A 230686-nucleotide genomic window follows, 5' to 3' on the forward strand; every position below is an offset into this window, starting at 1 on the left:
AATCAACTGATGACGCACCATCTTCAGATGCTTCATATACAACCCTGATTCGATAAAGTCAGTCATTGCCAGTTGCATCGGTGTCGCAACCCCCAAAGCGCGCTCGATAAAACTGGCCATAAACCGCCCCGGCCTGCACCAGCCCAATCGGTAGCTGGGTGACAGACTTTTAGAAAACGAACCACACCAGATCATATAGCCGGACTGATCATAATACGTTGCCGGAAGAGAAAAATGGTGCTGCTGAGACAATTCAAAATAAACATCATCTTCAATCACCGGGATCTGATACTGAGCCGCCAGTTGAGCCAGACGCTGTTTCTGTTCGACACTCATAGTAATGCCCTGTGGGTTCATATGTGTGGTACAGAACAGACCTGCCTGTACGCTCCCGGCTTCGAGATGCCAGCTCAGCTGTTCCAGATCAATGCCGTCCTCCAGAGACGGAATCTCGATGATTTTCAATGACATTTGCGCTAATAATTTCAGCAGACCGTTATAGCATGGAGAGCTGATAGCTACCGTATCGCCAGGGTGAGTACACACTTCCAGTGCAGTCCGGACTGCGTCGATACAACCATGAGTAATCACTAACTCATCGGCCGTTAAGGAAAAACCATAGTGACGAAAGTGGCCGACCAAAGCCTGACGCAGCCCCATTTCTCCCTGAAATTCAGGATACTTGGTAATTCGCTCTCCCATGCGTTTGCTGGCCCGCCGGAAACTTCGCTCCAATTCGGTCACCGTTGTCTCGTTCAGAGACAGACAGGACATGCCGAGTGGCCCGGTAAACTTACAGAGAAATTCTTCCTGATAGACCGGGGAAGACTCCCGGCTGATGAAACTGCTCCAGCTCGGAGGCTGCACGACATCACGTGATGAGACAAAAAAACCAGCCTGAGGACGGGATGTCAGCCAGCCCAGCGACTCAAGCTCTTCATAGCAACTGACCGCCGTAGAGACACTCATTTCGTGCTGTCTGGCAAACTGGCGTAGTGACAGCATCCGCGACCCCGGTGTCAATTTGCCGGATTGAATCTCACCGATGATTTTCTCCGCTAATCGCTTGTATCGTGCCATATCACCCTCAACTGTACTGGTTTTTATAACAAAAATTGTATCTGTACTGTTTTAAAGCTTCAAGTCACACTTCCTCTCACAATAAAAACAGCCGGAGGTTATATGACAGGAAAAGATTTTGCGCTCACGCTTTTTGTTACATTTATCTGGGGATTCAACTATTCGATGATCAAGCTGGGTGTAACAACCGTTGACCCGCTGTTAGTCGCTGCTGCCCGTTTCATTTGTGCGGTTTTCCCTTTGATTTTCTTTATCCGTAAACCTGATGTTTCCTGGCGTTATCTGATTGGATACGGCGTTGTTTTTGGTACAGGAATCTGGGGCATGGCTTCCTGCGCCATCACACTCGGCCTGTCAGCCAGTATGGCATCGGTATTGATCCAGACGGATGTACTGACCACTGCTCTGGTTGGTGTCTGGTTATACAAAGAGAAAATTACCTCCCGGATGATGTGGGGCATGCTGATTTCACTGGTGGGTCTGGTCATTTCTATCAGTAATAGCAATGGCAATGTTACTCTGGCAGGTGTCATTCTGATTCTGATTTCAGCGATTTGCTGGCCGCTAGCTGGTGTGATCGTCAGAGCATCCAAAACCAAGACGACTTTCGCATTCAACGTATGGGGAATGCTCTTTGCTCCGGTTCCTCTGATCGCACTCAGCTTACTGATCAATGGATTTGCAGGACTGGCAACAACTTACCAGCAGTGGAACAGCAGTGTCTGGCTTTCGGTGCTGTTTCAGGCTTACCCAACCACCCTGTTTGGTTACTGGATCTGGAACCGGATGGTGCTGAAATATGACATGAATATTCTGGCACCGCTGACCCCGTTAATTACCATGTTTGCTCTGATCGGCGGTTATTTTATGTTCGGGGAACAGCTGTCACTGGCTCAGTGGGTTGCATGTAGTGCTTTCTTAGCCGGTATCTGGCTGGTTATAACACCGGGGAAAAAAGAGAAATTAACGGCAAGCCCGGCAGACGCCTGAACCGACACAAACCATCAGTTATTCTGCTTCCGGGAGCATCACTGTCATATGCTCCCGACATCGTCATGGCTTATCCGATTTCAAAAGAAGTGACACCGTATAACCGTTCCAGAGGTAGTTCCGGTTCCGCCCCCGTATACATCCGGGCAGTTTCAAAAGAGGCCGTCATCTGATGACGTTGTGCCAGCGCAACCGCCTGAGGGTTAACTTCAGGGACATCCAGATAAACTGGCTCAGACGGAAAAGCAAAAGATTTTAATGCCGTAAATAGCTGATCAGCATAATCCGGAGTATCAGCATACAAAGGACCAACCTTATAACCATTCCGGCACTTGCGAATCACACCATAACCGACGACTCTATCCCGGTGTTCAGGCTCATTTTTCAGTAGGACAAATGCCTGACTGTCGGGCTGATTCAGCCAGGTTTTCACAAATGTACGCCGCTGTGCCGGGAAGAATTCACGGTCATAGGCGCAAATATCTTCAAACGCATAGGTTCGGGCATCGACTATCGTTACATCATCCTTCACAGAAGGTACGGCCACTTCGGTTGCAGCCGTACCTTCATAACGAATGTTCCGGTAAGCCAGATGAAACCCTGATTTCCGATAATTTTCCTGCTGAGCAACAACACCATCCAGAGCGATGTTGCGTCCCTGCAATGACTGCATCGCAGCATTCCAGATCTGAATCCCGTATCCCTGCCCCCGATATTCGGGTTTGACGATATAAAAACCGAGGAAAGCAAACTGATTGGTGTAACGAATCGCAGAAATCACCGCAATCGGCTCATCCCCCAGCAGGCCGATCAAAAATCCTTCAGGATCCGCAGCATAATAATTATCTGCATCGTGCAATCCGGGATTCCACCCTTCCTGTGCCGCCCATTCAATCGCAAGGTCCACTTCTTTGCGCGTCATGGTCCTGATTTGATACGGTTCCTTCCACATATACTTTCTCCTGCATATGGATACTGTGCCTCAGTATCTATTGACCAGATAGTGAGTACAAGAATCAATGCTTCAAATAATGATCAATGCAGGATAATGGTTTTCAGAATGATGTAAGATATGTTCTTCGACCAGAAGAATGAAAATATGAAAGAAGAGCAACCTATGAAAACCGGATTAAGACTATTAACTGTTGCCCTCCCTATTCCCACTGTGTTGTGGGTCATGAAAGGTGATCATCCGAAATGGGTGAAATTTTTATCGGTGTACTGGGCGATCTGTACCGCGTTGATTTTCTATAACGCTTATCAAACCCCGGACGGTCTGCAGGCTTATCCCTATTTTATCCTGATCTCACTGGTTGCATTCGGCATATTAAACAGCTTGGTCATGCTGATCAAAAAGCACCTGTACGACAATAGGATTCAAAAAAGATTGTCACGTTAAAGCAGATATATTGCAGCTTTTGACGAGATAATATGACCTACGGTGTATCCGGATGGTTCAGGATATGGTCTTCCCAATTGACCACATCAATCTCATACACCACTTTATTGCGCACGCTTTCTCCGGCGGCATGCATGGCGGATTTTGAACCGGAGATCAATGGATGCCATGACGGCAGAGGCTGGTTCTGAGCGAGTAACCGATAGGCGCAGGTTTCCGGTAGCCAGTGGAACTCGTCAATATTATCACGGGTCAGTTTCAGACATTCCTCACCGGACTGAAACCGGTTCGGGTAATCTTTACAGGCGCAGGTCTTACTGTTCAGCCAGCTACAGGCGACATTGGTGTAATAAACTTCTTCGGTATCTTCATCCATCAGCTTATGCAGACAGCACTTTCCACAGCCATCACACAGCGATTCCCACTCGCTTTCGCTCATTTGATCTAATGATTTGGTTTGCCAGAATGGAATGGTCATGGTTTTACTTCTGTGGTTATGGATCCGGCTACGGGTTATACCTGCCCTTCGTGCAGAGTTCAAGCAGAAACGTATTACTCCCAAGGCTAATTTCATCGATCAAGCATATTATTGAACTAAAAAGTTTTCGTATCATCAACAGTAATATACTACGATACTGCTCTATTCTCTGGAAAACATGATTCATGGGATTTAAGATGCTAATTCACTCCTTTGATGTATCAGATTGGTCTCCTTGCGTATCACAGAAGCTAAATAAAGGTTGTGGTGCTTGTTGTATTGCACCATCAATAAGCTCGCCACTTCCAGGAATGCCAGAAGGAAAGCCTGCCGGTGTACGCTGTGTTAATCTAGACAGTAACAATCTATGCAAGCTATTTGGTCAACCCGACCGCCCTGAGGTTTGTCTTAAATTCACACATGACAACTGGATATGTGGTTCAGGTCCAGCTCATGCCCTTATGCTTTTAACAGAACTTGAGCTGAACACATAACTATGCATCCATAATGGCTAGAAACACAACCAGCATGAACCAACACGATTCATGAGTACGGGCAAAGCTCCCTTTCAATGAAGATGCAATTCTTAACTCAGACACCTTGAAAAAAGATACACAACAAACTCAATTCCCCTCATTCAAATAATGAACACCTTCTTATTCTAAGAAGCATCATTATCCGTTCAATGCTTGCTGCCTGTATCCATAAGTTATTGCCCAACATCTTAGGACATGCATCGCTTGAAACTGAGTCAATCTTGGGTCACATTCGATTTGTGATAATTCATTATCAGTAGGTTCAATTCCTATTCCAAAACATTCAGGAGTACTTCCTGTTTTCGTTTCAAAATGAAGGCCGCCATTACAGGCTCCGTACTTTGCCAACAATAGATTAAATGCCTCGATCTCCGCGACCAGATCTTCTGTCCTTCTGACTTTATATCCTTTATTACATATTGACGTATTTCCATGCATAGGATCACACATCCAAATCACTGGGATATTTGTTTGTAACACAGCTTCAAGTATAGGTTGCAAATCTTGCACTCTATTACGTCCAAATCTCGCAATCAGAGTGAGTCTGCCTGGACGGTGTTCTGGATTCAATCTATGACACAGCTCTTTTATAAAATGGGGGGAAATCTCGCTAGATACCTTACAAGCAATAGGATTATACAACTGAGCAAGAAAATCGACATGGGGACTACCGGGAGCTAATGTTCTCACTCCAATCCAAGGCCAGTGTGTACTAGATAAATACCTTCTCTCACTTTTTGAAATCCGGACAGAACTTCGCTCATAATCAAGTAAGAGAGCCTCATGGCTCATCCATACTTTTCCATTATCAAATGCAATATCCTTAATATGATCTATTGTTGTAGCAGACACTTTATAACTTTGATAAAGCCGCTTCGGATCATGAACTCTCGCAATTTTGCATTGATCAAATCCATTAACATTATCCCCTCTCCATACAGGCAATTCTAAATTACCTACCAACTCGAGGATATTTGATCTTGGTTTGGCAAATTGTCCTGCAATTCGGCCCACGGAAATCACTTCTTTCTGAGTCAGGTGAGCTAACTCTAAAGAAAGCTCGGACAAACATTTTAGTTTATCAGACACTGACTGATAATTGCTATCCGTAAAACGTTCAGCACAATCACCTGCTTGTAGGATTATCGCTTCTCTATTCCACACCTTTTCTAACTGACTATACAAAGAATCAACATCTTCAAAGTTAACCAACGGTGGGAGAATTTTAATAACTTCAACTATCTCGCTTAGTTGGGTTTCACTATGCCAGACTGGTTGCTGCCACTGTGTATTTAGCCGTTCATTGTTTAACATATTAAATTTCTTCTTATTAATTTATTCTAGTGTGATTATCACGTAACCACTCAATTCGATGATGTCTACCCATTGTCATTGAAACCAACTTGATTTCATCAAATGAAATTTTCCATATATCTGACACCTTGTTTTTCAAATAAGGGTATTTTTTTAGATAAGAGCCTTTTGCCACTGTATATCTTTCACCTTCGAGCAAATTTATTACCCCTCTATATTGTATCCCCATGGACTTTAATAATGACAACTTCGAACCAATCGTCCCAGCCACAATGTTATTTTCGGTCATCATCGAGGCATGTCTAGTTTTATGGCTGGTAGATATAATTGCACTAACATCTATTTCATTGAAGCTAAAAATACAACTCGCCGCCCACAACTCTTCTCCAGAAGATACACATAATGTCAGGATTTTATTTTTATTTAAAAATTTAATTAAGCTCTTATCAATATTTTTATTCATAACAAATCTTATTATCCCTCAGCCAGTTTAGATGAAAGTCTATTCTCTCAAGAATATCTTCGACTTTTCTTATAGGAATATTCTTATTCATGTCGATTCGACCAAATGCTACCGGGTCACTATCATCCAATGTAATCTCAAATCCAGACCTGGCAGTACTATTATGAAGAAGAGTTAATTTAACTGATCGTTTATTCTCTAAATAAATTAATTGATTGTTTTTCTTGGAATTCCACGCATTGAATATCTGAGCAAATGGTAGAGAGTAATCTGCTGAACGGGGAGATATTCCATTAGGATATAATTGGCTGCTTGTAACTCGTTGTCTTTTGGATGCCTTCATCAACGCATCATTAGCGGATCGAATATCCTCAAGAAAACTATGACTAGTATCGTAAGTTGTTGTCACTGGGATAGTGCTTGAAAATGGACCTACTGCTCTAAACTCATATGCAGACAACCTATTAGAAAACGGTACACCAGTAATCACAGTGGAAAGATTAGTTACCTCACTCAATGCTTTCTGAAATGCAGCGAAAGTCAGCATAAATGGAGTTACACGATATTCTCGAGCGAGTTGTCGAACCTGATCGGTATTAACCGATAGTGAAAAAGGAAAACTTTCCCCTTCACTATTTGAGTTCACAGTCAGGTTCGCTATTGCGTCAACACCATAAGGTCCCTTCGTCGGATAGATTTCTTGTTTCAGTGACGGATCTATCGATATGCTCTGTTTCTGTTCATACCCTCGCCAGGGAAGAGTCAACTCGGTATGTTTTCCTTGTAATCGCTGTATTATTTCTTCGACTAACAGATCAATCGATGTACCGTCACAAGTAAACGTCCAAAAACCGATCCAAATGTAAATGACATCTTCTCGTTTACCCTTAGCAACTCTCAAACCCGGCCAGTTGACACTATTTGGTATTGTGTCAACAAAGGTTTTGTCATCTAACGTTCCCCCCTCAGAACTCAGACTTTGTTCTAACCAATGAAATAATTCCTCTTCTGTCGGCGCACTACCAACAAGATCACCATCACTGATCACAAAACGAGCTGCCAGGATAGGGTGCCGTGACAGCGTCTTAGCAACAGCTATCACAACCTCTTTCTCATCACATGACGAAAAATCAAGGCGTAGCGACCCACAGTAGCCGCTACCTGATTGATCCAACATGGCTCCGGTCCATTTTTCTTTAAGACAGGATGTAATTTCAATGTTTGTCGTATTAATGAAGTCCACTGGAAAATGATGAATGCAATTCATGTCCTCATATCCTTTATTGATTCGCCAATGACGATGTATTAAGTACGACAGACGAGCGCTTAGAAAGCATCATAAAGAAACCTAACAACATCAACCCTGCACACAGCAGGAATGCTAATGAAAATCCAGATGCTTCTATTGAGGCCAGATTCTCATCACCTGAAACGCTTAAAGCTATCGATACAAATAGAGTTACTCCGAGAACCTGAAGTAGTTGTTGCACTGTATTTGCAATCCCAGCGCCAGCGCCCGCATCAACTTCGGATAAATCACTTGTTGCCAGAGACTGGGCAATAGGAGCGACACAGCCAAAACCAATAGAAGTAACCAGCATAGCTGGAAACATTCCTATCCAGTAAGAGGTTTGATATGCCGCAAAAGCAAACAAAGCAAGTCCAATACTTGAGATAATTAATCCCGTCAATGCTGTAGCTTGGGGACTTTTAGTCTGTGTGAGGTGCTGTGATAAGAATATTCCCGGGAAAAACCCTAAACAGAATGGCAACCAGCTAAATCCTGCTTGCATTGGTGACATTCCTAAAGGTCCCTGAAGAATAAGTACGCCAAGGTAGAATAGGGCACCAGACGTACCTGCTTGTATTGCAATGATTCCATAACCATAAAATCGTGGCGAAGGGGTAAGTAGTCGTTTAGGGATAATACCATCAGATGTATGTTTACACCGGAAAAATACCCCGATAACAGCTAACAGTCCCACTACGGCGACACCAGCTCTCAGTAGCAAATTGCTTTCAATTCCCGAACCAATTACGCCAATAGAGATAGCAGTAACAGCACAAGCAAGCACAAATGCATTCATAATATCTAGTCTGACTTTACTTGCATTCATAAATACAGGGATAGTCAAGCTCGTCACTATTGCGAGAAGAACAATTATAGGTACATTAATACCAAATACCCATCTCCAAGAGAGATATTCGGTAAGTAGACCTGAGACCAGAACACCGATGATAGAACCTAACCCAGCAACACTGGCCCAAATAGCAAATGCTTTGGCACGTTCTTCTCCTTTGGGGAAAACCAGAGAAATAATAGCCAACCCATTGGCTGCAGCTAATGCTTCACCAATACCTTGTCCCGCACGTCCCAATATGAGTACAACTGGACTAGGAGCAATAGCAGCGACAAGAGAAAATAAGGCAAAAAACCATAAACCAACTTTGAATATTTTTAGTACGCCATATGCGTCCCCTAATTTTCCTCCGAGCAAAAGTAATGCACCGGCTGTAATTAAATAAGCATTTACAACCCAAGTTAGTGATGCATCATTTAAATTAAGTTCAGTTTTTATTGCAGGCAGTGCCACATTAACAACTGTAGCATCTAACATCAATATCAATTGTATTGTAGATATGACAATCAATATATGCCATCTGTTAGCGTAAACTGATTCACTTTCCATTTTTATTTCCATTTTGTCATTAAGAATTCATTCACTCAGTATGAACTGAGTAATTTAGGGTTTTTAAACATTGATACTAACTTAAGGGAATTTTGGATAATCTTAAGCCCATCCTCTGTTCCAATACTTTCTGGATGAAACTGTACACCTTCAATAGGCCTATCGCGGTGTCTCAGTGCCATGACGTTATTTTCGGTAGTATCATAGGCACTCATGTAAATTTCATTACTACGATCACTACATTGTAATACAAGTGAATGATACCTAACGACTCTCATAGGATTAGGCAATCCAGAAAATACGCCCTTCCCATCATGACTAATATTTGAAAACTTTCCATGCTGTACTGTTGGAGCATGCGTTAGCTGCCATCCAAAATACTCACCAATGGCCTGATGGCCAAGACAAACTCCAAATACAGGTTGGGAACTATCTATATTCTTAAGTAAATTAAAATATCCATGCTCTTGTGGTGTTCCAGGACCTGGGCCTAATACTAGTAGATCAGGTTGCCATTCTCGATACCGGGTCAAAGGATCTTCATTCACTCTAACGACCTGAGTTTCTACACCCAGAGCACTGTAATAATGTTCAATTACATATACAAAACTATCAAAAGCATCAACTAGTAGAACTTTCATATTCAACATCCAAAGCTCTTGCAAAAGAGCGAATTTTGTCACCCGTCTCATTCCATTCTGATAATGCATCAGAGTCTGATACTATTCCTGCTGCAGATTGAAGGACATACCTGCCAGGAGCACCAACGATTGTTCTTATCGTTAGTGCTAACACACCACTCTGTTCCCCGGTAATGTAGCCTACACAACCGGAGAACAATCCTCTGGCGTCACCTTCTAATTCAGCAATGATTTCCATTGCTCGTAATTTAGGAGCTCCCGTCATGGTCCCTGCAGGAAAGTTTGAAGTAATGAGATCCCACATGTTACAAGATTCTTTAAAAGGCGTTTCGATAGTGGACACTAAATGAAGTAGATGCCCAAAGTCTTCAACCTCCATGAATGATTTTACGGAAACCCCACCCTGTTCCGCATGACGAGCCAAATCATTTCTTGCCAGATCCACCAGCATGATATGTTCAGATTGTTCTTTCGGGTCGGAAAGCAATTGATGGGCAGAGTTTTGTTGCTTACGAATAGTACCAGCAATCGGTCTTACCTGACACACTCCCCCACTAACCCTGATCATGAGCTCCGGACTTGCAGAGATAATAGATACATTACCCAGATCTATGTAACTCATATAAGGAGAAGGGTTGATACGACACAGACGCTCATACAGTCTTCGTGGTGACAGTTCAGAAGTAGATATGGCCTTCCTACAGAGCTGAACCTGATAGATATCACCATCAACTATATATTGCTTCGCCTTGTCAACAGCATCGCAAAACATTTCTTTACAAGTTGTATCTTTGAGGTTTCCCACATTACCATCAAAGTCCATGACTGCGTTATTAGATGTAGCCTCCTGAGTCAATATCTTCACTATTGATTCAACACCATCCTGAGCAGATTGATATGGATTGTTCAGGGATTCAATTTTCACCTCTTCGCTGTTTGCTTCATAGGTGATGGCGTACCGATAAACTCTAAACACAATTTCTGGTTCATTCTCGGCAATTTTAATGTTTGGTATATGTTCCAAAAATCGAGTTGCACTATAGGCTAGTACCACCGCAGTGGGAAACCCCTCAGGGATTCCCAAAAATTTACGTAATTGCTTGAGTCTCTCAATAAGAGATTCTGTCGAATTTTCAATAAAATCTCTTATAGCTACGGTATGCTTCTCATATTGTCCACTAGCATCAATACACCATTGCCCATTTATCAAACTAATCTCTAATAGAGAATCGATCATAAACTTTGTACTTTCACCATCCACCTTCTCAAAACAGCTGCCCGTTTCGAACAGAGCGGGTTTCGGAAAAAATTCCAGCAAGGATTCCCTCACATGCTCTTTTGGGAGAGGGTTAGGCACAACAATGTCGCTTGTCTTCCAGGCAACAATAGGGAAATCACTATCCATTGACTTTCCCCCTCAGGTCTCGGATACGCGCATGTTTCCATGACACATAAGCACCAGTTTCAGTCTGAGGGTCTAACTCATCAACAATCGATAAGTTGATATCAATCCCCAAGTCATTCTGTATTTGATTTTTTATGCTGTCGTAATCGTAATGATTTCCCGACATAACAAGAGAGATATTAGCCCAGTCTTTACCAGCATCTGATGCTCTAAGTTCGATGTGATAATTTAAAATGCCCTCCATTGATCCAAGTATCGTCGACTCGATAGCTATTGGCGGTAATATCCTCTGCCCCAATTCAATAATGTCAGCAACCCGACCAAGCACCTTCAAAACCCGGGATGGGTGCCCACAACCGCAGGAAGCTGCTGGCAAAATAGTGGCTAGATCCCCGGTTCGGTAGCGGATAAGCGGTTTAGCTCCGGGAACTAGCATCGTCAAGCAGAGTTCACCACATTCTTTAGGTAATCCATCCACCGGTATAATTTCAGCAACATAGTTCGTTTCAGATAAATGTAGATGACCATTTGGACATCCGGTTCCTATGGCATGGGCTTCCTGCGAACCGTACAGACCATGCGTACAGTTTGCGTTCCAGATGAAAGATATACTACGCAGCATTTCTTCAGAGCATAGTTCACCCAACACCAGTATTTGTTGCACCATACTTTCTCTTGGGCTGAACCCCATACTCAGATAAAGACGAGCAAGGGCAAGAGCGACTGCTGGAGAGCAAATAAGGACTTTTACCTGTAACGTACGTATTAGCTCTGAAGCTTTATCAAGTCCTACTCTTGGGCTTTCCGGCCATAAACGAACATAAGGTATACTTAATTTGCGACAAACTTCTCCATAGGTATCCCCAAAAGCGTATAGCTCTGAAGGTCCCATAATTGCAGTCATCGCATTTGTTGTCCCAAAGGTATCTTGATAGATTTTTTCCATCGCATGTTGAACATAAGCACCACTGGTTTCAATATCAATTGCAGCTCTGGGACAAGGAGTTGGTGCCCCAGTCGTCCCCGTCGTTTCATAATAAACCGCCACTTTATCAAAGGACATACTGCATACTTCTACACCAACTTTACGCAAATCTTCTTTTGTTGTGTATGGGACATTGTTTAAGGATTGGCAATCGCTTGCCCCTCCCATAGATTCAACCAAATGACTCTGATAAAAAATCGATTCTCTTTGTACATATCCCTTGATATTTTCAATAAGTTCATTTGCCTCAGCTCCGAGTTCATCCAAACTTGCTGAACCAACAAGGAATTTATTGATACGCTCATTCCATTGGCTATTTAATAGTTCTGTCGAATTATTCATGAGTTCACATTCTCCAAAACCTTCGCGATATCTGAAATAGATTCAGACATCAAAATTTTGTCTAGATCAATTTCAGTAGCAAAATCATTTTCTAACTGGATTTTGATCTTCATAGCACTGATTGAATCACCACCAATATCTAAGAAATTATCATCAGGCAATACAACTGGTGTACCAATATGTTCAGATACTGAACCGATAACTGCACGCATATAATTTTTCTTATTCGTAGACATACTTATCTCCCTGTCTTGTTTCATTAATTGGCGCAAGGCATGGATATCAACCTTGCTATTTTTGGAAAGAGGCAGCTCATCAACATGTTGTACAAAGCTAGGCACCATATAAGTTGGTAGATATTTTTGGATCTCTCCTCGGATAGATTCATCCTGTTCAGCTTCCCCTAAATATGCTAAAGCAATATTTTTAGGGCGCTGAGCCTTATCTAACAGCGCGAAAGCACATGCTCTTTCTACACCGGGACATCTCAGGGCTACATTTTCAATTTCACCTAATTCAACCCTTAATCCATTAATTTTTATTTGATTGTCGATACGACCAAGAATTTCTATTTCGCCGTCGGGTAAATAACGTCCTAGATCCCCAGTCCTATACATTCGCTTCTCAGTTCTAGGATGGATAACAAACGCTTTACTTGTGAGTTCAGTCTGACCAATATATCCCTTGGCAAGAGAAACATCGCTTTCAACCAGCATCTCTCCAGGGACCCAGTCAGGACAGTCCTGCCATCCACTAGATACAATATGGTATTTTGAGTTTCTCATAGGAGTCCCGTAGAGAACGGAACTAACAACGGTTCCTTCATGTTCGGTTATTTCATGAAGAATCGACCAGTTCGTAGTTTCAGTAGGCCCGCCACATGAATAGAGGGTTGACTGGGGATATAAGGCCCTTGCACGAGGTAACAAAGACAACGGAATCCAATCGCCAGCCATTACAATATTTCTCAACGAAGATATTGCAGCCTCACTACCTGACATTTCGTGGACGGTTACCAAAAGATCCATGATCGCCGGAACACACGCCCAAAAATTAACCTCAAACCGTCGTTGTAATGACAACCACTGATCAGGATCTGGGCCTGCAGCTGCATTCGGTACAACGACAGAACCACCATGAACTAATGGACCAAAGACATCAAAAACCGACATATCAAAATGCAGTGCCGCCGTTGCTAGATGTCGAGTACTATTATTCAGTTCAAACCGATCCACAACGTCTAGAATGTGGTTGACAACCGCATATTCAGGAATTTCAACACCTTTAGGCTCGCCAGTGGAACCTGATGTGAAGATAATATACGGAGAATAATCCTCTAGATTTCGTCGGCACTCCAGCACATTAGTCGATGCTGACCAAATGCGAGCATCGTTGACATCAATAGAGATACATTTGACATTATCCGGAACATCCATTCCTTTCAACGTAACAATGGTTTTTACATCAGCTTTACCAAAAATGTTTTTCATCCGTTCAATTGGCAAATCGGGATCTATAGGTACATAGCCGAGCCCCAGCAAGAGACAACTGTATACAGCCACATATTGATAAATACCTTTGGGCAGTATAATACCGACCATTTTCTCGCTATCTTCTACTACAGCATTAATATCAGCCCCTACATTTCTTGCAGCAATTCCTGCCTCCTCCCATGTATAGCTTTTATCTGGAGAAATTAGAGCGACTTGCTTTCCTCTCTGTTCAATCTGCTGTTCAAGCAATTCCTTCAAATGTACTGAAGGGACTAAACATTCTGTTGCATTTACAGCATCCCGAACCTGACATTGTTTGACTGGCCGTAAGTCAATATGAGATTCACTCCATATTGAAGTCGATGTGGCCATCCTTTCAAGCAATGAACAAAATGCGTCAAACATGTCCTGAATGACATCTTCCCTTATCACTCCTTTCAGATAGTCCCATTTAAAGTAGAGGACACCTTCCGATTCTCTTAACTGAACATCCAATGTAACCTGAGGGGTTTGAGAAACACCATAAACTTCCGGACCTAACTTGGCAGCATCATGTCGACCGGGATGTCCCAGTAAACTGGTTAAGACAATCGGCATTAAAGGGGTGCTACCACTTCTTTTTAATCGGGCTAATTCACGAAGAACTTCGACCCCAGTAAACAAGCGATGATCGAGTGCATCCCAAATAGCACTTTGAAGTTTTTCACCACGTTCAGCCAAAGTATCATTTGTATCAGTCTCATACGGTACGAGTAGTGTATTTGTAAAATCACCGACAACATGATCAATATCCTCACTCACCGGCATCCGATCAGATACTGGGAAGTTCAGGGTGAAATGCTGTTCTTCGTTCCATTGACGAATCACTTCACATAGTGCCAAGCCAACAGCACCAGAAGGCGATATATTTATACTACGCGCATAAGACTGGAGAGAGTCCCATTGTTCCATACTGAGGCAACCATGGTGCCGGTCAAAATGGTAATTTGAAGAATTAGTTCCCTCCAGTGTCGGAAGCTTGGGTGCAGGAGGAAGGCTCTTAATTTTATCCTCCCAGTATTTTTTATCTTCTTGATAACGCTCACTTTTTATCACTTCGCGACGATAAGCTATATAGTCACAGAAAGTGGTCTGTAATTGAGGAAGATCATTCGACTTGTCTGAGTAAAAATCAATGAGATCCGGTATAACCACCTGGAATATAGACCAAGCATCAGCGATGAGCATATCAATATTAAAGTGAACACGATAATTTACATCATCAATTTTACTCACCAAGAAATTGAACAGAGGCCATGTACCCGTTCCAATTTCCTCATTTGAAAACTTCTCGCGAATAATATCGATCTCATTATGCCTTGAGTCTGTGGACAACATTGTGAGATCAACAAACTTCACAGCCAAACTTGGATCAATATCCTCTATGCGTCCAATTCTCTGCTGACCTTTAGCATCAATAGTCATACGCAACATAGGATGCCTGACAATAATTGACTCTACTGCCGCAGCAAACTCAGGATAACGAAGATCTTTCACCTCCCACTCAAAGTATCCCTGACAGCCAACCCCGCCATAAGAAAAATCGCCTCCTCGACCAACCCAAAGCGCTTGCTGGCTTTCATTTAAGTCAAATGGCTCATATTGTCCATTCTCCGGCAAATGCTGAAGCTTCGGTAATCTGGAGCGACTTGAATCAAAAGTCAGATCGATCAGATTACGAAGTGTTGGCGCCCCAAGGAAATGCTTCATCTCAATATGAAAGTCATGATCACATGAAAGTTCACCTATCATTCTCATGGCTTTTAGGGAATCACCCCCAACATCAAAGAAGCTACTAGTTTCGCTACTATTTTCTGAACGGGTCCACTTACTCCAATAACTAAAAACTGTCCTTTCAATATTATTTTGTGGTGTAAAGTACTTTCCATCATGTTCGGCTGGTAGTTGCTGCTCAACAACAATATCCGATAGACTTTTATAATCAACTTTCCCATTTGCACCCAAAGGTAACGTACAACTTACGAAGTTATTAGGCATCGCAGCGGGAGATAATGTATCTTTGATATGTTGTTTAACGACCTGAATTAAATCATTATTATTATTTTTAAGCTCGAGATAGAGAGTTAACGAAGAACCCAACTCATCCTGAGTGTATACAGCGGCAGCTTTAATCACACCTGAAATTTCAAGGGCAACAATCTCAATTTCAGTAAGATCTATTCGATAACCACGCACTTTTACTGTTCTGTCATTGCGTCCAAAAATTTCGATGGTTCCACACATAAGCATGCGTGCGCGATCTCCTGTTGAGTACTGGATTTCGGAGCTTCCATCAAGTAAGTTGGGTGTAAATACTTTGCTTGTTTGCTCTTGGTCTATGTAACCTTCCGAGAGCGTTTGTCCTGTTATAACCAGCTCCCCTACACAACCAGCGGGTAACTCAATACCGTTTCGATCAAGAACATACGCATTTGCCCCACAGACAGTGCGACCCACAGACGGTAGGTTTGTCACTTTAACATCCGTCAGTTGTTCTATTGCGACAACAGCAGCTTCTGCTGAACCATAAACATTAAGGACCTGATAGTTTATATGTTCTGGGGGCCAACGTTTACAACGTTCCCCGGCAATTATCATGGAATTCAGACTCACTGCATCATTGTTCTCCCACAACGCTTCTGCCATCGAAGTCATCAACAATGTATGATGGATCTGCTGTGATAAAAACCAACTTGCCAGTTGTTTAGGGTCAGATAATGTTTCATTTGAAGGAATAAAAACCGTTCCTCCCACTGTAAGAACGGGTAAAGGATCTACTTCTACCATGCCATAACCAGGTGAAGATAACCACGAACCATGCACCCCTGTATCAATGCCTGTGGCATCAATAATAGCGTCAATTGTTGTCATCATTCCTTTGTAAGACAATCGGACCGATTTGGGACGTCCCGTGCTGCCCGATGTTCCTGCAATAAAACAATCTTTATTGGTCGTATCACTCCATGTAAAAATCTTATAATCCGTACTTAATGCTGCTTCTAACGCAGCTTCTTCGAAGTCAATAGTGATGAATTTTTCTAATATATCTATTCGAGAGCCCGTACTCCCTGCAAAAATCACAGCATCAGGTTGACTGTCATCAAGCAAACTCTTAACTCTTGAGTCTGGATTACTAGGGTCAATAAGAACGCATGTACCACCTAATCTTTGAATTGCGACAATAGAAGTTAGATGCTGCCAGCCCCGTTCCATGAATAGTGCAATCCGAGGATGAGCATATTGTGTAATCATGCTGCCAAACAGATACTGGGCTACACTTGACGAAATATCCCACAGTTCTTGATAAGTGAGTGCTCTATAAGAATTATCATCTTGTATAGCCAATAACTTAGAATTAGCTTTTACCTGTTCGTTCAATCTTTCTACAAATGAAACTCTTTTATCATCTTCGATAGGGAAATGAACCGGTAATAACTCAGCAGGCACAGTTGCAAGTGGGTTGCTAACTCGTTCAATGGCAAATTGAGTAAGAGCTACCATGTTCGGATAAGATGCTTCAGAATAGCGTCCTTTTGATAATGAAATGTGGTACCCTGTGGATCTTTTCATTATCCATAATGCACTATCACTGCAATATGTAATAATACTGTCTGTAATTTCAATATCAGATTTAGTGATTCTGTCTTCTGGCTGATTATCTATATCTACCCAAACAGATCTGGCCAGATCGATTGACGTATATGAATTATCTATAGATAAACTATCGATATGGAGCACTCGTCTCTGTCCCATAACCGTCACACCAATAATAACCACTCCATCGTGGCTAACAAGTGCACCCAATTCTATGGCTACTGCTAGTAGTGTCTCGTCACCTAATGGCATTGTTTCAGGAAAAACAAGGGGGTGTTCTACTCGCTCCGGCGATAAGCTAATTTCCTTATCCTCAAAAGCTTCCCATAATCCCCCAGTGTTTTTGATGCTACTATCTAATTCCATCTTCATCGTAGATTCCATTTAGTAGGAGTACTTCAAAATTAATTTAGCTAACAGGGGCATCTGAAAGATATATAACATCTATCCTTTTCGCCCACTCTTTAGCTGCTTGTTCTATAATATCCAGCTCATTTGTAATACTGTCGCCAGATTTGTCTATCCACATATAACGCTTTGATTTAACGACTTTGATCTGCCAACATGCAACGGCTCTCGAACCAAGAAAAATAACTGGACGACCATTACCAGAAGAGTCATAAGCTCCAATTTGCTGTAAATTAAGGCAAGTACGAACTAACGAATCGGGTGCATAACCCATTAACAAGGGATCCCACGCAGGTAAAAACCTTACTTCACGACTCTCTGTCCCGTTTTCTTTTTCTAAACAGCAAAATTGCTCAATCTTACTTTTGGTCATCCAAATACCCGAATCAACCTCAATAGCATTGATAGAAGGTAATAAAGAAGCGATTTCTTGTTTTTTAAATCCTGTCCACCAAGCAATATCATTGGTTGTGACAGGACCGTAGTGATCAATGTAACGGCTGATTATGGATATTTTCACCGTATCCATATCAGAATTATCGTGACCAAAGCTTGTTGGTGCAGGCGCATATTTCCATTGATTCGACCATGGGCTTGTTGACGGAATACGCACCATATCCCCCATATAAGTAGCTACATTGATCAATGCTCTGGCTTCTGCAGGTTGTATGCTTAAACTTATTGCAACATCCTTTGGTTTAACAGCCTTCTCTTTAGCTAACAATAAAATCTTCGGGAATAACCGCTGATAATCTCCCATAGTTAAACCAACATCAGTTAATCGCCACTCATGACTTTCCGGGGATGATTTAGTCGCATAAAATAATTGATTTGCCAGTTTTAACGGCGCAATAAATTTAGAACGCCTCATAGCCGGGACCCTTGCTAATCCACACTCCTCTTCAGAAGCAATAGCCGTATTCATGTCCAGATTACTATTTCGAGATAATATTGCCAACCAACTAGTAGGGCGGTTTGCATATACGCCTAAATAAGCTTCCGACATTTCAGAGATAGAAGAATTATCAAATATTTCAAAATGATTTTTCTCAAGCCATCTACACAGATTTTTCGAAAACATATTAATTAATTGCGCCATTAAATTTCACCATTAAAAATAAATTAACTTACATTTTTATACATATCTTGTTTTTCAGGGACAGAATACCCTCCATCTTCATTCTTACGATGTCTTTCTCCGGGTTCTGCTACCTCTAATGGTTTCTTACCAGTTAACTCTTCATATTCTCGGAGTAGATTAGCCATATCAACCATCCGATCTAGCATCCGACGCAGCATTTCCATACCTTCAGAGTCCCCAAGAACTTCCCCCTTTTTATCACCAACTAACATTGTGGGAAATCCATATCCAGTGACAATCATCCGGTTCAACAAAGCACACTGAAGCATATGGTTATATACTTCCACATGACCCATTCTACGTCCGGTAACCATGACACCTGCGACTTTGTTTGTCAGTGTCCGGTTATGGCGTAAAAATCCTGTCCCGACTCGTTCCAGAAATGCTGACATTAAAGGAGTTGATGAAAATCCATGAACCGGACTGGCATAAATCACACCATCGCTTTGTTCCATTAAAGCAACGGCTTTTGGTGCATCATCGCCATTATCACAAGGTTCATTTTTAAAATTACACTGTCCACACTTACACGTTTCAATTCTATGTTCAGCTAAGGAAAAAATATCCAAATCAACACCTTTGTCATAAAGATATTCTTTTGCCCACTCTAAAGCCTGAGCATTATTACCATCAATCCTTGGTGAACCATTTATAGCTAAAAACTTAAATCTTTTTTTCATCGTATTATCTCTTATTTAAATAAAATAAATTTATGCACAGCAAATACAGATATATTATCTGTGAGCACTAAATATGATTTAATTTGATATCAGAACTTTAATTAATACTGGTATTCAGCAATAGGATATTCTTCACATAAACGATAAGATTCAGCAGTAAATTTATCGACTAATTGTTTATCTAGTTTGTAGGCTTTTTCACCATCCGGCTCAACAGAATCTAAAATATTACAGATCAATCCAACAACAGCTTCACATCCTTTTGCGTCAAAATGCCTCTGTGATAGAGAGCCAGTGCCTATTCTTAATCCACTCGTAACAAAAGATGATCGTGTTTCACCAGGTACTCGGTTCTTGTTGACTAAAATTGAACATTCTTCAAGTGCTGATTCAGCAATAGCTCCCGTCATATTACCAGAAAGGCGAATCAGTACTGTGTGGTTTTCTGAAATTTGTCCAACAACTTCATAACCCCGGCTATCAAAAGCCTTAGCAATAATATCTGCATTACTTCTAATACGGTGAATATGCTCTTTAAACGCAGGAGTCATTGCATATCCAAACGCAACTGCTTTAGCTGCAATAATATTGACCGCTGGCGCACCTTGCATTTTCGGAAAAACAGCTGCATCTAAAGTTTGCGCAAATGTTTTTTCTGTTCCGGGAACGATTCTCTCAGCATCACGTCCAGATAAGATCAATCCGCCACGTGGACCCGACAATTGCTTATGAGTACAAGTCGTGGTTATATGGGCATAGTTAATCGGCGATGGATGCAAACCAACAGCAACCAGACCTGCAATATGAGATATGTCAGCCATAAGAATTGCATCAACAGAATCAGCAATTTCTCTAAACTTTGCAAAATCAACAGTTCTTGAGTAAGCAGTCGCACCACAAACAATCATTTTAGGTCTGTACTCAAGAGCAAGAGATCTCACTTCCTCATAATCAATAAGTCCATCGGTTGTAGTGCCGTACCCAATTGCCTTGTAGTTTAAGCCGGAAAACGTGACGGGACTGCCATGAGTCAAGTGTCCACCATTATCTAGAGCCATACCAAGTAATGTATCTCCGGGCTTTAGAAAAGCGGAATAAACTTGGTAATTCGCACTTGATGCCGAATGAGATTGAACACTAGCATACTCAGCATCGAAAAGGTTTCGAGCCCTTTCTATTGCAAGAGCTTCAACTAAATCAACATTTTCACATCCCGCATGATAACGTTTACCAGGAAAACCTTCAGCAGTTACATTTACCAATGAAGACGCTGCTGCCACAAGTGATTCCGTATTGACAGCACAACAGGAAGCAACCAAAGACAAAGTTTGACTTTGTCGCCGAACTTCAGCATCCAGAATTTTTGCAATTTCTGGATCTCGTAGCTTGAGGTTGCTAATACCTTTCGTCAGTAGATCTTCAAAATTATCAATTTTACTTAGAGGTTTCATGATATAATCCTTTTATTAATACTTTATTTTTTTAATGAAAAAATCTCAAAACCATTGAGGTCAGCTCATCACTATGTGTACGCAAGAAGTAATGCCCGCCATCATCAATAATCTGACAGTCTTTCACATCTAATAATGTCTTCCATACATCGAAACATGCTGCCATATCGCTTGTAGCAGGATCCTTCCCACCGAGAATAACCATCGCAGGGAGATCACTCGTATCAAGTTGACGTAGTAGTCGATATGATTCACAGGACAAAATATGATCTCTCCGTCCTCTAGCCAGCATCGCTTCAGATTCTTTTTCGCTTAATCCCTCAAAACCTCCCAAGAAACGCAGATAGCTTCCCCACTCACTTTCACTAGTTCGCTCAGCTTCACTCAACTTCTCATCCGGATCTAAAACGGGATTAGCCGCAGCAGCAATGAGTATCACATTCTTCCGCATAGTATTTAGTTGGGCAGCCAAGCAACTAGCAAGCGCCGCACCAGCACAATGACCATAAATAATAATCTTCTCGGCTTGGAGCTCATTTATTTTATCGGCTAATTCTCTTACTAATTCTTCACAGTCATTCACATTCTCAACATGTGAATCCCCAAAATCTAAGCCATAAACAGATACTGAATTATTATCTAAGAATAAGTGTTTATAATTAGTTGGATCACCACCTCCATATGGAACTCCTACAAAAGCAATTTTCTCTGTTCGGCTGTTATCAGATAAACAAACGATCCTTGCTTGAAGAGTGCTATCATTGCCAAGAATAAACTGGGCAAATGTTCTCACAGTAGGATTCTCAAATAAGGTGACAATTGGCAGTTGCTTTCCATTGAGTTTTGAAATAACACGAATTGCATCAAAGGAATCACCTCCCAAATCAAAGAAATTGGTGTCAATATCAATGTCCTGTTGATCTAAAACCTCTTCAAAAACACTCTTTATTCGTGATATTTCAATATTCAAATTTTCATTACTCTGTTCAACGCCTTTACACATAATTACCTCTATCTGATAAGTAACTGCCTAATTTATTTAATGAGTTCTTAGCTTTCAATGTATCGCGAAAACATCCTTCTAATAGCACTTCAACTACACCTTTAGAGATGCTTTTAATCTCAATACCCACTGGAAACAGCCAGCTCCCTTTCTTAGATGGCTCAAGAGATCTACTTGTAGCACCATTAATAAACAATTCCGAACCGCGACATGAATTTAGAAGCTTCTTATATACTTCATTCACTTTCTCGAGTTTCTCTAAACTTGTATCTTCATGAAAGCTATCGCCACGAAGGAAAATAGGTACGAGCCCTGTTTGCATCCCTATAGTTTTTTCCCCATCACATCTCCAATTGTGTGACGAACAAATTACATTACCTTCCTCAATAATATCTTCTCCGTGTAACCAATTGATTATCGCCTCATACACTTGATGTTTTGAGGCCAAAATCTTAGGACTACTAATACAGCTTCTATTACAGGTATTATCCCATGAGAGAGGGCCTGTTTTACTAATTACAATAGGAGCAGAATCTGTAATATCACTTGCTAATAGTGATGTGTTTTTTGCATTTTTCTGCTGGTAGATATAGTTCCTGTAGGCTAATCTTTGATCTGATAATCGCTGAAAAACCTTGCTTTTAGATAAGTATGTCAGATCAATAATTGCACTTGAAATCTCATTTAGAGAATCTTCATCGGCAAGCGCATGGTTCACTGCAATATAGAATTGATATTTATCATTCTCACTATGAAACCGAATTGATATGAGGGTCTTCCCTTGTATCACATCATTTTGAACAATAGATAGATATTCTGTATTGGTCGTATCACCAATGCACTCTATCAAACTATTTTTTACTACAATTTCATTCCAAGAATTAAGGATTACCTCCTTAAGATCAGATTCTGTTATTTTCACATCACTAATAAAGAAAAAGTCTTTTGATACTTCAGTAAATAATCCTGATAGTAAATCTTTTGCCACAATGGAACGTGCTTCTACACTTAATTCCATATTTAGCAATTCCATACATAACTCGTTATCCGACAAATTCATTCCATGATACCCTATTTTTATTTGTATTATTTTGCACAGATTTATTTCGAATTGGGCAGTACTTATGGTCGCCAGATTGTAATCAAAACTTTAGCAATTAAAAGGCATTTTTATATTTATTAATAGATACGAGATCAATTACTAAGATTTGCCACCCTGTAAGATATAAATTTGATTATAGTTAATATTGTTATTTCAATTGACTGTCATATATGGATATGTATAGAATTTGATAATGTAATTAACTTATTAGTTAATAGTTAGTCTTATCAAAGACATGTTTTTTATATTTAACCTTTAATAAAATGTAACTATATTGAGACTAGCTATTTATAAATAACTGAATACCACATACATATATCAAATTTAAGTAATAAATATAGACACACAATATCAAATGCACTGTTCTCTATTTCAATAACCACCACACCATAATTAGTGAACTACATATATTTTCTATAGTATGATTTTTGTTTCATATTTTATTGTGACTTTATAGAACTCTCAAAAAAATAGCAGCTTCATTTAAACCCTTAAATTTTGTGTTAAAGATCAATATTTTTGTATTAATGATTCAAGATTTCCACAAAATAAACAGACATAAGTCACATATGGTTTATTTTATTTAGTACAACGAAAAGATGTCACAGATTAAATAAGATTTAGTATCAATAGAAATAGCATGCCCCAACACAAACCCAGCTGTCTTTAGTTAGGGTGAAGGAAAATGTTTCTCTTCTGTTCTAAATAAAGATATATGAACTCGGTTCTGCGGAAAAATACGACATTAACAGCCCAAGCCAGACTAGGGCTCGTCGAATTTCCTGTACACCTAGATATAACCCCAAACATTTGGATGAAAAAAGGATTTCAGCTAATCTCGGGCTATTAGCTGAAATCCAGGAACAATCCTTGAAATCACAACGGATCATCAAAAACATCTTTTTCATTAACCGTCCGTCGTCGACACCGATATAGCTTCTCCATGCACAGAATGCTGTTGTTCTTCAATTGACGGTTTTGGCCGGTGATCACCGGCAAGCAGACAGTAAATTGTCGGCAGCACAAACAGAGTGAAAAATGTTCCGACCAGCATTCCCATCACCACTACAATCCCAATGGAGAAACGGCTGGCAGCACCGGCTCCGGCGGCAAACAGCAATGGAACCAGCCCGGCGACCATTGCCGCAGTTGTCATCAGAACCGGACGCATCCGCACCACCGCGGCATGGCGAATCGCTTCCATTTTGCCGATATTTTCATCGTGCTGCATTTCATTGGCGAAAGAAACCATCAGGATGCCGTGCTTGGAAATTAAACCAATCAGTGTTACCAACCCGATCTGGGTATAGATATTGAGGGTGGTAAAGCCAAGATAAATCGGCACTAAAGCACCACAGACCGCCAGAGGCACCGTCACCAGAATCACCAGCGGATCGCGGAAGCTCTCAAACTGAGCAGACAGTACTAAGAAAATAACAATAAGTGCGAAAGCAAACGAGACGGTCAGCCGGTTCCCTTCATGCACAAACTGACGACTGTTCGACAGCCAGTCAACGGTAGTTCCCTGTGGCAGTGGCTGTTTTTGCAGAAATTCAACCGCCTGTCCCATGGTAACTCCAGGCATCAGCACTCCGGACAGCGTCGCTGAGTTCATCTGGTTAAACTGCGGTAATTTATTGGGCTGTGGCCGGATTTCAACCTTCACAACCGTCGACAGCGGAACCAGTTTTCCTGTGGTCGTTTTGACATAAAACTGTCCCAGATTGTCCGGTGTCAACCGCTGATTCTGAGGAACCTGAGTAATCACATCGTAGGAGCGATCAAACCAGTTAAACCGGTTCACGTAATTTTCCCCGACCAGAACGGCCAGCGTGTCCGCGATCTCTGCCATCGTCACACCCATTTCTCCGGCTTTGGCCCGGTCAATGCTGATATGTGCTTCGGCACTATCAAATGCCAGATCACTGTCGACAAATGCAAACAGACCACTGCCCCACGCTGCGCCTTTCAATGCCATCAGAGTCTGATAGATTGAAGAGAATTCATCCGTGGAACGAATCACCATCTGGACCGGCAAACCACCGGTTGCTGCCGGTAACGGACTATCCTGAAACAAAGATGTGTAAACACCGGTCACACCTGCGGTACGTCCGGCCAGATCAGCCTGAATCTGATCTGCCGACCGTTCACGCTCCGACCACTCTTTCAGCAGAATCCCACCGAACCCAATATTGGCATTGTCACCACCAACGGCAAAAAAGCTGCCTTCGAACTCCGGCATCTGCGCAAAAAGATGATCAACCTGAGCACTGAATCTGGTGGTGTAATCCACATTGGCATACTGAGGTGCCTTGGTCTGAGCAAAGATATATCCCATGTCTTCTGCCGGAGCCAGTTCCCGCTGAGTTCCGGTGAACAACACCACGATAGCACCCAGAATGAATATTCCGGCGAAAAGCACCGCTGCACGCGCCGCCAGCGTTTTATCAAGCAACCGACCATATATACCGGTCAGCCCTTCCATATAGTGTTCTACTAACTTGGCGAGCTTTGCTTCCGCCAGTTTAGATTTGAGTAATTTCCCACTCATCATCGGCGACAGCGTTAATGCAATGACACCTGACACAATGACCGAACCGGCCAGTGTGAAGGCAAATTCTCTGAACAACGCCCCGGTCAGTCCGCCCATCAGGCCTATCGGTGCGTAAACTGCTGCCAGTGTAATCGTCATGGCAATCACCGGTCCGATAATTTCCCGGGCACCTTGCAGGGCAGCATGCATTGGCGTCGAACCTTCCTCGATATGCCGGTGAATATTTTCGACCACAACAATCGCATCGTCGACAACCAGACCAATCGCCAGCACCATCGCCAGCAGAGTCAGCAAATTCAGAGAAAAACCAAACGCAAGCATCAGTGCTGCCGTACCCAGCAGCGATAATGGTATTGTTACCACCGGAATGATCACCGCCCGGAATGTACCGAGGAACAGGAAAATCACCACAATGACAATCGCAATCGCCTCAACCAGCGTATGTTCCACTTCATCAATCGAAGCATTGACGAAATGAGCCACATCAAAGCGGTTGATAATCTTGAGCCCCGGAGGAGCAACACGCTGAATGTCCGGCAGCAGATCATTGACGTTCTTAACAATATCCAGCGGATTACCGTCAGGTGTCGGAGAAATCGAAATAAATACTGCTTTCTGGCCTGAGGATATTGCTGCCGAATCGTAGTTTTGCCCACCCAGTTCAACGGTCGCCACATCTTCCAGCCGCACAACTCCGTTCTCTCCTCTTTTCAGAACCATCTGCCGGAATGCATCCACATCCCGCAGGTCTGTCGCCGCTGTAATATTGATTGCGGTGTCGGTTCCTTTAAGCTGGCCGGGAGAAGACTGAATGTTGTTGGCCCGTAAAGCTCCGGCAATATCACTGGCAGTCATACCACGCGCCGCAAGTTTGACCGGATCAACCCAAATTCGCATCGCAAAAGATGCACCCCCATTAATCTGTGCCGATGCAACACCAGGAACAGAGGTAATCAAAGGTTGAGCAACCCGGCTGGCAAAATCGACTATCTGTGGAACCTGAAGTGAGTCACTAATAAAGGCAACATACTGGATTGCTGATGCACCATCGGTAATTTTAGCAATCACCGGATCCGTTACGCCTTCAGGCAGACGATATTTTACCGCCTGTACTTTCGACAGAATTTCTGTCATCGACCGGTCAGCATTGGCATTCAGTACCAGCTTCGCTGCAATATGGCTTTTCCCCTGACTGGATGTTGAAGTAATGTATTCGATGCCATTGGCTGTTGAAATTTCCTTCGCAATCGGCGTGGTGACAAATCCCTGCATCATATCCTGTGTTGCACCCGGCAAAGCCGTATCTATGGTGATGGTCGCACTTTCCATTTTCGGATACTGCCGGATAGGCAGGTTATAAGTCGCACTGAGTCCGACCAGCAGAATCAGTAAACTCACCACAATCGACAAAATAGGACGACGAATAAACAAATCAGTAAAATGCATATTACATCTCCTCTGCGCCAGCGAGATGAGCCACTTGCAGTTCGGCTCCCGGCATCACCCGGTTCTGACCTTCCGTGACAACGATATCGCCTTGTTTCAGACCATCGGTAACAACCAGTTGATTGCCGACTCGCCGTCCCAGCCGGACACTGACAATCTCAGCTTTCCCCTGACTGGCAGCATCGTCTCCCCGAATAACCACTGCACTGTATCCCTGAGCAGAAGTCTGCACAGCAGTAGACGGAACCAGAATCGCATCCGGCTGCGGTGCCAGAGACAGTGATGCCGTGACATACATTCCCGGCCGCAAATCCCGGTCAGGGTTCGGTAAGGTCGCCTGAATAATAATGTTCCGTGTGTCCTGATCAATCTGTGGCTCAATAGCATTCACCTGAGCAGAAAAAATCCGGTCTGGATAAGCGTCGCTGTGCACCTGGACTTTTGCACCAATTTTCAAATCGCTCAAAACCTGCTGCGGCAATGTAAACTCCACATAAAGCGGATCGAGTGACGTCAAGGTTACGACCGCTTCTCCGGGATTAAGATACTGTCCCAGATTAATCTGACGAATCCCCAGTTCTCCGGAGAAAGGAGCCCGAATCTGTTTCTGTCTCAGACGCGCTTCAAGCTGTTTGATATTGGCTTCAGCCTGTTCGTGAGTCGATTCCCGCTGTTGGAGTAAATCTAGTGATTCGGCACCGGCCGGAACCAGATCTTTAGAGCGCAAATACTGATGTTTTGCAAATTTGGCTTTGGCAATGGCAGCCATCCGGTCTGCCTGCTCCGGGCCATCAAACAACTGAACTAACAGACTGCCGGTTTCGACCTGAGCTCCGGATTTAAAATTAATGGCAGAAACTCTCCCGGCAACTTCAGCCGACAAAGTCACTTCCTGCACAGCTGTCAGACTACCGACCGCATCCATCGTCACCGGCAGTTCCTGAGATTTCAATTCCATCGCCGTCACAGGAATTGCCTGTGGATGCCAGCCCTGAGCCTGAGCCTGATTCTGCTGCTTCCAGTAGAAAAGTCCGCCAAAAATAAGCATTAACACGATAGCTGTCATAAGGAGAGAAAAAATGGTACGGCCACGGGTTCGCTGTAATGAAGTTGGTTGTAAGTAATTCTTGCTCATAGCAGATCTCCTTCACTATCCATATTCAACCGCTTTATTTCCGGGGGTGAAGCTGCACTTTGTTCCGTCAGAAGTAGTGACAGGTTTCCACCATTCTGACAAAAGCGAAAATAGTCTCGCATGGAGGGTGCATTCCGAATCTGGCTGAGAAGAAAATCCGATCGGATGATCGATGAGGATACTGGGGTTACGGTAACGAGGCTAATACTGCGCATGTCGGCTCCTGAATCTATATTTATCATATCAGTGGTTCTGCACTTGTCATTGCAGGCCGACATCAATAATATGACCTCAAGTAAGGTTGAGGTCAACAGGTAAATTGCAGCAATGGATAAATCAGGAACACTCTCGGTCGGAGAGCTGGCGAAACGGAGTGGTGTCGCGGTTTCGGCATTACATTTTTATGAGGCAAAAGGGTTGATTAGTGCAACACGAACCCATGGTAATCAGCGTCGTTATGAACGAAGTGTGTTGCGGAGAATTGCAATCATCCGGATTGCCCAGCGGGCAGGTCTGTCTCTTGCAGAACTGAAACAATACTTTGACAAGGTGCCGGAAAAACATATTTCAGCAGCAGACTGGGGACATCTCGGTCAGGAATGGCATGATATGCTCAGTGAAAGGATCAACATGTTGTTGCAACTTCGGGATCAGATTGGTGAATGTATCGGGTGTGGTTGTCTGTCACTCAAAGACTGTCCTTTGCGTAACCCTGACGATGTGATGGGAAAAAAAGGTACCGGAGCACAACGGTTGATTCAGAAAGCTGAACAAGCTAAATCTGAATGAGAACCAGATAAACTATCTGAAGTTTATGGATTTCAAAGAGATGCGGGGCATTCGATTTCACGCTTCCGGTGAATCAATGACCCGCACGACAGACAGAGTTCAGGTGAGACGCTGACGCCCCATAATCGAGTGAGAGAGTGTCGTTCCGTCAACCAGTTCCAGCTCACCTCCGACAGGAACACCATGAGCAATGCGGCTGGCTGAAACATGATGAGCCTGACACAGATCTGCGATATAGTGCGCTGTCGCTTCGCCTTCGACTGTTGGGTTTGTCGCCAGAATCACTTCTGTCACACCACCCTGCTGCAACCGGAAATCCAGCAGATCCAGACCAATATCTGCCGGACCAATACCGTCGAGTGGTGACAGATGTCCCATCAGCACAAAGTAACGTCCGGAAAACTGCCCTGTCGCTTCAACCGCAGCAATATCTGCCGGGCTTTCAACCACACATAGCTGACCATTTTCCTGCCGTTTGGGATTTTTACAGATATGACAAACATCTTCTTCGGTAAATGTCCGGCACTCCTGACAATGACCAATTTCTGTCATTGCCTGACTCAAAGCATCGGCCAGCCGAAGTCCGCCCTGACGATCACGCTGCAGTAAATGAAAAGCCATGCGTTGTGCTGATTTCGGGCCAACTCCCGGCAGACAACGCAAGGCTTCCATCAGATGTTCCAGCATTTGACTGGTACGCATGAATTACGCAACCATTAAAATGGCATCTTCATACCAGGAGGAAGCTGCATTCCACCGGTAACTGACGACATCTTCTCTTTCTGAGTTTCTTCAACACGGCGGGCTGCATCATTAAAGGCAGCAGCAACCAAGTCTTCAATCATTTCTTTATCGTCTTCCATCAGACTTTCATCGATCTCGACACGACGGACGCTATGGCTGCCTGTCATCGTCACTTTCACCAGACCAGCACCGGCTTCACCAGTGACTTCCATATTTGCAATTTCTTCCTGAAGCTTCTGCATACGCTCTTGCATCTGCTGGGCTTGCTTCATCAGGTTACCCATCCCGCCTTTACCAAACATGTTTATCTCTCTGTTATTGATATATTACATATACAGTGGGGTTTTCCTGTCGGAAATTCAACCCCGCCTTGCGCCAAATAAAAGGTGTTAAACCGGACGGACACTGCTCTTATCTAACTGTGCCTGAAACCGTTGCTGAATAAACTGAACATTCGGATCAACACTCAGACTGGTGAACGCTTGTTCCAATTTTGCCTGATAACGAAGTTCCCGGCGTTCGAGTGGCGTAATACCATCATCACCAAGCCGGATATCCAGTTGGCAGGTCATCTCCAGAACCCGTTCCAGTGCTTCTTTCAAAATAGACTGCGCTTTATCGGTATTCAAATGAGCCTGTTGTGTCCGCAGCAACAACTGAACCGTATTCCCTTCCTGCCGATAGGCAGCATTCAGAGCCAGCTGTTCAATGAGTTTAGGCAAGTTCAACTGTGGTATGATTGCAGCCCATTCATCTTCCTGAATAACTTCTTCAGTCAGTCTGGCCGTCATTTCCGGTGTTTTTTCATGCTCCAGTGCCTGTTTCAGTTCCGCCGGAGTCACAGACAGATCTTCTGTTTCCTGAACTTCCATCATCGGACGCCACTGATAAGGCTCACTTGAAACAGCTTCATCATCCGACATGGATTCTATCGCTGACGGCATCAGAAGATCATCATTCCGCTTTTGCATTAACCGGTCAAAAACCGAGTCAGATTTTGATGATGCCGCTTCAGACTTTTTTGTCGGCGTACCTGACGACTGATTTGACTGACGCTGCGAACGAAGCTGATGCCTCAAACCGACCAGCGGTGGTGCCGTTGGTTTACTTTCGGGCTGAGGTTGCATCTCTGGTGCCGTATGGATGTCCTGATCTGATGCATCTGCCGGAGAATACGGTAATTCGTCAGAGAGCGGGACCGATGACAATGCAGCCTGATCATCCATTGCAGGAACAACTTGTTCATATTCCGGCGGAATCGATTCTGAAGCTGGTGTGACCATCGGTTCATCAGAATGGCTCACCACAGGCACTACGGCTGATGTTACAGCCTCCGGTACCTCAGTGCTGATAGCATGAATCGGGGAAACAGCCACCGGACGAAATGCCAGCATGCGAAGTAATACCATCTCCAGGCCGATTCTCGGTGTCGGTGAAAGCGGTAAATCTTCCCGTCCTTTCAATGCAATCTGATAAAACAGCTGCACATCTTCGGCACTGAGAACCTGAGCCAGTTGCTTGATTTTCTCGGCATCCGGCTGCATGTTATCCAGTGTCGATGGCAACATTTGATACATCGCTACCCGATGAAGCTGAGCTGCAAGTGATTGCAACAGCGCATCCCACGCGATGCCATTGGCGGCAATCTGCTCGACATAACCCATCACTGCCTGAGGCTGCTTGTGGCTTAAAGCCTGTAGCAGGTGAAGCGCCTGGTCGGTATCAATGGTACCCAACATGTGGGACACCAGATTCGCACTGACCTGCCCGTCACCCAAGGCGATAGCCTGGTCTGTCAGGCTCAACGCATCTCGCATACTGCCATCGGCAGCATGGGCAATCATGCCTAAAGCCCGGGTGTCGGCAGCAATTTTTTCTTCATTAAGAATGAAAGCTAGCTGCTGCTCAATATGGTCGAGCCCGATAGGTTTCAGATGAAACTGCAAACACCGGGACAGAATCGTCACAGGTAGTTTCTGGGGATCAGTCGTTGCCAGTAAAAATTTTACATATTCCGGCGGTTCTTCCAGCGTTTTCAGCAATGCATTGAAACTGTGCCGGGAAAGCATATGGACTTCGTCTATCAGATAGACCTTAAACCGCCCACGGGCAGGTTTATACTGAACATTGTCCAGTAACTCCCGCGTATCTTCAACTTTAGTCCGAGAAGCAGCATCAATTTCAAGCAAATCGACAAACCGGCCCTGTTCAATTTCCTGACAGGCAGCACATTCTCCGCAAGGATGCGCCGTAATTCCGGTTTCACAGTTAAGCCCTTTGGCAAATAACCGTCCGATTGTGGTTTTTCCAACCCCTCTTGTCCCACTAAAAAGATAGGCATGATGCAGTCGGTTCTGCGCCAAAGCATTTTCCAGAGCAGTCAGCACATGTGCCTGTCCGACAACCTCAGAAAACTGCGTTGGTCTCCACTTTCTTGCTAATGCTAGATAACTCATAGGTTATTCCGTTTATGCTTTACTGCCATTCGGCTTTTGGCTACCACTCGGATTTTAATTGTCACTTATCATTGAGTTTTCAGATGATAAATGCCTGTCAGGCTTAATGGCCGTCGAAATCACAGATACTATAAATGTCTAAGCCCAGAGCTTCCAGACGCTTGTCACCACCCAATTCAGGTAAGTTAATCACAAACGCAGCATGTTCAGCCTTACCACCCAACTGTCGAATTAACTTCGTCGTCGCTTCAATAGTGCCACCGGTTGCCAGCAGGTCATCAATAATCAGTACCTGATCATTGTCCTGAATTGCATCGATATGGATTTCCAGAGTATCCATACCATATTCCAGCTCATAAGTTTCGGCTACGGTCTCTCTTGGTAATTTACCGGGTTTGCGTACCGGTACAAAGCCGACACCCAGTTCAATTGCCAAAGGAGCACCGAACAGAAATCCCCGGGCTTCCGTACCAACAACTTTAGTGAATCCCATATCTTTATATCGCGCAACCAGCAATTGAATTGTCGCCCGGTATGCCTGTGCATCTTCCATCAGGCTGGTGATATCACGAAACAGAATGCCTGGTTTCGGATAATCGGGAATGCTTTTAATGCTGGATTTAATCAGTGAAATTGTGTCTGTAGTCATCATCTATGTCTATCGGTCTGGAGATCCGCGTCGAGTTCACAGTAAAGGAAATTCGTTCACAATAAAGGAAGCTCGGGCAGACTCCGTAAAAAAATAAGCATACCATCTCAGCATCGATGGTATCTAAAAAAACAAACGCCCACTCGAAGGGTGGGCACACTTCCCGCTAATGCTAGTGATTTTCTTCGGATTTCGCAACAGGGTCATAAACAGGAATACGTCGGAAAATGATGAATATCATGATGAAGAACAAAAGTAGTCCGATTTTTACTTTAAAGTAAGGCACCATCCAGATAGAAAAAGAGAATGTCACAATCATGGCAACAGAGCCACGTAGCCTAACCTGAGATGAGATAGCTCGCCGCTCCTGCCAGTTTTCAAGCAATGGTCCAAATACAGGATGAGCAATCAGCCAGCGATGTAACGACGGGTTACTTTTAATGAAACATGCACTAGCCAGCAGAACAAAGGGGGTTGTAGGAAGTAATGGCAGGAAAATACCGGCAATACCCAAACCTAAAGCCAGAATACCAGCTGTAGTAAACAACCAGACAACAATGCGGCTTTTCATATGAGCGATATCACTTTGCTTCTTTATCGGCCATTTCTTTTTTACTGATATTCAGTGTAAATGAACTGACACCAAGACGACTCACTGAAATTTCTGAGACTTCACCTATCGGCAGATCCTGTGTGATAAAGTTCTTTCTACAATTCTCACCCAGACTAATACCACCAGCAATATGCTGATTATTCTGTCCATTGGTCCAGAAACAATCCATACCTGCCGGCAGAATCGACAACGTCCCGTCACTGAGATTGGCAATCCCAATCATGGCAGAGATAGAACAGGCACAGTCAGTGCAGCTAATTCCTTTTTCCAGTATATCCGCAAGATCTTTCAAATCAGCATTCAGACACTTCAGACTACGCAAATAGTCATGGAACAGTGCCCGGAGCAGTAAGGTGGTTGCAATCCCATCACACAACTGAGAATCCGAGTCCACAACATAAAAGGCATACTGACCATTCATCAGCCATGCATAATCAAATACCAGCGGCATGGTATCTGCCGATTGCAGCAGACGGTAACTACAACGCCATGCTCCTTGTGAAGTATCATTTTCTGGCATGAGTGCATGCAACAGATCACGGGCAGCACTTGGGTTTTGTTGTAAATATTCCAGATGCCAGTACAGTTCCTGTTCTTCAGGGATTTCTCCACCACCTTCAACCTGAAACCACTGACTGGAGAAATCACGCTGATCCGACATATGGCTGTGTGTATCACTCAACGTATTGGCGATTGCTTCTCCCAGATTAGAGTAGTCACTGATCGGTTTGGATAAAAAGTCTTTAATGCCGTGTTTCAGAGCCCGGGCAACATCGGACATCTCGTCCGTTGCTGAAATGACAATCATTGGTAAGGAAGGATAAGCCAGACTGACTTCTTCAACGAACTCAAGACCGTTCAGAACCGGCATCGAAATATCACAGATGACTAGATCAGGACGCTTGTCCTTCAACTGTTTCAGGCCTTCTAAACCATCTTCAGCTTCATGAACAACACACCCTTGTGATGAGAGGTAACCACAGGTGATCCGACGAAATATCGGATCATCGTCTACAATGAGGATTGCCTTGCCACTTAACGTTGTTTGCCCAGAAAATTTCTCTGAGTCAGGAAATTCGGGTTTAAACATACTAACTGCCTCACAAAAGCAAAATGTGGAGAAAGTGAGTTTAAAAGCCTCGTCAGGTGCATCACCTTATGACGAATTTTGTTATTGATACTTATAATGGCTTCTATTAAAAATAGCCTCTTCGGGCGATTAGTACAAATATTCCACTTTCGTTTTGCATTCTACCCAGGCATCACAGTGCCCGGATTCAGAGTGTCTTCAGACCGCCAATTCAGGGAAGAGAACCGTAGGAATTGCATTCCATTTCAAGATTCCCGCCGAACAGCATCTTGAGGTCACTAAGGTATATACTATACATTAAAACATCGGTTCAAATAATAATGCACCACAATAAAATTTATTTTCAGAGATGATGAAACTGGAAAGCATGTATCGAATTCTATGTTTCACCTTCATTTTTACGGATATACTCTATGTTTGGAAAATGAGTTTTCGATAAACATGTTGATATACCTCAAACTTTGACAATTCAGTTCCGTGTATATAAGTGAAACCTGTTAATTAACCGTTGTGTCAGGAAATCATGAAACTAGACGATTTAAATCTGTTCCGCTTAGTAGTCGAGAATGGAAGTTATACAGCGACATCGCGGAAAACCCTGATACCGGTAGCAACAATTACCCGGCGTATTCAGGCACTTGAAGATTCGCTGAATTTAAGACTACTAAACCGCCATGCCCGCAAACTGTCACTGACAGAAGCCGGTGAACGCTTCTTCAAAGAATGCTCTCCCCTTTTACAACGATTGTCACTTGCAGCCGAAGAAATCAGTGATGAATGCCGTGGTGCTTCAGGTAAAATCAAAATATCAGCACCCTCAAATCTGACTAAACGAATGATGCTGCCGATGTTTACTGCCTTTATGCAAAATTATCCGGAGATCAATCTCGAACTGACAACGAGCAATCTGGCCGATCAACTCGACCCGACGGAATGGGATGTCATCTTTCGTGTTGGTCCTCAGCGCGACTCATCTCTCATCGCCAGAAAAATCAATGAGGTTAAAGATATTCTTGTTGCCAGCCCGGACTATCTGGCTAAAAATCCCGTACCTCACCACGCAGAAGAACTTATTCATCACTCACTGCTGAAAGGTTACCCACTCCTGAAATGGCAATTATCGAACACCAGAGGGGAAACCGTAACGAACAACGAGAGGGGTCGTTTTCAGGCCAATACTCTTGATGTCGTACGCATGGCCTGCTCAGAGGGATTGGGAATCACACTGATGCCGGATGTTATGCTTAAAGAATATCTGGAAGCCGGTACACTGATTCAGGTTTTGGAAGACTGGAGTGCCAATTCCAGAGATATTTACATGCTTTACAATCACAAAGATCATCTACCGGAAAAAGTCAGACTCTTTATTGATTTCATCATGTCATACCATATGGACTGATTATCTTCTACAGACTCAGCAGTCACGTGAATCACCCCGGATTACATACCTGGATGATTCACCGCCGTTCACTCATCACGACGACCTTACAGATACTCAACGAAGCGGGACAGCTCCCGTACGGGAACTTTCATCGGTTCAAGTAAAGGTGTGCCCAGATAAAGAAAACCGACAATTTCATCATCACCCTCCAGACCGAAGGCCTGATGAACTTCCGGATGGAACATCCACTTCCCGGAACGCCATATTCCCTGAAACCCCTGAGCCTGAGCAGCCATCTGCATGGATTGTACTGCGCACCCGGCGGATAAGTGCTGCTCCAGCGGAGGCACTTTCTCATGAGGCGTCACTTTCGCAATGACTGTAATCACCATCGGTGCCCGAAAAGGCGCATTCCTGACTTTCTCAAGCAATGCCTCATCCCCATTTTCGGCGACGACTGCCTTCACCAGAATATCAGACAGTTTCTTTAAGCCCTGTTCCTGAGCAATCACAAACCGCCAGGGGGTCAAACCACCATGATCAGGAGCCCGAAGTCCAGCCCGAATGATATTTTCCAGTGCTTTTCCTTCCGGAGCCGGAGCTCCCAGCTTCGCAACAGAACGGCGGTTCAGCAATAACTCTAGCGCATCCATTTTTTGTCCTTCTTGTCCGTGATTCGACATTTCGGGCTAGCATACACTAGCTTTATTACTTCTCCAATCGCCCTCCGACAAAGAATCCCGGGTAGATTTTAGTCAGAATAAAAGGTTTGATTATTCTCTAAACGAGCCAGCAACGCCGGGCATGGCTGACAAAGATCTCCGGAAAGTGCCTGCATCTGGTCAACAATCTGCTGTAACCCCATCTGATCCATATATCTGAAAGGCCCACCCAGAAACGGAGGAAATCCGATACCGAAAATTGCACCGATGTCTCCATCACGGGCATTACGGATCACCGACTGTTCAAGGCACATCGCGGCTTCATTCAATAGCGGCAGTATACAGCGCAGTGCAATATCCTGATGGCTGAGCTGAGCATTTTCCCGAATTTTTAACTGTCGATAGATTGATTGATCCGGCCTTTTTTCTTTTCCTTTGTAGCGATAAAATCCCAGGCCGGATTTACGCCCTTTTCTACCATCACTGATTAACTGCTCCAACGCAGGCGGCGTCTGAAACCGTTCCCCCAGCTCCCGGACCAGAATCGGAGAAATCTTAAAGGCCACATCAAAGCCGACTTCATCGAGTAAGGTCATCGGGCCAACGGGAAAACCAAAATCAATCAATGCCTGATCAATTTTCTCTATCGGTTCCCCATCAAGCAAACATTGCACTGCCCCATTAATATAGGGCGCCAGGATACGGTTAACGTAAAATCCAGCACTATCCTGAACAATGATCGGCGTCTTTCCCTGTTGATATGCAAGCCTGACGACAGTTGCAACGGTTTCAGGGGCAGTTCCCTGATGTGGTATGACTTCAACCAACGGCATTTTTTCAACCGGACTGAAATAGTGCAAACCAACAATATTTTCCGGCCGGGCAGCGTTGGCAGCAATCTCGTGAATAGGCAGAGAAGATGTATTCGACGCGAAAATAGTGCTCTCTTTTGTATGCGCTTCTACCGATGCAACCATTTCCTGTTTCAGTTTTAAATCTTCAAATACCGCTTCAACCACTAAATCTGTTTGATCGAAGCCGGAAAAATCAATACCTCCGGAAACACTTGCCATCGCTGAACGCACATCGGATTCAGTCATATATTTCCGCTGGCATTTTTTATTCAGCCGTTGATAAATATACTGAAATGCATGGAGAACACCCTGATGGCTGACATCTTTAATTCTTAGCGGTTTCCTGGCTTTGTCGACAGTGACATAACCGATACCAGCTCCCATAAGTCCACCACCTAAAACGGAAACATGCCGGATATCTTTCACCGTCTCATCCGTTTTCATTTCCCGTTTCAGTGCCGTGGTTCCAAGAAAAATAGATCGTAATGCACGGGACTCAGGAGTCATTGCCAGTGTCCCGAATGCCTGAGATTCTTGCTTTAATCCCGCTTCAAGCCCTTTTTCCAGACCTTGCTGAATCACATCCAGAATCATATCAATGGCCGGGTAGTGATTTCTGGCTTTACTCTGAGCTTTCTTCCGGGCCTGATTGATCACCCACTGGCGAATCGGTTTAAGGGACAAGACCCATGAGGTCAGGCGCTTTTTCCATCCTGAGCGAATCTTAAATTCAGCAGGTTTCTCGACTACCATCCGGGCAGCATTCAATAATCCGTCTTTTGCTACACAGGCATTGACCAGACCCAGTTTGCGCGCTTTATGGCTCCGGACTTTCTTTCCGGTCAGAATCAGATCTAACGCCGGAAGTAACCCAATGATGCGGGGAAGCCGCTGCGTTCCCCCCGAGCCAGGCAGCAATCCCAGCTGAACTTCCGGCAAACCGAGACTGGTTCCCGGATCATCACTACAGACACGGTAATCACACGCCAGTGCCAGCTCAAGTCCACCGCCCAGACATGCACCATGAATCGCGGCGACAACCGGAAACGGCAATGCTTCTATCTTACGGAAAATATCCTGTCCCATTTTTGCCAGATGAGCCGCATCTTCTGCGGATGAACACTGCTCAATCATATGAATATCCGCCCCGGCAATAAAATTGTCAGGTTTACGGGAATAAATAACCAAACCTTTCAGCGACTGAGAAGATTGGGACAATGTTGCAATGATCGCTTCAATTTCATCAACAAATGTCGCTTTCAGGGTATTCATACTTTCCCCGGGAACATCAATTGCCAGCCAGGCCAATTCATCTTCGATAGTCAGATGAAAACTATGCGTATCAGGCATGATCCACCTCCAGTACCAATGCTGAACCCAACCCGCCGGCAGCACAGGCCGTCACTAAACCAAAACCACCACCTCTACGATTCAGCTCCCGGAGCAGTTGTGTCACCAGCCTTGCTCCTGTTGCTGCAAACGGATGCCCATACGCAATCGAACCACCCGATACATTAAAACGTGTCATATCCACTTCCCCGACCGGATGACTGCGCCCGATACTGTCCGCAAAACTTTGACTGGCAAACATTTTCAGATTGGCCAGTACCTGAGATGCAAAAGCTTCATGCATTTCAATCAGAGAAATATCCGCTAATGTCAGTCCTGCCCGTTCCAGTGCAAGTGGTGTCGCGTGGGCTGGCCCCATCAGCATATCCTGTTTGACCGAAATCGCTTTATAAGCGTAAGAGCGTAAGTAACCCAAAACCGGCAATCCTAATTCTTTCGCCCGTTGTTCCCGCATAATCAACATGGCAGCGGCCCCATCAGTTAATGGAGTGCTGTTAGCCGCAGTCACCGTGCCGAAGCGACGGTCAAAAGCAGGTCGTAGTTTCCGGTATGCCTCTCTTGATGTGTCCGGACGCAAGTTATTGTCTTGTGCAAGAATTGCCTGATAGGGTTTAGGGTAAGAGGTCATCACTTCAGCATTCAACTTCCCGGATTCCCAGGCCGCCGCCGCTTTCTGATGTGACTGAAAAGCCAGCTCGTCCTGTTCGTCCCGGCTGATTTGATAGGTTTTTGCCATTTGTTCTGCCGTATCTCCCATTGCAAGACCGGTTGAATATTCGGCAACAGGCGGAGGAACCGGTAATAAATCCCGGAACGACATCCCTTTGAATGCCTGAATTTTCTTTGTCAGTGTCTTCGCTTTGGAACTAGCTAATAAAGCAGAAGCCAGCGACTTGGATACACCAATCGGCAAAACTGAAGACGAGTCGGCTCCTCCGACAATCGCAATATCGGAATGGCCACAAAGAATACTTTCCGATGCGGAAGTCAATGCCTGTAAACTCGTAGCACAAGCCCGCGTAACACTGTAGGCATCTGTATGGACATCCAGCCCGGCGTTCAGAACAATCTCCCGGGCAATGTTCGGCGCTTCCGGCATTTGAATCACCTGACCGAAAACCACCTGATCGATCAATTTTTTATCAATACCGGTACGTTGTACCAGTTCATTAACCACCATGGTTCCCAATTCAATCGCTGTCACCTGTCGGTACTCAGTCCATTGACGGGCAAAAGGGGTGCGAATACCACTCACAATCGCTACCCTCTCTCCGGCATGTGTCCGGCACAGTTGTGTCGCCATATTCTGTCCTTATCGCATAGAGGTCTGACCTGTTAGAATTGTAGCTAGATTGTTAACAAGTGCCAAACGACCAATTCATTTTCTTTTGCAAAAAGAGGGACTAAGCACATTGTCTGCAATAAATATTAATGAATGGCATCAGGAAAAATGGAAAAAGCCAGAATGGAAGCAAAAAAAAACCACACAAAACTGTGTGGTTGGAATGTATAAAGCAATTAACTTACGCCAATTGAAAAATCAGTTTCCTGATTAGGAGAAAGTAAAGTCAGCCTTCAAAAGGAAGTGTCATCTTGCTCAACATGTTAACCTGACGGCTAACCAGATGACATGAGTTACTATAATCACTTTCTGTGAAGAATTTTTGAAATAGATCAATTTTGTTTTGATTTACAGAAAAATAGCCTGAATTCTTTCCGAAGCACGAAAAAAGCCCCCAAAATGTATGGAAATTTACCACATATGATCTTAGCGGTTCTCTGATCAGAGTTCCCGGACCGTCGGTATAACCTTATAATTCAACATCAAAAATATGACAGAATGATGATTAATCACCCACCCATAGGTAGAGCATATACTCTAAAAATAACTTTTTTTGCCAAAATTCATGCCATATAGCTACCAGTTCAGTAATTTTACGCCATGAATTTAAACTGGTCGGATTTCTATGCCCTACACTAGTCACTAGTATCAGCCGCCAACTGAGTAAATACTCCAATAAGATCCGGGGAATTTACTACATAAGGTCCATATAGAGACCGTTAAAAAAGGAAATTTAACTTATGAACAAAACGCGCCTGTTTCAGAAAACACTGCTCGCAGTAGCAGTATCAGTGACCGCTCAACAGTCGTTTGCCGCAGGTTTCCAACTGAACGCACAATCAGCCACCGGACTCGGCCGTGCTTTCGCCGGTGATGCTGTCATCGCTGATAATGCCTCAGTTATCGCCAAAAACCCGGCAGCAATGTCCCTGTTTGATGATGTCTCCCTGTCTCTGGGATTTGAAACCATCACCACCCTGATTGATGTAAAAGATGCGACATATACAAACAAGCTCGCGGCACAATCAGAGAATGCGGATTACTCCGGAGCAGGTGATACATCGGTTGCTCCTAACTTTTATCTCGTTGTTCCAGTCAATGAAAAATTTGCCTGGGGAATCAACGCCTATTCCAACTTCGGAACTAAAACCGAATTTAATGATAACTATACCGGACATGAATTTGGCGGAAGTACTGATGTTAAAAGCTTCAATTTCGGGGTTGTAGGCTCTTACCGTATCAATCAGGAATGGAGCTTAGGTGCCGGTCTTGACTTAATTTATGGTAAAGGAAAATTCAGACGCCCTCTGAATAGTACAGAAGCATCATTACTCGGTACCAATGTCGGCACAGACCTTAATGCTGACGGCTGGGCTCTGGGTTATAACCTCGGTACCGTTTATGAATATAACGAAAACAACCGCTTCGGTCTGGACTATCACTATAGCCCTGATATCAACGCAGATGGCGATGTCAGCTACGCAAAATACTCCGCAGCCAGTGGTAGTATTTCAGACACAGTTGTTATGCCACTACCTGATTTTGCTGAATTTTCCGGTTATCATCGTTTGAACGATTCTTATGCAATTCACTATAGTATTCAGTGGATTAAGTGGTCGGAATTTGATGTGCTGGCAGCAGATACCAGTGGAATCATAAATGAATACCAGTGGAAGGATGGCTGGCACTACTCTCTTGGTGGCACCTACTTCCTGAACCCGACATGGACCCTTCGTGCCGGCTACATGTATGACACCAGTGCTCAGGACAATACCCGCTCGATTTCCGTACCGGACTCAGATCGTCAATGGCTCTCTGCCGGTGTCACATATCATCTGGATGAAAAGTCCAACGTTGACTTCGGTTTTACTTATCTGATAGGTAAAGATGTATCAGTATCTGAGTCGACAACGGTATCAGGAACAGAAGCCGCAACAATTCAGGGGACAACCCATGCTGATGCCGTGCTGATGGCATTACAGTACAGCCGCAGCTTCTAATCCCGTCCTTTACAGAAAAAATCCGCCTCTCCGGCGGATTTTTTTATCATCAATTTTATCGTTATAATTTACGCAATACAGCTTCAGCCGACTCTTCCAATAAGTCCAGCACCCGTTCAAATCCGGCATCACCACCATAATAAGGATCCGGAATTTCATCTTCACCCGACTGTCCATGGCTGAGAAACAGAGACAGCTTATACTGATACTGAGCCGGACACCTGGCCTGTAAGTCAGACAGATTATCGCGATCCGCTGCCAGAATCATATCAAACCGGGCAAAGTCATCCTTTGTCACTTGTCGTGCTCTCATCCCATCAAAACGATAACCACGTTTTTCTCCGGCAGTTCTGGCCCGGACATCCGGTGGATTTCCCTGGTGGTAGGCGATCGTTCCGGCAGAATCGACCTCAACCGCGATTCCCATTTCCTCAGCCTTTGCCCGGAGTACCGCTTCTCCGGTCGGTGACCTGCATATGTTTCCCATGCAGACCACCAGAATTGATTGTGTGTTTGTACTCATACGATTCCTTTTGCAACATTGACGTTCACTGGAAGCAAATTAGCCGGTTTATACTCAAATGTAATTCCTAAAGAATCAAGTCCAGACTGTCCATACTGAATCCATGGTTTTTGCTGTCGCTTCATTACGTTATGATAATGCCATTGCTCCCATGAAACAGGAACCTTAATTCATGTCAAATGAAGATAACCAACAGGATCGTTATCAGGCACGCCAGCAACGAGTCAAAGAAAAGGTTGATGCAAAAATTGCAGCGGCAAAAGAAGAGCGCGGTATCGTCATTGTGATTACCGGGAACGGAAAGGGAAAATCGACATCGGGATTCGGCACAATTGCCAGAGCCGTCGGACATGGGTTGAAATGCGGTGTCGCTCAGTTTATCAAAGGAACCTGGGATAACGGAGAACGAAACCTGCTGGAAAAACTGGGTGTTTCATTTCATGTAATGGCGACTGGTTTTACCTGGGAAACTCAGAATAAAGCAGCGGATACTGCTGCTGCACAGGGAGTCTGGGAAAAATGTCGGCAAATGTTGCAGGATGACACTCTCAATGTCGTCTTGCTGGATGAACTCACCTATATGGTCAGTTACGGCTATGTTGAACTGGAAGATGTTCTTACGGCTTTGCAAAACCGTCCATTGATGCAAACCGTTATTATCACTGGCCGGGGAGCACACCGAGAGCTGCTTGAACTGGCGGATACCGTTTCAGAAGTAAAAAATGTCAAACATGCTTTTCAGGCCGGAGTCAAAGCTCAGAAAGGTGTCGACTGGTAGAGAAGTACTCGCATTTTCTAAACCGGAATTCTTTACACTTTGAAAGAACAGGGACAGGCAACAGCTTGTCCCTGTTTATATCGACGCCAGAAATATGCGGTTAGAAAAGCCCTTTCAGCAATTTATTCAATGCTTTTTTTGTCTTCTCGTCTTTGATTTTGTCGTCCAGCTTCTTCAGCCCCCGATCAATCTCTTTCTCCACTTTCTGCTTGGCAACATCATCAAATACCAGCTTATATTTAGGCTGTGTCCAGCTTCCTTTGAGCTGAATGGGGATTGTCACGTCTTTCAGCTCATTGATATCTTTTCCATCCTGCCCTTTTAGTGTCCCGACAATTGATGTCCGGACAACGGCGTCAACCGTCTCATTAATATAGTTGGCTTTTCCCTGGGTATGAATACGCAACAGCGGAGATTGCAGGGTGAAATCATCTGTTGTAACAACCCCTTGCTGTAAGTGAAGTGTCGCACTTGCAGCACTGAAATCTGTTTTCTGCACACCTTCGGTGTCATCTAATGGTTTTCCCTTCAGTTTCGCATACCCCTGACGGATGATCTGAGCAATGTTAATTCCATTCAACGCACCATCCCGCAGCTGCACCTTCACCACGCCCTGAATATTTTCTTTAATCCGTTTTTCACTGAGTCCCTGTCCATGAAGATCGAGCGAAACCGAGCCTTTCCCTTCCAGGCGATCATTATCAGCCAGCGCCTTTAGCAGCGGCTGAATCTGAATGCCCTGCAGCGACTGACGCGTCTGATACGTCGCCGGAACCGCATTCGCGTCCAGCACTCCACTTCCCTGAAGATGTCCCTGATATAGATCAGCCTGCAAATCAGATAAAGTCAGAACACCCTGGTGAAGATTGGTTTTAACCACAAGGTTACTCAGTGCCAGCTTCTGTGCTTTTAATCCCGTAATGTTCAGCTCACCGTTGAGATCAAATGATTTCAGCACAGAAAGATCCGGTTCCTGCTCCGACAGAGGTGTTTCTTGAGCCGGCGTAGCCGAAACTACAACTGGCTGCTCTTGCTGCGCCGCGACTGTCGCTTTTTCTGCTGCAGGGCTTAAAAACGGGCTGAGATCCATTTGGTCGCCCTGAAGCCGGAAACGAATATCCGGTTTGCTCCCCAAATGTACTGATGTCTGCCCACGGAGCATCAATTCAGCAACCTGGAGTTTTAAATGAGTAGCATCCAACTGGCTGTCCGGTAAATCCATATGGATATTTCCCTGTAATGCAACCGAAAGCGGATTCACCGGGAGTTGTGCACCATTCAGCTTCAACTGTGTATCCAGCCCATTGACGTTAATCTGCTGATATTGAGCGTCCAGATTCAATGAACCTTTCCCGGTTAAATCAACCTTATTCTCAGCAAGTTTCCCCTGTACAGCAAACTCGAAAGGCGCTTCCTGTCCAATTTCAAATGCAGGTAATGACAGGGTCACAGAACTTAAATGGTTTGTTTGATCCTGATAATTTCCCTGTACGGATAGCTGCCGTAATGCATAATGCTGATAATCATCTGATAAACGAAATTCACCCTGACCGGCGACAGAAAACTGTTGTGCTGCCTGTTTTCCCTGAACTGACCAGGAAAAAGCCGTCCACTGATTTGGTGTGAAAGCATTTACCGAAAGATTCACATGTTCAAGAGAAAGCTGACTTGCCGGCTGAGCTTCATTCAGGACAGACACTCTAGCCTCCCGAATATCAACCCCAGCGACAGTAATCTGCCATGGGTGCTCGGATTCTATTGACTGAGCTGGTGCGGACGGAGTCTGTGCTTCCGGGGCCGGTGAAGCGGTATTTTCTGTCGCAGCCTGTCTCTGAAGCAAGCTGTCCAGATTTGTTGAACCATCCCGCAACGTTTCAATCTGAATGTCAGCGCCGTCCAGATTAATACTTCCGATATGCAGCTCTTTATCCAGTAATGGCATCACAGCAACATCGACAGAAAGATGTGATACATGAAGAAAATCCTGTCGCTTAAACCCAGCAGGATTCTTTAGCGATACTTCTCCGATCTGAAAACCGATCGAAGGAAAGAATTGCCAGCGGATATCCCCGCCAATCACGGCATCCATTCCGGTTGCTTTCTTCGTTTGCTCGACAATCATCGGCTTGAACTGATTGGGATCGACCAAAGTCACTAATGTGGCAATGCCTCCGGCAATCACAACACAAATTATCACAATCACGAGAAACAGTTTTTTCATTGGAGATTTTCCTGATCACTAAGTGAGAATTAAGACCCTTGAGAGACAAGAATGTTTCTTACAGCATGTATTTTATACCCGAATCACTTCAATATGCAGCTTTGGACATATAAATATCATGTCGTTCAGATTCATGCATAAATTTCATGTGACAGATACAACCATTGGTTTACAAAACAATATGGGTTTACAAAATAATATGGTTTACAAAAAAATTAACAGGCCATAAAAATAGCCATCGGATAATAAAAAAGTGGCACCCCAAAGTGCCACTTTTCTGCGTAAAAATAAAGTATGTTATGTACTCTTCTGGTCAGGATTTCAGCAACTTAGCAATATGTGCTTTCAGAACATCAATCGCAATACGGTTCTTCCCACCACGTGGCACGATAATATCTGCATACTGTTTAGAAGGCTCGATAAACTGTAAAAACATCGGCCTGACCGTCTCCTGATACTGTTTCAGCACCGATTCCAGCGTTCGTCCCCGTTCTTCAACATCACGTTTGACCCGGCGCAGGAGACAAATATCCAAAGGTGTATCCATAAAGATAGTCGCATGCATTAATTCCCGCAGACGTGGATCAGTCAACAGCAAAATACCTTCAAGAATAATGACCTTTTTCGGGGTCATCAGATGCTTTTTTTCTGTCCGGGTATGTTCTGTATAACTATATTCAGGGACAGCAACCGAATCTCCCCGGACCAGTTGCTGCAGATGTTCACATAAGAGATCATGATCGAGTGCACTCGGATGGTCATAATTGGTTTTAACCCGCTGTTCCATACTCAGATGACTTTGATCTTTATAGTAGCAATCTTCCGTAATCACACCGATTTGGTGATCACCCACTTTGGCTCGCAATTCACTATATATCGTACTCGCGATAAGACTCTTCCCTGAGGCAGAAGCGCCGGCAATTCCTACAATGACGCATTGATTGTGATCAGACATGATTGTGCACTCGATACATTTGACAAAGAAACCAGATATATCCAAATGACCTCAAGATACGGTTTCAGCGAGAATCACTGGGTATATAATCCGGCGTGATTATAGAGACAAGCTCCTCCGGATACCAGTTTCCGTTGACCGAAAAAGGCCATAATTTATTTTTCTATCATAAAAATAGCACTCACAAAGACAAAACATACCTGATTGACATGGTACTCAACTCAGATTGGTGAAGGGGATCGCATCCGGAACAACCTGACCATCCCAATACAAACGGCTGGCGATCTGTTCTGCCATTGCCAGATAAAGGCGGGTATGTTCACTCTCCGGTCGGGCAACTACTGTCGGACAACCTGCATCAATGTCTTCACGCACCTGTAAATGAAGTGGGATCTTTGCCAATAGATTTAACCCGTACTCATGCGTCATTTTCTCTGCACCACCGCTACCAAAAATATGCTCCTGATGACCACACTGGCTACAGATGTGATAGCTCATATTCTCCACCAGCCCGATCACCGGAACATTAACCTTTTCGAACATCGCAACCCCTTTACGTGCATCAGCCAACGCCAGATCCTGCGGTGTTGTGACGACAACAGCTCCCGTCACCGGCATTTGCTGTGACAGTGTCAGTTGAATATCTCCGGTTCCCGGTGGCATATCAACAACCAGATAGTCCAGTGACGGCCATTCGGTTTCATTCAGTAATTGCTGGAAAGCCTTGGAAGCCATCGGGCCACGCCATACGGCGGCATCATCCTGGCTCATCAGATAACCGATTGAATGAGAGTAAAGACCATGAGCCTGAACCGGTTGCATCCAGCGCTCATCGCGTACCATAAGCTCTGCATCGACGGTCCCCAGCATCATCGGTACCGACGGTCCGTAGATGTCTGCATCCAGCAACCCGACTCTGGCATGAGAAGCGGCAAGTGCTAATGCCAGATTCACTGCTGTTGTCGATTTACCGACACCACCTTTTCCAGAAGTCACAGCGATAAGATTTTTTACCCCTTTAACGGGAGCAGCAACATTAGACTGCAATGTTTTCGGGACGACCCGAATCGTGATTTCGCCGGAAACCGGCCGTGATTCCTGCGTCGTAATCCACTGACGAAGATCATCGGCCAACGCATTCGCCGCAAAGGGCAATTCAATAAAATGATCATTATCTCCGTGGGAATAAACCAGTCCGGGCTGGGATGCCCAACCGGAACGCAGACATGGATGAGAAAACTGATTCAGCCAGACACAGAGTTGTTCGGGAGGTGTAAGCTGTCGCATAAGTTACCTTCTTTAGCGGATATGTTTGAATCGACACAACCGTCTCATGTTCTGAGACCATAAGACGACACCAAAAGCCTATGCTAACACCACAGCAAACCAGACAGAACCCCTGCAAGATAAAGGAATAACGCCTTGGCGTTATTCCTGTCATCAGGTAGTATTAGCAGTCACAAATTTTGATACCTCTACTCTGGCAACCTCAGAATCACATACCGAGCTTTCATAAGACTATATTTTGAGGTCATCCGGGTATAAACAGACAGAGCGAAAGATGAGTTATGGCAACTGAACCAAGAAAAATTCTGGTAACTTGTGCCCTTCCGTATGCAAACGGTTCAATCCACTTAGGTCATATGCTGGAGCATATCCAGGCGGATATCTGGGTACGCTACCAACGCCTGCGCGGCAATGTCATTCACTTTATCTGTGCAGATGATGCACACGGTACACCGATTATGCTGAAAGCACAGCAGATGGGTATTACTCCGGAAGAGATGATTGCCTCGGTCAGTCAGGAACACCAGAAAGATTTTGCCGGTTTCGATATCAGCTTCGATAACTATCACAGCACACACAGTGACGAAAACCGCGAGCTGTCTTCTTTTATATATCAGCAGCTCAAAGCAAATGGTTTTATTTCCAGCCGGACAATTTCCCAGCTATATGATCCGGAAAAAGAAATGTTTCTGCCGGATCGCTTCGTCAAAGGCACCTGCCCTAAATGTAAATCCGAAGATCAGTACGGTGACAACTGTGACGCCTGCGGTGAAACTTACAGCCCGACCGATCTGATTAATCCGAAGTCTGCTGTATCCGGTGCCACACCGATCATGAAAGACTCTGAACATTTCTTCTTTGATTTACCCCAGTTTGAATCCATGCTGAAAGAGTGGACCCGCTCCGGTTCTTTGCAAACCGAAATGGCTAATAAGATGCAGGAGTGGTTTGAATCCGGTCTGCAACAGTGGGACATTTCACGGGATGCACCTTATTTCGGCTTTGAAATTCCGGGAGAAACCGGAAAATATTTTTATGTCTGGCTGGATGCACCTATTGGCTACATGGGTTCATTTAAGAATTTGTGTGATAAACGCAACGATCTGGATTTTAATGAGTACTGGAACAAGGACAGTCAGACAGAACTTTACCATTTCATCGGTAAAGATATCGTTTATTTCCACAGCCTGTTCTGGCCGGCAATGCTGGAAGGTTCTGGATTCCGTAAACCTGACAATGTCTATGTTCATGGCTACGTAACAGTCAACGGCGCGAAAATGTCCAAATCCAAAGGGACATTTATCAAAGCCAGTACGTATCTGGATCATCTTGATCCGGAGTGCCTGCGCTACTATTACGCAGCAAAACTCAATAACAGAATCGATGACCTTGACCTGAATCTGGAAGACTTCACACAACGGGTGAACTCCGATATCGTCAACAAAATTGTCAACCTTGCCTCACGCAATGCCGGTTTTATTAATAAACGTTTTGCCGGTAAATTGGCTGCCGACTGTGTTGAACCCGAGTTGTATCAGACGTTTACCGATGCTGCTGAACATATCGGTGAGTTGTATGAAAAACGCGAATTTGGCCGGGCGATCCGGGAGATTACCGCGCTTGCCGATAAAGCCAACCAATATGTTGATGAGAAAGCACCTTGGGTGGTTGCTAAACAGGAAGGTAAAGATCAGGAGCTTCAGGAAATTTGTTCTGTCGGGCTGAATCTGTTCCGTGTACTGATGACTTACCTGAAGCCGGTCATGCCTGCACTGGCTGCCCGCAGTGAAACATTCCTGAATCAGGAACTTAGTTGGGATGCTATCCAAAAGCCATTGATTGATCATGATATTGCTGCCTTTAAAGCACTCTTCAGCCGGATTGATCCAAAACAGATTGAATCAATGATCGAAGCTTCTAAAGAAGCAGTTGAAGCAGAGAAAGCCATCATTCAGGCACAGGTCAAGGAAGAAACAGAATTAAGTAAAGAGCCGCTTGCACCAGAAATCGAGTTTGATGATTTTGCCAAAGTAGATATGCGTATCGCCAAGATTCTGTCTTGTGAAGCAGTGCCTAAAGCAGACAAGCTCCTGAAATTCCAGCTGGATATCGGCGGTGAAACACGTCAGGTTTTCTCCGGTATCAAAGCGGCCTATAAGCCTGAAGATCTTGTCGGCAAATACACGGTTATGGTCGCAAACCTGAAACCACGTAAGATGAAATTCGGGATGTCCGAAGGCATGATTCTGGCCGCAGGTCCCGGTGGCAGCGAGCTCTGGATACTTGAACCTCACGAAGGGGCACAACCAGGCATGCGCGTCATGTAAAATTATATAATTCAAACAGTTAAAAGCCTCACACATCATCTGTGAGGCTTTTTTAATTCATATGCATTCACATCCTTAATAAAACCTTCCCCAAGATTGTCACTTACGCACCACAACTGTGCATTATATTTGTGAACGAAACGTTAATCTGATGATTTTAATAATAAAAATATATGGCACCAAATCTGCTAGTCCTTTAGTCGTATGTACACAAAGATACCTTGACCTTTGAGGGTTGCTGTTGCTTTACTTTCAATCTGCATAAACTGCTTGCAGAACATGCAGCCAGCTATTCTATACCGGGATCTGCAACCACAAAAATCAAGGCACCTCAACACAGACAAGGAGTTGGTTATGTTCGTCATTATCTCGATGCTGATTTCCGTGGGCATACTTGGATTCATGTTTTATCTTGCCAAACAACGTGAATCTACATTGCAGCGTAAATACGAGCTGCTTGTTGATTTACGTCAGGTGCTCTACCTATGCCGTCAACACCGGAGCGCAACACATCATGCTCTGATGTTTGGTGAACACCGGGATACTGAGCTTGAGCATCTGGCAGATCTGCTCTGTGAAAAGACCAACCATCTCATTTCAATAGCACATTTTGACAATAAGCCAATGTATCGGGTACTTCAGCTCAAACTGAAAGCTCTGATAAAAGACTGGTCAGATCGCACAATTTCCCGCAACCAAATGATTCACGGCAAAGCGATCCGCCACTGTATGTTTTTAATGGATGAAGTAATGCTGGCGTGGCTGGTTGAAGTGAACCGGGAAGACCTGAGTGATGAATATCATATGAACTGGCAACAAGTGATCGACGCAATGGATGCACTAACTCAGTTCAGAATCTGCATTGAAGATATGAACACACATGAAGGACGAACCCGGTTGCAACACTATGCCGAAGTGGTAACCAGAAAAGTCAACCAGCTCACAATGGTTAGTCCTCTGTCTATCTCCGCTCCGGCTTGTACCAAGGCACTGCTGGTCCTGTCAGATGTGATCCAGGATCCAGAATACAGTATCAGTGCTGAAGAAATGTATCAGATGACAGCGGATATATCTCTGAGCATTGCCCACGTCTATGATCATATGCTGGGGGAGCTTACCGAAACACTGTATATCCCGCTCCCAAAGTTACTTATCGCCTAGACGCACCAAAGGAGTAATGTACCAAACATTACTCCTGCTGGTTTAGGCGATTCAGGCAAGTAAGTGGCGGGCAGCATTCACTACAACACGAATCGATTTGGCTTCGACTTCTTTGGCTACCGTATGATCCGGAATTTCTTTCTGAGTTCTGTTAATAATCACACCGGCAACACATCCGGCTTGCAAACCGGAACTGGCACACATGGTAAACAGGGTCGCCGCTTCCATTTCAAAGTTCAGCACTCCCATCGCCTGCCACTCTTCCATCGAGCCCTGAAAACGCCGTGTTACCCGACCGGTATAGGTATCATAACGCTCCTGTCCGGGATAAAACGTATCACTGGAAGCTGTAATGCCGGTATGCACCTGAGCACCTTCTTCATCAGCAGCTTTTTTCAACGCATTCATTGCAGCAAAGTCCGCAACTGCCGGAAATTCCATCGGTGCAAAATGCAGACTGGCACCATCCAGACGCACCGCTCCTGTCGTCACAATGATATCGCCGACCTGAACCTGAGGCTGAATCGCACCGGTAGTTCCGATGCGCAGAAAGCTCCGGACACCAAGCTGCGCCAATTCCTCAACAGCAATTGAAGTTGACGGACCGCCGATTCCCGTAGAACAGACAATCACAGACTTATCACCAATTCTGGCCCGGTAAATCGTAAATTCTCTGTGGCTTGCCAAAAATTCCGGGGCATCCATCTGCTCAGCGATTCTTTGTACACGCTCGGGATCACCGGGCAATATAGCCAATGTTGCACCATTCAGATCTTCTTGTGTCACGCCGAGATGAAAAACTGCACCTGACATCGTTGTCTCCTTTGTTGTTATATATACCCAAATGACCTCTGTATCATTAGATACAAAAAGACACTTTAGCGAAGTGTCGGGCAACAGGCTTGACCTTAGATCACATATAAAAGATACAACAACTAATGAATTTCACAAAAATGTGATGTATATCACCAATCAGAAAGTAAAAAAGCCGCGGATAACCTCCCGAGGCTTTAGTCATTCATGTGTATCCAACATATCCGGATGTTGAATATCTTCATACCTGATGTTTAAAACAACTTTGAAGATTCTTCTCTATTGCTTTAAGAACTGCCCGCCGGTTAATGACACCAACCAGTCTGTCATCATCAACAACCGGATAAGTCGATCTTCCGTCACGCATATAATCCGCTAATTCAATAATCGGTAATTCCGGCCCCACAGTATCAACGTCTCGCGTCATACAGTCTCCAACCGTATGGGAATCCTGACAGTAGTAACTAACTTTAACCAGTTTATCGAGCAGATCCTGCTCCGATAAAAAACCAATCACCTTTCCACAATCATCCACAACAGGCCCACTGAAAAAATCATTAAACTGAATAACTCTTTCCAATGCGGCAGACAACGGCATATCCGCTTTAAAGGTAACGGGATGCTGTGTCATATAATGTCTTACTTTGAGTGATTCCATGGATGTCTCCTTAAAACCTTTCATCAGAGGCCTTCAGGATAATTGTTGCCTAATTTCGACTAATTGCTAAATGGAATCACCCAATTTTATTCATCGTTGTTACCGATAAGACAAAAAACATACAGATTGATATGAAATTACACAAACTTGTCTGGAGTCAAAGAATAATTACAGGAAATCACTGCCATTTTTCAGCAGCCAGACGATCCGATTCCCGGCTATCCAGCCACCGCTCTCCGGTATCAGTTCTCTCTTTTTTCCAGAAAGGTGCCTGTGTCTTTAGTGTATCCATAATGAATTCGCAGGCAGAAAATGCAGCATCACGATGGTGGCTACTCACTCCGACAAAAACAATTTGTGCACCAATATCCAGTGAACCCACACGGTGAATAACTCTTACAGCCAACAAAGGCCAGCGTTGTAGCGCCTGCTCACAAATAATATTCAGGGCTTTTTCTGTCATTCCCGGATAGTGCTCCAACCGTAGACCTTTGACATGACTTCCTAAATTCATATCCCGGACTTTGCCGACAAATGTCACAACAGCTCCGGCATCTTCTCCCTGAGACAACGCCAGATATTCATCACCGATACTAAAATCATCTTGCTGAACAGAAACGGAATAAGTCATATATCAGCCCCCGGTCACGGGTGGAAAGAACGCAATTTCATCCCCATCCTGAATCGCAGTATCCAGAGACACGATCGTTTGATTGACGGCAGCTAGAAGTCGATCCGAATTCATTGCCAATGCCCATTTTTCTGATCGTGCCGCCAGCTCACCTCTTAGCTCATCAATTGTTGCAAATGTGCATGGCAGTTCAATATCATCCTGCCCGACTATTTCCCGGGTCTGAGCAAAAAATAAAACTTTGATCATGATTCCACCTTAAAATGGCCTGATTTCCCTCCGGACTTTTCCAGCAGTCGAACCGGGCCAATGACAATATCTTTCTGGACAGCCTTACACATATCATAAACCGTCAGGGCAGCCACTGAAGCCGCTGTCAAAGCCTCCATTTCCACACCTGTTTTTCCGGTCAGGCGGCATAGCGATTCAATTCTGACACACGAGTCTGCTTCAATCGCTTCCAGATGAACCTCTACTTTAGATAACAATAACGGATGACAGAGTGGAATCAGTTCCCAGGTTCTTTTAGCTGCCTGTATCCCGGCAATCCGGGCCGTGGCAAAAACGTCGCCTTTATGGTGCTGACCGGACAATATCAGTTGTAATGTTTCTTCCGCCATGTGAACAATCGCTTCAGCACGGGCTTCACGAACCGAATCACTTTTTCCGGAGACATCGACCATATTGGCTTCCCCGGCAGCATTAATATGAGTGAGTTGAGTCATGTTTATCCCGGTGTTTTATAAATGAGGCATAAAATTACATGGTCGGTGTGAGGCATCTAACTGCTGACGAATAATTTTTGTCCATGCGGTTTTACAGGCACCGGTTGATCCCGGCATTGCAAAGATCACCGTATGGTTGGCAAAACCGGCTACTGCACGAGACTGAATGGTTGAAGTGCCGATTTCATCATAAGATACCATCCGGAACAGCTCACCAAATCCTTCCACCTGCTTATCAAACAGCGGCATTAAAGCTTCCGGAGTGCTGTCTCTTGAAGTAAACCCTGTACCGCCGGTAATCAGTACAACCTGCACGTTTTCATCAGCGATCCACTGTGAAACAATCGCCCGGATCTTATAACGGTCATCAATCACAATCTGTTTATCAACAAGCTGATGTCCGGCTTCCTGCAACTGTTCAGCCAAATAACCGCCTGATGTATCATTTTCTTCCGTTCTGGTATCAGAAACGGTTAATACCGCAATCTTTGCCGGCCTGAATTCTGTTTGTGCATGTCCCATAGATGATTACCTGTTTTTGTAATTTGTGATAACTGACATGGTCTGTTCTGATGCTGAATACTAGCCACCAATCGATGCCAGATGAGGTGTCATTCCTGAATCACCATCATGTAAGAAGTGACTGACCGCTTTTTCACCCAACCCATACTGAATCCGCTCAATCAATGCCGACTGCTGATCGTCATGTTGCAACAAGTCACGAAGTTCAATCCCGGATTCCCCGAACAGGCACAGATGTAGTTTTCCTTTCGCAGAGACCCGAAGACGGTTACAACTGGTACAGAAATCTTTTTCGTAAGGCATGATAAAGCCGATTTCTCCCTGATAGTCGGGATGAGTTAAAACTTTAGCGGGGCCATCGTGACAAGCCCGGACTTTAGGAATCCATCCGTCTTGCTGTAATTGCTGATAGACGGATTGACCGGAGACATGATGCCGATGAAAAAAGTGATCCATTTCTCCGGTTTGCATCAGTTCAATAAAGCGGAGCTGTATCGGTAAGTCACGAATCCAGTTGAGAAATGCCGGTAACTGACGATCATTTAACCCTTTAAGCAACACAACGTTCACTTTGATTTGAGAAAAACCGACGGCTAATGCCTGCTCAATGCCTCGCATCACCTGGCGAAATTTATTCTCACCAGTGATCTGATGAAACATCCTCGGATCAAGGCTATCAACACTGACATTGATATTCGTCAGGCCGGCCTGACGCCATTCAAACGCAGACTTTTCCAGACGAAAGCCATTCGTTGTCATCGCAACTTTATCAATACCGGGCGTTGAAGAAACAAGGTGGATAATATCGGAAAAATCCCGACGCAGACTCGGCTCACCACCGGTAAGCCGCACTTTAGAAGTACCGCAGTTTGCAAATGCGGTAACAACCCGCTGAATTTCCGGCAGTGAAAGAAACTGAGGGCGTTTATCCTCGGTTTTATATCCATCCGGCAAACAGTAGGTACATTTGAAATTACACACGTCCGTCAACGACAGACGCAAATAGTAGAATTTACGCTGAAAACTATCTTCAAATTGAGCCATGGAACACCTTTCCAAACACGGGAGGCGAGATCATTTCCAATCCCACCCTCGGGTCATCAACATCGACCACAGGTTTAACAAGCCTATTCCATCCGGAACTTAGCCCGTCAAACTCGGAGCTATGGCAACTATGAGACATACGTCGTCACAATTAGCATGTTATTTAGTTTACAAATTTTTTTGAATGGATCTACTTTCTTATGAAAAAATTTGAAGAATTCAGTCAAAATATTACTAAAGAGGTATCCCAGATCAAAAAATTCAACTAGGCTTTCTAGCGATTAAATTATAAATAACGATAACAATGAATCAGTATCAAAATAAACTTTACCAGGAAAAAAAAATTGTCGCGATTGGCGGAGGACATGGACTGGGTCGTGTTCTGGCAGCAATTCGTGATTTTGGTTCAAATGCGACCGGAATTGTTGCTACGACAGATAATGGTGGTTCCACCGGACGAATCCGCCATTGTCAGGGAGGAATTGCCTGGGGAGATACTCGCAATTGTATTAATCAATTGATCACCGAACCATCGACGGCATCAATGATGTTTGAGTACCGCTTCCGGGGACAGGGAGAACTTGATGGTCATAATCTGGGAAATTTGATGCTGACAGCTCTGGACAACTTATCAGTCCGCCCGCTTGAAGCAATTAACCTCATCCGAACCCTCCTGAATGTATCAATCAATATCTTACCGATGTCCGAACATCCGTCAGATTTAACAGCTCTCTCAGTCGACGGAAAGATTGTCACCGGAGAAACAAGCGTTGATGAAATGACCGAGGATCTAATCCGGCTCGAACTCTCCCCTCAGGTTCCGGCAACCCGTGAAGCAATCGAAGCAATAGCACAAGCTGATGCCATCATCCTCGGTCCTGGCAGTTTTCTCACCAGTGTGATGCCGCCATTATTACTTCCGGAACTTGGCAAAGCTATAGCAAAAAACCGTCAGGCCATATTAGTTTATATTGATAATCTGGCTCCGGAATATGGTCCTGCCCGGAATATGAATCTCAACCGGAAACTTATCTGGTGTCAGCGAGCCTGTAGTGGCAGACAAGTGGATGTTGTTTTATGTGGTGCATCTCCGGCCCCTTTGGAAGATAAATGCTGCAGGATAGTCGTTCGCAAACTTGCTTCACCAAACAAAGGATGGCGACACGAACGGGAAAAATTAAAACAGGCTATAGAAGAGCTACTCATTACTGAGCTTTATATGACGAAATGATGAGATTCTCCAAAGCTTATAATTTTCAATCTGGGTAGGAATTTTATTAGATAAGAAAAACCGGTATTTAGTAGAAATTCACAAAATACCGGTGAGATATGATTGAATGTTAATCAAGCTGACTTTTCAGGATTCGGGCTGAACTAAAGTCATATAAGATGCAAACGTCTCACGTAATAACTTAACTAGTGTTTGTGTTTCCTGTGCCGTATCGGCTAAACGCCCCTCTTTTCCACGGGCATCAATATCAATTGCCATTGCACATAAACGATCCGCACCAAAACTCGCCGCACTACTTTTTAAAGCGTGGCTAATCTCTTTTAGCAATTCAAGCCGTGATGAACCTTCACTTTCCAATAACGTCGCCTGATAATTCTCCAGCTCCCCGAGAAAAATATCCAGTAAGACCGGAATGTTCTCCTCTCCGATTTCCCGACCCAATGACGAAATCGTCTCCTGGTTCATAATTTCCTTCATATTTATGCTTTCTCTTCTGCATTCCATGATTGTAGTTTACGGTAAATAGTCGAAGGACTAACCTCTAGATAGCCTGCAGCTTTCGGGATATTTCCTTCACATGCATCAATCGCATTTTCTATCGCCATTTTTTCTGTCATCCATAAAGGAAATATTTCATGAATAGAAGGTTTCTTCTCTTCCATCATTGGCTGCACCAAACGTAAATAATTCTCTTTCGGTTTATTCAGCGGCGGCGGTAACATATCCAGAGTGATCTCTTTCCCTTGGTTCAACACCACAACATTTCGCAAAACATTCTGGAGCTGACGTACATTCCCCGGCCATTCGTACTGTCTGAAGCGCTCAACAACTTCAGCAGCAAGACGGACAAAATCCTTCTCTTCTTCTTTGGACATATAGCCCAATAAAGAGTAAGCGATTTCGATCACATCATCGCCACGTTCACGAAGTGGCGGCAGATGAAGAGGAATGACATATAAACGATAGTACAAATCTTCCCGAAAGCGACCTTCCTGAACTTCTTTCCAAGGATCCCGGTTCGTTGCACATACAAAGCGGACATCGACACTTTTCATTTTCGATGAACCAACTTTCTGGAATGTACCGGTCTGAATAAATCTCAGCAGTTTTGCCTGCAGATCTAAATCCATTTCACAGAGCTCATCCAGAAATAACGTACCGCCATCAGCCAGCTCAGCAGCACCCTGACGATCAGTTGCTGCACCGGTGAAAGCACCTTTTACGTGCCCAAACAGTTCACTCTCAATCAAATCTTTGGGAATCGCAGCGCAGTTAATTGCAATAAAAGGTTTATCACCCCGCTTACTGGCAGCATGTACGGCTTCAGCACAGACTTCTTTCCCGGTCCCACTTTCTCCAGTGATAAAAATACTGGCTTTACTGGCTGCAGCAGAGTCAATAGTCCGGTAGACAGCCTGCATAGTTTGGCTACTACCAATAAAACCCTGATAATTCTGACTGCGTGGATCATCGGACTCACTCTTAATTTTCGAAGCTTTCCGAATTGCATTGTTCACCGTGACACGTAATCTATCCGCTTCACACGGCTTAATTAAAAAGTCCTGGGCACCATAACGCATGGCTTCAACGGCTGTATCAATTGAACCATGGGCCGTCATAAAAATAACCGGGACATCAGGGTATTTCCGTTTTACTTCATGTAAAACATCCATCCCTGTCATATCAGGAAGACGCAAATCAAGCAGGATTAGATCAGGCTCTCGTTTTTCAAGACTATCCAACGCCTCTTTTCCCGTACCGACAATATTGATGTCAATATCCAGAGGTTTCAGATAAGAACGATACAACACGGCAACAGAAGCCGTATCTTCAACCATCAGCAGATATCTGCTTTTTTGCGGTAACTGTTCAGATTGCATAACTTAGCCAACTTGAAATTGCATTTTGCACAATGATCGCATTGAGAGTTGCATATTGCAAATATTTTTTTAAAAATCCTTGAAACAAGCTCTCAAAACGAACATTTCCAGTATATATAGTTGGCACAGTATATGCTTCATATACGTTGACCCTAACGGGTCACCTAGCCAACTGACGTTGTTAGTGAATATAATATTCACATTCTGACAGCCAATAGACTTTATTTCTATTGGCTATTTTTTTATCCGTACTCTTATTTTAGCTGTTTATAATGAACTGTTGGCGAAGTTTTTCGATTTCATCACGTTTTTGCGCTGCCTGTTCAAATTCCAGATTCTGAGCATACTGATACATCTGTGATTCCAGCTTACTGATCTCTTTTTCAAGCTGCTGGGGTGTCAGAGATGCATATTCGGAATCTGGTTCAGCCACTTTGGATAGCGGAACCTGTGGCGCCTTACGTTTCTGCCTTGATTTGGTAATATCGCCAATTTCCAGAATATCTTTTACGTCTTTACGTAGCGCCTGAGGTTCAATCCCCATCTCCTGATTATAATGCTGCTGCTTTTCTCGACGGCGGTTCGTTTCGTCCATTGCCCGTTTCATCGAACCAGTTACCCGGTCAGCATATAAAATAGCTTTACCGCGAATATTCCGGGCTGCACGCCCAATCGTTTGAATCAGAGAACGTTCAGACCGTAAAAAGCCTTCTTTGTCCGCATCCAGAATCGCTACCAGAGAAACTTCCGGCATGTCCAGACCTTCTCTCAACAGATTAATTCCGACCAGAGCATCAAACTCTCCCAAACGGAGGTCCCGGATAATCTCCACACGCTCTACGGTGTCGATATCGGAATGCAGATAGCGTACTCTGACATGGTGTTCATGCAGATACTCCGTCAAATCTTCAGCCATCCGCTTCGTCAGTGTCGTCACCAATACCCGCTCATCCCGGGCACTCCGAACACGAATTTCTGACAGCAAATCATCAACCTGGGTTGCTACCGGACGTATTTCCAGTTCCGGATCCAATAATCCGGTCGGACGGACAACCTGCTCCGCAATCTCACCACCAGATTTATCCACTTCGTAAGGCCCCGGGGTCGCCGAGACAAAAATGGTCTGTGGCGCTAATGATTCAAACTCTTCAAATTTTAAAGGTCGGTTGTCCAGAGCTGATGGTAAACGGAAACCAAATTCAACCAATGTCTCTTTTCTGGAGCGATCACCTTTGTACATCGCTCCAATCTGGGGAACAGTCACATGCGACTCATCAATAACAAGAATGCCGTCATGTGGTAAATAATCGAATAGTGTCGGTGGCGGCTCACCTTCGTTGCGGCCACTCAGGTAACGGGAGTAATTTTCAATTCCGGAACAGAAACCCAGCTCATTCATCATCTCGACATCAAATTGTGTCCGTTGAGAAATTCGCTGCTCTTCCAGTAATTTATTCTGTTCAATAAAGTAGGCTTGCCGGGTTTTCAGCTCATCCTTAATCTGTTCGATTGCATCAAGAATCCGTTCTCTCGGGGTAACATAGTGGGTTTTCGGATAAACCGTATAACGAGGTAAACCTTTCTGAATTACTGCTCCGGTCAGAGGATCAAACAGACTGATCTGCTCAATTTCATCATCAAACATCTCAACCCGAACCGCTTCACTCTCCGATTCAGCCGGGAAGATATCAACCACTTCACCACGCACACGAAACTGGCCCCGCTCAAATCCAACTTCATTACGTGTATACTGTAATTCAGCTAACCGCCTGAGCATGGCACGCTGATCAATCACATCTCCCCGCCGCAGGTGAAGCATCATTTTCAGATAAGAGTCCGGATCACCCAAACCGTAGATAGCAGAAACCGAAGCAACAATGATGGCATCCTTCCGCTCCAGCAATGCTTTCGTTGCCGACAGCCGCATCTGCTCAATATGCGCATTCACGGAAGCATCTTTCTCAATAAATGTATCGGTCGTCGGAACATAAGCTTCCGGCTGGTAATAATCATAATATGAGACGAAATATTCCACGGCATTATTGGGGAAAAATGCTTTCATCTCACCAAACAACTGCGCTGCCAACGTTTTGTTTGGTGCCAGTACAATCGCCGGGCGCTGAGCCTGAGCAATTACATTGGCTAACGTAAATGTCTTTCCCGAACCGGTAACGCCGAGTAGTGTCTGATGTGCCAGACCTGCATCCAGTCCTTCCAACAGTTGCTGAATTGCTGCCGGCTGGTCTCCGGAAGGCTGATACGCAGAAACCAGTTCAAATGTCTTACTCATCTTTCCCTCTGCACCATCTCATTTATTCAGAACCCGTATCCTTTAACTACAATACGATATGGAAATAAATCTCTCCTATTGTCGCTGGCTTCACAACTCAGTGGCAAGAAGTTATTTTACAAAACAAATCACACTATCCTAAAATGATCTGGCTATCAGGAAAATGTTTTGATATATTGCCTACCCTCGCGCGGAAACCCACCTTTTTTCTATAAAAAATAATCCACTACTTTTCCCCAATTTGGATATATCTGTTAACATATTTCGTACTTAATTATCATTCCCAACCTTTCTATAAATGTTGTGAATAAATATAAAAATCATTTATTTTCATATAAATAACAACAGAAAATGATAATATTTCCAATACATATCCACCACCACTTCATGTACCCTTTAGTTTAACCAAGTTTCATTAACACACTTATCCACAAATTTGGTGGATAAGTAAATAAAGCCTTAGAGCCGCAAGGGATACAAGAAAGTAAAGTTTTTTTTATCCTGTTTTCTCAACTTTTTTTGCAGCAGAAATATTGACACATCCTGTCAGGATAAGTAACATCCGCCTCTCTTCGACTATTCCCCCTTAGTTCAGTCGGTAGAACGGCGGACTGTTAATCCGTATGTCGCAGGTTCGAGTCCCGCAGGGGGAGCCAAATTCAGAAAAAAGACGCCCTCAGGCGTCTTTTTTGTCTCCGGGCCCAGTGATTTCTAATCGACCACGAAAGATCAACAGCCCCTAGTCATCACTCGTCAGTCTGGCTGAGCTTTGCCACCACCTTGAGCACTTGCTTATTAAGATTGGATGCTTCCCAAGCAACCACGATTCGGCTAGTCAGTTTGATATCCTCGATTTTCGCAACAACAACCGAGTTATCCAGATGCTCAGCCAGTGAATACGGCACAATCGCAATACCCAGCCCAGCCTGTGCCATCGCAATCGTCGTACGCAGCTGCGGCGCGGCAAGATGTGGTTCAAGCCGTATACCGGCATCGGCGAAAAGTGTATGCATACCATCAAACAGAGCGGGACCGGTTTCACGTGGAAACAGTAAAATTTTTTGCTCCCGGAGCTGTTTCATCCGGATACAATCAAATTGCGCTAATGCATGATCAGCAGGAATCACCGCCACAAACGGGTCATCAAGCAGCAGTCTGCGTTCAAAAGACTCACTGGCGTAACAAGGCAACCGCATGATCGCAATATCTAACTGTTTGCTCGTCAACTGAGCAGCCAGTTCTGACATCGGCAGCTCAGCGGTCTTCAGGTTAATATTCTCATGCTGAAGACGGCCCATTTTCTCCAGTACCTGAATACAGGTTGAAGTTGAAGTGGCAAACCCAATCCTTACTTCCGTATGTTCACCACGGGCAATCTGTCTGATTTTCGCTTTTGCCCGTTCCACATCAGCGAGAATATTCACCGCATCGGCGTAAAACACTTCCCCAGCCAGAGTCAGTTCCACCCCTCTGGATAAACGTTTAAACAGGTCTACGCCCAATTCATACTCCAGCTTTTTAATCTGCTGACTCAGTGGTGGCTGGGCAATCCCAAGTTGTTCAGCTGCCCTTGTAAAATGACGCGTCTGAGCAACAGCAACAAAATACTTGAGGTAACGGAATTCCATATTTTTTCCATATCAAAATAAATCTTTTTTATATTGGATTTAGTACGGTAAAGAAGTCAATCTAAATATACAATTGATTGCACAATGGATTAACTCATGCGCGGATTCTATAACCCTCAATGTGACTGTTCGCTCGATATAGCAAAAGAATTTGCTGAATATCATCACGTGACCAATGATGGTGAAATTTTTCAGACTTCGTTAATGAGCGCCTTGATTGCCGGCGTTTATGAAGGCTCGACGACCGTAGAACAGTTACTGGAACACGGCGATTTTGGCTTGGGAACATTCAACCAACTCGATGGTGAACTTATCGCGTTTGATAAGCACGTTTTTCAGCTCAAGTCGGATGGCTCAGCCAATCCGGCAGATATGACGCAAAGAACGCCTTTTGCGGTGATGACTTTTTTTAAAGCAGATATTGAGCTACCACTGACATCACGGATGTCCCGTGAGACCGTTCATCAACTGATCGATAGCATGATTCCAAGCGACAATATGTTCTGTGCATTACGCATTGATGGGGTCTTCGACTTTGTCCGCACCCGCACGGTGCCCAAACAAAACCGTCCCTACCGACCCATGCTTGAGGTTGTCAAAGAACAACCCACATTCCGTTTCACACACAAGCAAGGTGTCATCGCCGGATTTCGCAGCCCCAGATATACCACAGGTATCAATGTTCCCGGCTATCACGAACATTTCATTACCGATGACCGTCAAGGAGGCGGCCACATTCAGGATTACTGTATTTCATCCGGATTCCTCCAGATTGGCAAAGTGTCGCGGCTGGTGATCGATACACCGGCTTCTGCGGATTTTCTTAGTGCGAATCTGGCTCCGGAAGATATTCGTACCGCCATCGATAAGGCGGAAAAATAACAATGTCAGGCAAAATAACAAGGACAACACCATGCAATCCAAACCTTCAACCAAAAACGGGGCTCAGTTGATTGCTCAGCAACTGGAGTCACTCGGTATCCAATATATTTTCGGTATTCCCGGAGCCAAAATAGATCGATTATTTGATGCAATTGAAGACACTAGTATTCAGATGGTTCCGGTCCGTCATGAAGCCAACGGAGCCTTTATGGCCGGTGTCGTCGGTCGGTTAACCGGCAAAGCCGGTGTCACTATGGTTACTTCCGGTCCCGGCTGCGGCAACTTAGTATCCGGTGTCGCCACCGCCAATTCAGAAGGAGATCCACTGATTGCCATCGGCGGCGCCGTTAAACGAGCTGACCAACAAAAGCAAACTCACCAAAGTATGGATACGGTCAGCATTTTTCGTTCGATCACGAAGTTCAGTGCCGAAGTTCAGCATGTAGACGCTGCCAGTGAAATCATCGCCAACGCATTTCGCATCGCCGAGTCAGGCCGTCCGGGCGCTTGTTTCCTCAGTTTGCCTCAGGATGTTTTGTCCGAACAGACTCAGAGTGACATCATTGTTCCCTCGGCGTGCATTCACCCCGGTTGTGCTGACATGACTGCGATTGAAGAAGCCGTTCACCGAATCAGTGCCGCTCAGCGCTGTGTGGTTTTGCTCGGTCTGCACGCCAGCCGTAGCGAAAACGCAGCTTCTATCGCTCGGTTTCTGCAAAAAACACATTTACCGGTTGTCGGTACCTATCAGGCAGCGGGAACCGTTGATATCAACTACTATCACAACTTTGCCGGTCGTGTCGGTTTATTCAACAATCAGCCCGGTGACGTACTGTTACGCGATGCGGATCTGATCCTCACCATCGGTTTCAGTCCCATTGAATATGATCCCGAGTTATGGAACAGCCAACGCTGTCCGGTCATTCACCTTGACATTGAACCGGCCGAGTATCAGCTCAACTATCAACCGTGCGTGGAGATTGTCGGCGACATTGCCCAGTCATTGGATCAGATGAATCATCGCATCTCTGGCTATTCCCGCCTCTCTCCGATGGCGATGTCCGTTTTGGAAGAAGTGGCTCAGCAACGCCAGATCATCAGAACTTATCCAAATGTATACAACCAACAGGGCTTCCATCCACTGACACTAATCAAAGCGATGCAATCGATCATTGCGCCAGACACCACCCTCTGTCTCGACATGGGCAGTTTCCACATCTGGATTGCCCGATACTTGAGCTGTTTCCGCGCTCGTCAGATGCTCGTATCCAACGGACAACAAACTATGGGGGTCGCTCTGCCGTGGGCGATTGGCGCCAGCCTGCTCAAACCCGGCAGTAAAGTGGTTTCCGTTTCCGGAGACGGCGGCTTCATGCAATCGAGTATGGAGCTGGAAACCGCAGTCAGGCTGAAATGCAACATCCTCCACATTGTGTGGGTCGACAACGCCTACAATATGGTTGAAATGCAGGAAATGAAAAAATATCAGCGCTTCTCTGGTGTGAAATTCGGCCCGATCGATTTCAAAGCATATGCCGAATCATTCGGTGCCAAAGGATTCGCAGTGACCAGTCAATATGAACTGGCTGATACCCTGAAAAAAGCTATGGACTTTGAAGGCCCGTCGGTCGTAGCCATCCCTGTCGATTACAGCGACAACTACAAACTGATGTTGCCGCGCACAGCAAAGAATCAGGATCCCATTTTTATTCGCCAGCATGAAGGAGAACTCGTATGAGAGGCTTACACAACAAAGTTGCCTTGGTAACAGGTGCCGCCAATGGTATTGGACTCGCTATCGCAAAGCGCCTCTACGCAGAAGGAGTAAACATTGCCTTAGCGGACTGGAATGAAGAACAGCTTGCTAAAGCAATTGAAGATTTCGATAAGCAACGCGTCTCAGCTCACACCATTGATGTGTCCAACCCAGACAAAGTGGAAGCGTTGATTGCCAGCGTCGTCGCCCGTTTCGGGAAACTGGACATTCTGGTAAACAATGCCGGCGTGCATATTCCGGGAACCGTCCTTGAAGGCAGTGTCGATGACTGGAAGAAGATTTCTTCGGTCAATATTGATGGTGTGGTTTATTGCGCTAAGTTTGCCTTACCTGAATTGCTGAAAACCAAAGGCTGCATCGTTAATACCGCCTCCGTTTCCGGTCTGGGTGGTGACTGGGGTGCTGCATTCTACTGTGCCAGCAAAGGTGCAGTCGTGAATCTGACCCGCGCGATGGCACTGGATCACGGTGCTGAGGGTGTGCGCATCAATGCCGTTTGCCCTAGTCTGGTAAAAACCAACATGACCAACGGGTGGGCACAGGACATTCGCGATAAATTCAATGAACGAATTGCGTTGGGCCGTGCCGCTGAGCCAGAAGAAATTGCAGCGGTGGTTACTTTTCTGGCGAGTGATGACGCCTCTTTCATTAACGGTGTAAACCTACCGGTAGACGGTGGTGCCACCGCATCTGATGGGCAGCCTAAAATCGTGTAAGCCTAAAACCGACAGTTCAGTGAGAGCAGTCCCGAGAGCAATCTTGCCCCTCAGAACTGAACTGTCGCCTCTCAGGCTTATCCTGCAATAGATAACAACACATCATGACTCTGCACCCAGCTTTCTTGCCCGATGCGACCGAACGTGATCAGCATATCCTCGTTTGTTTTCCGGGCCTTTGTACTGTTTTCTTCCCCATCTTCCCTTGTAAGCACCGGTTCCTGAAAAACCACACTGAATATACGACACAATGACAAAAATACCGGGCATCAGAAAAACCATAGACTTCCTTGGTTGTTATTCCGCATATAAAACTGGATAATAAAAAGATTATTAGAATCACAAGCGGCAAATTATGACCGAATACCTTTTGTTGCTGATCGGCACTGTGCTGGTAAACAACTTCGTACTGGTTAAGTTTCTGGGCTTATGTCCCTTTATGGGCGTGTCAAAAAAGCTGGAGACAGCGATAGGCATGGGGTTGGCAACAACTTTTGTGCTAACACTGGCTTCTGTCTGTTCCTATCTGGTCGAAAGCTATATTCTCAAGCCATTTGATATCGGCTACCTGCGTACTATGAGTTTCATTCTGGTCATTGCGGTTGTAGTTCAGTTCACAGAAATGGTTGTGCATAAAACCAGCCCGACCCTCTATCGTCTGTTGGGTATCTTTTTACCGTTAATTACTACGAACTGTGCTGTGTTAGGCGTCGCTTTATTAAATATCAACGAAAACCATAATTTCATCGAATCGGTCATCTATGGGTTCGGTGCTGCTGTTGGCTTTTCACTGGTATTAATTCTGTTTGCCTCGATGCGGGAAAGAATCAACGTTGCTGATGTCCCGACACCGTTTAAAGGTGCGTCAATCGCAATGATTACCGCGGGACTAATGTCGCTTGCATTCATGGGCTTTACTGGACTGGTTAAACTGTAATGAACGCAATTCTTATTGCCATTATCGCACTCGCGGTACTTGCCGCTGTTTTTGGTGCGATTCTAGGCTATGCCTCTATTCGTTTTAAAGTTGAAGGCGATCCAATCGTTGATCAAATTGATTCGATTCTTCCTCAGACCCAATGTGGTCAATGTGGTTATCCGGGATGTCGTCCCTATGCTGAAGCCATTGCCAATGGTGATAACATTAATAAATGTCCTCCCGGAGGTCAGGCAACGATCGAAAAACTCGCCGATCTGATGGGTGTTGATGTTCCCGAATCTGCTCATGACCTCAGTGATGACACCAAAATGGTCGCCTTTATTCATGAAGATATGTGTATCGGCTGCACGAAATGTATTCAGGCGTGTCCGGTAGATGCCATTGTTGGCGGCACAAAAGCACTGCATACAGTGATAAAAGATGAATGTACCGGATGTGATCTCTGTGTCTCTCCCTGCCCGACAGATTGTATTGAAATGATCCCGGTCCGACCGACAACCGAAACCTGGAAATGGCAAATGAATGCGATTCCTGTCGTCAATGTGACTGAAACAGCCTCTTCCTTACCCAATCATAATAACCATTAAGGACTGATATGCTGTCATTAATCGAACAAATCAAATCAGGCCGGTTATGGGATTTCCCTGGTGGTATCCATCCACCGGAGAACAAACGTCAGTCTAATCAGACACTACCTGAATCAGCGACAATACCGGATGAAGTGGTACTTCCACTCAAGCAACATATTGGTAAACCCGGAGATCTGCTGGTTTCTGCCGGTGAACACGTTTTAAAAGGGCAGCCGCTGACGAAATCGATGTCCGCATTTAACCTGCCAATTCATGCGCCGACTTCCGGAGTTGTTACTGCGATCGAACCCCGGACTTCCGCTCACCCTTCCGGTCTGCCGGAACTGGCGGTAATTATTCAACCCGACGGGCAGGATAAATGGTGTGAACATACGGCCTATCCTGATTATCAATCGCATTCCCCAGAAAATCTTATCGAGATTATTCGTCAGGCCGGTATTTCAGGAATGGGCGGCGCAGGTTTCCCAACTGCAAAAAAAATCCTCTCCGGACTGGCCCGAACAGAGATCCTTATTATCAATGCTGCCGAATGTGAACCTTATATCACAGCAGATGATGTCCTGATGCAACATTACGCCAGAGAAATTATTCAGGGTCTCGATATACTCGAACATATCTTATCTCCGAAGCTAATTATTATTGGTATAGAAGATAATAAACCGGAGGCTATCGCCGCACTGGAATCCGCTGCAACCGACAAGAACATCGTCATCCGGGTTATCCCGACAAAATACCCTTCCGGCGGAGAAAAACAGTTAATCAAGATACTCACCAATCTTGAAGTTCCGGCAGATAAACTCCCGGCAGATATCGGGCTCATGGTACAGAATATTGGTTCAGTTCACGCAATTCAAAGAGCTATCATTCACGGAGAGCCATTAATCCAGAGGCTGGTGACACTAACCGGGGCAACATTTGAACAACCCCGTAATGTCTGGACACTGATTGGGACGCCAGTCCGTCATCTGTTGGAAAAATATCGCTACCGGGCGGATAAAAAACTCCCCCGTCTGATCATGGGTGGCCCAATGATGGGCTTTACACTTCCTCATGCGAATGTTCCCGTAACCAAAACAACCAACTGTATTCTGGCTCCGACCCGGAAAGAGATATCCCCTGCACAACATGAACTGGCATGTATCCGCTGCGGTCAGTGTGCAGAAGCTTGTCCGGCATCTCTGCTTCCTCAGCAACTTCAGTGGCATGCAAAAGCCGAAGAGTATGATAAATGCGAAGCACTGAACCTGAAAGATTGTATTGAATGCGGCGCCTGTGCTTATGTGTGCCCGAGTGAGATTCCACTGGTTCAGTACTATCGTCAGGCAAAAGCAGAAATCAGAACCCGGAAGCAGGAAGCTGAAGCAGCCGAACGGGCCAAAGTTCGCTTCGAAGAGAAGAAAGCCCGTATGGAACGGGACAAGCAGGAAAGAGAAAACCGCTTCAAACAGGCAGCCGACAGCCGCCGTCAGGCGATGGTCAAAGAAAGTGGTGGTCAGGATGCCATTGCTGCTGCAATTGAGCGGGTAAAATCTAAAAGTGCTCAGGCACAGCCAGATGCCAAACCGGCTGTTGCCGCAGCGATTGCCCGGGCCAAAGCGAAACAGGAAGCTGCCCGACAAGCCGGTTCCGGCGAACCTGATAATGCTGAGATGATCAAACTCAGAGAAGAACGCAAACAACAAGCCAGAGCACGCAAGGCAGAAAAAACGGTCGAACCGGTTCAGCCTTCCCCTGAACAGAAAACTGAACATAAAGAGAATGGCGCTCAAAAAGCTGCCGTCGCCGCTGCAATTGCCCGAGCCAAAGCCAGAAAAGCACAGCAACAGCCTGAGCCGGACAACGCTGAATCCTCTGACGCAGCAAGTACCGAAACCGAGGTGACCGCGCCAGAAGATCCCAAAAAAGCTGCCGTCGCCGCTGCAATTGCCCGAGCCAAAGCCAGAAAAGCACAGCAGCAGCCTGAGCCGGACAACGCTGAATCCTCTGACGCAGCAAGTACCGAAACTGAGGTGACCGCGCCAGAAGATCCCAAGAAAGCCGCCGTCGCAGCTGCGATTGCCCGCGCCAAAGCCAGAAAAGCACTGCAGCAGCCTGAGCCGGACAACGCTGAATCCTCTGACACAGCAAGCACCGAAACCGAGGTGACCGCGCCAGAAGATCCCAAGAAAGCCGCCGTCGCCGCTGCAATTGCCCGCGCTAAAGCCAGAAAAGCACAGCAACAATCATCAGCTTCTGATACGGAGGAAGAAGAGTAGTGGCATTTTTTATTGCAAGTTCTCCACACGCTCATCAAAAACGCAGTACTTCAAGTTTAATGAAGTGGGTTGCAGTTGCCGCCTGCCCCGGACTGATCGCACAAACCTACTTTTTCGGCTGGGGTACATTTATTCAGTTAATTTTCGGCATTCTTGTTGCGGTCGGGTTTGAAAGCCTGATCATGAAACTGCGCAAACGTTCTCCGGTTTCTGCATTGCGAGATTATAGTGCGTTGGTTACCGCCTGGTTACTGGCGGTCGCCATTCCACCATTCTCCCCTTGGTGGGTTATTGTCATCGGCTTAATTTTTGCGATTGTTATTGCCAAACAGCTTTATGGCGGTCTTGGACAAAACCCTTTTAACCCGGCAATGATCGGCTACGTGGTTCTGCTCATTTCCTTTCCGGTTCAGATGACCAGTTGGCTTCCACCGCAATCACTGGCTGCAGAAAGTACCTCTTTTACTGATGCACTTTCCGTTATTTTCAGTGGATTCAACAGCCATGGGCTGTCTCTGCAACAACTCAGAGTCAGTGTTGATGGTGTCACCATGGCAACGCCACTGGATGCAATCAAGAATGCTTTCAGGACTGGTCATTCGATATCTGAAGCACTATCGCAAAAACAATTCGATTCTCTCGCTGGTATAGGCTGGGAATGGGTGAATCTGGCATATCTGCTGGGTGGTTTATTACTGATTCGGGTTCGTGTCATTCAATGGCATATTCCGATCGCTTATCTGACCGGGCTAATTGTAACCAGTGTCATCTGTCAGCTATTGGGAGCCGAGACCACAGCGTCTCCGCTGATTCATCTGTTTTCCGGTGCTACAATGCTCGGAGCATTCTTCATCGCAACGGATCCGGTGACTGCATCAACCACGGTCAAAGGCCGCCTGATATACGGTGCTTTCATCGGTATAATGATCTTTATTATCCGCAGTTGGGGCGGCTACCCCGATGGTATTGCCTTTGCCGTTATTCTGGCCAATATGTGCGTTCCGTTAATCGACTATTATACGAAACCAAGAACCTACGGACACTGAGGAGCATTATGTTAACTGCAATTCGAAAAAACGGACTGATCCTCGCTGTTTTTGCCTGTGCATCAACAGGCGTCGTTGCGACAACTCATTATTTGACTCAAAACAGAATTGAACAACAGGAACAAAAACAGCTCCTCTCTATTCTGGATCAGGTCATCCCGCCACAAGCACACGACAACGTACTTTCTGATGCCTGTACAATCGTTAATATTCCCTATTTAACCGGACAACCGACACTCCATGCTTACGTTGCCAGTCAAAATAACACACCGACAGGTCTGGCGATTGAAACCATTGCTCCCGATGGTTACAACGGTGCAATCAAACTGATTGTCGGTATTGATAATGAAGGCGTTATCACCGGAACCCGGGTACTTTCTCATCAGGAAACTCCGGGACTTGGAGACAGAATTGATCTGCGTATCACCGACTGGATACTGGCATTTACCGGTAAGAAAGTTACCGCTGAGAACGAATCGCAGTGGAAAGTCCGTAAAGATGGGGGACAATTCGACCAGTTCACCGGTGCAACAATTACACCAAGAGCCGTTGTCAAAGCAGTGAAGAGGATCACTCAGTTTGTTGACCAGAACCGGGAACAGCTTTATCGTCAACCTTATAACTGCAACGGAGACCAATCATGAGTTTATCTCGGGATCTGATGAAAAATGGTATGTGGGACAATAACCCGGCACTGGTTCAGCTACTCGGTTTATGCCCTCTTCTGGCGGTTTCTTCAACCATCACGAATGCGCTGGGACTTGGTATTGCCACTCTGGCCGTTCTGGTGAGTTCAAATGTAACCGTGTCACTGGTTAGAAACTATGTGCCAAAAGAGGTCAGGATTCCGGTTTTTGTCATGATCATCGCGGCCCTTGTCACTTGTGTACAACTGCTCATGAATGCATTTGCATTTGGTTTGTACCTCTCTTTAGGTATTTTTATCCCGCTGATCGTCACCAACTGTATCATTATCGGCCGGGCTGAAGCATTTGCGTCTAAAAATGATGTTCTGCCTTCTGCTCTGGACGGCTTCTGGATGGGCATGGGAATGACCAGCGTTCTGGTCGTCTTAGGTGCGATTCGGGAATTACTCGGTAACGGTACTCTGTTTGATGGTGCCGACCTTTTACTGGGAGAATGGGCCAGAGTCCTTCGCATTGATGTCCTGCATCTTGACAGCAGTTTTCTGCTGGCACTGCTTCCTCCGGGTGCATTTATCTGCGTCGGTTTTTTAATTGCGTTGAAAAGCAGTATCGACAGATATATTGCTTCCCGCCAACCGCAACAGGAAAAACCAAAGATTGAAAGAGCCCGGGTTACTAAAGTCACTCAATAATAAAAACAATACTCAAATTATAAAAACTTCAACTGGAAACAACGACGCAATGAATAAGCAAAAACGGACCGAAATTCTGGAACGACTACGGGAAAATAATCCCAAACCTCAGACTGAACTCAACTGGAATTCTCCTTTCGAACTACTTATTTCTGTCCTGCTCTCGGCCCAGGCAACCGATGTCAGTGTCAATAAAGCGACCGACAAACTCTACCCGGTTGCCAATACACCTCAGGCAATTCTGGCACTGGGGGTTGACGGGCTGAAGGAATATATCAAAACAATTGGATTATTTAATTCTAAAGCTGAAAATGTCATTAAAACCTGTCGAATCCTGCTGGATAAATATCAGGGCGAAGTTCCTGAAGACAGAGAAGCTCTGGAATCATTGCCCGGCGTCGGACGTAAAACAGCAAATGTGGTGCTCAATACTGCTTTTGGCTGGCCGACAATTGCGGTTGATACCCATATCTTCCGGGTGTCCAACCGCACCAGATTTGCACCGGGAAAGAATGTTGATGAAGTCGAGCAAAAGCTGCTGAAAGTGGTTCCTAAGGAATTCAAAATTGACGTTCACCACTGGCTGATTCTGCACGGCCGCTATACCTGTGTCGCCAGAAAGCCAAGATGTGGTAGCTGCATTATTGAAGATCTGTGTGAGTTTAAGGAAAAAGTGGAATAGCCACACTTCTATACTGAACAAACATCAGAATAAAATTCAGTCAAAACAGGGACAACATCATGATTTGACGTCCTTGTTTTCTTATTAAGTAAATCAATCATTACCTCCGGCCCACTGTGTATTTTACTCTTTCATAAATAGTTCTGAAATGAGAAATACCTCCTCTGCGATGTAATAGACAACATTATTCACTTGTTTTAATATGCTTTGCTCGTACGTTCAGCCCGGTTGAACAAAACCGAATGTCTTCGTTGTCATCCCCGGCCAACCTCTGGATGCAGTTTCAGAGTAAATCATCTGATGCAGGTAAAGCAGCGATTTGAGGTATTTCATACAGTCATAAGATTCAGGGATGCTATTGCGTCCAAAGGATGGTGTCTCATTAATTCCAGTAACCCTGTATTAGAAAACAAAGTCACCCGTCAAATCAATTCGATGGCATTCTCCACGGCAATCGGAATGTTATCTGTTATTGGTTTTAATCTGGCGGATACTCTGTTTATTGCCCAACTGGGTGTCGAAGAATTAGCAGCTATCTCATTTACCCCTGCGATCATTTTCAGTTTAAGCAGCCTGACCATTGGTTTAGGAATCGGACTGTCCGTTGTCATCTCGAAAGTAACCGGAGAGAACATGGAAAACGAGCGGAAAAAAGTCTGCAGTTATTCCATCCTATTATCATTAATTTTTTCCTGTCTGTTTGCCTTTCTTGGTGCAATGACTATCGAACCGGTATTTTCTTTACTCGGAGCATCCGGTGCTGTGCTGCAACATACCAAAAGTTACATGCTGATTTGGTATCTGAGCATGCCTTTGCTTGTATTACCGATTGTTGGTAATAGCGCTGTCAGAGGTATCGGTAATGCTCAATTTCCAGCAATGTTAATGCTGTTTTCCAGCTTATTGAATCTGGCCCTTGATCCCATATTGATTTTTGGTCTGGGAAGCGTATTCGAAGGAATGGGAATTGCCGGTGCAGCATGGGCTTCCGTAATTGCCCGACTAATTTCAACACTCATTGCTGTTTATTACTTATATTACCGAATGAACCTGCTCACGTTCTCAATTCCCCCGCTACAACAAATCTGGTCAGTATGGCGGCGGGTATTGAAAATAGCACTACCGGTCGGGACAACCAGAGTTCTCACTCCGCTTTCGATGGGCGTCGTCACCATGATAATTGCTCAACATGGCAATGCTGCTGTTGCAGCCTTTGGTGTCGGCAGCAGAATTGAATCGGTTTCGATGATATTTATTACCGGCTTATCTGTGATCATCGGACCGTTCATCGGTCAGAACCTCAGTCATCGTTTATTTGTTCGGGTACAAACTGCAATCAACTACAGCATCAGATTCAGTGTTATCTGGGGTGTGCTCAATGCACTGTTTTTCGTCTTGTTCGCCAGTCTGCTTAGTGCCTTGTTCAGCGACGATCCTCAGGTCATCGCCTATAGTGCATTCTATCTCTATGTCGTACCAATCAGCCTCATCGGTCTGGCCTGTCAAATTATCGCATCTTCGTGCTGTAATCCATTAGGCGAACCATACACCGCTCTTAAACTCGGTGTGATCAGGATGTGGGTATTCTGTATCCCAATTGTGCTGGCTGCCGATTATTTAAACGGCTTTCATGGTATTATCATAGGATTGCTCATCGCCAATATCTTATCCGGAGTAGTCGCTGTTGTGATGCTCAAGCGAGCCGAAAACAAAGTACTGAGTAGAGAAGCACAAGATAATGGGAAAACAGTTTCCATCAATTGAGCAGTTACTGAACATCGCCCGCCCCGACCGTGTTGCTCTTTGCCCGGCGGGTCGAATGGTGAGTTACAGTCAACTGGTTGCTAATCCAGAAAGCGATCAGTTCGAGCGGGTGGGTTTTGTCTTCGACTCGTCTCATAATATTCATCACCGGATCATTGAAACAGGAAATATCAGACAGTTTCTCTGGCTCTCGACACAACAATTGCTAGTATTGTGGGATCAAGGCCGGTTTGATGATCGCTACCATTTATACAGCCTGAACACTGACAATCTGTCCGATGCAATATCCCTCAGACAGATCAGCCCACTTGAAATCCGCCACTTTACCGCTTTTCAAAGCGGTGTCATTTTCAGTACCCGGGATGATCAGCAGTTACACTATATTGATTTAACAACTTCAACACATCTAACCTGTGAATATTCAGATTACGGCGACCAGGTGATCAGCCTGATTTCCAATAAACTTTCTCCTGATATCTGTGCTGTAACGCTGTCAGGTAAAGAAGCTGGGATTAATCATATTTACCAGCTAACAATATCCAGTTCAGGCAAACTGCAATGGCTGCCGGTTGAAACTCCTGAAGCTTATGATTTATGTGCCAAAGCGTTCAGCGACTGTAATCAATGGCTGTTCGTCCAAGGCAAAGCACAAAACAAACGCTATGCTCAACAATTGGTGTGGCAAATCAGTCAATCCGGTTATCAGTGTCTGACCAAAAATCTGGACAGAGATGCAGAGATTATCGGATACGGCAATCAGGGACTGTTGATACGCTATGTTGATCAACTGAGCGCCCGTTTAGCTTTTGTTACATCCGACAATCTGACCAATATCCAGATGGAACAGAGCAGTCGGATTGATGCGGATATCAGCGGTATGGTCATTGCTTTTATCGGCCAGTCACATACGACTTTTCCTGAAATATACCGGCTGAATATGCAAGATGGTATGCTGATCAATATCAGCCAGAATACTCTGGCGTTGTCTGATTTCGACTTCGGTCAGACAGAACAGTTTAACTGGCTTTCCAGTGATGGCTTGCCTTTACAGGGAGTATTACGCTTCACCGGTGATAAAACCCGTTTAGCTCATGCACCGCTAGCCGTGGTGATCCACGGTGGCCCTAAGGATTTTTCCGAACATCAGCTTTTCAGTCAATGTCACTGGTATGCGCCTTATCTGGCACTGCTGGCCCGGGGATATGTCATTCTGGAGCCTAATTACCGGGGCTCACTGGGCAGAGGTCAGGAGTTTACCCAAGCCAATATTGGCGCCATTGGTGTGATGGACCGTCAGGACATTTGTTCCGCTGTTGAGACGCTGGCACAGCACTTATCCATCGACCGGAATAACACGGTGTGTATTGGCTGGAGTCAGGGAGGTTTCATTGCTGCATACAGTGGTTTTCACAGTCAGATTTTCAGCAAAATCATTGCCGGGGCAGCTATCAGTGACTGGTATACTTATGCCCGGTCTACCGATATCCCTGACTTTGTTGATGATTACCTGCCCCACAGCAAACCACTGACACAGGAGCAACTTGCAGCCAGCTCAGTCACTGCTCTTTCGCCACAGAATAAACCGGCAACACTGATTTTTCATGGTCAGGACGATTTCAGAGTACCACCAATATGTGGCCGGGAGCTTCTGAATTACTGCAAGACAAATCAGGTGAAACATCAGGGATACTTTATCGAAGGGATGAAGCATCGCATTGAACGACCTTCCCAGATGAAACTTGTATTGGAAAAAACTTTACAGTGGTTGCTGGAACCATGAGACATGAAACTTTTCTGCAAGTTCTTATAAGAATAAATTCTTTTTAATACTTAAATCACATTGATGTGGAGATAAAACTTTGATGAAACGGCCATAAAACAAGGTTAATTGTTTGTTAATAATACATCGATTAATAAAATATATTAAATTCATCCTGACAACTCACAATTTTAGAATCCAGCAGAATTCCTCCCGAATAATAGTTAAAATTATCAATAAATTTAGCTATTTACGTGCATTTTTAAATATCCTATATTTCAGTTTTATTAATTTACTTGGGTGAAAATAACCCAGTCTAATAGAAACAAAAAATTAACACCCAACACACTGATTAAAACAAACATAATTGATACTAATCTAGGAAGGTGTATGAATGGCTTATGAAAAACCTGAAAGATTCCCCTGTCCTTTCTGTGAGTGCATCTCCGGCCGAATCCCCAGTGCAATCGTTTTTGAAAATGAGCATGCAGTCTCGTTTATGGCAGTAAACAGGCGTAGTAAAGGTGCAGTATTAGTCAGCCCTAAACGTCATGTAGAACAACTGTCTCATTTAAAACCCGAAGAAGCCGTCGGCGTTATGGAAGTTTTACAAAAAACAGCCAAATCAGTGTGTTTAGCCTATGAGCCAAGTGCATTTCATACTTTCTGCAATGCTGGAATACGAGCCGGACAATCCGTCTGCCATATGCACTTTCAAATCCAGACACGATTCGACGATACCGAATATTCTTTTGCACCCAGTATAGAAATCCCCTGGATTCCTGTTGATGAGCTCCGTAAAAATGCTCAACGGATTCAGTCCGTGACATCAGATATCAATCACTTTCAACCCAAGTTTGAACTGAAGGATCAGAAGATGGAAGAGTTTACTCAGCCACTGGATGATTTGCGTGCACAAGGCGTTGTGATCGAGGAAACACCTTGCTTTTATGCGGTAATTCCAGAATACGCCAGAGCTGAGGGCGCGTTGGTGGTATTGCCCAAACGACCGGTAGAAAACTACCTCGCGCTATCAGAGCCGGAAAGAAGCGAGTTGATTCAGTTGGTCAGTCGTCTGGCAGATACGCTGGAGAAAGCTTACGACCCGATAGGATTGAGTGTCTGGAGTGAAACCGGAGTCAAAGCAGACCAACACTTTGATCATCTGGTCGTTGAAATGACTCCATACGCACAGGGAACTGATTATAAATATCAGGATCGCTCCCAGCTGAACAAAGTGGCACTGAGCGAAAGACAATCCTGGACACAACACATTATTAAGCATCTGGAGCCGGGACAATGCATGGAAATTGGTTAGATAAAGATAGATTTTTACACTTGTTAGGTAACCCGTGGTATAAGCTGCTGGCTGAACTACAAAGTTTTGTGTCGGTAGAAACTTATCGTTACTGGGACTCACAATCACTCAAAACGATGCATTTGCCTGTCACAACCAACGCCGTTTCCAGCCCTATGGGGTTAGGAAGCGACTCCCTGCCGGTTAAAATTGATCTGTTTGGTATAGAGACTTATCTGGCTGACTCAATGCAGTTTATGCTTGAGTATGGTTGCCGCTTTTTTGATGAAGGCAGCTACTATGTCATGCCTTCATTCAGAGGAGAAAACGCCAGCAAACGTCACCTGTGCCAGTTTTACCACAGTGAAATAGAAGTCCCTGTCGATCTGAAAGCAACCATGGCATTAGCTGAAGGTTATATCAAACATCTGGCTAAAGGTATTTTAGACAAATTCTCAGCACGAATTGCCGAATATTCCGGTGATATCAGTCATCTGGAGCAATTAGTCAATCACAAAGGTCATTTACCCCGTGTCACCTTCGATGAAGCCGCTGAAATCTTAAATCACGACCCTGCTTACATTGAAGTCAACGAGGGCGGCTGGCGTACAATTACTCACGCCGGTGAAAGAAAAATAATCGAGCATTTCAAGGGATTTGCCTGGGTGACTCACTATGATCATCTGTCGGTTCCTTTCTATCAGGCTTATGCTGATCAGGACAGAAAAACTGCCGCCTGCGCCGATTTACTCTTTGGTTTAGGGGAAATTATCGGTTTAGGTGAGCGTCATGAAACCGCGGACCAGACCTTAGACGCACTGGAACTGCATCAGGTTCCTGCTGAAGACTACCGTTGGTATGTTGAGATGAAAAGAAAAACACCGATGAAGACTTCAGGGTTTGGTATGGGGGTTGAGCGCTTTCTGATGTGGGTATTGAGCCATGACGATATTCGGGACATGCAGATTCTGGCCCGTTTTAACGACGCCAAAACTGAGCCATAGGCATCATTGCATTCAGTGATACGAATAGAGTTGAGAGGAAATGAATATGAATTTGGTTTTTGCAGGAGTCGATGGTGAAATGACAGGCTCTCGCGTCGAGGAACATGAACTGATTCAGATCGGTGTCGCTCTGTCTGAATCCGAGGTTTTTTGCTCCCGCATTGCCTGGGATTCTTTTGATTATAATCCTGAAGCACTTGAAGTGATCGGTGTTACTCCGGAGAGTATTAAAGAAGGGCCAAGTGCAGCAGAAGTGGATGAACAACTGGTTCAATGGCTCAAAGATAAAGGTATAACAGAACGCTCCATCGTCCCTGTCGGCTGGGAAGTTGCCGCCTTTGATAAACCTTTTATCAGAAAGACACTGCCTAAATTTTATCAGTATCTGCATTTTCATTCAGTTGAACTCAACAGTGTCATATACACTTTCGGTGATATCATGCCTTATCAAGGTGTCCGGCCCAATAGCGCAACATGGAAAAAAATGGCAAAGTTCGCAGCAACATTCAATATCAAATGTGAAGAAGCCCGCTGGCCTAAAAAACATGATGCAGGGGAAGACGCGGTGATGGGCTTAATGTCCTGGCGCTGGCTGAGAAATATACTGGCCGCAGGGAATCCCGGTCATCTTGATGTTGAAGAAAAAGCTGTCGAGCTATACGGACGGATTGAAAGTGTTGATGCAACACGGGGAAAAACTGCGTGATATGACTGAAAACCAACAGAAAATAATCCATCGGTTATCGCCGTATCCTGCATTGCAGGCAACTTTTCAGCATTGCTTGCTATTTCGCCATGGTACAACTGACTTAAGTTTTGCGGTGAAAGGCAGTTTAGTCAGCGGTGAAGTCGATGGCCTTTCAGATATTGACTTATACATCAATGTCGCCGATTTCACCCAACTATCGGCTGTTCAGTCGGCTTTTGTACAACATATCCGGGAATACGGAGAATTATTAACCTGGTTCAGAGCCGAGCATATCAACATGCCAGACCTGCTGGTATTTTACCTTAAGGTCGACGGAGAGCTGGTTAAGGTTGATGCCGAAATCATCTGCCTGCAACAACAAAATCAGGTATTACCGGAGAAATTCCTGAGCTTACAGGAAAACGGCGATATTTTTGATGAACAACCCAAAGAGCGGCAACAACCTGTTGATTTTGCATTGATTTACAGGAAATTCTGCGCCTGGCAATGGTTTATCTATTGCAAAATAGCCCGGGGAGAACTATTTCAGGCGGCCCGTTCAATCGATTTCAGCCGCGAACATGCATTACTGATATTGATCAGGATTCATATGGATCTACCGCCAATGGACGGTCACCGACGCATTGAACAGCTATTACCCGACGACATACTGCAACAGTTATCACTCACTTACCCGCATCATCTGAACAAACAGAGTATGTTTGATTGTCTGACGCAACTATCCGAAATATTTGCACATTACTGGGCTCAATTGATGGTGGTGAAGCCTGTCACTCATGACAATCAGTTGCTGGAGCGTATCAACCAGCAGATCCACGAACACTATTCGAAGAGTGGCAACAGTTGAGGTTTACCCGATCCTCATCAAACATACCATCAATGGACCGGGCAAGCTGTCTCACGACTCAGTAAAAAGAGCCAGGACGTTGACCTTCCGTGGTTGAATACTCTTATTCCTGAATTATCCCTTACAACGCTGCAACTGTAGCTCTGGCGCCATGTTCAACCAGAGACTGATAAGCTGTACTGACCGCCTCAATCACCCGGAGATTCTGACCGATATCCGGCGGAAAGATGGCTTCAACCGACAGTAAGGCAGGTACGACTGAAACATTCAGACCATGAGCATCACAGATTTCTCTCAGAGAGCCGGCCAGCGGATCACGCACATCAATCTCCTGTCCCTGCTCATCAATTCCGGCGACATAACGCATCCAGCCGGCAATACCAGCAGCCAACCAACGGAAGTCACTGCCCTGTTTCAGATGAAACCGCAGACTGCCACCAATCCGGAATGGTATTTTCTGACTGCCATCCATCGCTATTTGCCAGGTTTTGTGCTTCAGTGCCGGATTTGCAAAACGTTTAATCAATAATTCGGCATAAGCCTCCAGATTCGTTCCTTCCGGCATGTTCAGCGACGTAGCCTGAGCCTGCATCATCATATCGAAAGCCGCTTTTCTGTACCCTGAGTCCCGCATGGTTTCCGAAATATAATCATATCCTCCCAGATAACCCAGATACGCCAGAAATGAATGGCTGCCATTAAGCATTCGCAGCTTCATCTCCTCATAAGGCGTTACATCCTCGACAAACTGTGCTCCGGCAATTCCCCATTCGGGCCGTCCTGCTACAAAATGATCTTCAATCACCCACTGACGGAATGGTTCACAGGAAATTCCGCATCGATCCTGAACGCCCAAACGAGAGGCAATGTCACGGAATGTCTCTTCCGTTGTTGCCGGAACAATGCGATCCACCATGGTCGAAGGAAAAGTCACGTGGGTTTCAATCCAGTCCGCCAACGCTTCATCCTGGCTGCGAGCCAGATCAATAACGACCCGTTTGACAACCTGACCATTTCCCTGAACATTGTCACAAGACATCACAGAAAACGGTGCAAGACCCCGTTTCCGACGCAGCTTCAGCGCCTGTACGATATAACCCAGTGCAGACTTCGGTTCTGACGGATTTCCGATATCCGCAGCAATCAGCGGATGCTGGCGATCCAGATGACCGGTGGCCGGATCGACACAGTAACCTTTTTCAGTCACAGTCATCGAGATAATCGCAACCTGAGGTTCGGCCATCTTTTCAATAATTGTTTCAATACCATCCAATGCCGGATGCATTGCCTCGGTCACAATACCGACCACGCGGACATCCGTGGCCTCTGAGCCTTTTTCAACCACACTGTAAAGGCAATCCTGCGCCTTCAGTGCTTCAATCATCGCCTGCCCACTGAACAGACTGACTTCACAAATTCCCCAATCACTCGCTGACGTTCTGACGACATCGTCGGTAAAAACCCCCTGATGAGCTTTATGAAATGCCCCGAACCCTAAATGGACGATCCGGGTCTTTAACCGGGAGCGATTATAATTCGGACAGATAACCGACTCATTTAATGGTGTGTTACTGATATTTTTCATTACATTCAATCCTTATAAAGCTGCCTCAAGCAAAAACCGATCTCCGTCGGTATAAAATCGTCTGTTAACCTTCAGCCGGCGTTTCTCTCCCAGCGTATAGGCCGCGCCCATCAGGCCAACCCGGATAAACAGAAAACGGGCAATTTCATCGGTAAAAGTACTCGGTGCGTTCAGGACGTATCGTGATATCACCTTTTCTGAATTATTTTGTGAAATTTTTCTCAATGATTCTGTTCATAGCAGAGATAGCGCCGGACAGAATTTAAACACAGTCTGGAAAAGCCCCTTGTGATAAAAATCACATTAAAATTGGTTCTACCAACTCTAGGGGTAAAAGGATGACATTGGTCAACCAATTAGAAATTAAAGATTGAAAATTACCGGATATTGGTTCAATTTTCATCATCAACGATTAAAGTAAGAGAACTGCAACAATATTGGTTAACCAATTGATTGACCCGTAAGGCGCCAATGGTAGTATGTCTGACAACATACCAAAGCAAGACAAACCTATGAATATTGCGATTACAACGCCCAAAAGACTTTATCAGGAAATCGGTCTTACCCTGCAGAAACGGATTCTATCCGGAGAGTTTAACATCGGAGATCGTTTGCCTCCGGAAAGAGATATTGCTGAGGAAATGCAGGTCAGCCGTTCAGTCGTCAGGGAAGCGATTATCATGCTGGAACTACAGGGACTGGTCGAAGTTCGGAAAGGTTCCGGCGTTTACGTCATTGCTCTGCCACATCAGGACATACAAAACCGTCAGATAATAGCATCGCGCACTCATCCGGATATCGGGCCGTTTGAACTCTTGCAGGCCCGGCAGGTTATTGAAAGCCAGATAGCCAGTTTTGCGGCGACAAATCTCACCAAGAGTGATTTCTCTAAACTTCGCGAAGCGCTGGATACTGAGCGCCAACAGTTGGAAACCGGCTACGGAGATTACGATGGTGACGAACAGTTTCACCTGACAATCGCCCATGCATCTCAGAATAGTGTGTTAAGTGACATCGTCCGGGATCTTTGGCGACGCCGGGATGAAAGCCCGATGTGGCGTCAGCTTCATGCCCGGATCACCAATGAAAACTACCGGAGTGCCTGGCTGGAAGACCACGAGAAAATACTGTTTGCGCTACAGAGACGCTCTCCGGAAGCCGCCAGAGAAGCGATGTGGCAACATCTTGAACACGTAAAACAGACCTTATTCGAATTATCTGATGCGGATGATCCCCGGTTTGACGGTTTTCTGTTCCGTTAAATCAGTCCGCTCATTGTTCACTGATAAGCTCCGGGGTAAATAAACAACGCTTATCAGCTTCATCATCATAGGTAAGTACATATGGAACAAACTTGGCGTTGGTATGGTCCCGAAGACCCAGTGTCACTCAGTGACATCAAACAAGCCGGTGCAACAGGCATCGTCAATGCACTGCACCATATTCCCAATGGCGAAATCTGGAGCAAAGCAGAGATTTTAAAACGTAAAGCGATTATCGAGGAACAGGGTTTCACCTGGTCGGTCGTTGAAAGTGTCCCGGTTCATGAAGAAATCAAAACCCGTACCGGTAACTACCGGCAGTGGATCGATAACTATAGACAATCTCTGATCAATCTGGCCGAGTGTGGCATCAGAACCGTCTGCTACAACTTCATGCCCGTACTGGACTGGACTCGTACTGATCTGGAATACGAGCTTCCCGACGGTTCAAAAGCTCTGCGTTTTGATCAGACCGAATTTGCAGCATTCGAGCTTTATATTCTCCGCCGCCCCGGCGCCGAAGCAGATTATACACAGCAAGAACAGGAACGTGCCCGTCAGCTTTACGAGTCGATGACACAAGCACATATCGACAGACTGATCGCCAATATTATTGCCGGACTGCCAGGTTCGGAAGAAAGCTATACTTTGCAGGAATTTCAGGCCCGGCTGGATACATACCAGTCCATTACACCGGAGAAACTGCGTGAGCATCTGGTTCTGTTCTTACAGGAACTGATCCCGGTCTGTGAAACCTATGGACTAAAACTGGCCATTCATCCCGACGATCCACCCCGTCCTATTCTGGGACTCCCGCGGATTGTTTCTACCATTGAAGATATCGCAGCACTGACAACTGCGGTTCCCAGCAAGATGAACGGAATTACCATGTGTACCGGCTCCTACGGCGTGCGAGCCGATAATGATTTGGTACGCATGATCGAAAATTATGGGGATCGCATCTATTTTACTCACCTGCGTTCCACCATGAGAGAAGATAATCCGATGAGCTTTCATGAAGCTGCCCATCTTGATGGCGATGTCGACATGTATCAGGTGATTCACGCACTGTTAAAAGAAGAGAAACGCCGGGCCGATAACGGCGAAGCAAATCTCATTCCGATGCGGCCCGATCACGGACACCAAATGATCGATGATCTGAAAAAGCATACCAATCCCGGTTACTCCTGTATCGGTCGTCTGAAAGGACTGGCTGAAATTCGCGGTATGGAAATGGCCCTGAAACGAGCTTTCTACTCGTAGTTGCCCTTCCACAGACTTGCAGTTTATAAATACATGCAAATGATAGGCACATTTGCGCTTATCTTTCATGTTCTTTAAACTGGTACAAAACAAATTGCCCTGTTCGGCAATCTGTTCAACTCAAATCCAGAAAGCTCAGGAGTAAGCAATGTCCAACAATCGAGTTCTGCATACCATGCTGCGTGTCGGAGATTTAGAACGCTCAATTACATTTTATACCGACATCATGGGAATGAAATTGCTGCGTAAAAATGAAAACACGGAATACAAATATACCTTGGCTTTTGTCGGCTACGGCGATGAGTCAGAAGGTGCAGTGATCGAGCTGACCTACAACTGGGGCGTTGAAAAGTATGACCTAGGCAATGCCTACGGGCATATTGCCATCGGTGTAGATGATATCTATCAGACCTGTCAGGCCATTAAAGATGCCGGTGGTGATGTGACCCGAGAACCGGGACCGGTAAAAGGCGGCACAACACATATCGCCTTTGTTAAAGATCCGGATGGCTACATGGTTGAGTTAATTCAGAACAAGCAGGCTGAATCAGGTCTTCAGGGTTAGACTCAGGAGTAAAAAAGAAGGCAGCTGCGCTGCCTTCTTTTTGTAACTGAGATATTCAGACTTGCGTCCGGCCTAAGGAAATAACCACCCGGCGATTCTTGTCTTTGCCGATCGGCGATGCATCATCGGCAATCGCACGGCGCTTGCCGTAGCCTTCAACCTGAATCCGATTCTCCGGAAGGCCCAACGACTTGAAATAGTCACGCAGAACTTCCGCACGCTTCTCTGAAAGATTCTGACTTTCGTTCTTGGTACGGGAACTATCGGTGTAGGTAGAAACCAGAACTAAGTCAATATCCTGATTATAACGAATATACTCGGCAATCTGTGCCAGCCGCTTTTGAGAAGCTTTGTTGACCTGGATACTGTCCCGGTCATAATGCAGAATCGTAAATGAAATATCTTCAAAACTGTAAGGCAGCAGCCGACTCAGGCAATTACTGAAGTCATTGAATTTACTCTGGAATAATACCGAAGATAACGAGACTTCAATCAGACGGTCACGATCCTGCCATTCCTCATAACTGAATGTCGGATTACGCCCTTTCTCAAGCTCACTCAATAAATTCCAGGCCAGCTGACCACCGATATAACCATCGAATTGCTTAAAGAACTTCAGATGAGAGACAGATTCCGCCTTCTCTCCCGGTCGCCATGCCGGCGGCATCGACACCAGTGATACATTTCTGGTTTCTCCCATTGGACGCAGCATCTTCAGTTCGAAATCAAGATTCAGCTTTTTACTTGCCCGAGAAGAAAACTCAGCATCGCCATAAAACGGGATCGGGTGAACAAGCCGGCACTCTAACGGTGTGTCAGTCACCATTTCCCACTTTGACTGAAGCGGCGTTGCCGCATAATGCTTTTGTATCGCATTCGCAGCACTTCCCCAAGTGCTCAGTGCAACACCAAAACCGGCAATAAACCAATACTTTATAGACATGCTCTTCTCTCAAACATACAGCTCGCAAACATCCGGATGAAGCGGCATTATCTTGCCACATCACATTGGAACATGAAAAGAAATGCAAAAACCTCGCCACTCTTGCGTAGCAATCCTCTCTTCTAGACATTTTTATCGACATCTGCGGTTTTTCTCAGACGTATAATCTGCAATAATGCGGCCCCTGCTATATAAGTTATGGTCAAAATGACGGAAGTAAACAACACACCGAGCCTAAAAAACCGCTTTCGGGGATATCTGCCCGTTGTCATTGATGTCGAGACAGCCGGTTTTAATGCTGAAACAGACGCACTCCTTGAGATCTGTGCAATTACACTCAAAATGGATGCCGATGGACAACTTCAGCCTGCAACCACACTCCATTTCCATGTCGAGCCTTTTGAAGGTGCAAACCTGGAAAAAGAAGCGCTGGAATTTAATGGTATTTATGACCCATTCAGCCCGCTTCGGGGAGCCATCAGTGAAATGGAAGCCCTCAAAGAAATCTATAAGCAGGTGCGTAAAGAGCAGAAAGAAGCCGAGTGCAGCCGGGCAATCATTGTCGCCCACAATGCAACATTCGATCATCGCTTTGTGATGGCAGCCAGTGAGCGCTGTAAGCTCAAGCGAGTTCCTTTCCACCCTTTTGCAACGTTTGATACCGCCACTTTAAGCGGTCTGGCATATGGTCAGACGGTGCTGGCAAAAGCCTGCCTTGCAGCAGGAATCCCGTTTGATAATAAAGAAGCACATTCAGCACTTTATGACACACAGAAAACTGCCGATCTCTTCTGTGGCATTGTCAATAAGTGGCAGGCACTTGGTGGCTGGCCACTGAATACCTGCTCTGAAGAAAACTAACCTTAAAACTTAAAAACAGTACAACACGAGAATAGTATGAACCCTGTCGTTATTTCAGTATGTATCATGCTGATACTTGCACTGCTTCGTGTGAACGTTGTCGTCGCACTTACATTCAGTGCCATTGTTGGCGGACTAGTTTCAGGCATGAGCCTGAATGAATCAGTCGCTGCATTTGAAAGTGGTCTCGGCGGCGGTGCAACAATTGCACTCAGCTACGCCATGCTCGGCGCATTTGCCGTTGCTATCTCTAAATCGGGTCTGACCGATTTAGTCGCCCATATGGTTATCCGGAAAATTCATGGTAAAGAACAGCAGGAAGCCCAGACCGGATTGAAATATGCCGTGTTGGTCGCTTTAGTTCTGGTCACCATGTCTTCCCAGAACATCATCCCTGTCCATATCGCATTTATTCCGATTCTGATTCCACCGTTGTTAGGCGTGTTTGCCAAACTCAAGCTGGATCGCCGTCTGGTGGCCTGTATTCTCACTTTTGGTCTGATTACACCTTATATGGTCCTCCCGGTCGGCTTCGGCGGCATCTTCCTGAAAGATATTCTGCTCAAAAATCTGCACGATAACGGGCTGGTCAGTGTCACTGCCGGACAGATTCCGACAGCAATGTTACTGCCCGGTGCCGGAATGGTTTTTGGACTGCTGCTGGCGATCTTCTTTAGTTACCGCAAACCCAGAGAATACCGTGAAACCGAATTAACCATCGTTCACAGCGAAGCAGAACACACAGTTCATGGCCGCTATATACTGACTGCCGCCATTGGCATCTTCGCTGCTCTGGGTGTGCAGCTGTTCACCGACTCTATGATCATCGGTGCTTTGACCGGCTTTATGATCTTTACCATCGGCGGCGTCATTGCCTGGAAAGAGACCCATGATGTCTTCACCAAAGGCGTTCATATGATGGCGATGATCGGTTTTATTATGATTGCAGCAGCCGGTTTTGCCGCAGTAATGAAACAGACTGGCGGAGTTGAATCGCTGGTCACGTCACTGTCTCACAGTATCGGAGACAATAAACCGCTGGCTGCCCTGCTGATGCTTGTCGTCGGGCTACTGGTCACCATGGGAATCGGGTCTTCATTTTCTACCATTCCGATTATCGCAACCATTTACGTTCCGCTGGCAGCCGCTTTCGGCTTTTCTCCGATGGCAACCGTAGCACTGGTCGGCACAGCCGCCGCACTGGGAGATGCCGGTTCACCGGCTTCTGACTCAACACTGGGCCCAACATCCGGCCTCAATGCCGACGGACAACATGAACATATCTGGGAAACGGTCGTTCCCACTTTCATCCACTACAATATTCCACTGATTATTTTCGGCTGGATTGCTGCGATGACGCTGTAGTCAGCAACAATACCACCTGCCAATGATGATTTTTTATTTATGGCAGGTGGTTATTTCCAAGTAACTTCACTTCGAGTCATTCTCTATCAACTGAAGCGCATAATCACGAACCACTCTGGCATTGTCTGCTACGTCTTTATCGCCACACACTTCACCACGATAACTCACTAAAGGTGATGAATATATTGGCAATCTAAGAGCTTCATAACTCATGACAGTTCCGGCATTACTACATTTGAATGCTCTGGCATAAGGCTTCAACTTATATCTGTTCTCAACTCTTACAGATCTTTTAAGTTTGCCGGCTAAGAGTGGAAACGGAAAGGTTTCCATATGTTGCGCCCAAGCTAAATGTCCAAATTCATGTTCCAGTATAGACAGCCTCGCATCGTCAGATAAAAGGACATAACTATTACTTAGTTCCACATTAGACCCTCCCATCGTACCATCACCAAAAACTTTCATATAATAGGGTAAAATAAGAACATAAAATTCATGTGGGTCATCGATCAACTTTGATATATTCTGCTTTCCAGCTTTTTCTTTCAATCGATGATGGATTTCATCAAAATACGCATCTCTTGGAAGATTTAGATTTACCTGATTGACAACATATGAGGAACGTACCATTGGAATACATGAGTTTTTTAATACGCTATTCGAATAATCAATAAATTCTTTTACTCGATTTTTCATGTATTCAAAATCAACAGAATCGTCTATATAAAATGTCACTTTCGTGTCGAATAGCTTGTCTCTCAATTGACATTCAGGTAGCACCAGTTTATCTAACTGCAACTCAGTTTTATCTGGTTTATATATTATAAATAAGAAAAGTATTACCAATATGGTGATAGCTAACCATCGTTTAAACTTCATAATAACCCTATTCATATAAGCAATAGCATATTCGTAAGTAACCTGAAAAATGAAGGAGATACTAATAAGGCATGACCTAAATAAACAAATAGTCTATCCCGTTATCTGGATATTATGAAGCTGTTCTGAATATAAGATATTAGTATAAAATTAAACACAATAGCGAAGGACTATAGCATCATTTCTCATATTATACTAACGGCACATACAGAATTAAAATTTAGAAAAAAGGCTTCCAATCAGGAAGCCTCTTTAATGATATCGCCAACATCAGTTTGTTATTATTCGCACGCATGAGCGATGAAGAAACTAAAAGTCTTAGTTTTCTTCGTTATAAAGTTCCAGGTTTGCCAGCTCCTGCTGAATCTCTTTCTGTACTTTGGCATCATCGCTTCTCATGGCTTCAAGATAATCCAGATAAGTCTGATCGATATCACCAGTGACATATTCACCATTGAATACAGAAGTCTCAAAGCGACTGATATTCGGATTGCCGATACCGACAGCTGCAACTAAATCTTCAATAGTCTGGAAAATTAACGCATCCGCACCAATCTGGCGGCAAATCGAGTCATTATCCCGGCCATGAGCAATGAGCTCATTCGCACTTGGCATGTCGATCCCGTAAACGTTCGGGAAACGAATTTCCGGCGCTGCCGAAACCATATAAACCTTTCTCGCGCCTGAATCACGGGCCATTTCAATGATCTGTTCTGATGTTGTGCCACGTACAATCGAGTCATCCACCAGCAGAACATTTTTATCTTTAAATTCAGAACGAATCGCATTGAGTTTTCTGCGCACTGATTTCCGGCGCTGCTGCTGACCCGGCATAATGAATGTCCGGCCAACATAACGGTTTTTCACAAATCCCTGACGATATGGCTTATCAAGTGCCTGAGCAATTTGCAGGGCAATATCACAAGAAGTTTCAGGGATAGGAATAACCACATCAATATCTAAGTCAGCGTAATCCTGTTTGATCCGCTCACCCAGCTTTTTACCCATCTCAACCCGGGCGCTATATACGGAGATCTGATCGATAAAAGAATCCGGACGGGCAAAGTAAACAAATTCGAAAATACACGGATTCAACTGAGGATGATCCGCGCACTGATGGGTATAAAGTTTGCCGTCAAAAGTAGCATATACGGCTTCACCCGGCGCGACATCCCGCATGAACTCAAATCCAACGGCATCAAGTGCGACGGACTCCGAAGCAACCATATATTCAGTCTGGCCTTCAACTTCACGCTTACCCAGACACAGCGGACGAATTCCATTCGGATCTCGGAAAGCAATCATGCCATGACCGATGATCATCGCCACAACCGCATAGGCGCCTTTAATAGTTCGGTGAACACTCGCTACGGCCCGGAATACATCTTCAGTGGTGACATTACCTTTGACCGTATCAATCTCATGGGCCAGGACATTCAGCAATACTTCTGAGTCGGAAGTCGTATTCACATGGCGGCGATCTTTCTCAAATAACTTATCCCGCACATACTGGGCATTGGTTAAATTACCATTATGGGCCAGTGTGATACCAAATGGTGAGTTCACATAGAAAGGCTGAGCCTCAGATGCACTTGAACTCCCGGCAGTCGGATAACGAACATGCCCGATACCTACAGTTCCCTGAAGGCGTTGCATATGCTTTGCAGCAAATACATCTTTCACCAATCCATTCGCTTTACGCAGACGAAAACGATTGCTATCTATGGTACAAATACCAGCGGCGTCTTGGCCCCGATGCTGTAACACAGTTAAAGCATCATAGATGGACTGGTTGACAAGCGTTGAACCAACAATTCCAACAATACCACACATGTCTTAATCCTCGATTTGCGACACTACCAGTCGGTTCAGACCGTACCGGTAAGAAAACTAGATGATGTTTTCAGATGTTCGAAAAACTGCACAATGATCCAACGAAATTGTGGCACTAATTGTGAGTTTTCCCACCATTCTGAACTTGGAAACGTGGTAAACGCATCCATAAAAAACAGAACTGCAGAAATAATCAAAACGCCCCGGAGTCCGCCAAAAACGACCCCGAGCACACGATCTGTCCCTGAGAGCCCTGTTTTTTGTACAAGCTGGGCAATGACATAATTCACAAGCGCCCCAACAAGTAGCGTTGCAACAAACAACGCGGCAATCGCAGCACCATTACGAAACATGTCATCCCGGATATTTGTAAAATAAACAGCCAGTTTAGGGTAATAGTGGCTCGCAATAAAAAATGCAAGCAGCCAGGTTCCCAATGACAATGCCTCTTTCGCAAAACCGCGAATCAGGCTAATCAGTGCTGACAGGCCAATCACACTTAAAATGACAATATCTAACCAGTTCATACATTCACTTATTCTAAGATGGCGCGCATTTTAACAGAAAAAATGCCGACGCAAACGTTTTCTTACGGATTTAGCGGTTTAAATTTGAGCAGTTGGCCTTTTGAACCTGTAATCTTTTCCAGTTCAGTCAGTTGCCGTTCCATTTTACTTTTTGAAACGTCAGGCCCGATAATCACCCGGGTATAACCATTTTCCTGTTTGGTATGCGCCTGATAACCCCGCTTTTGCAAATCCGCGACCAATTTCTTCGCATTGTCACTGTTTTTCAGCGCCATCAACTGAATAATCCAGCCACTATCCTGATAGTCATTTGATTCAGGGACGTCATGAGTCTGAACGGGTACCACATCATCCGACGAAGCAACCTGGCTATCTTCTGCAGCCTCAACCGGAGAAGCCGGCAAGGAAAGGTCATCTGTTTCCGGCTCTAATATTTCATACTGCCCGACTTCTTTATCACTATCAGGTTTGTCAACATCAGGCTTCAGTGGAATACTGGCTACATCCTCTTTGTAATGCGATTTCTGTCCATCCAGAATATCCGGAAGGATAATGACACCAAGAGCAACCAATACAACGGTTCCAACTAAACGACTTTGGAATCGGCTTGCCATCTCTGTTTACACTCCTCGTTTATTCCAAAAATCCAACACTTCTCCAACCGTGAGAAACGAACCGGCGACAATGATGACATCATTCTCATCTGCCCGTGTCATCGCAGCTTTAAAAGCATTGACCGGGGATTCATAAGTCTGGCTGGGAACAGGAATGTGACTATGTAACTCACTGGCCAGTGCGGCCCGCGGACCATCCAGCGATGCCGGATACCAGTGATGAATTACTGGCGCTAAAGCAGCAATAGTCTCCTGAATATCCTTATCATGTAACATTCCAATCACCAGATGAATCTTCTTACCGGGAAAGCGTAGTTCAATCTGTGATGTCAGATAGTGTGCCGAGTGCGGATTGTGTGCCACATCCAGCAAAATCACCGGCTGATCGCTGAGCTGCTGCATTCTCCCCGGCAGGCTGGCTTTCTCCAATCCTTCAACAATATCAACATCACTGATCTCCAAACCAGCACATCCAAGCGCCATCAATGCTGTCGCCGCATTCGGCAACGGCAATTGAGGCTTAGGTAAGTCACGAAGATCAAAAGCGCCATGACTCCAGTGCCATACATCATCAGCCACCTGATAATCAAACTGAATGCCAACCTGAAACAGTTCCGCACCGATTTCATCTGCATAAGCAGCAACCGTTGCCGGAGGATGAGGTTCACCACACACAGCCGGCCGGCCGGCACGGAATATACCTGCCTTTTCATAGCCAATCTGAGCAAGATCACTGCCCAGCCAGTCCACATGGTCAATCGCTAAGCTGGTAATGACGGATACATCATGTTCAACCACATTAGTAGCATCCAGACGCCCGCCTAAACCGACTTCCAGAATCGCAACATCAACACCCTCTTCCTGCAATAGGCGAAAGGCCGCCAACGTCCCGAACTCAAAGAAACTCAGACTGGTTGCTCCCCGCTGCTTCTCTATAAAATCAAACGCGTACGTATGTTTTTCATCAGCGAGAATCTCACCATTGATTCTGACACGTTCGTTATAGCTAATAAGATGTGGAGAACTATAGACACCAACCGTGTACCCTGCAGCAAGCAGAATGGACTCAAGAATAGCACAGGTGGAACCTTTACCATTTGTTCCGGCAACCGTAATAATTGTGGGGGCTGGTTTTGAAAGACTGGCTTTTTGGGCCACGGCCTGAACGCGCTCAAGGCCTAAATCTATTGACGAATTATGGATACTTGATAAGTAATCAAGCCACATCGGTAGTGAAGATGTGGCTTGTGGTATAGCGTTCTGACTCATTAAACAAACATAATGTTGAAATATGGGAGAACTACTTTACTCTTTTTTTCCTGCTTCTGGTACCGCATAAGCGCTATCATTTCCGGATTCTGCAGGATGAGCCGGATAATTCATCATCTTACCAAGTAAACCGGCAACCTGTGCCCGCATCTCACGGCGGTCAACGATCATATCAATGGCTCCATGCTCCAGCAGGAACTCACTCCGTTGGAAGCCTTCGGGTAAGTCTTCACGCACAGTCTGTTCAATAACCCGGCGACCAGCAAAGCCGATAACTGCTTTCGGTTCACCAATATTGATATCACCCAACATAGCCAGACTGGCAGAAACACCACCCATTGTCGGATCAGTCATCACAGAAATAAACGGCAATCCATTCTGAGACAAACGCTCTAATGCGGCGCTGGTTTTCGCCATTTGCATCAGAGACATTAACGCTTCCTGCATCCGGGCACCACCACTGGCAGAAAAACAGATTAAACCGCACTTAGCTTCAATCGCAGCTTCTACCGCTTTAACAAAACGGGCGCCGACAACTGACCCCATGGAACCAGCCATAAAAGAGAACTCAAATGCGCAGGCAACCAGAGGATATCCGTAAAGTTCACCTTTCATAACAACCAGAGCATCTTTCTCACCGCTGCTCTTCTGCGCCGCAGCAAGACGCTCTTTATAGCGTTTTGAGTCTCTGAATTTTAATTTGTCCTGAGGCTCCAGAGTATCCCCGATTTCATGACGGTTATATTCATCAAGAAATGTTTCCAGACGACGGCGCGCTTTCATCCGCATGTGGTGGTTACATTTCGGGCAAACCTCTAAATTACGTTCTAACTCAGCATAATAAAGCACTTGTTCACAAGACGTACATTTTGTCCAAACACCTTCAGGAATCGATGCTTTTCGTGAACTGACAATATTGCTTTTCTCTAAAATCTTTTCAAGCCAACTCATGGAAGACCCTTACTCCTCTCCCTTACAACTGCAAGAGAAAATTATTCGATAACAAACACCAAAAGGATTAAATCACATAAACCTCTGTATGTTGACAAAAAACTGGTTGTACCTTCGTCAGGCCGCCCGACAATAGCCTGATTTAATTCTTTGAACCGCTTTCTATCGATTCGTTCAGATAATCAGGCAGAAACAGTGGACCGACAGGCTGTACCGGCAAACTGAACTCTTCCGGATACTCAACTTCGACCAGATAAAGTCCCTCGGCCTTTGCTGTCGCAGCAGCAAGCTTCCGGTCTTTTGCATTTAACAGCCATTGAATCCACTCAGGCTCTTGTTCACCCCGGCCTACGGCAATCAGACTTCCGGCAATATTTCTGACCATATGATGTACAAATGCATTTGCTTTAATATCAATCACAACATAACGGTTGTGTCGGGTCACCTGCAAATGCATCACATTACGCCATGGACTACGGGACTGGCAATGAACCGCTCTGAAAGAGGTAAAATCATTCTCTCCCAGCAAAAACTGTCCGGCCTGATGCATTTTTTCCACGCATAAGTCACCATGGTAGTGACTGACGCCAGCAGACAAAATTGCAGGCCGCAAGTTATCATTATATATCACATAGCGATAACGTCGTGCCGTTGCAGAAAAACGGGCATGAAATGAATCCGGAACATCCTGAGCCCACCGGATTGCAATATCCCGGGGTAAATTCGCATTGACACCCATCGTCCATGCGGCAACTTTTCTCTGTACGCTGGTATCAAAATGTACAACTTGTCCCGTACCGTGCACACCGGCATCGGTTCGGCCGGCACACTGAACCTCAACCGGATGATTCGCCACCTGGCTCAATGCTTTTTCCAGAGCTTCCTGAACACTTGGAACTTCCCGTTGGCGTTGCCAGCCATAATAATGAGCGCCGTGATACTCAACACCTAAAGCGATTCTCATCATCTACTTCTCTTATAAAACAGGCCCGGCAGTATAATCGCAAATACTGAAAATTTCTAATCGACAGTAACTCATATTTCTGCATCAACCAGGGTGTGTTCCATCAACTTCTCCGGTTGAGCTCATCAATCAACCGCTTTGCAGCTTGGCGGATATCATCGCTTCCATCGACAATCGCTTCTTCCAGCAACTTCACTGCACCTGATTCATCATTCATTTCAATATAAATCTTCGCCAAATCCAGCTTACCTGCGGCTTCTGCATTACTGTCAACGTCAATATTACTGATATCACCAATCACATCAGGGAATTCATTCAGCCCAACATCAAGTTTGAGATCAACTTCTTCAAAAGGATGATCATCCCCTTCAACCTGAGACATCAACTCATCAATGGTCAAATGACGCTGTTGACCCGATCCCGACTGGAATAATTCATCCTGAATCTCCCAGTTTTCTGAATCTGCCTGAGGTTCCTGAGTCTGGTTGTCCTCACGCCAGACATCTCGCTCATCTTCAGGCACTTCATCAGGGATAGACGCCTGTTGCTCCGGTGAAAGCTTGAATCCGTTCCAGTCTTCTCCGCCAAGGCTGAGCATCGACTCAAAATCCATACCGGCGCTGGCAATCCGCTCATCATCCAGATTAGGCTCAAAAACATACTGCTCCGGAGGCTCGGCATCTTCATCCAGCAGTTCACCTAATGCATCTTCATCAAAGGCTGTTCTGGGAATACGATGGAATGTATCATCCAGACCAATTTCTTCATCGACGAATTCAAACTCGTCACTTTCCGGCCGTTGCTCCCCACCTTCGTTCAGCGCTGCAATTTCATCAAACTCTGGCAGCTCTGCTTCATCAATAAAGTCTGATTCCGGCTCAAACTCTTCCGCCAGCTCTACGACTTCTTCTGCCAGTGTCTCATCTGGTTCAATAACAGGAGCGATTTCATGCTCTTCGACAACCGGAGTTTCCTCTGCCTCAGTAGATAACTCGGCTTCAGGCACTTCTATTTCCGGTGGCAACTCATCTGTTTCATTCAGTACGGCAACTTCGTCAAACGATGGCAGTTCCGTTTCTTCATCAATAAAGACTGGCGCTGGTTCAATGTCATCTGACTGATCCACAATGACTTCAGCCTGTGTCGCTTCCGGTTCAATTGCTGGAGCGACTTCCGGCTCGGTAATAACCGGCTCTTCCCGTACCTCAGTCATCTGCTCAGCTTCAGGTATTGCGACTTCTGCCAACAGCTCATCGGCTTCGTTCAGCGCTGCAATTTCATCAAACTCAGGCAGCTCTGCTTCATCAATAAAGTCTGGCTCTGGCTCAGCTTCTTCCGCTTGCTCTACGGCGGCTTCAGCCTGCGTCGCCTCTGGTTCCGGTTCAATGTCAGGCGCAAATTCCGGCTCAGTTTCAAATGCGGTTTCAGACTCATCAACAACCGGCGTTTCCTCTGCCCCGGTTGGTAGCTCAGTTTCAGGCGCTTCAACTTCCGCCAACAGCTCATCGGCTTCGTTCAGCGCTGCAATTTCATCAAATTCTGGCAGCTCTGCTTCATCAATAAAGTCTGGCTCAGGCTCGGCTTCCTCCGCTTGCTCTACGGCGGCTTCAGCCTGCGTCGCCTCCGGTTCCGGTTCAATGTCAGGCGCAAATTCCGGCTCAGTTTCAAATGCGGTTTCAGACTCATCAACAACCGGCGTTTCCTCTGCCCCGGTTGGTAGCTCAGTTTCAGGCGCTTCAACTTCCGCCAACAGCTCATCGGCTTCGTTCAGCGCTGCAGTTTCATCAAACTCAGGCAGCTCCGCTTCATCAATAAAGTCTGGCTCAGGCTCGGCTTCTTCCGCTTGCTCTACTGTAGCTTCAGCCTGCGTCGCCTCTGGTTCCGGTTCAACGTCAGGCGCAAATTCCGGCTCAGTTTCAAATGCGGTTTCAGACTCATCAACAACCGGTATTTCCTCTGCCCCGGTTGGTAGCTCAGTTTCAGGCGCTTCAACTTCCGCCAACAGCTCATCGGCTTCGTTCAGCGCTGCAGTTTCATCAAACTCAGGCAGCTCCGCTTCATCAATAAAGTCTGGCTCAGGCTCGGCTTCTTCCGCTTGCTCTACTGTAGCTTCAGCCTGCGTCGCCTCTGGTTCCGGTTCAACGTCAGGCGCAAATTCCGGCTCAGTTTCAAATGCGGTTTCAGACTCATCAACAACCGGTATTTCCTCTGCCCCGGTTGGTAGCTCAGCTTCAGGTGCTTCGTCTTCCGCCAACAGCTCATCGGCTTCGTTCAGCGCTGCAAGTTCATCAAACTCAGGCAGCTCCGCTTCATCAATAAAGTCTGGCTCAGGCTCTGCTTCTTCTGCTTGCTCTACTGCGGCTTCAGCCTGCATCGCTTCCGGTTCAATGTCAGGTGCAAATTCCGGCTCACTTTCAAATGCGGTTTCAGGCTCATCAACAACCGGCGTTTCCTCTGCCTCAACTGGCAGCTCTGCTTCAGGCGCTTCGACTTCCGGTAGCAATTCATCAACTTCGTTCAGCGCTGCAATTTCATCAAACTCTGGCAGCTCCGCTTCATCAATAAAGTCTGGCTCAGGCTCTGCTTCTTCCGCTTGCTCTACTGCGGCTTCAGCCTGCATCGCTTCCGGTTCAATGTCAGGTGCAAATTCCGGCTCACTTTCAAATGCGGTTTCAGGCTCATCAACAACCGGCGTTTCCTCTGCCTCAACTGGCAGCTCTGCTTCAGGCGCTTCGACTTCCGGTAGCAATTCATCAACTTCATTCAGCGCTGCAATTTCATCAAACTCTGGCAGCTCGACTTCATCTATAAAGTCTGATTCGGACTCAACCTCTTCCTGCTCCACAGCTGCTTCAGTCTGCGTGGCTTCCGGTTCGGTTTCAGGTGCAATTTCCGGCTCAGTTTCAAGTGCGGCTTCTAACTCATCAGCCAGGGCTGACTCAGACAGGGATTCATCTTCATCAATCAGCCAGTCATCATCCTGTGGTATGCCAAACTCATTTGCTGATATAGATTCATCTACCAGTTCACTACCTTCAATCTCAGGATTGAAGTCAAAATCCTCACCTGATTCCTCAGTTGATTCTGACTCATCAAAATCTAACTCATCCAGTAAAGGATCCGTATCCGGAGCGGAACTAATCAAATCATCAATAAAGCCTTCCCGATTGAACTCATCATCTTCCTCAAGACTCTGCTGCTCAATCTCCAGTAGCTCGTCAAACAGTTCTGTACCATCATCAAGAGGACTTGTATCTTCTTCAGGCTCTGTATCGATATCCAGATCAACATCCAGAACGGATTTGTCCTGAATCACATCATCCGTGTCGGATAAATCAAAACTAGTCAGATCATCAAGTTCTTTATCCCAGTCAGGTTCTTCTGAGTCATCCTCTTCAGCCAGTAACTCATCGAGTAATGCCGTACTTTCATCCGATACGGTTTCTGATGCATTTTCTATATCTGGCAGCTCATCCAAAGATGAAATATCCTGACTGTTTGCTTCTAACTGTTCCAGATCCGATTGTTCTTCAATACTGTCAAATAAAGCTTCCAGATCGCTGTCAGAAGCGACGCCTACACCCCCCAGATCAAATTCATCTTCTGTATCATCAAGACGGAAGTCATCCTCTTGTTCATCCGCCAGAAGTTCATCAAGCATGGATTGATCGATGGACCCGGAGGACTCGTCTTCGGAGTCATCTCCATCAAGTAATCTCTCGATCTCTTCCTGAGACATTCCGACCTGTTCGGCACTCGACAGATCGAAATCTTCCGTAGCAGCGTTTTCCTCATCATCAGAAGCCAGAGAGACGTCTTCAAGGGCACGTTCCATCTCTTCCAGACCAACAGCTTTATCTTCACTATTGACGCTGATTCCATTTGTACTTGCAGCAAACTCATCATCCAGATCGGTATCAACTAAGTCACCATCATCATCGATGCTGGCAAACAGGTCTTCCTCACTTTCATCACCCAGATCCAAATCAAGATCGACATCTTCCAGTTCTGCAAATACGTCATCTGTATCCGAGCCATCCGGAGCTTCTTCTCCGGCTTCTCCATTGGCAGTACTGAACAGATCATCATCCAGAACCAAATCATCGAGTTCATCGTCATTTTCACCGAGTCCGGCTGCATCACCGATACTAATCGGCTCATCACTCAATTCCTGCTGTTCCGTTGTAACTTCTGGTGCCGCTTCAGAGGTTTTCCTCCGGCCAATCAGCCATACAATCAGTAAAGCAATCAATAACCCGGGAATCAGTGCCAGTAAAGTAACAGCCCAGCCATTTGACAACAGTCTATCCAAGGACGTAGGAGCCATACGTTCGGCTTCTTCGCGTTTTCGACGCTCTTCTGCAAGCAGCTTTTCAACTTCGGTGCGAACTTTATTCTCGTCACCCAATTCATTTTTCAGCTCACTGACTTCCGCCTGAACTTTTGACAACATTAACGTCAGACGATGGTTTTTTTCCTCAAGCGCCAGTATTTCCGTATCCGACGCTGCATCTGATGGCTGTGAAAAAGACAAAACCGGTTGTGATGCTTCTGCTGCAGGCTCTTCTGTAGGAATAATCTTTTCAGCAGGAGAACTCGGCTCCCGGACAACTACTTTCGGCTGTGTCGGTTGCGTCTCGGTCTGACGCTGTTGTGTTGGCTGAGGCTCTGCTATAGCCGTAACCTGTGAACGAACCGGGGATGATGAACTGGCCGGTGCAACATCACTTGTCTGAGTCAGACGTTGCTGATGGGACTGCATCACCCGGGTCGCTTCTTCAGTCGTCACACTCTGAATTTGTACGAGTGAAGGAATTCTCAGCCGACTCCCCGGAATCAGACTATGGATATTCTGTTGTTCAAATGACTGTGGATTCAGTTGATAGATCGCCAGCAAAGTTTGCTGGACAGTTACCTGATTTGATGGTCTGAGTTGTGAAGCGATCGACCATAAAGTTTCATTTTCGGAAGTCGGGCCATAGAATTTTGCAGGCTCATTATTTGATTGTGCAGCAGAAGACCTCACCACTTCACTATATTGTGGTGATGACTGCACTTTCCCTGTCGGTCCAAGCAAACGGATGCCTTCTGCATGGACAAAAGAAATCTGACCCACGGCTGCTATTGCAACTGGTAACAACAGACGTTTAAAAAATTGACGCATATAAAGCTCAGCTATGTGCTTAGGTAATAGTAAATTCAATAATCTATTAAATATATCGGATTACACCAGCAAAACTATAGGTTATCCGGAAAAAATCTGTTTTGCCTACAATAATTGCGCGCATCTCACACATTTTCCACCTCCATACCCTACGAATTTAATAGTGCATCTTCCCACATGACATCAAGAAACCATTTTACGGGAACCATAAGATATCGGGATCCCGAGATATTGATGCATAAAAAAAGCCAGCAGAAGTGCTGGCTTTTCCAATATGGTCAAAAATATCAGGCCGACTCAATTTTCGCCCATGTATCTCTTAAACCAACAGTACGGTTAAACACTAATGATTCTGCTGAAGAATCACGATTATCCGCACAGAAGTAGCCTAAGCGCTCAAACTGATATCCATATTCAGGTTGCGCATCCATCAGACTCGCTTCAACAAATCCTTGCTTCCGGACCAGTGAGTCAGGATTGAGTACCTGAGTAAATTCAGACTCTGCCGCAGGATTTGCCACTGAGAAGAGACGATCATACAAGCGGAATTCAGCCGGAATCCCTCTATCCGCTGACACCCAGTGAATAACACCTTTGACTTTCCGTCCATCAGCCGGATTTTTCCCGAGAGTATCAGCATCATAAGTACAGTAAATCGTCGTAATTTCACCAGCACTATCTTTTTCAATGCGTTCAGCTTTAATCACATAAGCTCCCCGCAAACGGACCTCTTTCCCAAGAACCAAACGCTTATATTTCTTGTTGGCTTCTTCACGAAAGTCTTCGCGCTCAATCCAGACTTCCCGGGTAAAGGCAACCTTGCGGGTTCCCATTTCAGGCTTGTTCGGATGATTGGCAACTTCCAGCATTTCGACTTCATCCGCGTTATAATTTTCAATCACAATTTTAACCGGATCCAAAACAGCCATTGCTCTGGGTGCATTTTCATTCAGGTCATCACGAATACAAGATTCCAGAGAACCAAACTCAATCATGTTTTCTTGCTTGGTCACACCAATTCGCTTACAGAATTCCCGAATTGAAGCAGGTGTAAACCCTCGGCGACGTAAACCGGAAATGGTTGGCATCCGTGGATCATCCCATCCGGAAACCAGTTTTTCTACAACAAGCTGGTTCAGCTTCCGTTTAGACATCACCGTATATTCAAGGTTTAACCGGCTGAATTCATACTGTCTCGGATGACAGGGAATCGTGATATTATCCAGAACCCAGTCATACAAACGTCGGTTGTCCTGGAATTCCAGCGTACACAGAGAGTGTGTAATCCCTTCGAGCGCATCCGAAATACAGTGCGTAAAATCATACATCGGATAAATACACCATTTATCCCCTGTTTGATGATGTTCAGCAAAACGAACCCGGTACAAAACCGGATCACGCAAGACGATAAAAGATGAAGCCATATCAATTTTTGCACGTAGGCAGGCTTCACCTTCCTGGAATCCGCCACTCCGCATTTTTTCAAACAGAGCAAGGTTGTCTTCTACACTGCGATCACGGTAAGGGCTATCTTTTCCCGGTTGAGTCAATGTTCCCCGATACTCGCGGATCTGCTCCGGAGTCAGTTCTTCAACATATGCGAGGCCTTTCTCGATCAATTCAACCGCATATTTATACAATTGATCAAAGTAATCGGAAGAGTAGCAGACCTCACCGGCCCACTGAAATCCTAACCAGTTAACGTCTTTCTTAATCGACTCAACATATTCAAGATCTTCTTTTTCCGGGTTTGTATCGTCAAAACGTAAGTTACACTGGCCCTGATAATCCTGAGCAATACCAAAATTCAAACAGATTGATTTCGCATGTCCGATATGAAGATAGCCATTCGGCTCTGGTGGGAATCGGGTATGCACACTGGTATGTTTGCCTTCCGCCAAGTCTTTATCAATAATCTGACGGATAAAGTTCGATGGACGAGCCTCAGCTTCACTCATCTATAACACCTCAATAGTTTTTTGTATTCTCAGGACTGTGACTCACCTGTTTACTACCAGACAAGTACACCTCTAATAATGTTGCTGTTAGGAAATAAAAATTTACACTCCCTAGGGCGAATCCTAATGATCCACAATTCTTTGTGATTACACAATATGATTCCGGGATATTCTTACGATTATTTCCTGCGATCGATCATTTTATGCCGACAAAACTAAGTTTCCGGCTTCCGGTTCTCCTTTTTCAGGTTAGAAACAACTCATAGCAGGAATAGATAAACAGCCAATATTGCCGAAAAGTAAACTTAGATAGCCGAAGATTAGTGACCAATGCCACAGCTCCCGCAGCTTCAGTCTGAGAGAGCTTTATTTTTATCGGTAAGGCAGTATATTACCGTTTTGGCAGAAAAGTTGCGGACGCAATAAAAGACAGCTGCCAAAACCAGCCATCATCGCACAAGTGACAATCGATGAGCATGCCACCGTCGGCAGGTATCCGGAACGATACTACAGACATCACGCTACCAAATCGAGCTGATCAGCACAGGGAATATGCGAGCGGGCTATTTTTGATAAAAATTTTTACAATCAGATGACAGTATTAAAAACGGGCAATACGAGCAGCATAAGCAATGAATGATACGCAAAAAGGTAATGTAGATTTAGTCAAACAACTTAATAGTGCCGCTGTGTATCGGCTCATCGACCAACAGGGGCCAATATCCCGGATTCAGGTCGCAGATATCAGCCAGTTAGCTCCGGCCAGCGTCACCAAGATAACGCGTCAGCTTCTGGAAAAAGGCCTCATAAAAGAGGTCGCACAGCAGGCTTCGACTGGCGGACGTCGGGCAATATCTTTAGAAACAGAAGTCCTTCCTTTTCACTCTGTTGCCGTCAGGTTGGGTCGCGACTACATCCAGATCAGTCTTTATGACCTGAGTGGCAGGGAAATCGTTGCTGATTATCATGAATTTCAATACCTACATCAGAAAGAACTGATTGAAGGGCTGCTTCACTACATTCGCAATTTTATCCGTGAAAAACAAACCCACATTCAACAACTCATTGCAATTGGTGTGGTTCTGCCCGGTCTGGTCAACCCGGAAACTGGTGTGGTTGAATATATGCACAATGTGGATGTAGATGAACTTGCGATGGGCGACATCATCAGAGACCACTTTGGCGTTGAATGTTTTATTGGTAACGATATCCGGGGACTTGCACTGGCAGAGCACTATTTCGGTTCAAGTCAGGATTGTCAGGATTCTATCCTGATCAGTGTTGGTCGCGGTACTGGTGCAGGCTTGATTGTCAATGGCCGGATTTTCCTCGGTTTCAACCGAAATGTCGGAGAAATCGGACACATTCAGATCGATCCTCTGGGAGCTCAGTGTCAGTGTGGTAATTTCGGATGCCTGGAAACAGTCGCATCCAACCCAGCAATCGTCAAACGTGTCAGACAATTTCTTGCTCAGGGCTATCAGTCCACTCTTTCCGATCTGGAACAAATTACCATTAGCGATATTTGCGATCATGCCAATCAGGGTGATGAGCTGGCACGCCAGACACTAATCAAAGTCGGAGATCAACTGGGAAAGGCTGTTGCAATCACGGTCAACCTGTTCAATCCCCAGAAAATTATCATTGCCGGTGATATCACAACGGCACAAGAGCTGATTTTCCCGGCCATTGAACGGAATGTACAGAATCAGTCTTTGAAAGCTTTTCACAAAAACCTACCCATCGTTGCTTCCCAGGTTTATAAACAACCGACAATTGCTGCATTCGCTATGATTAAACGTGCAATGCTCAATGGTGTTTTGCTCCAGAAACTTCTGGAGGAATAATCCCTTTCTCTCATACGTCAGGGTGAATATCTGATCACCTTGACGTGTGTCTATTCTGATCTTCATCTTAACCAGCCACGCAAAACTGAACAAATAACAGACAAAATCTCATTAATATTAAATTATTTTTTATATTTTCAGAATTTAATTAAAAAATATTCACCACAAATCATTTTAAATAACGATCTATACAATCAAGGGTTGTCTTTTCTAAAAAAAGTGGCACATTAACATTCAAAGCAGAAAATCATAAGGGAATGAGTATGTGTTCTATATTTGGCATCTTAGATATTAAAAGTGATGCATCGAAGCTGCGTCCGCTGGCATTGGAAATGTCCAAGAAACTTCGTCATCGTGGTCCGGACTGGTCTGGTATTTATACTTCGGATAATGCAATTCTGGCACATGAAAGACTGGCTATCGTTGGTCTTAATAGTGGTGCTCAGCCAATCTACAGCCCAAACAAAAAACACATACTTGCCGTCAACGGCGAAATCTATAACCACAAAGAAATCAGAGCCCGTTACGAAGACAAATATGATTTCCAGACAGATTCAGATTGTGAGGTCATCCTTGCACTTTATCAGGACATGGGCGCTGATTTACTCGAAGAGCTCAACGGTATTTTCGCTTTCATCCTGTACGATGAAGAAAAAGACCAGTATCTGATCGGCCGTGATCATATTGGTATCATTCCGCTATACCAGGGAGTGGACGAACATGGCAACTACTATATTGCCTCTGAAATGAAAGCATTGGTTCCTGTTTGTAAGACAATCAGCGAATTTCCTCCGGGCTGCTATTATGGTTCATCCGATCAGGAACCAGTACGCTACTATATCCGGGACTGGAACGACTACAACGCTGTGCAGGGGAACGTAACAGATAAAGAAGAACTGACTCAGGCATTAGAAGCTGCGGTTAAACGACAACTGATGACCGACGTTCCTTACGGAGTACTGCTGTCCGGAGGGCTGGATTCATCCATTACTTCTGCGGTTGCGAAACGCTTTGCTGCGATGCGGATTGAAGATGATGAGAAGTCAGCCGCATGGTGGCCTCAACTCCACTCATTTGCCATCGGACTGGAAGGTGCTCCTGACCTGAAAGCTGCCCGGGAAGTTGCGGAAAAAATTGGTACGGTTCACCATGAGATGACCTATACCATTCAGGAAGGACTGGACGCTATCCGTGATGTGATTTATCACATTGAAACATATGATGTCACGACCATCCGAGCTTCGACGCCAATGTACCTGATGGGCAGAAAAATCAAAGCCATGGGAATCAAGATGGTACTCTCAGGAGAAGGCGCCGATGAAATTTTTGGGGGTTATCTCTACTTCCACAAAGCACCGAATGCACAGGAGTTCCATGAAGAAACGGTCCGTAAGTTACTTGCTTTGAACATGTTTGACTGCGCTCGGGCAAATAAATCTCTGGCCGCATGGGGTGTTGAAGGACGAGTTCCATTTCTGGACAAAGAGTTCATTGATGTTGCAATGCGTTTGAACCCGAAAGATAAAATGTGTGGCAACGGAAAGATGGAAAAACACGTCTTACGTGAATGCTTTGAACACTATCTGCCGGATTCAATTGCCTGGCGCCAGAAAGAACAATTCTCCGATGGTGTTGGCTACGGCTGGATTGATACTCTCAAAGCAGTAGCAGAAGAAAAAATCACCGACCAGCAGATGGAAACAGCTCAATATCGTTTCCCTTACAATACGCCTACCACGAAAGAAGGCTATGTATACCGGGAAATTTTTGAAGAACTGTTCCCACTGGAATCTGCAGCCAAATGTGTTCCGGGTGGCCCGTCTGTTGCCTGTTCATCGGCAAAAGCGATTGAGTGGGATGAGTCCTTTAAAAACTGTATTGATCCATCTGGGCGGGCAGTCAAAAACGTCCATCAGGAAGCTTACTGAGTCTTGATACCGGGTTCGAGGTAACAACGATAAAAAAACAGCAGGATAGAATCCTGCTGTTTTTTTATGATATGAGCACCCGAGCAACCGAATTATCAGTAAATTGGGAAACGATTAAGACAACTCCAGATCCCGATTATCAAGACTCATTGCGACAGTCTGGCTAATCATTTTAACCAACATGATCGAACGCGTCTCTCCATCGGCTTCCTGATAGATTGCTTCAATCCCGGCGAACTGCCCACCTTTCACCCGAATCACCTGTCCACGTTGTGGCATACCCTGCTGCAGGGATTGCGGACTGGATTCCAGAGCTTTTAAATGCTCTATCAACTCAGCATTCACTTCTTTAGGGTGCTGACCGAAACGAATAAAATCTGTCACGCCTCTGGTCGAACGGACTGAAACAAAACTGGGACCAACCTCATAGTCAAACCGGACAAACATATAAGAAGGGAACAGAGGTTCACAAAGCGTCTGCTTTTTACCCCGAAGAATCTTCTCTACTTTAATTTCAGGGTAATAGCATTCGACACCCTGATTCTCCAAATGACATTTGGCCCGTTGTTGTTCCCCACGCTTACAATACAATAAGTACCATTGTTTCATATTCTGACAACCATTGTTCTCCCCCATATATAAACCCTAGCAACAGTTTCGGAGAAGGTACATGAATAAAAAATTATTCCTGCCTGTTTGCCGAATCTTTCACCAATTCAGCCAGTAAAGATATGTGGGCATCCGAATCATTCAGACACGCAACAAAATTATAGACTTCTCCCCCGGAAGCCAAAAAAGTTTCTTTCCCTTGCTGAGCGATTTCTTCCAGAGTTTCCAGACAATCAACTGAAAATGCCGGAGAGATAACATCCAGCTTTCTGATACCGTTCTGAGGCAGACTCTCCAGTGTTTTATCTGTGTATGGTTGCAGCCATTCTTCTTTACCGAAACGGGACTGATAAGCCATACCAATCCGGTGCTCATCCAGAGCCAGCTCTGTTGCCAACAGCCGGGTGGTTTCAACACAATGCAGTGGGTAGATATCACCATTATTTGCGTAACGCTGCGGGATTCCATGATAAGAGCAGAGCAGATAATCGCCCTGCCCATGTTTCTCCCAGGAGGAACGAACCTGCTCCGCCAGTGCCTTGATATAAAGTGGATGCTGATAATAATCCCGAATCATATGAAGTTCAGGTACAACAGCAAATGATTTTAGTGCCAATCCCAGCGCATCATAAACGGCAGCAGTCGTAGTTCCCGAATATTGAGGATAAAGTGGCAATACAATTACAGATTCAACCTGTTGCTCCGTCAAACGTTGCAAACCATCCTGAAGACTTGGTTGTCCATAAGTCATACCAAGTTCAACCGGAATATTGAGCCGTTTTTTCAGTTTATCGCGCTGACGCATTGAATAAACCATCAGCGGAGAGCCACCATCCATCCAAATCTGTTGATATAACCGAGCAACTTTAGGAGCACGGATGGGCAAAATAATCCCATGTAACAATGGCCGCCAGAATAAAGGAGATAAATCAATCACTCGGGGATCGGAAAGAAACTCAGCCAGAAATGCTTTCACGGCAGAAGGTGTTGCTTCTGCTGGTGTTCCCAGATTGACGAGCAGAACACCTTGCTTTTTTGCTTGATACATCACGTCTGATTTCACCTATTCAATAAAATGAGATTCAAGAATGTCACTTCCTACACTCTATCACGAATTTTATTCAGTCAGGCTGCCAGATACAAAAAATCCGGAGACGAACCAGCCCCCGGATTATCTGTCATCAAAGTGATAGTGTACTGCGGTCAACAACAGGTCACAGGTGACCTGCTTTGTCTGACTGATTATACCAATACTTTTTCAATATCAGCGCTCACTTCAGCAACAACCTTAGTACCATCCAATTTCAGGTACTGTGTTTTTCCTGCAGCAGCTTCTTTGCTGTAGTAGTCGATCAGTGGCGCGGTCTGCTCATGATAAACAGCCAGACGTGAACGAACGGTTTCTTCTTTATCATCATCACGAATCACCAGATCTTCACCAGTGACATCGTCTTTACCTTCAACTTTTGGTGGATTGTACACGACATGATAGGTCCGTCCGGACGCTAAATGGGCCCGACGACCAGCCATACGCTCAACAATAACTGCATCAGCCACATCAAACTCAATCACATAGTCAATCTCAATTCCCATTTCTTTCAGACCATCAGCCTGAGGAATTGTCCGTGGGAAACCATCTAACAGGAAGCCTTTCTCACAATCCGGCTGGGCAATCCGCTCTTTGATCAATCCCAGAATAATATCATCAGAAACTAACTGACCAGCATCGATAACTGCTTTGGCTTGCTTACCTAGTTCAGTGCCTGCTTTAATCGCTGCACGAAGCATGTCACCGGTAGAAATCTGTGGAATTCCATATTTCTCCATAATGAACTGAGCTTGTGTGCCTTTACCTGCACCCGGAGCACCCAGAAGAATGATGCGCATGTTTAATCCTCTTTTAGAAAATGATGAATTATACCGAAGCTCACAGCATTAACGTGTTTGCGGTAAGTTTCGGTATAAGAATGAAATTCAATTCATCAAGCGATTCAGTAGGCGAGCAAAATACACGCCTTCCCCAAGACATTCAAGTCTGAAATTCTACCATAAAGATTCATTTTTTGACGTTAATTACGACTAAAGATTCATATCCATTCTACTTTTTGTGACAAAGATGATGAAAAATATTATTTATTTTCAAAAAGTTACAACATAAAAATCAAATAAGCCCGCTTAGCGGGCCTATTTGGTATTAAGAATTTATTCAACCTTAGTCAAGAGCTGGTTGACGGCACTCAGGAACTGTGCCGGATCTTCCATTGAACCTCGTTCAGCCAGCATTGCCTGACCTAACAGAATTTCAACCCAACGACCAAACAGCTCTTCGTCAGGTTCATCAGCCATCTTCTTCACCAGCTGATGCTCAGGATTCAGTTCCAGAATATATTTCACTTCCGGAGCTGCCTGACCGGCAGCTTCCAGCAGTTTCGCCATCTGTGTTCCGATTTCATAATCGTCAGTGACAACAACAGCTGGTGTTGATGCAAGCTTGAATGTCGTACGGACTTCCTTCACCCGGTCACCCAGATAAGACTTGGTCCTTTCTACAACTGTCTTGAATGCTTCTTCCGTTTCTTTGTGCTTCTCTTTTTCAGCTTCGTCTTCAAACTGGCTCAGGTCAAGCCCGGCTTTTGTGATAGACTGGAACTGTTTACCATCGAATTCAGTCAGATAGTTCATCAGCCACTCATCGATACGGTCGTACATCAGAACAACTTCAATACCTTTGGACTTGAACTGCTCAAGGTGTGGACTGTTCTTCGCAGCAGCATAACTGTCGGCGGTCAGATAATAAATCTTGTCCTGACCTTCTTTCATTCGTTCAACGTATGCTTTCAGGCCAACATTTTGCTTGGAACTGTCGGTGTGTGTTGATGCAAACCGCAGCAATCCGGCAATTTTTTCCCGGTTGGAGAAGTCTTCAGCCGGACCTTCTTTCATTACCATGCCGAATTCTTGCCAGAAGGTCTGATACTTTTCTTCATCACCAGACATACGATCCAGCATCGACAGAACCCGTTTTGTACATGCACTACGCAACGATTGAGTAACTTTGTTGTCCTGCAAAATTTCACGGGATACATTCAATGGTAAATCGTTTGAATCAATCAATCCCCGGACAAACCGCAGATAAGACGGCATGAATTGCGCCGCATCGTCCATGATGAAAACCCGCTGAACATAGAGTTTCAGACCACTCTTATGATCCCGGTTCATCATATCCCACGGTGCTTTGGAAGGAATATACAACAGGCTGGTATAATCATTTTTCCCTTCAACCTTGTTGTGACTCCAGACCAGTGGATCAGCAAAGTCATGAGAAACATGCTTATAGAACTCTTTGTACTCTTCTTCACTAATTTCAGATTTTGGCTGAGTCCAAAGCGCTTCTGCCTTGTTGATTTTCTCCCACTCCGTTTCCCCGGTCTCTTTACCTTCTTCATCGGTTTTCGCAGTCTGGATGTAGACAGGAATACCAATATGATCGGAGTACTTGGAAACAAGCTCTTTCAGACGCCATTCAGATAAAAACTCTTCACCTTCTTCGCGTAAGTGAAGGACAATATCAGTACCACGGCTCTCTTTACGGACAGTCTCCAGCGTGTATTCTCCCTCACCCTGAGAATGCCACAAAACACCCTCATCGGCAGAAACACTGGCATCACGGGTCCGGACTGTGACTGCATCGGCAACAATGAAAGCCGAATAGAAACCCACACCAAACTGACCAATCAACTGTGAGTCTTTCACCTGATCATCGGACAACTTGGCAAAGAACTCTTTTGTACCGGATTTGGCAATTGTCCCCAGATTATCGATCACACTTTCCCGGTTCATACCGATACCATTGTCCGAGATAGTCAGAGTCTTCGCTTCTTTGTCAAAAGACAAACGAACTGCAAGTTCAGCATCTCCCTGATATAAATCCGGATTTGATAACGCCTGGAAGCGCAATTTGTCTGCCGCATCTGATGCATTGGAGATCAATTCCCGTAAAAAAATCTCTTTATTCGAATAGAGAGAGTGAATCATCAAGTTCAGCAGTTGCTTCACTTCGGACTGAAAACCACGAGTTTCTTTGTTATTCGTAATCGTTTCGCTCATACTAGCTCCATGACTTAATGCATTCATACCGATTCATAAGGTATACAAATATTCTTGCTTGTTAGTAAAATATGGGTGGCGAGAGTGAATTCAAGGCTAGCCAATGTAAAAACAGTGTTTTTTTCTAAAAATTTCATTATCCTTGTGCTCAAGAAATCTCAATACATCTAAATGGCATCAAGAATTCTTAACTCGCCCTTAACTCAGACATTGAGATAATCACCAAACTAATCGTCAGTATTCGATACATAAAAAGAAGACATTGATGAATACCACAAGCCCAAAATTCATCCTGGCTGAACGTTTCACATTCGTTCCCAACAACAACTCGTTGGTCGATAAAGAAAATGACAACGAAACAATCCGGCTGGGAAGTAACGAAAGCAGAATTCTGTTGATGCTTGCCCAGCGTCCTAATGAAGTCATTCGTCGTAATGAACTTCATGATTTTGTGTGGCGAAAGCAAGGCTTTGAGGTTGATGATTCCAGTCTCACACAAGCCATTTCAACTCTCAGAAAAATGTTGAATGACTCTACAAAATCACCACGTTATATCAAAACGGTTCCCAAACGTGGCTATCAGCTCATTGCCAGCGTTGAACCACTGGCGGCAGCATTATCATCCGCCAAAACTGAAACGTCTGCAAAAACTGAGACATCAGCTCAACAGGAAGAAGCACTTTCATTTCAGGAAGAAAACTCAGCCCAACACAATATAGTAGCTGCCCCTGAAAAGAATACACATGAAGAACTGGCACTTCAGGAATCCACTGATACTAAGCAGGATGCACCTTCAGCCAAAATGGGATGGAAAATAAAACTGGTTTTCCTGATCGCATTTATCCTGCCAATGGCGGCAGTCATGTATAACGGGCCACATAATTCGTATTTCCGTAACTTAACGGTCATCAACGAGATACCGATCAATACTCCGAAAAATCATCCGGATCTGAACTCGTGGCTACCATCCATTGAACTATGCGTGAAAAAATACCAGGAAGCCCACTCAAAAGATGTACCACCAAGCCAGGTCATTGCAACCAGTGGTCAGGGGAACAAGCTGATATTGAATTACATCTATCCAATTGAACATAGTGATAAAAATGCCACCTTAAACATTGTTGTCAATCAAGAGGATCTAGCTAAAGTATGTCGGTAAAAAAAATAAACCAACGCATTGCAGTGATGACTCTGCTTGCATCAATTGTTTTCAGCGCCTGGCTATACTGGGGTAGTGATTTGAAACTGAAACAGTTGCTTACATCAAGGGAGTGGCAGTCTAAAGTTGTCACACTAATCGAAAGCAAAAATGAAGTTTCATCTGTTGGCCCGCTGCGTCGCGTCGATGTCATGTCGAATGTGAAATATCTGCCAAATGAAACTTATATCCGGGTTTCCGTGATTCTACTCTATGCCGGTGGGAAAGAACCGGAGAGTACAATTGATATATCGGAAACCGGTTCCTGGGAGTTGAGTGAGAACTACCTGTTGATCACACCGACAGCATTTAAAGATATTTCGTCCAACGAAAGTAAAGACTTTACGCCCGATCAGTTGAACCTGATTAAACAGTTTTTCAAAATGGATGCACAGCAAAGCAGACGTGTGGATGTCATTAACAGTAAAACGTTATTGCTGACCAGTCTCAATCACGACTCAACAACCCTCTTCACCAATTAAGAGGATTCATATTCCTCCTGAAATCGGTTGAGGAATCAGAGTCATATAGAAAAAAGCGGCTCGTTTCGTATTTTTTGCTTTTTTTAGATCTATTTTTACACTGTAATGGTAACAGTTCACCGTACGGCTGAGAGTAATATACGTGCAAAAAATAAAAATCAGTATTTTCTACTGCCGCCAGTGTAATTGGATGTTACGTGCTTCCTGGCTGGCTCAGGAGTTGCTGCATACATTCAGCGAAGATATTGAACAGGTGTCACTCTGCCCGGATACAGGAGGCCGTTTCGAAATCTTCTGTAATGGCGTTCAGATCTGGGAACGCCAGAAGGATCAGGGGTTTCCGGATGCTAAAATTTTAAAACAACGCGTTCGGGATATCATTGATCCCGAACGGAATCTGGGCCATATCGATCGGTAAGTCCAAAGCTGAGATTTGGAGGTAATTTACTCCAGATCATCCTCCTCCAGCATGCCGTTGACCACAATATTGTTATAGCTGACCATACCAATGACTCTCCCGTGTTCAATCACGGGTGCCCGGCTAATCCCAAAACGTTCGAACAAGCGGGCACAGTATTTAACTTTCATTTCCGGATCAACTGACAATGCGGGCTTGGTCATAATCTCATAAACATTGGTTCGCTTCGACGAACGGTTACTCGCCAGAACCTTTTTGGCAATATCGTTCATCAACACAATACCAAATTCATCATCATCATGACGTTTATCGACAATCAAGGCTTTCACCTGCTGCTGTTTCGCAATCCGAATCGCCTCATAAACCGTCATTAAACCATCGACGATGGCATAGGTATTGGCCATCACATCACGAACCCTGACGCTCTCATGCCTGTTCATAACTCGTCCTCAACATATTTGGTTAACTTTTCAACCTGATGTGAAATTCCAACCACATCTTCAATATCGATCTGGAAAGCAATTCCCTGTCCTGATTCAGTTTCAAACTCCCCGACATCACTGATTGTTTCCAGAATATGGCGTGACAAATGCTCTTCGACCACAAAAAGTACGACATCTTTCTGCACTTCAAGAGTCAGCCCAAAAAAAGTTTTCTTCTGGTTCAACCCTTCCCCTCGGGCATTATTGATGACGGTCGCTCCCGTCGCACCAGCCTGTCGGGCTGCGTCTAGTACTTTGTCTGTTTTACTATCTTCAACAAAGGCAACGATTAATTTAAAGCGCATTGTCTTTCTTCTCCATCAGAGAGCTTTTACGATTCAACCACTGTGTTACCTGCGCATACCCCATCACCGAAATCATCGGGAAAAGGCTGGCAAATGCGATTAAACCAAATCCATCAATCAACGGGCTCCGCCCCGGAACCGTTGACGCCAATCCCAACCCCAGTGCCGTAACGACAGGAACGGTCACTGTCGATGTCGTAACACCACCGGAATCATAAGCTAAAGGTACGATCATCTTTGGCGCATAAAATGTCTGGACCACAACCAACAGATAACCGGCAATAATGTAGTAATGAATCGGATCACCAACGACAATCCGGTAACTTCCTAAAGTAATCCCAAGGGCTACACCTAAGGCTACCGCAACTCTTAAACCTGTCACCCCAATTGCGCCACCGGAGACCTGATTGGCCTTGATAGCTACTGCAATCAGCGAAGGCTCCGCAATGGTCGTGCTAAAGCCAATACAAAACGCAAACAGATAAATCCAGTAATAATTAATCCAATGGAATGGCTCAGCATCAATCCAGCGAGCCTGAGAAAGAAACGAAGGCGCCGTTAACTGCTCGGCCATCATTTCACCAAGTGGGAACAGGGCTGCATCCAGCCCCATCAGGAAAAGGGAAAGTCCCAGAATCACATAACCGAATCCGAGAATTACATGAGGCAGACGTGCAACCGGTCTGCGTAATACCACGAACTGAAAGGCAAACAGAATCGTCGCAATGGGAAACACATCCAGTATTGTGGTCCATAAAACCTGACCTAAGTGCGCCATCGTTATCATGTCATGACTATCCCGAAAATCATCACAAAAATCATAGGGAGCAATGATGCAAACGCAATCAGTCCAAACCCATCCAACATTGGATTCCGTCCCTTGATAGAAGAAGCCAGACCAACTCCCAGTGCCGTTACTAACGGGACGGTAATCGTTGATGTCGTCACCCCACCCGAATCATAAGCAATCCCGATAATGGTCTCTGGAGCAAATATGGTCAGCACAACTACACCGATATAACCCAGTATGATCATCAGGTGGATCGGCCAGCCCCTGAGAATTCTCACAACGCCCAAAACAATGGCAAGACCAACAGACAAGGCAACCGTTAATCGCAAGCCGATCGTATAGTCATCCATCGCCTTCTCAGTCATCTCTATCACACCACCAGACGCTGCAACTTTAGCAGCTTCAGAGGCAACCGCCGTTAAAGCCGGTTCAGCAATCGTAGTACCAAACCCCAGACAAAATGCAAATCCCAGTAACCCAAACAGGCTCCCTTTTTTGGCAAATGCCTGCGCCATACTTTCACCGATCGGGAATAATCCCATTTCCAGGCCAAAGATAAAAAATGTTAGCCCCAGAACAACCAGAACCAACCCGACCAGAATCGAAAACAGGTCAGGAAGTGGTTTCTGCAAAATCACCAACTGGAAAAATGCAATCACAAAAATAATCGGAAGCAGATCTTTAAAGCTTCCCAGCATTACCCTGAGTAACGCAATGAATGCTTTCATCTCTCCTCTCATTTGTGAATGATACTGATGGCCAGAAATATATAATCTGGATGAAGTCACTAATGCAGGACACTTCTAATAATCCTGCGTATTGAAATTACCTGTGTACATGATGACAGATCCTTAAAAGATAGGGTGCGACTTTGATAAAATCACACGCTAAAACCAAGGACTAATCACAAAAACATAACATGGAGACAACACCAGCCCGGCTTTCCTACTCACTGATATCATTTATGATTATCCTATAAATGACGAAAAACGAGATCCCGGATGATGACGGAAGCGATAGATATGATAACGTCAGGCCGCCTCAGGGATATCCGGTAAATATCAAATGGGTAGGATATGAAGATACTGATCACTGGAGGCTCAGGATTAATTGGTAGTGAGTTGATTAAACAGCTTGTCTCTCATGAAATCGTTGTTTTAACCCGCTCCGAGAAACAAACCCGGGCAAAACTCAACCATCTTAGCCATTATCCACTTGAGTTTATCACCAGCCTGGAGCACTTTCATGACCTCAACTCCTTCGATGCGGTGATTAATCTGGCCGGAGAACCTATCGCAGACCGGCGGTGGACAAATTCCCAGAAACAAACCATTTGTCAGAGCCGCTGGCAATTGACAGAAAAGATTGTTGACTTGATCCATGCCAGCTCATCACCACCAGCTGTATTGATCAGTGGCTCTGCGGTTGGTTTTTATGGTGACCAGCAGAGCCACCCGATTGATGAAAACCTTCATGTCCAAAGTCATGAGTTTTCTCACTACGTGTGTGCGACCTGGGAAAGTATCGCCAGAAAAGCCGAATCAGAAGACACTCGGGTTTGCCTGCTCAGAACCGGAGTCGTGCTATCTCCGGATGGTGGTGCACTGAAGAAAATGCTTCCCCCTTACCAACTCGGTTTTGGAGGTCCAATCGGTCAGGGCAATCAGTATCTGCCCTGGATCCATATTCATGATATGGTTCAGGGGATTATCTTTCTGTTGGAAACACCTTATGCTCACGGGCCATTTAATCTCTGTGCTCCCCATCCGGTGCAAAACAGGATTTTCAGCAAAATGCTGTCCAGAACACTGCACCGGCCGCACTTTATGTTGATGCCTGCCTGGGCTATTCGTCTGATAATGGGAGAATCCGCCGCATTAGTGCTGGATAGCATTCGCGCCAAACCGAAAAAATTAACTGAGCTGGGATTTGAATTTCAGTATTCTCATCTGGAACCAGCACTAAAACAAATTTTACAGGCATTGCCATAGCTTTAACCGGACACAAGCTTTATCCGGACACATGACAGCACCCTGTATTTTCATGAGGAAACCATGCCTAAAAGTATATTAATTACGGGATGTTCATCGGGCATCGGCTATACGACGGCCCACGCATTGCACAAGAAAGGCTACTTCGTAATTGCATCCTGTCGGCATATGGCAGATGTAGAGCGACTTCAGGCTGAGGGGCTTACAGCAATTCATCTTGATGTCACCGATCCTGAGCTCATTGACCAGGCCATCAGGCAAGTCATGTCGCTGACCAACAACCGTCTTGATGCCCTATTTAATAATGGTGCCTATGGTCAGCCCGGAGCACTGGAAGATCTCTCCACTCAGGCAATGAGGGAACAGTTTGAAACCAATTTCTTTGGCTGGCATGAACTGACCACCAGACTACTGCCACATTTCCGGCAGCAAGGCTTCGGAAGAATTATTCAAAACAGTTCTGTACTGGGTTTTGCCGCAATGAAATATCGTGGCGCCTATAATGCTTCAAAGTTTGCTCTGGAAGGATGGAGTGACACACTTCGTCTGGAATTGAGAGGAACCGGTATTTATGTCAGTATTCTCGAACCGGGACCCATAGAGACATGTTTCCGGGAAAATGCACTTGCTGCATTCTTACGCTGGGTACAGCCTCAAAACAGTATTCATGCATTAGAATATCAACAACAGCTTACCCGTCTGAGAAAAGAGCAGTCCAATAATCCTTTTGTTCTTCCTCCGGAAGCCTGCCTCCCCGCCATTCTTCATGCTTTGGAAAATCCAAGGCCCAGACTGCGGTACCGGATTACAAAACCAACCAAGGTTTTTGCACTGCTTAAGCGCCTGTTACCGGGACGCTGGCTTGATGTCGTTCTCAACAAAGCAGCCTGAAGTGAATCGCTTGCTGAGGAAGATGAGCCATCCATCAGATGGCAGTTCATTCTGATGAATAAAATGGCACAAAAAATAAACAAAACTGGAGAGTATGTCATTAATCTTTCATAATCGCATCCTAATATACCCACTGTTCTGAGCGAAAGGCGATATATTCTGGAATGGGTGGAAATGAGTCTGAATCAACTAAACTGGCTAAGTATTTGTGTTGTTATTATTTTTCTGATCACATTTTAAATTTTATTCTTCGGACAGAGATGACTGAAACACTCTGATATCAACTGCATCTGCTCCATATTTATATGCTTACTCCTCCTGTTTCACTTGATTTCTGATAACCTGCCCATATTTATATCCTATCAATTATTGAATTCAGGAAGCTCGTCGTATGCAAACCCCACATCATGTTGATGTCACCCAGCAAAATATCAGAGAACTGCTGGAAAGCTCGTTTACCAAGCCCATCCTGTTTTATTTTTGGGCGCCAATGGACGAATCCAGTGCCGCTTTGATTCAACCTCTACAGGGGCTGGCACAAAAGTATCAGGGTGCTTTTACACTGGCTCTACTGAATTGTCAGGAAGAACAGGAAATTGCCGCACAATTCGGGATTCAGGCAATTCCGACTCTGGCGCTGTTTTCTCAAGGGCGACCGGTTGATGGATTAGGCGGGCCACAAAGTATTGAATCAGTCACATCCATGCTGGAGAAACACCTTCCAAGTCAGGATGAAATGAATTTTCAGCAGGCACTAACTTTGATTGGACAGGAAGAGTATGCTCAGGCACTGCCTCTGCTACAAACACTTCCTGAAATGCTCAGAGAGAAAGGCGAAGTCAAACTTGCGTTAGCCAGTTGTCTGCTGGAAACTCAGCAATTTGAAGCAGCAGAAGCCATCTTGCAACATATTCCTTTAGAGTTTCAGGACGGTGACTACAAAAGTCTGCTCGCTAAACTGGAGTTGCATCATCAGGCAGCCAACAGCCCGGAAATTGTCGCTCTGGAAGCAGCATTTCAGGAATCACCTCAGGATCTGAAATTAGCCAGTGAGCTGGCCGCACAATACCATCAGGTCCAACGGGATGATGAGGCTCTGGAACTCCTCTGGTCATTTCTACGTTCAGACCTCAACGCTCAGGATGGGGAAATGAAAAAAATATTTATGGATATTCTTAGCGCATTGGGACAGGGAAACCCATTGGCAAGTCAATACCGCCGCCAGTTGTACTCCCTGCTTTACTAACCAGACCACCGGGCAAGCTCTATTATTCTAGGGAAATCAGGAGTGGCATGACTTTCCCTGTAAATCATCAATAATAGGGCAGCTACTATTGTCATCTCCGGGGCATTCTGCGATCCACTGTTCTAACTGGGACTGAATGAGCTGCAGCTCATTCAGTTTTCGGGTTACCTGTTCCAGTTTCTTCCGGGCTTCAGCTTTCACTGCATAACTTTTGCGGCTCGGATCATTGGCCAGATGAACCAACAATTTACATTCTTCCAGATTAAACCCAACCCTTTTAGCCCGGGCGATCAAAAGTAAATCATCAACATGTGACTTCTGATACACCCGATAGCCATTCTCTCCACGAAGCGGTGGTGACAATATCTCTTTCTCTTCATAAAGACGAATCGATTTTGCAGTCAGGCCGGTCAGTTTTGCCACTTCACTAATATTCACTGAGATCTCCCCTATTTCATAGTGCGGGACTGAGGTTCCGTTATCCCTGAAAATAGTCTTAAACCACCTCAAATAATCTTAAACCACCCAAAATAGGCTTAAGCCACCGAAGCAATCAAAGCCAGCAGGTCCTGTTCTGATTTTACTTCCACACCCAGTTCCTGTGCTTTCGTAAGTTTAGAACCTGCATTATCACCGGCAAACAACATATCCGTATTTTTGGAAACACTGCCTGTTACTTTCGCCCCCAAAGCCTGAAGAGCCGCTTTGGCATCACTGCGCGATAACTCGGTCAGTGTTCCGGTCAGAACCACTGTTTTCCCGGCTAATGGCAAAGCGTTCACAGTTTCAGTGGCAATTGTAATTTCCGGCCATGTAATTCCCATAGATAGCAAATCATCAACAACTTTCTGGTTATTCTCTTCCGAGAAAAAAGCAATAATATGACTGGCCACGACAGCACCGATATCTGAAACTTCAATCAATGCTTCATGTGTTGCACTACGGATATTATCCAGTGTCAGAAAATGTCTCGCCAGATTGCTGGCCGTCGCTTCCCCAACCTCCCGGATACCAAGCGAATACAGAAAACGGGGTAAAGTTGTCGATTTTGATTGTTGCAATGCCTGAACAACATTTTGTGCAGACTTAGGACCCATACGTTCCAGAATAGTCAATTGCCCGGCAGTTAAGCGGTATAAATCAGCCGGCGTCTTGATCATCTCTTTATCGACCAGCTGTTCAATCACTTTTTCTCCCAGACCATCAACATCCATCGCCTTGCGAGACACAAAATGCTTCAGAGCTTCTTTCCGCTGAGCCTGACAAACCAAGCCACCGGTACAACGCGTAACGGCTTCCCCTTCAACCCGTTCAACGTCAGAATGACAAATCGGACAATGGGATGGAAAGATAATCTCCCGGGAATCATCCGGCCGCTGCTCCATGACGACAGAGACAATTTGCGGAATCACGTCTCCGGCCCGACGAATGATGACCATATCACCAACACGAACACCTAAACGGGCAATTTCATCTGCATTATGCAATGTTGCATTACTGACGGTGACTCCGCCGACAAATACCGGCTCAAGTTTAGCAACAGGCGTAATTGCTCCCGTCCGGCCAACCTGAAACTCAACATCATTCAGGCGCGTCATTTCTTCCTGAGCAGGAAACTTATAGGCAATGGCCCAACGCGGTGCTTTTGAGATAAACCCTAATTGTTCCTGAAGAGTAATATCATCAACTTTGATCACCACGCCATCAATCTCATAAGCCAGATTTTCCCGGCGCTGCAAAATATCCTGATAGTACGCCTTTACCATATCCAGATTTTCAACCCGGCGTGTTTCGGGACACATAGGCAGTCCCCACTGCTTTAACTGTGCCAGACGCTCATAATGTGAAGCAGCCAGTTCAGCACCTTCAATCACACCGATACCATAAGCATAAAAACTGAGCGGACGTTGTGCCGTAATCCGTGAATCAAGCTGTCTCAGGCTTCCGGCTGCTGCATTTCTCGGGTTTACAAATGATTTTTCCCCTTTTTTCACTGCCGCTTCATTGAGCGCTTCAAAGCCAGCTTTGGGCATAAAAACTTCACCGCGGACTTCAATCCGGGCAGGCCAGTCATTCCCTCTGAGTTTTAACGGAATCGCACGAATTGTTCTGACATTCTCAGTGATGTTTTCTCCGGTTGTACCATCACCGCGGGTTGCAGCCCGAACCAGAATACCGTTCTCATAAAGCAGACTCACAGCCAGCCCGTCAAGCTTAGGTTCACAGCAAAAAAGAGAAATCTGCTGTCCGGCCAGACGCTCATTCATCCGCCGGGAAAAACTATCCAGTTCTTCATCGTCAAAAGCATTGTCCAGAGATAGCATCGGGATTTCATGCTGTACGGTGTCAAAACCGTCCAGTGGCATACCACCGACACGCTGTGACGGAGAATCCGGAGAAATCAGCTCCGGATGAGCTTCTTCCAGTGCGATCAGCTCCCGCATCAGACGGTCATATTCCGCATCAGGAATCGACGGATTATCTTCAACATAATATAAAATAGAATGATGATGTAGCGTGTCACGCAAATCTTGAATTTTTTGTTCTATGGTCTGCATTTTTACTTCTCGGATTCATGAAAAAAGGCCCGCGCCGGAGCCTTCTCATATCATACTCAAACGGCCTCATAATGCTGGTTTGGGTATCTCTATATCACTATTAATTAAGCGGTCTGGGCTTTAAATGCCTGAATCTGACGCCGGTATTCTGCAAGCTTATCCGGTGTCATCAACAAGCGCTGATCATCAAGGACATTACCGCCTAAATCATCAGCGATTTGCTGCGCTGTTTTCAGCATCAGTTTAAAATTCTGCTCAGGATCACCATAACAGGGAAGTGTCATAAAAAATGAGATTCCCTTGGTGGTAAATTCAGCCGGATCATCATGTTTAAGCGTTCCGGGTTGCATTATATTGGCAACACTGAACAAGACTTTCCCGGTACCCGATAAATCAGCATGCCGATGATAGATATCCATCTCACCATAAAGCAAACCATTTTGTTGCAGGCTGTCAAACAACTTGGTACCAACAAAGGGTTCGCTGCCTGCACAGTGAACATTCAGAACAATCACCTGATAATCCGATTCATCCTCTGTCGACTGAACATCATCAGTTTGCTGAGTATCTCTCATCAGCAGTGGTTCGATATCAGTCTCCGGTTCGAATCCGGCCTCGGTATCATCTGATGGTTCTTCAGAGTTCCGGGGGTATTCTTCTTCAGGTTCATAGCCTGAAAACAAAGGATCCGAAACATCATGATGTTCATACTCATCGATCAATGGATCGACAGTGTTGTTATCCAGTGAAAAAGAACTGTCCAGAGAAAAATCCGGTTCCTTTCGCTGCTTTTTGTGATCACTCTCCTGCTGAAAAGCCCGGGTGTTCTTTGCAGATGATGCTTCTTCTTCCTCTATTTTGCCTAATGGCTTGTCCCCAAATTTCGATTTACTTTCTTTCCGACTGGTCCACAGCCCGTGAAAAAGTAATGCTGCGATGGCGAGTGCGCCAACGATGATGAGTACGAATCGCAATTCTTGCATCTTTAACTCTCAGTCTTCCCGATAACTTGCTTCTGAACAGAATCGCTTAAGTAAGAATATCATGCTCAGAGATTCTCTCCACTGATCCACACACTTTAACAAAAGTCTCCCCTATATTTGAACAAATTAATGTTAGAACTGAGGGATTTTTCTGACTTTCATTCTATGTCGGGTCAGTTAGAATACCAGCAAAGACTTTACTTTCTTTCACACGACAAAACAGGAAAACAGAATGACGTTAGCAAAACGTTCAGGGTTCGGTTATTTTTTATTCGGTTTTAAACTGGCAGTTACTCCTGGAATCCGAAGATTTGTGGTACTGCCTCTGCTTGCAAACATACTATTGATCGGAAGTGCTCTCTATTATGTGCTCACACGAATGGGAGACTGGATAGATCAACTGATGTCTTATGTCCCTGACTTTCTGTCATGGCTCAGCTACATTATCTGGCCACTGGTTGTCCTCTCGATACTTTTTGTAACGATGTATTTCTTCAGTGCCATTGCCAATATCATTGCCTCACCATTCAATGGACTGCTGGCCGAAAAAGTTGAAAAGCTCCTCGATGGTCACTCAGTGACAGACGAAGGCCTCTGGAGTTTCGTGAAAGATCTTCCCCGAATCTTTGCCCGTGAGTGGCGCAAACTACGCTATACCATCCCTAAAATGATTGGATTATTTATCCTGCTGCTGATTCCGGGGCTCGGACAGACCATCGGGCCACTGGCCTGGTTTATCTTTACATCCTGGATGCTGGCGATTCAGTACTGCGACTATCCTTTTGATAATCACAAAATCAGTTTCAATACCATGCGAATGCAGTTAAAAGAAAAACAGGGACGGGCTTATGGCTTTGGCGTTCTGGTTGCCCTATTCACAACAATCCCATTCATCAATCTACTCGTGATGCCAGCAGCGGTCTGCGGAGCAACTGCGATGTGGGTCGGAGAGTTCAAAACCGAAGCACTCAAACAGTAGGCATGATGCAAACTTATCGGGGAAATTGAATGTAAATGCTGTCAAGACACCGCATCATGGCTTGATATGTAAAGTTCAATAACCCCTATAAGATATAACTTTTTAATCCTTTCATCATATTAGCTGACCCCCTATGCTCTACAGGTCTCCACAAAAACGTGTTTTCGGTGAATGAAACAACACGAAAACGTGCAATAAAGGAATATAACAATGAGTAAGATTTTCGAAGACAACTCTCTGACCATCGGTAACACACCTCTGGTTCGCCTGAACAAAGTGAGTAAGGGCAACGTTCTTGCTAAGGTAGAATCCCGCAACCCTAGCTTCAGCGTAAAATGTCGTATCGGTGCGAATATGATCTGGGAAGCCGAAAAGTCCGGCAAATTGAAACCAGGCGTTGAACTTGTTGAACCAACCAGCGGTAACACCGGTATTGCACTCGCGTTTGTTGCTGCTGCCCGGGGCTATAAACTGACACTGACTATGCCAGAGTCAATGAGCTTAGAACGCCGTAAGCTGTTAAAAGCACTTGGTGCCAATCTGGAACTGACCGAAGCTGCAAAAGGCATGAAAGGCGCAATTAATAAAGCAGAAGAAATTGTTGCCGGCAACCCTGATAAATATCTGTTGCTTCAGCAATTCGATAACCCGGCAAACCCACAAATCCACGAAAAAACAACAGGTCCGGAGATCTGGGACGCAACTGACGGCGAAATCGATGTGTTTGTCGCCGGTGTTGGTACTGGTGGAACCCTTACGGGAACAAGCCGCTATATCAAAGGTGAAAAAGGTAAAGCAATTATCTCTGTTGCCGTTGAGCCCGAAGAGTCACCGGTCATTACTCAGGCACTTGCAGGAGAAGAAATCAAACCGGCACCTCACAAAATTCAGGGTATCGGTGCAGGTTTCATCCCCGGCAATCTGGATTTGTCACTGATCGACCGTGTTGAACGCGTTTCTTCTGATGATGCAATTGAAATGGCCCGTCGCCTGATGCAGGAAGAAGGAATTCTGGCCGGAATCTCTTCCGGTGCAGCAGTTGTCGCAGCCAATCGTCTAGCGGAACTTCCTGAATTTGAAGGAAAAACTATTGTTACTGTTCTGCCAAGCTCTGGAGAACGCTACCTGAGTACAGCACTCTTTGCAGGTATATTTACAGAGAAAGAGAACCAACAATAATATGTGGTGAAATCAATTTTTCTATGAAAAAAGCCCCGAAATGGGGCTTTTTTGTTGATCCTTGCCCAACCTTTGGTAATATCGGACTTGCTTTATTTTTAGGTTCGAAATAAAGAACAGAAGAAGTTCTGGCACGAAACCCACGTTGTTAGCTAGCGTTATGTGGGGACAAAGGCTAAGCTTCATTTGGTTCTAAACTAAGAAAAAAATAAATTAAATTGGGGTATATACAATGTACGAGAAGCAAGTAGAAATCACTGCTGAAAACGGTCTTCACACTCGTCCTGCTGCACAGTTTGTGAAAGAAGCAAAAGCATTTGATGCTGAAATCACCGTGACTTCAAACGGTAAAAGTGCCAGTGCTAAAAGCCTATTCAAACTACAAACACTCGGCCTTGTAAAAGGTACAGTTGTAACCATCTCTGCTGATGGTGCTCAAGCGAAACAAGCGGTTGATCACCTGGTTGCTTTGATGGATCACCTTGAATAATTCGAAGCACTGAATTTTGGAGCCATTTTACTATACTCGTAAGATGGCTTTCTATGCATGACATATGACGAATGCTAACGATTGTTAGCATTTAGTTTTGTAATCCCTGTAAAATTGACCAGTTTAAGGTATGGCTATGATTTCAGGCATCCTAGCATCTCCTGGTATTGCTATCGGTAAAGCACTACTACTTCAAGAAGACGAAATCGTCCTTAAAACCAACACTATCTCAGACGCTCAAGTAGAAACTGAGGTACAACGATTCTACGACGCACGTGACAAATCCAAAGCACAGCTGGAAGTGATCAAACAAAAAGCACTTGAGACGTTTGGCGAAGAAAAAGAAGCTATCTTCGAAGGCCACATCATGTTGCTTGAAGATGAAGAGCTGGAAGAAGAGATTTTGGCCCTCATCAAGAACGACAAACTTCATGCTGACAATGCAATTCACACCGTTATCGAAGAGCAGGCTGCAGCTCTGGAATCTTTAGATGACGAATATCTGAAAGAACGCGCAACGGATATCCGTGATATCGGTAGCCGCTTTGTTAAAAACGCATTAGGTATCAATATCGTTAACCTGAGCGCAATTAACGAGCAAGTTATCCTCGTTGCCTACGATCTGACTCCTTCAGAAACAGCACAGATCAACCTGAATTACGTGTTGGGCTTCGCAACAGATATTGGTGGTCGCACATCACACACTTCCATCATGGCCCGCTCTCTGGAGTTACCGGCTATTGTTGGTACGAACGATGTGACAAAACATGTAAAAAATGGCGACATGCTCATTTTAGACGCGATCAATAATAAGATCGTGATTAATCCTTCCGAAGCTGAGCTGGCGGAAGCGACAAGCGTGCGCGAAAACTTCTTTGCAGAAAAAGAAGAGCTGGCCAAGCTGAAAGATCTGCCAGCTGAAACAGTTGACGGACATCGTGTCGAAGTTTGCGGAAACATCGGTACAGTGAAAGACTGTGACGGTGTGTCTCGCAACGGCGGTGAAGGCGTCGGCCTGTACCGGACAGAATTCCTCTTTATGGACAGAACTTCCTTGCCAACTGAGCAAGAACAGTACGAAGCCTATAAAGAAGTTGCAGAAGCAATGAAGGACGAGCCTGTCATCATCCGTACCATGGATATCGGTGGTGATAAAGATCTGCCATACATGGATTTGCCAAAAGAGATGAACCCGTTCCTTGGCTGGCGTGCCGTACGCATCAGTCTGGACCGTCGTGAAATCTTACGTGATCAGCTCCGTGGTATCCTGCGCGCTTCTGCTCACGGTAAGCTACGTATCATGTTCCCGATGATCATTTCTGTTGAAGAAATCCGGGAGCTTAAAGCGGCAATTGAAACCTATAAAGCCGAGTTACGCGACGAAGGCTATGCTTTCGATGAAAACATTGAAATTGGCGTTATGGTAGAAACTCCGGCAGCGGCTGCAATTGCACACCATCTGGCTAAAGAAGTTTCATTCTTCTCCATCGGTACAAACGACCTGACTCAGTACACTCTGGCTGTTGACCGTGGTAATGAAATGATTTCTCACCTGTACAACCCACTGTCTCCTGCTGTACTGAATGTAATCAAGCAAGTAATCGATGCTTCTCATGCAGAAGGGAAATGGACAGGTATGTGTGGTGAACTTGCCGGTGATGAACGGGCAACGTTACTTCTTTTGGGAATGGGTCTTGATGAATTCTCAATGAGCGGCATCTCTATCCCGAAAGTGAAAAAAGTGATTCGTGAAGCAGACTACAAAGCAGTCAAAGCAATGGCTGAAGAAGCTCTGTCACTTCCTACAGCGAAAGAAATTGAAGCTTGTGTAGAGAAGTTCATCACAGAAAAGTCACAATAATGATGTAACCATTTGCAGTAGATGGACAAAAGTGGTCGCCTACTGCATATCATTGGTATACTATAACCCGAAAGAATAAATTCAAACTTTAGGAGCTGACACAATGGGGCTGTTTGACAAACTTAAAAAGTTAGTATCTGACGACAGTGCTGACACAGGCGCAATTGAAATCATTGCACCATTATCCGGTGAAATCGTAAATATTGAAGATGTGCCTGATGTTGTTTTCGCTGAGAAAATCGTTGGCGATGGCATTGCTATCAAACCATCTGGAGACAAGATGGTCGCTCCTGTAAATGGCACTATCGGTAAAATCTTCGAAACAAACCATGCATTCTCTATCGAGTCAGAAGATGGTGTCGAGTTGTTCGTCCACTTCGGTATCGATACTGTTGAACTGAAAGGTGAAGGCTTTAAACGTATCGCAGAAGAAGGTCAGCCAGTCAAAGCGGGTGACACTGTGATTGAATTTGATCTTGCCCTGTTAGAAGAGAAAGCAAAATCAACACTGACTCCTGTTGTGATTTCAAACATGGACGAAATCAAAGAACTGAATAAACTATCCGGTTCAGTTGTTGTTGGCGAAACACCCGTTCTGCGTGTAACCAAATAAGTTCAACAGCAAAGTCAAAAGTACCTTTTTTGTCAAACGCTGCCTTTCTTAGGCAGCGTTTTTTTATTTGGTCTTACGACAGACCAATCGCATAACGAAGAACCTGGTTCTTCAACGGTCCGGCATGATTTGCCAGTTTCAGCACAGCGTTTCTGACCACCTTCACTGGTGTATGGCGGCAACTGAATGTTTTATAGAAAACATCCATTCCGGTCTGCATGAGTAAATTATCCGGTCTTCTGCATCGTTCGTAACGAACAAATACTTTCTCATCAAGTTGGCGGGATTCCGATATCTGCGTCAAAAGTGCCTTCACATCTTTAAAACCAAGATTCACACCCTGCCCTGCAAGCGGATTAATTGTGTGAGCCGCATCGCCAACCAGAATGCACCGATTCGCTACATACTTTTGGGCATGCCGCCGTGTCAGTGCAAATGAACCATGCTGAATCACCTCAACTTCTCCCAACTCTTCAGGAAAATGAGTCTGAATTTCCTGAACCAATTGTTTTGGAGATAGTTGACTTAACTGGCGAATCCGTCGTGGAGAATCATACCAGACCAAAGAAGCCTGATGACCATTCAATGGCAAGAATGAACGAGGGCCGGAAGGATAAAAACGTTGCCAGGTAACATCTTGCTGTGACAGTACGGTTTTCACATGAATTAACATACAGTGCTGACGGTAATCCCAGGCGGTTACACCGATACGGGCAAAATCACGAACCTGAGAGTGAGCACCATCAGCACCAACAATCCACTGAGCATGAATCACCTGATCATCATCAAGAACCAGCCGATTTTCCTCAGCACCGAATTCAATACTTTTCAGTCGGTTCGGACATTTCACTGTCAGATGAGGATGCTGCGCAAATGCCTGCCAGATACCCAATTGAATAATTCGGTTTTCAACCATATAACCAAGTTGTTCCAACCCGATATCATGGGCGTCAAAGCAGGTCCTGCATTCGGATGACTCCCAGGTTTCAAGGCGACGGTAAGGACAAACCCGCATCGCTTCAATATGCTGCCATACCCCCAACGATTCCAGAAGCTGTACCGAAGCCATTGATATGGCGGAAACCCGAACGTCCATCGGCTGTGATGATTCAAAAGATTGCGGCTGATGACTTTCCAGTAAAACAACTTTCTTTCCCTGCTGTGCCAACCCCAATGCTAAGGCGGCTCCAACCATGCCTCCACCGACAACAGCTATCTGATATGTTTCCATGACACTAACTACTTATGGCTAATTTTTCGCAACTCTGATTGTACGGATTCACCGCAGCCTTGAGAACCAGTTTTGCGTAATTCCATCGATAAAACAGGGATATCACATACAATCTAATGATGAATAAAGCCGAACTTTCTGCCGTTGTGTTAAACACTGGTCAGCAGGTTTTGAAAACAGTACAATACGCCGCTTACCGCAAGTACGGTGACTTAGGTATATACTAGGAGCATACGCTCCGAAGCAATCAGAGACAGATAAAACGAGCGAAAGTGAGATGAGTAAGAAACTGCTAATTAAAACCTGGGGCTGCCAAATGAATGAATATGATTCATCCAAAATGGCCGACCTACTCAATGCAGCAAGTGGCTATGAGTTAACAGAAGAGCCAGAGGAAGCAGATGTCCTACTACTGAATACCTGTTCGATCCGGGAAAAGGCTCAGGAAAAAGTGTTCCATCAATTGGGTCGCTGGAAAAACTTAAAAGATCAGAAACCGGACTTAGTCATTGGTGTCGGTGGATGTGTTGCTACTCAGGAAGGTGACCACATTCGGGAACGGGCACCATTTGTTGATGTTATTTTCGGTCCTCAGACACTTCATCGCCTGCCGGAAATGATTAAGCAGTCCCAGTCAGCCGAAGCGCCGGTCATGGATATTTCCTTCCCGGAGATCGAAAAATTTGATCGCCTTCCCGAGCCCCGGGCAGACGGAGCAACAGCCTATGTTTCGATTATGGAAGGCTGTTCAAAATACTGTACATACTGCGTCGTCCCTTATACTCGTGGTGAAGAAGTCAGCCGTCCAATGGATGATGTCCTCTATGAAATCGCCCAGCTTGCCGAACAGGGTGTTCGTGAAGTGAATCTGCTGGGACAAAACGTCAATGCCTATCGTGGACTGACTCATGATGGTGATATTTGCTCATTTGCTGAACTGTTACGTTTAGTTGCATCCATCGACGGGATTGACCGCATTCGTTTCACCACCAGCCATCCACTGGAATTTACTGATGATATTATCGCGGTTTATGAAGATACCCCGGAACTGGTTAGCTTTCTGCACCTTCCAGTCCAGAGTGGCTCGGATCGCATCTTAACGATGATGAAACGGCCTCATACAGCCATTGAATATAAATCGATCATCCGTAAGCTGCGTAAAGCCCGCCCGGATATCCAGATCAGCTCAGACTTTATCGTCGGCTTTCCCGGAGAGTCTGACAAAGACTTTCAGGATACAATGAAACTGATTCGGGATGTCGACTTCGATATGAGTTTTAGCTTTATCTTTTCTCCACGTCCGGGCACACCGGCGGCAGATTACCCTTGTGATCTGAGTGAAGAAGTTAAAAAAGAACGCTTATACGAATTACAACAAACCATTAATTCTCAGGCAATGCGTTACTCTCGTCAGATGTTGGACAGCGAGCAACGTATTCTGGTTGAAGGACCATCGAAGAAGAATCTGATGGAACTGAGAGGAAGGACAGAAAACAATCGGGTGGTGAACTTTGAAGGTTCAGCAGAACTCATCGGCCAGTTCGTCGATGTGAAGATTGTTGATGTTTTCCCGAACTCTCTGCGCGGTGAGCTGATTCGCACCGAGCAGGAAATGGATCTGCGTGTCGTAACTTCTCCAATGGAAATGATACAAAAGACACGCCGAGAAGATGAACTGGGAGTCGCTACTTTTACGCCCTAGTCTCGCACAATCCGCCATCCGGTGTCCGGTCAGAATCGGACACCCCTGAATGGCACTATGAGAGGTCACATTGAGTAATAAAATCGTAACGCTGGAAATCAGCCTGGAACCATCCGATAACCGTCGACTTGCAAGTCTGTGTGGACCGTTTGACGATAACATTAAGCAACTGGAACGTCGTTTAGGCGTCGAAATCAACTACCGCAGCCAGCAATTTACCGTTGTCGGCAAACCACATACTGCGACTGCTGCACTTGATATTCTAAAGACTCTTTATGTCGATACAGCCCCGGTCAGAGGGCAGATTCCAGACATTGAACCTGAGCAGATACATCTGGCTATCAAAGAATCCGGTATTCTGGAACAAAATACCGAGTCATCACTCGCTCATGGAAAAGAAGTCTTCGTTAAAACGAAAAAAGGCGTCATTAAACCTCGGACACCGAATCAGGCGCAGTACCTGATGAATATGGTCACCCATGATATCACCTTCGGTGTCGGTCCTGCCGGAACAGGGAAAACCTATCTGGCTGTCGCAGCAGCAGTTGATGCTCTGGAACGTCAGGAGATTCGCCGTATTCTGCTGACACGTCCTGCTGTTGAAGCCGGTGAAAAACTGGGGTTTCTTCCTGGTGATCTCAGCCAGAAAGTCGACCCATATCTTCGTCCGCTCTATGATGCTTTGTTTGAGATGCTTGGCTTTGAACGAGTGGAAAAGCTCATTGAAAGAAATGTTATTGAAGTTGCTCCACTGGCCTACATGCGTGGGCGGACACTTAATGATGCCTTTATCATCCTTGATGAAAGCCAAAACACAACCGTAGAACAGATGAAGATGTTTCTGACTCGGATTGGTTTTAATTCCAGAGCCGTGATCACCGGAGACGTCACTCAGATCGATCTGCCACGCGGAGCAAAATCAGGATTGCGTCATGCTATTGAAGTGCTCAGCGAAGTCGATGAAATCAGCTTTAATTTCTTTCAGTCCGACGATGTAGTCCGGCACCCGGTTGTTGCCCGGATTATTAATGCTTATGAGAAATGGGAAGCTCAGGATCAGAAAGAACGTAAAGAGTACGAAAGAAGACGCCGGGAAGTACAGCAAATTCGCTCAGGTGATGATCTGCAGAACACAACTCCGATAGTACAGGAGCCCGATAAGTCATGAGTATAGAACTCGACCTTCAAATTGCAGTTGCTCAGCCGGAGGGTTTACCCTCCGGTGATGATTTTTCCCGCTGGCTTACTGCTGCTATCTCACCTTTTCAGGAACAGGCTGAAGTCACAATCCGGATTGTTGACCAGGAAGAAAGTAACCAACTAAACTATCAATACCGGGGGAAAGACAAGCCAACGAATGTATTGTCATTTCCGTTTGAATCGCCACCGGGTATGACACTTGATCTCTTGGGAGATCTGGTGATTTGCCGTCAGATTGTCGAACAGGAATCGGATGAGCAGCACAAACCATTATTTGCCCATTGGGCGCATATGGTTGTACATGGCAGCCTTCATCTGTTAGGTTATGATCATATCGATGATGACGAAGCTGTAGAAATGGAGTCACTCGAAACAGAAATCATGTTGAAATTGGGTTATGAGGACCCATATTTAACTGAGAAACAGTAGAACCGACTAGCTAGAATAACGTAACGATCCGGTTCTATGATGTGTGCTATCACACGTCTGATAGCGTGGCTTAATAGAGTAACAATGAACGAAGACAATTCGCAGAATTCTGAAGGTCCGAGTAGGAAATCCTTTTTCGGACGTTTAGGTCAGCTCTTTCAGGGCGACCCCAAAGATCGACAGGAACTTGTAGAAGTTATCCGTGATTCGGAAGTTAATGATCTGATCGATCACGATACCAAAGATATGTTGGAAGGGGTCATCCAAATCTCTGAAATGCGGGTTCGTGATATCATGATTCCCCGCTCCCAAATGGTCACTATTGACAGAGATGCAGATCTCGACAAATTAATTACCCTAATTACAGATGCTCAACACTCACGATATCCGATTATCAGTGAAGACAAAGACCATGTTGAAGGCATCTTGCTGGCTAAAGATCTGCTCAAATATCTGGGTTCCACCAGCACACCGTTCCATATTGATGAAGTTATCCGCCCGGCAGTTGTCGTCCCTGAGAGTAAGCGGGTTGACCGGTTACTGAAAGAATTCCGGGAAGAACGTTACCACATGGCGATCGTCGTGGATGAATTCGGCGGTGTATCAGGGCTCGTGACGATTGAAGATATTCTGGAAGAAATTGTTGGTGATATTGAAGATGAAACCGATGATGAAGATCAACAGGATATCCGCAAATTAAGCAAACATACGTTTTCAATCAATGCACTGACAACCATTGAAGATTTTAATGAAACATTCGGAACACACTTCAGTGATGAAGAAGTTGATACCGTCGGAGGGTTGGTGATGACTGCATTTGGCCACCTGCCTGAACGGGGGGAAGTTGTTCAGCTTGCCGATTATCAGTTTAAAGTGACTAGTGCAGACAACCGTCGTGTCGTCCAGTTACAAGTCACAATTCCTGACACTGAAACCGTTTCAGAAGAGTTTCAGGAATAGTAAGATACCTGGTAATTGTCCTATTACTCAAAATAATAATAACTGATGTCTAATCCAGCCTATTCTCGTTTTATACGGCCATTAGTGGCCGTTTTTTCCGGTGCCGCCGGCTCATTTGCCTTTGCGCCCTATTCACTCTGGCCTCTGGCTTTCCTCGCGCTTTATGCTTTGCTCCTTCTTTTACACCAGCGCACAGCCGGGCAAGCTTTTCTTCTGGGACTATTATGGGGAATGGGATTCTTCGGCCACGGCGTATACTGGATTCATGTCAGTATTGACACCTTTGGCGGTGTACCTAAAATTGTCAGCCTCCTTTTGATGCTGCTGCTTTCTGCTTATCTGGCACTTTATCCGGCACTATTCAGTTATGTACTCAACCGATATTTTCCTGGGAAAACAGCGCTCCGGTATCTGTTAGTTGCACCTGCACTCTGGCTGGTAAGCGAATGGCTCCGGGGATGGGTTTTCACCGGATTTCCATGGTTATGGCTGGGATACAGCCAGATTGACGCGCCGCTGGCAAATTATGCTCCGCTCGGCGGCGTCGAGCTCATCACTCTGGTCATCGCTGTGATCTCTGCATCTTTCGCATACCTGACATTAAACCGGCAATGGCGACTTCTGTTACTCCCGCTATGTCTTTATGGTATTGCTGCAAGCCTGAACTATGTTCACTGGGTATCACCCCAGCCGGAACGCCAGACAACCATAGCTTTAGTTCAGGGGAATATCGATCAGGCCAGAAAGTGGCAACCCAGTGAAAGATGGCCGACACTGGTAAAATATACCGACTACACGCAGGCCAACTGGGATGCTGATATTATCATCTGGCCGGAAGCAGCAATTCCGGCATTTGAGTATGAACTGCCGGAATATCTGAGTTCACTGGATGCATCAGCCAGAAAAAATCACTCCGCTTTGATCACCGGAATACTGAATCGGGCCGATAGCCATACATTCTATAACAGCATTCTGGCTCTGGGGCAGGGAACTCCCGCCTACAGTAATTCAGGTCGGACAAAGTATGAAAAACATCATCTCCTTCCGTTTGGAGAGTTTGTTCCGTTTGAGCAATGGTTGCGTCCACTGGCCCCGCTGTTTAACCTGCCGATGTCTTCATTCTCTCCGGGAGCATATATTCAACCGAATATTCAGGCAAATGGCCGGTTTCTGGTTGCAGCACTCTGCTACGAAATTGTCTTCAATGAGCAAATCCGGGAGAACCTCACCGACCAGACTGACTTTCTTCTCACACTGTCAAATGATGCCTGGTTCGGACGCTCTATCGGCCCACTGCAACATATGGAAATTGCCAGAATGCGGGCTCTGGAACTGGGAATCCCACTCATCCGTTCAACCAATAACGGTGTGACTGCCATAACCGACTACCGAGGGAAAATCACCCACAAGCTACCGCAGTTCGAGGCTGGAGTGCTCAAAACGACACTCACACCGACTCGGGGAAAAACACCCTATCGCATGTTCGGCTCATGGCCGCTCTACTGCTGGATAGCATTCAGCCTATTATCCGGACTACTCATGACCCGGTTACGTCGCTGATTCAGCTTTCTTCCTGATCCCCTGGTTTTATCGAGACACGACTGAACTGATCGTGACCACAGGTAATACAGGGGATGATTTCTGTCGGATGGTTATATTCCATTTTGTGACCGCACCGGTCACATACCAACACCCCAAGACCAATGACTTCTCCGGCCTTGTATGTCCCTTGTTGCTCCAGTTCCTGATGCAGTTCGGCCCATTCGATCGCCGTTCTGTCCGTAATGGAAGCCAGCGCTTCCCAGAGAGAGTTCGAAATCATGACATAGAACGGTCCACTCTTGCTCTCTTCATAATTTTCAGCGAATTCATGCAGGTCGGCTCTCATATAAGCCGAAATCAATGCCAGTTCATCTTTAGTCATATCAGAAGCAGCCTGAACGACTTTCTCTGATGTTTCGATCGCATGTTGTAGCCCTTCCGGGCTATGTTTTACCGTTTCAACAACTTCTTGTAACAGAGTTTCATATCCAGTTTTATGTTTTGGCATAACAAACCTCCCCCAAACCAGATTGACTATTGTTGTGTACTCTCGCTTTAGGTATTCTATGTCGATCTATTAGTATCTGTTCTAACTGAACTCACAAATTCCAAGATAATCGGACATCATCGATGCAAGAACAATATAATCCACAAGAAATTGAGCCTAAAGTTCAAGCGTATTGGGAAGAGAGCAAAACATTCGCTGTCACAGAAGATCCCGCCAAAGAAAAATTTTACTGTTTATCTATGTTTCCGTACCCAAGTGGCCGACTGCACATGGGGCACGTACGCAATTACACTATCGGTGATGTGATTTCCCGCTTCCAGCGACTGCAAGGTAAAAATGTCATGCAGCCAATCGGATGGGATGCATTCGGCCTGCCGGCTGAAAATGCAGCTGTCAAAAATAAAACCGCTCCTGCACCGTGGACATACGAAAATATTGAATACATGAAAAACCAGTTGAAACTGCTGGGATTCGGTTATGACTGGAGCCGGGAATTTGCCACCTGCCGTCCGGAATACTATCGCTGGGAACAGGAATTCTTCACTAAGTTGTATGAAAAAGGCTTAGTGTATAAAAAGACCTCTTCCGTCAACTGGTGCCCGACAGACCAGACTGTACTGGCAAATGAACAGGTAGAAAACGGCTGCTGCTGGCGCTGCGATACACCTGTAGAACAGAAAGAAATCCCACAGTGGTTTATAAAAATTACGGCTTACGCTCAGGAACTTCTTGATGATCTGGAAACGCTGGACGGCTGGCCGGAAATGGTAAAAACCATGCAGCGCAACTGGATCGGCCGCTCCGAAGGGGTTGAATTAAAGTTTGACGTGCCTGACTACGGCTCACTGGAAGTCTATACCACTCGCCCGGATACGCTGATGGGTGTTACTTATGTAGGTATTGCTGCCGGTCACCCACTTGCAACGATTGCAGCACAAAGCAAGCCAGAAGTGGCACAATTTGTTGAAGAGTGTAAAAACACAAAAGTTGCGGAAGCCGAGCTGGCCACGATGGAGAAGAAAGGTATCGATACCGGTCTGAAAGCTATCCATCCACTCAATGGCAGTGAAGTTCCTGTTTATATTGCTAACTTCGTGTTAATGGATTACGGCACCGGCGCCGTAATGGCAGTTCCTGCCCATGACCAGCGGGACTTCGAATTTGCGACGAAGTATGGTCTGGATATCCAACCGGTAATTCAGCCAGAAGACGGCAGTGCTCTCGATATCTCCGCAGCCGCATATACCGAAAAAGGTATTTTGTTCAATTCCGGAGAATTTGATGGCCTTGATTTCAACAATGCTCTGAACGCGATCGCGGACAAACTTGAATCAGAAGGAAAAGGACATAAGACTGTCAACTTCCGTCTGCGTGACTGGGGAGTTTCCCGTCAGCGCTACTGGGGTGCGCCAATCCCGATGGTGACTACTGAAGATGGTGAAGTTCATCCGGTTCCGGCTGATCAGTTGCCGGTTATCCTGCCAGAAGATGTGGTCATGGATGGTGTAACCAGTCCTATCAAAGCAGATAAAACCTGGGCAGAAACAACCTACAATGGTCAGCCTGCATTACGGGAAACGGATACTTTCGATACTTTCATGGAATCATCGTGGTATTACGCTCGTTATTGTTCTCCGCAAGCTGAGCAGATTGTAGATACCGAACAGGCCAACTACTGGTTACCTGTTGATCAATATGTTGGTGGTATTGAACACGCATGTATGCACCTGCTTTACTCACGTTTCTTCCATAAGCTGCTTCGCGATGCCGGTTATCTGTCTTCAGATGAACCGTTCAAGAAACTATTGTGTCAAGGCATGGTTCTGGCTGACGCATTCAGCTTCCAGAACGAAAAAGGAGGCAAAGAATGGGTTTCGCCAACAGAAGTTAAAGTAGAGCGTGACGGAAAAGGTCGTATTGCTTCGGCTGTCGATTCTCAAGGGCGTCAGGTGGAACATTCCGGCATGGTCAAAATGTCGAAATCGAAAAACAACGGTATCGATCCTCAGGAAATGGTCGATAAGTACGGCGCAGATACCGTACGCCTGTTTATGATGTTTGCCTCTCCTGCCGACATGACACTGGAATGGCAGGAATCTGGTGTTGAAGGTGCCAACCGCTTCCTGAAACGTGTCTGGAAACTGGTTCTTGAGCATACGACAAAAGGTAAAGCGTCTGCTGTTGAAGCACAATCGCTGAATACGGCACAGAAAGCATTGCGCCGGGAAGTTCATAAGACAATTGCAAAGGTCACAGATGATATTGACCGCCGTCAAACATTCAACACTGCGATTGCTGCCATTATGGAACTGATGAACAAACTGGCTAAAGCGCCTCAGGATGAGATTCAGGACCGCGCAATTCTGGACGAAGCGCTCAGAGCCATTGTTGTAATGCTTTCTCCGATTACACCACATATCTGTTTCGAAATGTGGCAGGCTCTGGGAAGCTCGGATCTTGACCATACATCATGGCCGGCTCACGATGAAAAAGCGTTAGTTGAAGACGAAAAACTGATCGTCCTGCAAGTCAACGGCAAAGTACGTGGAAAACTGACCATTGCAGCTGATGCCACTAAGGAGCAGGTCGAGAGTCTGGGACTTGAAGACGAAAATGTGAAGAGATTTACCGACGGTCTGACGATACGAAAAGTGATCTATGTCCCGGGTAAACTACTGAGCATTGTGGCAAACTAATTACGTATCACTAAAAGTTGTGTGTCACTGAAACAATCATGTGACATATTCAATCGTTGTGAACTAAATCATTCCATATGAGTCAGTAGACAGGAGCGAACTCCGTTTACTGACTCTGATGATTTTGTGCAGACAGATAATTTAACGCGGTAACCCGTATGGTACGTTGTTATAGCCCGGAAAAGTATCTGCTCAACTGATTAAAATAGGACTCGAATGCGTTCATTTCACATCCCTCTATTACGACATATCTTTCTGGTACTACTCACCGTATCACTGACTGCCTGTGGTTTTCATTTGCGGGGAGACTATGATGTTCCGGAAGCTCTGGATAAATTATCCGTCACCAGTTATGACCAGTACAGCAAATTTACCCGTATGGTAAAAAACCGATTGAGACTGAATGAAATTGAGATAGTTGAACCGGCGGAAGACATCCCGAACCTGCATCTAGTCAGTGAGAGTGTCTCTTCAAGAACATTGTCGATTTATCAGAATACGATTGCCGCGGAAAAAGAACTGACCCTCAATGCCACATTCCAGGTCACTGTCCCCGATGTCGGTACCAAAACTTTTTCAACCAGAGTCACCCGCAGCTATCTGGATAACCCGCTAACTGCTCTGGCGAAGTCTCTGGAAAGTGCCATGATTACTGATGAAATGCGTCAGCTCGCTTCGTCTCAGATTATCCGGCTGATGGCTCGCTTAAAACCGGATTTAACCTTATCGGAGCGTTCACGTCAGTTTGGAATGTCTGATGAATATGATGAAAAAAATAGTCATGTATCAACCACTGAAGTCCCTGCTGATCAGCACACGATTAGCCAATAGGATTTGACTGAGATTTTTGATGCGTATTTTTGCGGAAAAATTGCCGGATCATCTTCAGCATCAATTGATGCCGGTTTATCTCCTGCTCGGAAATGAGCCGTTATTATTACAAGAATCCAGGCTCAGTATCGCTCAGCAGGCCCGGGAGAAAGGTTTTGCTGAAATCTACCGTTATCAGGCTGACAGTACACTAGACTGGAATCAGGTCTTTGAGCACTTTCAGGCTCTCAGCCTGTTCTCAAGTCAACAACTGGTTGAATTGACACTCCCGGAAGGGAATATGAATGCCCAGCTAACAGGCCAGTTACTGGCTTTGGAGGAGATGTTACATCCAGACACGATTCTGGTTGTCATTGGAAACAAGCTCACTAAAGCGCAGGAAAATGCCAAATGGTTTAAAGCTCTGGCAGCGCACGGTTGCCTGGTAAACTGCCTGACACCGGATCTCAACCGTCTGCCGCAATTTGTAATGAATCGTTGCAGGAAGCTTCGACTGACACCGGATCAGGAAGCCCTGCAAATGCTGGCACAATGGCATGAAGGCAACCTGCTGGCTCTCGCCCAAAGTCTGGAGAAACTGGCATTACTTTATCCGGATGGTCAGCTCACATTAATCCGGGTCGAAGAATCGCTCTCCCGGCATAATCATTTTACGGTTTATCATTGGACCGATGCCTTACTGGATGGAAAATCCAACCGCTGTCAGCGAATCCTGCGTCAACTTGAAGCTGAAGGGACAGAACCCGTCTTATTGTTGCGCTCAATACAGAAAGAATTGTTACTGCTTCTGACACTTCACACGCAACAGCAGCAGTTGCCCCTGCACACACTGATGGATAAGCACCGTATCTGGAAGAGTAAGCGGTCACTTTACGTCAATGCACTCAATCGTCTCAATACGGAAAAACTATATACTCTGATTCAAATGCTGAGTCAGATTGAGCTGACTGTCAAAACCCAGTATGAGGTGAGTCCGTGGTCACAGCTTCAAGCGTTTAGTTTACAATTTACTCAACCCGATTCGGCGCTCGCTTTAACTCAATAAAAGCATGATATACTTTAGCCATTATTGATAAATTTTAACCACTCCAACACAGACTAGACTCAGAGGAAATCTCATTGCAGCACGAAGATCTGAAAAATTTTTTAGTTGATAAAGCAGACGATATGAAAGCGGAAGACATCACTGCCCTTGATGTCACCGGAAAATCCAGTGTGACAGATTACATGGTGATCTGCACCGGCACATCAAAACGACATGTTGCTTCAATAGCAAACCACGTCGCCAGTGAAGCCAAAAAATTAGGGTTAGCTCCTCTCGGTATTGAGGGAGAATCAGAAGGAGAATGGGTTGTTCTTGATATGGGAACATCAATGCTGCACGTGATGCAGGAAGAACAGAGATCGCTGTATCAGCTTGAAAAACTCTGGAGTTAAAGTGTGAAGATTCAGCTAGTTGCCGTCGGAACAAAAATGCCACAGTGGGTTGAACAAGGGTTTCACGAGTATCAGCGTCGTTTTCCGCATGATATGCCTTTAGAGCTTGTCGAAATTCCCGCAGGGAAACGAGGTAAGAATGCTGACATCCCCAGAATACTGGATAAGGAAGGGGAAGCCATGCTGGCCGCAATCCCAAAAGGTCACCGCATTGTGACGCTGGATATTCCCGGGAAACGGTGGGACACACATCAACTGGCACAGCAGATGGAAAGCTGGAAACTAGACGGGCGTGATGTCTCCATTCTTATTGGTGGCCCCGAAGGTTTGTCTCCGGCTTGTAAACAGGCAGCCGAACAGAGCTGGTCTTTATCTCCCTTAACACTCCCACATCCGTTAGTCCGTGTTGTGATGGCAGAAAGCCTATACCGGGCCTGGAGTGTCACCACCAACCATCCATATCACCGAGAATAATACGACATGCTCCGTAAACGCAGTCAGATCCGTGATTACAAGTCAGAAGACAATCTGTTTCGTAACAGGGCTGTCGTTGCATTTTTAGCGATCATCATTCTGGTCGGAGTTTTGATCGCTAACTTATACACTCTCCAAGTGGTTCAGTTTCAGGATTACAGAACCCGTTCCAACGATAACCGTATCAAGGTTGTTCCTATCGCCCCGAATCGTGGCCTGATTTATGACCGCAACGGAGTACTACTGGCAGAAAACCGCCCTATCTTCGATCTGGAGATCACACCGGAGCAGGTTGATGATATGGATGCAACTATCGAGCGGTTGCAGCAACTGATAGAAATTACACCGGAGCGAATCGCCTCGTTTAAAAAAGAACTCAGCCAAACCCGACGCTTCAACTCAGTGCCAATTCTGACCCAGTTAACGCCAAAGGAAGTCGCTAAATTTTCCGTTAATCAATATAAATACCCGGGCGTCGCAGTCACAGCCCGCCTGAAGCGTTACTACCCTTTCGGTAAGATTCTGACCCATGTTATCGGCTATGTTTCCCGCATCAATGACCGCGATCTGGACCGTCTGAAAAGAGAAGCCAAAGAAGCCAACTATCAGGCAACCCGGGATATCGGTAAGCTGGGGATAGAGCGTTACTATGAAGATATTCTGCACGGAATGCCCGGTTATCAGGAAGTTGAAGTCAATAGCCGTGGACGAGTCATTCGTACACTGAAATATGTTCCGCCAGTTCCGGGAAAAGATCTGGTCCTGAATATTGATGTGAAGCTACAGACTTATGTCTATCATCTTCTGGACGGGAAAAGAGGTTCTGCGGTTGTACTCGATCCGAAAGACAACGGCGTGCTAGCGATGGTGTCCAGCCCAAGCTACGATCCAAATGCTTTTGTCCACGGTATCACAGGTAAAGCCTACCGGGCACTTCTGAATGATAAAGACCATCCGCTGGTCAACCGCGCCACTCTGGGTATATATCCACCAGCTTCGACCGTTAAACCATTGATAGCCGTTTCAGCTCTGCAGGAAGGCGTCATTACCCCGAACACAACCCGAAATGATCCCGGATACTGGAAAATCCCCAATTCCAAGACCAAACCTTTCCGTGACTGGCTGAGGTGGGGACATGGCAAGGTAAACATTACCAAAGCACTTGAAGAATCTGTCGACACATTTTTCTATCAGGTTGCTTATGATATGGGAATTGATCGGCTTTCCCGATGGATGAAAATGTTCGGTTACGGCGAATATACCGGCATTGATATTTTTGAAGAAAGTAAAGCCAATATGCCAACCAGAGAATGGAAAATGGCCCGTCATCGTACACCCTGGTATCAGGGAGACACGATTCCGGTAGGCATCGGCCAGGGATACTGGACGGCAACACCAATGCAAATTTCCAAAGCAATTTCAGTATTAGTGCACCATGGCAAGGTTCTGGCTCCCCATTTACTGCGGGCAACCATCGAAAATGGAGAACCTTTTGATAAACAGCAAATGGCTGAGGTTGAAACCTACCCGCCAATTACCGGTGTTCCGGATAAATACTGGAATATTGCCATCAATGGCATGTATCTGGTTAATCATGGTCCCAGAGGTACCGCACGACATGCATTTAAAGATCTGCCATACAAAAGCGCCGGCAAGTCAGGAACAGCTCAGGTCTTCGGACTGGCGGAAGGGGAAGAATACAATGCTGATGAACTTGCAGAGCACCTGCGTGACCACGCACTGTTTACCGGCTTTGCTCCGGTAGATAATCCACAAGCAATTGTGACGATTGTACTGGAGAATGCCGGTGGTGGTTCCAGCCATGGAGCTCCAGTGGTGCGAAAAGTGTTTGATCATATTATTCTAGATAAAGACCAACAAGAGAAGAAAGACTAATGGAACTCAATCCATCAACTGGCCAGAACCGGGCATTGTTTGAACGCTTACACATCGACCTGCCTTTACTACTTGGGCTTCTTCTGGTCATGGGGTTTGGTCTGGTGGTGATGTATAGTGCCAGCGGACAGAACATGGCAATGATGGATCGCCAGGCAATGCGTATGGTACTTGCATTAGCCATTATGATAGCTCTTGCACAACTGTCTCCCCGAAGCTATGAATCTTTGGCACCGTTCCTGTTTTTTTGCGGAGTCTTGCTATTAATCGGTGTGTTGGTTGCCGGTGAAGTCTCCAAAGGCGCCCAACGCTGGCTGGATATTGGTTTTATCCGCTTTCAGCCATCAGAATTATTGAAGCTGGCAGTTCCGCTCATGGTTGCCCGGTATATCGGTAAACATCCGCTGCCGCCATCACTAAAGACTCTCGGGGTTTCCCTGATTATGGTCTTCGTTCCTACGATTCTAATCGCAAAGCAGCCAGATTTGGGTACATCTATTCTGATTGCGGCTTCCGGTATCTTTGTTATTTTTCTCGCCGGAATCAGCTGGCGTATCATTTTTGCAGCATTGTTTGCAATGAGTGCTTTTGTTCCCATTCTGTGGTTCTTCCTGATGCGTGAGTATCAGAAAGTCAGGGTTCGCACATTATTTAATCCGGAATCTGACCCTTTGGGAGCCGGTTACCACATTATTCAGAGTAAAATTGCCATTGGTTCCGGCGGTATTCTGGGAAAAGGCTGGCTCCACGGCACTCAGTCACAGCTGGAATTCTTACCGGAACGCCACACCGACTTCATCTTTGCCGTCATTGCCGAAGAATGGGGACTAATAGGTATTATCGCCCTGCTCTCCGTTTATCTGTTTATTATCGGCCGGGGACTCTATCTGGCCAGCAACGCCCAGACAGCTTTCGGGAAAATGATGGCCGGTAGTATTGTGCTTAGTTTTTTTGTTTATGTTTTTGTAAATATTGGTATGGTGAGCGGAATTTTACCTGTTGTTGGCGTTCCGCTGCCATTAATCAGTTATGGTGGGACATCCATGGTTACACTGATGGCAGGCTTTGGCATTCTGATGTCAATTCACACTCACCGAAAAGCATTTTCAAAGGCAATCTGATGAAAATCCGACCGTTTTTGTACTACAGCTTTGTTGTTCTGTTTATTGTCGGCTGTAGTTCTTCCGGCCGCTATGATATTAGTGATGACGTAGCGCCGGACCGCCCGATTTCAATTGAACATATAGAAGATGCCCAACCTCAGTACGAACCCTATAGTCTCGGGGGGAATAAAGACTATACAGTCAGAGGGAAAAAATACCATATTCTCAAAAATCCACAGGGTTTTCAGGAAAAGGGAATTGCCTCTTGGTACGGGAAAAAATTTCACGGTCATCAGACATCAAATGGGGAAATTTACGACATGTACTCAATGACTGCGGCACATAAAACTTTACCCATCCCCAGTTATGTCAAAGTGACCAACCTGAACAACGGCAAAACAGCAGTTGTCCGGGTCAACGACCGTGGACCTTTTCATTCCGGAAGGATTATTGACCTGAGCTATGCTGCTGCATACAAACTTGATGTCATTCGCACAGGAACGGCCCCGGTTCAAATTGAAGTACTGTCTTATGACAAACCGACCACCCCAGCTAAACCTAAAGCCAACCAATCCGACTATATTATTCAGGTTTCCTCTTCAACTCATTTGGAAAGAACCCGAACTTTATCGAAAGATTTAAGTCAGAAGTTATCCGTAGCCAGTTATATTGATAGCCTTAACGGTAGTCATCGGGTTCTGCTCGGTCCATTTCATGACTATACCCAGACACAACAAACACTGGAAAAGGTTAAACTGCTTGGCTACGAAACCGCCTTTATCAGGAAACGCCGGCTTACACAGTAATTTCCGGAAAATCTGGCCGAATCATCCCTTGGGTCTGGCTTGAGAAAAAGGGTTTCTGTTAAGATATACACAACTAATTGTAAAATTCTGCATTTATCATGAATAAAAAAATATTTTTGAAGTCGATTTCCACCTCCTTTGTCGCCCTGTCGGCGGCATTCTCATTCACTACTTCAGCTTCTCCGATTGTTGTTCCGGATGCGCCTCAGATCGCTGCCCGAGGCTACGTTCTGATGGATTATCATTCAGGTAAAGTCCTTGCAGAAAAAGAGATGAATACCAAACTTCCACCGGCGAGTCTGACTAAAATGATGACCAGCTATGTCATCGGTCAGGAACTGGCTCGTGGAAATATCTCCCCGGATGATGACGTTGTTATCAGTAAAAATGCATGGGCAAAGAACTTTCCGGATTCTTCCAAAATGTTTATCGAAGTCGGAACAACAGTGAAGGTCAAAGATCTGAACAAGGGAATTATTATCCAGTCCGGAAATGATGCCTGTGTTGCAATGGCTGAGCATGTTGCCGGTTCAGAAGATGCCTTTGTCGATCTGATGAACGCCTGGGCCGATACCATTGGTATGAAGAACACTCACTTTGCCAACGTACATGGATTGGATCACGGTAATCATTACTCAACACCTTATGACATGGCAATTCTGGGACAAGCCCTGATCCGCGATGTTCCGAACGAGTACAAACTCTATTCTGAGAAGAAGTTCACCTACAACGGTATTACCCAATATAACCGTAATGGCCTGCTCTGGGATAAAAGCATGAACGTTGACGGAATCAAAACCGGACACACCAGTAATGCCGGGTACAGTCTGGTCAGCTCAGCAACAGAAGGAAACATGCGGTTGATCGCTGTGGTTATGGGAACCAAAAGCGCTAATGCACGAAAATCAGAGAGTAAAAAACTACTCAGCTACGGATTTCGTTTCTTTGAAACTGTCGCCCCTCATAAAGCCGGAGAAACCTTCATCAATGAACGTATCTGGATGGGGAACAAAGATACTGTTGCGCTTGGCGTCGATAAAGATACCTACGTGACTCTGCCAAGAGGACAGGCGAAAAATCTGAAAGCCAGCTTTGTGTTGGAAAAAGAGCTGGAAGCCCCGATTCAAAAAGGTGATGTTGTTGGTAAACTTTATTATCAGCTGGATGGAAAAGATATTGCCCAATATCCATTGATGGCACTGGAAGATGTGGAAAAAGGTGGCATTTTCAGTCGCCTCTGGGATTACATTGTCTTGCTGTTCAAAGGGTTGTTCTGATTCAGAAACGACTCCGAGCCGGATACAAAAAGGCCTGACAACTGTCAGGCTTTTTTTGTGAACTTTTCCCGGATAGATATCAAACCATACGGCCATATCTCAGGCATGGATTATTTTATATTACATCAGACAGTACTTTCTTCCTGAGCTGAACTCTGCTCCGGCCAGAGAAGTGATTCACGACGCAGAACCCGTTCAATATCTTTCAACTGTGCAGGTTTCGGTAATACATCATCCATTCCACAAGCTTTATACTGCCCGATGTCTTCTTCACTGGCATTTGCCGTATAAGCCACGATATACGGTTGTTTCATATCAGTTTGACGCCGGATTTCGCAAGTCGCCTCCATCCCATTCATCTTACTCATATAGATATCCATCAGGATCACATCATAGTTGTTGTCCTGTAACGTTCGCAGGACTTTAGTGCCGTCCTCAATCGTATAAACCCGATGACCTAGTTTTTCCAGCATAAACCGGGCTAATGATTGATTCAGAGAACTATCATCAACAACCAGAATATTCAGTGGTGTGCTACTCCGGACAAATTTGCCCTCTTTTTCAGACTGATCATCAGCCTGCGCCGCAATCTGACACGGGATTTCAAACCAGAATGTCGCCCCCAGTCCGGGTATACTTTCAACCTGAATGTCTCCGCCCATCATTTCGACAAAGCTCTTACAGATGGAAAGCCCCAGCCCTGTTCCTCCCGTATGAGATCCAACTTGCATGAAAGGCTGGAAAAGCTGTTTTTGATACTCTTGATCAATACCAATCCCCGTGTCCCGGACCTTAAAGATCAGACGTGGATCTTCATTTCTGCGGGCCCAAGTCACACTCAGCTGAATATCCCCGTGATAAGTAAACTTAGCGGCATTCCCTAACAAATTAATCAGAATCTGTTGCAGTTTCTTTGGATCAGTACGGATATATTGAGGAACAATATCTTCAACCACACAACTGAGCTGAATATCAGGTGATTTTAACTGTGGCCGTATCAGATCAATGATCGTTGATGTTAATGGGCGCAGCTCAAAGTTCTCAGGTTCAAAAGCGATTTTATCCGCCTCTAACTTTGAGAGTTCCAGAATATCGTTCACAATCGCCAGCAGTGAACCCCCTCCGGATTCAATAATATTCAGGAATTCCTGTTGCTTCGAATCCAACTGAGAATGACTGAGTAACTCTGTTGCCCCTAAAATACCGTTCAATGGTGTCCGGATTTCATGGCTCATTACAGCCACAAACTTACTTTTTGCCCGATTAGCAGATTCCGCCGCTTTTCTGGCAGCCTGCAATGCCGCCGTACTCCGGCGTAACTGAATCAGATTATGACGAATGTAAGTTAAGTAAACGGCAACCAAGATACTGAAATTGATAAACAGAAAAATAGAAAAGCCAGCTAAACGGAGACGGGTTTCACCCTCTTCCTCCTTCTGATGCGCGTAGTACTCTTTCATCGACATTTCAGCTGCGGCAATATAACGGGAACCATCCGCAGAGCGCATCGGTACAAAAACTGCCCGAAACTCCCCCCAATGGTCATCATATTCTGCCCAAATAGTCCTGTTTTCATGTAATGCAGCCAGCAACTGGTGACTGGCATCAGGATACGGGTCAAAGAAGCGGACATAGGTCTTATTCTTCAATTCATCTTCCGATGCACTGGAAGAGACAAGAATAGCCTGCCCATCCCGCTCAATAACGGTATAAATGTAAGTCAGGTCCATTTTTTTGCTGTATTCTGTCAGGCGCTGAATTGCCTGCCAGTCTTCGGCTTCAGACTTTGATTTATTATCGACAAGACCATCATGATAGTGCTCTCCCAGAACCGCAGTTGCGACCAGCGCTCCATGGTAAAGCCTGTTATTCAGATCATCTTCAATAGACTGCTTCGCCTGTACATAAAGATATGCAACGAAAGAAACACAGGAGATCACATATACACAGCTGAACAGTATAAACTTCCACGTTTCTTTAATACGAAAACCTTTCTTATGAGCGGTTCTACCTACCTGCTGCATTATTTTTTAACCTACTAAACTCACGACAAAATACATATCATCTATACCCAAATGACCTCAAGATGCAGTTTCAGCATATACCAATCAGTTGCACATAAGCTACGCCTAATATAAAAATTTACAGCAGTAGATCACTGTCATTTGCACTGCAAATCACTAAAGTGTGTCGACCTTTATACATTGAATTTTCCTCCAGAACCATATTCCTTCCATATAATAGAAACACTGACCATGAAATTCATAAACAATATGTAAATAAATTTTATATAACTGTAATTAATCAATAAACTAACAAAACTTGCGCGAAACCACACAAACACACATGATTTGATCATAAAAGTGTATCTTGAGATCCACGTCATTAACCAGTATCATTCCTTCCCTTATATATCGACCTCAGCCGGAGTTGCCCTCATGTTTACAATAAACTCAGATGCTAAACTGAAAGATCTGCTTGAATTTCCTTGTTCATTTACCTACAAGGTTATGGGCTATGCAAAACCAGAGCTGCCAGAACGCGTCCTTGAGGTTATTCAGCGTCACGCTCCCGGAGATTACAGTCCAACGGTCAAACCCAGCGCCAAAGGGAATTATCATTCAGTCTCAGTCAATATCACCGCAACATCGATAGAACAGGTTGAGACGCTTTATAAAGAATTAGGTGAAATTGATATTGTTCGCATGGTTCTGTAAGCGGCGAAAAAACTCAGATACGAATGAAACAGATTACTCTCTGTTTTTTTGATATCTTCAACTTTTTTTGAAAGGCAGCATTTGCTGCCTTTTGCTTATAAATGAAATAGTTAAAATAAACAGCCCGAAAATGCGGCTATTTTTTTATCATCATTGAGTAGTTCCGCGGCGTGAAGCAGTTTATAATCCAAATACTTTATTTATCGCGGATGAGTCAATACCATGAAGAATCAACTCATTGTCAAACGACTCGGTCGACAAGACTATCAACCGGTCTGGCAAGCGATGCACGATTTCACCAACCAGCGGACCGATGAAACTTGTGATGAAGTCTGGCTGGTGGAACATCAACCGGTCTTTACTCAGGGACAGGCCGGAAAATCAGAACATGTTCTGAATCCGGGAGATATTCCGGTTGTTCAGAGTGATCGCGGCGGACAGGTCACTTATCACGGACCAGGGCAGCTCGTCGCTTATTTTCTGCTTGATTTACGACGTAAAAAACTCGGGGTCAGAGAACTTGTGACCCATATTGAAAATATTGTGATCCAGACTCTGGATGCATTTCATATTCAGTCTCAATCGAGAGCCAATGCACCCGGTGTCTATGTGGAAGATAAGAAAATTTGTTCTCTGGGGCTTCGAATCCGTAAAGGCTGCTCCTTCCACGGCCTTGCACTGAACGTCAATATGGACCTGTCTCCGTTTTTAAGAATAAATCCCTGTGGTTATCAAGGGATGGAAATGGTTCAGATCAGTGATCTTGGAGGTCCGTCTGAGCTGAAGATTGTAGAAGAACAACTTGTCAAAACGCTTGTCACCACTCTGGGTTATGAGCATATAGAATTCACTACAGAAGCAATATCATGAGCAAACCAATTCAAATGGAAAAAGGCGTTAAATATCGTGACGCCGATAAAATGGCTCTCATTCCGGTCAAAAATATGCCGACCGAACAGAAGGAGCTGCTGCGTAAACCTTCGTGGATGAAGATAAAACTGCCTGCTGACAGTCAACGCATTCAGGACATTAAATCAGCTATGCGTAAAAACAATCTTCACTCAGTTTGTGAAGAAGCCTCCTGTCCCAATCTGGCAGAATGTTTTAACCATGGTACAGCCACCTTCATGATTCTGGGAGCCATCTGTACCCGGCGTTGTCCATTCTGCGATGTTGCACACGGGCGTCCATTAACACCGGATGCACAAGAACCCCAGAAACTGGCTCAGACAATCCGGGATATGAAACTCAGATATGTTGTGATTACATCCGTTGACCGGGATGACCTGCGCGATGGAGGTGCTCAGCACTTTGCTGACTGTAACCGTGAAATCCGGGCTCTGAATCCTGAGATTCGTATCGAAACACTGGTTCCGGACTTCCGTGGTCGTATGGATACTGCACTGGAAATCCTTCAGGATAATCCGCCGGATGTATTCAATCACAACCTGGAAACCGCCCCTCGCCTGTACCGGAAAGTCAGACCCGGAGCCAACTACAAGTGGTCTCTCGAATTGCTGCAAAAATTTAAACAGCAACACCCGGACATTCCAACCAAATCCGGTCTGATGATGGGACTTGGTGAAACAAAAGAAGAGATTGTCGAAGTTCTCAAAGATCTCCGCGCCCACGGAGTGACAATGCTGACTCTGGGACAGTATCTCGCTCCCAGCCGCCATCACCTGCCGGTAGAACGGTATGTTCCCCCGGAAGAATTTGACGAACTAAAAGAAATTGCGCTTGATTTAGGCTTTACCCACGCGGCATGCGGACCATTTGTACGTTCATCTTATCATGCTGATCTACAGGCCAAAGGTATTGAAGTGAAGTAATATCATTCTGCCGGTGTAATACACCGGCTTACTTCACTCAGGTTCAGTCACTATCACAAAAATACTTTTGGCTCTGTCTGGAAAAACCATCGACAAATGTGAAACAATTGCCATAATTTGTTTCACTATGTTGAATCTGTGATCGATGTTCTATAGTCTAAACAGAAACCCCGATCTCACTGCCGATGTAAGGATATATATGATGAAAACTGCCACTTTCTGGGGCATTGTCGGACTCGCGATCACTCTCGCCGGTTGTGCTTCAAATACCAAAGAAGATAACTACCGTGAAGCGTCTTTTGAACTGTGTAATACTGACGTGAAAGTATACTCGCTGGATAATGCCGGACGGGTCCGTATTGTTTGTGCGGATGGCTCTAAGTTCGCACTCAAATCAGAAGATACGCTTGAAGTCATGCGTGGTATCAACATTGATTACTGCGATGGTGAAGGCTTAGGTAAATTCACTGAAAGTGAAAATTACTACCTGTTCAAATGTAAATCAGGCACAACCCTGAGCATCTCGAAAGAGTAATCTTTTCCAATACACATTGAACGATTTCTGAATCTCTTTGAGCTCAAAATAATAAACCCGCTTCCGATGAAGCGGGTTTACTTTATGATTCAGCAATGCTCGTCGAGGAGCTCTTAAGCATATACAGGCAAACGCTTACAGATAGCCAGTACTTTTTGTTTAGTTGCCTCAGTCACGCTTGGATCATTAATGTTGTCTAGAACATCACACATCCAGTTTGCCAACTCTTTCGCATCATCTACAGTGAAACCACGACGAGTGATCGCAGGCGTACCCACACGAATACCTGAAGTAACAAACGGGCTGCGGGGATCATTCGGAACAGAGTTTTTGTTCACCGTAATATTTGCAGCGCCCAGAGCAGCATCCGCTTCTTTTCCGGTGATATTTTTATCGATCAGATCAACCAGGAACAGGTGGTTTTCCGTACCATTGGAAACGATTTTATAGCCACGCTCCTGAAACTGAGCAACCATTGCTTTAGCATTCTGAACGACACGTTCCTGATAAGCTTTAAACTCAGGTTCCATCGCTTCTTTGAAAGCAACTGCCTTCGCTGCGATAACATGCATCAGAGGACCGCCCTGTCCACCAGGGAATACTGCTGAGTCCAGCTTTTTATACATCTCTTCACCGGCATTCGACAGAATCAGACCACCACGAGGCCCAGCCAGTGTTTTGTGAGTTGTTGTTGTGACCACATGAGCATGTGGAACCGGAGTCGGATAAACACCCGCCGCAATCAGACCGGCAACATGAGCCATATCGACAAACAGATAAGCACCAACCTTATCTGCGATTTCACGCATGCGAGCCCAGTCAACAATCTGAGAATAAGCAGAGAAACCACCGATAATCATTTTCGGCTTATGTTCAACCGCCAGAGCTTCCATTTCGTCATAGTTGATCTGACCACTTTCATCAATTCCGTAAGGAATGACGTTGTAGTGTTTACCGGAAAAGTTTACCGGAGAACCGTGTGTCAGGTGTCCGCCATGTGCCAGGCTCATTCCTAAAACAGTATCACCAGGATTCAGCAATGCCATATATACAGCACTGTTGGCCTGAGAACCTGAGTGAGGCTGGACGTTTGCATATTCACAGTTAAACAGTTTGCATGCACGTTCAATCGCTAATGATTCGGCTTTATCAACATATTCGCAGCCACCGTAATAGCGCTTGCCAGGATAGCCTTCCGCATATTTGTTTGTCAGCTGAGAACCCTGGGCTTCCATTACACGTGGACTGGTGTAGTTTTCTGAAGCAATAAGTTCAATGTGCTCTTCCTGACGAAGAGTTTCTTCTTGAATGGCTGCGAAAAGATCCGCATCATAATCAGCGATATTCATATCACGCTTAAGCATCTGTATCTCCTGACTCAGATTGACTGGAAAGTTTAATAAAACTACATTCTGACTCAACGCAAACGTTTTCGTCACTTAATTTGGCGCGTATTCTACCTAAATTGATCTATGTCATAAAGCCCAAATGTACAAATTTTCATGCAGTTTTTTCATGATACTCAAAAGTCCCGGTAACATGGCGGCGCCGGGTGTCAACTTTTAGGTTTACATTCTGTAAAGTACCAATGACATAGGTTTACCTGAATTTCCCGTTTCTAGCTACCGAAAAAGTCACCTTTTCTTTACTATCCTTCACAAATTGTCTCAATACGCTCATAACCGATGGAAAAACACACTTTTCAGGAAGACATCATCGCAATCATCACCGGCAGCTTTCTGGTTGCTCAGGGCATCATGTTTCTACAAGCTGCACACCTAATCACCGGAGGAACAGCCGGACTGGCATTGTTACTCAACCAGTTAACGCCCTTTTCCTTCGGAGTTCTCTATTTCCTGTGCAATGCGCCATTTTACTTGCTTGCCTGGAAACGCTTCGGCCGCCAGTTTGCGCTGAACAGCCTGATTTCCGGCCTGCTTGTTGCCCTTTTTGCCGATCAGTTCTCATTTTTAATCCTGTTTACACATGCCAACGGTATTTACTGTGCAGTCACAGGCGGATTACTCATGGGTGTGGGAATGCTGATTCTTTTCCGTCATCGTTCCAGTCTGGGAGGATTCAACGTTTTCTGTCTGTTTGTTCAGGATAAATTCGGAATTTCTGTCGGCAAAACTCAACTGTGTATTGATGCATCCGTTGTATGTGCTTCTCTGTTTTATCTGTCTCCGTATACGATTGCCGTTTCAGTGCTCAGTGCTTTGGTTCTCAATGTGGTATTAGCCATGAATCACAAGCCATCCCGATATACAGTGACTTATGGTTCATAATATAGAGCAGTCGGCATTTCTCTGACATAACCTTTTGTTGTACAAGAAATAGCATATTTGTCCAAAAAGACATCATTCAAACATAAATCGTCAGAAAAGGCTTTACAGGCTGAATGAGTTTGCTATGATGCGCTCCGCACCGAAGAGATGTTTCGGGAATGTTTCTTCAATCATTAGAGTGCACCCTGGAGGGGTTCCCGAGTGGCCAAAGGGAGCAGACTGTAAATCTGCCGGCTCCGCCTTCGATGGTTCGAATCCGTCCCCCTCCACCATATTTAAAGATGTTTGAATGTTTCCGGTAAAGGTATCGTTCAGGCAAAACAAAATCCCGGAGGGGTTCCCGAGTGGCCAAAGGGAGCAGACTGTAAATCTGCCGGCTCCGCCTTCGATGGTTCGAATCCGTCCCCCTCCACCATATAGAAAAGCCAGCATCTTGCTGGCTTTTTCTTTATCTGTACCGCAATAATTCTGTGACACACCGTCATCATCAATCCAATAGGATAATCCGGCATATAATTTGTCATGGGATCATACCAATTCTACAAATGAGCCGATCATCTTAATGGAATTGGTATTACCCGGCTTTCAAATGACGGGAACTTAAAACCGTTGAGAATTCTTTCCCCCGGATCAACGCGCCACCAGATATGCAGGAACCTCTTTAATACTATCAAGCACAACATCAGCAAGAGATTCACCGGCTTCAGTCACTGGCTTCCCGGTACGGACCAGAATCGATGTGCCGACACCGGCAGCCTGAGCCGCCATCAGATCGGCTGGTTTATCACCAACCATCACTGAATTTGCCATATCGATTTTAAGAAAATCACGGGCTGAGATAAACATACCGGGACGTGGCTTACGGCAGTCACAATCCTGCTTATATTTACCGACGCCGTGCTCCGGATGATGAGGGCAGTAATAGATACCATCAAATTCGACACCATGGTCAATGAAGTTCCAGTCCATCCACTGAGTCAGACTCAAAAACCGGTCTTCGGTGAACATTCCCCGGGCAATCCCCGCCTGATTGGTCACCAACACCAGAAGATAGCCCATCTCCTTTAACCGTTTTGTCGCTTCAAATACCCCATCGATGAAGTGAAAATCATGCTCATCATGAACATAACCACTATCAATATTGATCACTCCATCGCGATCCAGAAACACTGCTGGTTTAGCCAAAGCTTTGCCCCATCCGACTGATTAATGCTGGCTATTATACTCAAACTCACTGTCGGAGATACACCCAAATGACCTCCGGACACAGTTTCAGCTTTTTTCTTGTTCTTTTCCGGGTAAATTCCGTCAATATTGCTTTTTAGACGTCTAGACGTCGAAATTGATTGACTTCATTATCATGAAGCCATAGCATCCACTACAAAATTGCAGGTGTTGTTCCGGTTGAATGAAATTTAACCTTTCTGATACACCACACCTCAGGGCACTATTGGTCATTTGAGGTGGAATTTACAGGCTAAGTACGTCCTACTCAGGTTATCTAATGATTGAAATAAATCGCGTAAACAAAGTGTTCGGCCAAGGCGATAAACAGATTCACGCCTTGAAGGACATCAACCTCCATATCCGGCAAGGGACTATATTTGGTGTTATCGGCTCTTCCGGTGCAGGAAAAAGTACGCTGATACGCTGTGTCAATATGCTGGAGTCGCCAACCAGTGGCGAAGTCATTGTCGATGGTGTCGATCTAACCAAGTTGAATGCATCCCAGCTGTGTCAGGCAAGACGGAATATTGGTATGATTTTTCAGCACTTTAATCTGCTGTCATCCCGTACTGTATTTGACAATATTGCTTTACCTCTCGAACTTGCCGGTCAGACTCAGGAACATATCAGACAAAAAGTCGATGAGTTACTGACACTTGTCGGTCTTGCTGATAAGAAGCAAGCCTATCCGTCAAATCTCAGTGGCGGACAGAAACAACGGGTTGCGATTGCCCGGGCACTGGCCAGTGATCCCAAAGTCCTGCTGTGTGATGAAGCAACCAGTGCTCTGGATCCGGCAACGACTCAATCCATTCTGCAACTGCTCAAACAGATTAACCGTCAGTTGAACATCACTATTCTGCTGATTACCCACGAAATGGATGTGGTAAAAAGTATCTGTCATGAAGTTGCAATCATCGGTGACGGAGAACTGGTTGAGAAAGGCAGTATCAGCGATATTTTTGCCCATCCGAAAACAGATTTGGCACACCAGTTTATCCGTTCGACACTGGATTTATCCATTCCAGAGGATTACGAAAACCGTCTCCACCCGGAGCGGGTTTCCGGTAGTTATCCACTCGTCCGGCTTGAGTTTACCGGTGCAACGGTTGATGCACCGCTGGTTTCACACATCTCACGGGATTTTAATATTGACGTCAATATTCTCAGCTCCGATCTGGATTATGCCGGTGGGGTTAAATTTGGCATGCTCGTCGCCGAACTTCTCGGAGAAGATGCAGATGATCAGGCGGCGATCGAATATCTCCGCTCACATCATGTAAAAGTGGAGGTCCTTGGTTATGTCAATTAACCTCATCACAGACTGGCTGAGTCAAAACAGTCATCTGATTCTGAATGCAACCTGGCAAACAGTCTATATGGTTGCCGTTTCCGGCCTGGTAGGTTTTCTTATTGGTATTCCGTTGGGTGTCATCCTTCATACCACCAAATCAGGCGGATTGATGGAAAACCGCCGCTTTAACCGCATTCTAGGTGCAGTTGTTAACGTCGGCCGTTCAGTTCCGTTTCTGGTCCTGATGGTAGCGATTATCCCACTGACCAAACTACTGATCGGCACCTTCATCGGTACAACAGCGGCAATCGTCCCCCTGACTATAGGTGCGATTCCGTTTGTTGCCCGCTTAATTGAAGGTGCTCTGCTGGAAGTCCCGTCCGGATTGGTTGAAGCTGCACAGGCAATGGGCGCCAAACCGATACAAATCATTACGAAAGTTCTGCTGCCGGAAGCGATGCCAACTATACTCAACTCGGTCACCATCACTCTGGTTACTTTGGTGAGTTACTCGGCAATGGCAGGAACTGTCGGAGGTGGCGGCTTGGGTGACGTGGCAATTCGCTATGGTTTCTATCGCTATGACATTATCGTCATGGCCGTTACGGTCGTTATGCTCATTGTTCTGGTTCAGATTATTCAGTCGATTGGCGATACAATTGTACGCCGGGTCGATCACAGATAAACAATAAAATACATCAATAATTCATTGATAAAAATTCAGAGTTTTAAATCAAGGAGAAGCACATGAAATTTAGTCTAAAGGGTCTGTTGACTATTGCTACGGCCGCTTCAGCGCTCGTACTGGCAGGATGCGGTGAAAAAACTGCCGATAACCATAAAATCAAAGTCGGTGTGATGGCCGGTGCAGAAGCACAAGTGGCAGAAGTTGCCCAGAAAGTAGCAAAAGACAAATATAACCTTGATGTCGAACTGGTAACATTTACTGATTACGTCACACCAAATGCTGCGCTTGATGATGGCTCTATTGATGTCAACGCATTCCAGCACAAGCCATATCTGGATCAGCAGATTGCAGATCGCGGTTACAAACTAACCATTGCCGGCAACACTTTCGTTTACCCAATTGCCGGATATTCAAAAAAAGTAAAATCAGTTGATGAACTGAAAGCAGGTGATCGTATCGCAGTGCCGAATGATCCGACCAATCTGGGTCGTTCTCTGATCCTACTTCAGCAACAGGGGTTGATTAAATTACGTGATGACGCCGGACTGAAAGCAACAGTTCAGGATATTACTGAAAATCCGAAGAATCTGGAAATTCTTGAACTGGATGCCGCACAACTGCCACGCTCACTGGATGACGTAGCGATTGCAATCATCAATACAACTTTTGCCAGCCAGTTAAATCTGTCACCAGAAAAAGACGGTATTTTTGTTGAAGATAAAGAATCTCCATACGTGAACCTGATCGTTGCCCGTGAGAATAACGTCAACGATGAAAACGTGAAAAACTTTGTCAAAGCCTACCAGACTGAAGAAGTCTACGACGCCGCGATGAAAACATTTAACGATGGTGTTGTAAAAGGTTGGTAAAACCGACACGATTAATTCGTCTCAATATAAACAAGGGCATTTCATGCCCTTGTTCTCTGTCACTGCTATTTCAGATAATCCCACGACAAATTCGAAACAAGCCGGCACGAATCACATTTAAAATGAAAAATATCATGCAATGGTTCATCTAAGCGCCATGGTTTTCCACAGCCGGGACAACAACGCTTTTGTTCTTCTTCCAGACTCATTCCACCAACCCGATACTGATAGTAGTAAGTCGGAATTTTAGTCAGATACTCAATCCGGCCCCGTAAATCCCATCCCCGCCGGAAGAGATCACTTTCTGGTTGCATGATTTCTTTCAGAGCCGCATGTTCAGCCTGACATCCACCAGCCATCTGTAATTCGTCACACGCCTGCCATTCCGTCTGCCACTTGATGAGCGCTTTATGATCACCGTTAAATGTAGCCGGAATACGGTACAAAGGAACTGGCAGCAGGTTTTCACCATTCCGCAACGGCGAACAGGTATGAACATAAGTCGTATATAACACCTGCCATTCGCGATGCTCTGCCGTGTCCGTTTGCTCGGAGTGAATATCCTGGCCCAGAACCCTGACTTTCGGAGCTAACAGACTGGCCTCGGCCAGGCGGTTCATACAAACCTGGACGAAGTCTGAATGATATTTCGGATGCAGACTCTGCTTTTCCGGACAGAGAACCCGGACAAAAAATTCACCGTCACCCATCACAACCGGAAATTCCCGCCCCAGAATCTGCCCCTGAAAACGTAACGCTTCCAGCAGACCTGAAATCGCCCGTTCAACAGCAGAAACAGTTGTATTGTCAAAACATTCAAACTGGAGTTCAGCAACATAACTCATAAATATGACTCACTACTTAATTTCCGATTAAGGGCCATAATTATAGGGCAAATCTTCAGTTGTATTTTCAAATTTTTCACATCTAATACCAATAATAATCTATTTTTAATTTTATACATATTGTGTTGTAAAAAAGGATGTCGATATATTGAACACAATACAGATCTTCGAGTTTTCTCTATTGGTTTATGCATATGTTTAATTCCATCAGCCATCAAAGTAACTGTGGCCTTTTCAAACATTACTTTTTCACATTTAAGGTAATTGATCCAGTCTTTAAATTACCAAGTTTTTACCCTTACAAAATACTGTCCTCCAATATTGCACTGCAATCTAACCAGTATCTCTTTAGATATCGATAATTTCGATGATGTTGTCGAAATTATCCGTTAGCACCCGGATGGAAAATTTCGTATTTTGATAATAGGCTAGGTGGCAGAGGATATATGCTTGTTCGTAAAAAGCTATTTCAATATAGCATCTTCCTTTGACATGATATGCAGACGCATTTGTAATTTTGCGCAGCTGCTATTCATCCTTTAGGTATCCCGCGCTATACAGCACTGACACCAGTACTTCGGCAAATAAGCACCAACAACCAACACAAGACAATGATACACCGTAGGTAGAGATATTTAATAATCGATGCTATCAGACTGAATGTATCTACCAAAAGGAAAATGAAGAATAAAAACACGGCGTCGAGAAACTGCGCCCTCCAGAGGTCACCAATACTAACCTTTCGCTGAGAGATGAACGATCAATTGCTCATCTACAGGATTCTAGTTGGTGATTTTCAGAAAACAAAATTCTACGGAACAGTTAGTTCATCGGCCCTGGCCGTTTTACTAGCTAACACAATTTCTGTCGTGATTGGGGCTATGCTTCGGCAGGAAATTAAGTGGCGGTATATGCTGCCTTAGGAGGAATATGATGAGCCCAACTACTATAGAGATCAACGCTGTACAGAACGAACATGACGAATCTCGTATGGAACAACCAACAAAAGCGGTCATGCCGCCAAACCGTCCAAAACTTCTATCGCTCACCGGTAGTAGATTTTGGGCTGCCTTCTTAGTTTTTTTATTTCACGCCTCTATTCCTAGCGATCTCGCTCCGTATGCAGATCCAACCATAGAGCACATATTTGCAGCTATTGTAAGTAAAGCCGGCTGGGTAGGAGTTTCGTTTTTCTTTATACTAAGCGGATTCGTTATGGTATGGTCGGCCAGAGATAATGATACCGTTGGCAATTTTTACTTAAGGCGTTTTGCGAAAATTTATCCGACTCATTGTTTAACCTGGGCTATTGCGCTCGCTTTAGGTGTGGTAAGTATAGGGGCATACAAAATATGGTTGTCAAACCTCCTGCTAGTAAATTCATGGGTAAATGACGTTAAATATTTCTTTGTTGTAAACAGACCCAGTTGGTGTCTTTGTGACGAAATCCTTTTTTACCTATTGTTTCCCATGCTATTTAAAGCGATGAAAGCAATACCAAAAAAATTCGACTTGTTGGGAATAGGTGTTGCAGTTGTCGCATCGTTACTCATACAGATCTTTATTTACTTTTGGGTTGAACCAAATCATATGATGCCCTATTATCCGGTTTCACAACGACAGTTTTGGTTTTCGTATATATTTTTCCCGTCACGTCTATTTGAGTTTGTCTCTGGGATGTTTGTTGCGCGGTTGCTGATATATGGACGTGTCCCCGTGTTACCCAAAGCTGCTGCACTTACTTTGCTTATTGCAGTATATATAGGAGCAATGTTCCTTCCATACCAATTTGGTTTAAATGTTATTTACATCATTCCTGTTAGTTTGTTAATTGTTTCAATTGCTAATGATGATTTGAACGCCAAGAAAAACATACTAAACCGAAAGTCTTCTATATGGCTTGGAGAGATATCCTATGCATTTTATATGGTCCACTTTTTAGTCCTTTTTGTCTTATTCAAGCTATTGGACGGAAAAAAATTAGATTTTATGGAAGGGACAGCGATTCTTGCTATAGCACTGATCTTGTCAGTTTCATGCGCATCGTTAGTTTATCGATACTTTGAGATTCCAATGAATAGGAAAATACTGGATATTTTCAGACCAAAATTTTTGAAAACTATTACAGAATAGTATTGTTTATAGATGCGTATGATTCTTCACTTAATAGTGATATTTATTTTTTATTAAGATGTCATATTTTTCTGTAACTCACTTAAATGTGAAAATTTATATATATAATCATCTAACTTTTTACTTTTCGCCATATATGGCTTGCTATCACCACAGTACTAAACGGAGTGTTTTACATTAATATTTCTCAGTATATTAATTTTTACTTGGTCTAAATGTATAAAACTGTATACCACCTTTTTGTATTGTATTTCTTCATACCATAACTAGTTTTGTCGGTCTTTGTTGCCGACAAAACTCACTACCCTCGAATTCTCAGATTAGAACTGAAAGACAATATATCTTACTTCAAACAACTAAGTTTCAGGAAGCTGTTATGCAACATTCGAGTCTTGTAGAACGTATTTATCTAGCAAATTTATCCAACCAGGATAGTCGATTCAGGTTTTCAGGGAGGGTTACATACCGAACAACCGAACATATAGGAATAAAATTCTTAATATGAACTAGTTCAGAGACATCAGTAAAATGAGAAAGTGGACAGAAGAATAGATAGCTAAATATAACGAAAAACTTCTCCATGACGTACTCGATACATTAACACCATGAGAATATATAACCCAATAAATAGGCTAAAAATTAAATTAACCGCACAACAAGCTGATGATTATCATAGACATATTCAGTAAAGTTAAACAAGAAATTTAATATTATATATGATGAAGCAAGGGATCCTGAAAAACTGATGTAATCATATTCGTGAGTTTTAAGGTATCTATGTAAGGAGAGTCTGTTCTATACAAAAGCTCGATCTGAAACTTCTCAAACCGGCCATGTAGATCATGAATCTTTATCTTGTCACGTACATCTCGATTAATTGAACAACGCATAACCAAAGCTACCCCCTTACCTTCAGAGACACTGGAAAATAATACGGGATAAGATCCGCATTCAATGATTCTCTTCGGCATGATTCCCCCCTCTTGTATTAATATATCACAGTTTCGCATTAAGGCTGATTTTCTGCTGCTGAGCAAAAAATGTTCTCCATCAAGGATGGAGATTTTATTGATGGTTGGAAAATTTCTCTCAGTAATGAGAACTAAATCAGTAGAAAATAATGATAGTCGAGCATGTCGTACATCAGAAAAACCGGAACCAATTATTACCATATCTAATTCATTTTTTTCGTAGGAGTTAAGTAAACTTATTGTGTTCCCGATACAAATATCAATGCATTGATCTATATTGTTGCTTAAATCTATCAATAAACTAGCTATATAAGGTGGTAAACAGTCAATTAATCCAATTCGGATGCTGGGGGTGTTATGCTTTAAGGATGCAATTTTTTTCTTACAATCTTCCTCAAGTTCTAATATCTTTATTGCGTATTCATAAAGTATTTTCCCTTGTGCTGTAAGTGATATCCTATTTTTACGACGATCAAACAAGGTAATACCGAATCTATCTTCCAGATTTCTAAGACGATGAGATATACTCGATTGTACTCTGTTCAGACGCGCTGAAGCTTGAGTGATGTTTCCTATTTTTGCTACGGTGACAAAAGCAAGAAGTTCACTGGTCTTCATATAAAACCTCCACATTAGAAATTTTTTAATAAAAACTACAGACTCATTAATAATAACTAGATGCTAAAATTTCAAATTTTAAGTTGGACGACAAAAATTTTATTTATAAATGGAAAATTGTAATGAATAATTAGTTACTGTTTTACAGATAAACTACGTTAATCACTAACACACATCCCATTGCATCATTTGTATAGGAGGGTCTCCCCTCTTATTCCTCGTGCTCAATAGAGCTCGTATTACCTCTCTCACTATCGAGTTGCTTCATAAGCTCTTCAGGATAGCGGGAACCTTGGATAGCATCTTTCGGAAACAATGCTTCTACAGATGCAACATTTTCTTGATTAAGCGATCTTTCAAACACTCTAAAAACGTCCAGCAGTTGCGTGCGAGTTCGCGCGCCAATAACAGGTACAAAGGATGGCTGTTTGGCTAATACCCATGCTACGGCAAGCTGGGCAGGAGTCATCTTATGATCTGCGGCATACTCATGAAATTTCATAATCGCCGCAACATTTTGCTCTCCAGTTTTTCCACGAAAACGAGGCATATTTGCACGGCGATCGCCTTTTCTACCTATCTTACTTCCCGTCAGTAATCCACGAGACAGAACACCATATAGCGTCGCACCGATCCCCAACGAAGTAAGCGCAGGAAAAATCGCTTGCTCTGGTTCACGACAGATAACGGAATATTCAATTTGTAGATCGGATATAGGATGCACCTTCGCAGCACGCGTAATTGTTTCGATGCCCACCTCAGAAAGGCCAATATTACGAACATAGCCAGCTTTCACTAGATCGGCAATCGCGCCTACAGTCTCTTCAATAGGCACTGATGGGTCAAGGCGTGAAGGTCGATACACATCAATAACATCGACTCCGAGACGCTTCAGACTGTAAGTTACAAAATTTTTCACAGCCTCCGGACGTGCATCGAAACCAACAAAACAGCCATCTGGTCCAATCATTGCACCAAATTTTACCGATATTTGTATCTTGTCACGTAATCCCTTAATACCACGACGAACTAATAGTTCATTTAGGCCAGAGGAATAAAAATCGCCCGTATCAATGAGTGTAACACCGCGCTCGATAGCTTCTCGAATGGTGGCAATACCTTCATTTACGTCCGACATTCCATAGGCACCAGACATAGCCATACAGCCAAGAGCTATAGGAAACACCTGCGGACCGGTACTACCGAGTTGAATCTTGGAATTGGAATTCATTTTCATGGGTATCCTTTCAGTGCTTGTTTAAATAAACGTTTCTACTAACGTGACATCCCACACAAACCCGGCATATCGTGGGTTACTCAGTATCAATTTTAAACCCACCCAGCCATTGTTGGACTGTACACAGAAAAACGTCTAAGCGTTCCAACTGTAGCGATATTTGGAACGGCTATTTACTCGATCTTTTGTTTGATAAAAAATATTCTGCATCACACGAACTAAGTATTTTCCATGGGAGCTTTCACTCAGAACAAAAATGGGAAAATTTCCTTGCTTGTCGCACCAGATGTTTCGAGAATAATGGGAAACATCCCATATTCTATATTTTATTGAGTCATAAACCATTTGACCCATATTTCATAGTTCACTAATAGTAGTTTTCCCGACTTATAAAACACAGCGGGGCTACGATAGTTATATATGTAATATATATTCTTATTAAACAATAAGATTGTAACTTTCGGTTTATACCTAACAAGGAAGTAGTTAAACACGTATAAATTGTATAGGGTAATTTTAGGCACCCCAACTTTCTTGATGTTAGAAAGAAACAGCAGGGTGAAAAAAAAGAATAATGTATTGTATATCAACCAGATATCGTGAATACATCTATATAGAACTATTCGTGGATCAGATGACCTATAGACTCAGTAAAGAGTAATTTATCAACTATTTCGGGAGCAATAGTCTACAGCTACTTCTTATCCATAACGCCAGAGAACTGTATAGAGATGTATCCTGTTTCACAGAACAGACACCTCAAATTGAATGAAACATTTTACTTACAATTATTAGCGTATTATCGGTTCTAAATATGTTATGCCAACAACTATATTAAAATAACCCTATACAATTTATACGTGTTTAACTACTACCTTGTTAGGTAAAAAACAAAAGTTAAAATCCCACTGTTAAATAGAAAAATACATCTTAATGACAACTTTCAGTAACTGAAACAATCACATTCAGGTTAAATAATGTTATGAATAACAAATTACACGGACCGCTATTTCTGGCGATCCTTAGTACGTTGATGGCATTCGCGTCTTTATCAACGGATATTTATCTTCCAGCGATGCCAATAATGGCAAATGAGCTACAGGGCGATATCGAACTGACTGTCACTGGTTTTCTCATCGGTTTTGCGTTGGCACAACTGGTGTGGGGACCGATAAGTGACACACTGGGTCGCCGCCTACCGTTATTTATAGGGATGGTAATGTTTATCATCGGCTCTGTCGGGTGTGCGCTATCAACAGATATTCAGCAGATGGTCTTCTGGCGGGTATTTCAAGCTTTTGGCGCCTGTACTGGCCCCATGTTGGCACGAGCGATGATCCGCGACTCATACACTCGCACCCGAGCTGCGCAAATGCTTTCGACTCTGCTCTTTATTATGGCCATCGCTCCCATCATCGGGCCGCTAGCAGGTGGGCAAATCATAAGGGTCACCAGTTGGCATGCTATCTTTTGGTTATTAGTGGTAATTGGTGGATTAATGTTTTTCTCACTATTTGCCCTCCCGGAAACTCTCCTGCCGGAAAACCGAGTCAAAATTTCCTTAGCAAATGTATTCCGTAATTACTCAATGCTACTGTGTAACCGTGAATTTATGCGCTATACGTTATGTCTGACCTTTTTCTATGTTGCTGCATATGCTTTTATGACCGGCTCACCGTTTGTCTATATCAGCTTTTACGGCGTTGATCCTCAATACTACGGCTGGTTATTTGCCCTCAATATTCTCGGAGTGATGGCTATGAGTTTGGTAAACCGGCGTCTGGTGCTACGTTATCCACTAGAAAATCTACTTAAGGTCGCCGTGACCGTGGCGACAATTGCCACCCTTACACTGGCGCTGGTTGTAAAACTACAGCTCGGTGGCATTGTTGCTGTAGTCGTGACAATATTTCTATTCTTCTCAATGAACGGGGTTATCGCCGCCACCTCAACGACTGCAGCACTTGATGCCGTACCGTCATCATTAGCGGGATCCGCATCAGCACTGATCGGCTCGTTACAGTATGGCAGCGGCATTATCTCTTCACTATTTTTGGCACTTTTCCGCGATGGTACTCCGTGGACAATGTCGTGGATTATGGTGATTTTCACCCTATCCAGTATAACAGTACTTCTACGTCGTGGTCCCCTTCCAGAAAACCGAAGTAGCCTAAACTAGAAAGTTTATAAGTGAATAGCCACCGACTTGATAGACACCTTTTAGTTAGGCTGTGGACAGTACAAAAAGGCTAATTAGCGTCTACCAAGTCGGTGGCTATTCAGAGCTACAAGTAAGATGACTCTCTTATCGCAGCCCAATCGTATTCACTACGCCCTTTATCTACACCTTCTTTAATCCGTGTTTCAATTACTTTTGAAAATGGTAATTTAATGTTCAAAGAATCACATTCATCGTTGAACAAACGAATATCCTTAAGCCCCAAATCCATAGAGAAACCACAAGGAAAATATACACGATTTGCAATGTTTTTCGAATGATAGTGGTATACAGTACAGTCAAACAAGCTATTTGTTATCATGTCAACAAATACATTGGAGTCTAATCCATTCTTTTCTAAAAACTCACACGACTCACTAATCGCTTCAATTGCAGAAATAACCAGAAAGTTTGCTGCAAGTTTAACTAAAACCGTAGACTCGTTTTTTGAACCGAAGTAGAACACACGTTCACAAAAACTAGATAAAATGTTTTCTATCTGGTGTTTGAGCTCTGGTTTACATGAGAGAATTCCAAACAACTTGCCAGCTCGAACCGTTTCTGGACGCCCGAAGACTGGACAATTTATGAATACCGCTCCCTTTGTATAATGAATCTCCTGAAGCTGACTGACCATTTCAGAAGATAGAGTGCTCATGGAAACATTAATGGTGCTAGAATCAATTGATTCTATATAGTTGGCAGAGCTGAATACCTTCAATGCAGCTTCATCATTTGGAAGCATTGACATGACAATTTTTTTCTTGAAGTCGACAACACTAAGATCGTCGATTATATGACAATTAAATGAGTCAAAATGAGAGTAGGCAGCCGGGTTAGTATCAAAGATTTCTACATTATGAGAAGACTCTATTAGTTTGGCCGCCATAGGGCTACCCATATGTCCCAATCCAATAAAAACAATATCTGCCATAATTATGCTCCTAGTAAAAATTTATATTTTTCGCCAACGACAGTAGGATTAAATTCAATGATCCGGTATGAAACATACTGATTAATTACAAGAGGCTCCTGTTCAAGCAAATTAATAAGCATTCTTTTATCAGACATAGTTGATATTATAATTCCTCCATTCCTCGGTACCTGTGGTCCCATAGCTATAAACAACCCTTTGTCAAATAAATCCTTCATATAGGCTCGGTGTTCGGGGACCAAATTATCAATTTCTTTTTTATTTACTAAGTATGTATTTTCAATTATAAACATAATGAAACCTGTTATTTAATGGGTACCTGGATGACACCGCCCCTTATTAATTCCGGAACGATACTGTAAGAATCTAAATTCAATGAGAACTCGACATCTTTATATGCACCAATAGAACGTAGTTTTACTGCAGAAGGAGAATGTTTTAGACTATCAATTGTATTATTCATAAAAATATCTAAAACATTCTTTGAAGACTGTGATAGTTCTATGTCAGTTTCTAATTTCATAAGATTTAGGATAATTCCACCAGCACAGTAAGCATCTTCAATACTGAATTTCCCACTATTGCCAGAGCAGTAGAGCGTAAAATTACTACTCATTGCAACCAATTTTTCAGCTACAGCTGATAGATTTAGAATTGATGCAATATATATTGTATCAACTTTTCCTGAACATCGGTTTAGTACTCTGGTTCCATTAGTAGTAGATAGAAGTAATCTAGTAATTTTATGGTCATTTATAAAATAGCTTGGGCTATTACTAAAATCAGCATTGGGATGTTTTTTCCCTTGATATTCAGCGGCAATATAGCAATTCCTATTTTTAAGGTTTAACTTTATTTTTTCAGCAGCTTCAAAATTTTCACAAGATACAACTTCAGTTACTCCATTAGCTAAAGCAGACACTATTGTTGATGTCGCTCGAAACTGGTCAATAACCACAACACAACTTTCAAGGGTTTCTGCATCATCATTCACATAGTTAAGCGTTGTAATTTTCATTTAAATCACCATTTCAATTAAAGAAGGAGCCCTATTCATCTTTCTATAATGAAGTGCTTTTAACAGCTCATGTTCAGCTGATATCCCATTGTAAACCCGCCCAATAAATTCGATACCGTAAGCATCAGAAAGAGCCTTGTAGTTAACTTTCGGACTATCAAATTCATTTCCAGTAAAATCTGAATATGTATTTCTACCACGAGTATTAGATATAAATTTAGAGTGCATTTTTGTGTTATCATAGCCATTGTTATTTACCACAATGAATATGATTGGTAAGTTATAATGGGATGCCGTCCAAAGCGTGCTAGGTGAAAAATTTAAATCGCCGTCTCCTATCATTGACAAAATAATAATATCTGGATCTTCTATACCAAAGGCAGCACCAATAGATGCTCCTACTCCATACCCTAAACCACATCCACCACTATTTCCCAAATGGATATGCTTATCATCAAAATCCCAGATTTGTCTGATGATTTTTCCATATTTAATGCTAGGTTCATTTACCAAAATCCAGTCTTTATCTCTTATAACATTCCAGAATGATTCGAGTATTACTGAAAGTGTAGTTTGCTCCAGATCAGGGTGTTTAAACCTAGTGTGATTACAAATGATTTTTTTCCGAGTCTCAGTTTTACCTAGATGTACAGGAGACAAATTGGCATTTAATCTTTCACACAGTAGCTCAAGAGAAGTAGTAATTTCACCAACTATATTTAAACAAGTATTTTGCAGTTCGAAATAATCACACACCTCACTATTAACAAAAAAATCATTTATCCCTATTTTTACAATTCCGGCCTCAGTATTAAATATAGGCTTGCTATTGTTGTTTTCATGCTCAAAGAGTACAGATTGTAAATCGGAGCATTCCAATGCGATTATCAGATCCGCTTGTTCTAGATAGAAACGATAATCATTGGTGATATTCATACAACTTCTACTTGGGAAGTTATATGCTCCCCCTAAATCGATAAACGGTATAGACAGGGATTCACAAACCTTTGTTGTAATTCTTACAGCATCGTCATACCGTCCTAAAGTATTGCCAATGAATAGAGGAAAATCAGCCTCAAGGATCAATGAACTCAGTTTATGAATAATCTCATTACTAGCCTGTGGGCTAATTAATTCCTTTCCAGGATTGAAAGTAAACTCAAGCTTTGTAGGCTGCTCTTGTATTGAAGAATCAATTGCTACTAAGGTTGGATATGATGGTTTCGCTTGAGTTAATAAAAGCGCTCTTTCTACCGATTGTACTGTGCTTACAAGAGTTGTTGGTTGGTCATACCATCTAACATAATCTTTCGTAATACTAGCTTGTGATGTATTTGTGTGGATCCAATCTATCCAAGGCCTTCGTTCTTCAATAGCTGTTGGCCCAAGTCCATTAATTATTAACATGGGAATACGGTCTACATAAGCATTAAATATCCCCATAGTAGCGTTCAATAATCCCACATTTGCATGAAGTAAAACGACTGCTGGGAAGCCTGTCACTTTCGCATAACCATGAGCCATTGCTACCGCAGACTCTTCATGCATACACAGAACTAATGTTATATCATTGTCATGCAGCAGTGAGTCTTCTAGCCCTCTAATAGTAGCCCCTGGGTTAAAAAAAACATGCTTAATACCATAAGCTTTTATCAGGTCGACAATCACATCGGAGCCATATCTTTGAACAGAATTGTCTTTAGTACTCATACAATTTACCCAACCGTTCTAAATTTCGATTAGAAATACAGCCCAAACCAGCACTATCAATTCGATGCGCAATACCTCTCACTCTATTAACCTCTGGCATAGGCTCTATAGTATACTCACTAAACCATCGGTCAGGCTGTCCCCCCTCATATGTAATGACATCGGCATTTACCGATCGTAAGTGTCTTCCTGCACATATTAATGGTCCAACTTCCGCAACCTGAGAACCTATTTGATATTTAATACCATTATCCCTACATATCTTTATCATTTTTAAAGAAGAAAGTAGTCCACCATTCTTAGAAATACGAATATTGACTGCATCACATGATTTATAATGAATAGCATCTTCCAGATCAGAAAATGAACAAACTGACTCATCGAGCATAACTCGACATTTAAATAATGTTCTAAGTTTCTGGTAGTTCTCGAAACTCCCTTTACTTAGTGGCTCCTCATAATAAAGAATATTATATTTTTTAAGCGCCTGTATATGTTTTTCTGCTGAGTCAATGGTCCAACACATATTTGCATCTAGAATGATTTTAATGTCCTCCCCCAATGTCTTTCTAATAGCTGATACTCTTTCAACGTTGTCATATACATCATTAGTTATTTTTATTTTAACGACATGGAAAGGACCACGATTTTTAATAAATTCAGAAGGTGACATAGACAAATCCATTACTGCTGTCACCTGGAATTCATTAAATATTTCAGTACTATCCTGGATAAAATTTAGTATTTTCCATAACGGTAGGTTATGCTTTTTCCCAATCCAATCCAGAATAGCCATCTCTAAAACACAGGTTGTACAAGGTGAGGCAGCAAACTGAACTGACTGTAATCGACAAATACTTTCTACAAATCCATCTACGCAGATGTCTTCAATAAGATTAATTATGTTGATACTTTTCAATTCAGCTATTACATCATCTGTCGTGTGTCCAGTAACATAAGCACGTGGTGCAGATTCTCCAATCGATTCAATACCTTTGTATTCAAATCTAAGAACAACACTATCGGAAGAAGATCTCCTACTTTCAGCATGATCAAATTTATTTTTCATGTCTTGATTTATTTTAAAAATATTAATATTCATCACACCTCCTTATCCAGCTAATAATACGATCTGTTACTTCATCAATGTAAGAAGAAAACCATACAAAGTGCCTATCAAACGGAATAGATTGCGTTTCTGACCTATTTTTAAATATTTTATTGAAAATTTCTTTAGCGTAGTTTACGTCAACTAAAGGATCTAACTCCGGATATAAATACAAAGCCTGTTTCAAATTAAATTTATTTATATCAGCTTTCAGATAACGTTCTTCTAGCAAATATGATTGGTATATTGAATGATTTGTTATCGAGTCCCATTTCAGTGGATCATTATCAATAAACCTGATATATCGATTAACATCTGTAAAGTCCAGTGTTTTGAAATTAAGCGATTTTTTTGTTTTGTCACCGTTATAGACACTTACACATTCATCGAGCCTATGTAGCTTCCCTAAATAACTTGTAACAAGTACAATATTATCCACGACACATTCCAATTTATTTGAGAAATAAACTCCAAGAGATATCGCGCCTCCAAAACTTTGCCCTATAAACGTAATTGGGACATCCCAATGGCTATAACGATTTACAAACTCAGCATACAATGTGATGGTTTCATCAATATCTTTAATATGTTCACGTTCTCCCGGGCTATAACCACATCCAACTCTATCGATGGATATAACATAAACTCCCTCTTTTACCATCTGATTTGCTACATCATTAAACCACAATGAATAACTTTGAGTACCATGAAAGTAATATACTATATCTCTAACTTCACCTTCAGGTTTCCACTCATAGATCGCAATATTTTCACCATTTATAGTGTCTATATATATATCCATAATTTACACCTAGACAAAGGAAAAACGATCCCTTTATCATTAACTTACAATGACCGTTTCAAGAAAATTCATTGTTTCTATTCCACTTTGTAATGGTTTATATTTTGCCTGTGTTGAATTACCTTTTAACTTCTCTTGCTCTAATAATTGTTCAATCGAGTTAGGCAACAGGTATTCAACATCAATCTCATCCAAGCGCTTACTATCGCGTTTAGATTTATATTCCTCATTTACAGAGCAAATATACTGATCTATATCGGTACTGATATTGTGTTTGTCTGGCAATTGCTCGTTACCTGTCGTTTCAATATAAATCTTGTACTGAGGAGTATCCTTCCACACAGGGAAACACATAAATAGATTTGCCTTAAGATGATTTTCCTTATAAGCAAACTGAATAGCATCAAGCATTTGGGTTTCAGTGATTTTCTCACCGGTAAATGAGTGAAAAATACCATTTCTGCGAGTAAATTCTAATCTCGGCACTCCATTGTCAAACCCAACGACTTTAAAGATATCACCAACTGCCTGACGAAGCAGACCATTCGCCTGTGAGTGTATTAAGTGATACTCTTTCCCGAGAGTAAGTTGTCTAAAGTTTAGAGTGTCCGGTGTCGCGACTCCAAGAACATCATCTAGATCTTGCTCTGCAGGTAAAAATTCATAGAGCCCTTGTGTTATAGCCAACAAGCCGACTTCATTGTTTGCAGTATTAGGCAGAGTGACGACGCCCTCGGAACCACAGGTCATGAATGGAAGTACATTTACGTTTGGATATAATATATCCAAAACACCTTTATATAATGCTGCTGAAGAAATGGTCCAGCAACTAATGAGCTTCAGATTTTCCCATAGATAGGTAACAGGAAGATTTTTATCAAACGTTTCAAGCTTTTGAGCAACATCCGGATTAGGTTTTAATTTCTGTTTACCTAATACAGTCCCCAATTTAAGTTCATTAATTAGACGTTCCTTATTTTTAATTATATGACTGTGTAGTGCAATTAAGGTACTTGGATTGATCGCAGAGATGAACTTAACATCATGTTCAATTAAATACCGTATTCGGATATACATCCTACTATCATAATCACTCGGAACATCATCCATCATCCAGGGTGCATTGTACCAAGGAACATCCCAATCATTATTCCCGACTAAAGGGTTCCTATTTGTTATCCCCTGGCACGGAATTCCATTTTCAAATTCAGTTGGAATTTCTCGGATTGTTTGTGTATCTAACACGGAGTACGGACTTTCCAGAATTTCCGGACACTTTTCCAGGTAACTAGCCCACAGTACACCAAGGGCCTTCGTCCGATATTCAGCAACCCAGTGTTCAGTGTACGGAATTCTTTTCGATTTGTTGGTGGTGCCGCTGGTCTTTAAGAATCGTACTAAACCACCATTACTGAGATATCCTCCTTTACTATTGATTTCCTCATCAATCTCATTTAGATAGCCATTATATGATCTTATAGGAACCATTTTTTTAAAACTGACGATTGATTTCAAGTTACCGATATCTTGAGATTTCCAGTATGTAGACTTATCTATACTTTGAATAATATCTTGGAATACACGTTCCTCTGTACTTTCTGGGTCAGAAACCGCTTTTAAGAAAGTAGCCTTCTGCTCAAAACAGTAGTTTTTAAATCCATTTACTCGTTTATCCCAATATTCAACCCATTCATTACCTTTCATGATTAGTTCCTTTCTCTATTTAGTGGCAATTTGGAATACAGATGGATGGTTCATCAGGATTTACCAGACGTGCTTCTGGATAATGTCTATTAATATGTTCATACACATTTCTTGCTTGCTTAACACGTTCAACAATTTCCACATCGCTAGGTAAATGATTTTGTGTTGGTTGAGATATTGGCCCACATTTAATAAATACAGGAGCTGCAACACGGATTATTTCTGGGATTTCATATGTACGGATAAAACCACCAGCTGCTTTGGCAGTGTCTGAGAATACATCAAATGGAATCGATACCGCTTTACGAAATGACGCTATCATATCTATGCTCACAGTAGGTGTTAAATTAATAGTATCACTACCATTTTCAGTTAATAGTTTCGCAGATGCGGGATTACAACATGCCGCATGAACAGAGTATTTGAACTGAATATATTTTGGAATCGAACCATCTTTTCTCATTTGATTAAGGACGTATAGAAGTCCTTCATCGTAAATAAGAAAGCCAGTAATACCCAATTCAATTCCTCGAAAAACCTCTTCCAAAGCATATTTAAGACCATCGATGCCTCGGTTTCTATACCCGACACGTTTCCCATTTTCACAATAAGAGAAAGCACCAATATCATTGGTTGCACGTGGACCAATAGAAAGAACCAACCCTTTTTTTCTGTCCTGGCAAAGTTGCGCCATATCCTTGATCTCTGCATCCGGCAAACGCATTACACCACGACATTCAATAAACCTTGTTACATTCAATTCATAATCATCTGAGAGTCCCAAAGCTCTCTCCAAAATAGAGAAATTATTCATACTGGATAATTCAATTCCATAATGCCCACCAGCAGAAAATTCTTTTGCTTTATTATCATCCCGACTATCTGTATCAGGAAGACCGACACTAATAAGAGCCTGTTTGGATCTTTCAAACATAACTAACATCTCCAACTTCATTAATAAAACAATTAATATAAAATTTAGACCGATAAAAATATATCACCCTAGTTAACGAGCATTCTTAGATTACACATTACAAAACTCAAATGTCAATACAAAAACAGAATAAAATCAATAATATTCAAACACTTATATATATAAAAAGTATATCTATATTTTATATCTGGATAATAATTTAAGTATTGTTATTTATATATTCCCAAGATTTATACGTTTAATTTTCAATAAAAAAGCAAACCATATCAATAGTTACAAATTCATTTGTGGCTATTGATATGGTTTGCTTTAAATTATCACATGGTTATAATTTCAATTCACAAATTCATTATTAACAAGCCCATTTCAAAAATAACTTTTCATAGAAATAACAACCTAAATAAACCTCATTAGTCATCTATCAAATTTTCAGTTTTTATTGGGAAATAGTATCAGCTAATATAAATCCATACAGTAATTGAGCAATCCGTTTTACTATAGATCTTTCACGATCCCAAACACAATTTAAGGCGATAGATCTATCATCCAGAAAGATGTGTTCAATGATAAAATAACGTCGCTCATTCTCAGCAAAATTTAAATTCTAGGTCTCATGCCTGGTTTCCGACTAAATAACTGTTCCTAATTATGCTCCACTTACTATGTTTGAACGGATTTTTAGCAACGATGTGTTGTCTCCGGAGTTTCTGCTTGAAATGGGTTCTGTGTTAACAGAAATCGAATCCCTTACTGTATCTGAGCTTGGGGAGATGTATCACATTTAGGAACAGTTATTTAGGGTTACTCCATTTCTGAAATCTGTCTCTCTTGATCTCAGAGAGATGACGCTTCATCACTGGATGAAACAACAGAAGTAGGATGAGGTTGCTATACACCAACTCAGTAAGCACTAATGATTTAATTAAATATGGACATTATGAGTAGTGTTTTATATTGTACAGATAATAGTAGACACATATAAATTATATAGGATAAGCAATCAATGCATCAGGATAACCTAAAATTATTAGGCAATTTCTTACGAGCTAAGAGAGAGAGTATTCAACCTGAAACTATTGGTTTACCAAAACCATTAAGATCAAGGACCAAAGGGTTAAGAAGAGATGATGTAGCATATAATTCCGGCATTAGTACAATTTGGTATAGTAAGATTGAGCGTGGTCAGGTAACGGGTATCTCACCACAAGTTCTTACAGCAATATCAAACACTCTGAAATTAACTAAGTCAGAATATGAATATATTTGTAACTTAGTTTCTTTTCAGGTAAAGACGACAAATGACCCATGCCGTACAATTTCAGATCACACATTTCATTTACTTCTTCAGCTAAATCCATTCCCTGCACTATTGATGAATGACTATCTGGATATTGTCTCGTGCAACGAGGCGTTTAATCTGATGATAGGTTTTTCTTTCGATTCTCTTATTCCAGAAGAGAAAAACTACTTGCACTTAACTATTACTAACCCAGAATGGCAGAAATTTCTGCATATCAATGACGAAGATAAATTAAAAATACAAATTACTCGGATGGCTGGATTTCTCAGAAATGCGCTGGCAAGACGCCCTGATGACATAGTTTTAGATCAAAAGATAGATAGTTTTATCGAGCTTTCGTCTACGTTTGAGCAAGCTTGGCTTGATAACACTGTTCTACAACCGGAAGAACTTTCATATGTATATGAACACGCCCAGCTTGGTTCGATAATGTTAGATAAACAGCTTTGGTGGAATATTAATGGTGATTCCAGCAGCAGACTTAATATTTATCACCCACAAAATGATACAGATAAAGAAAGATTAAAAAAGGTACTACAGATATGACCGACTTAAAGTAAGATATTACTATCGAACAGACAAAATTAAACGCCTTAACTTCAATAGTCACTTATTACCACTGGTTTTAAACTTTTTGCCAACACACTTTGTAGCACTTGTTTGCCTAAACTCTGAGAGGTAAGTATCCTCTCTAGGTAACTATTATCTTCTTCAAACGGCTTTACCGACGAAGTTCAGAGGCACCAAGACTACTATTGCACTTTTTCCAGTTGTAAAAAGTGGCTTCGATATGTCCAGTATACGACAATATGTTTCGAGGGCTATTGTCTTCGTTTCTGGCAGCTTCAATATAAAAGCAATCGAAGCCTCGGAACAGTTGGTTTTCCCCACGGAGCTTCTTCTGCTACCTGTTTTCTAGTTTATATTGCCTCGGTTCCCCCGGAAAGGAAAGTAACTACATCAATTACACCACCGGCTCTAACTGTTCCAGAAAAGCATCCAGCGTCGGTGCCAGAACATCCCGTTGCGAGGTTCCCAGCCGCTCCAAGATGACTTCACCACTCAGATTACAGACAGAAATAACATCCAGCTCAGCATCGGTTGAGGCAATAAATACTGTCGGCTTCAGTTTTAAACGGCGCTGGGTGACAAGGTGGCCTAACATATTTTCCTGTAACCGGACGAAATCATCGTCATTCCACACCTGTAGCAGTGTCAGAGGATGACCTTGCCAGCTGGCATCGATATCCGCACAGAACTGACTCCCGTAAAACGCTTTGATATCTTCATGCAGATCCAGCTCAATTGCCTGCTCGAGGTTTGAAAAAACCGCAGGTTCCGTCCGGCGAACCGGCTGCCAGCATACCGCATCACCTTCTGCCGAAACAGCACATTCACCAGTTGCAACGACACAAGGAGAAGGCCAGTCTGCCAACTCCGTATTTACGGGCAAAGTGTCGTATTTCTGTTGATATGCCGACAAATAACGCTGACAGAACTGTGTCAGGGACAATGGAACGGTTTCACTCATGATATTCTCCGCATCAGACAGACATCCCGTCATTTTTCTTTAAATCATATTAAAGATAGTAACAGTACATCTCTCATTAATGGCTTTTCCCGGCAAATTACCGATCATTTCACCAAGACAAACACAACCCTTGATGACATCAGCAAGTGGATTGCGTAAAATTCCCGGTATTCTAAACGAATTTAGTCCTGAGTATGAGCAAATATTCTGATACCGAAGCATTAGCAGACCTGAAACTGGGTCAGAACACACAGTATTCGAGTCACTATGATCCTTCCCTGCTGCAAGCTGTTCCCCGCAGTCTGAACAGAGATGATCTTCAGTTGTCTGCACCTCTGCCATTTCAGGGCTGTGATCTCTGGACGCTCTATGAACTGTCCTGGCTGAACAGTAAAGGATTACCACAGGTTGCTATCGGCTATGTTTCGATCCCCGCGACCAGTCCGAACCTGATTGAATCCAAATCATTTAAACTGTATCTGAATAGTTATAATCAGACGAAGTTCACCGACTGGCAGGAAGTTCAGTCCCGGTTAAGTGCAGATCTATCTGACTGTGCCGGAGAGGAAGTTACCGTCAATCTGAGACATGTTGCCGACTTCACCCATCAGCATATTGTGACCATGGAAGGCGAATGTATTGATGAGCAGGAAATTGAAATCGAACAATACGCATTTAATGCAGCCTATCTGGAACAGGCAACCGGAGAAAACTTCGTTGACGAAACACTACATAGTCACCTGTTGAAATCAAATTGTCTGATTACCAGTCAACCGGACTGGGGCAGTGTCGAAATTCATTACCGCGGCAAACAGATCAATCGTGAAGCATTGCTTCGCTATCTGGTTTCTTTTCGCGAACATAATGAATTTCACGAACAGTGTGTGGAACGGATTTTTACGGATCTGATGAAGTACTGTCAGCCTCAGTCACTGACCGTGTATGCCCGCTATACCCGCAGAGGCGGACTGGATATTAATCCTTATCGTTCAACGGAAGACAGCCACCCGGCAAGTGTTCTGCGTATGGCACGTCAGTAAACAAGCTGGGAACTCAAATGATAAAAGCTGTCTGGAACGCTCTGGTTTTATGGATTCTTATCAGTACCTGTACTGTCGTGTACGCCGGTGCCTACACATCTCCGACACTGGAAGAAGCCAGCCTGCTTCTGGATATCTCTCCCAAAGAAGCTCAGTCACTGACATCGGCTTATCTGACGAAAAGGACGTTATCCGATACCAATGAAAAAACACCGTCGAAGATTACCAGTGAAAATGCAGACAATCTGATCCGAACCCCCAACTCCAGTGTAGAAGCTCTGGAAATTCTGGCTCAGGCACTATTCCGGCAAGGATACTACGATGAATCCTTACGTTACCTGAAAAGTGCAATAGCACTGACAAAACAGTATCAGTTACCTTATCTGGAAATAGAAGTCCGCCAGTTGGAAATCCGTCTGAACTGGATACTCAACCATGATGCACAACTGGCTCGCCAGCAGCTAAGCCACCTTTCAGATACACTGGCAAAACTCAAGAATTCGGAACAACTAGGCAAAGGAATTCGCTATAAGACATTGATGCTTCTGGCTGAGATTGCTTCCAAATCAAATGACACCGATCTGGCAGAAAGTCGCTATGAACAGGCAAAAGCCTATATCACAACCACTCAGTCGGTAAAAAGGCCGATTGAGTACCACATTCAGGTCGGACAACATTACCTGAATCATAAACGGTACAATAAAGCGCTGTCAGAACTGCTAACCGCCTACTGGAGTGCACTGGAATCTAATGATGGAGCTTTGCTGGCGATGACCAATTCACTGCTTGCACAGCTGTTTTATGAACGAAAAGTTCTGGACAAAGCACTGCTATATCTGGCTCAGGCTGCCGATTTTTATGATTCTTACGAAGAATCCCCGGTGCTGGTTGATATCCTGAAACGTATGGGTGACATCTACTCCCAGCAAAGTAAATTCAATCTGGCACTGGTGTATTACCTGAATGTGCTGGATCATTCTGTCACACAACATAACATGCAGTTATTCATTGCAGTACGCATTCGTCTGGCTTCAACTTACATGCAACTGTATAACTACCCACTCGCTGAAGATTATCTCTCTGCCGTTGAACCATTGCTGGAGCAGTTTGATTTTCCTCAGTTAAAAGGACAGGCTTTGCTATTGAAAGCCGGTATTGCCTTCTATCAGAAGAAACCAGTACAGGCGATCAAACTGGCACTCCAGTCAACCGAACTGGCCAAGTCTACTCAGGACAACCAGACCCTGATGCAAGCCTTCACTTTGCTTTCTGAGGCATCCGAACAACAGGGGCATTATCTGGAAGCCCTGAACTATTCGCGCCAGTATAATCAACTCAGTCAGGCACTCCAGAATCAGCTCAATCACATCAGTGAAGAAGCATTCAAACAACAGAAAACCTTTGTTGAACAGACCCTGCATCTTGCCGGTCAGGATCGGGCTCTGCAACAACAGGAGAAACGCTACCGGGATTTACAGAATATCGCTTACGGCCTTTTCACCGCCGGATTCATCTTCTTCCTGCTCATTTTGCGCCGTGGTTATGTGATCCGGAAACAAAGCGAGGAGATTGAATACCTCAACAATCATCTGTTCACTCATTCCCGCTCCCATCTGAATAATCTGCGCATGCTGAATGAGGATCTTTCTTCATCACTGCAAAAGAGTAGCCATACCTACGAGCAATGGCACATCGGGGAACTGATCCACGAACCACTCAGTGATCGGCTGCGCTTTGCGATGATCGATATTCCCTTTCTGAGAAACATGTATCTTCAGCATGGTTACACCGAAGGACTGAAGTTAGAACTGGCATTCGGTGAATATTTACAAGACAAGCTGGATGAGCATACCCGCCTGTTTCACTTTACCGATGCAAATTTGATCTATGTGGAAAACAATTACCTGCAAGATGATTCGGCTGGTGACACTTCTCCACAGGCATTATTCGAAAAAATTCAGGAATGGGTCAATGAATTCCAGCCATCAAGCCAGCTCAACCGGATTATTCGGATAGGCATTGCTGATTACCCTTTCCTGCCCAAAGCATACACGGCTATCAGTGAAAAGGAGCTATTAGACATATTGCTGATGGCGACCAGTGCTTCGAGAGAACTCAGTATCTCCGAAGAAACCAGTCACTGGGTCTATCTGAAAGCCATCGATAATGCTCCGGCAGCCAGTTTTGCTTCAGATAATATTCGTCAGGCCTGCCAACAGGCAATCAGCCAGGGCTTGATCAAAGTCCATTCTTCACATAAAAATGAGGAAAGCATGAAGAATCTGCTTAAGGACACATAGAATAACCAGAGCGTGCTGGCTCACCGGTTTAAAGCACGCCTTAAAAATAAAAAAACGTCAGTTGTTATTCACAGCTGAACATTTGTTGTCTTTCCCCGGAACCATATCGCACCGCAGGTGCTTTACCTGATGAGGTCCGGGTCTATCAATTTGGTAATTCATGGGTACGTTTGAATCAAATATTCAGACTGAGTTGCATCAGCTAAAGTCCCAACTCAGTAAAGTTCGTTTGACACACAAAGAGACTTCGTTCAAATTTAAAAGGGAGCAAAGTGTGCTGAAACGATTGATCGCTTCTCTGTCATCTGCCTGTTGCAGTGACAATGATGCGCTGAATCACCAGCTGTTACGTCTGAAAGAACTGATAGAACAACAACCGGACGTAAGTACACTAATTCCCAGATTAGCAGTGATCGAACACATGCTAAAACAACAGACGTTGACTATGGAAAAACAGACGACCAACCTTGAACGCCATATTCGCCATGGCGGAGAGACTTTGTTGAGAATCCCAGGTTTACCTTCAAAAGTAAAACGGGATCTCCGGGATTTGCTGAACGTGTCTTCTGTTCATACTTCCCCTAATTCAGAGCAGGCCGTGAGACTTCTGAGTCTCTACGAACGCTCGGTCAAGATTATTGCAACCAATCCGAATCATTCCGGACAAACCATCGATCACACTGCCGAAAAAGAACTTCAGGCACAATTATCTGATGAATTGCAGACACTGATTACCGAACTGGATTTCGAGGGAGAATCCGGTGATGTGTTGATGGACATCCGGGCTAAATTACTGGTCGGAGTCTCACCCCATACGTTACTGGAGCTGACTCTGGAAGTTTTACGTCTGGTTGTCGAAGGAACAACCCATGAGCGTAAAAAATCGGAACGATTTCTTGAACAGGTCAACACGTCTCTGGCAACACATCTGAAAAGCTCCAGACAGAGCATTCAGCAGAACCAGAGTTACCTGTCACATCGTCAGGAAATGAATCAGGAACTCAGCAAACTCATGACCAAAAGCAATCAGGTTCTTAAAGAACAACATGATTATGCTGCATTGAAATCAGGCTTATCACCATTACTGGCTCAGCTAACTTCCCTGTCCGAGCGATTGACTCATGCAGAACAACGTGAACAGGCACTGATCGAACGGATGGAATATACCAGAAATCAGATGGAATCCCTGTATGAATCGACTCAGGACTATCGCTGCCGACTCGAAGATCAGGCACAAAGAATGCTGCAGGATCCATTAACCAAAGTGTATAACCGGGCTGCATTCCATGATCGTCTGGAACTGGAGTATCACCGCTGGATTAAAACGCAGCATCCGCTCCGGGTTGTTCTGCTTGATATCGACAACTTTAAAGTATTGAATCAGAGCTTCGGTTACTCAGCCGGTGATAAAGCGCTGAAGATCATCGCCAGAACCATACTGAAAGAATTGTCCGAAACCGATACAGTTGCCCGTTTCTCCGGGGAAGAATTCATGATTATTATGCCGGACAGAGCCGAACAGGAAAGTCGCCTGTTGGTGCAGAATATTCAGCACCACGTTGAGAACCTGCCTTTCAAATTTAAAGATAAAAATCTGACGATCACCCTAAGTGGTGCCAGTGCCGCATTTCAGGAAGGTGATACACCAGACGAAGTTCTTGAGCAAGTTTACCGCTCACTTCAGGAAGCCAAAAAAGCAGGACCAAATCAAATCATCTGGAAACAATAATGAACATTTTTTAACCAAACCTAGGTAAAGACGTGACATTTGTCACATATAACGCTTATATTGTTTCCCTAGTGAATTATGAACAGACTAGATTGTTACTGTAAAATCATGCAGTTATTGTGCGCATTTATCATTAGCCTCAACTCACAAAGAAGACCATCATCATTCCGTACTTATTATAAAGGAGGCCTTCATGATTACTCATATCAGCCCAACCGGAAGTATGGATCTGCTCTCGCAGATTGAAGTCGAACGCCTGAAAAAAACAGCATCCAGCGGTGACCTTTACCAGCTATACAGAAACTGCACACTGGCGGTTCTGAACTCAGGAAGCCATACCGACAACTCCAAAGAATTGTTGGATAAATATCAAGATTTCGATGTCAACGTACTCCGGAGAGAACGGGGCATCAAACTGGAACTAATCGAACCACCGGAACACGCCTTTGTCGACGGCGATATTATCAAAGGTATTCAGGAACACCTCTGCTCTGTCCTGCGTGACATTGTTTATGTCAACATGCATGTCGCTGACAGCCAGCGTTATAACCTGACAGATTCAGTTTATAGTACCAACCTGGTTTTCGATATTCTGCGTAATGCCCGAACGCTCATTCCCGGAATAACGCCTAATCTGGTCGTCTGCTGGGGTGGACACTCAATCAATCCGGTCGAATATCAGTACACCAGAGAGGTAGGCAATGAACTCGGCCTGCGTGAACTGAACATCTGTACCGGTTGTGGTCCGGGTGCAATGGAAGGTCCGATGAAAGGTGCGGCGATCGGTCACGCCAAACAACGCTACAAAAATGCCCGTTATATTGGCCTGACAGAACCATCGATTATTGCTGCCGAGCCGCCCAACCCGATCGTAAATGAACTGATCATTATGCCGGACATCGAGAAACGTCTGGAAGCATTTGTCCGGATGGCCCATGGTATTGTCATCTTTCCCGGAGGCCCGGGAACTGCTGAAGAATTACTCTATATTCTTGGCATCATGATGCATCCGGAAAATGCCGATCAGCCACTACCAATCATTCTGACCGGCCCGAAAGAGAGTGAAGCTTATTTCCGCTCAATCGATCAATTCATCGCTGAAACGCTGGGTGATGTAGCACGAAAACACTATAAAATCGTCATTGATGATCCGGCTCAGGTTGCCCGTCTGATGAATGAATCGATGCCGGTTGTCCGCCAGCACAGAAAAGAAAACGGGGATGCCTATAGTTTCAACTGGTCTCTGAAAATCGATTCGGAGTTTCAGTTGCCGTTTGTCCCGAATCATCACTCGATGGCTAATCTTGACCTTCATCCCGATCAAAAGCCGGAAGTGCTTGCAGCAAACCTGCGTAAAGCATTCTCCGGAATTGTGGCAGGAAATGTAAAAGCAGAAGGCATCCGAGAGATTGAGCAGCATGGCCCCTTCCTGATCGATGGCGATCGGAGAATCATGCAGAAAATGGATAAGCTTCTGAAAGATTTCGTCCAGCAACACCGGATGAAGTTACCCGGAGGTCACGCCTACGAACCTTGCTATAAAATTGCAGATAGCTAGAACGTGTTGCCCGGCTATCCCGGAATCCACTACAATAAGGGCTTCGGCCCTTATTTCAATATCCTTATGATCCAAGAATTGTGATGTCACTACACCTTGTCATTATCGATGCACTAAACCTTATCCGCAGAGTTCATTCGGCTCAGCCTGACGCTGAAGATATCGAAAGAACTATTCAGACCACAACCCGGACTTTAAGCAAGATTATTCAGGAAACTTCCCCCACGCATATCATTGCCGTATTTGATCATGATTCGGATGATCGGGGCTGGCGTGCAGAGCTGATTCCCCGCTATAAAGAGAAACGCCAGCCGATGCCTGAAGTCCTGAGGACAAACATGGATACCATTCAGCAGGCCTGGTGGGATATTGGAATTGACTCCTTACTCTCCAGTGGAGATGAGGCAGATGATCTGGTCGCAACACTGGCAACCAAAGTTGCCAGTCATCAGGAGCAGGTCACAATCGTTTCAACAGATAAAGGATACTGTCAGTTGCTATCCCCGACACTCAGAATCCGGGATTACTTCCAGCACCGCTGGCTGGATCAGGGCTTCATTGAACAAGAGTTTGGCGTCCGGCCCGAACAGCTGACCGATTATTGGGGATTGACGGGGATTAGCTCCAGTCAGGTTAGTGGTGTTCCGGGGATCGGTCCGAAAGCTGCCAAAGAGATTCTCAATCAGTTTACCGATATTGAACAGGCTTATCAGAGTGCAGAGCTTGCAGAAAAGTACCGGAAAAAACTGGCGGAACATATAGAGCTGGCCCGACAGAGCAAAGCAGTAGCCACACTGAAAACAGATATCCAGCTTGGATTTAACCTGCAGGATATCCGCTTTCAGCCTCTGGTATCGTCCTCATAAAGCAGGAAGTATCGTTCTCTGCCAGACACAGAGAACGAAACGGACTTGATTTAGTGGGGAGAAATATTGGATAAACTCCGGACATGTACCGTAATCTCTTCCCGATCATGATAGAGATGTTTTGCCTGCAACTGGAAACGAACCTGATTCTCACTCAGAAACTGTTTCAGGTTTTCGATATCCTGCAATACTTCATCATAGCGCCCTTTCATCGGCAATTTCAGGTTAAACAATGCTTCCTTAGCCCAACCACGAATCAGCCATTCTCCCATCAGTTGTGCAACGCGGGAAGGTTTCTCCACCATATCACACACCAGCCAGGTCACATTCTTACGGGCTGGTTCAAATTTAAAGCCATCTTCCATATGGTGTTTCACCTGGCCGGTTTCCATCAGGCTTTCTGCCATCATCCCGTTATCAACCGCATGGACGAACATTGATCGTTTCACCAGCTGATAGGTCCAGCCTCCGGGACAAGCACCTAAATCCACAGCCCACATTCCAGAGGCCAGACGTTCATCCCACTCATGACGGGGAATAAAAACATGGAAAGCTTCTTCCAGTTTCAGCGTTGAACGGCTCGGTGCATCTGCCGGAAACTTCAGGCGGGGAATACCCATGAAAAATGGCGAATTATTGCTGGAATAAGAGTAACCGACATAACAATGACCCGGAGCCACAAAACAGATATGGAGCACCGGTTTTTTCGGGTTTTCTTTACCCAGTAAGATACCTTTTCCACGCAATGCCTGCCGAAGTGGTACTGTAAATTTACGACAGAATTTCAGCAGTTCTTTCGCTTCGTTGGTATCCGGAGTTTCAACCCGAAGATCCCCACAACGCGGGAAGTCTTCAGACTCACCAAGCGCCTGCAGAATCGGAGAAATACGGTCTTCTGCCGGTAATGATTCACAACTGGCACGCACTGCAAAAATCTGTCGCGCAAAAATCAGACTCTGGAAGTCGATCTCCCGGATCAGTTTATCTGCATCGCCATCCTGATAGCATTCAAACAGGACATAACCTGTCTGATACTTCAGACGGGGAAAGCCAAAAACTTCAATTCTACTGGCCTTATCCTGAATTTCTCCGGCACATTCTTTCTCAAAACCAGCCCGACAATAGAGCATGACCTGCTTCACTGATTCACCTCTTTCATATTCAATGCAGCCACAAACATCAGCAACCATCCGAGAATAAAGCAGACACCCCCGAAAGGTGTAATGGGACCAAACCATTTCACACCAGTCAGAGCCAGTGCATACAGGCTGCCACTAAAGCAAAAGATGCCGATGATAAAACAGATCCCGGCCCGATAAAAATATTTCTGTACCTTCTCTTGTGATGACAACAGCATCATGACACCACAACCCAGTAAAGCCAGTGTATGAATAAACTGATACCGGACTCCGACTTCAAACACACCAAGCAGGTCAGGTGACAAAATCGCTTTCAGACCATGGGAAGCAAAAGCCCCCAATCCAACACCAAACGCACCAAAACAGGCTGCAAACAGAAACAGAGATTTACTTTTCATGACTGATTCTCCAGATAAACTGACTCAGTTGCTCCACCACAAACGCCAGATTTTCCGGCTCGGTATAACCTGAACTTTTCCGGGGCTTAAAGCTATGATCACCATCCGGAATATAAACGACCTGAATCTGAGGACTCAATGTCATGGCAGCAACTTCTTCACGACACCCGAAAGTATCCCGCTCGCCTTGCAGAATCAGGCAGGGTTTCTCACTACCGGCTAAATGTTCCCCTTTCATCTTTTCCGGCTTCCCCGGCGGATGGAAAGGAAATCCCAGGCAAGCAATCCCCCTGACCAGAGGATTTCCGTCTAACAGACTGGCAATCCGCCCTCCCATCGACTTACCACCAATCACTGCACCCTGAGCGGCATACTCACCAATCGCCGTCTCAAAAGCCGCGATTAACTTCGGAGCCCGATCCGGTGGAAACTTCCTCGCTTCGAGGTTCTTACGAATCATATAGGGAAAGTTAAAACGAATCACCCGAATGCCTCTTTCTGCCAGTCCACAGGCAACGGTTTCCATAAATGCATGGTCCATATCTGCTCCTGCACCATGGGCAAAAATAAATACCGGCCCATCCGTCGGTCCGTTCATTCTCGTATGCTCGCTAACGGTTGTATCCGTCATCCAAAATCACCTCTTGTTCCTGTTTTGCCCGGTTCAGCATCCAGTTCCGAAAAGTCGCAATTCGTCCCGTGTTCGCCTGTTTTTCATGACAGACCAGATAAAAAGCATTTTCAGTCATCAACACTTTATCAAACAGTGCCACCAACCTCCCGGCATCAATTTCCGGCTGTGCCAGCACATTATTTCCCAGCGCAATTCCCTGCCCGTGAGCCGCCGCCTGTAACACCATGGTCGAGTGGCTGAAAATCGGCCCGTGATCAACGTGTACACCAGAAAGACCATTTTCCCGGACAAAGGTTTTCCAGTCCTGCCGGGAAGTATCATGCAACAGCGTATGATGAGATATGTCTTCCAGTGAATGCAGCGGTTTCTCCCGCGCCAGCAGTAACGGGGAACATAAAGGGATCAAAAATTCCTGATAGAGCTTATCTGCTCTTAAACCCGGCCATAGTCCCTTTCCGTAATAAATTGCAACATCCACATCATCGACCAGTGAACCTTCATCTTTATCAACTGCTTTTATCCGAACATCGATATCCGGTTGCTGTTGATTGAAGTCAGCCAGACGGGGAACCAGCCACTGAATTGCAAAACTCGGCGGCAGACTAATTGTTAATGCGCCCTTTTCACTGCGGGAAAGCAGCTTATTTGTAGATTCTTGTATGGCGGTAAAAATATCTTTGATTTCAAAAAAATAACTTTGTCCCTCTTCTGTCAGCAAAAGAGAGCGGTTTCTCCGGAGAAACAGCTTTAATCCGAGAAATTCTTCTAACGACTTGATTTGATGGCTAACGGCAGCCTGAGTGACATACAGTTCCTCCGCCGCCTTCGTAAAACTTAAATGACGCGCTGCTGATTCAAAAACCCGGAGCGCATTCAGAGGAGGTAATCTTTTGTTCACACAATGATCCTCAACTTAATGGATTAGTTTTTTTTATGTGAAGCATTATAATTTGTCCATTGTTTACCAACCAGAAAAACTCTATATTTTCTGCCGCAGACAAGTCTTAACGACTTGATTCTCCTTAGGATCAATAGACTTTGTGTTGCGATGTTGTGTTTGCAAACTCGTATTTCGAGTATGTGGTGTTTCACCACTTGTTCTGTGGCTTTCAGCCACAAGCATACTTCCTGTATTTATTTTGACCTGTCTGTCAAATGTTTCACACCGCCTTCCGATGGGCGGTGTATTTTTATGTACGCTCCGCCCGAAAAGGTACAAGCACCATATTCAGCAAAACGATAGCAAGGCATCAAACACCAGAACCAGCCAGCCCGTAACCGGTGGTTCCTGTATGTTATTGTGCGACATTCTAAGGACGATAGACCTTCACGTTATTAAAGCCCTGCTCTTTGAGATACAACGCCTGTAAACGGCTCATGACACCCCGGTCACAATACAGCAGATAGGTCTTCGACTGATCGAGATCGCCGAACTGAGTTCCCAACTTATAGAAAGGCAGATGTTTCACTTCTACACCGTCCAACACTAACGGATGCTCATCTTCTTCATCCGGACTGCGAATATCCAGTACTACAGCATGCTCATGAATCGCATCAACCAATTCAACTTCCGGTGCCTGCTGCTGGGTTTCCTGAGCAATATCGCGAATATCCATCTGACGTGCGCTGTACACCACACCTTCCAGAATAGAGAAATCAAACTTCGCTTCTTCTGCTTCCAGTTTTTCCCGGACAGCTTTGACTGTCGGCCGCCGGGAAATAACACCACAATACTCCGGCATCGTTTTAGCAAAATCTTCTGTTCCGATATCTCTGGCAAGATTGATGATATCTTCTTTATCCCAGTTAATCAGTGGACGTAAAATCAGGCGATCAGTTACGCCATCAATATGGCGCAGATTAGTCAGCGTCTGACTGGACACCTGCCCCAGCGCTTCGCCGGTCACCAACGCCTGAATATCGAAACGCTCAGCAATCATACCGGCAGCCCGCATAAACATCCGCTTCAGAACAACGCCCATTTGCCCGTCGTCCACTTTCTCCAGAATTTCAGCCACAACAGGTTCAAAATCAACCGCGATAAAACGGACTTTGGCCGATGAGCCGTACTTATTCCACAGATAGTGAGCAACCTGCTTTACACCAATCTCATGAGCCGGACCGCCTAAATTAAAAAAGCAGTAATGAACTTTTGAGCCCCGTTTAATATGCAGATAACTGGAAACACCAGAGTCGAATCCTCCGGAAATCAGGCTGAGCACGTCTTCCTGAGTTCCCAGTGGGAATCCCCCCAACCCTTTGTGACGTGCAATAATCTGGTTCAGTTTATCTCCGGAAATTTCAACCCGAACAGTCACTTCCGGATTGTTGAGTTTTACTTTGGCACTTTCAACTGCCTGATTCAGACCACCACCAACATAACGTTCCAGTTCAATGGAGGTGAAATCATGCTTCCCGCGGCGTTTGGCCCGGACAACAAAAGTTTTCCCCTCAATCTTGCTCCGGCTGTGCGCCAGAACCTGTTCATAGATATCATGTAAATCATTGAAATCTGACTGCTGAACTTCAAGCACATGATGAATTCCCGGCGTATGGGTCAGAATTTCCAGCGTTTCGGCATAATACTGATCACTGGCAGAAGTTACTTCGATATGATCACGACGGTTAAATACCGCAACAGCTTCCGTCCGGCGCTGAATAATATTGCGAATATTACATTCGAGAATTTTGGTAAAACGTTTCCGTACCGATTCACTTTTCACAAAAATTTCCGGATGGGGCTTAACAATAAATTTCATAAGACAATTCGCAATTTAGGTTGAAACGCTGCTGTACCAATTTACATTGCCTGATTGTAACAGAGCAGATGAACAGCAATTGAAGGCGCAGGATTATACACGAGAAGCAGTAACAGGGAAAAGTATCAATTCATTCCTGAGCGACTCTCCGGAGTGAATTGATATATGGGAATCATCGTTCAACAGACAGCGGCTAAGGTACCGGATGACCTTTTGAAGCAACCCAGATACGATACCACTGCTCCCGGCTCAGTTCGATCTTCAGCGCTGCTACTGCGGCTTTTACCCGCTCAATCTTACCGGATCCGAGAATCGGAACCGGCAATGACGGTAACCGTCTGACCCAGGCATAAATAACCTGATCAATACTCTGCGCCCCGACTTCCTGACCAATTTCAGTCAGCACCTGACGGACACGCTGAACCTGCTCACTCTCACCACTAAAAACGGCACCACCACCTAAACATGACCATGCCATCGGCCGGGTTCTGAGCATCTGCATCTGATCCAGCGTCCCGTCATGAATCACATCAAAATGAAGCGGATTGATTTCGACCTGATTGGTCACCAGCGGCTGATCCAGACGTGACTGTAATAAATCAAACTGCGATGGGGTAAAATTGGAAACTCCGAAGTGTTTTACTTTTCCGGCCTGCTGTAATTCTGAAAATGTCTGCGCCACTTCATCGGCATCCATTAATGCATCGGGACGATGAATCAACAGCACATCGATTTCATCAACACCAAGACGTGCCAGCGAATGATTCACAGACTGATGGATATGTGCTTTCCCGGTATCGTAATAGTTAATCTGCCGCTGAGGAAAAGCACTACCGCATAATTGAATATCACACTTTGTCACGATCTGAATATGCTGGCGGAAAGACGGTTGTAGTGCCAGCGCCTCGCCAAAGAGCGTCTCACATGTGTAGTAACCGTAGATATCTGCATGATCAACGGTAGTAATCCCCAATTCAACATGCTGCTTTAAGAAGGTCAACCGTTCCTGGGGCGTCATATTCCACTCGGCCAGCCGCCAATATCCCTGAACAATCTCCGAAAACACCGGTCCTTGTTCTGCAATGGTTACCTGCTTCACCATATTGATTCTCCATCCATCTTATCAATGGGTTGTCTCATGTAAAAAAAGTAAGCGAAATCGCTTACTTTTTAATTGTCGTCCGGGAGGTTACTCAACAGTACTCACTTCGGCTGCTTCTGTGCCGACGGCACTTCATCACTGTATACGGGCTTACCCTGAAGAATACTGATATCAACCCGCCGGTTCTGCGCACGCCCTCTTGCTGTATCGTTCGATGCAACTGGCTGGGTATCTGCCATACCGCGAACTTCCATTCTTTCATGATCAAAGCCCGCGACTTTTTCCATTTCCTGCGCCACAGAAACTGCCCGCTGTGCCGATAAGTCCCAGTTCGAACGGTACAGTTCCGAATCAAGTGGCTGGTTATCTGTATGACCTGAGATTCTCACGACACCCGGAATATCTTTAACCAGTTCCGCAATCTGCCGGACCAGCGGCCGGAACTTCGGTTGTAAGAACGCCGAGTCTTTAGGGAAGGCGCCTTTTTCACGAATACGGATTACAATTTCCTGACCAAGGTTCTCAACTTCGATCGCCCCCTGCTCAATCTCTGTTGCCAGTGCTTTTTTCAGGTTTTCCGAAATGACTTCCATCTCTTCGGTACTCGGTGACTGCGCCTGCTGCTGCTGATCAACCGATTCATTATTCTGGTTATCCTGCGTGGATGTTTCCGGAGACTGACCACCAGTCAGAGAACCTTCTGTACGCTGAGTGCCACCAGCACGATCAGCATCCCCTTCCTGAAACTCAAGTGTCTGTTGGGTAATATCTATCGTTTGTTGCATGATCACATCGATAGGTGTTGGTTCCGGTCTTCCCGGTCTGAATTCCTGAGCAATCACGCTGGTCCCTTTCGGGATATCTTTAACTTCCAGCCGGTTTTGTACCCCGAAAGCAAATTTCATCGACCCGGCGATCTGCTTGAACTTCAGAACATCCATCTCAGAAAAAGAGAGTAACAATACGAAAAAGCACATGAGCAGAGACATTAAGTCAGAAAATGTCGCCAGCCATGCCGGAGCTCCGGGGGGCGGACATTTACATTTATTCTCTTCATCCATTGCCAGGTTCCCCGCGCTTATTCGTTATCCACATCCAGAGCCCGTTTACCTTCGTTCAGATAGTTCTTCAGGTAACCGTCAATAACCCGGGGGTTCTGGCCATCCTGAATAGCAAGGACACCATCCATAATCAGACGCCGGTTCAGCATCTCCTGATCGCGGCGCAAGGCTAATTTATCGGCAATCGGGAAAAAGATCATATTCGCCATCACCGCACCATATAACGTCGTCAACAACGCAACCGCCATTGCCGGACCAATTGATTTCGGGTCATCCATGTTTGACAGCATCGCCACCAAACCAACCAGTGTCCCGATCATTCCCATCGCCGGTGCAACGTCACCATAAGCCCGAAATACGCCTGTTCCGGCTTCGTGCCGCTCTTCTGTCAGTGAAATATCTTTTTGCAGTGCCGAACGCACCACATCTGCATCATGACCGTCAACCAGCAAATCAATTCCTTTCTGCATGAAACTGTTGCTGATTTCCATCTCTTCCAGAGCCAGAAAACCACCTTTCCGGGCTGCATCTGCCATCTCTACGATTCTGGCGATCAAATCTTCCGGCTCATCGGCCTTAAACATGAACGCTTTGGCCGCGATTTTCCCCGCACCAAAAAATTGCCCGAATGTAAACTTCATCATCACAACGCATGTTGAACCACCGACAACGATTAACACGGAGGTGATGTCCACAAACATCATCAGACCACCACCCAGAACCATGGCCATAACGATGAAAGCTAAACCACCTATCAAACCAATCAGTGTAGCTAAATCCACGAAACACTCCTCATGCAACCATTCATTTTTGAGAGTTCTCTGACTCAGGGTATCGGCAACAGCATAAAATCTTTAACTAAATTATGGACTCGCCCAGAAAAAACTTCAGAAAAGCCCTCATAAGTTTATACCGAAAATACACTGAAAAGCATATATGCACCTTTGAATCCTTCTGAAAGCAACAATATTTATGATCTCTGGCAAAACTTATCACCCATGAGAATATAAACAGGTTTCGCCGCAGACATTCACAATTCTGCTGATTCAGGACAAAAAGTGTGTTGTGAGAGTAAATTCTTCCGGTTCTATTTGACCATCTTCACGCCCTGCGGTAACTTTCCTCCATTCCTCCCCTATTGGATGTTATATGGCGAGCAAGAAACCTGAAAATATGTCATATGAGGCAACGATTGAAGAGTTGGATACCTTAGTTAACCAGCTTGAAAACGGCGATTTACCTCTGGATGACGCATTGAAAACATTTGAACGCGGTATCGCACTGGCCCGTTCCGGTCAGGCGAAACTCAATGATGCCGAACAGCGGGTAAAAATACTGCTCAGCGACAGCGATGAGTCAAGCCTGAGTGATTTTGTCGAATCAGATGACAATTCAGAAGTATAAAGATCATATGATAGACAGCCTAAGCGCTTATCAGACGCGGAATAATCAGCAGTTAAATCACTGGCTTGAACAACTTCCCCATCAGAATCAATCCCTGATTGAAGCCATGCGCTACGGATTGTTACTGGGGGGAAAACGAGTTCGTCCCTATCTGGTTTATATCACCGGGCTCATGCTGGGATGTGAACCGGAAGAGCTCGACACACCGGCGTCAGCAATTGAATGTATTCATGCTTATTCGTTGATCCATGACGACTTACCGGCCATGGATGATGACGAACTGCGCCGGGGGCAACCAACCTGCCATATCCGGTTTGACGAAGCCACAGCTATTCTGACCGGAGATGCTTTACAAACACTGGCATTTTCGATTCTCGCAGAAGGTACTCTGGCACAACATGCCGAGCCGTATCGCATCCGGATGATTCAGTCGCTGGCGCAAGCTTCCGGTGCCGCAGGCATGTGTATCGGGCAGGCGCTAGATTTGGATGCAGAACGTCGTCAGGTGACATTAACTGAACTGGAAGAGATCCACCGCAACAAAACCGGTGCGCTGATCCGGTGTGCCATCCGTCTGGGAGCATTATCTGCCGGAGAAAAAGGGCAAGCCTTGCTTCCTTTTCTGGATCGCTACGCTGATGCAATCGGTCTCGCCTTTCAGGTTCAGGATGACATTCTGGATATCGTTGGAGACACACAGACACTGGGGAAACCTCAGGGATCGGATTACAAGCACCACAAAAGTACTTATCCTTCTCTGCTGGGGCTCGACGGTGCAGAGCAGAAAGCGCAGTCTTTACTGGACGAAGCGCTTCAGGCTCTGGCATCAATTCCTTATAATACTGATTTACTTGAACAGTTCGCCCGATATGTCATCGAGCGAAAAAGTTAATAAGATCATAAGCATATAATTATGACCCTTGATATTTCAAAATATCCGACACTGGCATTGGCAAACACGCCTCAAGAGCTGAGAACGCTGCCGAAAGACATGCTGCCGAAATTATGCGAAGAGCTGAGAACCTATCTGCTCAATTCGGTCAGCCAGTCCAGCGGACATCTGGCTTCAGGTCTGGGCACCGTTGAACTGACCGTTGCGTTACACTACGTGTACGACACGCCATTTGATCAGTTGATCTGGGATGTCGGCCATCAGGCATATCCGCATAAGATTCTGACCGGACGACGGGAAGCAATGCCGACAATCCGGCAGAAAGGCGGTCTCCATCCGTTTCCCTGGCGTGAAGAAAGTGAATATGACACCTTATCTGTCGGTCACTCATCTACATCGATCAGTGCCGCGATGGGAATGGCTATCTGTGCCAGTAAGGAAGGAAAATCCAGAAAGGTTGTCAGTGTCATCGGCGACGGTGCGATTACCGCCGGGATGGCTTTTGAAGCGATGAACCACGCCGGTGACGTCCATCCGGATATGCTGGTGATTCTCAATGACAATGAAATGTCGATTTCAGAGAATGTCGGGGCATTGAATAACCATCTGGCACAATTGCTTTCCGGTCATTTTTATACTTCCATCCGTGAAGGCGGAAAAAAAGTTCTCTCCGGTCTGCCTCCGATTAAAGAATTTGCCAAGAAAACCGAAGAACACCTGAAAGGTATGGTCGTTCCCGGAACATTGTTTGAGGAACTCGGCTTTAACTATATCGGTCCGGTTGACGGGCACGATGTGGTCGAACTGGCAAAAACCCTGAAAAACATGCGGGAGCTTAAAGGACCACAATTTCTGCATGTTATGACCAAAAAAGGCAAAGGCTACGAGCAGGCTGAAAAAGATCCGATCGGTTATCATGCCGTTCCCAAGTTCGACCCAAGTCATACATCACTTCCCAAAAGCAGTGGCGAGCATCCGACGTTCTCGAAAGTCTTCGGTGATTTCCTCTGTGATATGGCCGCCAGCGATCCCAAACTTCTGGCGATCACGCCGGCCATGAGAGAAGGTTCCGGGATGGTACGATTCTCAAAAGAGTATCCGGAACAGTACTTTGACGTAGCAATTGCCGAACAGCATGCCGTCACACTGGCAACCGGAATGGCAATCAGTGGTTACCGGCCAATCGTGGCAATCTATTCAACCTTTTTGCAACGGGGCTATGATCAGCTGATTCATGATGTTGCAATCATGGATCTACCGGTGATGTTTGCAATTGACCGGGCCGGCTTGGTCGGCGCCGACGGGCAGACGCATCAGGGCGCGTTCGACCTTAGCTTTCTGCGTTGTATCCCGAACATGGTTGTTATGGCACCCAGTGACGAAAACGAATGTCGGCAGATGCTTTATACCGGACATCAGCATCTCGGCCCAAGTGCAGTCCGCTATCCGAGAGGAACCGGCATTGGCGCTGAAATAAAAACCGAGTTTACTGCACTGGAAATCGGTCGAGGACGGATGCTCAGGCAGGGTAAGAAAGTAGCTATCCTCAACTTTGGTGCTTTATTACCACACGCACTGACCGCCGCAGAAAAACTGGATGCAACGGTTGCAGATATGCGTTTTGTCAAACCGCTGGACGAAACACTGATCCGTGAGCTGGTTCAGCAACATGATGTTCTGGTTACACTGGAAGAAAATGCTATCGCCGGCGGTGCCGGTGCCGGAGTAGTTGAGTTTCTGATGAGAGAAAAGCTAATCAAACCGACGCTCAATCTCGGACTTCCGGATCAGTTCATTCATCAGGGCACACAAGAAGAGTTACACACCGAACTCGGACTGGATGCTGCCGGGATTGAACAGGCAATTCTCGCTTATATCCGGTAATACTTTTCTAATCCCAGAGACAAGAAACTCCCCATCCGGGGAGTTTATTTTTACCGGTCATCAACCTTCACAATATGTCCTGCCAGCCAAATGTACTGATCAATCTCTGCCACACATCATCCAGTGAAGCATGAATCGTCACCGGAGCTCCGGTCAGCGGATGTACAAAACTCAAACGCGATGCATGCAGTAATAAGCGGTGGCAATCATAGTGCTCGCGAAACAGACGATTATGTTTACCGTCACCATGAGTCGTATCACCGATGATAGGATGACTCAGATGGTGCATATGTCTGCGTAGCTGATGTTTGCGTCCCGTCTGAGGTTTCATCTCAATCAATGCATAACGGCTGGTAGGAAAACGTCCGGTTGAATACGGAACCTCCACTCTGGCCAGTGGCTGATAGGCAGTAATTGCCGGTTGAGCCGGTTTATCTGTTTTCGCGAACTTATCAGCGATCTTATCCAGTTCCTCAACCAGCGGATAATCCAGCACCGCAGCTTCTTCAATCCAGCCCCGGATCACAGCATGATAAGTTTTTTCCATCTCATGACTGGCGAACAAAGGCATGACCTGCGCCGCAGTTTCACTGGATAATGCAAACACCAGTACACCGGAAGTCGGCCGATCCAGGCGATGCAAGGGAAACACATGCTGACCGATCTGATCCCGTAACGTCTGCATCACAAACCGGGTTTCATGCTTATCCAGCCAGGAACGGTGAACCAGCATCCCGGCAGGCTTATTGACCGCAACGAGAAACTCGTCCTGATAGATGATCTCAAGCATGGCGGCAAATCTCCTCAATCCTCAGTAATCCGGAAATGACTTCCTGATTTTCCGGAATATCCCGCCAGACTTCGATAAAATACGGTGTCATTTCAAATCCACGCGGAATTTCTGCCAGTTCCTGAATTCGCTGACGCATTTGCGGAATAAAAATCCACTGGAGCCACTGTTCCGGTAACAAAGTATCAATGGCAAAAGGCTGCTGACTGGATAACGCCTGAACTGAAGGTGGTATTTCCTGCCATAGCTGCAGCGTTTGTAAGCACGCTTCAAGCTCACTTAATGATTGGTTTAATTGCTGATATTTTGACATAAAGAAAAAAGACGACTTGAAATCGGCGGATAGAGTACCATGTATTGAAGACAAGCTAAATTATCCCGGCAGTGATTCGGTTATTTCCGGCAGAAACCGTCCGCAACAGAATCAGCCACACAAAAATGAAATTTATGGAAACAATACAAACCCTGACCGATTTACTGAAACAGAGTGACTGTCAATATCAGATCGTTGATCTCGGACGCCGTATTCAGCCCATCGCTCCAGAAACTTTTGCCAGAATAGAACGGGCACAACAACCTTACCCATATCCGGTACAGCGGATTGCCCGGCTGGCAATCGTTTACTGGAATGAAACCAACCAGCCCTGGATTTGGTTTTTACAGTTTGAACTGGATGAAAGAGGTCTGCTGCAACCGGCAGACATCAGTGAGTTTATCCGCTATATGCTTGAAGCGATGGGAACACGCATCAGTCAAAGCCTGAGTGAAGAACAGCAGCAGAAACTCGCCAACAATCCGTATACTTTTACGCCACCGGAAGAAAAAATGGCTGTGTTTCACAGTCAGGTCCGGGCAATGCTCAGATTACCCGCCAGTCAGTATTATGAACATGCCCAGCATTATTTTCAGGGCGGATTGGGCTGGAATAACTGGCAAACCATCGGGCTTCAGGGAATCACAGATATATGTGCCCGGCTGGGGCAGGAGCAGAATGCTCCGGGTATTCTGAAGGCACTGACGCATCTGCCATCAGAACCCAGCTATGCTCTGCTTGGTGCATTAGAACATACTCCATTGACCCGTAAAATTGCCGACAAATTACAGACGATGGCTAACGCTGAAATGCAAAAAGCGGAAGCGGATCTGTTCTTCCTCTCAGCACTGCTCCGGGCCTTATCCGGATCACCGGACAAACAGCTTGATGAAACTGTCACTCAACTGCTGGCACAACCCCAGCTCTGCCACGCAGAAATTCTGATTGGAATTGCAGGGCGAAGCTGGTCAGCACTCTGTCAGCCACATCTGGCCGAGCTGTTTCTGACCCGACTGGCACAAACAGGTAATCAGGCACTGTTCAACCAGTTGTTTGCCGATCTGGTAATGCTCCCCGAACTGCGGATTATTTTACTGCCTTTATTGCATACAACGGCTTCCGGAGAACTTGAGTCAGCATTGTCTGCACTTCAACAGCAAACCAGAGGTCGTTAGGATGCAGGATCTGATCATTATCCTTCTGGTCTGTTTCGGCTGTTTCCTGTTCTGGCAACAACGGCGTCAGGCCGAAATTGCCAGACAAACGATTGAGAAGAAATGTCGCCAGCTAGAACTACAGGTCGTTAGTGTGACATTCAGTCATCGTATCCGTGATGAACAACGTCGCTGGCGCTGGCACACCCGATACACTTTTGAATTTTCATCATTGGGAGACGACTGTTATCAGGGATATCTGGATATGATTGGATTCACACCTGCCAAATTTTTTGTTCCGGTTCACCGGCTGTGAGTTCATATTCGTAAAGAATTTCCGGAGTTTCCGGTGAAACTGAGCGGGAGATAAACCCGAGTTTTCGCATTAAAGCCACTGCCGGCTGATTTTGTGCATTCACGAAAATGCGGATTTTCTTTAATGTGAAACGCAAAGATACGTTTTGAAGGAAGGCTTTCAGGGCTTCAGTGGCATAACCTCTGCCCCAGTAGAGACGATTGAGAATAAACTGAAGCTCTCCCACATCTTTGTCATGCAGATCCAAAGCGAGATGCCCCATATATTCGCGGCACTCATTATCAACCACCGCCATCGCATAGATATTTGAATCGGCTAAAACATGATGAAACTGAGCCCGGGCACTGGACACACTAAACGGCTGTTGATGAAAAAACCGGTTCCCCGGAGAGCATAACAGCGATAAAAAATCAAACTCATATACATCCGTATATGGTAGCAAAAGCATCCTTTGCGTTGCTATTGTCACAATTCATCCTTGTTCAATCCGAACGAATCCTGTGAATTCGTCGCAAGCTTCTATAACGGTTTTTCCAGACTTGCCTTTCTTTATCCTAGATTATATACCCAAGTATATATCCAAACAGTAAATACAGATAATGGAAAGCCCCGACACCGTAAAGGCATCGGGGCTCGGTCTTACACGCAGCATTCCCGCCACAAATAAGAGCTCCCTGCATCATCCATAACGAAGGCTGATTCCTTCAACCTATCCTGCATCGCAATCCCAGCGGTGTCCTGAGTCATCCGTAACGCTGTCTTTCCTGTCCAGCTCACATCACTCATCCTTAAGCGGTTTCCTTCATCATCCTGATGGAATCAACTCACTCTGTTCAGAGATATTGTCTTGCTCTCCCTGCAACAGGCTCCTCGCCTGTTATACGCGTCCTTACGCCGTTCCTAAGCCTTCCCGCCTGAATTACCTAAACCCTGTAATTCATCTTCATTCCCGAAGACATCACTCCCTGATGCTTTTATCCCTGTCGTTCCCTGCCGACCTACTCAATTTACGACGTTTGAATTTTTCCGGCAACACACTGGTCCGCTCACTTTATAAGCAGTTGCATAAGCAATTATCATTATTGTTAAAAATCAATAAGTTAAACTAACAATGAGCTTTTAATCCATCATAAATACCGCTATCTCTCACAGCACTTGTAAGCGATCTCTTACAAATTAATTAGCGCTTTTGTTGCAGTCTCATCCAGCGTAAAATCTCTTCTGATCAGACCACCATTCAAAGGTCTCAGAAAAGGATATTTATGCTGACAAAAGACATATCACAAGAGCTCGAATCTGTGATTTCACAACTGGTCGATGAAGGCAAAGAACCCACAGTTGCATTAGTGAAAGCCCGCTTGAGTACCAAAGTACCGATCCCGGCAATTGTGACCACAATAAAACGCTGGAAGTCATCCAGACAGGTTCCCAAAATCGAAGTTGCCGTTCAGCCTTCAGTTTCTGCAACCGAAGAAAGAATTGCTCAGCTTGAACAGCGAGTTGCCGATCTTTTATCCCGGGTAGAACAGTTAGAAAACCAATCAGGCCAGAAATCATGAAAATATGGGTCGATGCAGATGCCTGCCCGAAAGTCATCCGTGAAATTATCCTCCGTGCTGTTGAACGTACCGGAGTAGAATGTACTTTTGTGGCCAATCACGTAATTCCTCTTCCCCGGCGGGAGAATATCCGCTTTTTACAGGTGCAAAGTGGCTTTGATATTGCTGACAACGAAATTGTACGCCGGATCACTGCCGGAGATCTGGTCATCACTTCAGATATTCCGCTGGCCAGCGAAGTACTGGAACATCAGGCAATGGCACTAAGCCCGCGTGGTGACTGGTTTACTACTGACACAATTAAAGCCCGACTCACCATGCGTGATTTCATGGAAACAATGCGAGCCAGTGGTATTCAGAGCGGAGGACCGCCCGTCATGAGTCAGGCAGAACGACGGGACTTCGCCAACCACCTCGACCGGGAGCTGGCAAAACACCTCCGCGCAACATCAGGGCCAAAATCATGACAGCAGAACTGTCTTCAGCATCCTATTCGCTGGAACCCATTGGTATCATCCATAGCCCTTACAAAGAAAAATTTGCCGTACCGAGACAACCCCGTCTCGTACCGGCGGCAACCGCTCAGATAGAATTACTCGGTGAAGCCAACTGCCCGGAATCAGTCCGTGGTATTGAACAGTTCAGCCATCTGTGGCTACTGTTTCTGTTTGACCAGAACCTGTCGGCCGGCTGGAAACCAACCGTCCGGCCTCCTCGTCTCGGCGGTAATGAACGGGTTGGCGTATTTGCCTCCCGCTCAACTTTTCGTCCGAACGGCATCGGTATGTCAGCCGTCGAATTTCGCGGTATCCGGCAGGAAGGCAAGCAGACATGGCTCGACGTTGGCAGCGTTGATCTGGTTGACGGCACACCAATTATCGATATCAAACCATATCTCCCCTATGCTGACTGTATTGAACAGGCAAGTGGTGGGTATGCCGGCAGCGAGCCGGAACGCTCTGCCGTCCATTTTTGTGATTCTGCCCGGACAACACTGGCAGCACATCCACAAGCACATGAAATCGAAGCGGTGATCACTCAGGTTCTGGCACAGGATCCGCGTCCCGCTTATAAAAAAGACCAGCCGGATAATAAAGAATATGCGGTGAATTTGTTTGATCTGAACGTCAAATTCAGCGTCAGTCAGTCGATCATCACGGTTACCGCAATAGAACGCTTTTGACAAATGAAAATGACTGATATCATTAGCGGCCTAATTTAATGCTCCCCCAGATTATCCGGGGAAGTCGTTGTACAACTTAATGAACGGATACCATCAATGCGTACCAGTAAATATCTTCTTTCAACGCTGAAGGAGACACCAAACGACGCAGAAATCGTCAGTCATCAGCTTATGCTACGGGCCGGAATGATTCGGAAACTTGCTTCCGGTCTTTATACCTGGTTGCCGACCGGGCTGCGTGTACTGCGTAAAGTCGAAAATATTATTCGGGAAGAGATGAACAATGCCGGTGCCGTAGAAACACTGATGCCGGTTGTCCAGCCTTCCGAACTATGGCAGGAAACCGGCCGCTGGGATAAATTCGGCCCGGAACTGCTGCGCATCGCAGACCGCCACGACCGACCGTTTGTACTGGGACCGACACATGAAGAAGTCATTACTGACATGGTCCGTAACGAAGTCAAATCCTATAAACAGCTGCCTCTGAATCTGTATCAGATTCAGATGAAGTTCCGTGATGAAGTTCGTCCCCGTTTCGGTGTGATGCGCTCACGTGAATTCATCATGAAAGACGCTTATTCCTTCCATGTGGATCGGGAAAGTCTGGAAGCAACCTATCAGGATATGCATACCGCTTACTGTAAGATTTTTAATCGTATGGGTCTGGATTTCCGTCCGGTACTGGCCGATTCCGGCGCAATTGGCGGTAGCGGTTCGCAGGAATTCCACGTTCTGGCAGAAAGTGGGGAAGATCTGATTGCCTTCTCAACCGAATCGGATTACGCAGCCAATATCGAAAAAGCAGAAGCACTGGCTCCGGCAACTGCACCAGCAGAACCGACTCAGGAAATGACTCTGGTCGATACACCGAATGCAAAAACGATCGCACAGTTGGTTGAACAGTTTAGTCTGCCGATTGAGAAAACGATTAAAACGCTTTATGTCAAAGCTTCGGATGTTGTTGATGCACCAATTATTGCTCTGCTGGTTCGCGGGGATCACGATCTGAATGAAGTGAAAGCCGAAAACTTACCTGAAGTGGCTGCACCGCTGGAATTTGCTACAGAAGAAGAGATCCGTGCCCTAATTGGTGCCGGTCCTGGTTCTCTGGGACCAGTTGGTCTGAAACTACCATTCATCACCGATCGCTCCGTCGCGGTTATGAGTGATTTTGCCGGTGGTGCCAACATTGATGACAAACACTACTTCGGGATTAACTGGGGTCGTGACGTCGAGCTCGGTCAGGTTGCTGACCTGCGTAATGTTGTTGAAGGTGATCCAAGCCCATGTGGTCAGGGAACACTGCTTCTCAAACGTGGTATTGAAGTAGGTCATATCTTCCAGTTGGGAACGAACTATTCAGAAGCGATGAAAGCCAGTGTTCTCGGTCCGGATGGCAAAAGTGTTACCATGGAAATGGGTTGTTATGGTATCGGATGTACCCGGGTTGTTGCTGCGTCAATTGAGCAGAATAACGACCAGAACGGTATTATCTGGCCGGATGCTATTGCCCCGTTTGAAGTAGTGATTGTGCCAATGAACATGCATAAATCCGAACGGGTACAGGAAGCAGCAGAAAAGCTTTACGCAGATCTGAAAGCTCAGGGAATCGATGTCCTGTTTGATGACCGTAAAGAACGTCCCGGCGTAATGTTTTCCGATATGGAACTGATCGGGATTCCACATATGGTCGTGATCGGTGATCGCAGTATGGATGAAGGCAACTTCGAATATAAAAACCGTCGCTCCGGTGAAAAAACACCCGTGTCGATGGATGAGATCGTTGCACATATTCAGGCACAGCTGACGCGGTAATCAATAGCTTTTTGTCGAAGGGTTGCTCTGGCAACCCTTTTTTATTGCTGTACAGGCTCACCATTCAGGTCATTTAAGCGATGGATATCAGTTCGCTTTGTCATTTCAAGATGACTTAGGTATAACAAAGGAAAATCATTGAGAGGATACAAATTATGAAAGTATACGATTGCTGCGATTTAGTCCGGGAACTGTACGCACAGATCGGTAGTGGTGATCAGGCCTATGTTCCCCAGGCAATCAACTGTGCCCTGCGTGCCCTCGACAATATCGCGTCTGATGTGTCTCTCCCTCAGGAAGTTCGGGAACAGGCCGCCTTTGCCGCAGCTAATCTGCTGATTTCAGATTTTGAGGATAAATAATGAATCTTGCCAATTTTGCCACCATGGATCCAATCCTGTTATTCAGTCTGGTCAACACCAAATTGCGGGATGATTTTGCCGGAGATCTGGACCAGCTTGCGTCTTATTACGATCTGGATAAAGATGCACTAATCGCCCGCCTCGCCTCGGCCGGATTCGAGTTCCTGCCTGAAGTCGGTCAGTTTCGGTAAACCCGTGACGGAAAAGGGCATCATCATTGCCCTTTCCACCGCCAAGCCACCAACACTTTCACTCTGCTGCTTTCTTGCAATTCACCCAATACATCTTATTGTTATATGAGAATGACTTAAGCTTCCCGACACATATGTTGTGAATGTGCCGATGCCTTAGCCTAACTGAAACTTTGCTAACCCTGCCCGGCCCCGGAAGGTTACTTATGTTCATGTCCGAAAAAATAAAATTATCAAGATTCAGTATTAAAATGACGGTAATGTCTCTGTTCATTGTCCTGTCATCTCTGATTATTGCAGTTGCTTTATCGCTGCAATACTACTTCAGCCGCCATCTGGCTCAGGAATCCTCTCATATACTCTTCAGTAGTACCGCACAACGTATCAGTGAGAAAATCAATTCACTCGATGTTGAAAGCGGAGATCTGGCATTGCTGCTTTCTCAATATCCTGGTATTTCGGATAAGGATACCGGTGGAACACAACGCCCAATCACCAATGTGATGGCACAGGCCATGCGCCAGAAACCTTACCTTTATGCGATTTATATCGGCTATCAAAACGGTAATTTCTACGAACTGATTAATCTGGACAGTAGTGAAAACCTGAGAGAAACGCTTCAGGCAACCGCAAGCGATCGCTGGTTAATTGTTCATATTTATGACACGCCATCCGGTCGCCAACGCGAATTTAAATATCTCAACGATCAATTCAGACTGACTCATCAACGCAGTGAGCCCAGCCGTTATTATGCCAATGTTCGTCCCTGGTACAGAGACGCCATGAAAAATAACACACTGATCAAAACCGAACCCTACATTTTTCATAACACTCAGGCGCCGGGAACCACATACGCTAAACGGATCCCGGACAGCAATAATGTCATCGCGGTCGATATTTCACTCGCCACTTTATCCGCCTATTTACATCAGAACCGCCTGCTGGAAAAAAGTAATACATTACTCTTTGATCGAAGCGGTAAGATTTACGCCCATTCGTTTGCGATGAATAGGCACGATGATCTTTCATCAGTCACCAGACTCCCGCTCACGACGCAGGAACAGCAATATCTTGACGGTTTAGGCACCATCAGGGTTTCAAATGAAGAAAACTGGCCGCCGTTTGATTTCTCCTACAGCGGGCAACCTCAGGGATATTCAATTGATCTGCTGAACCTGCTCGCCAGAAAACTGGGATTAACCATCGAGTACAGTAACGGTTACACCTGGACCGAACTCGTCGATCTGTTTCAACAGCAGAAACTGGATATGCTCCACAGTGTTTTTTATACCGCCCAGCGAGAAAAATGGGGGTTGTTTTCCCAGCCTTATCTGAAACTGGCGCCGGTTCTGGTGACCCGCGAAGACCATCAGCCAGTCACCGATCTTGAGCAACTCAACCACGGAAAAACAGTCGCGATCCCTGCCGGATGGGCGTTTGTCGATCTGGTCAGAAATAACTATGCCGATATCAAAGTTCTCGAAGTCAAAGATACACTTGCCGGTTTAAAAGCGGTCAGTGACCATCAGGCGGACGCCGCATTTGATAACTACCGGGTCGTACAATATTTCATTGATCGTTACTCTCTTAAAGGACTGACTCTCCACACCGAACTTAACCAGACAGCCTATCAGCTCGATCAGCAACTCCGCTTTTTAGTCCATCATGAACAACCGGAACTACAGGCTCTGTTAAATAAAGCTATTTTGTCTCTGACCCCAGCTGAGCGGGATAGAATTGAAGCCAAATGGCTGGGCGGAAGTGCTGAGGCCAAAATGCAAAGAGCCATTAGCTCGGGTGTCGTTCCGTCTCCGGCTTTTGTCACTTTAGCGGTTAAAAGTAAGCATAGGGATGCAAGTGCACATGATGTCCTGATTGGTGACGAACCTTATACTCTTTTTGTACACCGTATCGAGTCCCAGCTCAGTACTGATAGCTATGTGGGAATTATGGTACCGACAGCCGTCATTCAGGCACCATATATGGAAAAAGTGAACTATTCCCTGTTAATCACTCTGGGCCTGATCGTCATGCTAACACCAGTTCTGTTTTCCTTTGCCAATATGATTGTGTCTCCGGTGAATCAACTTGCTGAAGAGAATCAGAAAATCAGACAAAGAAAATTCAAAGCGGTAAAACACGTTCCCAGCCATATCCGGGAAATCAATGACCTGTCGCGCTCCATTTCATCAATGGCCGTATCAATTGAAGAATACCAACGCCATCAGGAAGCACTAATCGACTCTTTCATTCAATTGATCGCTCAGGCGATTGACGATAAGTCACCCTACACCGGCGGACACTGTGCCCGAGTTCCGGAACTGGCTATGATGCTGGCAGAATCTGCAGCCAACAGCAAACTTCCGGCCTTTCAGAATTTCAATATCACCGGCGAAGAGCAATGGCGGGAATTCCGGGTCGCCGCCTGGTTACATGATTGCGGGAAAGTCACCACTCCTGAATACATCATTGATAAAGGCAGTAAGCTTGAAACGATTTATAACCGGATTCATGAAATTCGTATGCGTTTTGAAGTGTTATGGCGAGATGCAGAAATTGCCTTCTGGCAAGGTCTGGCTTCCGGAGAATCCCGTCCGACGCTAGAAGCTATTCTTTCTGAACGCCACCGGCAACTAAGCGACGATTTTGCCTTTATTGCTCATTGCAATATCGGTTCTGATTTTATGGATGATGAAAAGGTCGCCCGTATCGGGCAAATTGCACAGCAAACCTGGACACGCCATCTGGATAAGCGTCTCGGTCTGTCACCACAAGAAGCGAAGCACGTCGCCTCTATCGCCGATCAGTCCGTTCCGGCGCAAGAAGCCCTGCTTGCTGATTTAGCCGAGCATATTATTCCCTGGACACGCTCTCCACAGGATAAAGTCGCCGATGATATGCAGATGGAAATTCCTGAACATCAGTCGAATCTTGGAGAAATTTATAACCTGAGTATTCGTAAAGGAACACTCACTGAAGAAGACCGCTACCGGATCAATGAGCACATCATTGCGACCATCCAGATGCTAAACGCCCTGCCTCTTCCGGAAGAACTGGCCCGCATACCGGAAATTGCCGGAGGACACCATGAAAAACTCGACGGCACCGGCTATCCGAAACGCCTTTCAGCCAAAGAGTTATCAATTGAAGCCAGAATATTGGCCATTGCCGATGTATTTGAAGCACTCACAGCTTCCGACAGACCTTACAAAGAGGCAAAAACACTGGCACAGGCCATCGATATCATGGCAAAAATGACTCAGGAGCAACACCTCGACAGCGATCTGTTCCAGCTTCTGCTTTCCAGCAATATCTATCAACAGTATGCATCCCGCTTTCTGGATAAAGCACAGTGTGATGAAGTCAATATCGAAAAATATCTTTTGAGGAAATAAAAAACAAGAGAGGTTAATTCAGGGGGAAAATAATCAAAGATCAATCAGATAACTATATGAACTGAAAAATAACATCGATGGCTCGAACAGCAGTAACCATTAAAGTTCGAACTGTTTGTCGAATGCTCGCTTATCGAGAATTTCTTCGATTTTTTTTCTGGTTTCATGAACAGATCTAGTTTTATTCTCATCTGATTGCGTTTCATTTTTCTCAGGTGATTTTTTTTGCTTCTTACTCATTTTATCTCTCATTTCGTTAGTTTCAGGGAACCATATGACACAGTAGAAAATTACAATGAACAGATATACTTCCGTCGGTTATTATTAAATATTCCTATACAGTAAGAATCTATTCTGGTTGTTTCCTGGCAATACGCTGATTTCTCTGAGATGCGTTGTCACGCAATATATGATACCAATATCGCTGGCGGGAAGTTCTTCGGGGCATGATATTCCTGAATGGTGTTTGTCATGAATTGTAGGTGAGGAGGAAAGATAAGAAAAATGGTGTGATGGAAATCCACCACACCAGAGAATTCTTAGATAGCGACAACGTTTGAAGCCTGAGGACCTTTTTTACCCTGCTCAACTTCAAAGCTGACTTTCTGTCCTTCAGCAAGGGTTTTAAAACCATCAGATACGATAGAATTAAAGTGAACAAATACGTCAGCGCCACCGTTATCCTGAGTAATGAAACCAAAGCCTTTTGTTTCGTTAAACCACTTAACTAAACCAGTCATTTTATTAGACATAGAAACCTCTACATAAATTGAAAAAATAAAAATGCTATGAACAAAAGCTATTGTAGGATTATGAAGAGAAGCTATCGCAGGATCTAGACGACGGGTATCGAAATTTAACTGAGAAAATACTTTTACTTAATGTTTCACTAATAGCTCATTTGTCAGAGCTGTCAGGCACTATACACCTTGTTTGGAAAATAACCAGACTTATTTTCACTTTTCCCATAAATATTTTTTGCTAAGAACCAGCAGGTAGTGATATCCGGAAAAAGCAACCATTCAAATGGTTCAGTATGACGCCTGATAAGCATTGTTCAAGGATGACCAATCACAATCAGCATCGACAAAATGTGACTCTTTGTTCACACAAAGAGTCACTGAATTTATCTGGTTATATATGAAGAAATCACAGGCGCAGTTGAGCACTCCATAATCACAAGACAGAATGCCACACATTACATTTGTGTCTTTCACTGAAATCAGTGGTGTAACCTGATTTCCCCGGATTCAGGTCAATGATGTTTGCATCGTTACCATCATATTTTTTCCATTTGAAGAGATCATCGGCATTCGGCGTCCCGGTTCTGGCAAAGTTTGCCCAATAACTCTGGATTTTATCCGACAATACCATCTGTGCCGGAGACAAATCCTGCGGACCGGCAAGATCAAACTGAGTCTGGAACACATAAACAATATCTGACGCATGATAGGCACCAAAGTCGCCCACGGCAGGTAATGGTTTCAGAACCACAGGAGCATTCTGATCGCTAAACTCGTAAGCATAAACATCCACTTTTTTGCCCAACGCACGATTCGCTTCATAAGCAGGGCAGGCAAACATATAGTCGGTCATCATCTGAGCATATTGTTTTGCCGGTGTTGCATAATCCTCTTTAGGATAGGCTTTCATCACCGCATCAATATTTTCCTCCCCGATCTGCAACATGGTATTTCGTTTGGCATCGTCATAGGTTTCCAGTCGGTGAGCCAACGCCATGAAATACGCAAATAGATTACCTTCATCCGAATTCGTACCATTAATGATTGCGACATGGTTAAATTCATTCGATGCAAAAGCATCCCGGGCTTTCTTCGGTACAATCGCTGTACCGTAAACTGGTCCCCATTCAGTCGCGGATGCTTTTTCATCCACACCACTGGTGACTACAGCTTTCAGTACCGGCACCTTTTGCAGACAATTCAGTAACGATTTATCCTGCATCGTACATCCCAGATTAGCCGCATATTTTTCACCATGTTGATCCGCTTCGGTACGTGAAATAATAAAATGGTCGTTCACAAACGGGCCGCTTTGCAGAATCGCTTTATTGAACAGATTGGCAGAACTTGGCGTGATAATTTGCATACCTGTCGATGCACCACCGGCTGACTCACCAAAAATGGTGATATTGTCAGGGTCTCCGCCAAAAGCCTGAATATTCTCTTTTACCCATTTTAACGCCAGTTGCTGATCGAGCAGACCGAAGTTGCCGGAATCACCACCAAATGCAGGGTGGGATAAATATCCAAGAGGTCCTAAGCGATAGTTGAAAGTAACAGAAACCAGATTGTGTTTAATGGTTAACTGGCTGGGATCAAACTGATTCCCGAAGCCGGTAATATGACCGCCACCATGAATCCAGACCATAACCGGAAGATTTTTATGGTCATCATTCGGTTTATAAACATTCAGATAAAGACAGTCTTCACTGCCGACAATTTTCGAGGTATCTGTGGAGAACAAAGAGGTTGGCTGGGCACATTTTGCCCCGAATTCAGTTGCGTCGAAATTCTCAACATAGTCGGCTTTTTGCGGCGCTTTCCAGCGTAGCTGACCCACGGGAGGCTTGGCGAAAGGAATGCCGCGATACTGAATCATATCCGGGAAAACTTTGCCATTAAAGGTCCCGGCTGGGGCTTTGACCGGTGCACCGATCGCAAATTTAGAGAAGAGCACACACATCACCATGACGGCATACCGTTTCATCATGCCTGGCATAGAAACTCCTTTATCTTGAAATTATTCAGAAAGTGAGCATCATCATCGCATGCCAGACCATCAACACTTTTGATCTGAATCCCGTAGGGTGAATCAAATCTCACTGATTTCACTTAAAAAATAAATATGCTGAATTCAACAACTACCATTGATACATCAATGAGACTAACTCTCTGCTTCAGCCTAACAAGTTTCCCTTAATTCCTTTATAAATCGCCAGCATTCGATCATGAGCCGGTTTATGTTCAGCAAAGAATGCCAGACAAACCAGAGCACTGTCCTGATAACCATCCGGCAGGTCGACTTTCAGATCACTGGCAATCCGACGGGCATAATTCAACTGTTTCTCCGTCGGCAATTTGAGCTCGTCGGGAATCGCGGATTGAATTGCATCAGTAAACTGCTCAGAAAACTGTGGCCATTCATTGAGATCCAGCGTCGTTGTTTCGGTTAATGATGCGAATTTTTGTTGCTCAGGGGTGAGCTGATAGAAAAAGGTGATTTGACCGACGGAAAATTGCACTTTGTCCATTGGGAGCCTTATCTGACGTGTTTTATGCTTTTTAAGCATCATATCAGCAGGTCTGAAAATATGCACTTGAAAGTAATTTGATTTGATAAAAAAACCGGAGCACTGGCTCCGGTTTTTTATTAATATCATTTCATCTGGTTCACTCATAAATCGGATCATGAGATGGCGTTACCCCGATAAAATAGACCTGCTTTGAGTTTTTGATATGCCAGAATGAATCGGTATTCTCACCGAAAACGGACACATTCCAGAATAACGCATGACGCAGATGATCAATCGAAGTTGCCATGACATTTTTCATTTTCAGATTGGAGAATACGATATTCTCATGGAAAACCTCAGGATAAGAAGCACTCACCCCAACACCATCATAGCCATCAATTCGGATGACCGACTTACCGGTTTTTACCGAGAGATTATCCAGAGTAATATGATCGATTAAAATATCCTTAAACTGGGCAGGTTTCTCTGCATCGGTAAATACGTTATCACCAGCCGAATAAGCTAAAGTCATTACAAACGGATAACCGGTTCCGCCCCGGTTCTCAATTTTCGTCCCATGAATAACTGTCGCATTCCGGGTACCGATATTTTTCATCGCGTTATCACGGAAAATAATTCTGCGGGCACCACCACCGGTTGCTGTCGTGCTCTTCATCCGCAAGCCATTATCGTTCAGAAACATCACATTCTGCTCGGCAAGAAGATCCTGAATCCAGGCACCGGTATGGCTGCCCATAACCACAGCGCCATGCCCTTCCCGCATGTAGTTATTAAATATCCAGATATTTTCTGTCGGATTCACATCTTCCCGGTTCTCGTCATAATCGGCACCCTGCCCGGCTGCAAAGTTGATACTGTCATCGCCACTATCGATGAAGTTACCGAAAATCAGAGAATTTTCACTGTTACCGAATTCCACACCATCAGCATTATTGACATCAAAAGTCTGTACCGTGTTATAGGCAAAAACCGAGTTCTTCCCTTCCAGGAACATAATGGTATGGTATGCCGGATTACGCAGTGTCAGACCGGCAAAGTAGAAATTAGTCACACCACGGAACGTCGCCAGACTCGAACGACGATTGGCATATAAGTCCTTATTCAACTGACCGTTATAACCACCATAGGATTTTTCAATGAGTTTCAGTAAGTCGGCTTTCGTCTGCCACTGTGCATTCTGCTCCCGCCATGCAGCCATCATCTGCTGGCTCGCCAACCGGCCTAAGTGAAAGACTTCTTCCCGTCCCCCCGGCTGATAGTAGGCAAGCTTGTTACCGATTTCATCAATCGTATCCTGTCCCGAACGTTGCCAGCCACTACCGTCAATAGTACCGCCACCAACAATCCGGATATTGTGGAAAACATTCCGTCGGTGATCGTACCCGATCTGTTCATCAACCGAGCCGTTACGATGTTCTTCTGCTAAAGCATTCAGCAGGGAAGGCGGACGACGGGAATCCGTCGGATTCGTTTTGAAACTGTAGAGCTGATAACCCTGTTCTAACGGATAATCCTGTGCATTCGTCGAACCTTGCAAGGTTGCACCGGTTTCAATTTCCAGTGTCATGTTACTGTGCAAAAACAGCGCTCCGGAAACAAAAACTGCACCGCCGCTGTCGGCCCGATCCGCCGGGATAACGACTTTACAGCCGTATGCTGACTGTGACCCGTCGGCACAGCTATCAATCGCCTGCTGGATTTGTGAGGTATTCACCGTCACGCCGTCTCCGACGGCACCATAATCAGCAATATTAACCACCCGGGAATAAGCCGGCGCAGTCTTAGCGAACAGAGGAGCGCTGTGCAAAGATTCTGAACCATCAGCATACACCGCACTTATGGCAAAACGGTAAACAGTGTCCGGTGACAAGCCGGTCACTTTATAATTCAGGTAGGTCGTCCGCTGGTGAAATCCATCAGTGTCTTCAGCAAAGAAAGCCTGAATATATTGAGCTGCCGGTGCATGGCGAAGGTTGTTTCCACTCGACAAACCAATCAGGTGACCATTCTGATAAATCTTATAATCGACAATCTTCCGACGATGAAGAGGCTGATGCCAGCTCAATACAATGCTGGTATCGTCATAAGCCAGTGTCGGTACTTCCGGTTTCCAGAATAGATGCTTAGGAAATATCGCCGCTTTCGGATGTGCAGAGACCGTCTGTTCAGAAACAGAATGGGCAGAGACATAGCCAGACAGAAATAATGATGCAGCCACCAGACTGGCAGCTGTTTTCTTTATCCATTGTTTTTGTTTCATTTTTTTACCTTTTAACTGAGCGTTGATGGACTAAAAAACTTAACCTACGATTCTTTACGTTGCATAGAACAGTAAAATCGTTCCATATCCGAATGAATAAATTTGTAACTTCATGTACCTGAATAACCTCAATATTCGGTTTCGGCTGAAATCATCGGATACGGGTTTAAACAACAGTGTGCTTCATTGCTATCGTGAAAATAAAAGCCGGTCAGGGAACCGGCTTTGAGAAAATGATGAGAACAGGTAATCGTTCACCAGATCGCTATAATTTAAAACGTCCGACAATTGATGTCAGGTTCTGGTTGATATCAGCAATTTCCCCCATGTCTTTGACCGATTGCTGCCCGATCGACTCAAGCTCAACCACAATATCGTTGATGGCAGACATATTACGGCTCAGCTCCTGAGTTACACAGCTTTGCTCTTCAGCTGCCGTCGCAATCTGAGAACTCAGATCATTAATTTCCATCACATGCCGGGAAATCACTTCCAGACTGTCGGCAGCCTGACCGGCACCTTCGGCCGTGTCCTGACACCGGGTTCGGGTATGTTCCATCGAGCTGACCACCGCATGGTTGCCATTTGCCAGACTTTTCAGAGCTTGTTCGACTTCGGTCGTACTGTCTTTAGTCCGGCTGGCAAGACTGCGCACTTCATCGGCAACCACAGCGAACCCCCGCCCCTGCTCTCCGGCACGTGCTGCTTCAATTGCAGCATTCAGAGCCAGTAAATTCGTCTGCTCTGCAATTTCACCGATGACACTCAGTATCTCGTTAATTTTCTGAGTCTCAAGCGTCATGTTGTGCACATCACTGACGGAATGTTCCACATCTTCAATCAATGCTGAAACCGTCTGTTTGGAGCGATCAATAATATGGCGGGATTCCATGCTGGTTTCATTGGTACGGCTCACCAGACTGGCCGTATTGGCCGCATCTGTCGCCATCGAACCAGCTGTCGAACTCATTTCTTCAATTGCAGTGACAACCTGTTCGGTTTCTGAAACGTGGTTCTTCAATATCGTACTGTTTCTCTCCGACTGGCTGAGCATATGTTCAACATTCGATTGCAGGGAATAGCCAGCCTGTTGGATCTCCAGCATCATATGTTGCAGATTTTCAATGAACTGATTCACCCCTTGAGAGATCTGGCCGAGATCATCATTACTTTCAACTTTCAGACGCTGGGTCAAATCACCATGACCACTGGCCAGCCCCTGAATCGTTTCTTTCAGAGACAGAATCGGACGATAGAGAACCTGAATCAGGAAATAAGTCAGAACCACACTGACAAAAGAAGCCAGCAACGAAAAAATGATCGCACTGTTTCTTGCTGTAGTTAACTGGGCAAAGACCACCGACTTATCCAGTCCAATCATATAATACCAAGTCTTTTTACCCAGATGGATCCGATGTGAAAACATAATCTTATCGGTACCATTGAGCACATAATCGGCATGTGTGGATTCCTGACTCACCATCTGAGAAACCAAAGTCCGGGCCCATTCGATACCACTAAGCTTTTCTCCGGTCTTCAATGCCGATGAGGTGGTTGCCAGAATACGGCTATCCTGATCGAGAATCAGAGCCACAGCGCCCGGAAGTTCATTTGATTCTTTCACGATTTGATTCAAAAAAGCCAGATCCAGATCCGCAGAAAAAACTCCACCTTCTATCTTTTCCAGAATACTGATCCAATACGTTTTTCCGGATGACCCCAGATAAGGAGCAGTAACGACAACGCCATCGGCTGCCCGTCCCTGCTGATACCAGGAAATATCTCTCACGTCTCCTGCCAGCCGGTGATTTGGCCAGGCTGAATCCTCCATACTCCAGTAAGCCCGACCGTCTTCCAGACCAATCACAAAACTTTTCAGGTTCATCGCATCAGCCAGAGACTGGACCAGTTCAATAACTTCATCTTCGGATTTTTTCAGCCCCTGTCGCTGGTATCTTCGGGACAGTTGATGAATCCCGTCGATTTTTTCTTCCAGAATCGTCTCAATCACAGTAGCTTTCGATGCAACGTAATTCTCACTCGTATCAAAAACACTTTTTGTCAGTGCCTTCTCTTCCTGAGAATAGAGCACATAACTGGTGATTGATACAGACATCCCGACCAGCAACATAACGGATAAAATCAGCAGTTTTTTTAATCCAAGTTGTTTCATAAGTACCCACACAATACATCTACTCAAACATACAAAAGTGAATGCTACTAAGCTGAAAAGTGTCCGCCCGACACATCCACCAATCAAATAAATCAAAAGCAGTCAATAGTAAATTTGTCTCATAAGTGAGAAATGGTACCACAATTTATTGCACATACAACAACTTACTCATTGTTTTCATCAATCAGTTAAATGTGAAAAATAAGTTTCAGGTACGATGAGTCGGGAAACAACAGCAAACAAGCGGGAAAGATAGGTCAGTTATGGGAGAAAATACGTGAAAGTAACCAACGGTAGTCGTAGTGAAATATTGATTTATCTTTATACGTGACCGATAAAACGTCCGGATTCAGGCCAGTATCTGGATCCGGACAATCTCAACATAACGATAACAATGCAACTGAACGACTACTCAGATAACCATGCTTCAGCTGCATCACGCTGGTCCCGGTGAAATGCTTTGATTTCCATTCCCGGAAACAGATGACCTTCAAACTCACCGGCTTTTTGTAACCAGTTTTTATCGGTCAGCAGCGCGACCTTGCTGAACTGTCGCATAAAACGGAACAGTGTCGGGAAATGAGCAATCTTAATCGCAATGGCTTCAAATGATGGGATATGAAATTCCACAACGTCATACAACATCTGGCCCTTTTCGATCCCTTCAGCCTGGCTGATTAAAGTATCAATCGCCGTCCGCATATTGTCTGCGTCAATTTTACCGCTCAGTTCAAGATCCAGACGATTGATGCCATGTCGTGTCACTTTCAACATATCAGTATCCTCCGGTTCAGCGATGTGCTCTCTATTGAGTATGGGCCGTACTGACAAACCTATCAAGCCTCCGGACACCATAATCATCGGATCATCCGACTTTCGGATTAAACCGTTCAGTGATCAGCAGGAACAAGTGTCACAACCCCGGAATGATCCAGTCGGTAGCGCTCAAAATCCCTCACCACGGAAACATGGCCGGAGTAGACACTCTGAGCTTCCGAGAGAATGTCCGCAATCGATGGAGAGTGTGTGATATCGTCCTGATAGCGAGAACTGATATGGGTCAGTAATAAATTGGGAATATTGGCAGATTCGGCAAAACGGGCAACCTGAGCGGCATAACTGTGTCCGTAATGGGCTTTCAGTAAACCGATCTCTTCCGTATACGTTGCTTCATGTACCAGTACATCACAATCTTTTCCGGCCTCGTCAAGCAGCTCAGGCGTGTCATTATCTCCGCAGATGATGGCTTTGAACTGGCGTTGATGTGAAGTCACAAAGTCAGTGTAGCAAAATGAAGTTCCCTGATAGACGACATCGTGACCCGATTGTAACTGTCCCCAGAGTGGTCCTTTAGGAACTCCGGCCGCCAGAAGTTTTTCAACCTGTAACTTATGTTCAATATGCTGGCTGACAAACACATAAGCATAAGAAGGAACCCGATGGGACAACGAGACCGTCTGGACCGAAAACTCACCGAAAGTATCACCGGCAAAATCTTCTACCGCGACAAATTTCAGCTCATAGGGCAGAAAAAACTGAGTATGCATAATGGCAGCTTCAATCCATGCCTGAATTCCACGCGGAGCAACAATCGTGAGCGGCTCAGTCCGTCCTTTCATCCCGGCACTGGACAGCAAACCCGGCAGACCATAGCAATGATCACCATGCACATGAGTGATAAAAATACCACGTAAAGCATGTTCCGACAGACTGGTGTGCAACAGTTGGTGTTGTGTTCCTTCCCCACAGTCAATTAAGTACCAGCCTTTCCCCTGAGCTTCCAGTAGTGCAGTCGCCGTCACATTCCGTGCTTTGGTCGGTAACCCGGCCGAGGTTCCGAGAAATAAGATATCCATCATTTACCACTCACTTACTTGCTTATCTTTGATTGTATCTCAAGATGCAGAGTCCACCCGGATATATGCCCGGATAAACGCTCACCATCTTCACAAAAAGTAGTTTAGGGATAGAAAAGAAAAATCCCCTGTCACCGGACAAGGGATTCTATATGGCTTACACAAGATTCAAATTACTTCAAATCAAAACGATCGGCCTGCATGACTTTGACCCATGCTTTCACAAAGTCACCGACAAATTTGTCTCCGGCATCACTTCCGGCATAGACTTCAGACAATGCACGTAACTGTGAGTTGGAGCCAAACACCAAATCAACTCTGGAAGCAGTCCATTTGACAGCACCGCTCTGACGGTCACGTCCTTCAAACGTTTCGGCTGCTTCAGAAGTCGGTTTCCACTCGGTTTCCATATCCAGCAGGTTGATAAAGAAATCGTTGGTCAGTACACCCGGAGTTTTCGTCAGCACACCATGCTGTGATTGCTCAAAGTTGGCATTCAGTGCCCGCATACCACCAATTAGTACAGTCATTTCCGGCGCGGTTAACGTCAGCAACTGAGCCCGGTCAAGCAATAACTCTTCTGCCGAAACCGTATAAGCACGCTTCATATAGTTACGGAAACCATCGGCAACCGGCTCCAGAACCGCAAATGATTCGGCATCGGTCTGCTCATCGGTCGCATCAGTCCGTCCCGCAGTAAATGGTACGGTAATCGCGTGACCGGCCTGACGGGCAGCCTGTTCGATAGCCGCCGAACCACTCAGCACAATCAAATCAGCCAGAGAGATTTTCTTATTCCCGGTTTGGGCTGCATTGAACTTCTGCTGTATTGCTTCCAGTACACGTAATACTTTCTGTAACTGCTCAGGCTGGTTGACTTCCCAGTCTTTCTGCGGAGCCAGACGAATCCGGGCACCGTTAGCTCCACCACGGCTGTCCGATCCCCGGAAAGTTGCCGCTGAAGACCATGCGGTATAAACCAGCTCGGAAACCGTCAAACCTGAAGCAAGAATTTCACTCTTCAGCGCAGCAACATCATGGTCATCGACCAAACCATGATCAACAGCCGGTAGCGGATCTTGCCAGATCAAATCTTCCTGAGGGACTTCAGGGCCGAGATAGCGTACTTTCGGTCCCATATCCCGGTGAGTCAGTTTAAACCATGCCCGGGCGAACGCATCGGCAAATTCATCCGGATTCTGATGGAAATGCTCGGATATTTTCCGGTAAATCGGATCTTCACGCATCGCCATATCCGCATCAGTCATCATGATTCCGACTTTCACCGAACTATCTTCCGCATCCGGCGCTTTGTCTTTATCAGCTAAATCCACAGGCACCCATTGAGTCGCTCCTGCCGGACTCTTAACCAGTTTCCAGTCATAGCCGAACAACACATCAAAGTAGCTGTTATCCCACTGTGTCGGTGTCGGCGTCCACGCACCTTCAAGACCACTGGTAATCGTATCGCGTCCTTTACCGCTGCCATATGAGCTGATCCAACCCAGTCCCATCTCTTCAAGAGCAGCAGCTTCCGGATCAGGGCCGACCAAAGCTGCATCACCGGCACCGTGGGTTTTACCGAAAGTATGCCCGCCAGCAGTCAGTGCAACTGTCTCATAGTCATCCATTGCCATCCGGGCGAAAGTTTCACGAATGTCACGCCCTGAAGCCAACGGATCAGACTGACCATTCGGTCCTTCCGGATTCACATAGATCAATCCCATCTGCACCGCTGCCAGTGGATTTTCCAGATCCCGCTCTCCGGTATAGCGGTTTTCATTACCGAGCCACTCATCTTCCGCACCCCAGTAAATATCTTCTTCCGGTTCCCAGATATCTTTCCGGCCGCCGCCGAAACCAAAAGTCTGTAGCCCCATGGATTCCAGTGCCACATTACCGGCCAGAATAAACAAATCGGCCCAGGAGAGACTATTGCCGTATTTCTGCTTCACCGGCCACAACAGGCGGCGGGCTTTATCAAGGTTGGCATTATCCGGCCAGCTGTTCAGTGGTGCAAATCGCTGTGTTCCTGTGGAGGCTCCGCCACGGCCATCACCGGTACGATAAGTCCCGGCGGAGTGCCATGCCATACGAATCATCAAAGGTCCGTAATGCCCGTAGTCTGCCGGCCACCACTCTTTTGAATCAGTCAGTACCGCTTCAATATCCTGCTTGACTGCTTTCAGATCCAGCGCGCTGAAAGCTGCGGCATAATCAAAATCTTCCCCCAGCGGGTTCGACTTTTTATCATTCTGATGAAGAATTTTCAGGTTGAGCTGATTCGGCCACCAATCTACGTTCTTGGTTCCTTTCCCTCCGGTGCGGGTATGACTACCATGCATGACGGGACATTTTCCTGACATTTTATTCTGTTCCATTGTCTGTCTCCTGCTTCACAGCATTATGCTTCATTTACTTCTCAATCATGGGGAAATGGGACGCTTTCGTCATTAACAAACCTATAAGTTATTAAATCATCCGAAACGTTCCACTGGAAATGTCTAATATTGTTTAAAATTAAAAGAAGAAAACATTCCAGAATGAATAAGACTGAGTTCCTTCACTGGCAAGAGACTCAATCAACTGGTACTGATGACATAAAAAGGAGTGACAGCTTTCAGCTTCATAGCCGGAACTCACTTCAACCGAAACCTTATTTTCGACACTGGTTATCTTTTCACGCAACGGCTCAGACATAAGAAACCCCTTCTTTTACAATCATCTTAACTGAGTTTCAGTATAAAAATAGACCAGTGAAAGTGATAATGGTTTCGACCTATTCATTCTATAGGGGAAATCTATTCTGCGGCCAGAGATATGAAATCTCTCAAATGAAGTGGAAATATGAGCGAATTGGTATGATATTGCAGAGAACAGATAAAAAAATAAGCGGTTCACAATGAACCGCTTATTCTCATCTCATCAGCAGAACAGCTGATTCAGTAACGATTAACCCGCCAGAGCGGCTCTCGCGTCAACGTAATCCAGTCCGTGGCTCTCGGCAACAAAGCGGTTGGTGAGCTGACCATGGAAAACATTCAGTCCATTCAGCAGATGCTCATCTGTAAGCAGTGCTTCACGGTAACCTTTCTCTGCAAGAGCAACGATGTATGGCAGCGTCGCATTATTCAGAGCAACTGTCGATGTACGGGCAACACCACCCGGCATATTCGCCACACAGTAGTGAACAACTTCATCCACAATATAAGTTGGTTCCTGATGCGTTGTCGCTTTAGAGGTTTCGGCACATCCACCCTGATCGATAGCAACGTCGACAATCACCGCTCCGGGTTTCATGTTTTTCACCATTTCAGCAGTAATCAGTTTTGGTGCTTCTGCGCCAGGCAGCAGCACAGAACCAATAACAGCATCAGCAGAAAGTACATGCTTCTCAATTGAATCAGCTGTCGAGTAAACCGTGGTGATTTTGCCCTGATAGATCGCATCGACTTCACGCAGAGCATCAATGTTTTTATCAATAATCACAACTTCAGCACCCAGTCCTGCAGCCATCTGAGCTGCATTCCGGCCGACAACACCAGCACCGATAATGGTAACTTTAGCTGGTTCTACGCCCGGAACACCACCCAGTAGCAATCCGCGACCTGCGTGAGCTTTTTCCAGCGAGGTCATGGCTGCCTGAATAGACATACGGCCTGCTACTTCTGACATCGGTGCTAACAAAGGAAGCGTCCGGTTAGCACTGGTAACGGTTTCGTAGGCAATACATACTGCTTTGCTCTTGATCAGATCTTCGGTCTGAGGAGCATCCGGAGCCAGGTGAAGATAAGTAAACAGAATCTGGTCTTCCCGCAGCATTGCCCGCTCACTCGCCTGAGGCTCTTTTACTTTAACAATCATTTCGCTCTCGGCGAAAACCGTCGCTGCATTCGGACTGATATTTGCTCCGGCATCAATATAATCCTGATCAGAAAATCCGATACCGGCACCGGCTAATGTTTCAACTAAAACACGATGGCCTCTTTTCGTCAGCTCTTTAACACTGGCTGGCGTCATTCCAACACGGTACTCATGGTTCTTAATTTCTTTTGGTACACCAATAAACATATCGCTATCCTCTGCAAACAACAGTGTGTGGTAAGAACCCGCAAACGATACAGTGAATTAAACTGACAGATCAACAAAAATAAAGCAGTGAAAACCAGTGATTAACATCACAAGCAGATGAATAAACCAACTTCAAGCCATAAACACAAATTATTATTTCAAATTGTTTTAGTTGTATGGCTGATATGGTCAGATAACATGCAAAAAAAAGTGAGGGCAATTTTCACAATCAACCGGTTGATGATTTAAGGACACATCGCCGATACCGTCTGATCTCTCATAATTTTGTGGTATTTCATCATATATAAACTGTACTTTGTGACAGAAAACACACTGTTACTTCTTGGAATAACTGGACTTATGCCAGTCATCCTGGTCATCTGAATGTTTGACCATCAGTCAAATACGACGGCATGTGCGTGAAGATATTGATAGAACCATGAGGACAAAAAAATCCCCTGTCTGGTGACAGGGGATTGATATAAACACGTCTTAAAACGTTCTCTGCACTCAGCTAGCTGTTAGCCAAGGTTCTTCCGTGCATTCTGGAACATCCGCATCCAGGCGCCGTTTTCACCCCACGAATCAGGATGCCATGAGTTCACAACAGTCCGGAATACCCGCTCCGGGTGTGGCATCATAATCGTGACACGTCCGTCAGTGGTTGTCAGACCGGTAATTGCATTTGGTGAACCATTCGGGTTGTTTGGATACTGTTGCGTTGGCTGCCCCAGATTATCCACATAACGAATCGCAACCGTTCCGGATTTCTCAAGCGCTTCCAGATGAGCTGCATCACGAACTTCAACCCGCCCTTCACCATGAGAAACGGCAATCGGCATGCGTGAACCAGCCATGCCATTAAAGAAGACCGAATCCGACGGCTGAACTTCAACCAGACTGAAACGGGCTTCGAAACGCTCCGATTCGTTCCGGACAAAACGCGGCCACAAATCTGCACCCGGGATCAGCTCTCTCAGGTTAGACAACATCTGACATCCGTTACAAACCCCGAGAGCAAAAGTATCCTGACGATTGAAGAAACCTGCAAACATATCTCTTGCCTGAGCATTAAACAGAATTGATTTTGCCCAACCTTCTCCGGCACCCAGAACATCTCCGTAAGAGAAACCGCCACAGGCAACCAGACCCTGATACTGATCTAATGCAACATTGCCGGACAGAATATCGCTCATGTGAATATCGATAGACTCAAAACCAGCGCGGTCAAAGGCAGCAGCCATCTCAACATGAGAGTTCACGCCCTGCTCACGCAGAACCGCCATTTTAGGTCTGACACCAGTACTGATAAACGGCGCTGCAACATCTTCATGAATATCATAGCTCAGACTAACATTCAGCCCCGGATCAGCATCGTTCTTCTTCGCTTCAAACTCTTGCTGAGCACACGCAGGGTTATCACGCAGTGCCTGCATCTGATAGGTTGTTTCTGCCCAGATTGTCCGTAATTCTGTCCGGGAACGCGCCAGCAATATTTCTTCATTATGAGTCACAACAAAGCGATCGGAAGCTTCTACAGAACCAATCACATGAGAACAAGCTTGCAGACCTTGCCCAGCAAGAGTTTCAAGTACAGCATCCACATCCTGCTCGCGAACCTGAACCACTGCACCCAGTTCTTCGTTGAAAAGTGCGGCCAACGAATCACTGCCCAAAGCGGCAATATCAACATTCACACCACAGTGGCCGGCAAAAGCCATTTCAGCCAGTGTGACAAACAGACCACCGTCTCCTTTATCATGGTAAGCCAACAATTTGTTGGTACGAACCAATGTCTGAATCGCTTCAAAAAAGCCTTTCAGTTGCGCAGCGTCATCGACATCAGCCGGTTGATCACCCAACTGTTTGTAGACCTGAGCCAGTGCGGTTGCACCAAGACGGTTCTTTCCATTCCCCAAATCAATCGCAATCAGACGAGTGTCGCCCAAGTCCGTGCGCAATTGCGGCGTCACAGTCTTGCGAACATCATCAACCCGGGCAAATGCGGTAATAATCAGCGACAACGGAGAAGTCACTTCTTTCTGCTCACCGTTTTCCTCATTCCACTTGGTTTTCATCGACATTGAGTCTTTACCAACCGGAATTGTCAGCCCCAGCGCAGGACACAACTCTTCACCGACCGCTTTAACCGCTTCATACAACCCGGCATCTTCGCCCGGGTGACCTGCCGGAGACATCCAGTTGGCTGACAGTTTAATGTGTTTCAGGTCTCCGATATCTGTTGCTGCAATATTAGTCAGAGACTCAGCAACAGCCAGACGGGCTGATGCTGCAAAATCAAGCAGAGCCACCGGAGTACGCTCGCCCATCGACATCGCTTCACCACAATAGGTGTCGAAACTAGCCGTAGTCACGGCACAGTTAGCAACAGGAATCTGCCATGGACCAACCATCTGGTCGCGGGCAACCATACCGGTTACGGAGCGATCCCCGATGGTAATCAGGAAGGTTTTTTCAGCTACGGCTGGCAAACGAAGCACCCGATCAACAGCTTCGTTTAACTCAATACCACTGCGATCCAGTGCCGGACTCTGTGCTTTCAGTGTCGTGGCTTCACGATGCATCTTCGGCGGTTTACCCAACAGAATGTCCATCGGCATATCGATTGGGGTATTGTCGAAATGGGAATCTTCCAACGTCAGATGACGTTCTTCGGTTGCCACACCGACAACAGCATAAGGGGCTCGTTCACGGCGGCAAATCGCATCAAAAGCTTCCATATGCTCAGGCGCGACAGCCAGAACATAACGCTCCTGAGATTCATTACACCAGATCTCCAGCGGACTCATTCCCGGTTCATCGTTCGGAACATCCCGCAGCTGGAATTTACCGCCACGTTCACCATCGTTAACCAGTTCAGGCAGAGCATTCGAAATACCACCGGCACCGACATCATGGATAAACGCAATCGGGTTGTCTTCTCCCAGTTGCCAGCAACGGTCAATCACTTCCTGACAACGGCGTTCCATTTCAGGGTTTTCACGCTGTACAGATGCAAAATCCAGATCTTCGGCAGACTGACCGGAGGCCATAGAAGAAGCAGCGCCGCCGCCCAGGCCGATATTCATTGCCGGACCACCCAGAACAATCAGGCTCGCACCTACCGGAATTTCTTTCTTCTGAATGTGCTCTTCGCGAATATTCCCCATCCCGCCGGCAATCATAATCGGTTTATGATAACCACGGATTTCTTCACCGGCATGAGAAGTCACTTTCTCTTCGTAGGTACGGAAATACCCCAACAGATTCGGACGACCAAATTCGTTGTTAAATGCAGCACCACCCAGAGGCCCTTCAATCATAATATCCAGCGCATTCACAATACGTCCCGGCTTACCGAAGTCGGTTTCCCAGGGTTGCTCGAAATGAGGAATACGCAGGTTAGAAACCGTGAATCCAACCAGACCTGCTTTTGGCTTACCGCCAATCCCGGTAGCGCCTTCATCACGAATTTCACCGCCACTACCAGTTGAAGCGCCCGGCCATGGAGAAATCGCAGTCGGGTGGTTGTGGGTTTCCACCTTCATCAGGATATGTGCATTCTCGGTGTGATAGTTGTACTGGCGCGTTTTCGGATCCGGGAAGAAGCGGCCGACTGGAGAACCGGTCATAACTGCGGCATTGTCTTTATAGGCCGACAAAACATAATCCGGTGTAGTTTCATAGGTGTTCTTGATCATCTTAAACAGGGATTTTTCCTGTTGAACACCATCAATTGTCCAGTCAGCGTTGAAAATCTTGTGACGACAGTGCTCAGAGTTCGCCTGTGCAAACATCATCAGCTCAATATCGTTCGGATTACGGCCTAGTCGGGTGAAATTCTCAACCAGATAATCAATCTCATCTTCGGCCAGAGCCAGCCCCAGAGATACATTTGCCTCTTCCAGTGCTTTACGGCCACCGGCAAGTACATCAACGGCAGTCATCGGTGCCGGAGTTGCACTCTGAAACAGTTGAGCGACTGATTCAACATCAGCAAAGACACTTTCCATCATCCGGTCATGGAGTAATCCCTGCAATACCGCGTGCTGAGCATCCGTCAGTGCCACAGAAGATTCAATATAGTAGGCAGTTCCCCGCTCAAGGCGTTTCACTTTTTCCAGACCGCAATTGTGTGCGATATCGGTCGATTTCGATGACCATGGTGAAATGGTTCCCGGACGCGGAGTAACCAGCAACAACAAACCTTCCGGCTGATGCTCTTCAATTGTCGGGCCATAGGTCAGCAGTTTTTCTAGCTTCTCGACTTCCTGATGATCCAAATCGGCGGTCAGGTCAGCAAAGTGCATAAATTCTGCGTAAATGCCGGTCACTGGTAAACTTTGCTCACGGCATCGTTCAAGGAGTTTGTTCACCCGAAATTCAGAAAGCGCTGGGGAGCCACGGAAAATTCTCATGTGCTTAGGTCTCTGTTGCTGTTAATTAAGGTAATATTGGAATAAATTCAAACAATTAAACTAAAACCGCTTTAATTTATACCAATTTTACCTCTGTTGTGCGGGCGCATTATAAATGAATTATTTTTGTGATGTAACACCAAACGCAACCGTTTGCGTCATTTTTTTCATGAATTTTGAAATCTCTCGCCTCTGGATCATTTCTGACTGTACAGTTTACCATTTCACGCATCAAAAAGTTGCGATTCAGCGGTGCTTTGATATAAAAGCAACATGAAGAGAAGAGATAAGCTGTACATGATCCGGATATTCCAACGTCAAACCCTGATAATCCTTGCTTTAACGTCCATAACAGCACTGCTCAGCGGTTGCCAGATTGACTCAAAACCTAAAAGCGAACTAGACCAGATCCGGGAACGGGGGGTTTTGCGCGTCGGTACAGTCAATAATCAGCTCTCCTATTTTATCGGTCCGGAAGGCCCTTCAGGGATGGATTATGAACTGGCCCGGGAGTTTGCCAATGAATTGGGCGTCAAGCTGGAAATGAGGCCGGTCTACCGGGTTTCATCTCTGTTTCCGGCACTGAAAAAGGGTGAAGTCGATATTGTTGCAGCAGGTCAGATCCAAACCGCCCAGCGAGTACAGTCTTTCCGGCCCGGACCAGCTTACTATTATGTCAGCCAGCAGGTTGTCTATCGGCAGGGACAATGGCATCCCCGCAACATGCAGCAGTTGATCCAGAAACAGAAAGACTTATCGGGACTTGCACCACAAGTACAGGTTTTAAACGTTGTTGATGATTCTCACTTTGAGCAGACACTTGTCCGGCTCAAAAGAAAATATCCGGACTTTTTGTATCAGATAGAGCCGGATTCAGATGTTCACGATTTGCTCAGAAAAGTTTCTCAGGGTGAATTGATGTTTACCATCGCCGACTCTGTGGAAGTTTCTCTGGCCCAGCGAATCTACCCGGATTTAGCAACCGCATTTGAAATCACGGACGATCAGCCAATCTCCTGGTTTATCCGTCGCTCGGATGATGAAAGCCTTTATGCCCTGATGATTGAATTTTTCGGTAATCAGAAACAATCCGGCACCATAGCCTCACTCGAAGAAAAGTATATCGGCCATGTCGGTACTTTTGATTATGTTGATACCCGGGCGTTTATCCGGGCATTAGACAGCCGGCTCCCGAAATGGACACCACTATTCCGGAAATATGCAGGAGAGTTCGACTGGCGCCTGATTGCTGCCCTGTCATATCAGGAATCTCACTGGAACCCCAGAGCTAAATCCCCGACCGGCGTTCGCGGGATGATGATGCTGACACTGGCGACTGCCAAATCTGTCGGCATTACCAACCGGCTTAATCCGGAGCAATCCATTCAGGGTGGCGTCAAATATCTCCGGCGCATGATCAGCCGGGTGCCGGATTCCATTCCCGATCATGAAAAAATCTGGTTTGCGCTGGCCTCTTACAATATGGGTTACGGACATATGATGGATGCCCGCGATCTGACCAGAGTTCAGGGAGGAGATCCGGATGCCTGGGGAGATGTTAAAGATCGTTTGCCGTTACTGAGAAAACGCCGCTATTTCAGTCAGACCCGTTATGGTTACGCCCGGGGAGACGAAGCGCTGGCTTATGTAGAAAATATTCGTCGTTACTATCAAAGTATGATTGGCCATATTGATACGACAAGTACAGCAGATAACAGCGGTATTGGTATCGACGATCTGACCGTGATTCCGGCCATGATTGCCGATTCCGATGACGATACAGAGTTAGATACTTCCGCTCAGAACATTGAATCTGGTGAAGATTTACCCACAGTCTCTGAAACCGCACCGGCAGCAACGCATTAACGTCATTCAGGACTTGATTTTTCTTATGGAAACCCTTACATATTGAGTATGCCCGACGTTCGTCGGGTTCATCTTCCAGTCATAATACAACTGTAAAAGATAATCGTCTGCCCTCTGAAGTCTATCTGTCAGGGGGAAATTGTACTGACTATTCATTGGTATTTTTGAAAGGAGGTTAATCCATGCTGAGAAAACGTACAAAGTCAAAACATCTATGGCGAACCACAGCAGCGATTCACCGGAAACGTAAACTCGCAAATAATAAAAAGAAAATTTTTGCCCGCCACCGGGCGTTTACCCATCAGACTGCATGAGTAAATGCATCTGAATAGAGTTCCGAAATGGAATTCTGAAATAACCACAGATGTCTCCTTCCCAGCATAAAAAAGAAGGAGACTAAAATTCTCCCCTTTCCATCTGCCCAAATTTTCTCCAACCGAGCTATTCACTGGTCGTTTCAGACTGATTTCCACCATCGGTCTGCTGCTGACGCTTCGCCTCTTTAATCTCCTGTCTGCGACGCCGGAAAAACTGCTGTAACTGCTCACGACACTCAGACTCAAGCAACCCCTTTTCAATCTGGGCGTAATGATAGGCAGCTTCACTTTCAAACAGGTTCAGGACTGTACCAGCAGCACCGGCTTTCAAATCCGGTGCGCCAAACACAATACGCCTGACCCGACTGTGTAATAAAGCCCCGGCACACATCGGACAGGGCTCCAGAGTTACATATAGTGTCGTGTCTACCAGCCGATAGTTTTCCACGACCTGTCCGGCTTTCCGTAACACCTGAATTTCAGCATGCGCGGTTGCATCATGGGTAATAATCGAACGATTCCATCCTTCAGCAATAATCTGACCATCTCTGACCAGCACAGCTCCGACCGGGACTTCTCCTTCCAGCTCTGCCTGATGTGCCAGTTGCATCGCTCTGCGCATGAACTGCTCATCTTCGGCAGAGAAATTTTGCGTCTGCATGGATCCTCTATTTATCCGAACACCACCACTCACATCATTATACCCGAATCTTTTCAGGATGTTCCGCTCATTAATTCCGAGAGATCCTTCGGACTATTTGTCAGTTAATACATCATAAAGCCAATGCCTCATAAAGATAGTCAGCCAGTAAACGGACTTTCGGTGAGATATGCCGATTCTGAGGGTACAACGCCCAGACTCCTTCCCGGTCATCCCGATAGCGGGTCAGCACTTCAACCAATTGACCAGAAGCAAGATAAGGCTCAACGTAGTAGTCCGGTAACTGAGCCAGTCCCATCCCTCTCAAAGCTGCATCCAGCAGAACAACCCCACTGTTACACCGCATCCGCCCCCGGATTCCCAGAGAGCGGGCATGATGGTGATCTTTGAAACGCCAGTGGTCATTCGTGCCAACCAGACACTGATGTTTGGATAACTCAGAAAGTGTATAGGGTTCTCCATACTGAGCCAGATATTCTGGCGCAGCACAGACATGCAGGCATCTGGGACGCAGTTTTCTGGCCACGAAGCTGGAATCATGCAGCTGTCCCAGCCGAATCGCCAGATCGACCCCATTTTCGATCAGATCCAACTGTTGATTAGTCAGCACCAGTTCCAGCTCCAGTTTTGGATACTGCTGTAAGAAATCATGCAGCAACGGAGAGATTTTCTGTTCCCCATAAGTCACCGGGGCGGTGACTTTCAACCGTCCAATCGGTACCTGCTGCATTTGTGTCACGGTCCGTTCGGCGTGTTCCAGCCCTTCAATCAACTGCTTACATTGCTGATAGTAAATCTGTCCGGCTTCGGTCAACGACACCTTCCGGGTCGTACGTAACAGTAGTTTAATCGCCAGCCGTTCCTCCAGCGCCGCCACCCGACGGCTGACATTCGCCACCGAAGTGGTTAATTTCTGGGCCGCTTTGGTAAAACTTTCCGTCTCAGCAACCGCGACGAATTCGCTGACACCATCCCATATTGCCATTGCTCATTATTACTCTGGTGTAAAAGTTATTCTCTTTTTTACTCGATTATCAAATATAAGAAAAGAACTATACTCGGATTCACCGTGATTTATCACACGATATACCCAAGTCATCTCACAGACAGGAAAGGAAGAAAATGTCAGAGCAGAAATTTATCAAGTCCAAGGCCGCCGTTGCCTGGGGACCAAATCAACCACTCAGCATTGAAGAAGTCGACGTTATGTATCCTAAAGCCGGAGAAGTTCTGGTCCGTATCGTCGCTTCCGGTGTCTGTCATACTGATGCATTTACACTATCCGGTGAAGATCCGGAAGGTATATTCCCATCGATTCTCGGTCACGAAGGCGGTGGTATTGTTGAAATGGTCGGAGAAGGCGTCACCAGCGTTGAAGTCGGTGATCACGTCATTCCACTTTATACCGCAGAGTGTGGCAAATGTAAGTTCTGTACTTCAGGAAAAACCAACCTTTGTCAGGCAGTCCGTGAAACTCAGGGCAAAGGTCTGATGCCCGACGGAACAACCCGTTTTTACAAAGACGGCAAGCCAATCTACCACTATATGGGCTGTTCTACTTTCTCCGAATATACCGTTTTACCGGAAATCTCTCTGGCAAAAGTCAACAAAGCTGCACCTCTGGAAGAAGTTTGCCTACTGGGATGTGGTGTAACCACCGGTATGGGTGCCGTGATGAATACGGCCAAAGTTCAGAAAGGTGACACCGTCGCAATTTTCGGTCTGGGCGGCATTGGTCTGTCTGCCGTTATCGGCGCCAAAATGGTCGGCGCCAGCCGAATCATTGGTATCGATATCAACGAGAAGAAATTCGAACTGGCTCAGCAGCTGGGTGCGACTGAATGTATCAACCCGAAAAACTTCGACAAGCCAATTCAGGAAGTAATCGTTGAGATGACCGACGGAGGTGTGGACTTCTCATTTGAGTGTATCGGTAATGTGAACGTCATGCGTCAGGCTCTGGAGTGCTGCCATAAAGGATGGGGCGAATCCGTCATCATCGGTGTGGCTGGCGCAGGACAGGAAATCTCAACCCGTCCATTCCAGCTTGTGACAGGTCGTGTATGGCGTGGCAGTGCTTTTGGTGGTGTAAAAGGCCGTTCACAACTTCCAGGAATTGTTGAACAATATCTTGCCGGAGAATTCGGTCTGCAAGAGTTCATCACTCACACGATGCCATTAGAAGGCATCAACGAAGCGTTTGAACTCATGCATTCGGGTGAAAGTATTCGTTCCGTGATCCACTTCCAGCCATAATTTCTTATTATCCAGTCTCCGGTCTAATATACCCGGAGACTGGAAAAGGAGTCTGTCATGTTAGAACAAGTCAGCCAGTCCAAAGTCTTTGGCGGGTGGCATAAGCAGTACACTCACCCTTCCGATGTACTCAACTGTACGATGCGTTTTGCTATCTTTCTGCCACCGGAAGCAAGTGATAGCCAGCCGGTTCCCGTACTCTACTGGTTATCCGGTCTTACCTGCACCGATGAAAACTTTATGCAGAAAGCCGGAGCATTCCGGAAAGCTGCCGAGCTCGGTATTGCGATTGTTGCACCGGACACCAGCCCAAGAGGTGATAATGTAGCGGATGATCCGCAGGGCGCCTACGATCTGGGGCTCGGTGCAGGATTCTACCTCAACGCCACACAATCTCCCTGGGATCAGCACTATCATATGTATTCTTATATCGTGAACGAATTACCTTCGCTCATTGAGAAGAACTTTCCGGTCACATCCAAGCGTTCGATTTCCGGACACAGTATGGGTGGACATGGTGCTCTGACTATCGGGATGAAGAACCCAGAGCGCTACAGCTCTATTTCAGCCTTCAGCCCGATTTGCCATCCGACGGCCTGTCCGTGGGGGCAAAAAGCCCTGAAAGCTTACCTGGGAGACAACCAGACCGCATGGCAAGACTATGATGCAACTGAGTTGCTCAGAAAGAATGCCTGTCCTCTGCCGATGCTTATCGATCAGGGTGAAATGGATCAGTTCCTGGAAGAACAGCTCAAACCCTGGGATCTGCTGGAAGTCGCCGATCACCAGAACTGCGAGCTGACCTATCAGTCTCATCCGGGATATGATCACAGCTACTACTTTATTCAAAGCTTTATTGAGTCACATTTACAGTTCCACGCACAATATCTGTTGGGTCAGAAATCATAGGCGGATGTGATTCAAATTCATTAAAGCGTGAAATCATCGAGGAAAGCGCCACTTTGTGCGTTTTCCTCTGTTGTCCCAGCCAGCTCACTTCCACCTGAATAACCTTCAAGTCTCCCTGAAACAACGGCTCAGAAACCAATACTGCAATACAGAAAGGTGCCTGAGAATTACAATCCCGGCTTGTTTTGATCTGCTCAAAGCGAACAGGTTCGGAATCGATGCCTTTCTCCCCTGCTCCGGTCGTTTGCGAATTATGAGTCCGGAAGAACTCCAGCTTCGAAGCCGCAAGATCCAGAGCCCGTGTCCGCTGCAAGATTTCATTCATCTGCAACATAGTCAGTCGCTGTACCTGACAAACCCCCAGAACACCAACACTCAGTATCACCAGAGAAACCATGACTTCCAGTAACGTATTTCCCATACATCTATGTTCATCATAGTGATTACGGTTCATACCAGCTCTCCCCTCGCCACGATGTAGGACGAATCAGACTCAGGGGTTTTATCAGCAAATCCCGCCGATAGCGAAAATCAAGGCTTCCCTGAACCAGTGCAAAACGGCGTTCTGCATCCAACACTAAACCACCGAACGGATAGAAAGAACCGGACTGAAAATAACTCACCTGTTCAGAG

Annotated in this window: 199 protein-coding genes, 3 tRNA genes and 1 riboswitch (2 of these 203 running past the window's edge); of the genes, 93 read left to right on the forward strand and 109 right to left on the reverse strand. The window is 45.1% G+C overall.

Annotated features, from left to right (window positions below):
* Positions 1-1080: the 5' portion of an aminotransferase-like domain-containing protein gene (locus OCU74_RS10565; protein WP_087479691.1), read on the reverse strand. 321 nt of this gene lie to the left of the window's left edge; 1080 of the gene's 1401 nt are visible here — the first part of the coding sequence; its start codon is at positions 1078-1080; the stop codon falls past the left edge of the window.
* A 102-nt stretch (positions 1081-1182) separates the two neighbouring features.
* Between OCU74_RS10565 and OCU74_RS10570 the strand changes: the two genes are divergently transcribed.
* On the forward strand, positions 1183-2070 hold the full coding sequence (locus OCU74_RS10570) for an EamA family transporter (RefSeq protein ID WP_087479692.1): 888 nt from the start codon (positions 1183-1185) through the stop codon (positions 2068-2070).
* Between the two features lie 70 nt (positions 2071-2140).
* Here OCU74_RS10570 and OCU74_RS10575 read toward each other — a convergent pair whose 3' ends face one another.
* On the reverse strand, positions 2141-3022 hold the full coding sequence (locus tag OCU74_RS10575; protein WP_087479693.1) for a GNAT family N-acetyltransferase: 882 nt from the start codon (positions 3020-3022) through the stop codon (positions 2141-2143).
* Between the two features lie 147 nt (positions 3023-3169).
* Between OCU74_RS10575 and OCU74_RS10580 the strand changes: the two genes are divergently transcribed.
* Positions 3170-3469 carry a hypothetical protein gene (locus OCU74_RS10580; protein WP_143693109.1) on the forward strand — a complete coding sequence of 100 codons (300 nt, stop codon included), beginning with the start codon at positions 3170-3172 and terminating at the stop codon, positions 3467-3469.
* 37 nt (positions 3470-3506) lie between these two features.
* Here the strand turns inward: OCU74_RS10580 and OCU74_RS10585 are convergent, their stop codons facing one another.
* Positions 3507-3947 (reverse strand): YcgN family cysteine cluster protein, encoded by a 441-nt coding sequence (locus OCU74_RS10585; RefSeq protein WP_087479695.1) that lies wholly within the window; start codon positions 3945-3947, stop codon positions 3507-3509.
* Positions 3948-4144: 197 nt separating this feature from the next.
* Between OCU74_RS10585 and OCU74_RS10590 the strand changes: the two genes are divergently transcribed.
* On the forward strand, positions 4145-4441 hold the full coding sequence (locus tag OCU74_RS10590) for a YkgJ family cysteine cluster protein (RefSeq protein WP_087480114.1): 297 nt from the start codon (positions 4145-4147) through the stop codon (positions 4439-4441).
* 180 nt (positions 4442-4621) lie between these two features.
* Here the strand turns inward: OCU74_RS10590 and OCU74_RS10595 are convergent, their stop codons facing one another.
* The 15 genes from OCU74_RS10595 to OCU74_RS10665 all read right to left on the reverse strand — a co-directional run bounded on the left by OCU74_RS10595 (position 4622) and on the right by OCU74_RS10665 (position 28369).
* Positions 4622-5797 (reverse strand): 3-deoxy-7-phosphoheptulonate synthase, encoded by a 1176-nt coding sequence (locus OCU74_RS10595; protein ID WP_087479696.1) that lies wholly within the window; start codon positions 5795-5797, stop codon positions 4622-4624.
* A gap of 16 nt (positions 5798-5813) precedes the next feature.
* Complete coding sequence (locus tag OCU74_RS10600; RefSeq protein ID WP_087479697.1) at positions 5814-6260, reverse strand: PNPOx family protein; 447 nt, start codon at positions 6258-6260, stop codon at positions 5814-5816.
* Positions 6253-7527, reverse strand: a complete 1275-nt coding sequence (locus tag OCU74_RS10605) for a condensation domain-containing protein (RefSeq protein ID WP_087479698.1) — start codon at positions 7525-7527, stop codon at positions 6253-6255. Before OCU74_RS10605 ends, OCU74_RS10600 begins: the two co-directional genes overlap by 8 nt.
* Before the next feature lie 13 nt (positions 7528-7540).
* Positions 7541-8950 (reverse strand): MFS transporter, encoded by a 1410-nt coding sequence (locus tag OCU74_RS10610; protein WP_087479699.1) that lies wholly within the window; start codon positions 8948-8950, stop codon positions 7541-7543.
* A gap of 35 nt (positions 8951-8985) precedes the next feature.
* Positions 8986-9591, reverse strand: coding sequence for an anthranilate synthase component II (locus OCU74_RS10615; RefSeq protein WP_087480115.1), 606 nt, complete (start codon positions 9589-9591; stop codon positions 8986-8988).
* Entirely contained in the window at positions 9572-10996 is a 1425-nt protein-coding gene (locus OCU74_RS10620) for an anthranilate synthase component I family protein (protein WP_087479700.1), read from the reverse strand. The genes OCU74_RS10615 and OCU74_RS10620 overlap by 20 nt, the downstream gene beginning before the upstream one ends.
* On the reverse strand, positions 10989-12323 hold the full coding sequence (locus tag OCU74_RS10625) for a phenylacetate--CoA ligase family protein (protein WP_087479701.1): 1335 nt from the start codon (positions 12321-12323) through the stop codon (positions 10989-10991). Before OCU74_RS10625 ends, OCU74_RS10620 begins: the two co-directional genes overlap by 8 nt.
* A complete protein-coding gene (locus OCU74_RS10630; RefSeq protein ID WP_087479702.1) occupies positions 12320-17821 on the reverse strand; it encodes a non-ribosomal peptide synthetase in 5502 nt (1833 codons plus the stop codon). Before OCU74_RS10630 ends, OCU74_RS10625 begins: the two co-directional genes overlap by 4 nt.
* Positions 17822-17858: 37 nt before the next feature.
* Positions 17859-18956 carry a DNA glycosylase AlkZ-like family protein gene (locus tag OCU74_RS10635; RefSeq protein WP_087479703.1) on the reverse strand — a complete coding sequence of 366 codons (1098 nt, stop codon included), beginning with the start codon at positions 18954-18956 and terminating at the stop codon, positions 17859-17861.
* 23 nt (positions 18957-18979) lie between these two features.
* Positions 18980-19678 carry a flavodoxin family protein gene (locus OCU74_RS10640; protein ID WP_087479704.1) on the reverse strand — a complete coding sequence of 233 codons (699 nt, stop codon included), beginning with the start codon at positions 19676-19678 and terminating at the stop codon, positions 18980-18982.
* A gap of 101 nt (positions 19679-19779) precedes the next feature.
* Complete coding sequence (locus OCU74_RS10645; protein WP_087479705.1) at positions 19780-21129, reverse strand: serine hydroxymethyltransferase; 1350 nt, start codon at positions 21127-21129, stop codon at positions 19780-19782.
* Between the two features lie 31 nt (positions 21130-21160).
* Positions 21161-22132: an acyl carrier protein gene (locus tag OCU74_RS10650; RefSeq protein ID WP_087479706.1), complete on the reverse strand. Its 972-nt coding sequence runs from the start codon at positions 22130-22132 to the stop codon at positions 21161-21163.
* On the reverse strand, positions 22125-23150 hold the full coding sequence (locus OCU74_RS10655) for a hypothetical protein (RefSeq protein WP_143693111.1): 1026 nt from the start codon (positions 23148-23150) through the stop codon (positions 22125-22127). The genes OCU74_RS10650 and OCU74_RS10655 overlap by 8 nt, the downstream gene beginning before the upstream one ends.
* Before the next feature lie 991 nt (positions 23151-24141).
* Positions 24142-27234 carry an efflux RND transporter permease subunit gene (locus OCU74_RS10660; RefSeq protein ID WP_087479708.1) on the reverse strand — a complete coding sequence of 1031 codons (3093 nt, stop codon included), beginning with the start codon at positions 27232-27234 and terminating at the stop codon, positions 24142-24144.
* Between the two features lies 1 nt (position 27235).
* Positions 27236-28369, reverse strand: coding sequence for an efflux RND transporter periplasmic adaptor subunit (locus tag OCU74_RS10665; protein ID WP_087479709.1), 1134 nt, complete (start codon positions 28367-28369; stop codon positions 27236-27238).
* A 327-nt stretch (positions 28370-28696) separates the two neighbouring features.
* Between OCU74_RS10665 and soxR the strand changes: the two genes are divergently transcribed.
* Positions 28697-29158 carry a redox-sensitive transcriptional activator SoxR gene (gene soxR / locus OCU74_RS10670; protein WP_087479711.1) on the forward strand — a complete coding sequence of 154 codons (462 nt, stop codon included), beginning with the start codon at positions 28697-28699 and terminating at the stop codon, positions 29156-29158.
* 99 nt (positions 29159-29257) lie between these two features.
* On the opposite strand, the gene recR is transcribed toward soxR, so the two are convergent.
* The 6 genes from recR to OCU74_RS10700 form a co-directional block, all read right to left on the reverse strand.
* Positions 29258-29860, reverse strand: coding sequence for a recombination mediator RecR (gene recR, locus OCU74_RS10675; RefSeq protein WP_087479712.1), 603 nt, complete (start codon positions 29858-29860; stop codon positions 29258-29260).
* A gap of 14 nt (positions 29861-29874) precedes the next feature.
* The gene (locus OCU74_RS10680; protein WP_087479713.1) at positions 29875-30204 is read right to left on the reverse strand and encodes a YbaB/EbfC family nucleoid-associated protein; all 330 of its coding nucleotides are present in this window, start codon (positions 30202-30204) and stop codon (positions 29875-29877) included.
* Between the two features lie 87 nt (positions 30205-30291).
* Positions 30292-32358: a DNA polymerase III subunit gamma/tau gene (gene dnaX, locus OCU74_RS10685; RefSeq protein WP_087479714.1), complete on the reverse strand. Its 2067-nt coding sequence runs from the start codon at positions 32356-32358 to the stop codon at positions 30292-30294.
* A 103-nt stretch (positions 32359-32461) separates the two neighbouring features.
* Positions 32462-33007 carry an adenine phosphoribosyltransferase gene (apt, locus tag OCU74_RS10690; protein ID WP_087480116.1) on the reverse strand — a complete coding sequence of 182 codons (546 nt, stop codon included), beginning with the start codon at positions 33005-33007 and terminating at the stop codon, positions 32462-32464.
* 172 nt (positions 33008-33179) lie between these two features.
* On the reverse strand, positions 33180-33578 hold the full coding sequence (locus OCU74_RS10695) for a YbaN family protein (protein WP_087479715.1): 399 nt from the start codon (positions 33576-33578) through the stop codon (positions 33180-33182).
* 10 nt (positions 33579-33588) lie between these two features.
* The gene (locus OCU74_RS10700) at positions 33589-34710 is read right to left on the reverse strand and encodes a response regulator (RefSeq protein WP_087479716.1); all 1122 of its coding nucleotides are present in this window, start codon (positions 34708-34710) and stop codon (positions 33589-33591) included.
* A 523-nt stretch (positions 34711-35233) separates the two neighbouring features.
* Between OCU74_RS10700 and OCU74_RS10705 the strand changes: the two genes are divergently transcribed.
* Entirely contained in the window at positions 35234-36109 is an 876-nt protein-coding gene (locus tag OCU74_RS10705) for a LysR family transcriptional regulator (RefSeq protein WP_087479717.1), read from the forward strand.
* An 86-nt stretch (positions 36110-36195) separates the two neighbouring features.
* Here the strand turns inward: OCU74_RS10705 and OCU74_RS10710 are convergent, their stop codons facing one another.
* The 3 genes from OCU74_RS10710 to fadI all read right to left on the reverse strand — a co-directional run bounded on the left by OCU74_RS10710 (position 36196) and on the right by fadI (position 40260).
* Positions 36196-36744 (reverse strand): NAD(P)H nitroreductase, encoded by a 549-nt coding sequence (locus tag OCU74_RS10710; protein WP_087480117.1) that lies wholly within the window; start codon positions 36742-36744, stop codon positions 36196-36198.
* A gap of 98 nt (positions 36745-36842) precedes the next feature.
* A complete protein-coding gene (gene fadJ / locus OCU74_RS10715) occupies positions 36843-38957 on the reverse strand; it encodes a fatty acid oxidation complex subunit alpha FadJ (RefSeq protein WP_087479718.1) in 2115 nt (704 codons plus the stop codon).
* Positions 38950-40260, reverse strand: coding sequence for an acetyl-CoA C-acyltransferase FadI (gene fadI, locus OCU74_RS10720; RefSeq protein WP_087479719.1), 1311 nt, complete (start codon positions 40258-40260; stop codon positions 38950-38952). Before fadI ends, fadJ begins: the two co-directional genes overlap by 8 nt.
* A gap of 779 nt (positions 40261-41039) precedes the next feature.
* Here fadI and OCU74_RS10725 point away from each other — a divergent pair.
* The gene (locus OCU74_RS10725; RefSeq protein WP_087479720.1) at positions 41040-42299 is read left to right on the forward strand and encodes an outer membrane protein transport protein; all 1260 of its coding nucleotides are present in this window, start codon (positions 41040-41042) and stop codon (positions 42297-42299) included.
* Positions 42300-42360: 61 nt separating this feature from the next.
* Here OCU74_RS10725 and OCU74_RS10730 read toward each other — a convergent pair whose 3' ends face one another.
* Positions 42361-42822: a low molecular weight protein-tyrosine-phosphatase gene (locus OCU74_RS10730; RefSeq protein WP_234993533.1), complete on the reverse strand. Its 462-nt coding sequence runs from the start codon at positions 42820-42822 to the stop codon at positions 42361-42363.
* 172 nt (positions 42823-42994) lie between these two features.
* Here OCU74_RS10730 and cobO point away from each other — a divergent pair, with 172 nt between their 5' ends.
* Positions 42995-43600, forward strand: a complete 606-nt coding sequence (cobO, locus tag OCU74_RS10735; RefSeq protein WP_087479721.1) for a cob(I)yrinic acid a,c-diamide adenosyltransferase — start codon at positions 42995-42997, stop codon at positions 43598-43600.
* Between the two features lie 100 nt (positions 43601-43700).
* Here cobO and OCU74_RS10740 read toward each other — a convergent pair whose 3' ends face one another.
* The 3 genes from OCU74_RS10740 to apbC all read right to left on the reverse strand — a co-directional run bounded on the left by OCU74_RS10740 (position 43701) and on the right by apbC (position 48063).
* Entirely contained in the window at positions 43701-45821 is a 2121-nt protein-coding gene (locus OCU74_RS10740; RefSeq protein WP_087479722.1) for an AsmA family protein, read from the reverse strand.
* Positions 45822-46134: 313 nt separating this feature from the next.
* The gene (udk, locus tag OCU74_RS10745) at positions 46135-46776 is read right to left on the reverse strand and encodes a uridine kinase (RefSeq protein ID WP_087479723.1); all 642 of its coding nucleotides are present in this window, start codon (positions 46774-46776) and stop codon (positions 46135-46137) included.
* Between the two features lie 216 nt (positions 46777-46992).
* A complete protein-coding gene (gene apbC, locus OCU74_RS10750) occupies positions 46993-48063 on the reverse strand; it encodes an iron-sulfur cluster carrier protein ApbC (protein ID WP_087479724.1) in 1071 nt (356 codons plus the stop codon).
* Between the two features lie 281 nt (positions 48064-48344).
* Between apbC and metG the strand changes: the two genes are divergently transcribed.
* Together metG and OCU74_RS10760 are read left to right on the forward strand one after the other, a co-directional pair.
* Positions 48345-50390, forward strand: a complete 2046-nt coding sequence (gene metG, locus OCU74_RS10755; protein ID WP_087479725.1) for a methionine--tRNA ligase — start codon at positions 48345-48347, stop codon at positions 50388-50390.
* A gap of 354 nt (positions 50391-50744) precedes the next feature.
* Positions 50745-51551 (forward strand): hypothetical protein, encoded by an 807-nt coding sequence (locus OCU74_RS10760; RefSeq protein ID WP_087479726.1) that lies wholly within the window; start codon positions 50745-50747, stop codon positions 51549-51551.
* Between the two features lie 51 nt (positions 51552-51602).
* On the opposite strand, the gene udp is transcribed toward OCU74_RS10760, so the two are convergent.
* From udp to moaA, 7 genes are all read right to left on the reverse strand, one after another.
* Positions 51603-52364, reverse strand: coding sequence for a uridine phosphorylase (gene udp / locus OCU74_RS10765; protein ID WP_087479727.1), 762 nt, complete (start codon positions 52362-52364; stop codon positions 51603-51605).
* Positions 52365-52605: 241 nt separating this feature from the next.
* Complete coding sequence (locus tag OCU74_RS10770) at positions 52606-53022, reverse strand: CBS domain-containing protein (protein WP_087479728.1); 417 nt, start codon at positions 53020-53022, stop codon at positions 52606-52608.
* Positions 53023-53200: 178 nt separating this feature from the next.
* Positions 53201-53653 (reverse strand): molybdopterin synthase catalytic subunit MoaE, encoded by a 453-nt coding sequence (gene moaE, locus OCU74_RS10775; RefSeq protein WP_087479729.1) that lies wholly within the window; start codon positions 53651-53653, stop codon positions 53201-53203.
* A gap of 3 nt (positions 53654-53656) precedes the next feature.
* Positions 53657-53902 carry a molybdopterin synthase sulfur carrier subunit gene (moaD, locus tag OCU74_RS10780; protein WP_087479730.1) on the reverse strand — a complete coding sequence of 82 codons (246 nt, stop codon included), beginning with the start codon at positions 53900-53902 and terminating at the stop codon, positions 53657-53659.
* Entirely contained in the window at positions 53899-54378 is a 480-nt protein-coding gene (gene moaC / locus OCU74_RS10785; RefSeq protein ID WP_087479731.1) for a cyclic pyranopterin monophosphate synthase MoaC, read from the reverse strand. The genes moaD and moaC overlap by 4 nt, the downstream gene beginning before the upstream one ends.
* 15 nt (positions 54379-54393) lie before the next feature.
* Entirely contained in the window at positions 54394-54900 is a 507-nt protein-coding gene (gene moaB / locus OCU74_RS10790) for a molybdenum cofactor biosynthesis protein B (protein WP_087479732.1), read from the reverse strand.
* Positions 54901-54960: 60 nt separating this feature from the next.
* A complete protein-coding gene (gene moaA / locus OCU74_RS10795; RefSeq protein ID WP_087479733.1) occupies positions 54961-55944 on the reverse strand; it encodes a GTP 3',8-cyclase MoaA in 984 nt (327 codons plus the stop codon).
* Positions 55933-56075, reverse strand: a riboswitch (molybdenum cofactor riboswitch). Its footprint overlaps the gene before it by 12 nt.
* 173 nt (positions 56076-56248) lie before the next feature.
* Between moaA and yvcK the strand changes: the two genes are divergently transcribed.
* Positions 56249-57175, forward strand: coding sequence for a uridine diphosphate-N-acetylglucosamine-binding protein YvcK (gene yvcK / locus OCU74_RS10800; RefSeq protein ID WP_087479734.1), 927 nt, complete (start codon positions 56249-56251; stop codon positions 57173-57175).
* Positions 57176-57301: 126 nt separating this feature from the next.
* On the opposite strand, the gene luxU is transcribed toward yvcK, so the two are convergent.
* The 3 genes from luxU to uvrB form a co-directional block, all read right to left on the reverse strand.
* Positions 57302-57652: a quorum-sensing phosphorelay protein LuxU gene (gene luxU / locus OCU74_RS10805; protein WP_087479735.1), complete on the reverse strand. Its 351-nt coding sequence runs from the start codon at positions 57650-57652 to the stop codon at positions 57302-57304.
* Positions 57653-57654: 2 nt separating this feature from the next.
* Positions 57655-59055 carry a quorum-sensing sigma-54 dependent transcriptional regulator LuxO gene (gene luxO, locus OCU74_RS10810; protein WP_087479736.1) on the reverse strand — a complete coding sequence of 467 codons (1401 nt, stop codon included), beginning with the start codon at positions 59053-59055 and terminating at the stop codon, positions 57655-57657.
* Positions 59056-59314: 259 nt separating this feature from the next.
* Positions 59315-61345, reverse strand: coding sequence for an excinuclease ABC subunit UvrB (uvrB, locus tag OCU74_RS10815; RefSeq protein WP_087479737.1), 2031 nt, complete (start codon positions 61343-61345; stop codon positions 59315-59317).
* Between the two features lie 580 nt (positions 61346-61925).
* On the opposite strand from uvrB, the gene OCU74_RS10820 reads away from it, so the two are divergent.
* Positions 61926-62001, forward strand: a tRNA-Asn gene (locus OCU74_RS10820).
* Positions 62002-62091: 90 nt separating this feature from the next.
* Here OCU74_RS10820 and OCU74_RS10825 read toward each other — a convergent pair.
* Positions 62092-62973, reverse strand: coding sequence for a LysR family transcriptional regulator (locus OCU74_RS10825; RefSeq protein WP_087479738.1), 882 nt, complete (start codon positions 62971-62973; stop codon positions 62092-62094).
* 96 nt (positions 62974-63069) lie between these two features.
* Here OCU74_RS10825 and budA point away from each other — a divergent pair, with 96 nt between their 5' ends.
* The 16 genes from budA (at position 63070) to OCU74_RS10905 (ending at position 80580) form a co-directional block, all read left to right on the forward strand.
* The gene (gene budA, locus OCU74_RS10830) at positions 63070-63855 is read left to right on the forward strand and encodes an acetolactate decarboxylase (RefSeq protein ID WP_087479739.1); all 786 of its coding nucleotides are present in this window, start codon (positions 63070-63072) and stop codon (positions 63853-63855) included.
* A 31-nt stretch (positions 63856-63886) separates the two neighbouring features.
* On the forward strand, positions 63887-65593 hold the full coding sequence (alsS, locus tag OCU74_RS10835; protein ID WP_087479740.1) for an acetolactate synthase AlsS: 1707 nt from the start codon (positions 63887-63889) through the stop codon (positions 65591-65593).
* A complete protein-coding gene (locus OCU74_RS10840) occupies positions 65590-66348 on the forward strand; it encodes an SDR family NAD(P)-dependent oxidoreductase (RefSeq protein WP_087479741.1) in 759 nt (252 codons plus the stop codon). Before alsS ends, OCU74_RS10840 begins: the two co-directional genes overlap by 4 nt.
* Before the next feature lie 355 nt (positions 66349-66703).
* Positions 66704-67285: an electron transport complex subunit RsxA gene (rsxA, locus tag OCU74_RS10845; RefSeq protein WP_087479743.1), complete on the forward strand. Its 582-nt coding sequence runs from the start codon at positions 66704-66706 to the stop codon at positions 67283-67285.
* Positions 67285-67875 (forward strand): electron transport complex subunit RsxB, encoded by a 591-nt coding sequence (gene rsxB, locus OCU74_RS10850; protein WP_087479744.1) that lies wholly within the window; start codon positions 67285-67287, stop codon positions 67873-67875. The genes rsxA and rsxB overlap by 1 nt, the downstream gene beginning before the upstream one ends.
* An 8-nt stretch (positions 67876-67883) precedes the next feature.
* Entirely contained in the window at positions 67884-70133 is a 2250-nt protein-coding gene (rsxC, locus tag OCU74_RS10855; protein ID WP_261856142.1) for an electron transport complex subunit RsxC, read from the forward strand.
* Entirely contained in the window at positions 70133-71179 is a 1047-nt protein-coding gene (gene rsxD, locus OCU74_RS10860; protein WP_087479746.1) for an electron transport complex subunit RsxD, read from the forward strand. The genes rsxC and rsxD overlap by 1 nt, the downstream gene beginning before the upstream one ends.
* 8 nt (positions 71180-71187) lie before the next feature.
* Positions 71188-71823 (forward strand): electron transport complex subunit RsxG, encoded by a 636-nt coding sequence (rsxG, locus tag OCU74_RS10865; protein WP_087479747.1) that lies wholly within the window; start codon positions 71188-71190, stop codon positions 71821-71823.
* On the forward strand, positions 71820-72518 hold the full coding sequence (locus OCU74_RS10870; protein WP_087479748.1) for an electron transport complex subunit E: 699 nt from the start codon (positions 71820-71822) through the stop codon (positions 72516-72518). Before rsxG ends, OCU74_RS10870 begins: the two co-directional genes overlap by 4 nt.
* A 49-nt stretch (positions 72519-72567) precedes the next feature.
* Positions 72568-73200 (forward strand): endonuclease III, encoded by a 633-nt coding sequence (nth, locus tag OCU74_RS10875; RefSeq protein WP_087479749.1) that lies wholly within the window; start codon positions 72568-72570, stop codon positions 73198-73200.
* A 459-nt stretch (positions 73201-73659) separates the two neighbouring features.
* Positions 73660-74964 carry an MATE family efflux transporter gene (locus OCU74_RS10880; protein WP_159457387.1) on the forward strand — a complete coding sequence of 435 codons (1305 nt, stop codon included), beginning with the start codon at positions 73660-73662 and terminating at the stop codon, positions 74962-74964.
* The gene (locus tag OCU74_RS10885; protein ID WP_087479751.1) at positions 74939-76744 is read left to right on the forward strand and encodes an alpha/beta hydrolase family protein; all 1806 of its coding nucleotides are present in this window, start codon (positions 74939-74941) and stop codon (positions 76742-76744) included. The genes OCU74_RS10880 and OCU74_RS10885 overlap by 26 nt, the downstream gene beginning before the upstream one ends.
* Before the next feature lie 373 nt (positions 76745-77117).
* A complete protein-coding gene (locus tag OCU74_RS10890; protein ID WP_087479752.1) occupies positions 77118-78041 on the forward strand; it encodes an HIT family protein in 924 nt (307 codons plus the stop codon).
* A complete protein-coding gene (locus OCU74_RS10895) occupies positions 78023-79024 on the forward strand; it encodes an asparagine synthetase A (protein ID WP_087479753.1) in 1002 nt (333 codons plus the stop codon). The genes OCU74_RS10890 and OCU74_RS10895 overlap by 19 nt, the downstream gene beginning before the upstream one ends.
* A 46-nt stretch (positions 79025-79070) precedes the next feature.
* Entirely contained in the window at positions 79071-79730 is a 660-nt protein-coding gene (locus tag OCU74_RS10900; RefSeq protein ID WP_087479754.1) for a 3'-5' exonuclease family protein, read from the forward strand.
* On the forward strand, positions 79657-80580 hold the full coding sequence (locus OCU74_RS10905) for a hypothetical protein (RefSeq protein ID WP_143693115.1): 924 nt from the start codon (positions 79657-79659) through the stop codon (positions 80578-80580). The genes OCU74_RS10900 and OCU74_RS10905 overlap by 74 nt, the downstream gene beginning before the upstream one ends.
* 121 nt (positions 80581-80701) lie before the next feature.
* Here OCU74_RS10905 and OCU74_RS10910 read toward each other — a convergent pair whose 3' ends face one another.
* Positions 80702-82165, reverse strand: coding sequence for a mannitol dehydrogenase family protein (locus OCU74_RS10910; RefSeq protein ID WP_087479756.1), 1464 nt, complete (start codon positions 82163-82165; stop codon positions 80702-80704).
* Between the two features lie 12 nt (positions 82166-82177).
* Positions 82178-82357: a TRAP transporter small permease subunit gene (locus tag OCU74_RS10915; protein ID WP_390623628.1), complete on the reverse strand. Its 180-nt coding sequence runs from the start codon at positions 82355-82357 to the stop codon at positions 82178-82180.
* Positions 82358-82677: 320 nt separating this feature from the next.
* Between OCU74_RS10915 and OCU74_RS10920 the strand changes: the two genes are divergently transcribed.
* From OCU74_RS10920 to gloA, 3 genes are all read left to right on the forward strand, one after another.
* Positions 82678-83427 carry an FCD domain-containing protein gene (locus tag OCU74_RS10920; RefSeq protein WP_087479757.1) on the forward strand — a complete coding sequence of 250 codons (750 nt, stop codon included), beginning with the start codon at positions 82678-82680 and terminating at the stop codon, positions 83425-83427.
* Positions 83428-83508: 81 nt separating this feature from the next.
* Entirely contained in the window at positions 83509-84690 is a 1182-nt protein-coding gene (uxuA, locus tag OCU74_RS10925; RefSeq protein WP_087479758.1) for a mannonate dehydratase, read from the forward strand.
* A gap of 148 nt (positions 84691-84838) precedes the next feature.
* Positions 84839-85255: a lactoylglutathione lyase gene (gene gloA, locus OCU74_RS10930; RefSeq protein ID WP_087479759.1), complete on the forward strand. Its 417-nt coding sequence runs from the start codon at positions 84839-84841 to the stop codon at positions 85253-85255.
* Positions 85256-85310: 55 nt separating this feature from the next.
* On the opposite strand, the gene motY is transcribed toward gloA, so the two are convergent.
* Entirely contained in the window at positions 85311-86198 is an 888-nt protein-coding gene (gene motY / locus OCU74_RS10935) for a flagellar protein MotY (protein WP_087479760.1), read from the reverse strand.
* Between the two features lie 207 nt (positions 86199-86405).
* On the opposite strand from motY, the gene rnt reads away from it, so the two are divergent.
* Both rnt and OCU74_RS10945 read left to right on the forward strand, forming a co-directional pair.
* Positions 86406-87059 (forward strand): ribonuclease T, encoded by a 654-nt coding sequence (rnt, locus tag OCU74_RS10940; protein WP_087480120.1) that lies wholly within the window; start codon positions 86406-86408, stop codon positions 87057-87059.
* A gap of 36 nt (positions 87060-87095) precedes the next feature.
* Positions 87096-88424, forward strand: a complete 1329-nt coding sequence (locus OCU74_RS10945) for a Na+/H+ antiporter family protein (protein ID WP_087479761.1) — start codon at positions 87096-87098, stop codon at positions 88422-88424.
* 66 nt (positions 88425-88490) lie between these two features.
* Here OCU74_RS10945 and OCU74_RS10950 read toward each other — a convergent pair whose 3' ends face one another.
* From OCU74_RS10950 to glnS, 9 genes are all read right to left on the reverse strand, one after another.
* Positions 88491-89303: a hypothetical protein gene (locus OCU74_RS10950; protein WP_087479762.1), complete on the reverse strand. Its 813-nt coding sequence runs from the start codon at positions 89301-89303 to the stop codon at positions 88491-88493.
* 318 nt (positions 89304-89621) lie between these two features.
* Positions 89622-91136 (reverse strand): amidophosphoribosyltransferase, encoded by a 1515-nt coding sequence (gene purF / locus OCU74_RS10955; protein ID WP_087479763.1) that lies wholly within the window; start codon positions 91134-91136, stop codon positions 89622-89624.
* 35 nt (positions 91137-91171) lie between these two features.
* On the reverse strand, positions 91172-91663 hold the full coding sequence (locus tag OCU74_RS10960) for a CvpA family protein (RefSeq protein WP_087479764.1): 492 nt from the start codon (positions 91661-91663) through the stop codon (positions 91172-91174).
* 62 nt (positions 91664-91725) lie between these two features.
* Positions 91726-92277: an SPOR domain-containing protein gene (locus OCU74_RS10965; protein ID WP_087479765.1), complete on the reverse strand. Its 552-nt coding sequence runs from the start codon at positions 92275-92277 to the stop codon at positions 91726-91728.
* A 6-nt stretch (positions 92278-92283) separates the two neighbouring features.
* A complete protein-coding gene (gene folC / locus OCU74_RS10970) occupies positions 92284-93546 on the reverse strand; it encodes a bifunctional tetrahydrofolate synthase/dihydrofolate synthase (protein WP_087479766.1) in 1263 nt (420 codons plus the stop codon).
* A gap of 36 nt (positions 93547-93582) precedes the next feature.
* The gene (gene accD, locus OCU74_RS10975) at positions 93583-94497 is read right to left on the reverse strand and encodes an acetyl-CoA carboxylase, carboxyltransferase subunit beta (protein ID WP_087479767.1); all 915 of its coding nucleotides are present in this window, start codon (positions 94495-94497) and stop codon (positions 93583-93585) included.
* A gap of 142 nt (positions 94498-94639) precedes the next feature.
* Positions 94640-95461: a tRNA pseudouridine(38-40) synthase TruA gene (gene truA / locus OCU74_RS10980; protein WP_087480121.1), complete on the reverse strand. Its 822-nt coding sequence runs from the start codon at positions 95459-95461 to the stop codon at positions 94640-94642.
* 103 nt (positions 95462-95564) lie between these two features.
* Positions 95565-100625 (reverse strand): FimV/HubP family polar landmark protein, encoded by a 5061-nt coding sequence (locus OCU74_RS10985; RefSeq protein ID WP_261856143.1) that lies wholly within the window; start codon positions 100623-100625, stop codon positions 95565-95567.
* A 287-nt stretch (positions 100626-100912) separates the two neighbouring features.
* Positions 100913-102583, reverse strand: a complete 1671-nt coding sequence (gene glnS / locus OCU74_RS10990) for a glutamine--tRNA ligase (protein WP_087479769.1) — start codon at positions 102581-102583, stop codon at positions 100913-100915.
* A gap of 632 nt (positions 102584-103215) precedes the next feature.
* Here glnS and nagC point away from each other — a divergent pair.
* Both nagC and asnB read left to right on the forward strand, forming a co-directional pair.
* Positions 103216-104430: a DNA-binding transcriptional regulator NagC gene (gene nagC, locus OCU74_RS10995; protein WP_087479770.1), complete on the forward strand. Its 1215-nt coding sequence runs from the start codon at positions 103216-103218 to the stop codon at positions 104428-104430.
* Positions 104431-104693: 263 nt separating this feature from the next.
* Positions 104694-106358 carry an asparagine synthase B gene (gene asnB / locus OCU74_RS11000; protein ID WP_087479771.1) on the forward strand — a complete coding sequence of 555 codons (1665 nt, stop codon included), beginning with the start codon at positions 104694-104696 and terminating at the stop codon, positions 106356-106358.
* A 114-nt stretch (positions 106359-106472) separates the two neighbouring features.
* Here asnB and rfaH read toward each other — a convergent pair whose 3' ends face one another.
* The 4 genes from rfaH to htpG form a co-directional block, all read right to left on the reverse strand.
* On the reverse strand, positions 106473-106967 hold the full coding sequence (gene rfaH / locus OCU74_RS11005; protein ID WP_087480122.1) for a transcription/translation regulatory transformer protein RfaH: 495 nt from the start codon (positions 106965-106967) through the stop codon (positions 106473-106475).
* A 73-nt stretch (positions 106968-107040) separates the two neighbouring features.
* A complete protein-coding gene (gene hemH, locus OCU74_RS11010; protein WP_087479772.1) occupies positions 107041-108015 on the reverse strand; it encodes a ferrochelatase in 975 nt (324 codons plus the stop codon).
* A gap of 194 nt (positions 108016-108209) precedes the next feature.
* Positions 108210-108854, reverse strand: a complete 645-nt coding sequence (adk, locus tag OCU74_RS11015) for an adenylate kinase (protein WP_087479773.1) — start codon at positions 108852-108854, stop codon at positions 108210-108212.
* 315 nt (positions 108855-109169) lie between these two features.
* Positions 109170-111074 (reverse strand): molecular chaperone HtpG, encoded by a 1905-nt coding sequence (gene htpG, locus OCU74_RS11020; protein WP_087479774.1) that lies wholly within the window; start codon positions 111072-111074, stop codon positions 109170-109172.
* Positions 111075-111339: 265 nt separating this feature from the next.
* Here htpG and OCU74_RS11025 point away from each other — a divergent pair, with 265 nt between their 5' ends.
* The 3 genes from OCU74_RS11025 to OCU74_RS11035 all read left to right on the forward strand — a co-directional run bounded on the left by OCU74_RS11025 (position 111340) and on the right by OCU74_RS11035 (position 113172).
* Positions 111340-112233, forward strand: a complete 894-nt coding sequence (locus tag OCU74_RS11025; protein WP_087479775.1) for a transcriptional regulator — start codon at positions 111340-111342, stop codon at positions 112231-112233.
* Positions 112224-112754: a regulatory protein ToxS gene (locus tag OCU74_RS11030; protein ID WP_143693119.1), complete on the forward strand. Its 531-nt coding sequence runs from the start codon at positions 112224-112226 to the stop codon at positions 112752-112754. The genes OCU74_RS11025 and OCU74_RS11030 overlap by 10 nt, the downstream gene beginning before the upstream one ends.
* 142 nt (positions 112755-112896) lie before the next feature.
* On the forward strand, positions 112897-113172 hold the full coding sequence (locus tag OCU74_RS11035) for a SelT/SelW/SelH family protein (protein WP_087479776.1): 276 nt from the start codon (positions 112897-112899) through the stop codon (positions 113170-113172).
* Positions 113173-113198: 26 nt separating this feature from the next.
* On the opposite strand, the gene OCU74_RS11040 is transcribed toward OCU74_RS11035, so the two are convergent.
* The 4 genes from OCU74_RS11040 to OCU74_RS11055 are packed head-to-tail and all read right to left on the reverse strand — an operon-like array spanning position 113199 to position 115477.
* Positions 113199-113612, reverse strand: coding sequence for a CBS domain-containing protein (locus OCU74_RS11040; protein ID WP_087479777.1), 414 nt, complete (start codon positions 113610-113612; stop codon positions 113199-113201).
* Positions 113609-113959 carry a P-II family nitrogen regulator gene (locus tag OCU74_RS11045; protein WP_087479778.1) on the reverse strand — a complete coding sequence of 117 codons (351 nt, stop codon included), beginning with the start codon at positions 113957-113959 and terminating at the stop codon, positions 113609-113611. The genes OCU74_RS11040 and OCU74_RS11045 overlap by 4 nt, the downstream gene beginning before the upstream one ends.
* Positions 113949-114746 (reverse strand): DUF1538 domain-containing protein, encoded by a 798-nt coding sequence (locus OCU74_RS11050; protein WP_087479779.1) that lies wholly within the window; start codon positions 114744-114746, stop codon positions 113949-113951. Before OCU74_RS11050 ends, OCU74_RS11045 begins: the two co-directional genes overlap by 11 nt.
* Complete coding sequence (locus tag OCU74_RS11055; RefSeq protein WP_087479780.1) at positions 114743-115477, reverse strand: DUF1538 domain-containing protein; 735 nt, start codon at positions 115475-115477, stop codon at positions 114743-114745. Before OCU74_RS11055 ends, OCU74_RS11050 begins: the two co-directional genes overlap by 4 nt.
* Before the next feature lie 348 nt (positions 115478-115825).
* Between OCU74_RS11055 and OCU74_RS11060 the strand changes: the two genes are divergently transcribed.
* The 3 genes from OCU74_RS11060 to OCU74_RS11070 all read left to right on the forward strand — a co-directional run bounded on the left by OCU74_RS11060 (position 115826) and on the right by OCU74_RS11070 (position 118877).
* Positions 115826-116740, forward strand: coding sequence for a TIGR01777 family oxidoreductase (locus tag OCU74_RS11060; protein ID WP_087479781.1), 915 nt, complete (start codon positions 115826-115828; stop codon positions 116738-116740).
* 63 nt (positions 116741-116803) lie between these two features.
* Positions 116804-117631 (forward strand): SDR family oxidoreductase, encoded by an 828-nt coding sequence (locus tag OCU74_RS11065; protein ID WP_087479782.1) that lies wholly within the window; start codon positions 116804-116806, stop codon positions 117629-117631.
* Between the two features lie 391 nt (positions 117632-118022).
* Positions 118023-118877, forward strand: a complete 855-nt coding sequence (locus OCU74_RS11070) for a co-chaperone YbbN (protein ID WP_087479783.1) — start codon at positions 118023-118025, stop codon at positions 118875-118877.
* A 36-nt stretch (positions 118878-118913) separates the two neighbouring features.
* Here OCU74_RS11070 and cueR read toward each other — a convergent pair whose 3' ends face one another.
* The 3 genes from cueR to zipA all read right to left on the reverse strand — a co-directional run bounded on the left by cueR (position 118914) and on the right by zipA (position 122418).
* Complete coding sequence (gene cueR / locus OCU74_RS11075; protein ID WP_087479784.1) at positions 118914-119315, reverse strand: Cu(I)-responsive transcriptional regulator; 402 nt, start codon at positions 119313-119315, stop codon at positions 118914-118916.
* Between the two features lie 98 nt (positions 119316-119413).
* The gene (gene ligA, locus OCU74_RS11080) at positions 119414-121435 is read right to left on the reverse strand and encodes an NAD-dependent DNA ligase LigA (protein WP_087479785.1); all 2022 of its coding nucleotides are present in this window, start codon (positions 121433-121435) and stop codon (positions 119414-119416) included.
* A 104-nt stretch (positions 121436-121539) separates the two neighbouring features.
* Positions 121540-122418 (reverse strand): cell division protein ZipA, encoded by an 879-nt coding sequence (zipA, locus tag OCU74_RS11085; RefSeq protein WP_087479786.1) that lies wholly within the window; start codon positions 122416-122418, stop codon positions 121540-121542.
* 232 nt (positions 122419-122650) lie between these two features.
* On the opposite strand from zipA, the gene cysZ reads away from it, so the two are divergent.
* The 5 genes from cysZ to crr all read left to right on the forward strand — a co-directional run bounded on the left by cysZ (position 122651) and on the right by crr (position 127540).
* Entirely contained in the window at positions 122651-123397 is a 747-nt protein-coding gene (cysZ, locus tag OCU74_RS11090; protein ID WP_087479787.1) for a sulfate transporter CysZ, read from the forward strand.
* Between the two features lie 210 nt (positions 123398-123607).
* Positions 123608-124576: a cysteine synthase A gene (cysK, locus tag OCU74_RS11095; RefSeq protein ID WP_087479788.1), complete on the forward strand. Its 969-nt coding sequence runs from the start codon at positions 123608-123610 to the stop codon at positions 124574-124576.
* A 232-nt stretch (positions 124577-124808) separates the two neighbouring features.
* Entirely contained in the window at positions 124809-125066 is a 258-nt protein-coding gene (locus OCU74_RS11100) for an HPr family phosphocarrier protein (protein WP_087479789.1), read from the forward strand.
* A 136-nt stretch (positions 125067-125202) separates the two neighbouring features.
* Positions 125203-126927 carry a phosphoenolpyruvate-protein phosphotransferase PtsI gene (gene ptsI / locus OCU74_RS11105; protein ID WP_087479790.1) on the forward strand — a complete coding sequence of 575 codons (1725 nt, stop codon included), beginning with the start codon at positions 125203-125205 and terminating at the stop codon, positions 126925-126927.
* Positions 126928-127030: 103 nt separating this feature from the next.
* The gene (gene crr / locus OCU74_RS11110) at positions 127031-127540 is read left to right on the forward strand and encodes a PTS glucose transporter subunit IIA (RefSeq protein WP_059120279.1); all 510 of its coding nucleotides are present in this window, start codon (positions 127031-127033) and stop codon (positions 127538-127540) included.
* A 73-nt stretch (positions 127541-127613) separates the two neighbouring features.
* Here crr and OCU74_RS11115 read toward each other — a convergent pair whose 3' ends face one another.
* Positions 127614-128771 carry a 2-octaprenyl-3-methyl-6-methoxy-1,4-benzoquinol hydroxylase gene (locus OCU74_RS11115; protein ID WP_087479791.1) on the reverse strand — a complete coding sequence of 386 codons (1158 nt, stop codon included), beginning with the start codon at positions 128769-128771 and terminating at the stop codon, positions 127614-127616.
* A 277-nt stretch (positions 128772-129048) separates the two neighbouring features.
* On the opposite strand from OCU74_RS11115, the gene miaB reads away from it, so the two are divergent.
* The 5 genes from miaB to lnt all read left to right on the forward strand — a co-directional run bounded on the left by miaB (position 129049) and on the right by lnt (position 134622).
* Positions 129049-130473, forward strand: coding sequence for a tRNA (N6-isopentenyl adenosine(37)-C2)-methylthiotransferase MiaB (miaB, locus tag OCU74_RS11120; RefSeq protein ID WP_087479792.1), 1425 nt, complete (start codon positions 129049-129051; stop codon positions 130471-130473).
* A 70-nt stretch (positions 130474-130543) separates the two neighbouring features.
* Positions 130544-131641, forward strand: coding sequence for a PhoH family protein (locus OCU74_RS11125; RefSeq protein ID WP_200807663.1), 1098 nt, complete (start codon positions 130544-130546; stop codon positions 131639-131641).
* Positions 131638-132102: an rRNA maturation RNase YbeY gene (ybeY, locus tag OCU74_RS11130; protein WP_087479793.1), complete on the forward strand. Its 465-nt coding sequence runs from the start codon at positions 131638-131640 to the stop codon at positions 132100-132102. Before OCU74_RS11125 ends, ybeY begins: the two co-directional genes overlap by 4 nt.
* Before the next feature lie 84 nt (positions 132103-132186).
* Positions 132187-133062: a CNNM family magnesium/cobalt transport protein CorC gene (gene corC / locus OCU74_RS11135; protein WP_087479794.1), complete on the forward strand. Its 876-nt coding sequence runs from the start codon at positions 132187-132189 to the stop codon at positions 133060-133062.
* 45 nt (positions 133063-133107) lie between these two features.
* A complete protein-coding gene (gene lnt / locus OCU74_RS11140; protein WP_087479795.1) occupies positions 133108-134622 on the forward strand; it encodes an apolipoprotein N-acyltransferase in 1515 nt (504 codons plus the stop codon).
* Position 134623: 1 nt separating this feature from the next.
* On the opposite strand, the gene OCU74_RS11145 is transcribed toward lnt, so the two are convergent.
* Positions 134624-135112: a zinc ribbon-containing protein gene (locus tag OCU74_RS11145; RefSeq protein WP_087479796.1), complete on the reverse strand. Its 489-nt coding sequence runs from the start codon at positions 135110-135112 to the stop codon at positions 134624-134626.
* A 122-nt stretch (positions 135113-135234) separates the two neighbouring features.
* On the opposite strand from OCU74_RS11145, the gene leuS reads away from it, so the two are divergent.
* The 9 genes from leuS (at position 135235) to OCU74_RS11190 (ending at position 145632) form a co-directional block, all read left to right on the forward strand.
* Positions 135235-137808, forward strand: a complete 2574-nt coding sequence (gene leuS / locus OCU74_RS11150; RefSeq protein ID WP_087479797.1) for a leucine--tRNA ligase — start codon at positions 135235-135237, stop codon at positions 137806-137808.
* A 216-nt stretch (positions 137809-138024) separates the two neighbouring features.
* Positions 138025-138639: an LPS-assembly lipoprotein LptE gene (locus OCU74_RS11155; protein WP_087479798.1), complete on the forward strand. Its 615-nt coding sequence runs from the start codon at positions 138025-138027 to the stop codon at positions 138637-138639.
* Positions 138640-138658: 19 nt separating this feature from the next.
* The gene (gene holA / locus OCU74_RS11160) at positions 138659-139684 is read left to right on the forward strand and encodes a DNA polymerase III subunit delta (RefSeq protein WP_087479799.1); all 1026 of its coding nucleotides are present in this window, start codon (positions 138659-138661) and stop codon (positions 139682-139684) included.
* Positions 139685-139758: 74 nt separating this feature from the next.
* Positions 139759-140076 carry a ribosome silencing factor gene (rsfS, locus tag OCU74_RS11165; protein WP_087479800.1) on the forward strand — a complete coding sequence of 106 codons (318 nt, stop codon included), beginning with the start codon at positions 139759-139761 and terminating at the stop codon, positions 140074-140076.
* A gap of 3 nt (positions 140077-140079) precedes the next feature.
* Positions 140080-140550: a 23S rRNA (pseudouridine(1915)-N(3))-methyltransferase RlmH gene (gene rlmH / locus OCU74_RS11170; RefSeq protein ID WP_087479801.1), complete on the forward strand. Its 471-nt coding sequence runs from the start codon at positions 140080-140082 to the stop codon at positions 140548-140550.
* Positions 140551-140556: 6 nt separating this feature from the next.
* The gene (mrdA, locus tag OCU74_RS11175; protein WP_087479802.1) at positions 140557-142446 is read left to right on the forward strand and encodes a penicillin-binding protein 2; all 1890 of its coding nucleotides are present in this window, start codon (positions 140557-140559) and stop codon (positions 142444-142446) included.
* Positions 142446-143567 carry a rod shape-determining protein RodA gene (gene rodA / locus OCU74_RS11180; RefSeq protein ID WP_087479803.1) on the forward strand — a complete coding sequence of 374 codons (1122 nt, stop codon included), beginning with the start codon at positions 142446-142448 and terminating at the stop codon, positions 143565-143567. Before mrdA ends, rodA begins: the two co-directional genes overlap by 1 nt.
* Entirely contained in the window at positions 143567-144355 is a 789-nt protein-coding gene (locus OCU74_RS11185) for a septal ring lytic transglycosylase RlpA family protein (RefSeq protein ID WP_087479804.1), read from the forward strand. Before rodA ends, OCU74_RS11185 begins: the two co-directional genes overlap by 1 nt.
* A 98-nt stretch (positions 144356-144453) precedes the next feature.
* Positions 144454-145632, forward strand: a complete 1179-nt coding sequence (locus OCU74_RS11190; protein ID WP_087479805.1) for a serine hydrolase — start codon at positions 144454-144456, stop codon at positions 145630-145632.
* A 125-nt stretch (positions 145633-145757) separates the two neighbouring features.
* Here the strand turns inward: OCU74_RS11190 and OCU74_RS11195 are convergent, their stop codons facing one another.
* Positions 145758-147656 carry an ATP-binding protein gene (locus OCU74_RS11195; RefSeq protein WP_087479806.1) on the reverse strand — a complete coding sequence of 633 codons (1899 nt, stop codon included), beginning with the start codon at positions 147654-147656 and terminating at the stop codon, positions 145758-145760.
* A 414-nt stretch (positions 147657-148070) separates the two neighbouring features.
* Here OCU74_RS11195 and ybeD point away from each other — a divergent pair, with 414 nt between their 5' ends.
* The 4 genes from ybeD (at position 148071) to OCU74_RS11215 (ending at position 150716) form a co-directional block, all read left to right on the forward strand.
* Positions 148071-148349, forward strand: coding sequence for a DUF493 family protein YbeD (gene ybeD / locus OCU74_RS11200; RefSeq protein ID WP_087479807.1), 279 nt, complete (start codon positions 148071-148073; stop codon positions 148347-148349).
* A 222-nt stretch (positions 148350-148571) separates the two neighbouring features.
* Positions 148572-149219 (forward strand): lipoyl(octanoyl) transferase LipB, encoded by a 648-nt coding sequence (lipB, locus tag OCU74_RS11205; RefSeq protein ID WP_087479808.1) that lies wholly within the window; start codon positions 148572-148574, stop codon positions 149217-149219.
* Entirely contained in the window at positions 149216-150181 is a 966-nt protein-coding gene (gene lipA / locus OCU74_RS11210) for a lipoyl synthase (RefSeq protein WP_087479809.1), read from the forward strand. Before lipB ends, lipA begins: the two co-directional genes overlap by 4 nt.
* Before the next feature lie 202 nt (positions 150182-150383).
* Positions 150384-150716, forward strand: a complete 333-nt coding sequence (locus OCU74_RS11215) for a hypothetical protein (RefSeq protein ID WP_087479810.1) — start codon at positions 150384-150386, stop codon at positions 150714-150716.
* A gap of 113 nt (positions 150717-150829) precedes the next feature.
* Here OCU74_RS11215 and glyA read toward each other — a convergent pair whose 3' ends face one another.
* A complete protein-coding gene (gene glyA / locus OCU74_RS11220) occupies positions 150830-152080 on the reverse strand; it encodes a serine hydroxymethyltransferase (protein ID WP_087479811.1) in 1251 nt (416 codons plus the stop codon).
* Between the two features lie 321 nt (positions 152081-152401).
* On the opposite strand from glyA, the gene OCU74_RS11225 reads away from it, so the two are divergent.
* The 3 genes from OCU74_RS11225 to OCU74_RS11235 all read left to right on the forward strand — a co-directional run bounded on the left by OCU74_RS11225 (position 152402) and on the right by OCU74_RS11235 (position 153419).
* A complete protein-coding gene (locus tag OCU74_RS11225; protein ID WP_087479812.1) occupies positions 152402-153004 on the forward strand; it encodes a YitT family protein in 603 nt (200 codons plus the stop codon).
* Positions 153005-153191: 187 nt separating this feature from the next.
* Positions 153192-153276, forward strand: a tRNA-Tyr gene (locus tag OCU74_RS11230).
* 58 nt (positions 153277-153334) lie between these two features.
* Positions 153335-153419 (forward strand) — tRNA-Tyr (locus tag OCU74_RS11235).
* Between the two features lie 215 nt (positions 153420-153634).
* Here OCU74_RS11235 and gmhB read toward each other — a convergent pair.
* Complete coding sequence (gene gmhB / locus OCU74_RS11240) at positions 153635-154189, reverse strand: D-glycero-beta-D-manno-heptose 1,7-bisphosphate 7-phosphatase (RefSeq protein WP_087479813.1); 555 nt, start codon at positions 154187-154189, stop codon at positions 153635-153637.
* A 319-nt stretch (positions 154190-154508) separates the two neighbouring features.
* On the opposite strand from gmhB, the gene metN reads away from it, so the two are divergent.
* The 3 genes from metN to OCU74_RS11255 all read left to right on the forward strand — a co-directional run bounded on the left by metN (position 154509) and on the right by OCU74_RS11255 (position 157082).
* Positions 154509-155543, forward strand: a complete 1035-nt coding sequence (metN, locus tag OCU74_RS11245) for a methionine ABC transporter ATP-binding protein MetN (RefSeq protein ID WP_087479814.1) — start codon at positions 154509-154511, stop codon at positions 155541-155543.
* A complete protein-coding gene (locus tag OCU74_RS11250) occupies positions 155533-156210 on the forward strand; it encodes a methionine ABC transporter permease (RefSeq protein ID WP_087479815.1) in 678 nt (225 codons plus the stop codon). Before metN ends, OCU74_RS11250 begins: the two co-directional genes overlap by 11 nt.
* 62 nt (positions 156211-156272) lie before the next feature.
* On the forward strand, positions 156273-157082 hold the full coding sequence (locus OCU74_RS11255; RefSeq protein WP_087479816.1) for a MetQ/NlpA family lipoprotein: 810 nt from the start codon (positions 156273-156275) through the stop codon (positions 157080-157082).
* A 65-nt stretch (positions 157083-157147) separates the two neighbouring features.
* Here OCU74_RS11255 and OCU74_RS11260 read toward each other — a convergent pair whose 3' ends face one another.
* Positions 157148-157927 (reverse strand): Zn-ribbon-containing protein, encoded by a 780-nt coding sequence (locus OCU74_RS11260; protein WP_087479817.1) that lies wholly within the window; start codon positions 157925-157927, stop codon positions 157148-157150.
* A 930-nt stretch (positions 157928-158857) separates the two neighbouring features.
* Here OCU74_RS11260 and OCU74_RS11265 point away from each other — a divergent pair.
* Positions 158858-160060 carry an acyltransferase family protein gene (locus OCU74_RS11265; RefSeq protein ID WP_200807664.1) on the forward strand — a complete coding sequence of 401 codons (1203 nt, stop codon included), beginning with the start codon at positions 158858-158860 and terminating at the stop codon, positions 160058-160060.
* A 710-nt stretch (positions 160061-160770) separates the two neighbouring features.
* Here OCU74_RS11265 and OCU74_RS11270 read toward each other — a convergent pair.
* Both OCU74_RS11270 and OCU74_RS11275 read right to left on the reverse strand, forming a co-directional pair.
* Positions 160771-161649: a LysR family transcriptional regulator gene (locus OCU74_RS11270; protein ID WP_087479820.1), complete on the reverse strand. Its 879-nt coding sequence runs from the start codon at positions 161647-161649 to the stop codon at positions 160771-160773.
* Positions 161650-161860: 211 nt separating this feature from the next.
* Entirely contained in the window at positions 161861-162886 is a 1026-nt protein-coding gene (locus OCU74_RS11275; protein ID WP_200807665.1) for an aldo/keto reductase, read from the reverse strand.
* Between the two features lie 982 nt (positions 162887-163868).
* On the opposite strand from OCU74_RS11275, the gene OCU74_RS11280 reads away from it, so the two are divergent.
* Positions 163869-165065 carry a multidrug effflux MFS transporter gene (locus tag OCU74_RS11280; RefSeq protein ID WP_087479821.1) on the forward strand — a complete coding sequence of 399 codons (1197 nt, stop codon included), beginning with the start codon at positions 163869-163871 and terminating at the stop codon, positions 165063-165065.
* Between the two features lie 106 nt (positions 165066-165171).
* Here the strand turns inward: OCU74_RS11280 and OCU74_RS11285 are convergent, their stop codons facing one another.
* The 8 genes from OCU74_RS11285 to OCU74_RS11320 are packed head-to-tail and all read right to left on the reverse strand — an operon-like array spanning position 165172 to position 173314.
* Positions 165172-166038, reverse strand: coding sequence for an NAD(P)-dependent oxidoreductase (locus tag OCU74_RS11285; RefSeq protein ID WP_087479822.1), 867 nt, complete (start codon positions 166036-166038; stop codon positions 165172-165174).
* A 2-nt stretch (positions 166039-166040) separates the two neighbouring features.
* On the reverse strand, positions 166041-166331 hold the full coding sequence (locus tag OCU74_RS11290; protein ID WP_087479823.1) for a YciI family protein: 291 nt from the start codon (positions 166329-166331) through the stop codon (positions 166041-166043).
* An 11-nt stretch (positions 166332-166342) separates the two neighbouring features.
* Complete coding sequence (locus OCU74_RS11295; protein WP_087479824.1) at positions 166343-167056, reverse strand: 2-phosphosulfolactate phosphatase; 714 nt, start codon at positions 167054-167056, stop codon at positions 166343-166345.
* A complete protein-coding gene (locus OCU74_RS11300) occupies positions 167057-168766 on the reverse strand; it encodes a thiamine pyrophosphate-binding protein (protein ID WP_087479825.1) in 1710 nt (569 codons plus the stop codon).
* The gene (locus tag OCU74_RS11305) at positions 168756-169868 is read right to left on the reverse strand and encodes an enolase C-terminal domain-like protein (RefSeq protein ID WP_087479826.1); all 1113 of its coding nucleotides are present in this window, start codon (positions 169866-169868) and stop codon (positions 168756-168758) included. The genes OCU74_RS11300 and OCU74_RS11305 overlap by 11 nt, the downstream gene beginning before the upstream one ends.
* Positions 169858-170676 (reverse strand): alpha/beta hydrolase, encoded by an 819-nt coding sequence (locus tag OCU74_RS11310; RefSeq protein WP_087479827.1) that lies wholly within the window; start codon positions 170674-170676, stop codon positions 169858-169860. The genes OCU74_RS11305 and OCU74_RS11310 overlap by 11 nt, the downstream gene beginning before the upstream one ends.
* A gap of 39 nt (positions 170677-170715) precedes the next feature.
* Positions 170716-172380, reverse strand: coding sequence for a GH3 family domain-containing protein (locus tag OCU74_RS11315; protein WP_087479828.1), 1665 nt, complete (start codon positions 172378-172380; stop codon positions 170716-170718).
* 19 nt (positions 172381-172399) lie between these two features.
* Positions 172400-173314 carry a peptidase gene (locus OCU74_RS11320; RefSeq protein ID WP_143693121.1) on the reverse strand — a complete coding sequence of 305 codons (915 nt, stop codon included), beginning with the start codon at positions 173312-173314 and terminating at the stop codon, positions 172400-172402.
* A 1003-nt stretch (positions 173315-174317) separates the two neighbouring features.
* On the opposite strand from OCU74_RS11320, the gene OCU74_RS11325 reads away from it, so the two are divergent.
* Entirely contained in the window at positions 174318-175160 is an 843-nt protein-coding gene (locus tag OCU74_RS11325; RefSeq protein ID WP_087479830.1) for a helix-turn-helix domain-containing protein, read from the forward strand.
* 418 nt (positions 175161-175578) lie between these two features.
* Here the strand turns inward: OCU74_RS11325 and syd are convergent, their stop codons facing one another.
* A complete protein-coding gene (gene syd / locus OCU74_RS11330) occupies positions 175579-176145 on the reverse strand; it encodes a SecY-interacting protein (RefSeq protein WP_087480125.1) in 567 nt (188 codons plus the stop codon).
* A 194-nt stretch (positions 176146-176339) separates the two neighbouring features.
* On the opposite strand from syd, the gene queF reads away from it, so the two are divergent.
* The 5 genes from queF to xni all read left to right on the forward strand — a co-directional run bounded on the left by queF (position 176340) and on the right by xni (position 183638).
* On the forward strand, positions 176340-177185 hold the full coding sequence (gene queF / locus OCU74_RS11335; protein WP_087479831.1) for an NADPH-dependent 7-cyano-7-deazaguanine reductase QueF: 846 nt from the start codon (positions 176340-176342) through the stop codon (positions 177183-177185).
* Between the two features lie 17 nt (positions 177186-177202).
* Complete coding sequence (locus OCU74_RS11340) at positions 177203-179485, forward strand: tetratricopeptide repeat protein (protein ID WP_087479832.1); 2283 nt, start codon at positions 177203-177205, stop codon at positions 179483-179485.
* Between the two features lie 160 nt (positions 179486-179645).
* Positions 179646-181214 carry a GGDEF domain-containing protein gene (locus tag OCU74_RS11345; RefSeq protein ID WP_087479833.1) on the forward strand — a complete coding sequence of 523 codons (1569 nt, stop codon included), beginning with the start codon at positions 179646-179648 and terminating at the stop codon, positions 181212-181214.
* Between the two features lie 193 nt (positions 181215-181407).
* Positions 181408-182772, forward strand: coding sequence for a nucleotide 5'-monophosphate nucleosidase PpnN (ppnN, locus tag OCU74_RS11350; RefSeq protein WP_087479834.1), 1365 nt, complete (start codon positions 181408-181410; stop codon positions 182770-182772).
* An 83-nt stretch (positions 182773-182855) separates the two neighbouring features.
* The gene (gene xni / locus OCU74_RS11355; protein ID WP_087479835.1) at positions 182856-183638 is read left to right on the forward strand and encodes a flap endonuclease Xni; all 783 of its coding nucleotides are present in this window, start codon (positions 182856-182858) and stop codon (positions 183636-183638) included.
* Positions 183639-183688: 50 nt separating this feature from the next.
* Here the strand turns inward: xni and rlmM are convergent, their stop codons facing one another.
* From rlmM to pomA, 8 genes are all read right to left on the reverse strand, one after another.
* A complete protein-coding gene (gene rlmM, locus OCU74_RS11360) occupies positions 183689-184780 on the reverse strand; it encodes a 23S rRNA (cytidine(2498)-2'-O)-methyltransferase RlmM (protein WP_087479836.1) in 1092 nt (363 codons plus the stop codon).
* Positions 184777-185175: a DUF423 domain-containing protein gene (locus OCU74_RS11365; RefSeq protein WP_087479837.1), complete on the reverse strand. Its 399-nt coding sequence runs from the start codon at positions 185173-185175 to the stop codon at positions 184777-184779. The genes rlmM and OCU74_RS11365 overlap by 4 nt, the downstream gene beginning before the upstream one ends.
* Positions 185165-185806: an alpha/beta family hydrolase gene (locus OCU74_RS11370; RefSeq protein WP_087479838.1), complete on the reverse strand. Its 642-nt coding sequence runs from the start codon at positions 185804-185806 to the stop codon at positions 185165-185167. Before OCU74_RS11370 ends, OCU74_RS11365 begins: the two co-directional genes overlap by 11 nt.
* A complete protein-coding gene (locus OCU74_RS11375; protein WP_087479839.1) occupies positions 185787-186707 on the reverse strand; it encodes a transcriptional regulator GcvA in 921 nt (306 codons plus the stop codon). The genes OCU74_RS11370 and OCU74_RS11375 overlap by 20 nt, the downstream gene beginning before the upstream one ends.
* Positions 186708-187119: 412 nt before the next feature.
* A complete protein-coding gene (gene thiI, locus OCU74_RS11380) occupies positions 187120-188568 on the reverse strand; it encodes a tRNA uracil 4-sulfurtransferase ThiI (protein WP_087479840.1) in 1449 nt (482 codons plus the stop codon).
* A 193-nt stretch (positions 188569-188761) separates the two neighbouring features.
* Positions 188762-189670 carry an aldo/keto reductase gene (locus tag OCU74_RS11385; protein ID WP_087479841.1) on the reverse strand — a complete coding sequence of 303 codons (909 nt, stop codon included), beginning with the start codon at positions 189668-189670 and terminating at the stop codon, positions 188762-188764.
* Between the two features lie 101 nt (positions 189671-189771).
* On the reverse strand, positions 189772-190731 hold the full coding sequence (locus OCU74_RS11390; protein ID WP_087479842.1) for a flagellar motor protein MotB: 960 nt from the start codon (positions 190729-190731) through the stop codon (positions 189772-189774).
* 17 nt (positions 190732-190748) lie between these two features.
* On the reverse strand, positions 190749-191513 hold the full coding sequence (gene pomA / locus OCU74_RS11395) for a flagellar motor protein PomA (protein ID WP_087479843.1): 765 nt from the start codon (positions 191511-191513) through the stop codon (positions 190749-190751).
* Positions 191514-191880: 367 nt separating this feature from the next.
* Between pomA and xseB the strand changes: the two genes are divergently transcribed.
* The 3 genes from xseB to dxs are packed head-to-tail and all read left to right on the forward strand — an operon-like array spanning position 191881 to position 194911.
* Positions 191881-192135, forward strand: a complete 255-nt coding sequence (gene xseB, locus OCU74_RS11400) for an exodeoxyribonuclease VII small subunit (protein WP_087479844.1) — start codon at positions 191881-191883, stop codon at positions 192133-192135.
* A gap of 7 nt (positions 192136-192142) precedes the next feature.
* Positions 192143-193027, forward strand: a complete 885-nt coding sequence (gene ispA, locus OCU74_RS11405) for a (2E,6E)-farnesyl diphosphate synthase (RefSeq protein ID WP_087480126.1) — start codon at positions 192143-192145, stop codon at positions 193025-193027.
* A gap of 21 nt (positions 193028-193048) precedes the next feature.
* Entirely contained in the window at positions 193049-194911 is a 1863-nt protein-coding gene (gene dxs / locus OCU74_RS11410) for a 1-deoxy-D-xylulose-5-phosphate synthase (RefSeq protein ID WP_087479845.1), read from the forward strand.
* A 67-nt stretch (positions 194912-194978) separates the two neighbouring features.
* Here the strand turns inward: dxs and truC are convergent, their stop codons facing one another.
* Entirely contained in the window at positions 194979-195701 is a 723-nt protein-coding gene (gene truC / locus OCU74_RS11415) for a tRNA pseudouridine(65) synthase TruC (RefSeq protein ID WP_087479846.1), read from the reverse strand.
* Positions 195694-196014, reverse strand: coding sequence for a YqcC family protein (locus OCU74_RS11420; RefSeq protein WP_087479847.1), 321 nt, complete (start codon positions 196012-196014; stop codon positions 195694-195696). The genes truC and OCU74_RS11420 overlap by 8 nt, the downstream gene beginning before the upstream one ends.
* 134 nt (positions 196015-196148) lie before the next feature.
* Here OCU74_RS11420 and OCU74_RS11425 point away from each other — a divergent pair, with 134 nt between their 5' ends.
* Positions 196149-197189: a DUF3549 family protein gene (locus tag OCU74_RS11425; RefSeq protein WP_087480127.1), complete on the forward strand. Its 1041-nt coding sequence runs from the start codon at positions 196149-196151 to the stop codon at positions 197187-197189.
* 1 nt (position 197190) lies between these two features.
* Positions 197191-197484 carry a DUF3301 domain-containing protein gene (locus OCU74_RS11430; RefSeq protein WP_087479848.1) on the forward strand — a complete coding sequence of 98 codons (294 nt, stop codon included), beginning with the start codon at positions 197191-197193 and terminating at the stop codon, positions 197482-197484.
* Here OCU74_RS11430 and OCU74_RS11435 read toward each other — a convergent pair.
* On the reverse strand, positions 197444-197953 hold the full coding sequence (locus tag OCU74_RS11435; RefSeq protein WP_143693123.1) for a GNAT family N-acetyltransferase: 510 nt from the start codon (positions 197951-197953) through the stop codon (positions 197444-197446). The two genes, OCU74_RS11430 and OCU74_RS11435, sit on opposite strands and share 41 nt — an antisense overlap.
* A gap of 793 nt (positions 197954-198746) precedes the next feature.
* On the opposite strand from OCU74_RS11435, the gene OCU74_RS11440 reads away from it, so the two are divergent.
* The 7 genes from OCU74_RS11440 to OCU74_RS11470 all read left to right on the forward strand — a co-directional run bounded on the left by OCU74_RS11440 (position 198747) and on the right by OCU74_RS11470 (position 205989).
* Complete coding sequence (locus OCU74_RS11440) at positions 198747-199043, forward strand: hypothetical protein (RefSeq protein ID WP_087479850.1); 297 nt, start codon at positions 198747-198749, stop codon at positions 199041-199043.
* Entirely contained in the window at positions 199040-199510 is a 471-nt protein-coding gene (locus OCU74_RS11445) for a YaiI/YqxD family protein (RefSeq protein WP_087479851.1), read from the forward strand. The genes OCU74_RS11440 and OCU74_RS11445 overlap by 4 nt, the downstream gene beginning before the upstream one ends.
* Positions 199507-200226, forward strand: a complete 720-nt coding sequence (gene tsaA / locus OCU74_RS11450) for a tRNA (N6-threonylcarbamoyladenosine(37)-N6)-methyltransferase TrmO (RefSeq protein ID WP_087479852.1) — start codon at positions 199507-199509, stop codon at positions 200224-200226. The genes OCU74_RS11445 and tsaA overlap by 4 nt, the downstream gene beginning before the upstream one ends.
* Positions 200227-200322: 96 nt before the next feature.
* On the forward strand, positions 200323-202041 hold the full coding sequence (locus OCU74_RS11455) for a proline--tRNA ligase (RefSeq protein ID WP_087479853.1): 1719 nt from the start codon (positions 200323-200325) through the stop codon (positions 202039-202041).
* A gap of 155 nt (positions 202042-202196) precedes the next feature.
* Complete coding sequence (locus tag OCU74_RS11460; protein WP_087479854.1) at positions 202197-202403, forward strand: YaeP family protein; 207 nt, start codon at positions 202197-202199, stop codon at positions 202401-202403.
* On the forward strand, positions 202403-202594 hold the full coding sequence (locus OCU74_RS11465; RefSeq protein ID WP_087479855.1) for a DUF4250 domain-containing protein: 192 nt from the start codon (positions 202403-202405) through the stop codon (positions 202592-202594). Before OCU74_RS11460 ends, OCU74_RS11465 begins: the two co-directional genes overlap by 1 nt.
* Before the next feature lie 212 nt (positions 202595-202806).
* Positions 202807-205989: an HD domain-containing phosphohydrolase gene (locus OCU74_RS11470; protein ID WP_159457388.1), complete on the forward strand. Its 3183-nt coding sequence runs from the start codon at positions 202807-202809 to the stop codon at positions 205987-205989.
* 99 nt (positions 205990-206088) lie between these two features.
* Here OCU74_RS11470 and OCU74_RS11475 read toward each other — a convergent pair whose 3' ends face one another.
* From OCU74_RS11475 to purL, 12 genes are all read right to left on the reverse strand, one after another.
* Complete coding sequence (locus tag OCU74_RS11475) at positions 206089-206229, reverse strand: adenosine deaminase (RefSeq protein WP_234993536.1); 141 nt, start codon at positions 206227-206229, stop codon at positions 206089-206091.
* A 299-nt stretch (positions 206230-206528) separates the two neighbouring features.
* Positions 206529-206741: a transcription antiterminator/RNA stability regulator CspE gene (gene cspE / locus OCU74_RS11480; RefSeq protein ID WP_087479857.1), complete on the reverse strand. Its 213-nt coding sequence runs from the start codon at positions 206739-206741 to the stop codon at positions 206529-206531.
* 424 nt (positions 206742-207165) lie between these two features.
* On the reverse strand, positions 207166-208731 hold the full coding sequence (locus tag OCU74_RS11485; protein ID WP_087479858.1) for a carboxylesterase/lipase family protein: 1566 nt from the start codon (positions 208729-208731) through the stop codon (positions 207166-207168).
* A gap of 178 nt (positions 208732-208909) precedes the next feature.
* Entirely contained in the window at positions 208910-209263 is a 354-nt protein-coding gene (locus tag OCU74_RS11490) for a hypothetical protein (protein ID WP_087480128.1), read from the reverse strand.
* 139 nt (positions 209264-209402) lie between these two features.
* Positions 209403-211526, reverse strand: coding sequence for a glycosyl hydrolase family 28 protein (locus tag OCU74_RS11495; protein WP_087479859.1), 2124 nt, complete (start codon positions 211524-211526; stop codon positions 209403-209405).
* A gap of 265 nt (positions 211527-211791) precedes the next feature.
* Positions 211792-213699: a methyl-accepting chemotaxis protein gene (locus OCU74_RS11500; protein WP_087479860.1), complete on the reverse strand. Its 1908-nt coding sequence runs from the start codon at positions 213697-213699 to the stop codon at positions 211792-211794.
* Between the two features lie 408 nt (positions 213700-214107).
* The gene (locus OCU74_RS11505) at positions 214108-214473 is read right to left on the reverse strand and encodes a SpoIIAA family protein (protein ID WP_087479861.1); all 366 of its coding nucleotides are present in this window, start codon (positions 214471-214473) and stop codon (positions 214108-214110) included.
* A gap of 116 nt (positions 214474-214589) precedes the next feature.
* Positions 214590-215558 carry a ribonuclease Z gene (locus OCU74_RS11510; RefSeq protein WP_234993537.1) on the reverse strand — a complete coding sequence of 323 codons (969 nt, stop codon included), beginning with the start codon at positions 215556-215558 and terminating at the stop codon, positions 214590-214592.
* A 170-nt stretch (positions 215559-215728) separates the two neighbouring features.
* Positions 215729-217936, reverse strand: a complete 2208-nt coding sequence (gene katG / locus OCU74_RS11515; RefSeq protein ID WP_087479862.1) for a catalase/peroxidase HPI — start codon at positions 217934-217936, stop codon at positions 215729-215731.
* A gap of 139 nt (positions 217937-218075) precedes the next feature.
* Positions 218076-218255 (reverse strand): hypothetical protein, encoded by a 180-nt coding sequence (locus OCU74_RS11520; protein WP_087479863.1) that lies wholly within the window; start codon positions 218253-218255, stop codon positions 218076-218078.
* Between the two features lie 252 nt (positions 218256-218507).
* Positions 218508-219626 carry an alanine dehydrogenase gene (gene ald, locus OCU74_RS11525; protein ID WP_087479864.1) on the reverse strand — a complete coding sequence of 373 codons (1119 nt, stop codon included), beginning with the start codon at positions 219624-219626 and terminating at the stop codon, positions 218508-218510.
* 521 nt (positions 219627-220147) lie between these two features.
* Entirely contained in the window at positions 220148-224044 is a 3897-nt protein-coding gene (gene purL / locus OCU74_RS11530; RefSeq protein WP_087479865.1) for a phosphoribosylformylglycinamidine synthase, read from the reverse strand.
* A 297-nt stretch (positions 224045-224341) separates the two neighbouring features.
* On the opposite strand from purL, the gene mltF reads away from it, so the two are divergent.
* Positions 224342-225910 carry a membrane-bound lytic murein transglycosylase MltF gene (mltF, locus tag OCU74_RS11535; protein ID WP_200807666.1) on the forward strand — a complete coding sequence of 523 codons (1569 nt, stop codon included), beginning with the start codon at positions 224342-224344 and terminating at the stop codon, positions 225908-225910.
* Between the two features lie 182 nt (positions 225911-226092).
* Positions 226093-226224, forward strand: coding sequence for a hypothetical protein (locus OCU74_RS11540; protein ID WP_261856144.1), 132 nt, complete (start codon positions 226093-226095; stop codon positions 226222-226224).
* 127 nt (positions 226225-226351) lie between these two features.
* On the opposite strand, the gene tadA is transcribed toward OCU74_RS11540, so the two are convergent.
* Both tadA and OCU74_RS11550 read right to left on the reverse strand, forming a co-directional pair.
* Positions 226352-226888, reverse strand: coding sequence for a tRNA adenosine(34) deaminase TadA (gene tadA / locus OCU74_RS11545; protein WP_087479867.1), 537 nt, complete (start codon positions 226886-226888; stop codon positions 226352-226354).
* 112 nt (positions 226889-227000) lie between these two features.
* The gene (locus tag OCU74_RS11550) at positions 227001-227873 is read right to left on the reverse strand and encodes a LysR family transcriptional regulator (protein WP_087479868.1); all 873 of its coding nucleotides are present in this window, start codon (positions 227871-227873) and stop codon (positions 227001-227003) included.
* 137 nt (positions 227874-228010) lie between these two features.
* Here OCU74_RS11550 and OCU74_RS11555 point away from each other — a divergent pair, with 137 nt between their 5' ends.
* The gene (locus OCU74_RS11555; protein ID WP_087479869.1) at positions 228011-229144 is read left to right on the forward strand and encodes an S-(hydroxymethyl)glutathione dehydrogenase/class III alcohol dehydrogenase; all 1134 of its coding nucleotides are present in this window, start codon (positions 228011-228013) and stop codon (positions 229142-229144) included.
* A gap of 57 nt (positions 229145-229201) precedes the next feature.
* Complete coding sequence (gene fghA / locus OCU74_RS11560; RefSeq protein ID WP_087479870.1) at positions 229202-230053, forward strand: S-formylglutathione hydrolase; 852 nt, start codon at positions 229202-229204, stop codon at positions 230051-230053.
* On the opposite strand, the gene OCU74_RS11565 is transcribed toward fghA, so the two are convergent.
* Together OCU74_RS11565 and OCU74_RS11570 are read right to left on the reverse strand one after the other, a co-directional pair.
* Complete coding sequence (locus tag OCU74_RS11565; RefSeq protein WP_087479871.1) at positions 229998-230507, reverse strand: type IV pilus modification PilV family protein; 510 nt, start codon at positions 230505-230507, stop codon at positions 229998-230000. The genes fghA and OCU74_RS11565 overlap by 56 nt on opposite strands.
* Positions 230497-230686: the end of a hypothetical protein gene (locus OCU74_RS11570; protein ID WP_087479872.1), read on the reverse strand. 1124 nt of this gene lie beyond the right edge of the window; only the last 190 of its 1314 coding nucleotides appear in the window; its start codon lies beyond the right edge, outside the window; its stop codon occupies positions 230497-230499. Before OCU74_RS11570 ends, OCU74_RS11565 begins: the two co-directional genes overlap by 11 nt.

Origin of the sequence: Vibrio mangrovi (genome assembly GCF_024346955.1) — a bacterium.
Taxonomy (GTDB): domain Bacteria; phylum Pseudomonadota; class Gammaproteobacteria; order Enterobacterales; family Vibrionaceae; genus Vibrio; species Vibrio mangrovi.

Excerpts from the sequence above, each read along its gene's own strand:
- OCU74_RS10570 (WP_087479692.1), top strand. The coding sequence starts at position 1,183 with ATGACAGGAAAAGATTTTGCGCTCACGCTTTTTGTTACATTTATCTGG.
- OCU74_RS10575 (WP_087479693.1), bottom strand. The coding sequence starts at position 3,022 with ATGTGGAAGGAACCGTATCAAATCAGGACCATGACGCGCAAAGAAGTG.
- OCU74_RS10580 (WP_143693109.1), top strand. The coding sequence starts at position 3,170 with ATGAAAGAAGAGCAACCTATGAAAACCGGATTAAGACTATTAACTGTT.
- OCU74_RS10585 (WP_087479695.1), bottom strand. The coding sequence starts at position 3,947 with ATGACCATTCCATTCTGGCAAACCAAATCATTAGATCAAATGAGCGAA.
- OCU74_RS10590 (WP_087480114.1), top strand. The coding sequence starts at position 4,145 with ATGCTAATTCACTCCTTTGATGTATCAGATTGGTCTCCTTGCGTATCA.
- OCU74_RS10595 (WP_087479696.1), bottom strand. The coding sequence starts at position 5,797 with ATGTTAAACAATGAACGGCTAAATACACAGTGGCAGCAACCAGTCTGG.
- OCU74_RS10600 (WP_087479697.1), bottom strand. The coding sequence starts at position 6,260 with ATGAATAAAAATATTGATAAGAGCTTAATTAAATTTTTAAATAAAAAT.
- OCU74_RS10605 (WP_087479698.1), bottom strand. The coding sequence starts at position 7,527 with ATGAATTGCATTCATCATTTTCCAGTGGACTTCATTAATACGACAAAC.
- OCU74_RS10610 (WP_087479699.1), bottom strand. The coding sequence starts at position 8,950 with ATGGAAAGTGAATCAGTTTACGCTAACAGATGGCATATATTGATTGTC.
- OCU74_RS10615 (WP_087480115.1), bottom strand. The coding sequence starts at position 9,591 with ATGAAAGTTCTACTAGTTGATGCTTTTGATAGTTTTGTATATGTAATT.
- OCU74_RS10620 (WP_087479700.1), bottom strand. The coding sequence starts at position 10,996 with ATGGATAGTGATTTCCCTATTGTTGCCTGGAAGACAAGCGACATTGTT.
- OCU74_RS10625 (WP_087479701.1), bottom strand. The coding sequence starts at position 12,323 with ATGAATAATTCGACAGAACTATTAAATAGCCAATGGAATGAGCGTATC.
- OCU74_RS10630 (WP_087479702.1), bottom strand. The coding sequence starts at position 17,821 with ATGAAGATGGAATTAGATAGTAGCATCAAAAACACTGGGGGATTATGG.
- OCU74_RS10635 (WP_087479703.1), bottom strand. The coding sequence starts at position 18,956 with ATGGCGCAATTAATTAATATGTTTTCGAAAAATCTGTGTAGATGGCTT.
- OCU74_RS10640 (WP_087479704.1), bottom strand. The coding sequence starts at position 19,678 with ATGAAAAAAAGATTTAAGTTTTTAGCTATAAATGGTTCACCAAGGATT.
- OCU74_RS10645 (WP_087479705.1), bottom strand. The coding sequence starts at position 21,129 with ATGAAACCTCTAAGTAAAATTGATAATTTTGAAGATCTACTGACGAAA.
- OCU74_RS10650 (WP_087479706.1), bottom strand. The coding sequence starts at position 22,132 with ATGTGTAAAGGCGTTGAACAGAGTAATGAAAATTTGAATATTGAAATA.
- OCU74_RS10655 (WP_143693111.1), bottom strand. The coding sequence starts at position 23,150 with ATGGAATTAAGTGTAGAAGCACGTTCCATTGTGGCAAAAGATTTACTA.
- OCU74_RS10660 (WP_087479708.1), bottom strand. The coding sequence starts at position 27,234 with ATGCATTTTACTGATTTGTTTATTCGTCGTCCTATTTTGTCGATTGTG.
- OCU74_RS10665 (WP_087479709.1), bottom strand. The coding sequence starts at position 28,369 with ATGAGCAAGAATTACTTACAACCAACTTCATTACAGCGAACCCGTGGC.
- soxR (WP_087479711.1), top strand. The coding sequence starts at position 28,697 with ATGGATAAATCAGGAACACTCTCGGTCGGAGAGCTGGCGAAACGGAGT.
- recR (WP_087479712.1), bottom strand. The coding sequence starts at position 29,860 with ATGCGTACCAGTCAAATGCTGGAACATCTGATGGAAGCCTTGCGTTGT.
- OCU74_RS10680 (WP_087479713.1), bottom strand. The coding sequence starts at position 30,204 with ATGTTTGGTAAAGGCGGGATGGGTAACCTGATGAAGCAAGCCCAGCAG.
- dnaX (WP_087479714.1), bottom strand. The coding sequence starts at position 32,358 with ATGAGTTATCTAGCATTAGCAAGAAAGTGGAGACCAACGCAGTTTTCT.
- apt (WP_087480116.1), bottom strand. The coding sequence starts at position 33,007 with ATGACTACAGACACAATTTCACTGATTAAATCCAGCATTAAAAGCATT.
- OCU74_RS10695 (WP_087479715.1), bottom strand. The coding sequence starts at position 33,578 with ATGAAAAGCCGCATTGTTGTCTGGTTGTTTACTACAGCTGGTATTCTG.
- OCU74_RS10700 (WP_087479716.1), bottom strand. The coding sequence starts at position 34,710 with ATGTTTAAACCCGAATTTCCTGACTCAGAGAAATTTTCTGGGCAAACA.
- OCU74_RS10705 (WP_087479717.1), top strand. The coding sequence starts at position 35,234 with ATGAAACTAGACGATTTAAATCTGTTCCGCTTAGTAGTCGAGAATGGA.
- OCU74_RS10710 (WP_087480117.1), bottom strand. The coding sequence starts at position 36,744 with ATGGATGCGCTAGAGTTATTGCTGAACCGCCGTTCTGTTGCGAAGCTG.
- fadJ (WP_087479718.1), bottom strand. The coding sequence starts at position 38,957 with ATGCCTGATACGCATAGTTTTCATCTGACTATCGAAGATGAATTGGCC.
- fadI (WP_087479719.1), bottom strand. The coding sequence starts at position 40,260 with ATGGCGACACAACTGTGCCGGACACATGCCGGAGAGAGGGTAGCGATT.
- OCU74_RS10725 (WP_087479720.1), top strand. The coding sequence starts at position 41,040 with ATGAACAAAACGCGCCTGTTTCAGAAAACACTGCTCGCAGTAGCAGTA.
- OCU74_RS10730 (WP_234993533.1), bottom strand. The coding sequence starts at position 42,822 with ATGAGTACAAACACACAATCAATTCTGGTGGTCTGCATGGGAAACATA.
- cobO (WP_087479721.1), top strand. The coding sequence starts at position 42,995 with ATGTCAAATGAAGATAACCAACAGGATCGTTATCAGGCACGCCAGCAA.
- OCU74_RS10740 (WP_087479722.1), bottom strand. The coding sequence starts at position 45,821 with ATGAAAAAACTGTTTCTCGTGATTGTGATAATTTGTGTTGTGATTGCC.
- udk (WP_087479723.1), bottom strand. The coding sequence starts at position 46,776 with ATGTCTGATCACAATCAATGCGTCATTGTAGGAATTGCCGGCGCTTCT.
- apbC (WP_087479724.1), bottom strand. The coding sequence starts at position 48,063 with ATGCGACAGCTTACACCTCCCGAACAACTCTGTGTCTGGCTGAATCAG.
- metG (WP_087479725.1), top strand. The coding sequence starts at position 48,345 with ATGGCAACTGAACCAAGAAAAATTCTGGTAACTTGTGCCCTTCCGTAT.
- OCU74_RS10760 (WP_087479726.1), top strand. The coding sequence starts at position 50,745 with ATGTTCGTCATTATCTCGATGCTGATTTCCGTGGGCATACTTGGATTC.
- udp (WP_087479727.1), bottom strand. The coding sequence starts at position 52,364 with ATGTCAGGTGCAGTTTTTCATCTCGGCGTGACACAAGAAGATCTGAAT.
- OCU74_RS10770 (WP_087479728.1), bottom strand. The coding sequence starts at position 53,022 with ATGGAATCACTCAAAGTAAGACATTATATGACACAGCATCCCGTTACC.
- moaE (WP_087479729.1), bottom strand. The coding sequence starts at position 53,653 with ATGACTTATTCCGTTTCTGTTCAGCAAGATGATTTTAGTATCGGTGAT.
- moaD (WP_087479730.1), bottom strand. The coding sequence starts at position 53,902 with ATGATCAAAGTTTTATTTTTTGCTCAGACCCGGGAAATAGTCGGGCAG.
- moaC (WP_087479731.1), bottom strand. The coding sequence starts at position 54,378 with ATGACTCAACTCACTCATATTAATGCTGCCGGGGAAGCCAATATGGTC.
- moaB (WP_087479732.1), bottom strand. The coding sequence starts at position 54,900 with ATGGGACATGCACAAACAGAATTCAGGCCGGCAAAGATTGCGGTATTA.
- moaA (WP_087479733.1), bottom strand. The coding sequence starts at position 55,944 with ATGGCTCAATTTGAAGATAGTTTTCAGCGTAAATTCTACTATTTGCGT.
- yvcK (WP_087479734.1), top strand. The coding sequence starts at position 56,249 with ATGAATCAGTATCAAAATAAACTTTACCAGGAAAAAAAAATTGTCGCG.
- luxU (WP_087479735.1), bottom strand. The coding sequence starts at position 57,652 with ATGAAGGAAATTATGAACCAGGAGACGATTTCGTCATTGGGTCGGGAA.
- luxO (WP_087479736.1), bottom strand. The coding sequence starts at position 59,055 with ATGCAATCTGAACAGTTACCGCAAAAAAGCAGATATCTGCTGATGGTT.
- uvrB (WP_087479737.1), bottom strand. The coding sequence starts at position 61,345 with ATGAGTAAGACATTTGAACTGGTTTCTGCGTATCAGCCTTCCGGAGAC.
- OCU74_RS10825 (WP_087479738.1), bottom strand. The coding sequence starts at position 62,973 with ATGGAATTCCGTTACCTCAAGTATTTTGTTGCTGTTGCTCAGACGCGT.
- budA (WP_087479739.1), top strand. The coding sequence starts at position 63,070 with ATGCGCGGATTCTATAACCCTCAATGTGACTGTTCGCTCGATATAGCA.
- alsS (WP_087479740.1), top strand. The coding sequence starts at position 63,887 with ATGCAATCCAAACCTTCAACCAAAAACGGGGCTCAGTTGATTGCTCAG.
- OCU74_RS10840 (WP_087479741.1), top strand. The coding sequence starts at position 65,590 with ATGAGAGGCTTACACAACAAAGTTGCCTTGGTAACAGGTGCCGCCAAT.
- rsxA (WP_087479743.1), top strand. The coding sequence starts at position 66,704 with ATGACCGAATACCTTTTGTTGCTGATCGGCACTGTGCTGGTAAACAAC.
- rsxB (WP_087479744.1), top strand. The coding sequence starts at position 67,285 with ATGAACGCAATTCTTATTGCCATTATCGCACTCGCGGTACTTGCCGCT.
- rsxC (WP_261856142.1), top strand. The coding sequence starts at position 67,884 with ATGCTGTCATTAATCGAACAAATCAAATCAGGCCGGTTATGGGATTTC.
- rsxG (WP_087479747.1), top strand. The coding sequence starts at position 71,188 with ATGTTAACTGCAATTCGAAAAAACGGACTGATCCTCGCTGTTTTTGCC.
- OCU74_RS10870 (WP_087479748.1), top strand. The coding sequence starts at position 71,820 with ATGAGTTTATCTCGGGATCTGATGAAAAATGGTATGTGGGACAATAAC.
- nth (WP_087479749.1), top strand. The coding sequence starts at position 72,568 with ATGAATAAGCAAAAACGGACCGAAATTCTGGAACGACTACGGGAAAAT.
- OCU74_RS10880 (WP_159457387.1), top strand. The coding sequence starts at position 73,660 with ATGTTATCTGTTATTGGTTTTAATCTGGCGGATACTCTGTTTATTGCC.
- OCU74_RS10885 (WP_087479751.1), top strand. The coding sequence starts at position 74,939 with ATGGGAAAACAGTTTCCATCAATTGAGCAGTTACTGAACATCGCCCGC.
- OCU74_RS10890 (WP_087479752.1), top strand. The coding sequence starts at position 77,118 with ATGGCTTATGAAAAACCTGAAAGATTCCCCTGTCCTTTCTGTGAGTGC.
- OCU74_RS10895 (WP_087479753.1), top strand. The coding sequence starts at position 78,023 with ATGCATGGAAATTGGTTAGATAAAGATAGATTTTTACACTTGTTAGGT.
- OCU74_RS10900 (WP_087479754.1), top strand. The coding sequence starts at position 79,071 with ATGAATTTGGTTTTTGCAGGAGTCGATGGTGAAATGACAGGCTCTCGC.
- OCU74_RS10905 (WP_143693115.1), top strand. The coding sequence starts at position 79,657 with ATGTTGAAGAAAAAGCTGTCGAGCTATACGGACGGATTGAAAGTGTTG.
- OCU74_RS10910 (WP_087479756.1), bottom strand. The coding sequence starts at position 82,165 with ATGAAAAATATCAGTAACACACCATTAAATGAGTCGGTTATCTGTCCG.
- OCU74_RS10920 (WP_087479757.1), top strand. The coding sequence starts at position 82,678 with ATGAATATTGCGATTACAACGCCCAAAAGACTTTATCAGGAAATCGGT.
- uxuA (WP_087479758.1), top strand. The coding sequence starts at position 83,509 with ATGGAACAAACTTGGCGTTGGTATGGTCCCGAAGACCCAGTGTCACTC.
- gloA (WP_087479759.1), top strand. The coding sequence starts at position 84,839 with ATGTCCAACAATCGAGTTCTGCATACCATGCTGCGTGTCGGAGATTTA.
- motY (WP_087479760.1), bottom strand. The coding sequence starts at position 86,198 with ATGTCTATAAAGTATTGGTTTATTGCCGGTTTTGGTGTTGCACTGAGC.
- rnt (WP_087480120.1), top strand. The coding sequence starts at position 86,406 with ATGACGGAAGTAAACAACACACCGAGCCTAAAAAACCGCTTTCGGGGA.
- OCU74_RS10945 (WP_087479761.1), top strand. The coding sequence starts at position 87,096 with ATGAACCCTGTCGTTATTTCAGTATGTATCATGCTGATACTTGCACTG.
- OCU74_RS10950 (WP_087479762.1), bottom strand. The coding sequence starts at position 89,303 with ATGAAGTTTAAACGATGGTTAGCTATCACCATATTGGTAATACTTTTC.
- purF (WP_087479763.1), bottom strand. The coding sequence starts at position 91,136 with ATGTGTGGTATTGTTGGAATTGTTGGTTCAACGCTTGTCAACCAGTCC.
- OCU74_RS10960 (WP_087479764.1), bottom strand. The coding sequence starts at position 91,663 with ATGAACTGGTTAGATATTGTCATTTTAAGTGTGATTGGCCTGTCAGCA.
- OCU74_RS10965 (WP_087479765.1), bottom strand. The coding sequence starts at position 92,277 with ATGGCAAGCCGATTCCAAAGTCGTTTAGTTGGAACCGTTGTATTGGTT.
- folC (WP_087479766.1), bottom strand. The coding sequence starts at position 93,546 with ATGAGTCAGAACGCTATACCACAAGCCACATCTTCACTACCGATGTGG.
- accD (WP_087479767.1), bottom strand. The coding sequence starts at position 94,497 with ATGAGTTGGCTTGAAAAGATTTTAGAGAAAAGCAATATTGTCAGTTCA.
- truA (WP_087480121.1), bottom strand. The coding sequence starts at position 95,461 with ATGAGAATCGCTTTAGGTGTTGAGTATCACGGCGCTCATTATTATGGC.
- OCU74_RS10985 (WP_261856143.1), bottom strand. The coding sequence starts at position 100,625 with ATGCGTCAATTTTTTAAACGTCTGTTGTTACCAGTTGCAATAGCAGCC.
- glnS (WP_087479769.1), bottom strand. The coding sequence starts at position 102,583 with ATGAGTGAAGCTGAGGCTCGTCCATCGAACTTTATCCGTCAGATTATT.
- nagC (WP_087479770.1), top strand. The coding sequence starts at position 103,216 with ATGAATGATACGCAAAAAGGTAATGTAGATTTAGTCAAACAACTTAAT.
- asnB (WP_087479771.1), top strand. The coding sequence starts at position 104,694 with ATGTGTTCTATATTTGGCATCTTAGATATTAAAAGTGATGCATCGAAG.
- rfaH (WP_087480122.1), bottom strand. The coding sequence starts at position 106,967 with ATGAAACAATGGTACTTATTGTATTGTAAGCGTGGGGAACAACAACGG.
- hemH (WP_087479772.1), bottom strand. The coding sequence starts at position 108,015 with ATGTATCAAGCAAAAAAGCAAGGTGTTCTGCTCGTCAATCTGGGAACA.
- adk (WP_087479773.1), bottom strand. The coding sequence starts at position 108,854 with ATGCGCATCATTCTTCTGGGTGCTCCGGGTGCAGGTAAAGGCACACAA.
- htpG (WP_087479774.1), bottom strand. The coding sequence starts at position 111,074 with ATGAGCGAAACGATTACGAATAACAAAGAAACTCGTGGTTTTCAGTCC.
- OCU74_RS11025 (WP_087479775.1), top strand. The coding sequence starts at position 111,340 with ATGAATACCACAAGCCCAAAATTCATCCTGGCTGAACGTTTCACATTC.
- OCU74_RS11030 (WP_143693119.1), top strand. The coding sequence starts at position 112,224 with ATGTCGGTAAAAAAAATAAACCAACGCATTGCAGTGATGACTCTGCTT.
- OCU74_RS11040 (WP_087479777.1), bottom strand. The coding sequence starts at position 113,612 with ATGAACAGGCATGAGAGCGTCAGGGTTCGTGATGTGATGGCCAATACC.
- OCU74_RS11045 (WP_087479778.1), bottom strand. The coding sequence starts at position 113,959 with ATGCGCTTTAAATTAATCGTTGCCTTTGTTGAAGATAGTAAAACAGAC.
- OCU74_RS11050 (WP_087479779.1), bottom strand. The coding sequence starts at position 114,746 with ATGATAACGATGGCGCACTTAGGTCAGGTTTTATGGACCACAATACTG.
- OCU74_RS11055 (WP_087479780.1), bottom strand. The coding sequence starts at position 115,477 with ATGAAAGCATTCATTGCGTTACTCAGGGTAATGCTGGGAAGCTTTAAA.
- OCU74_RS11060 (WP_087479781.1), top strand. The coding sequence starts at position 115,826 with ATGAAGATACTGATCACTGGAGGCTCAGGATTAATTGGTAGTGAGTTG.
- OCU74_RS11065 (WP_087479782.1), top strand. The coding sequence starts at position 116,804 with ATGCCTAAAAGTATATTAATTACGGGATGTTCATCGGGCATCGGCTAT.
- OCU74_RS11070 (WP_087479783.1), top strand. The coding sequence starts at position 118,023 with ATGCAAACCCCACATCATGTTGATGTCACCCAGCAAAATATCAGAGAA.
- ligA (WP_087479785.1), bottom strand. The coding sequence starts at position 121,435 with ATGCAGACCATAGAACAAAAAATTCAAGATTTGCGTGACACGCTACAT.
- zipA (WP_087479786.1), bottom strand. The coding sequence starts at position 122,418 with ATGCAAGAATTGCGATTCGTACTCATCATCGTTGGCGCACTCGCCATC.
- cysZ (WP_087479787.1), top strand. The coding sequence starts at position 122,651 with ATGACGTTAGCAAAACGTTCAGGGTTCGGTTATTTTTTATTCGGTTTT.
- cysK (WP_087479788.1), top strand. The coding sequence starts at position 123,608 with ATGAGTAAGATTTTCGAAGACAACTCTCTGACCATCGGTAACACACCT.
- OCU74_RS11100 (WP_087479789.1), top strand. The coding sequence starts at position 124,809 with ATGTACGAGAAGCAAGTAGAAATCACTGCTGAAAACGGTCTTCACACT.
- ptsI (WP_087479790.1), top strand. The coding sequence starts at position 125,203 with ATGATTTCAGGCATCCTAGCATCTCCTGGTATTGCTATCGGTAAAGCA.
- crr (WP_059120279.1), top strand. The coding sequence starts at position 127,031 with ATGGGGCTGTTTGACAAACTTAAAAAGTTAGTATCTGACGACAGTGCT.
- OCU74_RS11115 (WP_087479791.1), bottom strand. The coding sequence starts at position 128,771 with ATGGAAACATATCAGATAGCTGTTGTCGGTGGAGGCATGGTTGGAGCC.
- miaB (WP_087479792.1), top strand. The coding sequence starts at position 129,049 with ATGAGTAAGAAACTGCTAATTAAAACCTGGGGCTGCCAAATGAATGAA.
- ybeY (WP_087479793.1), top strand. The coding sequence starts at position 131,638 with ATGAGTATAGAACTCGACCTTCAAATTGCAGTTGCTCAGCCGGAGGGT.
- corC (WP_087479794.1), top strand. The coding sequence starts at position 132,187 with ATGAACGAAGACAATTCGCAGAATTCTGAAGGTCCGAGTAGGAAATCC.
- lnt (WP_087479795.1), top strand. The coding sequence starts at position 133,108 with ATGTCTAATCCAGCCTATTCTCGTTTTATACGGCCATTAGTGGCCGTT.
- OCU74_RS11145 (WP_087479796.1), bottom strand. The coding sequence starts at position 135,112 with ATGCCAAAACATAAAACTGGATATGAAACTCTGTTACAAGAAGTTGTT.
- leuS (WP_087479797.1), top strand. The coding sequence starts at position 135,235 with ATGCAAGAACAATATAATCCACAAGAAATTGAGCCTAAAGTTCAAGCG.
- OCU74_RS11155 (WP_087479798.1), top strand. The coding sequence starts at position 138,025 with ATGCGTTCATTTCACATCCCTCTATTACGACATATCTTTCTGGTACTA.
- holA (WP_087479799.1), top strand. The coding sequence starts at position 138,659 with ATGCGTATTTTTGCGGAAAAATTGCCGGATCATCTTCAGCATCAATTG.
- mrdA (WP_087479802.1), top strand. The coding sequence starts at position 140,557 with ATGCTCCGTAAACGCAGTCAGATCCGTGATTACAAGTCAGAAGACAAT.
- rodA (WP_087479803.1), top strand. The coding sequence starts at position 142,446 with ATGGAACTCAATCCATCAACTGGCCAGAACCGGGCATTGTTTGAACGC.
- OCU74_RS11185 (WP_087479804.1), top strand. The coding sequence starts at position 143,567 with ATGAAAATCCGACCGTTTTTGTACTACAGCTTTGTTGTTCTGTTTATT.
- OCU74_RS11190 (WP_087479805.1), top strand. The coding sequence starts at position 144,454 with ATGAATAAAAAAATATTTTTGAAGTCGATTTCCACCTCCTTTGTCGCC.
- OCU74_RS11195 (WP_087479806.1), bottom strand. The coding sequence starts at position 147,656 with ATGCAGCAGGTAGGTAGAACCGCTCATAAGAAAGGTTTTCGTATTAAA.
- ybeD (WP_087479807.1), top strand. The coding sequence starts at position 148,071 with ATGTTTACAATAAACTCAGATGCTAAACTGAAAGATCTGCTTGAATTT.
- lipB (WP_087479808.1), top strand. The coding sequence starts at position 148,572 with ATGAAGAATCAACTCATTGTCAAACGACTCGGTCGACAAGACTATCAA.
- lipA (WP_087479809.1), top strand. The coding sequence starts at position 149,216 with ATGAGCAAACCAATTCAAATGGAAAAAGGCGTTAAATATCGTGACGCC.
- OCU74_RS11215 (WP_087479810.1), top strand. The coding sequence starts at position 150,384 with ATGAAAACTGCCACTTTCTGGGGCATTGTCGGACTCGCGATCACTCTC.
- glyA (WP_087479811.1), bottom strand. The coding sequence starts at position 152,080 with ATGCTTAAGCGTGATATGAATATCGCTGATTATGATGCGGATCTTTTC.
- OCU74_RS11225 (WP_087479812.1), top strand. The coding sequence starts at position 152,402 with ATGGAAAAACACACTTTTCAGGAAGACATCATCGCAATCATCACCGGC.
- metN (WP_087479814.1), top strand. The coding sequence starts at position 154,509 with ATGATTGAAATAAATCGCGTAAACAAAGTGTTCGGCCAAGGCGATAAA.
- OCU74_RS11250 (WP_087479815.1), top strand. The coding sequence starts at position 155,533 with ATGTCAATTAACCTCATCACAGACTGGCTGAGTCAAAACAGTCATCTG.
- OCU74_RS11255 (WP_087479816.1), top strand. The coding sequence starts at position 156,273 with ATGAAATTTAGTCTAAAGGGTCTGTTGACTATTGCTACGGCCGCTTCA.
- OCU74_RS11260 (WP_087479817.1), bottom strand. The coding sequence starts at position 157,927 with ATGAGTTATGTTGCTGAACTCCAGTTTGAATGTTTTGACAATACAACT.
- OCU74_RS11265 (WP_200807664.1), top strand. The coding sequence starts at position 158,858 with ATGATGAGCCCAACTACTATAGAGATCAACGCTGTACAGAACGAACAT.
- OCU74_RS11270 (WP_087479820.1), bottom strand. The coding sequence starts at position 161,649 with ATGAAGACCAGTGAACTTCTTGCTTTTGTCACCGTAGCAAAAATAGGA.
- OCU74_RS11275 (WP_200807665.1), bottom strand. The coding sequence starts at position 162,886 with ATGAAAATGAATTCCAATTCCAAGATTCAACTCGGTAGTACCGGTCCG.
- OCU74_RS11280 (WP_087479821.1), top strand. The coding sequence starts at position 163,869 with ATGAATAACAAATTACACGGACCGCTATTTCTGGCGATCCTTAGTACG.
- OCU74_RS11285 (WP_087479822.1), bottom strand. The coding sequence starts at position 166,038 with ATGGCAGATATTGTTTTTATTGGATTGGGACATATGGGTAGCCCTATG.
- OCU74_RS11290 (WP_087479823.1), bottom strand. The coding sequence starts at position 166,331 with ATGTTTATAATTGAAAATACATACTTAGTAAATAAAAAAGAAATTGAT.
- OCU74_RS11295 (WP_087479824.1), bottom strand. The coding sequence starts at position 167,056 with ATGAAAATTACAACGCTTAACTATGTGAATGATGATGCAGAAACCCTT.
- OCU74_RS11300 (WP_087479825.1), bottom strand. The coding sequence starts at position 168,766 with ATGAGTACTAAAGACAATTCTGTTCAAAGATATGGCTCCGATGTGATT.
- OCU74_RS11305 (WP_087479826.1), bottom strand. The coding sequence starts at position 169,868 with ATGAATATTAATATTTTTAAAATAAATCAAGACATGAAAAATAAATTT.
- OCU74_RS11310 (WP_087479827.1), bottom strand. The coding sequence starts at position 170,676 with ATGGATATATATATAGACACTATAAATGGTGAAAATATTGCGATCTAT.
- OCU74_RS11315 (WP_087479828.1), bottom strand. The coding sequence starts at position 172,380 with ATGAAAGGTAATGAATGGGTTGAATATTGGGATAAACGAGTAAATGGA.
- OCU74_RS11320 (WP_143693121.1), bottom strand. The coding sequence starts at position 173,314 with ATGTTTGAAAGATCCAAACAGGCTCTTATTAGTGTCGGTCTTCCTGAT.
- OCU74_RS11325 (WP_087479830.1), top strand. The coding sequence starts at position 174,318 with ATGCATCAGGATAACCTAAAATTATTAGGCAATTTCTTACGAGCTAAG.
- syd (WP_087480125.1), bottom strand. The coding sequence starts at position 176,145 with ATGAGTGAAACCGTTCCATTGTCCCTGACACAGTTCTGTCAGCGTTAT.
- queF (WP_087479831.1), top strand. The coding sequence starts at position 176,340 with ATGAGCAAATATTCTGATACCGAAGCATTAGCAGACCTGAAACTGGGT.
- OCU74_RS11340 (WP_087479832.1), top strand. The coding sequence starts at position 177,203 with ATGATAAAAGCTGTCTGGAACGCTCTGGTTTTATGGATTCTTATCAGT.
- OCU74_RS11345 (WP_087479833.1), top strand. The coding sequence starts at position 179,646 with ATGGGTACGTTTGAATCAAATATTCAGACTGAGTTGCATCAGCTAAAG.
- ppnN (WP_087479834.1), top strand. The coding sequence starts at position 181,408 with ATGATTACTCATATCAGCCCAACCGGAAGTATGGATCTGCTCTCGCAG.
- xni (WP_087479835.1), top strand. The coding sequence starts at position 182,856 with ATGTCACTACACCTTGTCATTATCGATGCACTAAACCTTATCCGCAGA.
- OCU74_RS11365 (WP_087479837.1), bottom strand. The coding sequence starts at position 185,175 with ATGAAAAGTAAATCTCTGTTTCTGTTTGCAGCCTGTTTTGGTGCGTTT.
- OCU74_RS11370 (WP_087479838.1), bottom strand. The coding sequence starts at position 185,806 with ATGACGGATACAACCGTTAGCGAGCATACGAGAATGAACGGACCGACG.
- thiI (WP_087479840.1), bottom strand. The coding sequence starts at position 188,568 with ATGAAATTTATTGTTAAGCCCCATCCGGAAATTTTTGTGAAAAGTGAA.
- OCU74_RS11385 (WP_087479841.1), bottom strand. The coding sequence starts at position 189,670 with ATGGTGAAGCAGGTAACCATTGCAGAACAAGGACCGGTGTTTTCGGAG.
- OCU74_RS11390 (WP_087479842.1), bottom strand. The coding sequence starts at position 190,731 with ATGGATGAAGAGAATAAATGTAAATGTCCGCCCCCCGGAGCTCCGGCA.
- xseB (WP_087479844.1), top strand. The coding sequence starts at position 191,881 with ATGGCGAGCAAGAAACCTGAAAATATGTCATATGAGGCAACGATTGAA.
- ispA (WP_087480126.1), top strand. The coding sequence starts at position 192,143 with ATGATAGACAGCCTAAGCGCTTATCAGACGCGGAATAATCAGCAGTTA.
- dxs (WP_087479845.1), top strand. The coding sequence starts at position 193,049 with ATGACCCTTGATATTTCAAAATATCCGACACTGGCATTGGCAAACACG.
- truC (WP_087479846.1), bottom strand. The coding sequence starts at position 195,701 with ATGCTTGAGATCATCTATCAGGACGAGTTTCTCGTTGCGGTCAATAAG.
- OCU74_RS11420 (WP_087479847.1), bottom strand. The coding sequence starts at position 196,014 with ATGTCAAAATATCAGCAATTAAACCAATCATTAAGTGAGCTTGAAGCG.
- OCU74_RS11425 (WP_087480127.1), top strand. The coding sequence starts at position 196,149 with ATGGAAACAATACAAACCCTGACCGATTTACTGAAACAGAGTGACTGT.
- OCU74_RS11430 (WP_087479848.1), top strand. The coding sequence starts at position 197,191 with ATGCAGGATCTGATCATTATCCTTCTGGTCTGTTTCGGCTGTTTCCTG.
- OCU74_RS11440 (WP_087479850.1), top strand. The coding sequence starts at position 198,747 with ATGCTGACAAAAGACATATCACAAGAGCTCGAATCTGTGATTTCACAA.
- OCU74_RS11445 (WP_087479851.1), top strand. The coding sequence starts at position 199,040 with ATGAAAATATGGGTCGATGCAGATGCCTGCCCGAAAGTCATCCGTGAA.
- tsaA (WP_087479852.1), top strand. The coding sequence starts at position 199,507 with ATGACAGCAGAACTGTCTTCAGCATCCTATTCGCTGGAACCCATTGGT.
- OCU74_RS11455 (WP_087479853.1), top strand. The coding sequence starts at position 200,323 with ATGCGTACCAGTAAATATCTTCTTTCAACGCTGAAGGAGACACCAAAC.
- OCU74_RS11460 (WP_087479854.1), top strand. The coding sequence starts at position 202,197 with ATGAAAGTATACGATTGCTGCGATTTAGTCCGGGAACTGTACGCACAG.
- OCU74_RS11465 (WP_087479855.1), top strand. The coding sequence starts at position 202,403 with ATGAATCTTGCCAATTTTGCCACCATGGATCCAATCCTGTTATTCAGT.
- OCU74_RS11470 (WP_159457388.1), top strand. The coding sequence starts at position 202,807 with ATGTCCGAAAAAATAAAATTATCAAGATTCAGTATTAAAATGACGGTA.
- OCU74_RS11475 (WP_234993536.1), bottom strand. The coding sequence starts at position 206,229 with ATGAGTAAGAAGCAAAAAAAATCACCTGAGAAAAATGAAACGCAATCA.
- cspE (WP_087479857.1), bottom strand. The coding sequence starts at position 206,741 with ATGTCTAATAAAATGACTGGTTTAGTTAAGTGGTTTAACGAAACAAAA.
- OCU74_RS11485 (WP_087479858.1), bottom strand. The coding sequence starts at position 208,731 with ATGCCAGGCATGATGAAACGGTATGCCGTCATGGTGATGTGTGTGCTC.
- OCU74_RS11490 (WP_087480128.1), bottom strand. The coding sequence starts at position 209,263 with ATGGACAAAGTGCAATTTTCCGTCGGTCAAATCACCTTTTTCTATCAG.
- OCU74_RS11495 (WP_087479859.1), bottom strand. The coding sequence starts at position 211,526 with ATGAAACAAAAACAATGGATAAAGAAAACAGCTGCCAGTCTGGTGGCT.
- OCU74_RS11500 (WP_087479860.1), bottom strand. The coding sequence starts at position 213,699 with ATGAAACAACTTGGATTAAAAAAACTGCTGATTTTATCCGTTATGTTG.
- OCU74_RS11505 (WP_087479861.1), bottom strand. The coding sequence starts at position 214,473 with ATGTTGAAAGTGACACGACATGGCATCAATCGTCTGGATCTTGAACTG.
- OCU74_RS11510 (WP_234993537.1), bottom strand. The coding sequence starts at position 215,558 with ATGATGGATATCTTATTTCTCGGAACCTCGGCCGGGTTACCGACCAAA.
- katG (WP_087479862.1), bottom strand. The coding sequence starts at position 217,936 with ATGGAACAGAATAAAATGTCAGGAAAATGTCCCGTCATGCATGGTAGT.
- OCU74_RS11520 (WP_087479863.1), bottom strand. The coding sequence starts at position 218,255 with ATGTCTGAGCCGTTGCGTGAAAAGATAACCAGTGTCGAAAATAAGGTT.
- ald (WP_087479864.1), bottom strand. The coding sequence starts at position 219,626 with ATGTTTATTGGTGTACCAAAAGAAATTAAGAACCATGAGTACCGTGTT.
- purL (WP_087479865.1), bottom strand. The coding sequence starts at position 224,044 with ATGAGAATTTTCCGTGGCTCCCCAGCGCTTTCTGAATTTCGGGTGAAC.
- mltF (WP_200807666.1), top strand. The coding sequence starts at position 224,342 with ATGATCCGGATATTCCAACGTCAAACCCTGATAATCCTTGCTTTAACG.
- OCU74_RS11540 (WP_261856144.1), top strand. The coding sequence starts at position 226,093 with ATGCTGAGAAAACGTACAAAGTCAAAACATCTATGGCGAACCACAGCA.
- tadA (WP_087479867.1), bottom strand. The coding sequence starts at position 226,888 with ATGCAGACGCAAAATTTCTCTGCCGAAGATGAGCAGTTCATGCGCAGA.
- OCU74_RS11550 (WP_087479868.1), bottom strand. The coding sequence starts at position 227,873 with ATGGCAATATGGGATGGTGTCAGCGAATTCGTCGCGGTTGCTGAGACG.
- OCU74_RS11555 (WP_087479869.1), top strand. The coding sequence starts at position 228,011 with ATGTCAGAGCAGAAATTTATCAAGTCCAAGGCCGCCGTTGCCTGGGGA.
- fghA (WP_087479870.1), top strand. The coding sequence starts at position 229,202 with ATGTTAGAACAAGTCAGCCAGTCCAAAGTCTTTGGCGGGTGGCATAAG.
- OCU74_RS11565 (WP_087479871.1), bottom strand. The coding sequence starts at position 230,507 with ATGAACCGTAATCACTATGATGAACATAGATGTATGGGAAATACGTTA.